Below are 230686 nucleotides of genomic sequence, written 5' to 3'. Positions count from 1 at the left end.
CACAAAAGAGATACAATGAAGTAAATAGTCAAATAATTTACATAGACTATAATCTTAGGAAAAAGTTCTTTCTATAAAAATTTTAAAAGCAAAAAATCTATATGATATAAATGACATTATAAAACCTATGTATTTATTAACCACTACTTACAGTGGAAAATTTTATAATTATATATTATATATTTGCAGTTTATTTACTAATGCAATGTTTATGCTATTATTAGAAATATAGATATAGTTCAATGAGAAAACTTAGCAATATTAAATATAACTTAATTTTTTAATATTTATTGACATCCAGAATGTCCAAAACCACCTTCTGCACGTTCAGTAGATTCAAAATAATCTACAATATTAAATTGTACCTGTGTAATAGAAACAAACACCATTTGAGCTATACGTTCACTAGGTGTAATAGTGAAAGTGTTAGCACCTCTATTCCAAATAGATACCATTAATTGACCTTGATAATCCGAGTCAATTAAACCAATAAGATTCCCAAGAACAATACCGTGCTGATGCCCGAGTCCTGAACGAGGTAAAATAACTGCAGTAAGTTGTGCATCAGAAATATGAATAGCTAACCCAGTTGGAATAAGTTCTGTTTGATTTGGCATTAACTTAATTGGTGTGTCAATACAAGCACGCAAATCTAAACCAGCAGAACCATTAGTAGCATACTTTGGCAAAGGAAATACATTGCCAACACGGGAATCAATAATTTTCAGGTCAATAATTTTCATAATGTTGAGTTCACGTATCTCAATAAATAAATAGTCACTTAATTAAAATTTACTACTATATAATAGATAAATCTTACTAAAAATACTAAAACATAATCTATTTTATAACTATTAAAATCATTATTAATACATAGAAGCATCATCAAATAAATCACGTTCAGCTGTTGTATATTAACATTTTAACAAAACATTCTAAACACTTTAAATTCATCTAAAAACTCAATAACATAAAAATCGACAATACAATCAATTAAATACACTAACAAAAATATATAGGTTTCTTAATAATTTTTAAATAAAAGTTTAATTAATAAAGATATTTTTCTATATAATTATTTGATAAATTTCTTATGCGTATTAAATATGCTAACTAGAACAATACATACACTGTAAAGATATAATGTTACATTGACAAATCTAGCAATAAGTTTAACATAATCACCTCTCTGACCTACTAATTTTTCAATCAAAAATTCTTTTATTTTTCATCTGTAGTCACTACTACAATATATAAAATTAAGTACATTATATACAAAATGTACTATATATAATAGATTATTTATATAACTAATTTCAGCATCTGTATATATTTAATGATCATTATTTAATGCCTCGATTATATATATTAATATCATTTTACTTTGATCAACTTATATAATATAATTGTTTTTCTAGATTTTTACATTCATTAAAATTACTACAACTTCTCGTCATGCGAGAAAACAGTTGTTAGTAAATTTTTTTATACGAATAGTAATTCGTGAAAATTAAATATAGCAACTATCTTTGCAATAAAAAATACTGATTTGTTTTACGAATTGAATATTCATAATATTCCTTTTGCCTAATCTAAACAATTATCCGATAAAACAAATCTCAATATTTACAATATGAAACATACATATTATATTCTGCTTTAATTATTACAATATAAAATAGCACTCATCATTTACACTAATCTAATTAGGTTGAAAATCTTACAAAACAGCAATACTAGTATCAATCACAAGAAATATGCATTTCATGATACTTTTCATTTTTTACTATCCATAGTAAAATCAAATATCAATAATATTTAGGAGAATCACAAATATATAATTTACTTTTTCGCACTACTATATAAGTTAGTTATTGTTATATAATGGGTGCTGTTGATGTTGTTTTATAAAAAATGAAAAGAATAATCTCAAAATGTCATAAAAGAATTTCAAAATCATTAAAACTAAAAAAATGTTAATATGTGCTATCACTGTATAAAACGATATAAAGTTATGCACGTCATATATAGGAAAACTAAAAGAATCAATTTTTAATAATTTAATCGGTGATTTCAGTAATTTATTTTCTATATTTCACTTTTATTTTAACCTCAGTCTTTAATAAAAAATATTATATAAAAATAAATTTTAGAAGTTTTACACAATTTTAATTTATTAATTGCTTAACTATTTTATTTGTATAAAATCGTTTTATATAAACATATAATATCAAGTAATATTTATTAATAATACGATTACTTAATGATTAATAAATCTAGTATTTTATTAGATGAAAGACTCAAGACTAATATATTTTATCACAAATCACTACCTAAGAAGTAGTGATCATGTAAATATTTATCTAATAAAAATTATTTATTTTACTATGAAGATTAATGCAAGTATCGTTTGATTATATTATATTAATTACTAGGTTCTTCAGAAAGAAGTAAGGTATTATAAATAGGTAATACTTAATAAAGTCTAATTACTCAGTCCTTATATACTTAAAATAAATATTATATTTGATTCTTTGCAAGAGAAGAGTTATAAAATAATTACATTAACTAAAATGATCTTTTACATATCTCTTGAGTACAGCTATTAAAAGCATAGACTAAATCACTTTACAAGATCTTATTCTTAATAAGAAATACTTATCGTAACAAGTGTTTTACTAAAATACTGCTAATCTTTTAGTAGATAAGATTTCCAAAAGATAAACTCCAAACCCTGATACAGTAACATGCTTATAATATACACTCGAGATGATTAGATTTTTGGAGAACAAATATGTCACGAGTCTGCCAAGTTACTGGAAAGCGTCCTATGAGTGGTAATAACCGTTCACATGCATGTAATGCAACTAAACGTCGTTTTTTTCCAAATCTCCACTCTCATCGTTTCTGGATTGAGTCTGAGAAACGTTTTATAACATTGCGTATATCTGCTAAAGGTATGCGTATTATCGATAAAAAAGGTATTGACATAGTTCTTTCTGAACTATATACCCGTATAAAAAGAAACACGAAGGAGCTTTAAAATGGCTAAAGGTATGCGCGAAAAAATTAAACTTCTTTCTTCTGAATCTACCGGTCACTTCTACACCACTACGAAAAACAAGCGTAACATGTCAGAAAAATTAGAATTAAAAAAATTTGATCCAGTTTTGAGAAAATATGTCATTTATAGAGAAACAAAAATTAAGTAATTTACATTTTCTGTAAAACCCAGAATCATCAGGATTTTACCCTAAAATAAAAATATTTTTATAAATAAATTTTAAATATTCTCTCGATTATTTTTAAAGTAAGAAATATTTATTATTCGTTAAATCAACAACATCACATTTTTAAAAACTTATATTTAGTTTGTGTACATCCAGTTATAACTTCTAGTTAATATCTTTATTAATAGATTTTATTATTTGATCTATACAATAATCTAATCTCTCTCAGAGAGATTAGATTATTGTATAGATGTACTCAAATTTTTATAAGATATAAACATAATAAAGAGTATGTCGTGAAAAAACAGTTTACAAAAATTCTTATTATCAAGATGCGATTCCATGGAGATATGCTTCTAACTACACCAGTCATAAGTACATTAAAGCAAAACTATCCAAATGCTGAAATTGATGTGTTACTTTATCAAGATACAATGCCTATTTTATCTGTCAATAGTGATATTCATGCTTTGTATGGAATAAAAAATAAAAAAAATCACGGGTTTAGTAAAATATACAATTTTCTCAGTTTATTACTTAAACTACGTCGTAATACATATGATTTAGTAGTAAACCTTACCGATCAATGGATAATTGCAATTCTTGTTAGAAGTATTTCTGCACCAGTAAAACTAAGTCAGTTGATTTATGGTAGAAAATCTAAATATTGGAATAATAGTTTTACTCATTTAGTGCTTGCGCAAGGTGAAAATATTGTTACAAAGAACTTATCAATCCTGAACCCGTTAGGCTTAACTAAAATATATAATAAAACAACAATGTCTTATCGTAAACAAGATTGGGAAACTATTAAAAAAAAACTTTTTCTGTTAGGTATTCGTAGTAACTACGTCGTAATACAACCAACAGCACGACAATTTTTTAAATGTTGGGATGACAAGAAATTTTCTCAAGTTATTGATTCTTTAAGTTCCAGAGGATATAAAGTAGTTTTAACATCGAGCCCATGCAAAGCAGATATTAATATTATTAATCATATTGTGTCACATTGCAAAATGAAACCAATCATTAAATTGGCAGGTAAAACATCTTTCCCTGAATTAGGCGCTTTGATTGCACATGCTGTATTATTTATCGGTGTTGATTCTGCACCCATTCATATAGCGGCTGCTGTAAACACTCCAATTATCTGCTTATTTGGTGCAACTAATCATATTGCTTGGCGGCCATGGAGTAAAAACGTAGTGCAATTTTGGTCAGGCGATTATCAACCAGTTCCCGCAAGAAACAAACTAGATAGAACTAAAAGATATCTTTCTATTATACCTGCATCTGACGTTATAAAAGCAATAGAAAAGATGTTACCCAAGAATATTATTTTATAAAACATAATATACTTTAAATATATAATATTAAATACAAAAATTTTAAAAATCTCATGAATAGTATATATGTTATGTGTTTTAATATTTATTTTAGAACTCAAATACGCAGAACAATTTTTTATTTCATAAGTGTCCACGCAACGTTATTACTTATGAAAAATAAAAAATAAAAGTTGATCTTTGCTTTTTTGTTCATTTTATTTAGCGTTTTAACTTTAATTTAGGTATATTTTAAAGCAGATGATTCAAATAAATTTTTATCTACATACTGCTCATATAAAAATCAAGTAATATTATCTTAGCAATATCAATTATATTAATTCTGGTACATTCATTAAATTTTCAATCTAATAATCTTCCTAAATTATTATATACTTCTATTTTATCTTTAGTGATAATCATCATATTTTTTAAAAATGACTTTTCAGTAATCGGTAAAATTAAAATATGTTTTTACATTAAAAACACATTTTATATTTTTTACACTTATATTTTTGTCAGTAACGAGATTAAACATATTAATTAAATTATTATTCAATATATTTATGTACTATCTTATTTATCACTAAAAAAAAGAACTACTATTATAATTGTTCTTTTTTGTATTATGAATTTTTATAATTTTAAATTAATAAAAAATAAAAAATATTTTAATACCTTTAGAATAGATTTATTCCTAATTATCTTTTTTAGTAAAAATATTTTAACTTCATATTCCAATGCTATTATGTATGATTACAATGCGATTCAAAAAAAATAACAACTATATTTCAATTCATGCGAAATTTTCTATGATAAAAATAAAAATTAAAATAGATAAATATTTACTAAATTCATTTATAGAAACAAAAAATAAATCAATGAATGAAAATACAAACTAATTGATCATAAATTAAGCTCAACAATAGATTTTAGTAATATGCATTTACATAATGATATACTTTAATTTATACTTCTTAAAAAATGTTTTAGAGCTAGTATGATATCTTATTTTATTTAGTTTGTTAGTATATACTATATTTAAATATAAAAATATCTATCCTGTTCTATTTGTAATTAAAACAATTGGATATGAAATGAATGAGATAGTTTTTATAGCAACAATATAATGCTGATATGTAGAATTACCTATATAATTTTATGTATGTCTTTAAGAAATAATATAGAGGAATAATCAACATGATTCATAAAGAAAAAAACTATTTACTTAGTTTGATAATTCCCGTATTTAATCGTGAGTCTAGTATTTATATATTGCTAGTCAAAATGATGAAATCATTACCAAATAGTGTAGAAATAATTATTATAAATGATGGGTCAACTGATAATACAATAAACTCTATTAAAAGTGTACTGAGCAATAGTTGTCAAGAAATTCAAGTTAAAGTTATTCAACATGAAAACAACTTAGGGGTGTCTATTGCTCGAAATACAGGCTTAAAAAATGCAAATGGAACCTATATTGGCTTTATCGATAGCGATGATGACATTGTATCTAATTACTTTGAATTACTTATGCCAATCATATCTCAGTTAAAATATGATATTATTAGCTTTGATTTTTATTATAAAAATCAAGTAATGAAACCAAATTATGGAACTAGTAATATCGAGAATGTATTTTCAGTTTCACACTGGTATTTATTTTCGAGAATATATAAGAAAAAATTATGGGAAAATGAACAATTTGAACCTTTTCGTAGATATGAAGACATAATCTTATTACCATATATATATATCAAAGCAATATCAATTAAGCACGTATCAAATAAGTTGTATATTTATCATAAATCACAAGTATCGATTACACAACAAATACAAGAAAGTGATATTCAAGACCTCTATTTTGCCATCGATAAATCAGTAGACTTTATACAAAACAAAGCTACTGATAAACAAGCGAAACTATTTGTAATGTATTTAATAAATATATTTTTTTTAACTAGAAAATACATAAAAAAAATCAATGGATATTATTGTTATGATGAAAGATTTTATAATTTAACTTATTATATACTGAAATTAATCAAACAATATAATCTTAAAGTTTCATCGTCTAAAATAAGAAAATTTAAATATTGTAAATTACATTATTATTTTTCAAAATTAAAATATAAGCTACAATTAAAGAAAAAGAACGTATGAAAATTGCATTTTGTCTTTATAATTTTTTCCCTTATGGTGGTTTGCAACAAGATTTTTTACATATTGTTAAAGAATGTATAAAACGTCATTATGACGTTCTTGTTTATGTTATGTCATGGAAAGGTTTTCAACCTTCTAATATGAAAATCATTAAAGTTCCTAAAAAAGGCTTCACTAACCATACAAAAAATAAAAATTATTCTAAATGGGTTAACAATGATTTAAAATTACAAAATGTAGATTGTATTTTTGGCTTTAATAAAATGCCAGGATTAGATATTTATTATGCAGCAGATACTTGCTACGCTACACAGAAAAAAAGTTACTTATATAAATTATTACCTAGATATCAACATTATATAAAATTTGAACGTTCTGTTTTTTCTTCTGAAAAGAAGACATTATTATTAATGTTAACAGATAAACAAATTGAAGATTTTACCTCTATTTATCATACTCAAAGCTCACGATTTAAATTATTACCACCAGGTATTTCTTTAGATCTTAAATGGAATAAGTATTTTAATATAATAAAAAAAAAATTTAGAGCTGATAATAATTTATCTGATAAAAACATAGTTGTTATTCAAATTGGTTCTAATTATACTCGAAAAGGGGTTGATAGAAGTTTAATTGCTATTGCTAATTTACCTAACACTCTAAAAAAGAATATTATTTATTATGTAATAGGACAAGATAAAATTAAAAAATTTAGCAACTTAGCTAGAAAATTAAATATTGAAAAACAAGTTTTTTTCTTAGGAAGTCGAGATAATATCAATGTATTTCTTGCATCAGCTGATTTATTATTACATCCTGCAAGACAAGAAGCTGCAGGTATTGTGCTTCTTGAAGCACTTATTTCTGGAGTACCTTCAATTATTACTGATGTGTGTGGATATTCGTCTTATATTCTTCATGCAAATAGTGGTATTCTTCTTCCTTTTCCATTTTCTCAAGAACATTTTAATTTAGAATTAAAAAAAATACTAACTAATATAGCTGTTTTAGAAATATTCAAAAATAACGCAATAAACTTTTCTAATACTCATGATTTGTATAGTTTACCATCGAAAGTCGTAAATTATATTGAAGATTATGTTAATAATAAAATACAAATCACCTTTTAATAAATTATGGAAAAATAAAGATCCTTTTTATGAAGTAAGTCTTATTAGTGGAAAAATATATCGTCAAATAAAAAATCGAAAAACAATTAAATTTTTTATTAGTTATGAATCATTTTTTATTAAACTTCACTATGGTATAACTATAAGTGAAGTTCTAAAAAACATTTTTAGCTTTCGCCTTCCTGTATTAGATGCACGGCAAGAATTAAATGCAATATATCACTTAAAGAAGTTTAATATAAATACAATGGATGTCTATGCTGTAGGAGTTAAAGGATTAAACCTATTCACAAGACAGTCATTTTTAATTACTAAAGAATTAAATGCTACCATTAGCCTAAAAGATTATTGTAAAAATTGGTACAAACATAAACCAAAATTTCAAACTAAAATTAATATAATTAGAGCATTGGCATTGATTATATCAGATATGCATTGTTCAGGTTTAAATCATCGAGATTGTTATCTGTGTCATTTTTTATTGGATGAAAGTTATTATAACACAAATGGTGATATTATATTATATATTATTGACTTGCATAGAGCTCAAATAAGAAAAAGAATACCTAAGCGATGGAGAGATAAAGATCTGATGGGAATATATTTTTCTTCTTTAGAACTTGGAATAACAAACAGAGATATTTATCGATTTCTTAAAACGTATTTTGACTTAGATCTTAGAACAATTTTCAGCATAGAAAGCGATTTAATAAAAAAAGCAAAAAATAAATCAATATTAATTAAAAAAAGAACTGAGCGAAGAGGTTTATAAAGTGAGTAGAATTGATATTGCTTATTGCTCTGATAATAATTATGTTGAATATTTATCTGTATCTCTTATGTCAGTGTTATTAAACAATTTAAAAAATACTATATATTTTCATATTTTTCTTTTTAAGATATCAAAAGAAAATTTAGAAAAATTAAAAAAAATTGATGCAAATATCCTTTTTTATCATATAAATGATGACGTAATGAAAAAATATAATAGAAATTATATCATAAAACATTTAAATATGTCAACTTATATAAAATTAATAGTTCCACGAATGCTGTATGGTAGAGTGGAAAAAATAATTTACTTAGATATCGATACGTTATGTTTTTCTGATTTATCAGAGATAGATAATATAAATATTGTTCATTATATTTGCGCTGTTTCTTCAGATACCAAAAATAATATAGATACTAAAAATACTGCTCGATTGGGATTAAAGCGAAAATTTTATTTTAATGCCGGTGTCTTATATATTAACATTAAAAATTGGATAGACTTTGATGTTGAAAACAAGATCAACAATCTTATTAGTCACTCTTGGGAATCGCTTACTTATTATGAACAAGATGCGTTAAATAAAATTCTTGAGGATAATATTATCATAATGAATAATTCATGGAATTATTTATATACATGGATGAACTTTCATGAAAAAGAAAACTATTTTTATTCAAAATTATCAATACCAAAAATTATCCATTTTACTGGAAGTAGAAAACCCTGGTATAAAGAACATAAGTGTCTATCCCAAAATCTTTTTATTTTTTATAAACATTTTACTCCATGGAACAATACAAAATTGCGCAGTTATACCCCTAAAGTAAAAAATAGTGATAATAGAGTGTATTGTCGTGAAGAATGTTATAATAAAAACTATCTATTAGCTTTAAAATTTTATTTAAAATATTTAAAAACAAAGCTTAAGCTATAATTAATAAATGAATATTAAAATATAAAAATTATCTGTAACACTGAAAATTAATAAAATTTCTTATTTTAAATAAAATATAAACAATATAACTGATAAAACTAGCATAGTATTTTTTTTGTAATCTCTTATGAGAAAATTTCTTTTTTTGTTGTATAGATGTACTAGCTTTTTCTAAAGGAACAGTCGACCATTGTGAGTTTTGATATATTTCCCTAAAAAATTTTATAGACGGATAATTCACCCAATCGTACCAAGGTTTGGAGATACCAACATAATGAATAAGTTTAACTTCATCAGTGATTTTATCTTTATAAGCATAAATATTCTTACTTTTTATTTCACTATCTATTTCATAGAAACAATTATAATTTTTATTTAAGTAAAGAATTTTATTTCTAGTGATAATATTTAAAATATCTTGATCTGGAAATAAAGATTGATTTTTTGTATCATGTAGTAAATTAAAAAAGTTTAAAGTTAACTGATCTTTTTTCCAGTTTTTTAAATTAGCTAACATAACACCAGAATTAAAATATTTAGCGTCAGTGACTATTGCAAATGTTTTTGCTCGAATTTGTAAGCTTTCTAAATCAGAGACTGCAGCAATGTAATATTCATTTAAATCTAAAACAGATAGTGTAGATAGATCACCTTTACAAATAATATCTGCATCTAAATAAAGCGCAGTATTATATTTGAAAGATAAAATATCAAATCCTATAATTCTATAATATGTAGCATATGGCCAACGCTCTGTTACAGGTAAAAATGATAAATTAGTATTATCTATTAGATAAATTGAAACAGTTTGTTGATATAACTTTGATGTTTGTTCTAATTTATTTAGATTCTGATGAGAAATTTTTTCAATAAAAAAATGAAAATTTAATGGCATATCGAGATTATTTTTAATAATTGATTCCATTGAAACAACTGCACCAAGTAAAAAATTTTCTGTAATCCCATAAATTATATTAAATTTTTCTAATTTATTGTCACTGTAATCATATGTAAAATGGTGAGATAATATTTTCAAATTCTTAAAAAACATATTCTTTACCTTACTTACTGGAAGAATAAGTATACAATTATTATCTATCATAACATTTTAAAAAAATACATGATATTTTAATTGATGTTTTAATATGCATTTTGAAAATCTATGATAAAATTAGTAAAGATTAAACTGCTCAAAGAAAAATAAAATCTCATCTCGTTTTTAATAACATTTAATATATCATTATAAGCAATAATTATTTATATTAACTAGTATTAAAAGAATAAATATTTATCGTATTAAATACTGTCAAGTTTTATCATTAAGATGAATATATTATATTAGAAATAAAAAGTTTTGTTATTATTTAGTTGATATATCTATTACAACCTTATACAGATTCAATCCAAACATCACCCTAAAACATAATTATATTCATATCTTTCAAAATTTCAAAGTATTTACTTTAGTATTATCCTAAAAATCATTATTTTAATACACTGAAGCCTGTGTAACGTTCTGATAAACTAGTACTAAAGTTCCTGAACTCAGTAGAAAATAGATAATAAATATATTGTTAGTTTAGTAAATGTTGATGCTCATACAGCGTCATGTTGTAGCTCTTTTGATTTTAACATTCTAAGCTTATTATATAGAGATAAAATTGTTACAGCATTTAATAAAATAAGACGATATAATATTATAAATTTTTGTACTGCTAAATAAATAATAAGATTATTATTTAATAAATATTTATATACGCTAAAATAACGATGCTTGACTCATATATACAATTTTATAAAATATATTAAATATTTTCCACTAAATAATATTTTACCTTGAGTACTAAAACTAGCTTGTTAATTTTTTACTTTATATTTTATTTAATTTTTTTAACATCGCTTCAGAAACAATTTGTGGTAAAAAAGAAGACGTATTACCATCATACAGTGCGATATCTTTTATTAATGATGAAGAAATAAAAGAAAGACCCTGAGAAGGGAGTAAAAATACAGTTTCAAGATCAGGAACAAAATATCTATTTACTTCAGCAAACTGTGACTCATACTCGAAATCTAACACAGAACGAATACCTCGAATTAAAATATTTACACCATTTTTCTGTGCAAAATTAGCTATTAACTCAGAAAAGCCGACCACTTTAACATTTTCTAAATGTTTAGTCACCGTCTGTGCAAGCTGAATACGCTCATTAATAATAAACATAGGACTTTTACATTGATTATCAGTAATAGCAAGTAATACATGATCAAATATTGCCGCTGCACGAGAAACAATATCAATATGTCCTAAAGTAATTGGATCAAACGTTCCAGGATAAATAGCTTTATGTGTCATAATAATGATATCTCACATTTATATATATTTATTAAAAATAAAATCAAATATACTTTCTGTAGAAACCTATTCAATATTTTTCATATATACTAAAATAAAAATACTACATTAAAAAATAACGTATATTATTCAATATATTTATCATGATTCTTCGATATATTTAGATATTTTTTCTTCACTTAATGTGGATTTAACAAAAACACTTATAAATTCAATAAAATGCATAAAATGTAATACATTTTATTTTCTTCATCACTTTCTTAGTATAAGATATATATCATCGATATATTATCAACTATGTTCACCGTACTTAACTTATACTTTCTCAATGCAAGAAAGTAATTGTTATATAGGCTAAAACTAGTAACGTGATTTTTGTCTAGTGATTAGTTGTTTCCACTGAAATTAAATAAGATCAAGCTTGGGAATTTAAAAATCAGCATTGTTTAATATTAGACAGTTTTTTACTCGAATCATAGTCTTTTATGATTCGTTTCCATATTCTTTACGTTATTAGTGATTCACTCATAACTAAAGTTATTTAAACACTCTTACTAATTCTGAGTAAAATCTAATGCCAACTACATTTTTAAGACTGTTTTGAAATAATTGTCATTTTTTCTAATAATTTATCTTGATAAAATTTAACATAAAATATAAAAATTTTTTAGAAACTCCTAAAGATACTTTATTCAAAACTAATTTTAAAATCTTCAATCATGCATACAACACCTACGCATATTAATTTTATAGGTAAATATAATAAAACTATTTAATTGCTTGATATTTTTTTCACTAACATAATAATTTTAAAATTTAATTTTCCAATAAAATATATAAAAATTACTCTTAAAAATTTTTAATAACTATTAAATCTTTAGAAATATAAAAAATAATAAAATTAATAGATCATTTGGATTATAGTTTAACTATATAACTAAGAGAAATAAATAAAATTAATAGAAGTATAAAAAAATGAAGATAAAGCTTTCTTTGAAACTAAACTATAATATAAAAAATGACATGAATTAAACTGAAAGACTTTCTTGCATATATTATTAGAGTTAAAATGTATCTCTCATTATATTTAGAAAATATGCTTTTGAAAACTCCAAGGCTAAACTAATAATATACTCCTTGTAGTATTCTTTGATATAACTTCTCAGTAGTTTTCACATAACAATCAAGATTAACATTAGTGGTATTATCGTTATAGATAAAATTCTTTTTCTCAAAAGCAACTTTAAATTCTATTGCTGCACACTTAAAAAAATATAAAAATAAAAATTTAGAATTTTTTAAAATAAAATCACTAAAGCATTATTATATCTTGCACAAGTAATTTTTAATTTTTCTGTAAGTCACATAAAAATCATAGCATTATTTTTACTACGATAGATTTATTTTATAATGTTTGATTAAGCCAGTATATAAGTTTTAATGACATATTTTCAATATAATGCCTAACTAAATACAATCTAGACATGAATTAAAATCAATACACGTGTACATGTCAAAAGTTAAAAATAAAAAACATAGTATGAACATTAAGAATGTTATCAATATTTTTAATGCTTTTCAACAAAGAATCAAATGCTATTCATTACATACTATAATAATTATATTATTATAAAAACACTAGAACTAAACAATAATTATTAGTAATATTTATGTGAAATCTCTAAAAATAGTATTTAGAATGAATTCTAATTTTGTCTTTGTTAATTTTGTCTTTTCTGAAATATTTTTTGCATCTAATAATTTTTTAATAGTATAAACTCATTCAGTCTTATTTATAAACTTGTTAGACAATACATATAGCATTGATTAAGTCCATAAAATATGAAATTAATAGTGTATCTTATAAATTTCATAATAATTACTTTTTAATCAATAACATGAATGATCCGTTATAATTACTGAATAAATATTAAATCTTAGCACTTAGTATGTTACTCTCTATCATATTTTTACTAAAAAATTGTAAAATCGATTAATTAAATGTGGATATCACTAATTTTCACGCTTCTCATGAAATCGAAATTTTCGCCTGACTTAATACACTCTAAGCTCTACTTTTTATAGAAAGCGAATCATGGAAAAATTTCACTTACTGGAATTATATAGTGCATTATTTTAATACTGAGTTTTAAATAAATAACTATGCCTAAAAACATATAAGTTAATTACACAACACAACTGTAACTATTAAAATAATCAGTAAATAAAATATTATTCAATTTTTTAATAACTTATTAAAATAAACTTAATTATTTTAATCATTAACATTTCTAAAATTATATTAAAGATAATTTAGTAAGTATTTACATCTTTTAATTTACTTATCTAAAATAATATTTTCTAATTCAGATATATCACTAACACAGGAACATAGAATGTTAACATAATGTCGCTTGAATCATATCGATATATGTATCATGTACCTAAATATTTACTAATACTAAATGATTAGCAGTAAAATATATAGATTGTTTTTAATGTTTTTAAAATTTTATTAAAGCTTACTTATCCATAAAGAAAAACATTTCTTTTAGTAGTTATAACCTTATAAATATTTTTACTTTCACTACAATAAAGAAAATAACAAATTCTTATCTAATATTAAAAAATAAAATATTCTACTATTTTAAATTGTTAGCATACAGCTACAACTAACTTAAACAATAAATAATTAATGAATAACATATCTATTTTTTGTTTATTTTAAAATATTGACTCTAAAATTAAATCTTTTAAAATGTAGCAAGTAAACTGTTTTGATTTACAATTAATCATCTCTAAAATTGATTAATTAATAAAGTTCAAAAATATTAGTCTATCATACAAAAATATGAAGTACAAGAATATACGATGTAATTTTTCATAAACTGATTTTAGTATAGAATAAAACAATAATTAAAACATAAAATGACCAGAAGTGATATATCTTGTCTTCATTAATTTTTCTAGTAATTTTATCTAAATTAACATCACTGTTCTGATAACGTTCAATCATTAATAACTAATCATATAGAATATACTAGTGTTTTAATAAAAATTTGTAAATACAGCGCTATATATTCCTGTAAAAGACAAATTTTTAAGCTTATGCTACATAAGTAACATCGTGAATTTCCTAAGATTACATATTATCGTATTATTAATTCATCTCAGTTTTTTTGCACTTCCGTCTCTCTCACTTACAAGAAATTTTCAATTATTATAAATTCGTTAGAGTATACATAGATCAATTACTGATGATATTGACGAGAAAAACAAGAAACCGCATTAACACATGCACCTACATGTTCAGGTGAGATATTTTGATGAATGCCATGACCTAAGTTAAAAACGTGTCCACTTCCATGGCCAAAACTAGAAAGAATATTTTTCACTTCTTCTTCTATACGTTGGATGGGTGCATAAAGTATAGAAGGATCCATATTACCTTGTAAAGCAACTTTATCACCCACACGACGACGTGCATCCGCAATTTCTGTTGTCCAATCCACACCCAAAGCATCGCAGCCTGTTTCAGCCATTTTTTCTAACCACTGACCACCACCCTTAGTGAATAAAGTGATAGGAATACAATATCCATCATTTTCACGGATCAGGCTATCAACTATGTTATGCATATAATATAGAGAAAATTGAAGATAATCACGATATGTAAGCACACCACCCCAAGTATCAAAAATTATAAGAGACTGAGCTCCCGCACGAATTTGTGCATTCAAATATAAAATTATACTATCTGCAAGTTTATCTAGCAACAGATGTAAAGCATGTGGATCTTCATACATCATGTTTTTAATTTTTGTAAATGCTTTACTGCTTCCACCTTCAACCATATAAGTTGCAAGAGTCCATGGACTCCCAGAAAAACCAATAAGAGGAACATCACCATTAAGTGCTTTTCGAGTAGCTTTCACTGCATCTATTACATAACCTAAATCTATTTCTGGATCAGGGATTGAAATATTTTTTACATCATTCAAACTAGTTACTGGGTTTTTAAAACAAGGACCTTTATTTGTATCAAAATACAAACCAAGTCCCATAGCATCAGGAATGGTTAAAATATCAGAGAATAAAATTGCAGCGTCCAAATGAAAGCGACGTAAAGGCTGAAGAGTTACTTCGCAGACACATTCAATATTTTTACACAGAGAAAGAAAATCACTAAATTGTGCACGTATAACCTTATATTCAGGTAAATAACGCCCTGCTTGACGCATCATCCATACAGGGGTAACGTCTACCGGTTTACGCAATAAAGCACTGAGATAACGATGATTTTTTAACTCAATCATTTTGACTCCATTATTAGTAATGGCGATTGTATATAGTTAAATTTTTATTATAATATATTAAAAGTGATGACGTTAACGCCTATACAATTTATAAATTTAATTATTTTAAAAATTAACTTACATTGCGCTGCTATGAAGTACACTTATAAATAACAGCTATTTTTACTAAAAGTATCATATATTTAATATAGATATTTATACTTAACACATACGTATATAATATTAATAAAGCGAGTGAACACTAATAATGTTTATTCAAATTTATATAAAAATCTATCACTGTTACTACAAGAAACACAAATTTAATAACGCTATATAAGAAACGAGCACACTTTTATAGTTTAAAAAAATAATAAATAATCTTTTATAAGAATACGCTATTATATTAAACGTAATCTTTAAAGAATTCACTTATTCTTTGAGAATTTTCTAATTCTATTACTACAAAAACTCACTGAATATATTCTTAGGTTAAACACTAAACTCAATTATTTACTTAGTTTGCACTGCTACTCAAATCCATGAAGATTTCTTTCTGATTTGATTAGATAAATTTGAAATTCATCCAATCAGTACAGTCTAGCGCGTCTAATACAATTAACTGTTTAATAAAAACAATGTTATTTTAAGATATTGGTAAATTTTTTATTTCGACTATTGTCAACTAGAAAGAAAGATTTTAATACTATAAATTTATGAAAATTTTTCTATTTATATTATAATAATTTCAATTATATTAGTTAATATCAAACTTCAGTATTAAGTATAAATACACTCATTAACACTTCTAAAATTTTAATCTTTATAATATTAATTCGAACTATTTACGGAAAGAATCTTCTTTAACATTTTAACTAAAAATATAATATGAATTATAAAAATAGCAAATAATAGTTTTAGCTAATTATATTAAATAAATAACAACAAAATATATATTACAATTTTATCGAAGAATATAATACAGTCAAGCAGAACGTTAATATTTGTATAAAACGATATAATAACAATAAAATCAATATCAGTTTGTGATCAAAAAACTTCATCTCAGTAAATTTCAGAATATGCCTGTAAGAATAGACTAATCTGACAATTTTTTTGACAAGAGGAAAGAAGACATAAACTTCTTCAATATTACGACACAGGGAAAGACTAAAACGCAACTAGTTTTCTAATATCTTTAAAACATAAAGAGTAAGTCTACAATTATATTCACCTTACTTTAAGGATTGTCATGAGAAATTTTATAACCCTAAAGAAAAATCTTTAAAAATTGAATATAATCCGATAGAAATTTCGTGTAATATAATTTATGAAAATTTCAAAAACGACAACCTTGATGATGAAGAATATAATTCTTCTACAGAATAATCCCCAAAACAACCTACATAAGCTGAATATTATTTCTAAACATCTCAAATACTATCACTTCTTTAAAGTGATAGTTATTAAAAATATGAAAATCTAGCTCTCACATTATCACCTACTTAATATACTTAAGTATAATATTATTAAATTAAATATATATTAGTTAACGATTACTGTACAGCTTATCTAAGCAACAAAGTGAAAATTCTTATAGAAAAAAATCAACGCTTATTGAATATTAAAAACAATTACTAATATTAACTACAAGAAAATATACTTTCTAACTACAGTAATTTAAAACATAAAATATATATTATGTATTATATTATCCACCATGAATTGAAAATGTATGTTATTATCACATATGAAGGTCACTAACTCAGTCTCAGAAAATCTAGCAATGTCTAGCAAATTATCGTAGTGATTTTCTTGTTAGTATCTATATGAATAAAAATATTTTAGTATTGTATTATAAAAACATGATATTGCGAATATATACACTGAAAATTTATTGAATTTAAAAAACTAACTAAAATATAAGCAATAAAAAATTAATTGAGTAAAAATTTTTTTTACATACTCAATAATATATATTAATTAATACTACTTCAATAGCGTTGTCAATAAAAAACGTTAATTATTTTCTGAGCTAATAATAAACATTAATAATTAATATGAATCATCAATTAGTTAAGTGTCTTTAATAATATTATTTAATATAATACATAACTATTTATTAAAAGATATAATTCGATTTTTTTCTAAATCCGTCTGTATAAATAACTTTTTTCAGTACTAATGTATTAGTACTATGTTTAACGACATATCACACAAATAATATCAAGATTTATCATTGTCTATGCTATCTCTTTAGAAAATTACAAAAAAAGAAGACAAAATAATAATTTAAACAATCCATCGATCTCTACAATATAATTGCATTCACTAAATATTAGGTAAGTATGTTTATACCTAAAGATAATTATAATATTCTCTTTAGGTATATAAAACATTAAACATTCTTTCTTATCATAATTTAGTAAAATAAAATAAAAAAACCGCTATCTTAATAAAATTGAAAGCGGTCTTTTCTTTATATATTTAATATTAAATTAAATTATACGATTAATATATGTCATCACACGTTATGATTAGAATTACGGAAACGTGAAGATGTCGCATTGTTTTCTTCATAACGACGACGTGAAGAACCTATATGAGTACGATCACGATTTCCAGCATGATGATTTTTAACGACGTTATCACGATTAGAATCGCTCTTACACCCTAAATGCAAACTATTTTCTCTTCTAACTGCGCGATATGAATCAGCACGATTCTCACGACGTTTGAATGATTGTGCATCACCAATCAATTGTATTTGTATAAGTTTATTTAGAATACGAGCACGACTTAAATGTATTAACATCTCAGTTGAGATGCCTTTAGGTAATTCAATTGTTGAGTAATTACTAAACAGTTTAATATTACCAATATAACGACTACTAATATCAGCTTCATTAGCAACTGCACCAACAATATGACGAACTTCCACTCCATCATCTCGACCGATTTCAATACGATACACATCCATGTTGCTAACATCACGACGCTGGCTACGACCACCTCGCTCTGCGCATTCAAAAACATTGCCATTACTATTAAAGTCACGACGACTGTCACGATGATGTTTATCGCGATTATGTAATTCACGACGTGGCACATCTGGTGATAAAATAAGCGCACGCTCACCTTGAACTATTTTTAGTAATGCAGCTGCTAATGTCTCCATATCAATATCTTCTGATGGAGATAATTTTTTTAATAGTTCACGGTATTGATCTAAATCACTATTTTCAAATTGCTTTTGAATTTTCTCAGAAAATTTTGCTTGACGACGTTCACTTAACAATTTAGCATCTGGAAGTTCAACTTCAGGAATAGTAAGTTTCATTATGCGCTCAACGTTACGAAGAAGACGACGTTCGCGATGCTCAACAAACAGTAAAGCACGGCCAGCACGGCCAGCACGGCCAGTTCGACCAATACGGTGTATGTAAGATTCTGCATCCATTGGGATATCATAGTTTACGACTAAACTAATACGTTCAACATCAAGACCTCGAGCAGCAACATCAGTTGCAATTAAAATATCTAACCGACCATTTTTTAAACGTTCTAAAGTTTGCTCACGTAAAGCTTGATTCATATCACCATTTAGTGCTGCACTATTATAACCATTACGTTCAAGAGCTTCAGCTACTTCCAGTGTTGCGTTTTTAGTACGTACAAAAATAATTGCAGCATCAAAATCTTCTACCTCTAAAAAACGAACTAATGCGTCATTTTTACGCATACCATACACAGTCCAGTAGCTTTGAGAAATATCTGGACGTGTCTTAATGCTAGCCTGAATACGAATTTCTTGTGGTGTATCCATAAAGCGACGTGTAATACGTCGAATTGGTTCTGGCATTGTTGCTGAAAACAAAGCTGTTTGATGCTTTACTGGGATTTGACTCATAATATTTTCTACATCTTCAATGAAGCCCATCCTAAGCATTTCATCTGCTTCATCTAATACTAAACTTTTTAGTTTCGAAAGATCTAGAGTACCACGTTTTAAATGATCAAGAAGACGACCTGGGGTACCTACAACAATTTGAGGTCCTTGTCGTAATGTACGTAATTGTATATCATAACGTTGCCCGCCATACAGAGCAACGACGTTGACACGAGTCATATGTTTAGAAAAATCACTCATTGCTTCAGCAACTTGGACAGCTAACTCACGAGTTGGTGCTAGAACTAAAATTTGCGGAGCTTTTAAATTTGGATTAATATTGTGCAATAATGGCAAACCAAATGCAGCTGTTTTACCACTACCTGTTTGTGCCATACCCAATAAATCAGAACCATTTAACAACAATGGAATACATTGTTTTTGGATCGGAGAAGGTTTTTTATACTTTAGATTATTTAAAGCAGTTAAAATAGACGCTGATAAACCTAAATCAGCGAAAGATATATCAGTTTCGGTGGTCATGTAAAGGTGTCTCATACTTAATAACGGCCAGTTTATATAACCGTTTTAAATATATTTCGGTCATTTTTATTTAAAAATGTGAACTGGCTCAAATGGTTTGATTAAACGAATAAAGTAGCAGTCATCATAAAAGTATAATAACTTAAAAATAATACTGCAATATTCGTCAGTTGTTGCTGGCCAGATTCTAGAATGTCATTTTGTGCTTAGCCTAATAGTGCTGGTTTCAACAATGCATAACAGCGTTCAATCAAGCTATAAACATTGTTAGCAACAGTTAATATAAATAACATAATTGCTCTGTCCTTATCTCCTACGCTTAAAATACTTACCTAAATAGAAATGAGTTTTACTAAGACGCTCAGTAAGTAACGTCTTATCATCCATATCAGTTTCTTTTAAGTACTTCATCAATGTGCCTTATTGATTTTCATAAGGTCAAACTCTACAATATCCCAGTCTTATTGTCTTTCTTTCGCATCTTGATAATGAATAACAAAATGTTTTGCGCTACGCACAAGTCTGTATCTTTTTTTAAGAACATCAAGATATAGTGTACGAAAAAAATCATTTAGAATCTAAATAATCATGCACCAGCAAGCTATCCTACATAAATTTGTAGCGGCTACTATAATATAAAAGCAAGACCGCGGGTTTCATATGCGTAAAATTGAAAATTGAATCAAGAGCTAGTGAAAAATCAAACGCTTTAAAAGTAATATCATAATTCCTATCCTGCATAAAATAAAATGCTAAAAAATAAAATTTTTAGAATATTAGAACGTATAGATAATACAATTACAATTATTACGTGCTAATGTCTTTAAACCACGATGGCATTATACAACACTGCGAGATTATATCAAAGCTGACTATTTTATCATTGCTTCAAGAGCAGTTTGAAATAATCTGTACTATAACGAGTTAATATCACTTCTTATCTATAATGAAGGTTTTAAAAACAATACGCGCATCCTTTTACACTAATCTTTAATAGTGTAGCTGATGATTTATACAATAATAAATATAAAAAGATACAAATAAACATGCTTCAATATACTTTATTTGTTATTATTGATGTTTTTCAAAAAAGCATCTATTACGCCCTAAGTTAATAGGGCGCTATTTAGACTCAATCTATTTTTCTAAAGCCTGCCGCTACAGTAGTGGTCTTTACTGCAATAGTAACGCCCACTTCCTTCATACTGAGACGAATACGACCTTGACGATCGATTTCTAAAACCTTCACAGGAACTTCTTGACCCATTTTCAAATAATCAGTTACTTTCTCAACTCGCTTGTCTGTAATTTGAGAAATATGAACTAAACCTTCTTTCCCGCTACCGATCGCAACAAATGCACCAAAATCTACAATACGAGTCACTCTACCTTCGTAGAGACGACCCACTTCAATTTCTGCGGTAATTTCTTCAATACGACGAATAGCCTTTTTCGCTCTTAGACAATCTATTGCTGCGATTTTCACAGTGCCATCATCTTCAATCTCAATTGTTGTACTAGTTTCTTCGGTTAGAGCACGAATTACTGAACCACCTTTGCCGATCACATCTTTAATTTTATCAGGATTAATACGAATAGTGTAAATACGTGGTGCAAATTCAGAAATCTCTTCACGAGGGCTATGAATTGCTTGTTCCATCGTCGCTAAGATATGCAAACGTGCACTTTTCGCTTGATTCAATGCAACTTGCATAATTTCAGTAGTAATACCTTCAATTTTTATGTCCATTTGAAGTGCACTAATCCCATTACGACTACCGGCAACTTTAAAGTCCATATCACCTAAGTGGTCTTCATCACCTAAAATGTCTGAAAGAACAACAAAATTATTACCTTCTTTAACTAAACCCATTGCAATTCCTGCAACAGCAGCTTTAATTGGCACACCTGCATCCATTAAAGCCAATGACGCGCCACAAACAGAAGCCATTGACGATGAACCATTTGATTCAGTAATTTCTGAAACAACACGAATTGTATATGGGAAGTCAGTATAGTTAGGCATCACAGCTAATACACCACGTTTTGCTAAACGGCCATGACCAATTTCACGACGCTTAGGCGATCCCACCATACCAGTTTCTCCAACAGAGTATGGAGGAAAATTGTAGTGAAACAAAAAACGATCAGTATATTCACCCATTAATTGGTCAATCACCTGAGCATCACGCTCAGTACCCAGTGTTGTTGTGACTAGAGCTTGAGTCTCACCTCGTGTAAACAGAGCAGAGCCATGTGTACGTGGAAGTAGACCAGTACGCACATCAAGTGCACGAATCATATCTTTTTCACGGCCATCAATACGTGGCTCTCCATGAATGACACGTTTACGAACAACTTTCTTTCCTAAATTAGCTAACATATCAGCAATTTCAGAAACATCAACATTTTCATCTTCAGCGACAATTTCTGAAATTATTTCATCTAAAATAATGTTAACTTGCGCATAACGTTCTTGTTTTTCAGTTAAACGATATGCATCACCTATACGGTGTTCTGCTAGCTCAGCAATTTTATCTTGCAAAGCTTGATTCACTGGCTTAGGTCGCCAATCCCATTTTTCTTTACCTGCTTCTTTTGCTAATTTATTAATTTCATTAATTACAACTTGCTGTTCATTGTGACCAAAAACCACTGCACTGAGCATTTGTTCTTCACTTAAAAGTTCAGCCTCTGATTCAACCATTAACACCGCGCTTGCTGTACCAGCAATCACTAAATCTAAGCGACTTACTTTTAGTTCGTTTGTTGTAGGGTTTAGAACATATTGATCATCAATAAAACCAACACGTGCTGCACCAATTGGACCCTTAAAAGGAACCCCGGACAGTGTCAGTGCCGCTGAAGCACCAATCATCGCTACAATATCTGGATTAACTTGTGGGTTAACAGAGACAACTTTTGCGATAATCTGGATTTCATTCCAAAATCTTTCAGGGAAAAGAGGGCGTAATGGGCGATCGATAAGACGTGCTATCAACGTCTCACCTTCACCTGGACGCCCTTCACGACGAAAAAAACTACCTGGAATACGACCTGCTGCGTAAGTACGTTCTTGATAATTAACGGTCAATGGGAAAAAATCCTGCCCATCTTTTACTTTTTTTTGAGCAACCGCAGTAACAAAAACAGCAGTATCATCCATATTCACCATAACAGCTGCCGTTGCCTGACGTGCTATCATGCCTGTTTCAATTGATACGGTGTGTTGACCGTACTGAAATTTGCGAACGATAGGATTTAACAAAATATTACCTTTTAATTTAGGTCACCTGAGATTTTCAGATGTATTGGCTTTCTCTTACTACTAAGACCCGTAGCTCATAAGAAATACTGATATAATCATCCTAAACTCTCCTTATAAGCGATGCGAGTTAATTGTAGCTTGCAGAGGCTGTATTAAATTCTTTTCTCCCTAGAGGAGAAAAGATTGACAATCTTATAATCAAAATTAACTCACTACAGTCCGTTTTTCTTCATAGCGTGAAATAAGTCTCATGTTCTCTATAGAATGAGTGTATATGTTTACAGTGCTTTTGATTACTATTCTTTAACCTCCACTAAACATGAATACCACTTGTGATTCACTAAAAACTAATGTACGTAAGATATCTTAATAACCATAAGAAAAGACAGAGTTTTACAAAATTTTCAATAAAAATAAATGAATATTTTTATTTTAACTGAGTATCTGATCAAAGTGTAATCTGAACATTACTTTAACTCTATATAAATTTCACTAGAAAGGGGCTAATAGCCCCTTTCTAGTGACGCTAATCACATTAACGGCGTAGACCAAGATGTTCTACAAGAGCAGAATAACTTACGATATTTTTACGTTTCAAGTACGTTTGTAGTTTACGACGCTGAGCAACCATACGTAACAAACCACGACGGCTGTGATGATCTTTTGTGTGCTTTAAAAAATGACCTTGTAAATAATTAATTTGTGCAGTTAAAAAAGCAATTTGGACTTCACTAGAACCAGTATCATTTTCATGGCGACCGAGTGCAGTAATAATTTTCGCTTTCTCTTCAATACTTAGAGACATCATCAACTCCAAATACATTATTATTCATGTATTATGTTATATATGTAACGAGAGCCAATCTCTAATTTAGCATCTCAAGGACTAAACAATACTAGTATATGATACTTATAAAAGAAAATCAATTATACAGTTATATTGATTTTTCAGTTTCGACAACTAAACGTCGCGGCACCACCCGTTCATCACTATCAAGAATAGCAACACCTATAAAGCGGTGATCATCACCGCACGTTACTCTAACCATTGTTCCTTCAGATAAGTGAATAGTATCTCCTTTAACAGATTGCCCTTGCTTGAAATAACACGCTACTTCCTCAGTTAAATGTACAACTGGAAAATGAATTACTAAAGTATCAATTGATAATAATAAAGAATCAATCAATAACTCAAAAGATCCTATACCTTCATCAATCTTAGCTCTTAAAAATGCTAAATGATCCAGTGTCACCATGTGTTCATAAAAATAATTTGCAACCTGGATGCGACGTAAATAAATCACATGAGCTCCACAACCTAAACTTTCACCTAAATCATCAATAATTGTCCGAATATAAGTTCCTTTAGAACAGTGAATTTCAAGTTCAAGTTCATTATGCTTCAAAGAAGTACATTCTAACTTATATAAAGTAATAGGACGAGCTTTTCGCTTAATGATAATTTTTTGACGTGCATACTCATATAAAGGTCGACCTTGATGTTTTAATGCTGAGTACATAGAAGGAATTTGTAATGTATCTCCGCGAAAAAAGTTTAAAGCATTATTAAGCTGCGTAGATGTAAAGTTAATGTCACGTTCACTAATAACTTCGCCATAAGCATCTGACGTATCTGTACGCTGGCCTAATCGAGCAACAACACGATAACGCTTATCAGCGTTAAGAAGATATTGAGAAAATTTAGTTGCTTCCCCAAAACAAACTGGTAGCATCCCTGTTGCAAGTGGATCTAAAGCACCCATGTGACCAGCTTTTTTTGCATTGAAAAAATTCCGTACTTTTTGTAACGCATTATTTGAAGAAAGATCCCTAGGTTTATCTAACAGAAAAACGCCGCATATATTACGCGCATTACGACAATGCCTCATTATTTTTCTCTTTATCTTTCACATTTATACGGTGAGTCTCATCAATACGAACAATATTAGAAACTAAATTAGATATATACATACCATCAACTAATGAACTATCGTAAAAAAATGTAAGCTCAGGAATAATACGTAAATGCATTGCTTTACCTAACAAAAAGTGAATTAAACTAGCAGCATTATTCAGAATTTTAATACTATTTTGACTTATCTTATTCTCATTTTCTTCATGAAATGTATTAAGAAAAGTTAAGAAAACTTTTCCGTAAGCCAAATCTTTTGAAAGCTCAACACTAGAAACAGTTGCCATACTAATCCGAAGATCTTTTGCTTTACGCTGCAAAATAATTGCAATTTCTTTTTGAATCTCTTGTGCTACACGCTGAGAACGATTAAATTCTCTTACCATCTCTATATCTCCTGAGAGTTTTAGAAGTGCCTTAATTTATGGATAAATTAAAATACCTATAATGTGTTAATTTTCTTATTGTCTGCATATTTTTTAGCGAATGCTTTGAATCTCGATGAGCATATAACTATTTATACTTCTAGTTGTTGATTTTGAGAAATATTTCGTTTCTGATCTCCATATAACGTGTATTGTTTTAATATATATTAGAATAAATTCAGTACACTTATGAATGAATATAGAAGTAACTATTTATCTATAGAACGTTTGATTTCGATCATTTCAAAAACCTCAATTATATCATCGACACGAATATCATGGTAATTCTTTACACCGATACCACATTCTATGCCACTACGTACTTCATTAACATCGTCTTTAAAACGACGTAATGATTCTAATTCAGATTCATAAATTACCACGTTATCTCGTAGTACACGAATAGGGTTATTACGTTTTATAACACCTTCAATAACCATACAACCAGCAATAGCACCAAATTTTGGTGATTTAAATACATTACGGACGACTGCAAGACCTAGAATGTGCTGTTTGTATTCTGGTGCTAACATACCATTCATTGCTTGTTTTATTTCATCAATTAAACGATAAATTACTGAATAATAACGCAAATCAATACTTTCACTTTCAATAATACGACGAGCAGATGTATCAGCACGAACATTAAAACCAAGCATAATAGCATTTGATGCAGCGGCTAATGTTGCATCAGTTTCCGTCATACCCCCCACTCCCGCACTAATAATTTTTATTTTGACTTCGTCAGTGGAAAGATTTATTAATGCATCAGTAATAGCTTCACAAGTACCTTGAACATCTGTTTTCAATACAATATTTAACTCAGAAACTTTTCCTGCTTCCATATTAGCAAACATATTTTCTAGTTTAGATTTCTGTTGACGAGCTAATTTAAGATCGCGAAACTTACCTTGACGATATAAAGCAACTTCACGTGCTTTTTTTTCATCGCGTACAACAGTCACCTCATCACCCGCCGAAGGAACGTTTGAAAGTCCTAAAATTTCAACAGGAATTGATGGACCAGCAGAATAAACTTCCTTACCTAATTCATTGCGCATCGCACGAATACGACCATATTCAAACCCACATAAAACTATATCCCCTTTATTTAACGTACCCTCTTGCACTAAGATAGTCGCAACAGGACCACGTCCTTTGTCAAGATAAGATTCAACAACAACACCAGTTGCCATGCCCGCATAAACCACTTGCAATTCTAAAAGTTCAGATTGTAACAAAAGAGCATCAAGTAGCTCATCAATACCTGTCCCTTTCTTAGCAGAAACCTCAATAAACTGAGTATCACCACCCCACTCTTCAGAAATAATATTATACTGAGATAATTCATTTTTTATACGATCTAAATCCGCTTCAGCTTTATCTATTTTATTTACAGCAACAATAATTGGTACGTTTGCAGCCTTAGCATGCTGAATTGCTTCAACAGTTTGTGTCATGACACCATCATCAGCTGCGACAACTAAAATAACAATATCTGTTACTCTAGCACCACGAGCACGCATAGATGTAAATGCTGCGTGGCCTGGAGTATCCAAAAAGGTAATCATACCTCTATTGGTTCTTACATGGTATGCACCTATATGTTGAGTAATTCCACCAGCTTCACTAGATGCAACTCTCGTAGAACGAATATAATCCAATAAAGAAGTTTTACCATGATCAACATGACCCATAATAGTTACAACGGGCGCACGAAGTTCTTTAACTTTAGAGCCAACATCACGATCATTCATAACCGCTTCTTCAAGTTCATTTTCACGACGAAGAATAACTCTATGTCCCATTTCTTCTGCAACTAGCTGTGCAGTTTCTTGGTCAATAATTTGATTAATAGTCGCCATAACGCCAATATGCATCATTGTTTTTATAACTTCTGAGCCTTTTACTGCCATTTTATTAGCAAGCTCACCAACAGTGATTGTTTCACTAATAATGACATTACGATTTATTGCTATATCTGGCTTATTAAAACTTTGTTGTAATGCGCTACCTTTACGTTGTTTTCCCTTAAGACGAACGGAACGTCCAACAGCACGTTCTTCTTCTCGATCTGTTTTTTCAGAAAGTTTATTGTTTTTCTTCTGACGAGGTGTTTTAATAATACGATTACGATTACGATTACGATTACGATTACGACGACTTTCTTCTTTTTCGTCGTTGTCATCTTCAGCAGCACGAGCATAGGTAGACGTTGTTGTATGATAATCATTATGTTCTTCAGACTTACTTTCAACACTCCACTGTTCGCTATTTTCTTCTACTATTTTACGTACTTTTTCTGCAAAACGTTTAACTTCAGTTTGCACTTTACTTTGAGTGTCTTTTTCAGCTTTACGTTTTAGAGCCGAAACGTTTATTTCAAGACGCTGTTTTTCTAAAATTTTCTCACTGTTTTTTCGAGACTTTTTATGATTTTCGCTTAATTTCATTTTTTCTTTTTTAGAAATTTCTCGCGTAGCTGCATCAGCTAATTTACTCTGTGTCAGTTTTTCAGATTCGTGTTGTATTTGCTCCTGCGTATTTGTTTGTTCTATATCACGATTTATATAAGTGCGTTTTTTACGAACTTCTACATTTACTGATTTACTCTTACCACCAATAATAGGAACACTTAACGTACTACGCGTTTTACGTTGTAGTATTAACTTATTTGGCTTTACTTCTAAACTACCGTGTTCGCGTTTCAAATAACCGAGCAATATTTCTTTTTCGAACTGACTAACAGAGTCATTTTCATTTTTCTTAATCCCTGCTTCAGCAAATTTCTGTACTAGACGCTGAACTGAAATTTGAATTTCTGCTGCCAATGATTTTATAGTTTCTATCATGCCATTCCTTCCTACCACAGTGTTTACGCGTCGTTATTGAACCAGCAAATATTACGCGCAGCCATGATAAGTGCTCCTGCTTTCTGATTATCCAGACCTTCAATATCTATTAGGTCGTCGATACCTTGGTCAGCAAGATCTTCTAATTTACAGATACCATGGGTGGCCAAATTATAAGCTAGAGTATTATCTATACCTTCTAGATTTAATAAAGCTTCTTCTGGCTGATTATAACCTAAACTTCCTTTCTGAGCCAATTCAATTGTAGTAAGAGCAACTTTTGCTCTTTCACTTAGAGCTTTCGCAGTTTTTTCATTAAGAGCATCAATTTCTAAAAGCTCTCTAATAGGCACGTAAGCTAATTCTTCTAACGTTGAAAAACCTTCTGAAACAAGTGTTTTAGCAAACTCTTCATCAATATTAAGATACTTCATAAAAGTATTAATAGCAGCACTTTCTTCTGCCTGATGTTTTGCGTTTAGGTCTTCTTCGGTCATAACGTTCAATTCCCACTTTTGATCACCACGATGTTTTTTTAACAATTGTGCAGCTAAACGAACATTTTGACCATTACGACCAATCGCTTGAGCTAAATTATTACTTTCAACAGCAATATCCATAGTGCATTTATCTTCATCAACTACAATAGATACGACATCAGCTGGAGCCATTGCATTAATAACGAATTGCGCTGGATTATCATCCCACAATACAACATCAATTCTCTCTCCGCCTAATTCACTAGACACTGCTTGAACCCGAGCACCACGCATACCAACACAAGCACCAACTGGATCAATACGTTTGTCATTAGTTTTGACTGCAATTTTAGCGCGAGAACCAGGATCACGAGCGGCTGCTTTAATTTCAATAATCTCTTCACCAATTTCAGGTACTTCAATACGAAAAAGTTCTACTAACATTTCAGGACGAGAACGACTAACAAAAAGCTGTGCGCCACGCACTTCAGAACGAACATCATATAAAACTCCACGAATACGGTCACCTAAACGAAAATTTTCACGTGCTAACATATCTTCACGCAAAATAACAGCTTCTACGTTATTCCCAAGATCTAACGTGATATTTTCACGGTTGACTTTTTTAACTTGAGCAGTAATAATTTCACCTTGCTGTTTTCGAAATTGCTCAACAACCATTGCACGTTCAGCTTCACGAACTTTCTGAACAATGACTTGTTTTGCTGTTTGAGTTGTAATACGATCAAAAACAACAGATTTAATCTGATCTTCAACAAATTCACCTAATTGAAACTTAGGATTTTCATATTGCGCTGCTTCTAATGTAATTTCACGCGTTGGCATTACAACTTTATCAGTAATTAACCAACGACGAAAAGTCTCAAAATCACCTGATTTACGATCAATTTCCACACGAACATCAATCTCTTGCTCAGATTTCTTTTTGGTTGCCGCCGCGAGCGCAGTTTCTAAAGCTTCAACGATTTTTTCACGAGGGAGAGATTTTTCGTTAGAAACTGCTTCTATAATAGCCAGAATTTCTTTATTCATCTTACTTGCCTCATTAAACTTGATTAAAAAGGGGTACCAAGTTAGCTTTCTGGATATTGCCAATGGAAAATATTTCATCCTTGCCATCCACAGTAACTGTTATCATTTCACCTTTGACTTTTTGAATTACTCCTTTCCATCTACGACGGTTCTGCATTATAATACGTAAAGTTAACGACACCTCTTTACCAATAAAATTTTTATAGTGCTCAATAGTAAATAGCGGGCGTTCAAGTCCTGGTGATGATATTTCTAGGGTATACATTGTAGCAATTAAGTCTTCAACATCTAATACTGCACTTACCTGATTACTGACACAAGCGCAATCATTAATATTAATTCCTCTTTCACTATCAATGAAAATTCGCAATGTTGATATACGAGCTCGAATAAATTCTAAACCTACAAACTCAAAACCAAGTGACTGTACCGCTCCTAAAACAATTGCTGTTAATTTTTTATAAAATATCGACAACACAACCCCCAAACATACAAAACTAAATAATTCCAAATTAATACGAATGTTAAATAACATAAAACCCCGAAAGTCGGGGTTTGATAAAACTAGACTCTATTATACCAACGGGCTATAAAGTATTTTATGTATTTAACATCTAAATAAATAAATAAAAAATTCCGATACATAAACCCAATAAGATATGTCAAGTATAAGTCATTTTTTATAATCTAGATTTAAACCGATAATTCTATATTATAAGTCAAATAAATGACTATGCTTTTCTATACCGTAATGAAAAAAATTGATCATATACTAAACAGATAGAACATAAATGATAAGTTATCTAAAATAATGGTGCCGAGGACGGGACTTGAACCCGTACACCTTTTTTAGGCACTACCTCCTCAAGGTAGCGTGTATACCAATTTCACCACCTCGGCACTGAGGTAAGCATAATCATGCTTCTAAAATTAATATTCTTTATTTTTACTACACGAAGATAACTGAATCAGATTTTATTTAAAAGCGCTACACTTAACTAGGAATATCACTTGTTGATGTTTCTAGTGTTAACGGTACATCTGTAAGTTGTTTTACATTTTTCAATTCATTAATATTTTCCCATTTGCTAATAGGATCATATTTATTAGCAGTCATGTTAGTAAGAACTAAGCTAGAAATGAAAAACATAGCAGCGATAATTCCAGTAACACGAGTCATAACATTACTAGAACCTGATGATCCAAACAATGTCGCGGAAGCAGCCGAATTCAATGATATTCCAGCATCCGTACTTTTACCTTGCTGTAACATCACTAAAGTAATCAGACTGATCGCTGAGAGTAAGAACATAACCAAAAAAACTATATACATTTTCAGTGACCTATCTCGTTAGGATGCAGCATATTAATAAAATGATAAGCTTTATTAATTACTAAGCATATATCTTTGAAGCTTAAAATAAATTTAAGATAAATATTATACTCATAATATGGAGCATGGACGAATAATAGCCAAAACTGAAAGTACACGCAAGCCAAATTTTATTTTCTTTATTCATTTTCAAAAAAAGAGTAAATGTCTAATAAGATCTTATTGCATCTCTTATTTTAGTGAGTAACTTTTTAAAAAAATAATTAAAATATTAATTTTTTTCAATCTGCAGACTTAACAATATCAGCAATGTAATTAGCCATTTTTTTTACTTCACTTTTATTTTCACCTTCAACCATGATACGCATTAAATCCTCAGTACCTGATTTACGTAAAAGCACACGACCCTTACTACAGAGTTGTTGTTCAACTTGTTTCTTAGCTGTAATAACAGCTTTATTCTGTAATACATTATGAGAACCAAAACAAGGTACATTAATTAAAATCTGCGGAAGTAATTTTATACTACTACATCGATCATGCAAACTCATTTGATTACGTACCATTGAACTTAGCACTTGCAGTCCAGCAACAATTCCATCTCCTGTAGTAGTTTTATCTAATAAAATAATATGACCAGAGTTTTCAGCTCCTATACGCCAGTTTTTTTTCTGCAATTTTTCCAATATATAACGATCGCCAACTTTTGCACGTTCGAAAGCAATACCTAGTTTTTTTAATGCAATTTCAAGTCCCATATTGCTCATCAAGGTTCCAATAACACCACCTTCCAACTGTCCTTGACACAGTGCTTCACGAGCAATAACATACAAGATTTGGTCGCCATCTATTTTGTTTCCTTGATGATCAACCATAATCAAACGATCACCATCACCGTCAAATGCAAGACCGGCATTTGCTTTTTCTGCAATTACATATTTTTGTAACATATTCACATCTGTTGCGCCACATTTTTCATTAATGTTAATTCCATTTGGCTCACAACCAATAGCAACAACTTCCGCCCCTAATTCACGAAATACATTAGGGGCAATATGATAAGTTGCACCATGGGCACAGTCAATAACCACTTTTAAACCTGAAAGATTTTGCTCACTTGGAAAAGTACTCTTGCAAAATTCAATATAACGACCAGCCGCATCAACAATACGGTTTGCACGACCTAATTCCGCTGATGCAATACATGTAATCGGTTTTTCCATTTCTGCTTCAATGGCTTCTTCTACTTCATCCAGTAATTTTTTGCCATCAATAGAAAAAAACTTAATTCCATTGTAATCATAAGAATTATGAGAAGCTGAGATAACAATCCCTGCTTCCGCTCGAAAAGTACGAGTAAGGTATGCAACGGCAGGCGTTGGCATTGGACCCGTGAAAGAAGCGGAAAGTCCGGCAGCGGCTAAACCCGCCTCTAATGCAGACTCCAACATGTAACCAGAAATACGCGTATCTTTACCAATAATAATATTACGTGAACCATGACGAGCTAAAACTTTACCTGCCGCCCAGCCTAATTTTAAAACAAAATCAGGCATAATGGTACTATCTCCTACTTTGCCACGAATACCATCAGTACCAAAATATTTACGATTACTCATAGACTAACTTTTCCTTTTTTAACAGAGTCATCTGAACAATTTTCATTGCCTGAACAGTTTCGTTAACATCATGAACACGAATAATTTGCGCTCCTTGCATTGCTGCAATCGTAGCACACGCAAGACTACCAGCCATGCGATTTTTCGGTGTAGCATTCAACAATTTTCCAATCATAGATTTACGTGACATACCTGTTAATATAGGTAACTCAAAATCATGAAAGTGTTTTAAATTTGCTAATATTTGGTAATTATGCGATAAATTTTTACCAAAACCAAAACCTGGATCAAGTATTATCTGCTTTTTATTAATTCCTGCATCAACACAGCGCTGAATTTCAGTATTCAGATATTGTTTAATATCATTAATGATATTTCTATCATCAAAATTATTTTGTATAGATTGTGATTGCTCTTTTGTATGCATAATACAGATAGGTAAACCTGTTTGTACTGCAATCTCAAGTGTTCCTTCTCCATGTAACGAACGAATATCATTAATTAAATGCATGCCCACTTTAGCAGCTTCAAACATAACTTCAGATTTTGAAGTATCAACTGAAATCCACACATCGAATCGTTTCGCTATAGCTTCCACCACAGGGATAACACGATCAAGCTCATTGTTAATAGTTACATGAACAAAACCTGGACGAGTTGATTCACCACCAACATCAATAATACTGGCGCCTTCATCAACTATTTTTGCAGCATATTCAATTGCATCATGATAATGATTATGATTGCCACCGTCTGAAAATGAATCAGGAGTAACATTCAAAATCCCCATCACTTTTGGCGTTGTTAAATCAAGTTCACTACCCCTCGAATAAATCTTCATCATTACTTTACCTCAATGTAAAAACCCCAGATCTCTGGGGTTTGTATTTTTACATAAATATCACGATAACTTATTGTGGTTTATTATCGTCTGATTTATCTAATGCATCAGATTCATCATGACTTTTTCTTTGCTCTCCAGAATGAGATTTTTTAACTTTTTGTTCTAGTTTCGATTCGCTCATGTTTTCACCGAAAGCACCCGTTACATAACTAACTTTTTTATTTTTATCCCAACCCACTGGCTCACGCACTGATCGTCTATTCATCAGATCATCAATTTGTGGCATATCAATAGTTTCATATTTTAATAACGCATCTTTACTCGCATGCAGAATATCCATATTATCTACTAAAATAGTAACAGCCATATTATAACAACGATCTAAAATAATTTTAATTTCTTCATCAACAATACGTGCTGTTTCATCAGAAATCCCTAAACCATTTACGGAAGAGCGACCTAAAAATGCAGGAACTTCTTCTTTAGAATATTGCATTGGTCCTAGGCGATCAGAAAAACCCCATTGAGTTACCATATTACGTGCTGTATTGGTTGCAAATTGAATATCAGATGAAGCACCTGTAGTCACTTTTTCACGACCATAAATAAGCTCTTCAGCTATTCGGCCTGCATAAGCAGTTGCAATGATTCCTTCCAATTTTAAACGGCTACGACTAATTTCATCGTTTTCCGGTAAAAAGAATGCAACTCCCAGTGCTTGACCACGAGGAACAATCGTCACTTTATGAACAGGATCATGTTCAGGCATTAAATGACCGATGATCATATGTCCAGCTTCATGATAAGCTGTTGACTCTTTTTGTTCTTCTGTCATCATCAGTGAACGACGCTCTGCACCCATCCAAATTTTATCACGTGCTTTTTCAAATTCAATCATTGAAACAACACGTTTATTAGCACGCGCTGCAAATAATGCGGCTTCGTTAATTAAATTTGCTAACTCCGCTCCAGAAAAACCTGGTGTTGCACGAGCCAAAATAAAAGTATCTACATTTTGGTCTATAGGAACACGGCGCATATGGACTTTTAAGATTTGTTCACGACCACGAATATCTGGTAAATTCACAATAACCTGTCGATCAAAACGTCCAGGACGTAATAAGGCAGGATCAAGAACATCGGCACGATTCGTCGCAGCAATAACAATAATACCTTCATTACCTTCAAATCCATCCATTTCAACTAACATTTGATTTAATGTTTGTTCACGTTCATCATGCCCACCACCTAAACCGGCACCACGTTGTCGACCAACAGCATCAATTTCGTCAATAAAGATAATACAAGGAGCAGATTTTTTTGCTTGCTCAAACATATCACGAACACGTGAAGCGCCAACACCGACAAACATTTCAACGAAGTCAGAACCTGAAATAGTAAAAAAAGGTACTTTAGCTTCACCTGAAATCGCTTTCGCAAGCAAAGTTTTCCCCGTGCCAGGAGGTCCTATCATTAGGACACCTTTAGGTATCTTACCACCGAGTTTTTGAAAACGAGCGGGTTCACGCAAAAACTCTACAATCTCACTCACTTCTTCTTTTGCTTCGTCACAACCAGCAACATCAGCAAACGTTGTTTTAATTTGATCTTTTTTCAGCATACGAGCTTTACTTTTACCAAAAGACATAGCTCCTTTACCGCCACCACCTTGCATTTGACGCATAAAGAAAACCCAAACACCAATCAATAAAAGCATAGGAAACCAAGAAATAAAAATCGATGTTAGTAAACTAGGTTCTTCTGGTGGTTCACCTACCACAATTACATGCTTATTTAGCATAGTATCTAATAATTTTTCGTCCTGCATAGGAAGATAAGTTGTATAACGGCTATTATCAGACTTTCTGACGTTTAACTCACGACCTATGATATGAACCTCGCGTACTTGATCCTGAGATAATTCATTAATAAAAGTAGAATAGTCAATTCTTCGACTATTCGAATCACTTGGGCCAAAACTCTGGAACAAGGACATCAGAACTACTGCGATGACTAACCAGAGAATCAGGTTTTTCGCCATGTCACTCAAGGGATTAACCTCATATTACAACTGTGTTAACAAATAATGCTCAGGGTACTACAATTTTAACCCTGTCGCTACAATGTACACTTCACACGATCGTGCCCGCGAAGATTCAGGTTTACGAACTTTTACTTTCGTAAATAAGGAGCGGAGATCCCTTAGATATTCGTCAAAGCCTTCTCCATGAAACGCTTTAACAATAAAGTTTCCCCCAGGAGCCAACACAGCACGGCACATATCTAATGCTAACTGAATAAGGTGCATCGATTGAGGTACATCGATCTCAGGAATCCCACTCATATTTTGGGCCATATCTGACATGACCACTTGAACTTTTTTATTACTAATCCGTGCTAATAGCGCTATTAATACTTCCTCATCACGAAAATCTCCTTGCAGAAAGTCAACACCAACAATTGGTTTCATAGGTAAAAGATCACATGCAATTACTTGCCCATTATGACCTATTTGATTAACAACATACTGTGACCATCCTCCAGGTACTGCGCCTAAATCAATGACAGTCATATCAGGCTTAAACACTTTATGATATTTCTGAATCTCATCTAATTTAAACCATGCACGTGAACGAAGTTTTTTTTTCTGTGCTTGTTGAACATATGTATCACTAAAATGTTCTTTTAACCAACGACTTGAACTTGCAGAACGTGTTTTGTTAACCATTGAACTTGCCAGTTATTCTAATAAAAATAAATTTATATCTATAATATTTTAAGTTGCTGTTTCTTGTCTAACAGAAACAGTATATCATTCGAATCACATACTTAATCAGTATGCTGCATTAAATAATCAACCCCATATAACTACATATGATGCAAATGATTTTAAATAAATAATACCATTACCTATCATTATCTTAAAGATAGAATTAATAATGATAGATATCAGATAGCGATAAAAAACATTTTTAACACTAAAAAATAAAATTACTCAATATTAATAAAAAATAAATTTAAAACCTATACAGTTTCTTATCATGTGAATCTTGTAGTCATAATAATTAAGAACACATTAAATAAAATATCTTAGATAAATGTACATATTCACTAATATACAATGAACTTATGAAAGTTAACAACACACTTGAAAAACATGATACTAAATACTGGGTACATAATAAGATGATTTATAAAAAGAGCAGATAATTTATAAATTATAGGTACAAGGTTTATGATTTTCGACTTTCAGAAAAATTAAAACATTATTCTGCTTAAATAATAATCGTCTACTTGTATACCATATAATTAAAAAAAATAATTTATGTAAAAGAATAGGCTACACAAAATCCTTTTCTTTTTTTATATCATTTAATAACATTAATAATCCGCATTAATAAAGTTAGATATATTTAACTTGAAGAATTTCAAAATTAATATTACCACCCGGAGTTTGAATAGTAACGATATCCTTATTTTTTTTCCCAATTAAACCACGTGCAATAGGTGAATTAATTGAGATAAGATTCACTTTAATATCAGCTTCATCATCACCAACGATACGGTACGTCAGTTTTTCATTTTTATCAATATTTAGTATACTAACTGTTGAACCAAAAATAATGATCCCATTATTTGATATTTTAGTAATATCAATAATTTGAGCATGTGAGATTTTAAATTCAATTTCTTGAATTCGACCTTCACAAAATCCTTGTTGCTCTCGAGCGGCATGATATTCTGCATTTTCTTTTAGATCACCGTGATCACGTGCTTCTGAAATTAATTCAATAATTTCCTGGCGACGAATAGACTTGAGATAAGAGAGTTCTTCTCGTAGTTTATCTGCACCAAATACCGTCATTGGAATCTGTTTCATTGATAAATGCCTCTGTTTTAATCTTATCTAAAATAAGTATCTTTCTCATTTTGTAACAAAAAACAGAATAAATCTTAATTATTAGCCAAATAATAAATAAACATACATGCTTTATTACAACTAATTTAATTACTAATTATATCATATCACGTAATATTCTAATGGTTTATTCAATATCTTTTAAAGATATAATTATCTATTTATTATTTTAGAATGACAAAAGTCATTAGTGCTAACTGTACTTGAAGTTAAAAAATTAATGTATAAATAACACTTTCAGCAATCAAAAACAGATATATAGCTTAGAACTCAATATGTATGAAGCGTATTGTACAATTCTGTATTTTCTGAAAGTGATTGTTATTAAAACGTCTCCAGAAATTTTCCAGAGATTGATTCTCCAAGAATACCAGAAAATTGCTTTTCAAAACTTGAAAAAGAAAGTATTAAAAATAGAAAAGCCTGCTAGAGAAAGGATTAAAAAGTAATAAACGCATTCAGAATCAGTAATAGTAAGAACACTAATAAAACTTTCATGTTTATTGATTGTTAAATTTTTAAAACCACAGATTCCGCGTATGAAAAGTAAATACAGTTAAAAATTTCAGTCATTAAACGACAAATTAAAGCAAACAGTCAAGGTTTACCTTATACAATTTTAGTAATGATGTGTAATTTTATACATAAAAGCACTTTCATATTTTTAACCTAGACATTAAGGGCATATAAAAATTTATTTATATACCTAAAATTTATAAAAACAATTGTAACACTTGTTAAACATTTTCAGATATTTAGTATTATGTATTAGACTTTATTATTAGAATAGAACAATGTGATGAAAGTCACATAATTTTAATATAATCTCCGGGATATTCTTAAGTCTTGAATCACTGCATATGCAACACCAAAAGCGATGTCATTTAAATACCTGCAAATAATCTCTTTAATATTGATTCTTTTCTATTATTCAGAGAAAATTTTAAACAAACTCTCATTTGCACAGTTAAGAGAATAATTTTTTATTTTTTATATCACACTGTAATATATTGAAAATATCTACTTTCATATATAAAATTTATACTATTATGAATGCTTACTCAAAAACTAAGCATCACTTTAAGTATTAATCTTAACTTTTTAACAGATACCTGAAATTACGTTGATAACTATAAGAAACATTCATCTGATGTTATTAATTGAGCTCTAATGAATCAATAAATAAGAAATGATGTCTCTAGTATTAATCATAATTCGTAATAGATAAAACTTCTATCTAAGATAAAAAAGTCATGACCACTGTCAATATATTGTTGTAACTTGAATTCAATTCATAGATTTGTAACCAATTTTAAACTACAGCCAAACTAAGTAAGAATAGTAATATTTTACTTCTCCTCTTATTATCTGCTATAGATCAGAACACAACACTCACATTCAGTCAGTAAACATATGGTCAAAACACTAAAATAAATTGATTTTCATGAAATTAATGGTGATTTTATGATAAACATTTTATCTTCACTAGTATAGATACAGATCTTGACAGAGTACCTCATGACATGATACAATGCTTTCATTCACTACTGCTATCGAAATCATTGATAGAAACTTCTTTTTCTTTCCCCGCATCCTGAAACAAATTAAATGATTTGGGTAATATCAAAATAATTACTTTTTAGTCAACATTTTTAACAAAGTTAAAATATTAAAACACTTCTTCTGAACAACATTATTCTCAACCTGATATTATCCATAATTAACAAAATCGTTATATACTCACGTATTACTTCATTTAAAGCAGTGAACTTGTACTACTCTAATTTCAGTAAAATATAGTACAAGCTATATTAACGTTATGATTAAATATCAACCAAAAAATTCGTATATCAATAAAAATTCTCAATTTCAAGTGCTTATTGAAAACTAAATTTCAGCTTTGTATGTTCTACATAAAAAATATGTTAAAAAATTAATTAATATGGTATCTGATTCTATCTTTCACACCATCAGAAGATCATAATGGCTTTCCCAAATATACTATACAAAACTACGATTGGTATGCGAGAGAAATTCAAGTAAAAGCTTGATTAATTTAAATAAAATTTTTGATAAATGATAGCTTTTAATTATCACAACACAATCTAATTACTCCTGAAACTTTGATTAAAATTTTAAAATTTATTAAAACAATGATTAAAAATCAATTGTATTTTCATTCTTCCGCTGACAGAGAAAAATAACAGATTACTTTATTTTGGTGATGTGAATAAAGCTAGTAGAATGGAAAAATTTCTGAAATAAGTACAGACAAGGTGTATATAATCGTATTAATTTCATAACTTTTATTAATGGTTAATAATTTGTATTCATTTAATATACTTCAACCTATACCGTTTTTCAAGCCAACAAAATTCATAAATCTTTTCTAATATACTTTAAAAATCATTCATATAAATAGCTTTATCAAAAAAATAATACTGTAATTGATTTACTAAATAAAAGAGACGTAGACTTTAAAAAAATAATTGATTTTATAATTTTATTATACGTAAATGATTTAAATTGCATATTTGTACACCTCTAAATTCATAGTAAATTATGTCATTAAAATAAAAAAACTCCGACTGCATACCTTAATACTTAACAACTTAAAATACACAGTATATAGAGAAATGTACGTTACTCTTCTAGACTGTTTAAATACTTTTGTCATAGTCTTCATCAAATGATTGTTAATATCTTCTACGCTGTCTAATTATTTTGTATGGGAGTCATTCCAGATTAACTCATTGTGTGTAGATTGCTTTCTATTTTCCAAAGTAATCATTTCGTATTTCTGGCTTTCTATAAACTTCATAATATCCCAGCATAATTCTTTCACGCCTTGATTGTTCACTGCAGAGATCATGTAATATCTGTCTTTCCAATCCACTGCTTTTATAATTTTAGCAGCACGTTGCGTAGATTCTGTTAAGGATAAAATATCAATTTTATTAAAAACTAACCAGCGTGGTTTTTCTGCTAGTTTATTGTTATATTTTTCAAGTTCACTAATAATGATCTTTGTATTTTCAATAGCATCCAGCTCATCACATGGATAAAGATCAATTAGATGTAAGAGCATGTAGCAACGTTCTAAATGCTTCAAAAAACAAATTCCTAAACCAGCACCTTCAGAAGCGCCTTTAATAAGACCAGGAATGTCAGAAACTACAAAACTTTTCTCATTATCGAGATGTACAACACCTAAACTTGGTACTAAAGTTGTAAACGGATAGTTTGCTACTTTAGACTTTGAAGCTGAAACAGAGCAAATAAAGGTAGATTTACCTGAATTAGGTAAACCTACTACCCCAACATCAGCCAGTAATATCAACTCAAGTATTAGTTGACGTGTTTCACCTAGTGTACCCATCGTACTTTGACGTGGTGCACGATTAATTGAAGATTTAAATCGCGCATTACCTAAACCATGAAAACCGCCTTTAGCGATCATAGTCCGCTCTCCATGATAAGTCAATTCTGTAACTATTTCTTTAGTAATAAGATCACGTGCACGAGTTACTACAGGCACTTTAATCGTAATATTTTGACCTCGTTTACCGGTGCAATCTCGACTTCGCCCATTTTGACCACGCTCCGCACGAAAGGTTTTCTCAAAACAATAATCAATTAATGTGTTAAGATTTTCATCTGCTTCTAAATAGACATCGCCACCATTGCCGCCATCACCACCGTCAGGCCCTCCTTTTGGAATGTATTTTTCACGACGGAAGCTCACACAACCATTTCCACCGTCTCCTGCTACTACTAATATTTTAGCTTGATCTATAAATTTCATAATTTTTTCATATTATAATAGCCATTATCGTGCTAAATAGTTTTTTTTGACAGAAAGATAAAATACTTTAAATATTAAAAGCCCTGAAAAAAGTTTTTTTGTAAGGCTTTTAATTATAATAAAAATCAGACAGCTTATTCAGTTTCAATACTGATAAATTTACGATTATTTCGACCTTTAATTTCAAATTTAACTTTGCCATCTACTAAAGCAGAGAGCGTATGATCACGACCACAATTTACATTGTGACCTGCGTGAAATTTAGTGCCACGTTGACGAACAATAATACTACCTGCTAATACAGTCTCACCACCAAAACATTTTATACCTAAACGTTTTGCCTCTGAATCTCGACCGTTACGAGTCGAGCCCCCAGCTTTTTTATGCGCCATTAATATACTCTCCCCTTAACACTCTTGAGTGATGGAAAAAATCTTAACATCAGTAAACCACTGACGATGACCATTTTGTTTAAGACTGTGTTTACGACGACGGAATTTAATGATTTTAATTTTATCATGACGACCGTGCGAAACTACTTCTGCTTGTACCTTAACATCTTCAATAATAGGTGTACCAATTTTAGTCTTATCATTATCAGACAATATTAAAACTTGTTCAAATTCAATAAATTGACCTGTTTTAATATTGAGTTTTTCTAGCCGGACAGTTTGCCCTTCAGTAACTCGATATTGTTTACCACCACTTTTAAAAACTGCATACATAATCACTCCAATGTCTACACACTAACGAAATAGTTGAATTTTAAAGCGTGCTATAAAATATTTATAAATCAAACATTCATTTTACGTAAAAAACATTAAAATACAAACATATCAATTCAACTAGATAATTAGCATTAAACTTTCACCAATTGCTTAATTCTCTCATCAAGAAATTATCGATGCACTATTAAGTAGTGTTTAATTTCAAGATTTTGTATTATAAGTAATTTTATTAAATTTTATTAAAATATTTTTAATAGTAATTGTTTTATTTACACTCTACAATGATAAAATTTTAAATTTCTTCTATTCATCAAAAAATATTTTAATAAATTGCATCAATATTACTTAGAATACAAAAATAGACTTCTTAGGAAATCGATATATGTGAATTTGTGTGATAAGTTACCATATGTATCTAAAAACACTTTTTCGTAAGACATGCTCTACAATGATGATTTCAGAAAAATTACCGTACATTACTATTTTGACTATTACACATCAAACAGTCAGGACGAGAGTCAAACCTGCTAAAATCTCTTATGATAATTAATACGAAAAATGTGAATAATACAAAAATTAGGTGAATAATGAAATGATTATACAGTTTTACACTATCTCCTCTATTCAAGGAAATATCGCGTATATTTTTAAGTTCATTATATAATATTTTAGGAATAAGGCAAGCTATCACGAATAGAAAAATCTTTAATTTATTAAGCCCCGTTCAATACATTATTTAAATCCATAAAATATATTAGCAAATAACTGCAAGATGCTTGAAAAAAAATTTAGATACTATGTACTTTTCTATTAAACAAAATTATTACGACAGAAAATATAATAAACTCCAGACTTTCAATGCACTTAATAAGTGTACTTCATACAGCATAACAGAATTTAGCTAAATAAATTTTTCCGAATATAAAAGTGTAAAATTATTCCAATAACATTTTACACCTTAAGAGTGTAAGATTTTCATCTAAAAAATCGATCAAAAATGATCAGAAGACTCTATAATATTCTATTTGTGTCTCTAGATAAAAGACAAGGATCTATATTATAGATTAATAAACTACCTTTAAACTTTTATCAATAATTTTAGAATTTAGATAAACCAATTAAACTTCAGTGAATTACTTATCCAGCTAATATTTATAATAGTGATAAAAACTAATACAGTTGTTTTTCAAATGACTAAATATACTGTAGTTATATTCTTTTAAATACTTTTATTATCTTAAAAGTAATAAGTTTTTAAATTAATTAGTACACTTTCTATTGCTTTCAATAAAATATATTCAATTCTTTTAAAATAAACTGTGCAAACTCACAAATGCAAAACATTCAAGATACGTAACTTTTTATTTCATAAACAGTACTATAGAACTTGAGTATTTGGTTTCAATAACTTATTTCTACGTTTTTAATACTCTTCATCAATGTATTATGTTACAATTCGTAAAACTCATACCTATAATCTAACAGAGAAATAACAGAACAGAAACACTAAAACATTTAATAATAACTGAAATGTCAGCCTCAGACATATTTTACTTTTCATCTACTATATCAAAAGCATTAAAAATCAGAGTTTATACCACTTGACTTAAAACAGATAATTTGTATTATAGGTAATTAGTTTCTTTAATAATTATGAAGCCATCAATATAAATGATATTAACTTAATCAGCAATGATACTAATCATTGCGTAAAAATAAATTATAATATTTTTTTGAGTTCAACGTTTGAAAGTGTTTGCTTTGACATGAAACACAGCTCAATATTTCACATCTAACTTTAGAAATACCAGTAAAATTATAAAACACCTAAACATTTTGAATATAATGTCGTACTTTACCAGAAAATTAACAACTTTAAATCGATAAAATATAGCTAAGCTTTTTTATAACTCTAGAATTTAGCGAAATTATATCATATAGAAAGTTCTAAACTAGCTAAGCATGAGTTGTTTAAAATAAAATACAGCTAATTAAATAATTTAAAACTATTTCTTAAACTATTACTACTATAATAAAACTCATTACTACTCTTTAAAAGTATATATATTTATTTTAACATATGTTTAGCTACATTGATGAAGATAGTTTTTTTGTTAATTTTATGTATTGTAAATAAAGTTTTCATTTATTAATTATATTATTATTTTTTAAAATTAAGTGTATTAATATTCAATATTAGATATTTTTTACTATTAAAAATCTTTTTTTATTAAGAAATCAATATAAACTTATATAGTACATAAAATTATATTAATTCTTTATTCTGAACGTAAGTTTGCACTTTAAAAATAAACTACTAATTATGCAAATTTTTATTATTATGACTTAGCGTAAAATTTAATAATAAAACTATCCAGTAAAAAACTTATGGATTGATAATATATTATAAAAGCTTAATTAATTACTTTAACATTTTCGCCCTCATGACATTGCATAAAAACTAAAAGCCATCAGTCTCTTAAATTATAATCTTCATATATTTTCATAAAAAAATTTTGCTTATATATTTATATATAACATAAATGATTGTAATATAGATAAAATACTCCAACTAATTTTTATTGTAAAAAAATATATAAAAATATATATCAATGAATTCTTTTCCTAAGATAATTCGTCAAAAGTGCATAACACATTTTAATAAAATAAAATTATTTAAGTTTGTAACACTACTGAAAAAAGAAAATGCTAATTCTAAAATAATTATTGTTTTTTATAAAATATATTTCAAGCATATAAAGCAATCAAATATTTTCAAAATTCTAACTAAATAAACAACTATTCTAATATGCAATGCTAAAATTAAAATAGTCCTATTGCTAATTAATGTAACTAGTGCTTTCTATGAACACTCATCCATCAAAAATAAAAAATATTGTATTAAATGTTAATTATCATTTTTTATTATAACAATGAAAATAAAAAAATAAGCAAGTATAATATATAATACATTTTCTACACTAATGACATGCCATCAAAGATGATTTTAGATAATATTCCATATAATACTATAATATTTTAATAAAAATCTTTATAACCAAAGAATTTTATAAGAACATATTATCATCTTATTAAATAAGAGCCATCGTTATGTTTTGATGATTAATCTGTAGTTTTCTAGTTATTTTTTATGTACTATTTTTTATGTATCTATAAAACAAGATAAAAGACAACTGAGTTGTCATATACTCCATAATAAATCACTTGTGATAATGTATTATACACAGCTTTTACTTTTTAGCTCTGCGAATAGTTGTGCTCTACTCACATTTTTACACATGTTCTCTCAACTATTAATCTTATCTTTATTTGACAACTTATATATTTAATACTGACAATCCTTATTTAACTACATCTAACAATCTAAAGATTTTTATTTTCCTACATGCGACTTAGACAATTTTTCATATAATATTTTTAAGATTACATTCAAACAATTATGTGAGTGACGCTAAAAATAATTCAGTTATCGAGTTAATATTCAAACTTATATTTTTTAGTTTCCATGAAACTTGAAGTATAGTAGCTGTTTTAGTTGCTAACATAAAAGGATGCTTTTCTATGAGCTTACGCAATATACCGGCAGGCAATAAGCTGCCTGAAGATATCTACGTTATTATTGAAATCTCTGCTAACGCAGATCCTATAAAATACGAAGTTAATAAAGATTATGGGGCTCTTTTTGTAGATCGTTTCATATCTACTACAATGTTTTATCCATGTAACTATGGTTACATCAATCACACACTGTCTTTAGATGGTGATCCAATTGATGTTCTAGTACCAACACTTTACCCATTACAACCAGGTTCAGTAATTCGCTGTCGGCCAATTGGTATACTAAAAATGACTGATGAATCCGGTGAAGATTCAAAACTAATTGCAGTACCGCATGCCAAACTAACCAAAGAATATGATCACATTCAAGATGTGAGTGATCTTCCAAAATTACTGCGTGCACAAATTACCCATTTTTTTCAACATTATAAAGATTTAGAAAAAAGTAAATGGGTAAAAATTAACAGTTGGGAAGATGTTTCAGTAGCTAAAGAAGAAATCATATCTTCTTTTAAACGGGCAATAAAAAAATAGTATATTTATTGTTATATAATAAAGGTTCTGGTAGAAATGCCAGAACCCATATGGATAATGATTATTTTTGTATTTCAAATATTATTCACTTGTTGTTCTACCAGAAAACAAAAATAAATAAACACTAATTGCTAAAATGAAAGATTGAATCTTCAGATTAGTAATAATATTTTTTCATATTTAGCAAGAATATTTCTTAATTTAAAATAAACATTTAATTATTTATCAATTGGGCATAAAAGAAAAGCATGAAGTTTATTGTATTTTTCTATATCAAAAATTGAGATCAATATAAGATAAATGTATATATAAATATTTAACTTATATAATTAACATGCACTAAAGAAGTTTTATACAAAAAGTGATATTGTGCAGATTCAATCTTCTCATAGCACCGTTTTTATCCGCAACATCTTGTATTATAACTACAATTTTATCAATAAACTTTAAATATCTATTGTAATATATTTTTTGATACTAGAAAATATTTACTAGTATATTCTCGCCTTTCAGTAGTCGCCTCTGTATTTAAGCGTTTTTTTTAATTAATAATTACAAAAGTTGTTTTAAGATTAATACGACTAATAAACAGTCTTCTTTAAAGAATTTACATACTTATGTTAACAGATTAGTTATCCTTTTCAGTATCTTTTGAAATTTTAAACAAGAATATACAGTATTTTTAGATAATTAGTAAAATAAAATTCCACTGAAAAATACTTTTTAGATATATACAGTATATCAATACTCATATCAAGTTACTCAAAAAGTAACGTATCAATTTTTAGCTATTAAATAAAATCATTCAATTTATTAAAATATTTTCAACTAATGTCACTCCTGACAAATTTTATCATCTCGATAAGATAAAGAAAATTATGTTTAAAATTCTTAATAAAATCTTAATTAAAAATTTTTAGATTTGAATAAAAATCAAGAATAAAATATCAACAGCATCTAAAAAAGAACATTAAAAATCACTCACTACTGACATTAGATTACTCTTTCGAGAGTAGTTTTAATTAATCCTAGTATAAAATTCAAGATAAATTACAAACATACTGCAAAAAGATCACTCTATTATCATGAAATTATTATTAACTTCCTAATATAATGTTAAATATTTTTACAGTGTATATAATTAAGACATAATAAAATTCATACGATAAGTTTTTCACTTAATAACAATGTGTCATTTACTACCTAAAGAGTAACTAATTGGAATCATAAATCTAATAACCTCTTAATTTATAAAAACTTATCTATAAAATATAACTTATCTAGTAAGAACTTTTCTCACGCTTTAATCTTTGATAGTACATTAGAAATAGATTTTAAAACTCAAACTGATAAAGAAGATCTATAGCTTGATTAGGACCAGATACTGCCTCCAAATATAACTTAGGCATTAACCGATAACGTAACGTTAAAGTTGCTAATGAATCGAATATACCAACCCCGTATTTAATTTGTAAGTCGTTGGTAATTTTTCCACTCACTACTACTTGAGATTTATCACCAACTCCTTGTGTGTGAAGAATTAAATCAGACACTCCAAATTTTGCACCAATTTTACCGACAAACTGTCCACTTTGAGCAACACCAAGCCTAATTATCATTGAAGTTATTTGTGCGCCATTTGCATCTTCACTTTCTAATCCTTCTCCATGTAATAGATAGGATAATACTTCTTGCTGTGTTTTGATTGGCTCTGAGAATATTTCAACTTTTGGTTTGTCTAAAAGTCCTGTAACTTTAATACCTGCGACAACACTATCTGCTGTATTATCTGGATTGCGAATAGCCTCTAAATTTAAGAATGGCTGATCTACTGAGCCAGAGAATTGAATTTGACCTTTACGTATAATCAAATCTTGTCCATAAGCCCGAAAACGTCCTGATGGAATATCAATTTGTCCGTTTACAGCTAAACCATGTTGGTTTTGTAATACTTTCAACATGCCCGTCACAGATGCTGTAAGACCTAAAGCATCGACCTTTATATCATTGCCAATTTTCACCTCAAGATTTGTTTGCATGAGCATCTGATGGCTAATCTTATTAAGAGGCTGCAGGTTGCTATCAAGCATTACAACATCTGGAGAAGTACTCACAGTAGCTTCTGGAAGTTCTTGAATCGTAATTCTTGCCCATGGGATCGTGATACTACCATCTAAAGTTAATAAAGTTGATGATATTTCACACATAATATTAGGCTGAAGATCAATTTTCATTATTGGTGACATTGAAACTCGTAAATTACTTCCAAAAATCATTACTTTTGCACGCCAAGCATTTATATTACGCCAATTTGCTCCACCATTAATTTTTAAATATCCTTCTGGTGTATTAATTTGTCCATTGATTACTGAAGTACTACCATTAAATATAATATCTAAATTTCCACTTTTAATATAAAACGGCATTATTATCGACTTTATTTCTACTTTGGAGAGAAATAGTTTACCATACAATAATGGATTACGTACTGTACCATGAAGTCGTATATTTGCATTCAAATTTCCATTTACAATTGATGTATTACCTAAAAAAGGTTGAATCAACGCTAATGTGATAGCATTGAACTCAATATTACCTGAAATCTGACCTGGTTTTGCAAAATTACAAACCTGAATATTGCCTTTCATCTGACCATGATTTGCGATTTTAAATAACCAATCTAGATTCAATTTACTATTTCTCAAGACGATGCTGAGAGTTACTTTTTCAAACTTAAACGGTAATTGAGTCCCTTGAATAAGCTGAATATCTTTCAGATTATTATTTTTTAGATTAATTTTTACATCTAATAAAGCACCATTATCTTTCCATATGAAATTTGCTTGACCATTAAACACACCACGAAGTTGAATAGCATCACTCAAAAATGGTTTTAAAATTGCGAGATCAAAACGTTTAAAAGCAATATTAGCACGACCATTTTTATTAGCTTTAATTGGTTGAGGCACGCAAAAGCGTACGTTAGTATTCATCCAACAATGAGGCTCTATAGTAAACTCTTTACTGAGATGAGAATAATTTAATGTCATAATATTACTTAAGTACAATTCACCCACCAGAGTTTTAAATAAGGTATCATATATATTCCCTGTCCATGTTTTATCCTGACGATTAAACATACCAAGCAATGTTAAATGGCCTGACACAGGTTCACCTTGAATATTTAATTTTACACTATGCTGTTTTTCAGTACCTGTTGCATTTAGAGTTAAATTGTTTATCACTAAATCAGCTTGTTTTAACTGCCGTACTATAATAGATAAATCACTTTTAATTTTCTCAGATGAAGCGACTTGACCTTTAATAATAGCATGATCAAGATAAAAATCTTTTTGCCATCTCACACCACGAATAGTTAAGTCCGTTAAAACCTGTGGAGCCATTAAATTACCGCGTAATTTAATCTCACCAATAATCATACCACCTAAACCTGGTAATATATCATTTAAATTTAGTGCGTTTATTTTAGTGTCTAAATGCCAGTTATCAGCAAGATTGCCTTTAACATTAAAGTAATTATTACCTAATGACAGTGTAAACTCTGGAATCTCCCATAGACCTTCTGCATTACCTTTTACTTGACCACGGGCCTTCCAATAATTATTTTTAATCTTACCATCTAAAAAAATTTCAGTAATATGAAGTTTCCAGCTACCACAATACCAACTGCCGCGAGTAGCTATTTTACCGTCTGCCTTAGCAGGCCATTCAGGCCAGTATTTAGCGGTATTAATCCCTGACAATGTTAATACTGCGTTCCAATTAATTCCCCTCTTCCAATCAGCAACACCCGTAATATTTACATTACCTTGTAGCGAAGTTAATCTTAAACGCGTTAGATAAATTCGTTCTTCATTACCTTTGGCATTCAGCATTAACGTTGATGCTGGAATTTTTTGACCATGAACAACTGAACGTAATGATAAAGTATAAGCAGAAGGACGCCCGTTTAATAAAAGGCATATATCGTCAAATTGATAGTGTGCATCACTGACGAATGCCCACTTTATCTTGGAACTCTTAAGCATCAATTGAACAGGTAAATCTGCTTGACCAAGATTAGTCTTCACATTAAGTGTTGCATTGATACGGCCACTTAAGTTAAGCCCGAGTTGGAGCTTTTCGAGTAAAACTCCTTTAAGTAATATATCTATATTCTGTCTATCAAAATTTGTAAAAAAACTTTCTCCTGTAGCTAATAAAAAAATAGGCCATTTATCTTTTAAAATGATAGTACCTGAGCCTACAATGTTCCCTCCTGGTGTATTAAGCTTAAATTGTTTTAATAAGACATTTTGATTATCATTCGATATACTAAAAGTTAATCTATTGATTGTCAGTTTTATAAAACCAGTTAACTTTAAGTCTGAAATATTAATCTCTTCAGCATGTACATTAATAGGTAAAATCACCTCAGGTAATCTAGCCAACAGTGGCTGAGAAAAAAACTCTTTTAGAATAACACCAATAAATTTCTCCTCTCTAACTGTAACTTTTATTTCAGATATAAGTTTTCCCATTCTATTTATCTTATCATCCATTCCAGGTATATGAACTCTTAAATCAGTAATATCCGCTGGTGCTAATGTTAAGTTTTTTTTTTCCAATACATCCCTGTTTTAAATTTAGCTAAATTAAATTTTATACCATCTATCGTTACTTGTGTCGCAGTCAATAACAATTGATTTAGCTTAATAGGTAATGGTGATTTTAGTTCAGTTAATCTCTCAGAAGATAATGATTTTTCTGAAGAATAAATTTTGTTTGTGTTGATATTAACTACAACACCATGAGTTGATAAATCATCAATACATAACTCTTGACTAATTAAACATTTTAAACGTAAAGAAAAATGAACCTTTTGCATATTAACATTTATACCGGACCTTTGATATTGCACACCTACCAATGTAAGATTATTAATATTCCCTTTGATGTTACGGATTTCTAAACCCGGGACAAATCGAGTAGTACTATTGAGCACAAACTTCAGACCAGATTGTGTAAACACCAGCCAACTTAGCAAAGACAAAACTAAGATAATAAAGCATAAAATGGGGAGACAAACCCATTTCAACCATTTCATAATTCTGTCCCCAAACCAATGTAAAATTGAATATTATTATAAGATTCTTTTATTGGAGTTGCGATATCAAACTTGATAGGCCCTACAGGAGAAACCCAACGAATACCAACACCCGCACCAGTTTTAAAATCATTCATTTTAATGTTATTGACCACCTCTCCTGAAGAAATAAAAGTTGCCCACCACCAATTACCTGTAACATTATACTGGTACTCGATAGAACCAACTACTAATTTCGATGCCCCAGTTAATTTACCTTTTATATCCTCTGGTGAAACTTTTTGATAACCGTAACCACGAATACTACCATCACCCCCAGCAAAAAAACGAAGGTCAGGTGGAACTTTGTCGAAATTATCAGTTTTGATCCATCCTAAATGACCTCTTAGAATTAGTCGGTGTCCCTTCGACAGAGTTCTAATCCATACATGTTTTGTTTGTAATACGAGAAAATTAATATCTGATCCCCAAATTTCATTAGAGTAATCAATAGAATATCTCTGACTATCACCCCACGTAGGCATCATACCACCACGCTGCTGTACTCGATTGAAGCTCACTCCTGGATACACTAACATGGTAATATTAGTAATGTCAGCCTGTGTAAAATAGCTAAACATCCAACGCATATTCGCAGCGTATTGCCAACCACTAGAATAATCCCAATTTCGAGACATATTCAATGTAGTAGTATTAGATTCAGTATCATTTAAATTTGTACGCTTATAACGTCCTTGAATTTCATAATATTGCTCAAGTGGATTGGTTTTAAGAGGAATTTTATAGCTTGCATTAATACTGTGTTCAGACTGAGAAAAACTGACGCTTGATGCAATACTTTGTCCAAAAAAATTAACCCATGGCTTATTCCATGTCGCTTTAACTCGAGGACCAGCATCAGTGGCATAACCACCCCCGATTGCAACAAAGTTTTTAGCTCGAGGTACCATCATTCCTTGAATGGGCAATAAGTCTGTATTTTCTTCTCGTGCTTTTATAATATTAGGCGCTACAATCACAGAAGTAAACCAGCCCGTTTTTACTAATCTTCGGTTAAATTCTGCTAATTTCTCTGATGTATAATATTCTCCACATTTAAAAGGAGCAATATTGTTGAGGTAATCCGAAGAAATTTGCGAACCTTGGTAAGAAATTGACGAAAAACGATAACGTTTTCCACTATTAAAGATAAAATTCCAATAAGAAGAATGATAATCGCATGAAATGCCTAGTTGGCTTTGTTCTAGAACTGCATCAAAATAACCTCTTTGGATAGCAAGACTATTTAACTTCCCTTTAAAATTTTCATATTCACTATCATTTTGAACTCTTCCGTACTTTGGCGTGTTGTTTTTAATCATTCGTACATAGTCATAATCATTTTTTGCTTCCCCTTTTAAAATAACCACTACACTTTTTACTGCAATAGGTACGCCAGGAGATACTTTTGCTGCTAATATCGATCTTTCTGGTGGGAGCTTTTCTTCATAACTAAATGTAATTGTAGGTTGATAATAACCGAGTGGTTTCAATCTTTCCTTAATAATTTTCGTAATACGAGTGCGAAAACGACTAGTTAACACCACTTCAGATTGAGGAATATTAGACAATTGCATGCAGACATTTTGATAAAGTTTCCCTTCAAGTCCTATAATATTAAGACGAAGATTTTCGCCGTATGCCATAAAAATAACTGTCATTAAAAAACAAAAAGATATGATAAGGAATTTTAACACGTCTACTCCTATAATCATTAAGAGTTTAACTATATTTAATTAAAAGTATACCAGATTAAACTTGAACAGACGGCGTCCAATTATGAATACAAAAATCAGTGTCTATCAGATGATATGTAGTAATTTTTTAGCCAAAACATCATGTGCATACAATAAAGTTTCTTTTGGTGTTCATCTAAAGAATATATTTTCTTATTCACACATAAAAGTATATTCAGTATTTTTTAAAATAATCGTACAATACAGTCTAAAGTGACAAACTAAATATAATTATTTAAAAAATATCTTAAAAATGAACTACATTCAGAGGCATAGTTGGTTAACTAAACATACTTTCGATCTTTTGATACTTAAAAAATGTAAACATTAAAATTATAAGAGTGTATTATTTGTTAGTATTGCAATAATTACACTCAGTAATTCAATAAGTGTATAGAAAATCTCCAAAATTTTCTACTTGTATAAACTTTATTAGCTAAGTAATTTCAATTTATAAAAAATATTTTGCAAAAATATTAACCATTCAGTTATGTTTTTTCTTATAACATTACTTGCCGTGAATATAATAACATGAGATACACTTTAAATATCTACCATAATATTTTTTGATGCTAAAATGTTTTACCTAGAATCATTATGTTTTAAAGATCCATTTTCATTTTTAAACTTTTCACGCATAAATCATTACAAATTTATGTAATAACGTTCCGACACCTGCTATATGGAACATAGAAAGTATATTTTTTAATTATTCAGGATGCTTAATTAATGTTTTTTTATCAACCGTTCTTTTCGAAGAGCACAATAGTAATAATACATGATACTCTTTCTAAAAAAATTATTTGAAAGAATTTTTATTAAACATTACTGTTAAAAATAAAAAAATAGTATATAACACTTCTTTAATAGCTTCAGCGCTCAAGTTGTATGTATTTTAGTTGATTGCACAACAAAAGTTTATTCATTGTCATGTTTTAGGAAAACCAAATATTCTAGATTGTTATTGTTACAATCGAATGTATAAAAATAATTAAATTTTAAAAATTATAAAATTTTTTAACAATATAAAAATTTTAATATCGTTACAATAATACTGCATATGAATAAAAGAATAATACAATTTAAAGTATATTACACATACATCAAAATTAAGACTGAAATGAATATTAAATAAAATGAGTTATAATGTATTTAAAAATTCTTAACCGTAAGTATTTTTTCATATAGCCTAGATATAAAAATGTAATCTTGATAGCAATCAAGAAATATATTAAAAAAGCACACTTCTTGACTAAGAGTTAAAACATACAACTTATGAAGTTAATACATGTCAACTGTTTTTCATTATTCTCTTTTTTTGAAATTAATATTCAATAGAATGAGTTCCTCAGTAATTTTTATAAAAATCATTCTTTATGTTAAATTTATAACCTTTTAAAAACATCTTAAAAATAAAAAATTTCTAAAATAATTTTAAGAAAAATAATTAGCGAATTCGTTATAAGGAATAGTTTCCACGTCTATATAACTTCATAATTATTGACACATCAAACCTGAAAAATCCATATATCCAGCTTCTAACAATCAATAATACAAACAAAAGTAATTACTGAAAGTAAATTATACATTATAGTAATATTAAAGTATTTATCCTGTATAAAAGTCACCAAACAAAACTCTCTTTGAGATAAACATATTGATAACGCTTAAACTAAATAGCATCACCATCATACACAACATATGTTATAATGCAAAATTATATAAATCAAAATACTACACACTTTCCATATAATCTTTACTTATTAGATTTTTCATATATAAATACGCTCTAAATTAAAAATAGTATTTATTATTTTCTATTGTAAAATACTGAATAGTCTCTAATAAAATACAAATTGATCTATTTTATTATTATAGGGTAAGACTGCACCAGACGATTCAATTTCTATATTTTTTAGACAGAGTTTTTTCAATTAATATTATAGTCGGGACTATACAAGCTGAATTTTATTTTTCTATTTTGATTGTACTGTTATAAAGTAAATAAGATAAATTAATTCATATGATAAATATCAAATAATATAATCATGCTAACTTTAAGATTGGTTTATATCACAATAAACAATGTTATACTTGTATATATCTCAAATTTTATTTGTTCTATATCATATATCACATTAACTTATCTATAAAGTTTTGCTTATTGAATGAATCTATACTACCTATTTTAGTATTAACTAATGCATTTTCATTTTCTTCATGAATATTATTTTACAAGAAGTAATTATGTCTTGGCAATTCTAACTAACCTATTCATAAATACTCAACATATTTTATTTCATTTTACTATCAGTGTACTTTTTCAGGAAAAAAATTATTATGCTTGTGTAATATTATATTATGAATTATAACAATGTTATCTTTAAATCGACTCAGAACAGTCATAAAAATTTTTATGTTGGTTAGGTAGATTAAATATTTTCATTCGTGAGCTTCTTGATATATGCATGGACACAAAATTAAGGATTTTTATTAACAATATTCACACATTTAAGATAGACAGTACATTTCCTAAAATTATATTAACACTTGATTGATCATTTTTTTAAAAATACAAATGATTAAAAATAATAGTTGCTCTAAAATAGCTATAAAAATAATGTCAAGTAATTTTTAGTTTTTCTGTATTAATATTGTTACTAAATCTTATTATTAATATTAAAGCTTCATTATGATAGAATATTTTATAGTTAATTTTAAATAATATTTCATTTCTGGTATTTGGTATTTAAAAGATATTTCACATACGTATATCAGGAGCGATTTTTAAAAGTAAGAACATAGTGTCAAAAATTATTGATATTGATATTTTAGTAACGATGTTTTTAAATATCAGAAATTTTTTTCTTCTTACTGAAACTCCTATTTTAAAAAAATTTTTAATAACGTTCTTCAAAATTAAGAAAGATCCCCGGTTTTTAGAGATAAAATATAAAATCTATATATATTATTTAACGTATAAAATATATAACAACATTAGATCTTTTGTCTCATAAATTACTATGTTGATGCATAAACATAATCTATTTAAATAAAGCTTTTTAGATACGTATATTGCACGATTAGCATCAACTTTAAGGTATCTGATATCTTATAATAATACAATATAATGTTAGATATCTATAATTAATTCATTCAGTTTTAAATAGCAAAATCAACTTCATAATATTTAAATATATTTAAAAAAGTAATTGTATCTATATACTTTAAATTATGTAGAAAATCTTCTTTAAATAACCTAAAGTTCAGTTTCTTAAAACATTTAAATTTTATATCTTTGAAATATTTTATGCTGCTTCAATGTTACTTCTTATAATGTTGTAATTATACTAACTACTATTGATTATAGTGATAAAAATTAACTAATGAATGCTATTCAAGCATAAAATTTTACTTAAAAACAACATCTTTTTGAAACAAAAAATAATATATTAGCAAATCTTAAGAAAATTTAATTTAATAAAGTGCAATGATATACAAAAATAAATTTCTATATATCACACTCAATAATAAAAAAACTTTTGATCAACATAATTTCAAGTACATTTTAAGTATATGTAAATAAAAATTTATTTTATATTATCAAAAGCTTTGAAAATATTTTTATAATATAAAGTTTATCATGATAGATTTATTAGTATAATAAATAATTTTTCGAATACAATTCTAGTTTTTGTATTGATTATTTAAACACTATCTTCTGATCATGATCTATATATAATATAATAGTTTATTACTTCAATTATCGTCATATTGATATAAACTTCATGCAAAGAAGTAAAATAAAAAACTTAATGAATTCTTCATTAATATATCTTCTTTATTGACACAATGGAGAACATTAATAAAATAATGTTAATGTAAAAGAGCATCATTTGTTCCTATATAAATTTACTATTTATAAATGTGAATACTTTTCTATATTATCTAAGTATATATTATATATATAAAAATAAATAAAATATTAGTATCAAGAACTATAAATGGGTAAAAATACCTTTTCAACGCTTGCAATTGTTTATTAAAAAAGCAATCTAAAGTAGTAATATGTATCGAAAATATTTCGAGAAATTTATTTCTTATTTCTCAGACAATAAATCTCATAGCTTTTCTTGCAGAAAAGCTATATGTAAAACATTTATACATCTATATATTCTTAAAATTAGTTACTAATAGTCATCTGGTATTTTACTAATTCTCTTAGTAAAAACACTATATATTGTTCTAAACTTTTTAATAGATAACCTTGGAATCATAGCCAGTTTATTTGAAGCTGTATTACGCAATTATTTGTAAAAAATTATATTTATAGTAATTACTATCCTGCTCATATAAAACAGATGACTATAAATATAAAATTTTTTGAATCATGTCAACACATCTCGTGAAGAATTTACCATACAAATAAAAATTTATAGTATAAACAAACATATCAAAATTAATACATAAGATTCACTCTATTCAATGATAGTAACGATATGTAATTTATAGATAAAATCTACCTTAACAAATTAATCTCTGTACAAAATATCTTATAGTAGGTGAAAATATAATAGTATATAGCTGTTACGACAATAAAATATTTTTAAATAACCTGTATTGTATGTATTGAGTAAATGTATTTAAATAAACAATATAATATACTCTATATGTAAAATGAATTTATTCTAATCACTAGTTATATTTAATTAGTAATGATAAGACTTCTTTTATATTATTGAAAATAACACTAATAATAATTCATTATGATAACACATAAAATAAGTGAATCATTTTTAGACACATATACATACAAAAAATAATTTTCATAGCAATTGTAACTATATATTCAAAAAATATTCTACAAGTGAAGTAATTTGTATATTACTTAAAACGCTTGCATTGCATTCATGCATATGCTTATATGATTTTTCTATCGCTCTTTCAAAATGAAAAATATTGCAGTATATTTTTAACCTGACTCAATAAATCTATATTATAGTCGGATGGTAATAAGCAAGCGCCAACAATGAAAATAATAGCAATAAATCGCTCAGTACGTTGATTGGTCTTTTTAGGAAGTAAAGGCAAACGAAAGCGGAATAACAGTGGCCATAACAATGGTACACCAGTAAGCGTTAACATATCTGCAATGAGGTGACTTATATATCCAAGTAAAAATGCTTGTGTTAAATCATTAGGAATTAACCATATATTTGGCAACCATTGATAACAAAATATCAATAACATTAACCATGCAACTAAACTATGTGTAAAACCTCTATGCCCACAGATTTTTGAAATAGGTAATGATAAAATACGTAGTAATCGACCTAATGTAGAAAAAGGATGATCGATGTCTGGTAATAATGCACCTAACAAAATACCTGGAATCATATGTAACCAATCACCTCGAGTAAATTCTAGTGTCAATTTTAATTTATGTGCCATTATTAATGAAGCAACAGAAAAAAATAAATGCCCTTGAGCGGTCATAGTGTGTCAATCATCATTTCATTACCTATTCAGTTAGGTAATTAGTATAAGACGTTTATAAAAAAAATAATAGAATTAGAAAAAACTTAACTATTAGTTTAAGAAATAAATAAATATTTATTTTATACAATACATAATGAGATATCTAAGCGGTAAATAATTAATTATTTTTTATAAATACATTTAAAAGCTAATGCAGTATTTTTTATTTGATTTCTAAATAATAAATATTCAATTTATATAAACTGAATGCGAACATTGAACACCTCTAGCGCTAATTCTGAATTGTAATATTTTCACAAACTACTCAGTATAAATTTTAGAACTTAATACTAAAATTGTTATATGAACAATATTAATTTTGTTAATTTGATCTATTAAATAAATACAAATCGTATCTGATATAAATTATCTCAAATTGTTTAGAAGTATCACTCCCTGTATTTTAATATACATTAAAAAATTCAATATTTTTACCAGATAATAATTATTAACATGTTTTTGCAAGCGATGATGCTACTTATTACTGATATTGAAATACTCATACTGCGCTTTCTTGTTAATTACTAAAAACGATTTACTAAAACCAGCTATCAGAGATATAGCAATGCATAAACATTGTACATACATGACATTCTGAAGAATATTTTGTTTTCAGTTATGAAGATATAAAAGTTTAATTTATTACAATATTGGTTAATTGATATTATCAGTATAATAATACTCTTACTTTGGAAATATATATAAATAATAATGTTTTCAAAACTCTAAATAGTATCTAACTCTTCCTGCTAGACTGGAAAACAAGATTAAGTTACTAGTTAAATAAGATTTTACTAAATTTATATCTAATTAATTAAGTAAATACTAAAATTCTAAGTGTGATTAAGAGCAATCATACTATGTATTATAAATTTTATTTATATACTTCTACAGGTTGTATTAACTTATTACTCGCTTTTAAACTCTCATTATTAGACTATATCTTTCACATCGCAAGAAAATCAAAAATAATTAACGTAAAAATATTTCAGTTAAATTATGCAGAGAGCTAAGCTTAACATCAGCCAAAGACCAACGTGGATCATTAAAGTATTGCCTGTCAGGTATAACGATAGAACGCATTCTAGCCGCTTTTGCAGCAATCATACCATTAAAGGAGTCTTCTAAAGAAGCACAGTGTATTGGTTTTGTTTCTAAATATTTAGCTGTATTAAGATACACTTCAGGATGTGGTTTGCTATAAGGTAATTCAGAAGCAGATGAAACAACAGAAAAATAATCACGAATTTCAAATAAACATAGTACTTTTTCTACCATATATCTCGGCGAAGCAGAGGCTAATGCAATGTTAAGGTTTAGTGAACGACATAATTCTAAAGCATAATATACACCAGGTAATATTGGACGTTTTTCTTCCACTAAGTCAATAACACGATCGATAATCATTTGTGCGACCTCTTTTTGACTATAGCCTTTCCATGGAGAGGCTTGGTACCAAAATTCAACGACGTAGTCGATCCGTAATCCGAGCATGTTAGGTAGTTTATCCGCTATAGTCAAATCTAATCCTAATTGTGTAAAAATTTCTTTTTCTCCCTGTATCCAAAAAGGCTCTGAGTCAATTAATAAACCATCCATATCAAAAATAACAGACTGGATAGGTAAGTTATGGTACATCTCAAACTCCATGTTATATGATTGAACTTACTATATGTTCAATGGTTTCTATTGCTAATTGTTTCATCAATAATTAGATTAATCTAGAGTTTAACATTTAAAATTATTACAGTTTTATTTAAACTTAAAATTATAGTAAGTTTTCTCTTAACTATATATCACAGCAGCATGTCTATTATCAATAATATTAAAAACAACTAACTCAGAATCTAAAATAGAAAACATTAACATCATTCTCAGAGATAACTTTTATAAACGAAGGAAAATTAATTATTATTACAATCATAAAAAATATTTTTCATAATAAGTTCTCAAACTGAGCGATATATTGTAATTAACAACTACATCGTCTATATAATTATTTTTTAGCATGCATTATAGTATTCATATAATTAACAAAAATATAAAAGAATGAGAGAATTATCAGCTAAAATATATTTATACAACGCCAGTAATTTTATTAAACTTATAAAATAAATAGTACAAAATACGCTCTATTTAGAATATATTTTAGAAAAACTTTTATGTCTAATGCATCCCACCATTCTCCATCGAAAAACGTTGAGTTTTATATTAATCTTTATTTATATTTTTATTAATTTAGCCTGAAGATGAGAACATGTAAAAGATTATGCACTCTACACACAAAAAATAACAAGATTTTAAAAAAACTGAAAAATCAATTATTTTTTCATAATTCTATCTTTATATAATTATGTGCTCTATTGATAACTAATAATTTTCAGATAGTGATTACTGTGTTAAAATTACTTAATTAGTTTAATAAAATATTAAAAGTACTAATTTAAAATATTTAACACTTCAAACAATAGCACATATATTTTAATAAAGTATATGCCACTCAAACTACTTAAATAATATATATCTATAAATGTATATTTAATATACTTCATATATTACTTAGGTTCTCTTTTAAATAATTTGCATTCAGAAATTTTCACAAAACATACGTTCCTTAGTTACAGAAGATTATAAATAATTTTAAATTCAAATATATTTGATTAATAAAATCATTAATAACATTGATAAATTAGTGATTTTCTAAAAATTGTATGCGACAAAATTCTATATAAAATTAAGCAATCAATGCTAAACTTATACAATAAAACAAACACCTAAAAACTACTAACATTTTCTATATTTAGCGACATTTCTCTAATTCACTTAATATACCTTTGATAATGCAAGGCCTAAGAATAGCATTTAAAAGATAAAATTTATTAATTTCGCTATATTAAAATTATATATAATATACACACATATAAAACATTGTAATTATATCACTATCTTCATGAACATATGTTATAGAGACAAGTATGATATGAAAATTCAAAACCATTACAATCTACTTATTCACAATTTTTATCATGATGACGGAAATTTTATGAAATTAAACATTGAATATTTACACGAAATATTCGTAAATACTAAAAACCTTTTTATCTTCACGCTATTACTTCTTTATAAGTCATATCTATATTTGTAATACTTTAAACACTACGCATCTAATCAAGGCTTTAATATTAAAATTCTACTTTCCACAACACATGCCTTCTAATTATATTGTGAAATTTCCACCTTAAGAGACACGCAATCTCTATCTGTAAATTTATATTTTTAATACTTAAATTATAATATGCAAAGTACTTTTTCAGAAATTAATTACTAGTTCCATGGAGGTACTAATAAACAATTTTTAAAATATATAATAATGCATCAAATCTTCTTATATAATTCTATTTTCTTTTTAATTTTTACATATCGGATACTAAATCAGTTTATTGATTAAAATATTTATTAACGAATATCACTAAAACGAATATTTCTTATACTAACAAAAGAAATAAAAAATAATAGTCTTTTTAAAAAAAAATTATATCTTTAAAATTTAACAATCTATAAATTGTTCATATAAAATTAAATAAAATAATTTAGCGAATTTTAATACGATTTATTAAAATATGTACTTGAGTTCATTAAAAACTTCGACAAAGTTTTATGATTATTAGTAATTAGCTGTATCATTAAAACTGAGGTCACTAAAAATACTTTAACATCTAGACGCAATTACTGCATACTTAAAAACAATCTAGCGTAAATAAAACAAAAATAATAATAAAAAAAATGAACAAATAAGAAATATAGTCTGTAAAAAGCAAGTTATTATCACAACCTATTATATAAAATTACTTACTAATTTTTATAATTGATTTAATAATATTAGTTGTTGAAATATCTTTTTCAAAATTCAGAACTTTAACTTCACCACCTGCTGCCAAAACCTCCTTACTACCAACAATCTCTTCGAGACGATAATCACCACCTTTTACCAATACATCAGGTAAAACTTCATTTATCAAGCGCTCTGGTGTATCCTCTTCAAAAGGGACAACCCAATCTACAGATTCTAATGCACCTAACACAATCATACGCTGCTCAAGTTGATTCACAGGTCTTTTATTCCCTTTCAACCGACGTGTTGATGCATCGCTATTCACTGCAACAATAAGTCTATCTCCTAATTTACGAGCATTCGCTAAATAAGAAACATGACCTGCATGTAACATATCAAAACAGCCATTGGTCATTACAACACGCTCCCCGCGTAATCTTGTATTTATAACAGCTTGTTTTAATTGATTTTCATTCATCACGCCAAAACCATTTTCAGCACGTCCACGGATCGCATTTTTTAACTCAATATATGAAACAGTAGATGTTCCTAATTTACCTACTACAATACTCGCAGCTGCGTTAGCTAATATGCAAGCTTCATCTAGTGGGCATCCAGATGCAATAGATGCCGCTATCACTCCAATGACAGTATCGCCAGCACCAGTAACATCATAGACTTCTTGAGCTTCTGTTGGTAGGTGAAGAGGCATTTTATTACGCTGAAAAAGACTCATGCCTTGTTCTGAACGAGTAATAAGAAGAGCTTTTAAATTAAGATGTTCAAGAAGTTCTGTACCTTTTTCTTTAAAATGATCATAATTACGACAATATCCAACAATCGCTTCAAACTCAGCCATGTTTGGTGTCAATAATGTAGCATTGCGATAACGTTCAAAATCATTACTTTTTGGATCAATTAATACAGGCACATCCGCTTTATTAGCCAGAGACACTATCTTATGAACTTTAGATAATGCTCCTTTAGCATAATCTGATAAAACTAATGCACCAATATAAGGTAAAGCTTGTTCAATACGTTCTAATATAGGCTGTACATCAATATTTTCAAATTCTTCTTCAAAATCAAGACGAATTAATTGTTGATGACGTGATATAACACGTAGTTTTGTTATTGTTGGATGAGTTGGAATCGCCACAAAATTACAACACACTTTTACTGATTTTAAGCTTTCAGCTAAAATTTTAGCTGCATCATCAATACCAGTTAATCCTACAAGGTGTGAATGTGCTCCAAGTGATGCAATATTCATCGCTACATTAGCGGCTCCGCCAGGTTGCTCTTTGATCATGTTAATTTTTACTAGCGGAACTGGTGCTTCAGGTGAAATGCGACTAGCAGAACCATGCCAATATCGATCCAGCATTACATCTCCAACAACCAAGACACTTGCTTGTTTATAATCAGGAATTGTTCCTTTCATCCCGAGCTCCAATTTGAAAATGCTAAGATTAATTAACGTAATATTATATACAATACAGTCATGTATCTCGTTAATTATATTAACATATTAATATGTTTAATTGTCTCATTTGTGTTAGAGATACAGACAATATAAATGATATAATCATCTATTTAATATTTTGTCTACAGAACAGAAAGATAGTGAATACTAGAATTACAACCTAAAAGGTAACTATTTCAATACTTCTCATTATTCTTCCACATTTATCAATATTTTTCAGATAATCCAATATTATTTTTAACGACGCAACACTTTGAAATTAGCTTCATCATACTCAGTGCATTAGACTTATAATCTTAACAAATATTTCACTCATACAAACCGCTATATCTGATAGATTTTATACGCATACTAATATTATTGTTAGAGTTTCAAAGTTATATAACAGCTTTGTCCGTTTGTTAGATCTCGAACATTTGAAGTATAATTTATCTTAAATAATACCTGACTAAACAATAACCTTTTCATAAGATATCTACGTATTCTTAACACTGATCATTTTAATAATCATGAAAGCGTGTACGTTTTCTAACTACTGCTAACACAATTTTCTCCAGCCATATTACAAGTTTTGATTTAGCAAGATAAGTACTATATCAAATAAATTTTTTTCTAAAATGGAAAATATAATATACAATATTTTTCTAAAAAATATAATTATACAATATATTTTATTTGAAATTTTTTAGATAGAGCATAATACATAAAATAACTTATACGCATCTAATTTACAAGAACATCAAATTTTTACTTCATGAATTAAATAATTTATTTTTTTGAAAAATAACTCAACTAGTTTTACTGCTTTATTTTTTATTTATTCTGCATCAATACATAAAATAATTATATTTTAACAAAATTTTGAAAAGTTTCTAAAATAACTATTAAATATTTATTCGTAATATTTAATAAAAGCCTGATAGAAATTATTAAACAATTATATTAATATACAGAAATATTGATAGTGAATAACCAGGATAATGTTCGAATATCTTAATCATGAATGCTGAATATAAGTCACTTTTTAGTGATTGAGCACATTACTAAATAATATACTTTTATAGTGGATATAAATATTTATTCATAACTTATTAACTAGGATCTAATCAAACACTTAAAACTTGATAAATGTTTTAGGTATTGAAAATAAAATTAAATTAAATTATTTTATCGATAGCATGAAACTACATATATTCATCATGTAGATGAAAAACATTGAACGAAATGATATTTTAATGCTATCAACCATATTATTATGGTATTCTTAAATATACAGCAATAAAAATAAAATGTGTGTAAATAGTAAATGTTAAATGAACTAAAAATATATATATGACTTAATGACATCATTATTAATGATACACACTTTTCTCATACAAAACTCTGAATACGATTAAAGTACGTGATATTCTTGATGATTTTACTATACATGTAAAAAATTATAATACTTTTAATTTTAATATAAATTTTTTAATATACGCACACCATCATAGTGACTAGAGTGAAGCTATCGCATAATTCGATAGAATGTAGTTCTATACGGATCTTAATTGCACAGATACTAATTACATCTAACTAATCAATGTAGTCATTTAAGACATCATCGAATATACTTAGATTATTTATTATATATCATTTTCGCTAAATTTACATTTTTAGTCCGCTAATATGTTCCGTTAACATCAATCTAATCATATCAACAATTGCATTATCACGTATCTTTATTCATTTATGTATATATAGCAAAACCATCTAAAAATAATAAAAGATAACAATTGCTTTAAATTACATCTTAGTAAAAAGCTAATACCGTTTTGATAGTATAAAAGTACAACTGAACTTAAACTCTTCATATCAATAATAAAGATAGTATAATTCTGCATTATTACATTATATTATTTTTAATCTCCATTCACGTTTTGATTTTACTTTTGCATGATAAAAGTAGCAATTATTTATTAGTAGGAACACCATGTGTCAGTTCACTTATCTGCTTAATTCTGAAACCACTCTAATTATTAATATTCTATATTTAAAGCCTGAATACTTCTTTTAATTAGAAGATATAAAAAATTCTTTAATAAGCTTTGCATACAAAATGTATATATTTAAAGATCGAAAATTAAACTATGTGGTATGACTACAAGCTTTTTTTAACATATAGTACTCTTATAATTAATAAAAAGAATATAGATTGTAATTAGCATAAGGTAAAATTTTCAGAACTTTTTGAAGTCAAAAACAACAACTTATCCAAGTTATTATTCTAATCACATAATACTACAAATTAAGTAATCCTAATAAACACTTCACGTAAACAATAATATTAGAACGATCCTAAATAGATAATAATAAAACAATTATTTTAGTTCTTATGCAAATATTTAAAAATATGCGATATGAAAATAACAACCTCAATAAATTTACTCTAACCTAGAAGGTGTAAGATCAAATATTCTAAATTATTAAACTCCATAATTACATATACAATAATTCATGAAATATCAAAATAATTATTTATCTATACATAATTTTAACACATGCGCTAATATAAACAATTTCTTCATAGCAGTAAAATAATGAGTTCACGTCTTATTTCTAGAATGACATTAATGCTAGACGTAAATTACAGTTTTTTGTATAAAAATTTAAAATTTCAGAATAAAATACATTGCTCATAGACATTCATGAATAATATGAGCATTCACTTAAAATACATATTTATTAAGCTTTTTACTAACAATACTTTTTATTCAAAAAATGATAACACTAAAAAAAAGACTAATGCTTCACTAATATTTTATTTAAAATAGTATAAAACACTAACAATACCTCATTTCAGAGGTCAAATGATATCGCAATTAAATTACCGCTACTTACTAATAATAAAACTTAACAACGTTGCAATATTTATTGCAGATTTACTTATACTATTATACGAACTATAGTTCGTCCTTTCACTACTACGTTGCTATATTAATTGCATTCTTTTAATATCTACTTAATTTTCTAAAAACTTCACGTTAATCACTAAAAAAATCACATATATGAATTTTATTTTAATAAAAAGAAAATTACTCATATATATTCTTTCTAGTTATACTAACATATAAAACTTTATTGATATCATTTATTATTTATCAGAAATATAATTAACATTCATCTATTCAATAGAGTCTAGTTTATCTTACTGAATTAATTGCACAATCAAATCAAAAAAAATTTAAATATATTAACTATTATTTAGACTCAATATTGAGTATAAGTAAATTTATTAACATTTTACAATTTGAAAAGTATTATTTTGCATGCTAATTTAAATTTTTGATTTGAATAATATCTCCATAATACTGCCATAATACTTTTATTATGATATTAATGTAATCCATAAAAATAATAAACTTTTATGACAATCTTATATAATTAAAAAAGATGCTATTTTAATTCTATCAAAAAATTATCTATTAAAATATAGTTTTTAAAATCAAATAAAAATATAATAACACTAAAGAACAAATATTATTTTTATAAAAAAAGCTGAATCTAAATAAAGTTAAAATATTATTCACTAATTTTCATACATCATGATTGTTTCGTTAAAATGCAAAGTTTGCAATATTAGCATTATTAAATAAATATTAAATAAATTAAACTATATAAAAATCTGAAACGCATACACCTAGCAATCAATATCTATAAAATGTTCACTTCATATGTTTTATATAAAAAGATCACTTAAAATAAGAAAATGTTCTCTAATAATTTTTAGTAAAATATTACATCTCATTTTTTAATTTTTACATTATGCACCTTTGAAAAATAAACCTGTTGAAACATTTAATAAATATAAGTTACTAGGAGTTTGTATTAGTACTATTTTAACTCGAATAACACTTATAAAATGCTTGATACAAGAAGTGTTAAACAGATACGGATTATAAAAAAGACTGTTTAGAATCAACTCATACATTATAGAAAGCATTTATTATTAACTTTATAAAATAATTGTAAAAAACGATATTATAAACAAAAATATGCATATATTATTTTTATAAACTATATAATATTCAGCCTACTTTAAAATATATTAGTAGATAACGGTTAATATGAGTGACATATTGTCGGGTGGTGTACATCTCATATAGTTAGAATGATCTTTAAGATAATACAATAGCATACATTCTATACTTTAAGCATACTTTCTAAGTATTAGTTTTTAAACTGACTTTACAGTAACAGCTAATTAAAATTCATCATAAAATATGACAAACATTAAAAGATATTTAATATCAAAATATAGTTGTTTAAACTACTATTTTCTTTTCTGTTACATCAAAATACTAAATAAACTATAAAAATTCTAGAACATAACACCAATCTATCCCACTGAAACTGATTTGAACGATAATTAATATTATCTACTTTATCAAAAAAATATTCTATATTGCAAATTTGCTTAGCGATAAAATAATTTATTTAATTTTTTAACAATCTTATAATCCTATTATTGCTATTTTAGATTAACAACGAGGTATTTATGAGCACAACCATACATAGAAAATTAATAATTTTAGGTTCTGGTCCAGCTGGTTGTACTGCTGCAATCTACGCAGCTCGAGCAAATCTAAGTCCCGCACTAGTTACTGGTATAAATCAAGGTGGTCAATTAGCGACCACAAATGAAGTTGAAAATTGGCCAGGGGACTCTGAAAATTTAACAGGACCAGTGTTAATGCATCGTATGCATAATCACGCAATTAAATTTCATACTGAGATTATTTCAGATCACATAAAAAAAATTAGTATTCAACAACATCCATTTAGTTTATTTGGAGATACAAATGAGTATACTTGTGATGCATTAATTATTGCAACAGGGGCTTCTGCACGATATCTTGGTTTACCATCAGAAGAAGCTTTTAAAGGACGAGGAGTTTCTGCTTGTGCAACTTGTGATGGTTTTTTTTATCGCAAGCAGAGGGTTATTGTTGTTGGCGGCGGAAATACAGCGTTTGAAGAAGCCTTATATCTTTCAAATATAGCATCAGAAATCCATTTGATTCATCGTCATAACAATTTCCGAGCTGAAAAAATTCTTATCAGCCGTTTAATGGAAAAAGTGAAAAACGGTAACATTATTCTTCATACTAATTGCATTGTAGAGAAAATACTAGGTAATGATGCGGGAGTCACAGGTGTTCATTTACGTAATACTAAAACTAATAAAATAAAAGAATTAGAAGTTACAGGGATTTTCATTGCCATTGGTCATACCCCAAATACAGAGATCTTTAATGGTCAACTAAATTTAAAAAACGGGTATATCCAAGTGGAGTCTAATACTCGAGATTACACAACTCAAACCTCTATCCCTGGGGTTTTTGCTGCGGGTGATGTTATGGACCATATTTACAGACAAGCCATTACCTCAGCGGGAACTGGCTGTATGGCAGCACTTGATGCGGATCGTTACCTTAGACAGATTAAACAACAAAAATCATAACAAGATTTAATGAAGTTCCTCAACGCATAAAATTAGCGTTTTTCATCTCTTTTAACTTTATTATTACTTTGTATTATCAATGCATATGTTATAAAATATCATAAAATAAATATAGCTCTATAAGATAGAGCTATATTTATAACACCAATGAAAATGAACACAGTCCTGCTCGATAGGAACTTATAAATTATATTTAAAAAACAATCTATCTAACTTTAAATTAGCATGTTGAAATTCTTTTCAAACTTAAAATCTTATCTATCTACCTAGAAAGAGAAGAATCTAAAATAATAAACTTGATCGAACAATATTTTTATACATTCAACTCTTTTTCTTAAAAAGAAAAATATATACAACGTAAAAAATAGATATGTATGAAGTATTTTTTAGACTGTTATATATCTTTAAAATAATTCATAATAACATTTGATATACCAAATTATTTCCTAATGAAATGCTTCATGTTAACATTGAAAATTTTAAAACAACTACTCAAATAAAATTAAACTAGATAAACCTACTTAAAAAAGTAATGTAATAAAATTTTTTGTCAGTATTAATAAAAGAATATTAATATTACTTCACTAATCATGTATGTGCAATAAGCATTAAGAAATACTTGTGTAAAATTTTATCATGCAAGTAAAAATCTAGAATAAAATATATTGTTCTAGACACTCATATTCACTCTATAAACTATAGTAAAAACAATAATATTATAAAAAGAGTTAAAAACATTAATTATTTATCCTGTGCAAAATTAGACTGAAACATGTAAAAGTCTTTATAAATAAAACAACAGTTATATAAATATAATAATTTTAAATAGTATATATAATATATTCTTTAAAATTATTTAGATAAAACAAATAGTAAAATCTATACTTTTCATGTTATCTTTAACTACAACATAATCTACACTCAATGAAGTGAATGAAAAAATGTTGAAAAATATAAAACACTTTAGATATATTTAAATTTTGCCTTACCATTTATGCGACTGATATTAATTATCTTACTTTTACACATAAAATACTAAATAAAATGAAACTTATTCTTTAACTTATTGAAAAATAAGAGATTTCACTAATACAATATAATACACAAACAAACGCTACTCTGCATAAAACTGTAACCTACTTTTATCTACAGGTAAACAAATTTTTAATTATATTCATTATCAGTAAATTTTATTCGTATAAATTAAAACTATTAAAAATCTTATCTCATTGATAAAGTGATATACGTCTGTTTTTAGTTTTTTAATTACTTAATCAATATCATCGTAATCTTTTATTTATGTTCTTCTCCAACAACACCTTCATAAAAAAAGTAAAAGTATCTTGATGTATTATACTACAGATATTACCGTAAACAAACAATAAATTCATCGCATTAATAAAATAATCATTTCTTATCAAACATCTAATTGTTATTTAACAAAATACCGTAGCACGTCAATTTTAGTATCTACACTAAATAAATAAATTTATAATTTATAGCATGGATATAAACATTATTTCATAATAGATAACTAAAAGAAAGCTCAGTACAAGAAAATTAATTACAGTTATAAATTGTATTTTTTTTCTCTGTGTTTCGAATAAGCCAGCAGTTATGAATTTTAGGGTTGCGAGCAAAATCTTTTGAACGTATTTTTGTTGTAATTTCTTCTATTTCTAATTTTAATTCTTTTAATGCCAAAACATTCATTTTAAAAGCGCGTTTATTATTAGAAAACATAATAACGCCACTAGGACGCAATAAACGTTTTAAATGTATAAACAAATAAACGTGATCACGCTGAACAGAAAATGTTTGATCCATTCGCTTTGAATTAGAAAACGTTGGTGGATCTATGAAAATTAAATCAAATTTCTCATCACTCTTTCTAATCCAACTTAAACAATCTGCTTGAATCAAACGATGCTGACATCCTGTTAAGCTATTTTCCTGTAAATTTTTCTTCGCCACTTGTAAATAAGTACGTGACATATCAACTGAAGTTGTGCTTTTTGCACCACCTAATCCAGCATGTACTGTTGCAGCACAAGTATAACAAAAAAGATTAAGAAAATCAGTATTGTAGCTCATTTTCCCTAATAAACGACGTGCAAGACGATTATCTAAAAATAAGCCTGTATCTAAATATGCGGTTAGATTAACGATTATTTTTGCTTCGTACTCTTGTATTAATAAACAATCATCTTGTTGTGCAAATTTTTCATACTGTTTTTTACCTTTTTGTCGTTGACGTGTTTTTAATATTAGTTGATTTGATGATAATTGTAAAACATTCATAGTTGCTATAATTACATCTAATAAGCGCTGGCGAGATTTACTCTCATCTATGATTTTTCCAGGCGCATACTCTTGAATAATTACTTTTCTAACATAATTATCCACAGCGACATTGTATTCGGGTAAATCAGAATCATAGACACGATAGCATTCAATACCTTGATTTTTAGCCCATTTACTAAGTTTTTTATAATTCTTACGCAATCTGTTAGTAAAATCAGGAGATACTTCATCGATAGTCTCTTCATATATTCTCGCTAGATGATAATTTTTTTGTACACAATCTAAGGGACCATTTTTCGTTTTAAATTCTCGTTCAGAGCGAAGTTGTAAACATTTTAATAACTCTGGATCACCACTAAACATCGATACACGCCAGCCTTGGAAACTCTTTTTTACTACACGCCCCAATTGACTATATAACACCATTAGTGCTGGTCTAGTTTCTAAACGTTCACCATAAGGCGGATTGCTTAAAATTGTTCCTGAGATATTAGTTTTAACTGGATTTTCAAGCATTGCTACATCGCCTTGACTAAAACTAACCAGATCTTGTACACCAGCTCTAAACACATTATCACGCGCCATATCTAAAATTTTTTCATCAATATCATAGCCATAAAAATGAGCAGTCGTATCTTTCAAACCTTGACGAAAACAAGCTTGCGCTTCTTTTCTGAGATTCTTCCACAATTCTGGATTATATTTCCTCCAAGAATAAAACCCCCAATATTTTCGATTTAATCCAGGAGCTTTATTTGCAGCAATCATTGCCGCTTCAATTAATAAAGTACCAGAACCACACATTGGGTCGATAAGAGGTGTATCTTTCTTCCACCCCGAACGTTTGATAATGACCGCTGCTAAATTTTCTTTTAGTGGCGCTTGTCCTACCAAGTTACGGTAGCCACGAATATGTAATGAATCACCACTTAAATCCAACGCTACAATAACTTTATCTTTATGAAGGTATACATGAACGCGAATATCTGGTTGATTATGAGATACATAAGGTCTTTGATTTACTTTATGTATAAAATAATCTACAATAGCATCTTTCACCTTTAATGCACCATATTGACTATTACGAATCACTGCATTAGTACCATTGAAATTTATAAAAAAAGTATTATTAACCTGAAAAATTTTAGTCCAATCAATACTTTGTACACCAAGATATAAATCCATATTACTATTAAGATTAAACTCATGTAACAATAATAAAATACGAGATGCTAGTCTGCTCCAGAGAAGGGTAGTATACATTACCCGCTCATCAGCTTGAAAATATACTTTTCCAAGTGCAACTTTACACTGACTAGCACCTAGAGTTTGTAATTCTACTTTTAACAATTCTTCTAAGCCATAAGCTGTGCTACCAAAAAGAGAAATCATAATCTTTTACTGCTTTTAAAAAGTTATTAGTTATTATAATTATATGACTCGCTCGTTATAAAGTTATCCATGAATAATTATAAAGATGAAATAATAACACTTTCGCGTCTTTATACGTATCCAGTAAAATCAGTGAAACATATCGATCACAAATTTACAACAATATTAATAAATCAACGTTTGATTGTAAAATTTTATACTAATAATATTTTAGGATAAATATATAACAGTAAAACCATACTGATATATCTTATTCTTTTTAATAGTTATATTATTCTGCATAATACACTCTAATATAAAAACAATACAAAATTATCAACACGACAGCATTATTATGTGTAATAATAATAAAAAAACAATCGAAGTCTAGTATAATTATTTTTATTTACCACTGAATGCTCAAAACGACTAATACTTCATTGAATATATATTGTAATATATAGTGCCGAATTATACTGACTGAGAATGTAGTTGTATTATCACATACAAGTATCTAAGCTATCATTATCGTGTACTATAATGCTTGCTTATTATTTTTAATTGATAAAAAATCCATATGAAAATTTTAAAAGACATTTTGTCAACATAAAGATTAAGAATATTATAAATAACAAAATCAGCACAAAATAAACATTTTAAAAATATATTGAGTGTTTATTAAAAATATTAATATTATTTTACTTTGTAAACTATCAAGATTTTTTAAACGTAATTATTTCATGAACTCTATCAAAAACAGCATGTTTCTATAAATTAGAGACTTTTTAAACAACTAAAACATTTACATATACTAAGTATATTTATGTTTATAAAATATTTATACTCTTTGATACATGCTAAAATTATTAATCAAAATAAATACTAAGAATTTTTAAAAAAAATCACTATATATTGATATTTTAGATTTTATAAAAATACAAAATTAAAAACAAAATAACTTATCTTCGGCAGATGTATAAATATACTTAGCGTGATCTGTTGAAGTAGTATTATTCACAATACTGATAAAAATTTTATAATTTCAAATAGAAAAATTAAAAGTATAAGTACATTTTAATACAAAAACTATCGTCCCAATAAAAATTTTCTCAATTACAGATAATTAATAGTGATAAATACTCAATATTTATGACGTACTTTTCTAATAACTATAAATAAAATGCATATCTTAGTAGTGGTATTTTCCATAAAATAATTAGCATTTATAAAAAATTATTGGTAAATAATATATATTACAAAACTAGACTTCACTTTTATAATCACGAAATATAATAAACTCTATACTAATATTTACTATCTTTCGATTGTACAATAAATATACTATAAGAAATTTCGTAAGAAAAATTTATTATCAATTATTGATAGCTTGTTCTTTTTATGTTATTTTATGGATACTTCAAAAATATCAAAAATGTATGAAAATTTTTATCTAACTAACATAAAAAATTATCTTAAATTTAAAGATGTGACACTACATATAGATATTACCCTAATAATTTTCACTAGGAAAAAATTTAATCCTACTAAAATTAAAAAATTAATTATTTAATTAAGTACTATCTAAAAAATAAAAAACGTTATTTAATTATTAAATCAATAAGAAATTATAAGATCTTCTGTAATTTTTAAAAAATAATAAAATTCAAGATATTTACTAAAGTATCTTGAATCAAATAAAGAAAAATAATATTTATCTTTGTATTAAATATTCAATTTGTAACAAAATAATTCACAAACTTAACTAAGTATAGTGCTAGTAAAATGCTTCTATATTTTTAATATTCGAGACTAGTCAACATATTAGAAATTAAATTATTTTATATAAAAATCTACTGAATAAATTTTATTATGATACTATTTTACCATGCAACATTATCCAAAAAATTTTTCCAATACTCAGTAGATTAAAGATAATTATCAAATACTTATAAATAGACAAAATACATTCACTATAGAAAAATTAACCAATACTCTACAGTTTACGGCTACCATGTAACTGTTAAGTTTTTATTAAAAATGTTTAATAACATAAACAGAACGATTTAAAATAATAACACAGCAATGCTATAAGATTTTCTCATATACTATCGCTACATATAAATATAATCACACATCAGGTTAATGTACTGAGATCGTTTTCTTATTTAATTTAACTTATTACTCATAAAAATTGCAATTCATGTCCCACTTCTCATTCAAGTAATGAAGCGGATTGTCATTAACAAATAAGCGTAGTAATACCAAAACATGGCAGAAAAACGCAATATCTTTCTAGTAGGACCAATGGGTGCTGGAAAAAGCACTATTGGTCGTCAATTAGCTCAACAACTTAATATGGAGTTTTTCGATTCTGATCACGAAATTGAAAAACGCACGGGCGCAGATATAGGCTGGGTTCTTGACTTGGAAGGTGAAGTAGGCTTTCGAGATCGCGAAGAAAAAGTCATTAATGATCTTACTGAGAAACAAGGGATTGTACTTGCAACAGGTGGTGGTTCAGTCAAATCAAAAGAAACCCGAAAACGCCTCTCAGCGCGTGGTGTTGTTATTTATCTCGAAACAACTATCGAGAAACAACTCTCGAGGACTCAACGTGATAAAAAACGTCCTTTATTTCACATGAACAAATCAGCACGTGAAATTCTTGAAAAATTAGCATCAGAGTATAATCCGATGTATAAAGAAATTGCTGATATCACTATTCATACCCATGATCAAAGTGCCAAAATGGTTATTAATCACATCATCAAACTTTTAGAACCTATGCAGAATCTTTTTCAAATATAATAATTTTATATTATTTATTCAAAAGAAAACCTGTAGTAAAATATATTAATCAAACAATATTTTAATAATTGAATATTTTTACTGAAAAGTTAAAATATACACCATTTGTAAAGTCGACATCTATAAAATATTTTTCGTTTTTCTATACACCTAAAACACTTACTAAACTAAGGAGGAATTATCATTAGTAATGTTCAAACAGTACCCGTATGTTATACTATTTTAAAATTTAATAAAAATATTGAAATTAGAGAATAAATATTCTAGCGAGATTCTTGTTAAGACTTATCTAAGTGCTGATACAATTTTATAATTATTGATACGAAAATATGTTTAAAACACAAGCATTATTTGTTAAAAATATATTGTATACTAAGAAAAGTTACCAAAATTAAATAATACACTATAGTAAAATAAAGTTTATCCATGTAATTTTACAATCATAAAATTTGATACACTCTATAAATATTAATATGATCTACGATCATCTATATTATCAATACATGTTTTCATTTTCGAGAAAAATACGAACTTAAAAAAATAAAAAATATTTGAATAATAACTTTTAATTTTAAAATTAATACTGTATAATTCTTTTTACAAAACAAAAAATACCGAAGCGAATCTTAAACCAAACTAAAATTTAACGATATTTTATAGTTTTCTTGTTATAAATCAATATTTTAAATCCCAAAAAGAAATTTTTTATCATTGTAATTTATTGACTTCTTTTTGATTTAGATATAACATTTTCATCACATCCGTGAAGATAATGTTGTCTCAAACATGATTGTGAAAGCATATATTACATGAACATAATATTTGTTACCGTCATTTTATTACAATCTTATTTCTATACATAACGATAATAATAAAGTCAATAATCCTTCACTCAACAGTAATATACAAGACAATCACTAAAGAATATAAAAAAAAGTCACTGTTGATTTTCATTCACATACTTATCCTGTGACTACATACCTTGATCTCTATCATTAACCTACTATTCATTAATTAGTTACAATAAAACAAAAATGTTAATACTATCGAATACAATATTTTACTGTATCTATCCTGATAGATTTATACAGATTCTTCAAAAATCTTGATTTATCATATACCACAGTATTTTGATAAACAAAAAAACAGCACACAATTGAATTGATTATGAATAACCTTTCATAGCGTACTTCACCAATACTTTAATCTTAATATAACCCTTATTGATGTTAATGGAGATCTTATTTTCACTTCATGAGCTACAAAAAATAATCATGTTCAACATAGTTGTTCATAATATTTAAATCCCAATATACTTTTATTACATATTAACTTTTCAATTTGAAGAAACTAACATAAATTACTTTATAGATAAATATAACTAAAATCTTTTATTAATGTTTTCTATTATTTATAAAATATTAAATATTGCATAATAATAGATTGCGTTTTTAGCTAATTGAAAATATAGATCACATAATCACCTTAGATAATTGAATAATGGTATATAATATTTTTTTATTTTTAATTTAAAAATGTAGTATTTTCCTGTAATTAAAACTAGTGATCTATAAGTACTCATAAATTGTAATAATTTATTTAATCATGAGATACAGACTAATAAAAATTATGGTATTGAAACTTTATAACAATACTATTTTTTCTGAAATCGAAATAAAAACCAGAAAAAGAAAATAAAATACGCTTACTTCAGAATAAACACTAAGATTTATTGTATTAATAAACCTAAAATTTATTCACTTTAAGTTTATTAGAAATAATATTATACAACCATTAACATTATATATGAAATAAAACAAAAAAAATCACTGGAAATAAATTATATTAAATTTTACTGATGTTATAAATTATTAAGAAGTGCTTTCAGATATTAAGATACATACTAAAGATACAAGTATTTTCAGCTTCTCATAAACTAGTAAGTGCACACACTAAAAAATAGTGAAAATATTTCTCAAGATAGCAAGAATCTATTGAAATGTTGCTAACAAACAGTGCTGAAAATTATTAGATTATACTCTATGTTGAAAATTTCAGTTATAAATTATTTTAATACTAAAATTTTTGTAAGTATTTAATATTTATATTCTGTCAACATATTTAAACAAGATAGAATTAAAGAGACGATTTTTTATATGCGTTTAAAAATATAATTTAGTCTAACTCAATACTAATCAAAATAAATATATTATTTTACTACCAAACAATATTTTTCTCTAGAAAGAGAATAAATAAATTTCAACTAAATGATCAGCTTAATATACACAATGATCTTTAGGTAAACATAGCTTCTAGAACAACAAAGTGAACCTAACTCCAGAATCTAAAAACTAACTACTGTGCGTCAGCACATTTAAAAGATAAGAATTCCATCTATCAGTACTTTTCCAGCAACAAATAAAACACAAAAAAACTGACATGATAGTTAGCGAATTGAAATTTTAGATGAGATAGCTCATGTATTTAATCCAAACCAATCACCAAACAAAATACAATAAATATATTAACAATAAATATCACCTACCATTAATTTCGTAACTAAATCCTAAAAATAATCAAAAATACTGTATTAAAACCTAAAAAATCCAATAAAAATCTAAAAAACAAACATCTCAAAGCAAATTAAGTAACGAGTAAAACTGGCTACAATGCATTATAAATCAACTACTAGAATAATCCTTGCGGAACAAATAATTACACATTGCCAATAAGCACTGCAAGCCATGTACACACGCTTAGTACTTTCCATAAACAATAAAATTAATAAAGTATAAATTTTACAACACAATATGTAATAGATAAACTTAGTATATGTTAATATACCGAAATTATTATACTATAAATAAAAAAACATAATGTTCATTATACCTATTGAAATTTAAGAAAAAACCTTGGGTGAAAGATATAAATCAAGTTCCATAAGATAAAAATAATAATATGTTATTGCAGGCACACTATGCTGTCCTGACAATTACGTCTCTTTATTACTAGAAAATGTTATTTGATGATGCAACTGAATGAAAAAAAAACGAGCATTTCTAAAATGGGCTGGTGGTAAATATACCCTTTTAGAAAATATTAAAAAATATCTTCCAAAAGGGTATTGTCTGATCGAACCTTTTGTAGGAGCAGGTTCTGTCTTTTTAAATACTAGTTATGATGATTATATTTTAGCTGATATAAATCATGATCTTATAAATCTCTATAATACCGTAAAATATCGCACTCTTCCTTTTATTGAGGAAGTGCGTCAAATATTTACTCCTGAATTTAATACGTCAGAACAATATTATCTTACACGAAAAAGATTCAACCAATCTACCGACCCTATCAAACGCAGCGTATTATTTTTATATCTGAATCGGCACTGTTATAATGGACTCTGTCGTTATAATTCACTTGGAGAATTTAATGTACCTTTTGGTAGCTATAAAAAAACTTATTTCCCCGAAGAAGAATTGCTATGGTTTGCCGATAAAGCACAAAAAGCAACTTTCATTACTCAAAACTATGAAAGCACACTATTATCAGCACAACCAGGATCAGTCGTTTACTGTGACCCGCCATATACTCCTCTATCTAAAACAGCAAATTTTACTAAATATCACACTAGCCCATTTAGCGCACAAGAACAACAAAAACTCGCGAAATTAGCTTATTATTTATCATTGAATCGACAAATTACAGTTCTTATTTCAAATCATGACACGATCACAACAAGAAGATGGTACCATCAGGCTAAATTACATATGGTTACAGTACGTCGCACTATCAGTCGAAACATATTCAACCGCAATAAAGTTAATGAATTATTAGCTTTATATAACACTGAGTCAATCATAAAAACTCCAACAACTAAAAAAACCATTTTAAGTATCTCTCATCTAACGTAAAGTATCTAAAAATAACATTTAAATAAACAGAGATAATTATGAAAGATTTTCTTATTGCCCCATCTATTTTATCTGCAGATTTCGCTCGTTTAGGTGAAGATACCGAAAAAGTAATCACAGCAGGTGCAGATATTATACATTTTGACGTCATGGATAATCATTATGTTCCTAACCTAACATTTGGTCCTATGATTTGTAAAGCCTTACGCAATTACGGTATTAAGATACCTATTGATGTGCACTTAATGGTTAAACCTGTAGATCAAATTATTCCTGATTTTGCCAAATCTGGTGCAAATCATATCAGTTTTCACATTGAAGCTACTGAACATATTAATAGAACATTGCAGTTAATCAAAGAACATGGTTGTACTTCTGGCCTTGTTTTTAACCCTGCAACACCATTAATCCACCTTGAATATCTTATGGATAAAATTGACATGGTCTTATTGATGTCTGTTAATCCAGGCTTTGGAGGGCAATCCTTTCTTTCTCACACTCTCACTAAATTACGTCAAGTGCGTAAAATGATTGATCAGAGTGGTTACAATATTCATTTAGAAATTGATGGAGGCGTTAAAATTGATAATATAGCAAAAATCGCAGAAGCTGGTGCGGACACTTTTGTTGTTGGCTCTGCTATTTTTACTCAACCTAATTATAAATCTGTCATTGACACAATGCGTCAAGAATTACACAAAGTATACTCACTACACAAATAATATAAAAACATTCAATCGTATTACTTTTGATTAAGATTTATGCATGTAAATAGTATCGAAAATTATTGAAAGTGTTAGATTGAATATTAAAATAAAAAATATATATGGGTAGATAAAATACATGACTCTATTTCAGTTTACAATACGAGTAACATTATGATCAAGAAAGTAAAATCATATAGACTAACATAAAAATTACCTCTCAATTACAATAAATCACTTTAAAAAACTTATGATAATATTTTCCATTCAGCAGACACTTAACTTTTTAATAAAATCTAGATTAGTGAAACATTTTCTCATCTCGTAAGAAATGAGACTCAAAAATTAAGTAATGAGGAATAGATATTACTATTTATTAAAAACAAATAAAAAATAACAAAAATACTGAATTCTTATATAATAGGACTGTTTATTAGATAATGATTTAATCACTCAAATTAATGCACTCAATACTCTGATTATATCAATTCATAAATTAAATATTAATAAAATATGAACAACAATACATTATTAAAAAACTAATTTCATTTAACTAGTTAATGCCTTTCTAAAAAAATAGTTATCTAAAATTTAGCGTGAAACATATTATTTCCTATCATTAAATCACGAGAAATAAAAAGTCATCAATAATGTCCTGCAAAAAATTCACAACAAATAAAACGTCACAACTAAATTAAAATAGAAAAAGTAATAATAATTAATTTTTCCATAATGTTATTAATAACACTGTGATACTTTTGAAAACTAATTAATAAATTGAATATCTTTTCATGAATACAGCATGAATTAATATAATAAAATATACATCTTATTAAATAACTTTTTTAAATATATTGCTATATTAAAACAATAATCTATTCAGAGATAGTACATTACATTTATTGATAATTTTTCTCCATATATAATATATATCTGATGCTTAATTTAATAAATCAATCAAAAAGTCTTGATTATTAAATTAACATCCTGCTCACTAATAACTACTATGAATTATTTAAAACTTTTATTGTTATTCAATAAAAGTGTTATTTAGCTAAATATAATATACGAAATGAATCAAGCGAATCCCTAAAATTGTTTCTAACATTAGTATAAAAATTAAAATAGAATAATATGGATGTAAACATAAAAACGTTTCAAGATTTAGAAATAAAAGCTTTATGTCAATAATAAATTATTTGAATAATGAGACTATTTATATTTCAATAAACAACACATTAGAAAAAATAATTTAATTATTAAAATGTAATTAAATAATAGAAAAATTTTATAGTTCTTTATATTAATTGATTTTTAGTAAAATTACTGAATAGTTAAATATTCAAATATGAAATAAAATATTAAATTATTAGCTAATTATAAATTTACAATTGTTAAGATTTATCAGAATGTTCTTTATTTTAAGTTGTCTAATCTATTTTTGTGGTTTACAGAATTTTTTTTAAATTTAATATACAAGAAATTTTAAAAATATTATCAAATAAGAGATATCTTCTAGTTGTTGTATAAAGTATTATTTATCTTCACTTTGGGAATTTTACGAAACCGATGGCTTGATAGACTTTATCTAACATTTCTTGCGCTCTAATTGCTGCTTTTATTGCACCTTGATATATAATTTTATTCAATAGCATTTCATCATGACGAAAATACTGATAACGCTCTTGTAGTATTCTAAGCAGACTAGAAGCAGCATCAGTCACAGCAACTTTTAGTTGACTATACCGTTTCCCTTTAAACTCACTTTCAAGTTCAGGAATGCTTTTCCCAGTCAGCCCGGATAGTATATTTAGTAAGTTTGATACACCAGGTTTGTTTTCAACATCATAAATAATACGAGACCGTTCGTCAGAATCAGTTATTGCTCTTTTGATTTTTTTTTCTGCATTTTTTGGATCTTCTAATAACATAATTACATTATTAAAATTTTCGTCCGACTTAGACATCTTTTTAGTTGGATCTTGCAGTGCCATTATGCACGAACTATTTTCAGTATCAATGAAAGGATCAGGAATAGTAAAAATATCACCGTAAATAGCATTAAAACGCTGAGCAACATCACGGCTAAGCTCTAAATGTTGCTTTTGATCAATACCGACAGGAACTTTATTAGTTTGATATATAAGTATATCAGCAACCATGAGGACTGGATAACCAAATAAACCTGAATTAATATTATTTGAGTAGCGCACTGATTTATCTTTAAATTGAGTCATGCGTCTTAATTCACCATAATAAGTATAACAATTTAATACCCAACTAAGCTGCGCGTGTTGTGGTACATGTGACTGAATAAAAATAATACTTTTTTCGTGGTTAATCCCACAAGCAAGATACCAGGCTAGAGTATTAAGAATATTTTTACGTAATTCCTCAGGATCTTGACGAACCGTGATAGCATGTTGATCAACAATACAATAAATACAATCATAATTATCTTGCATTTTTACCCAATGACGTAACGCACCTATGTAATTACCAATAGTTAATACACCGGAAGGCTGTGTGCCACTAAACGCAATAGGTTTTGAAAATAGTTGTTTTTTAGTTGGTTCAGTCATTTTATTTATATCCTTTAGTTATGTCAATCAGATAAACTGAGCATCAAGACAAACGCTGCAATATATTCATATATAGTCAAGCCTTACTGAATGCTATAATATCCTCTTATTTATTCATAAGTTTAGATTAACGTCAGAACACAGAAACATTGTTATAAGACTATAATATCATTATGCAATGATCTAAAAAATTTTAAATCAATAGTTATTTTACCGTATTTTTAAGTAACAATACACAATAGCGTAGCTTTATTGTTCACAATTTTCATTAATATTGAATATTATAAAATTTTTCAAAAGTTTTTAATTCAGGAAATAGGTTTTACTTATTGTAATACACGCGATATAAAATAAGCGATCAATTAGCCCTGAACAATTATTGGTTTATTTAATCTAATTAATAAAATATCTTAATATTATTTTGTTATCTATTCAATAATAGTAAATAGAATACTCAACAATGATCTAAATAATCTAAACCCTAAAAAAAATCCAGTTCAATACGAACTATACTAAATGATGAAGTATACGCTATATAAATCGTTCTTATATTTTAAACATAAACAATATTTGAAAGAAAAGTAAAATTTTTACCTAAATATTGCATCACTTAACAACGCAACAGTCAATAGTACCTTTTTACTATTGAATCTCACTAATTAATTATTAGAAAAATATCTTTATAATAAATTTAAGAACATTTGTCTTAAAATAATTATCTATATCCTATGCAAGCTAGATAGCTAAAATAAGATTAACACAATCTATCAGGATTATCCGTCTGAATTGGCAATAAACGTTCACCACTAAAGTTAGAGAAATTAAATTCCACATTAGACATTATATACGAAGCCCAATAACACCCGGCTAATGATTAATCAACATTATAGTGATTAATTCTCTAAGTAATGTTGATGTATCTTTAAAGAACCTGTCGAACCCGTTAATTTTATTTAGGTATTATTATCACGACCAATCCATACAATTACAACTTCTTTACTATCAATTCCTGTATACCAGCTATCACGCAGTTCATTAATAGTTTCCATCTTTTCAGCTAAGTTGATTTTTTATATTTAGATAATAAAATACGTCTGGTGCCATTCTGCGCAACTTATTGCATACCATATAAAGTAAGATAAGCTGCTTGTGGTAAAATCGTATAGTTAAAGGATGGTAAGCTTTCATAAATTTTATTTCCATTACCATTAATCACTGAACATAGAATAGAAAGTTTTTCTCTATTAGGATTACTATTTCTATTACTATGACCAAAAATAGTTTGATAAAGCTGCGCCACTTTCATAAGTGTTAGATTAATCGTACCTAATAATATTACTGGTAGTTTTTATTTCCGTAACAAGAACTCCTAAACGAATACAGATCTTAATAATTTTGTCAACTTTGACTGCTAGACTTAAGCTCACCGTGGAATATTTTGTGATTTCACTAGTGAGTCTATGAGTACCATTCTCCCTGTGAAATAACGGTTGTAGTTTTTTGGACTTTAAGTTTAATTACCTGCTCTCATAGAAATAGACTCATCTTTTAAGCAAGTATTTAGACGGCAACGAGTAGATTCATTTAATTCTGCCAAATAAACAAATGGCTTAGCTAAGGCATCAAATACTACGGTATACATTAAATGCTCGATTAAACCCTGAGTATCGTGGCTGCAAACTACCAACGATTTCTCTTACTTCAGCATTAATACGATCAACTACAATTATTACACCTTCAATGTCATTCAACTTATAATCTTTACGTGATGTAGAAACACCTGGCTCAATTGCTATTTCTGTTACAGTTTGTGCGACAGACAGGGTCAAGAACAGTAAAAATTTTAGCACCAGATCACTCTTTAACTTAATATTCTCATTTTCATTTAATCCTGACATAACATCTGAATAAAAGCGGGTTGAGATTCGAGCAGTTCTGCTTGAGAATGGACATCTAAAAAACGTACACTGAACATTTCATACATTTTTTATGAATAACATGGGCGCCCTTCAGGAATTTTTAATGCGATATTACGACGTTTAGTAGTATTCTCTATCTTAGTCTACGAATTAAAAATAGACGAACTTTTCACCATTACAACGAGTAGTATTTTCTGGTCAAGACTCAGCTAATTAACTGGACGACCAAAATAATATAAACTAGCTAGTAGTAAACTACGAATTTCTTTATTACCATTATGAACTAAATAAATTTCGTTTAGATATAACTCTAAAATACGCTCTTTTCTATAATTATAATCTAGCAAAATAGCCATAATAGCTTCATTAACTTTCCATATTAACGTACGCTTATTAGTTAAAAATAAATTTTTTACCAGTTGTTACGTAAGGGACTGCCTCCCTAAACAGATTTACCTGCAGACAAATTAACAATTATTGCACGGATAATAGACTACAAACTAATTCCATCATCTTTATAAAAGTTACGATCTTTTGTCTCTAACAGCACTTTCACTAACTAACCAGAAAACGCAAAAAAGGCAATACTAAACGTTGCTCATTATTCACTAACTGTATTCTAGTTACGTACTTAAGCTCTAAACGAAAATAAACCACATTCGCGGCCAGTTTTTATGTTCTCAATCTTAAGTAATTCTCTACTATTAAACATTATACGAGCGAATATTTCTTTTTATTTTGGTCAAGAAAATTAAATAAATAACGTAAAATTTTAATTGCATTTCCCTTTAAAGCCAATTCACCTGAGCTGGTAATTGTTGTTACTTTACGATACTACACTTTTTCTAATAAACGTATTAACATTCATCTTGGATATAATCCATTTTGGCTCTAAGTTCACTATACGACTATAAACGACTGTAGGTAACACCATCAAAAAAAGACGTTCTCGCATTTGTTGGTTTAGATAAAACGCGAAATCTCCTAATAAAATAGCAAGAATAAGAAAATTTTGACCAGCTACGAAAAGTAGCAGAATTTATTTTTTAGTTTACAAATTTTATTATTACTTTTATTTAATTTACACACTTGTACCATTTATTTTCTATTTATTATCAATGTCTTAATATTAAAAATTATCATAAGAATCATTATAGAAATTCAAGAATATAAGCATAACTGTTTTCTGTTTAGACGAGTGTAAGTCTAACGATCAAGTCTAAATTTTTACTAGATACAAACGTTTATGTGTCATCTAACTTGAACATTTATAAGTACTACTTTTAATATTGACTGAAGACTAAAAAAATTTAACAGAAAAATAACTTGATTATATTTATTACCTTACAGAAAAAATGTAATGATAAATAATAAATATCGAATATGTTAAATATATAATATTTTATATCACAGACATGATGATTTTTATTTAAAGACAATTCATAATCTTTTCAATATAATTGTTTTAATATTTCTTATCATGATAAAAAACGCGATAGTAATTCAATTAATCAACACATATTTTAACAAAATACACTTTGATTTTTATCAAACCACATTACACATCTAAAAACGCATTATTTTTATAATATAAAATATTGTTATACGTCTGCACATCCTTAAAATTACTTTCCAATGTAATATTGCTATCTAAGAGTAGGGACAATAATCAATTTACATATAACTGCTTTCAATTTTAGAAATCCAACAGTCAGAAATAAAATAGAATCTACTCAAACGACCATTTAAAATATGGTAGCGAGCTTTCTGTTATTAATGCTAAAAATTAAAAAACTATAATAATTATTAATGTAAACAACATTAAGAACACAGATTACAACGCATTAAATGTTATAATATAACTAAAAGTTATAGAGTTAAATGACACATTGGTTAAACACTAAAGTTGATGTTATACTATCAAAATCACGATAAATAATATTTTAGAATCAGCAATAAAACTTAATGAATTTTATCCTATATAAAACATCACTTTTATATATAATCCATGTTTGACTCAATAGTGCTTCATAAAAGTAAAATTTCTAGATGATGTATAACATGTACTATACAACATTATTTATATAGCAATCGAAATAAACTGCATAATTTTCAATGTATATCTAATCAATAGATTATATCACGCACTTGTTTTAACGAGATAAATATTTTAAATAAGGAAAAACTCTGAGAAAAATTAAAATACTAATCTTCACTTTATTAATTATAACATTTATTATTTTACTATTGTTCAGACAAACACTGTATAAATACTATAGACTGTATGTCTAGATCTTCTAAAGATAATATAAGTTGTAAACTAAACAGTGGAGTTATGAAAAATTTGTTTAGCTCCTAGCTTTTTGTGAATAATTTCTTTTATAAGATCCAATCAAACAGTCACACTATACAAATATTATTCTCGATATTAATAAAACGAATTATAGTAATATTATTACTATTATAATTATATCGCAGTTAAGTAGATTTTAATACTTTAAAATGCTTTAAGGAATTTCATCACTTTAGTAAATACTTATTACATTTTGCAAAATAATAACATTCGCTTATACTGTAACGTTATTATTTTATATTGTTCTCTAAAATATATTTGTTACATTTCTAAAGATTTATTGAGAAGCGTTTTGAAAATCGCTAAATAAATTTTGATATTAAGATTTAGTTCAGCTATTTACTGCTGTTCTAATTTTACCGAAATCCAAAAAATCTATTAATAGTCTTTCAAATTTTCTCGGATATGATTAAAATAAATTAATTTAATTAAATTTAGTTTATTTTTTACAATCAACATTACGATAAAATGAGTTTTATCTGCACTATTGTAACTAAAAATAGTAGAAATGATCCAAAAAAAATACTAACATTATACTACTTATATTACAAAATCTTAACTATATTACTGAATATAACTAGTCAGTTATTCATTACCAATAAACACATTATATTTTTAAATACTACAAAATATAATAATTAATACTGATATCAATACTTTAATTATTTATAATCATTGTAAATTCTTATGTTAGTATCATGATATGCATAAAAGTCACAGATAATAAGAAGTTTTCTTCATAATACTTAATAACTCAAACGCTGATAGTACAATGTTACTAAATGTAATTTTTCATATCAGAATTTAAAAATTTATATAAAAATATAATAATACTGAAGTGAATATTAGACTTAAATTCAGTTACTTAACTTCAATATATCTCCATTTCTAAGAAAAATAAAAAAAATAAACACACACTATGAATACAGATCATGATAATTCGATAATAAAGAACTGAATCACTATATTAAAAAGTTTTTAAAATTTTAATTATTCATAAAATGATATTATATATATTATATTATATTATATTATATTATATTATATTATATTATGATAATATAATATATATTTCTGATTAATATAAATATGTAGTGTTTACAAATAAAATTCTTCACTAGATTAAATTAATTAACTTAATTTTTAAAAATTTTAGAAACTATTATGATAATACAATATTTAGTATATAATCACTCTATGATTATATAAAATATACTAAAATATATTAATATTAGATTAACCAATAGTAATTGTGCTAACAGTTTTTGTAAGATTTGGTAAAAATGAGAATTATTGTAAAATAATCAGACACTCTTTATTGATGAAGTCCTTTATAAAATCGAATAAGATTACAATATAATTTATTAAATACTCTATATAAAATAAAATATTAAATGTTATATATAATTTGTATTCGCAATGATAAGTTTCACTATCGCTAACCTAAGTTTACAAATTATTTTATCTAATAATTTTATGTTAGTACAAATGATTATTCTCTATATTTTATATATGGCTCAAAATATATAAATACTTAATAAGCTTCATTAAAGAACAGGAATAAATTTTAGATTACGATAAAATTACATCAACATTATAAATTGTCAGAAAATACTAAAATATATACACTCAAGATTAATGATGCTCATCAAAAAAATACTATATTTTACTCGATAAATTATATTAATAGAAATTAAAACAACATATTAATACTACTAAAAATTATATAGTGTATATGATTAACTATTTTTTGAACTCATAATGAAGATGAACAATTATACTGATTTATAATCAACTGATTATTAATCACACTGTTAATTAATGGAATATTGCTTTTTCATTAAGTTAAACATTAAATGTATTCGCAATGTTATATAAAACGTTCTCACAATTTCTACTTATTATAATTACAGTGTTGTGATGACTATTTACAAAAAATATATCTATTTTTGATTATTACTTCTTTTATATTATTTAGCAATATAATTAAAACAAACACTCAACTAATATTCTTAACAATCTGTAGCTATAAAATACAATATAAAATTAACTAAACTGCACTGAATAAGTACGCAATAACAATACAACTACATTTTTAATTAATCGATTGTTTAATAAATATCTTACTAACATATACTTAATCTTTTTTAAAATAATTTTTATAATTATTGAAAAAAATCCAATATGCTAAAATATTTTTACAAAAATATTATTAATTAGTCAGTCATATTCCAAAATGTGAGACCATTACGTGGAACGCATTTAAGCCTGTCTGATAGCGTTTCACCATCAAAAAAAATAAGCTCTGGAGCAATGTCACTGAGTGGATATAACATAAATTCTCGCTCTTTTAACCCATTATGAGGGATGGTTAATCGTGGAGTATTAATAATACGATTACCAAAAAGCATAATATCAAGATCAAGAATCCTGGGACCCCAGCGTTCATCTTTACGTACTCGACCAAAGTCAGCTTCAATATCTTGTATATAATCAAGCAATATTTCTGGCTCCACCTCAGTTTCAAGCGAAACCGCAACATTAAGAAAATCACTTTGATTTTGTGGTCCCAATGGCTTACTGCGATAAACTGAAGATATTTTAGATACATGGCTTTTTGGAATAGAATTTAATGCATTAATAGCCTGTTGTGATTGTTGTAATTCTTCTCCCATATTACTTCCAATAATAATATAAACTAATTCCATTCTATTCCCTAAGATTATTTGCTTACACGCAATATTTGAGAATACACAAAGATAGTAACTTTGACGTTTAGACATCTAACTAGCTCTACAAGCATTCACGTTATTTAACATGAGTTGAATGTTGGTAATCATCCCACCATATGCTAAGCTCTTCTAGATCATTTTTTTGTTCAATACCTGCTCTAAGTTTTAATAAATTAAAGGCAGCACTAAATTTAGGATGTTTTATTAATTTATTCACTTTTCGTCCATGACGACGAGAGAAACGTAACTGCAACTGCCATATATCGCGCATCATTGTAGTGATACGTTTAGGTATAGCAATTGAACGACATTGATCATTAAGAATATTATTTATTGCTAAAGCAAAAGCCTCACAATAAGAAAGTCTATTTTTTTTTATGAGTGTTTCAGCACAATCAATAACAACGTACCATAACATAGTTGAAAATAAAAATCCTGAATTAATACATTGATAATTTTTAAATCTACAATCTGTATTTTTAAGAACTTGCTCAATGATTCTTTCCATTTCTGAATCATTATTTTTACTAAATCTACTACTGATAAGCGGAAAAAGTTGTTCAAATAAATTATATTTTTTTAACATATGATAGGTTGAATATCCATGCCCTGTTTGCAGTAATTTTAATAATTCTTCAAACAACCTTGTTGAAGGGATCTCTTGAAGAAGAGGAGCTAGGTACTGAATAGGTTTTTCAGTATTTAACTCAATGCGCATATTAAGCTTAGAAGAAAATCGTATTGCACGCAGCATTCTAACAGGATCTTCCCGATAGCGTATTTCTGGATTACCAATTAGACGAATAACACCTTGTTTAAGATCTTGTAATCCACCAACATAATCACGAACAGAAAAATCATCAATAGTATAATAAAGACTATTAACTGTAAAATCACGGCGGATGGCATCTTCTTCGATGGATCCGAAAATATTATCACGCAATAGTATCCCATTTCTAGCTTTCTCTGATAGATTTTTATCTTCTCGTGTGTTTTTCTGAGTGTGATGACCACGGAAAGTCGCGACTTCAATTATTTCAGACCCAAATATAATATGAGCCAGTCGAAACCTACGGCCTACAAGACGGCAATTGCGAAATAATTGACATATTTGTTTAGGTGTTGCATTAGTTGTAATATCAAAGTCTTTTGGTTTTTTACCGAGCAATAAATCGCGAACACCACCACCCACTAAATAAGCTGAAAAACCGTTTTTATTAAAACGGTAAAGCACTTTCAAAGCATTAGCACTAATATTACGTCGTGAAATAGTATGCTCAGAACGTGGGATAATCGTAATATTTTCATCAGTTTCATTCGTCATTATCTGTATTTTTTCTGTCTGAATATCGGTATGTTTTAACTGATAAACCGTATTTTCATTTTTTTAGAGTTTTGCTGTACGTTTTTAAATTTCGTAGAACACAAACAATGGCAAGCTTTTATTAGTTTTTTTATACATCTCGTGAATTTTATAATTTGTCGATAAAAAAATCATAATAGTAATTTACTGCTAAATTTCAAATAGTGTACTTCGATCTTATTACCAACATCCATTTAATACAATAAGTGAATCATCATATTTACTGAACTTTTTTAAAATAGTTAAATATATTAAAGCATTATGCACTCAAAAGAATATGAATACGATATGATATAAATGATTATTAGTGTATATTCTAAACAAAAATATTTAAAATACTATGAATAATAGTATTTTAACAAAACATAATTAATAATAACTCTATATATTTATAACGTATTATCGAGTAAGAATAGATTATAAGCTGCTTTACGATATAATCATCATTGAATCTTAAAAGGAAAGAAAGATAAGTTAAAATCAAAAAAAGATAGATATTAACATAATGAAATTTATTGTAATATTGTAGTGATGAGCTCAGTAATTTTACAATTATAATAATTATTTAATGTTGATCATAAACTATAAAAACTAAATTATAAAAAATTACTCATCTTTACAGTGAATCATAATATTGACTTTTAAAATAATAATAGTAGACATACGCTATACGTAGCATATCATTCAATTAATAGACAATATATATTTATTTTAAATTATTCACTACTGTATGGTAAGGCAGATTAAGATAATCATTCTTTATAAAAATTTTTATAATATTCTTATCCGTTAAAAACTAATAAGAATAACTTTTATTTTACTACTAAGATGAGTACATAATACATAATAAAAAATTATAGCTTGACAACTGACGTAAACGCTTAATTATTTCTATATAAAAACCTAATTGCTTACATATTTTAAAATAAATCCAGAAAACCTAAAATTGCTCTTGCACAATAAATATTATGAATATTAATATGTCATTTTCTATTGTGTAAATAAGTTGATAAACAGCTTATCTCAAGTAAGTATCAGAGATCTTTAAAGAGCATCTCTAAAAATTATTCACAAATTAGATATATATTTTCAAATAAAACATCACCTATGTTATAAAATTTTTGTATATTTTCGCATTATAAGTATTATTTATCTTGATGTGACTAATTGATTTATGTTATTATCAACAATTGTGTTTCAATACTTGTTCAACATCGCATGCTATTAAATATTAACGGCACAAAATGCACCGTTAAAGATTTTATTAATACTTAACCAGCCATTTGTTTTTCACGAATTTCAGCTAATGTTTTGCAGTCAATACACAGATCAGCTGTAGGGCGCGCTTCTAAACGCCGTATACCAATTTCCACTCCACAAGACTCACAGAATCCAAAATCTTCTTCTTCCACTTTTTTTAATGTTTTTTCAATTTTTTTAATTAATTTACGTTCACGATCCCGATTACGTAATTCAAGACTAAATTCTTCTTCCTGAACTGCACGATCAACAGGATCTGGAAAATTAGCCGCTTCATCTTGCATATGAATCACTGTCCGGTCTACTTCATCCCTGAGTTGATTACGCCATGCTTCGAGAATAAGTTTAAAATGCGTCAACTGGGCGCTATTCATATATTTTTCTTTATCGGCTATTTCATTATAAGGTTCAACCCCAGCAATAGCGAGAATACTTAAGGATGATGCCTGACGTTTTTGCCTTTCTTGCATAATAGTTCTCCTACACACTATTGTCAACAAACCCAGAACGGGAAAATTAAAATCTCTATAAATCACAGGAAACACTTTATTAGCAATTATTTATAAAATAAATTTTATCGTATCGTAAAAAATCCGACCGTATTTTTAAGTTCATTAAATTTATATATGCTCAATCTAATACATAGTTCAATGACTATTAAGTAATACAAATCAATGTAGTATGTTTACTAAATAAAATTTTACTTTTAATATCTATTAAATTAAAAAGCATTTCAAGATAATCATTGTTAACTCAACCTTATGTAATTCAGAACATTCCTTAATAAATATTTTCTAGTATATTTATTTAAAGAGTATCTATAAAAAAATCAAACAATAAAGCTCTTTTCAAGATTTAACAATCACTATTTTATTTTATGTTAACATTGTGATTTTTCGTAATATTATAGAGGAATAAGTAACACTTTCCTAGAAATGTGTTGAATGTAAATTCAATAAAATTAAGTCAATAATTAGCTCATTAAAAAAATCCAATAGATATTTTTCAGTACCGTATCTTGTTAAACAATAAGATTGTATTTAAATCATTTTGAGATTTTTCAAACACGTTTTTAAAACTAATTTTTTATTACAAACTAATATAGATCAAACTGTTTTTGCAATTTATTTTTATACTTCAGTATAGTAGTACTTTTATTTTTGTATTATTTACTATTAAGAATATATAGCAGATATAGATGACATGTTGTAGCTTATTGATATTGTCACTATTACACTATATCATAATATATTTTAAAATATTATATTACTGAACCAGGAGGGCTTGATCTAGTATTAGAATACGCTCTATTATTTTTCTACATAATATCTATCTTAAACTGGGAAAATTTACACAAGACAGAATAACTATAATACAACATTTAACAGTTTCATTCAATATTTAAATTCAGCACTTACTATTCTATCTTATTTAATATAGTATACTAAATAAACTTTAAGAATTATTCAATACACTATATTAATATTAATTCACTATAAGTCATAAAAGTCTTACTAAAAATATATTAATACAGTTGTTAACATACACTGCATTAACAGGAACAATTAATAACTTATCGCAATACTTATTGGTTAAGTAGAAAAAATAATCTCACTGCATAAAAATATACGCTTCTTGAAAATAAGTCTAAACATTAGAAATTGCTAAAATTCATAAAAAAACGATACACAAGACTAATTTTTAATGCTGACTAATTACTTTCGGATGTAAGAATAATATTATTTTCTATTTGTTACTTACTCACAACATCACATAATTATAGAATAAAAAAATAGTACATTAGTTATATAATTACATTATACAAATATTTATATATTAAATACTTAAAAATATTTATATAACTTTTAGTTATTCTAATAATAACTTAAGGAACGTTCTCTAATACCATATGTCTAGTATAGGATACATTTCAATACAGCACAATCAGTGCATTATATCGCTCAATGAGCGTACAATGAATCTTTTGAAATTTATACAGGATGTATGAGACAAAAAATAATCCTGTTGATTAACATAAAGAAAAATAGAGATTATTTTGTTACAACGTTATAGATGAATTTTGATTGATAGATTACTATATCTGAACTAGTGTATAACCTATTATTTATATAACTTAACATTGCTGCAGTTTTGTGTTAAATAAAGTGGTTACAAATTTACGATATTAATAATCTTCACAATCAATAATACAAGTAAAAGATTCTTTACTGATCATACTGCGTTATACTTTTAAAATTTTTACTAATATCTTATCAAGCATATTAAAGACCATAATATGAACTACATTCATACACAAGTCACTTACAGTACACAACAAAATACAAATTAGTTAATATTAATTATATTCCAAACTATATTTGACTTAAACTCAGCACACAAAAACAAAAATAAACTTATGCATGGGATATTTTTAATGTCTACTAAAATATCGTCACTCATAAATCATTATGATAAAAATGTAATCCATTTAAAACCTTCTAAAATATCTATTAAATATCATATGGATACAAAACAACTAAAGAAACAGAATATTTTTATTAACAAAAATTTTAGATGATATATAAACATTTCTGACTGAGCTAAAATTATACTACATTCATCAACTATATACTGAAACTTTTTTAAAAAAATTTCTTGAGCATTTATAATAATATAGACAATATCGTTAACTATAACTTATTATACAATATATTAAAAATTTCAAGCAGTATTATTATTATTTTACAGTTAACTGACTAATTTAGAGCATGCAGTAACTGAATAATATAATTAATTTCAAAACTTTTTTTAGAACAATAGATAGTAGAGTGTTTATTGATCTATAATTTCTTTATATCTATTGAATACAGACATGATATCAGTGTGCATATATATAACTAAATTAATAAAATTTGTATGAATTTATCTGTACATATGACTTTTTGATCTATCTAAAAATACTTTAGTTCACGGAAGTGATGAATAATTAAAAATCTTCCACTAAGATTAAACATAACACTGGATTTCCTTATAACCAACTCAAATTTATAGTTACATAATATTCAGTTATAAAATGTAAATATTACACAATTTTACTAGCATGCTCTTATTTAAAATTTGAAAAAATTAAATACTGTCAGTAAATGTAAAGGTCTTAAGAAAGCTGATAATATTTGAGAATATTTTTAATATATACGTAGAACATATTTATAGTTAAATAACTTTAGAGATTTAATGAATCGTAATAATAAAAATAAAAAATTCATAAGCTAACATTGTAAAACTTTGTTACTTTAATACTATCTATAAAAGCTTTTAACAAAAATAAAAATATTATGATATCGATTTTTTTCGTATACCTAATGTATTAAAATTATATTAAATATTACAGATTGAGAACGCTAAGTTTAAGAAAAATTATTATTAATAATGCACTGTTGATTTTTATTTTAATCTAAATCATTTAGATATGTAGAAATTTTAATGCAGGAAAATATTTTGTCTATAAGGGGCTGCTACTCATAGGTTTATATATAAAAGTATAGAAAAAATTTATTTTTACTTATATTCAATATAATAAAAGATAAAATACGGCCATATATTAATTTTACACATTTTTGTGTATATAATATTATTTTATTATATTTTACAAATAGATACCTTAATGGAAAAATATTTTTAGTTTTTATTATAAGCTATGTAACACTCTCACAAATACATATTACATCACGTTTTCTATTATTGTTAATGAAAATTATTCAATATTTTTGTAAAAAAGTAAAATAAAAAATTTTATGTTCACACATTTTAAAGTAGGTATTCAAATGCCTACCACGATGTTTTACATTCATGGATACTTCATAAATAACTAAATTAATCCTGAGCAAGGTAAAATATGTAATTACAGGAAAATACAAAATCATTATTTATTGACTATCTCAATAATTAAATATACTATATTATAGTAGACTGCTTACAATATTTTCTTTTATAATAGGTTATTGGTTAAATAGTTTATATAAATTTATGTAATATGATTTAATAACTAAAATATCAACTCGAATTTCTTTGTTTTAAAGTTAAATATTGTACCGAAATATTGTGCAAAAACTCACATATTTACTATACTCTATATGTAATAGAAAAAAATTTTATAACATAATGTTTTACTAAGTGTATCTGTTTTATATTTTTCTCATTTAAGTGCAGAAAATTATGTTAGCACTTCCGAACATTATTGACAAATAATATAAACAATACCTTTACACAATTCTTCTATCACAGTTCACTTTATTTTTCTGAAATTCACTTGTAAAGATTTAAAAAGTAATCTACTCTATACTAAAAAACTAACACACATGCTATACTTTAATTAATTTCAAGAATATATAGCAGTGCAAAAATATCAACATAAATTTACTTATTAATGTTATATAAATTTTATCAGCTAAACAAGTGAGAATAAAATGTATTGCAGTCTTTTTGAACTGATGTTATGCTCTTAATCTTTTTTCATTCTGAGATCATGAATGAATATTATTAACTGCGAAAATATTTAAAATAAACTTCAAAAAAATAAGCGAACTATCTATTAGAAAATTCTTTCTTTTATTTTAGTAAAATTAAATAGTCATAAATATCAAAATATTAATTATAGATAATCGCTTTATATATAACTTTTAACCTTTAGAACGTCTAATCATGAGACAGTTTCTATAATGCGTAAAAATAATAATGAAATACCGTGATTTAAGAGATTTTATTGTTCAACTTGAAAAAAAAAACGAACTCAAACGAATTACAATAGAAATAGACCCTTACCTTGAAATGACAGAAATAGCTGATCGTACACTAAAAGCAGGAGGGCCAGCTTTATTGTTTGAACATCCAAAAGGTTACAACATGCCTGTTTTATGTAACTTATTTGGAACAAAACAACGCGTTGCTATGGGCGTGGGAAAAAAAAATTTTACAGCATTACATGATATTGGTGAATTACTCGCTTTTCTTAAATCACCTGATCCTCCAAAAGCTTTTCGTGACTTATGTAATCAGCTGCCTAAGTTTAAAAAAATTCTTAATATGCCCACAAAACGACTTTATTCGGCGCCCTGCCAAGAGAAAATTTGGGTTGGAGATGATGTTGATTTAACTAAAATTCCCATAATGCATTGCTGGCCAGACGACGTGGCCCCACTTATTACATGGGGTTTAACTATTACACGAAATATTACTAAAACACGACAAAATTTAGGTATTTATCGTCAGCAGCTCCTGACTAAAAATAAAGTTATTATACGTTGGTTATCTAATCGTGGTGGCGCTATAGATTTTAAAGAGTGGTGTCATGTACACTCAAATATAAAGTTCCCTGTTGCAGTAGCTCTTGGTGCAGATCCTGCTACAATGCTTGGAGCAGTGGCTCCCATACCAGATACATTATCAGAATATGCATTCGCCGGTTTATTACGTGGCAATAATACTGAAGTAATTAAATGTATCTCTCATGATCTTGAAGTACCTGCCACTGCTGAAATTATTCTTGAAGGATATATTGAGCCCGGCGAAGTAGCTCTAGAAGGCCCTTATGGTGATCATACTGGTTACTATAATGAAATTAATTATTTCCCTGTTTTTACTGTAACTCATATGACACAACGTCATGATGCTATTTATCACTCAACCTACACAGGAAGACCACCAGATGAGCCTGCAATACTTGGTGAAGCATTAAATGAAATTTTAATACCTATTTTACAAAAGCAATTTCCTGAAATTGTCGATTTTTACCTTCCTCCAGAAAGTTGTTCATATCGAATTGCTATTGTTACAATAAAAAAACAATATGCAGGTCATGCAAAATGCATAATGATGGGAATTTGGTCCTATCTTCGACAATTTATATACACAAAGTTTATTATTGTGTGTGATGATGATATTAATGCGCGAGATTGGAAAGATGTGATTTGGGCAATCAGCACTCGCGTGGATCCTGCTCGCGACACTGTGATTATGAAAAATACACCAATTGATTATCTTGATTTTGCTTCTCCGGTTGCAGGGTTAGGCTCGAAAATGGGACTAGATGCGACCAATAAATGGGCGGGAGAAACAAAAAGAACTTGGGGAAGGCGAATAATTATGGATGCAAAAGTGAAATTGCATATTGATGCTATTTGGGAAACATTAAATATCTTTAATTAATAAGAAGAGAAAGACTTATAATAGTTATGAACTATACAGCTACATTTATTAATATCTATAATAAATACAAATGAATGATCTATCTTATAACTTGATACATTTAAAGTGAAAATAACTTAGAATAAATGTAATAATTTTTTATCATAGAATGTTATAACTCTTCATAAAAATCTATTAAAATTTTCCATTCTATGCTAAAAGCATGTATACTAAATTAATAATTTAAACGCAAATATTCAAATACCTATTACTATGTCTAGGTTAGTTGACAGTTTCTCATAAACCTAATACATAATTATTCAATATTTTAAAATTATATTCAACAACATAAAGTGCGTAATATTGAGACATGTTAACAATTTCATTATATAATATACTATATTCTATCTATAGATCTTATATCTGTATAATTCTGATCTGCTAATATATTTTTTAAATAAGAGAAGATTTTATTTTTCATGTCATTTCTCTTAACTGCATTGGCATGAACTAAATCGTAAAAGTCTAGTATAATTTTGAATCTAATACTCAAACTTGTATTGTAAAATTGTTTAAAAAATATAATTTATTCTTAATTCACTACGCATGAATATTTAGGAAAGTAAAATTAACACTTGCTCACGCTTCTGAAAAGATTTAAAAAACATATTTTTCAATGACTTATACAAAACTTAACTGTATTTTAATGTTTTTACTTTTTAAATGTTGAAAGGTAATATGTTGTGTTTTTCGAAAAAATCTTTTCTCGAAAAACACTGAGAAAATTTTTAGCTAAAACACTCTTTGAAAAATATACAACAACTTAAATAACACCTGATTCACATGAATTACCAGCAGACAAATATGTACTCTTGTCTGAGCAACAAGATTACATCTTTCATAAAATATATAACATAATTGCCTTTAAAAATTTTAAATAATACTTTAGAAGTAGAAAGAACATTCAAATTCTTTCAATTATTCTCTTTATTATTTTTTAATATTGCATACATATACACTAAAAAATAATAAAATAGAAGTAAACTACGTTAATACAATTACACTCAATTTACTAAAAACATTTTATCACTTAAATCGTAGTAAAAGCAATGATAATATCCATAATGGATCTACTGACTATTTTAATTGCATGCTAGATTTTCTTTAGCATGACTCATAATAGACATTATACTTAAAACATGCGCCCTAAAAAACTATTTTATCTTAATCAAATAACATCCGTCTTGTTTTTAAATGTTATATAAATTATATTACCTTTCAAAGAAATTAAAAGTAATACCAGAGTTCATGATATAAAAAATGTTTTCTTAACAAACTTATTACACAATTTTGATATGGATGTAACAACAAGTGTTCTGCTTAACAGTCAATTCCCTTAATAAAATTATTCTTTATAATTATCATAATGATAACCTAGAAATTAAAATGAAATTATTTTCATTAATCTTTCAGTAATATTATCTTTATCCTTAAAACGACTAAATAATACTTTTAGTATTTAAATAAAGAAACGTAACAACTGTGCGACTATTAATACATAATCTACAAATAATCGATATTGATTATTATATTCTCAGTGTAGTGCTCACTTCAAACTAATTAATATTCTTATCAATACAATATATTAGTATCATGAAGATCTTTCTAAGATTTAGAGATTTATTGTTCAACAATGTAAGTTTAAGTGTTACACTGCTCAGTGATAGTGTATAACTAAAATAAATGAGTATTTTATAGAAACCTCTAAAATTTTTAAATTAGATCATAAAATATATTAAATATTTTTTCAAGAGATTGAAATGATAATATACATCAATATTTTAATATAACTCTAAGTTTAGTTAGAGTAAGAATTTAAATACAATACTTTAATAAATTTAATTATGTATAGATTTTTACTAACGACACACTAGATACTAAATACATAATACTAAAAATAAAAGAAATGTTAACTAATTGACAATAAACAACCTGCTTTGGAAAGTAATACCTATATAATTTTAAATTAAAACTATATAGATAATTAACAAGAGAATTACCATGTCTATAATTAAAATGACTGATCTAGCACTATCAGGTAAACGTGTTTTCATACGTTCTGACCTTAATGTTCCTATAAAAAATAATAAAATTACTTCTGATATGCGTCTTCGCGCGTCATTACCAACAATTGAAAGTGCTCTTAAGCAAGGAGCTAAAGTTATAGTCACATCTCACCTCGGTCGTCCAAATGAAGGTAATTATAATCCGGAGTTTTCTCTAAAACCTGTTGTTGACTATCTATCAAAAAAAATACCCTTCCCTGTGCGCCTAATCAAAGACTACTTAGACGGTATTGATGTTTCTGAAGGCGAGTTAGTTGTCCTAGAAAATGTTCGTTTTAATATAGGAGAGAAAAAAAATGATGAAAGACTTTCAAAACAATATGCTGCAATTTGTGACATTTGTGTAATAGATTCATTCGGTACTGCTCATCGAACAGAAGCATCAACATATGGAGTTGCAAAATTTTCTTCTCTTGCTTGTGCAGGTCCATTATTAATCAATGAACTTGAAACATTAGGTAATGCACTAAATAATCCAAAGCGTCCAATGGTAGCTGTTATTGGCGGTTCAAAAGTTTCAACTAAACTATCTATTTTACATGCTCTATCAAAAATTGCTGATCAATTAATCGTAGGTGGTGGTATCGCAAATACTTTTATTGCAGCAAAAGGTAAAAATGTAGGTCGCTCTATCTACGAAAAAGCTATGATCCCTGACGCAAAAAAATTACTAGCTAATTGTCATATCCCCATCCCAACAGATGTTCGTGTTGCAACTAAATTTTCTGAAACAGCGGACGCTATAGTTAAATCAAGCGCAGAAGTAAAAGATAATGAACAAATTCTAGATTTAGGTGATGAGTCTGCAGAACATTTAGCTAAAATTGTGAAAAATGCTAAAACTATTTTGTGGAATGGTCCGATTGGTGTATTTGAATTTCCTAATTTTCGCAAAGGCACTGAAATTGTTGCACGCGCCATTGCTGATAGTGACGCCTTTTCTATTGTTGGTGGTGGTGATACTGTAGCTGCAATTGATTTATTTGGTATTTCAAATAAAATTTCATATATATCAACAGGAGGAGGTGCTTTTCTCAAGTTTATTGAAGGTAAAAAACTTCCAGTAGTCATGATCTTGGAAGAATGTGCTCAAGCGTAATTCATTGTCGTTAAAACAGACAAACATATATTTGTCCGTTTAATACAGGATTCTCATATGTCAAAAATTTTTGATTTTGTTAAACCGGGCGTGATCACAGGTGATGATGTACAAAAAATTTTTTCAGTTGCTAAAAAAAATAATTTTGCATTACCAGCAGTGAACTGTATTGGTACATATTCAATTAACGCTGTACTTGAAACAGCTGCTAAAGTACGGGCTCCAGTTATTGTACAATTTTCTAACAATGGTTCAGCTTTTATTGCAGGTCAAAGTCTACAAGAAGAAGGACAAAAAACTGCTATTTTAGGTGCAATATCAGGTGCTCATCATGTGCATCACATAGCAGAACATTATGGAGTACCTGTAATTTTACATACTGATCACTGCACACGTAGATTACTACCATGGGCAGATGGTCTTTTAGATGCTGGTGAAAAATACTACATGAAAATGGGTAAACCACTATTTTCTTCACATATGATTGATTTATCTGAAGAAAAACTAGATGATAATATTAAAATCTGTGCTCAATATCTAACTCGTCTATCAAAAATCGATATGACACTAGAAATTGAGCTGGGTTGTACTGGTGGTGAAGAAGATGGTATTGATAATACGGGAATGGATAGCTCTGCATTATACTCTCAGCCAAAAGATATTGCATATGCATATGAGAAACTCATCGAAATTAGCCCACGTTTCACTATTGCTGCTTCTTTTGGTAATGTACACGGTGTCTATAAACCAGGTAACGTACAATTAACGCCAAAAATTTTACGTAATGCACAAGATTATGTCTCTAAAAAATTTCATTTGTCTCATAATACCCTAAACTTTGTTTTCCACGGTGGTTCTGGTTCAAACATTACTGAAATTAAAGAAGCAATTAAGTATGGTGTTATTAAAATGAATATCGATACCGACACTCAATGGGCTGCTTGGAAAGGCATTTTAAATTATTACAAAAAAAACAAAAACTATCTTCAAACTCAATTAGGTAACCCAGAAGGCACAGACAAGCCTAATAAAAAATACTATGATCCACGCATATGGCTGCGTAAATCAGAAAAATCAATAGTTCTTCGTTTAGAGACGGCATTTCAAGCACTAAATTGTATTAATGTTCTGTAATTATAAATAGGATTTATAATTAGTTATATAAAAATAATTTTTATATCTAGGAAACAAACCATGCTATTTAGAAAATTACAAATAACTATTTCATGAGGTAAACTAAAAGTTAATAAAACTATCCTAACTTAAAAATGAAGATATATATTTTCATCTCTAAAGTTAATTTGCTAAAATTTTTTAGCATGTATAAAATAAAATGATAAATATATAACACATTTTAAAATAAGAAAATAATTATTTTTGTATACATCTCAAATATCAGTTTTGCAACCTAAATAATTAAAAACAGATAATAATAAAAAAATATAATCAGCATAGTCATTATTTACAATAATTATATTTAAAGTAAATTCTAAATAATGTGCAGTATTAGCTATCAAAAAATTCTCATCGGTACACTGACCGTACACTCTATAGATACGAAACTTCCATTTTATAAAAAATCAATACTCTATATTGTAGAGTAAGATCATTATCATTAGCTAATGTAAATTCAGATAAATTAAATACAATACTAAGTAAGAAAGCGAGATGATTATGAAAATAATAAGATACTATTTAATATTAAAAAATGTATTAACGAAAAATACACTACACATGCATTCTCAATGAATTAGAATAGCCAATTATAATTCAGTCTTATATTAAAATAACTCTATTAACATTATAACTCACATTCAATTTAAATTATTTAAATAATTTTATTTTATTTATACACAGAAAAATAAAATATAGATAATATTCATAAAGTTATTTAATTATTTTAAAGAAAAATTACTTAATTTCTTCCTGTTTTATAGAGCCCAACAATCCACGTTAGCACCCCAACAGCTATAAGTAAAATCGCGACCTTCTTAGAAGAAGACATAAATAATACATTACCACAAACAATACATGTTACACCACTTCCTGACAAATATTGAGACTTACGTTGATTACAACGTTGTTCTCTTAATTCTTGAGTTAGTTTTTCAATATTAACTTGTAAAAATTTTTGCTGACGTAAAGTGCTGTAAATTAAATCAGGAATTTCAGGCATTTTTTCAAACCAATATGACGATTTTTCTTTTAAAACTTGAGTAATACCTGGAATGCTAATTTGACTATGTATCCAATTTTCTAAAAATGGTTTCGCTGTTTTCCATAAATCTAATTGAGGATCTAGCTGTCTACCCAACCCCTCTACATAGATTAATGTTTTTTGAAGTAAAACTAACTGAGGTTGTACCTCCATATTAAAACAACGAGCAGCATCAAATAAGTTTAATAAAATATTACCAAATGAAATTTCAGATAATGGTTTATTAATAATTGGTTCACAAACAGTTTTAAGCGTACACTCAAAATCCTCAATATTTGTATTTAGTGGTACCCAACCAGAGTCTATATGCAATTCTGCAACTTTACGGTAATCTCTATTAAAAAACGCAATAAAATTATCTGCAAGATAGCGCTTATCTTCTTTATTCAACGAACCCACAATACCATAATCAATACCTATATATAATGGATTTTCTGGATGTTCATGGCTCACAAAAATATTACCAGGATGCATATCAGCATGAAAAAAGCTGTCACGAAAAACCTGAGTAAATAAAACTCTCACACCTTTTTCTGCTAAAATTTTCATATTAGTTCCCTGAGCTTTTAACGCAGTAATATTAGAAACAGAAATACCATAAATACGTTCCATCACCATGACATTTTCACTACAATATTCCGCATATACTTCAGGTACATATAACATCGAACTATTTTTAAAATTACTACGTAACTGCATCGCATTAGCTGATTCCCGCAAGAGATTTAATTCATTCATTATAGTTCTTTCATATTCACGAACCACTTCTTTAGGGCGTAAACGGCGACCATCCGGGAAAAAAGTGACCCAATCAGCAACACAGTACATTAATTTTACATCCGACTTAATAATAGGTAAAATATCAGGCCGAAGCACTTTTATGACTATTTTTTTTCCGTTATATTTTAATTTTGCCGAGTGAACTTGAGCTATAGATGCTGAAGCGAGTGGATTTTCATCAAAATCGTCAAACCATTTTTCTATTGGACCACCTAATGATTTTTCAATATAATAACGAGCAATTTTACCATCAAAACTAACAACTTGATCTTGTAACAAAGAGAGTTGATTGATAATATGCGGCGAAAATAGATCTTGAAAAGTCGATAGCATCTGACCAAGCTTAATCCATACAGGTCCAAGTTCCTGCAATGCTAAACGTAAGCGCTCACCAAGTTCTTTTTCTTGGTGTTGATTCCTGATCCAAAAAAAAACAACGCGCCCAATATGCAGAAGCAATGTAAATTTACTTTTAGGTATCAACTCATCTAAACCATATGAGAGAAATATTCGTATAATAAAGTAAAGACGTTTTATTTCACCGGAATTCATTGTAATCTTCCAAATGACTTAACTGTTGTTATAGTTTATTTCATAAGTCGCTCATCTATTGACTTCTTCTCTAAAATAAACTAACTCAAGCAGATTAGGTTCTGTTTTTCATGCTTTATGCAAAGTATATTTCAAGTAGCTTTTAACTATTAATGAACTAAGCAATATATTTCACTTTCTTACGTAATAATTATTTCACCTTTTAAAATAAAGGTAACTTCTAAATCAAAAGATAAATAATACATCAAATCTAAAAATATTTTCTAATAAAAAGAAAGTGAAGATTATATTACTTCCATATCATCATATATAAAAATATTTCTACTATTTATGAACTTTAGTATTGTTATTTTTTGTCACTAAATTAGCATACACAAAATATTTTTATTTTATAATTAGAAAGCTCTGACTATTAACGTAATACAAGAATACTATGGTCTATTAAGATCAACATGGGGTTTTGTGTTAGGTTTATGTAAGTTAATAAATATACTTTTACTCACTAAACATGATCTAAAACACTTTTAAACTGATTCTTAAATCATTTTTACTTTAAAGCACATTAAATAAATAGAGTTATAAAAAATACAACTTTGTATTTTTTTTCTTACTCTCTTTTTTAATATTTCTGTCATTTTAAAATTTAAATCCCTTATGCAATGCGACGATACCACCTGTGATATTAATATAGGAAACGTGTTCTAACCCAGCATTTTCCATCATTAACTTTAGTGTTTCTTGATCTGGGTGCATACGAATAGATTCAACTAGATAGCGATAACTATTTGCATCATTTACAATCACTTGACCCATAACAGGGAGCATATAAAATGAATACACATCATAAGCTTTGTTTAATAATTTATTTATTGGTTTTGAGAATTCAACAACTACAAGACGACCACCTGGCTTGAGTACTCTATACATAGCACACAGTGCTTTGTTTTTATCTGTTATATTACGTAATCCAAAGGCAATGGCAATACAATCGAAATAATTATCTGGAAAAGGCAGTTCTTCAGCATTAGCCTGAACATAATTAACATTACCAACAACCCCAAGATCCCGTAGCTTTTCGCGACCCTTGTGTAACATGGAATCATTAATATCAGCAAGAATCACCTCGCCTTTCTCACCTACAAGACGGGAGAATTTTTCTGTTAAATCACCCGTTCCACCAGCAAGATCAAGTACACGTTGATTATAACGCACACCACTAGATTCAATCGTAAAACGTTTCCAGAGACGATGAATACCGAAAGACATTAGATCATTCATCAAATCATATTTTAATGCTACAGAATGAAAAACAGTTCCAACTAGGTTGGTTTTGTCTTCTTTGCTTACCAAACGGAAACCAAAATCAATAGTTTTTTTAGACGATTTTATCATATCTATCATACCTATTTACAATTCCGATTAACACAAAGATCTTGACAGTTTTTAAAGTAAAAACCTATCAACATAATTTAAGATACAATCCAATATAACTTATGAAATTTTTAATAAATTGAGCAATAATTAGTTATTTTTCTTCAATGAGAATCTCTTGTAAGTTTTAAAGTGAATTGATTAAATTACCTCGAAATTACTTCAGTCTTTTAATAATAAAATAATAAAAGTAATTTTCTTTATTGATTTTTTTTTCTTAAACACTAAACATCATCGATAAAAGAAACAATTCATCTTATATATTGTATGAGTTACGCAAAAATTTCTTACGAATTTTATATTTTTAAACTTATAATGTTATAATTTTCTTATGCCTGGACTGTTTTACTAATAAAGTTAAAAATATACTACATAATCTTTTACTTTATTTTTTATGAAAGCATTAAGATAATCATTTCAAAGTAAAGAAATAATCAAGTTCAATTAAAATGCACGATGAATAGATAACTGAATAAATAATTCGGAAACTAATGACAAGTTTTTATCGCTAAGAGTTTTATGCACGTCTAATGACGATGATATATTTTTTAATTTTAATCAATTTTGATTAAAATTTTCTCTATTGAAAGAATTTTCTTACTTAATAAGTAGCAATTTTCCTCACAAACTATATGCTATATATTTTACTAAAAAATGATAAGATATAATTAGTCATAAATATTAAAATCAGTATTAACGCTCACCTCAGTTTGAAATTTTCTATATCTACTTCAGTCTAAAGCCTGAAAAATACTTCAAATTTTACCCATGGCTAGGTTTTAAGTATTTTATCTAATTTTAGCTAGGGATGATATTTATAATTTTTCCGTCATTTTTGTCATTGAGTTATAAAGTGATTCCACCTGATACATTTAATAAACTAATGTATCCCTCTGCATTCTTCTTCACTGAAGATTTATTCAATTTACTAAAACCTCATGATTCTTAAATATTAGTCAGATTCAAATTAAACTTTATACTTCTTTTGAAATACATAGGAATTGATTATGTTTGAAATACAATTCAACAAGATTCCAATGTAAGTGTTAGCTATTTGTTTACTATATTTTACTAAACGTAGTTTTCTCTGTGAAAGAGTTTCTTCTATTGAAGTATGCTGTAGTATTACGCATTTTAATTTTTAATCTCGACAATATGTTCTCTAAATATAAAATGACTAATTTAAATCATGATATTGATTTTTATTGAAAAAAATAAATATCTGTTATTATTTTTAGTGAGCATTTGGCTAGATTCTAAGGTAATTTCACTCTTTACACAAACACTAATTCAATAAAAATATTAGACGTTTCAATGACCGACTAAAATATTATTAAAAATCTAATCACTCTACAAAAGATACGAGATACGCATTTATTATTTAGCTCTTACTTTATAAAAAATACACTTAAATCATTTAAGATTTATGTAAGTGAAAATTGATTCCCATAATAAAAAATAAAACAAATAGAAGACATAGACTGATTAAGTAGTAGTTTGTACTAACTCATGTAATTAACCAAGAGCAAAGTATTATTAATATAAGATATGACAAAAAACTATTTAATTTATCTTATTAAAATAACTTAAAAGACATAATTATCTTCTTAAAACAATATTTTAGCACTTGAAATCTTTCTTATAAAATTTTAGTGTTTTATTTTCTACATTACAGCTTCTTGTACGTTAAATACCTAAAAAAAACATAACACAATCATCAATATAAAAAAATATTTTTTGACGTATTTCCTTGGTAGTCATGTTGCAATTTTCAAAAAAGACTCTCAATTTTCTTAAATGTGGTGTCTATAAATATTTAAGTATTATTATAAAATAATAATATATAATGATGATATCTATTGTTAGATATAACATAAGTATTTATGTTACCAGTCTTTTATATGATAAAAATCATAAAAACTATTTATATGAATTCTATTATTAAAATTTTTACTACTTATTTTTCAATAAGTAAACTTTGTTATTCTGATTATATCATCATCTACATTCTCTACACTTTTTTTAAAAAATTTTTTTGATATTATTATACAAACATTTATATTTTATATTTAAATCACACACATTAAATAAAACATTTATTTAATTTTTAATAAAAATTAAATAAATTATATATATTTAAATCATTACATGAATAAAAAGTAATCATCATAGCGATAAATTTTCTCATTGAAATGTATTTTGATAACTAATTTTTATACTACGATCATGTCAAATAAATAAAATAAATATTTATGAAACAGTTTAATAAATACTTGTATGTTGTACGATAAAATCGTTGATGCTAATAAAATAATCTTAACGCATTAAAGTTTTGTTATTTCTTCATGAAAAATACAACACTAATAATTTTTAAAGTTATGATAAAAATTTAAAGTAACTAATAATTAGTATACCATTAAAGATCATATATTAAAGATATTATAACTAGAATTTTATTGACTGAGTATACTATCTAATAAAATAAATCTAGTCTATCTTTGACTTTTTTAGTAATGATTCATTAGTATTTTTTAACTACACTCAATATGATTCAATTTTTATTATCTTAAAACGATTATTTAAATAGATGTAGATCTTGTATGACTAGTCATCTGTACTTCGTACAGTTTTCCTAAATGTATAATAAAATCCATATCAGATTATGTAAGCTACATCTTTTTTTACATGCTAAGTGGAACACATAAGTCTTATAATGCGTATTATAAAATTTATTGTATAGACGAAATATAGCACGATGATTATATTCAACCACTACTTATATAGTAAGATTAAATGGTGTAATATAACTACTTTATATTCGTACGATAATAAAAATAATAATCTGAATAAAATGATCATAAAATAATTTTAGTAATAAACTGTATATATAATATTAATAGTAATATTTTAGTACACTTTTATCCTAATATTATATTTCGGCAATCACAGAAATCACAGAAATCACAGAAATCACTATTATGATAGTTTTTATTTTGAATAATGATAACATATTATAATTTTCCTTATTTTAAAAATATAAGATTATTTCTACCTAACAAAAAATCAGAGAAATAACACTATACTAAAAATAAATTTCTATCTAGATACCTATCTATTGACCAACTTTTATACGTGATTATAATTGTTTATGTATTTATTTCTTGTCTTATAATGTAATAATGTATTATATTAACTATTCACTCTTTTATTCAATTAAAGTAATAGAATGCATTTACAGATCAATCGTATTACATCTTACTTTTTATAAAAATGTTAGAGTATTCCAATGACGTCACTATATAATTAAATATCAGATAAAGTTTTTGTGCACTAAATATCTACTGAAATATAATGTATTAATAATGATTTTTAATATCATATTGTAAACAATATTCATTAGGTAGTATATATTAATATAACTTAGATGCTTATCTTTTAGTTTTTTTATTTTATAAAGTTCTGATACTTAATTATTTTACATGTAATAATTTTATACTGGACAACTAAGAAAACAGATATGCTACTTTAGTAAGTATACTAAATTATTTTGTTATCTATATCACTCCATTTCAGGAATGAAATTATTAGCTTTATCATCAATTCTTTTAATTGAAATAGTTAGTTCTTATAATAATATTAAATTTAGTATCTTCTATCATATTTATATGTGTTAGCAACAATTTATAAAAAAATAAGCAAAATATGAATTAACAAATAGTCTAAAAGACATTATTAAATTTGAAACTAGACTATCCGTTATATTAGAAAATAATATATAAAGATTATAAATAAATATCATGATATATTTCTATTTAAACAGTTTATGATAAATATAGTATTATTTCTGTCCATGTAAACTTTGAAATACATAAGACTATAATTATTACACATTATACTATGAACAACACTTTATTGGTTTACAGTTCATACGTAATGTATAAGAAAACTACCTCTTATAAACAGAAAAAATCTTTAAATAAGATTGTTTAATGACTAAGAATGATTTATTAAGTATCTTACATAAGAAATAATTTGAATCATGTCACTTATGTTAAAAAACTTTCTAGTTGCATATTCCTAATAACCTTTATTATAGAATTAATTTTATTATTACTAAAATAAAATTTTTTAAAATTATTAAATAATTTAATATTATTAATAGTATAAAAGTTAAAAACTTTAGAATGCATTTTAAATTAATTTTTCTAAAATTTTATACTACATTATTTTAATAAACAAGTACATTTATAGAATCAATAAAGTAATCTATAGCTCAGTTCTTATCTAAAGCACCAAAATATCACGAAAATGCTTAAAATCTCATAGATATACTAATAAAACATATAATGTTTATTTTTATTATTTTTAATAAATTAACTCATACATATTCAAACCCAGTTCATGACAAAATAGACATGATTGAAACATAATTTAATTTTACGTTACTACAACTAGCAGAAAACGAAAACATAAAATAAGTAATGTTTAAGTCAATTAAGTCATGAATACTAGTTCATGCTAAACTTAATGGTAGAAGTCAAAAAATATGCTATATAATATTAGTTATGATGATGATATATGAATAGTGAATTTATCCAACAACTCAATACTAAGTTAACTACTTTGGTTGCAAAATACATATCAATGTTCCATCTTTACACTCTACAAATAAATGAAACGCTTATACATATTAAAGATCATTACTTACTATTTTTAAATATTAATTATCAATATATCATTTATAAAATCTTTATTAACTTTCTTAATATAAATATTTAATATCTACAAAATAACAAAAACTACATCAGTCATGCTTAGACTGAATAAAAGAAAATGTTAAATATTTATAAATACAATCTTAATAAGATTAATAATTATTATTAAGATATGGGAAAAGGAAAAGCGATTACATCAGTAATTTTTTCAACATTTAATGCTAACATTATTAGACGATCGACTCCTAATGCAACGCCTGAACATGCTGGTAACCCATAAGTTAATGCATCTAATAAATACTGATCGATTACATAAGTAGGCAAATTCATTGCTTCACGTCGGTAATTATCTTGTTCAAAACGCTGATACTGTTCATCTCTATCTGTTAATTCACAAAAACCATTGGCAAGCTCTACACCTTTAAAATATACTTCAAATCGTTCTGCCACACGACAATCTTCCATGCTTATTTTAGCCAAAGAAGCTTGTGTTGCAGGAAAGTGATAAATCACTGTAGGTTTTTCTGTAGAAAAATATGGTTCAATACCCTTATTAAAAAGTAGTTGTAATAACGTATCTTTATCTCTCTCTTTATTTGTAATATTAATTAAATCGAAACCTGCTGCCACTACTCTTAACTCATTTTTTGTAGCTAAGAGTGGGTCAATCTTTAAATAACGCAAAAATGCTTCTTGATAAGAAAGTAATACCGCACTTTCACAATTAAGTATTTTTTGCAGTAAAGCATCAACCTCATCAATTAAACAATACATATCATAATATGGACGGTACCACTCTAGTATAGTAAATTCAGGATTATGATATCTGCCTAACTCTTCATTACGAAAGCTACGACAGAGTTGATAGATTGGCCCAATACCTGCTGCAAGCAAACGTTTCATATGGAATTCCGGGCTAGTTATTAAATAAAGATCGATTCCCTGCGAAGCACCTGGCTTTACAAAACGCGTTTTAAAAGGAGTAAGGTGAATGTCTGTAATTGTCGCTTGACTCATTGCAGGTGTTTCAACCTCAAGTATGCAGCGTTCGGTAAAAAAATGTCTAATTTCAGTAAATATTTTAGCTCTCTTTAATAAATTCACTATAGATGCACTGGGTTTCCAGTTTGATTCTTTACTCATTAACATAACTCCATAATCAATATACTCGTGTGGTTTACTGAAACTTCTTCATTATATACAATAGATATGTAAGCATCTAAATTGCATATATTTCATTTTTTATTATCATAAATATTTTTAACTCACGAGATACTTAATAATAATCAAATCTTCTTTAATATTACTCATTAGGACAAATATTGTCACTATATAACCTCGCTATCATATAATGATTCGTTATTTAAAAAATCTCATTTAATACCTTGAGACAAAAGATCATCCAGGTTATCATCATTACTCATTTTTATAATTCTCTACGTAAATAAAAAAACTTAATATTATGCAAGAAACAGATTATCGTAAAACCTGTAAAAATTTAATTTGTGACAGCTAATCTAATCAATTTAAAAAATCTATTATTGTACAATTTAAAAGTAAAAGTACTCATACCGATTGAATAATATTATTGTCAAGACTCATTGAGCTATCATGAATATAACTAATCAATACTATTCATTAAATATATCAATCATGAGCAGCTTTATGTACGTAACTTTTAGTAACACTAATTATTCTATTTCAAGAAGAAATAGAATAATATTAATTAAGTGCCTACTAAATTCTCCACTTTTCAGTGGTGGGATTCATATTTTCTCACTCAACGTCGCATAATCTCCTGATGTCAATCAAGATTTTTTTTGCATTACATCTTGTTATTTATTTTCGTTATTATGTTTAAATAAATTTTAGATACATATCCTCAATATCTTCTTAACATAATAGATCTAATATCGAAATATGAATATACATCATAAAGTAAATAATAATGATCCTTGTATGAAAATTATTAAATATAATGCTTATGATAAAAAATGAACAATTGTAAAGACGATAAGATAAACTATAGAATAACGTAATTTCCAGGCTTATCTATCAAACCAGATGTCTCTATCCTTGTACTTTTTCTATAAGACTTTTATTTGTAGTGTAATCCTTTGAGATGATTGCATAATGTATACATAAATATTTTATTTCTTTATAAAATCCTCACTGTTATTCAACTATAACAATTCATTGACTAATAATACTATTATACTAAGTAGGAAGTTAGGTAGTCGATTCAAATATTTTGTCTTTTTGTCTTTTTGTCTTTAAAAATCTTAGGAACATATACTTTTACGCATAATACTTCAAGAAGTTAAATATCATAAGAATTTTTTAAAATTTTCTTATTCATGATAGTAATTATAAATATTTTTATAACATTAAAAAGTATAAAATTAATTTTTAGAAATGGTATTATTCCTATCTTTTGAAGTTACCTGACTACACTAATACAATGCATGATCATAATAATCATAATCATGTACATTCAAGATATAGGTTTAAGTTTGACTGTAAAAAATCTAAGAAAGAAATATTAAACTTTTGTATTGCGTTACAATAGAAGTTGATATAAATTATTTACGGTTCAAATCGTTCAAAGTATTTTTCAGAATTTACAACTGCTGATAGAAAAGATTAGTTTTTTATGATTAAGTTCCTAACTCAGAACTACTATTCATAATAGTAGTTATTATTTCCATAAAAGTATGAAATGTCTACTTTATATAGTATTTTATTAGTATAAATAGAATATCAGCGATGTTGGTTATTAAAAGTCATTAAAATATCTGTTGTTATTTATACTTCTATCTAATCAATATTATTATAATAATGTAATAAGAAAAAATTATTCACATGATACGCTTAAATCAGCGTCAACTACTGTAGTAGTATACAGACTTAAATCAATATGCAACATAACAATGCTTAATATTAAAGACTAATCATCAAATCTATACAGTTAAGACCTAGTTATATAAATAGTATTATTTCACTAAGTTTTGGCTATTTGAATTATTTTATAATTGCTCAACTACACTAGTAGTGTGGAATTTTAATACCGCAGAAAATATTTTCACCTTAATTAAAACAGATTAAACATCTAAAAGGCTTTACTAACGAGAGTCATTTAAAGAGATCCTCAATAATATGCGATAAAACCTAAATAAATTTTAGGTCTTAACAGAATTGGAAACAAAGTAAAAGCCTGAAACACTCAGTATACATATAATAGTTTTATACAGATAGCTATTTAGTTTTTTAGAAAAAAATCTACAAAAATCACTCAAAAAAATACAAAAGAAATTTAATATAACAAATTGACTGTGTAAAATAATTATTATTTTTCTATAATCATAAAAAACTGGCATCTTACATACCTTAATTTTTTACAATTTTCATTGTCAGTAGTACTGAATGATTTAGTAGAATAGAATTTTAAATAACAAAGTAATGATCGATGATAAATGTTGTTAACATTATATAAATTACAAGTAATATGTTATATTTTTATTAAATATCATTTTAACTTATAAAAAAATAAACACCCCAATCAAAGCATATATTAATAATTAAATTACTGTCACGTAATATGCTTTTATGTTAGTATTTTTAATTATTTCTGATATGTACTTTTCTAAGTAGATTTATGCCGTATTTAGTCAGTATTTCTCTGTATCTGATGATTTATTTTTCTAAACTTTAAAATAGTATGATATATCTTACTTATACTAAAAAATCAGTAATCAGCATCTCTCATTAGTAAAACTTACTTTAAAAGTATCTAGAAATAAACAAAAATACTAACCTTAATGTATCCTGAGTATGTCTTATCGCTTTCTAAGTAATAAAAATTTTTTCTCATTATCAGAGATATATATACAACATTTACATTTAAAAGATTTTTAATAGCACAAGAAGATACATGCATAAATACTAAAATACATCATAAAAGTACTCATCTATAAATTAAATGCAATCATGTTTTTTATACATGAGAAAATATGATTGCATCACTAACTACTATTATAACTGTTGTATTATAACATGAATATAAAATTAATTTAAATTTAAGAAAAAAATAATATCTAAAAATAAGATTACATAAAAGTAAAAAAATAATTATGGATCAGCATGTAATTGTATTTCTCTTTTCTTGTTATTCTCAATGAGAGGATTTATAATGCATAAGATTATATTACAGAAAGTTAACTTAATATTTATATTATAATCTATTATCACTTTTTATTTTTATTACCACTCACTAAAAAACAAATTTTTTATATTTTATAGAAAAAATTAAACACTAGAATTAATATCCAAAAACTAAACATACAAGCATTGGTATCAAACTAAGTAATTTGAATATAATCACCTAAATTAGTAGGTCTGAAATTCACACTGTCATTCTATAAATATCTAAATACTATTTTAGAGGATTATTTAAAATTCTAATAAGATTAATAGTTATAATTACTTCAATCATCATAGAATTATTTATTTACACTAGATACTTTTATTTTAATGGTTTAAAAAAATATTACAATACTAATTGTGTTGATATTGCGTTTAAGTATCTTAACTATAAAGTTTTAATCGATGATTATACTCATAGCATTCTAATGCAGAAAATTTTCTTCTAACTAATACTTAATCTTTCAATAATAGCCTCAATGAAATTATTAAAAAGATATTTTAACTTATTTTAGCTATAAAAATAAATATTCACATAACTAGTTTCAATATAAATATAAAAATAGATAATAAGAAAATGCATCTTCTCTGATAACTTGCCCTAAATTCACAATAGTTTTCTATTTCTAATTAGACAGTTTAATACCTCACATATGCGAAAAAGTAAAAAACTAATTAGAATACATAGCTATATACCAGTATATTCCTGGAATATATTCTTATTTTTCTTAATTAAGATTTCCTTAGTATTTGTTAAGTAATTTTCAGGCAGTATTCTCATTGAATAAGCCAGCATCATTTATACAGAAAAAGTTTTTTCATGATTTATTATATTTAAATAATAAAAATTAATACTACTAGTAACCAAACATATATTTTAAGAATAAAAAGAAAATACTAAACATTAATTCTTTTCAAGATATAATGATAATAAGATAAAACTTAGTTAAATAGGTTAGCAACGTAGCCATAAAAATTTTTCGATAAAGTATAAAGGTTATACTTAACTTTCTTAAAATATAAATTTTAGTAAAATTAACTAGTATATGCTGTGACTAAAAAAATTTATTACTGTAAATATAATCATTAATAACAAGATATTATAAGAAAGACCTTATTATCTTTTGGTTTACCCTGAGTATTATAAATACAATTAATGCGCATGCACTAATAAGTCAACTTATAAACATTATGAGAAACATTGATCATAGAGTTAAATGACTGAGTAATAAAGAAGTCAAATAAAAGCATCCATATTTTAACAAAAATATTGTATAAAAACCTTATATAAAATTACTCATGTCTATGCGAAGTTAAACTTGGTTTAGCGGTTACTAGTTATTTATACAAGAATTTATTTAAATATGTCTGAGCAGTTATTCAGCTTAAAAATTGTTTATTTAATCAAATTACTATAATAGTTTTATTCACAGAACGTTTTCCTTAATTAGTTATAAGATTCTTGTAGTAATATCAAAAACATTACAACGAAGTTTTGAGAATTTAAACTTTTTATAAAATTATGGAGGAATTTTACTTCACTATTAGAAAGAGATACGTCCTCTTAAGTCTATTTGTATAATAGTTATTATGTACTCATGAATCTCCTCAAAAAATACTAAAATATTTCTTAAAATATTTCTAATATATAATATGCTCATAAAAATATAATATATTTTCTAATGTAAATTTTAAAAAAAGACATACTCAGAAAAATAAAAATTTTTATAAAAAAATTAAAAAATGTTTTAACACAACTCAGATTAGTAATAATTCGAGCACGCCAGTAGCGTTGCATAACTGATAATTACAAAGTATGTTAAATAAAAAGATAAAAATTAATTAAACTCTATAATATGAGTTAAATATTTCTATCATGTAACGACAACAGATCTTAATCAACACTTAAAATCCACCTAATCTCATAAAAATAACAAGAAGTGGTTTAATAAAAAGAAAAAATTTTGATGAAGAATATAGTCTACATAAAAATTACTTATATGCATGTAGATATGTGATCAGATAGAAAGCATACATATATAATGTTTGAGGATAGCAAGCGTTAAAGACTTAGTGGCAATGATTTATATGAAAAATTAATAACATCAAGACATTTAATGTCATCTGTCAACATTCAGTGATTAACATACGTTTCTAATCACAATATAAATATTATATAACATTCAAAAGCTATAAAATCATTTAGGTAGAATCTTAAATTTCATAAAATTCAACACGATCATATTAATGATACTCTAAAAATATCTTGAATAAATGTTTATCTTTTAATATTAAAAATTTATGTAGATAGATAATTTTCTAAATATTTAATAACAAATAATATTGTAATAATTCGTTATAAACACTATATGATTTATCATTTTAAAAATATTACTTGCACTAAAAAGTGAATCCATCTTTCAATTATTAAAATATTTTTTCTTTTTTGCTATTCAATAATGCTCAAGAGGGTTTATAGTGCTATATTTATTAACTAGTTAGATTGTATTATAATATAAATGTCTAGTTTAACATGATTTATCGTATAATTAATTTTTATCAATTACCTTAAGTTCTTATGAATTTTATAACATAAAAGTTTAAAATATACACTATAGTTATGCACTAGTATGATTTTCTCTTTAATGTTTGTAGCAATAAAAGCCAGATAATATGAATATATAGTCTGGCTGCTTAATATGATGCACTTTTAATTAATGATTAATATTTATTCTATATTTTGAATCTGCTCTCTCATCTGTTCAATTAACACCTTCAGTTCTACAGCTGAGTTAATAATTTCACTATGAATTGACTTTGAAGCTAATGTATTCGATTCACGGTTGCATTCTTGCATCATAAAGTCAAGTCGACGGCCATTAGCGTCTTTCTTTTTAAGAATATTACGTGTTACTTGAATATGGGCTTCAAGTCGATCGAGCTCTTCTGCTACATCGGCTCGATGAATTAGAATAAGTAACTCTTGTTCTAATCGATGATTCTCAATCTGAACGCCTGCTTCTTCTAACTTACTTTTAAGTCGATTACGTTGCCATTGCAAAATCTCTGGCATATATTGACGAACTTTTGTTACCTCGACTAAAACAGCATTAAGTCGCTGCTCAATGAGCAGATATAGTACAGCACCTTCAGTTTCACGAATTTTAATAAAGTTATCTAAAGTTTTATCAAAACTAGATAAAAGCTCTACACGTATTATGTCTAAATCTTGTTGAACAGGTGACATCACTCCAGGCCAACGTAAAATTTCTAACGGGTTAATCTCACCTTCATTACTGTATTTTTTTATTACATTTGCAGCACGAATAATTTGACATGCTAAATTTTTATTTAGAATCAACTCACTGATATTGGAGCTATTTAACTCAAAACGTAGATAACATTCAACTTTACCTCGAGTAAGTCTAGAACGCATTCGTTCGCGGATAACTGATTCTAAACTACGTAAGTGCTCTGGAAAGCGTAAATAAATTTCCAAATAACGGTGATTAATAGAACGTATCTCCCAAGTTGCACTCCCCCATTCACTTTTAATATCATAGCGTGCAAAAGCGGTCATACTACGGATCATAATTTATTCCTATTAAAACAAATATTACTTGATTATAACGCTATTGATCATGTCATGATAGAAATTATCTATGCAAAGAAGTTAAATACAGAACAAATTAAGTAGAAAAGAAAAGAATACTGTACATATAATAGAACAACATCAGATTAGATGTGTTGATAAAAATAATTCATGGATATACTAAACTAAGAAGAATTCCGATCTTATTAAATGTAGCAACACTAAAGTTTTATATCATACGATCATAAAACAAATATGACATATTATTCTTAAAAAATAAAATCGATATTACATACATGTTATATATGAAATTCTGACTTACGAAAAATACAGGTTACTAAGACAACCATACAAAAGATAAAAAAAACAGAGTACAGATAGACTCTTAATATTGTATAAATTGTTTATTGCAGAACACTATTAATCTAACAATAGATGAATATAAAATTATTCTATTTTGTTATACTAATATAATGAGATAGTAATACTCACACATCTACAATCTCAATAAATCGTCTTATATTGGTTGATGTCATCAATAATATAATTAATTTCTATTAGTCTATGCGAGATTCAATATCTAGAATATTCTGTAGATAAAAGAGATATAAATATAATTATAACTAACGTTAATAAAAAATTAAAATAAAATATAAAACAGTGATGCATTAAATTACATAGAACTTATACGTTTATCTCTTAGCATATTATACAATAGAAATAATGTTTATGTTATTCTCAATATAATAAATAAAATAAAAATAACTGTAAATGAATAGATGAAATAACTATCGTGTATATCTAGTTAATTTTAATCACTGTTATGTTAATTATATCTTTGAGATATATGTAACATAATTCTTCATTATATCTCAAAGTATTTACTATAATTTTATGCTGCATTTCTTTTTTTATATAACAATACACTAAGGCTAATTTTTGATTTCAATCTATTAACTTGAATTATTAAGAATATAAATTTATAAAAATTTATCAGACTTAACATGTATTAAGATTTAAGATTAAAATACACTCCATCTCATGATGATTACATTAAAATCATACGATACAATACATTTTTTTATATCAGGCTATTTAATTTTACGCGCAATCTCATTCTTGTTAATAGATTATACATGTTTTTACTACTTAAAAAGTTATTAAATTCAATCTTATCTTTTGGGCTATCTATAAATATTTCCCATTATAAAAACAATTTCAATTGTGATTGAAAATCATTCAGTTGCTCAATCGCAAGATTGCATAATTTTGTTTTGAATATTATTACTACATGTACAAATTTCTTTGAATGAAGGAAGATTATTAAAAAAATTAAAAATTACATAATATTTTCTATATTGTATCATCAAAAAAATTAAAAATAAAACTTTTATTATGTAGACCAATAACAAGCACAATTAATATGATAAAATTAATTCGATCATCAGAATAAGTGATGTCATTATCTATTTTAAAATCATCTGTGATGAAAGATAAAAAATTTTATCACTATCAAATGCATGAAAACTAATGCACATTATCTATACTAAAATATTATAAATCAATCTTAATATAACCGAGTTTTTGAATTTCATTAACATTTATCTAATGTAATGATAGAAATATATACTAAGAATGAATTCATGACGCCGTCAGCGACAGGCTAGAAGTTCAGGTAAAAATATAGCGATTCAACTGATTAAAATGAGGAAAATAGTCAAAAATATTTAAATAATAACAAGAAATATAAAAATCAGTGAAAAAATAAGTAGTAAAATAAATAAACAAACTACTGTTTTTCATTTTTAAAAATAGCAGCTAAAAGTCTATTTAATATTTTTAGGACGATAATAAAATAATGCTAAACTGCAACAGGAAATGAAAATAAAGAATTTTCTCAATTCGGTGATCTTGACAGTTAATTGATGCATATTTCACTACCTGATACAATCTTTAAAATAACATGCGATTATTCCAATTATATTCAAAATATTTCACTCTTATTCCCAATATCTATTCACAAAGTATTTAAACATACCAGTGATGTCGTGTAAACTAAAAACCCACCAAAAATTTTCTCTATCAGAAAATTTTCCTATAATTCTGATAATTTAATATAATAAATATTAAATTTTTACTTGCATATATTATTTAATTATCTAAAAGTATTTTTTTGAAAATAGGACAATATAAGAGACTGGATTTATTCTTAACACTTTTCGTACATCTAATATAAGAAAAAGTGATTTTTCTCATTTTAGCACTGCTAAAACAAACATTAATAACTACATTTAAAACTTATTCTAAAACTTTTATCCTGTTTATAATAATTTCTATTTGCAAAATGTAAAGATAATTATCTTAAAAGACGAAGTTACATTTTCACCTGTCTAATAATAAAAATTAACAGTGTATAAACATGTAAGACTTTTAAAGATTATATTTATTATTTTTAATACTATTAAGAGCTTTTGTAACGTTTACATGATTTTATAATTATAAGTATATTTTAAATATATCATTGTTTATCATTATATTTTATATAAATAACTTTAACTTTTCTAAGATTTATATACCGCATTAATTTAGTATATAACTACAATATTCATAGGGAAATAGGATTGAAAATTCTTTTTAAACCCTTTTTTTAAAGTCATTACGATAAATTTAAGACATTTCTATTTTACTGAGTCATAAATTATAGATCATCTAATTGATTAAGAATTCTTAAATATATTATTCAGAACTTCTGTTCTATAACATGAACAACATTTAAATTTTTACAATTAAGTGATTGCATTAAAATTTAATATTAACTTTAACACTATTGATTTCTTTAGTTTATTAGTTTAGGAATCAATATACTCCTTTGATGTGCTATTTTCTTAATGAATCTTCAATAGTATTATTTTTACTTGTTCACCATCATAAAAAATTTATTATGATGTATCTCTTAGGTTAATAATAAAATTTGATGAGAAAATAATATTAATTAAAATTTTTTTAATGAATATCAAGAAAAAGATTTGTTGTTTTTAAATAAATAATCTAATTTATCTTTAATCTTTATTCCTTGTAATAAATAATAGACTAATATTAGTTATAAATATCACAATCTAATATATTTACACTATTTTTAATTAACAATAATCAATTTAAACTTATTAATATCTTAAAAGAAACTTTTAATATTCACATGAGGCAATTTCAGAAAATAATAAGATAAATTAAATATAATTACAGCATACATTTAACATATCTCAAATTATCAATGTAATTTTAGTTAGATTGTTAATACAATCAAAAAAGTAAAGTATAAAACTAGTATTAATATAATAGTTTATTCAGACAATGCTTTCATGATTATAGTAATTTCTTTTAGGTGATTGACAATGTACTTTAAATAAAATATTTAATATCATTGCACGAGGTATAAAAATGAACTATCACTGTGCAAAATCACAAAAATTTCTTTGGAAAAATTTTAGAGTTATTAAGCTGCCTTTCAGAAATTTTAACTATTGGCTACAATATGCCAATTAACAAAAACATTTCTATAATTACAATGATTGTATTAGGATTTTCAAAATAAATAGATTAAATATTAATTTTAGATATCAATTACATCTAACTAAGTAAAAGCAATATCATCATCTGAATCAATATGGAATATTATATAAAATTAATTAGACAGTTTTTGAGTAATAAAGTATCATTTATTGAAATATTTCTTGATTAATTTTAATACTATATAATATCTCTTATTAAAAAGAGTGCAGAAAATTATATGAAACATTCATATTTCATACGTTTTACAATATAATTATAAATATTTTTTGTTCTTTCATATATTATCTATTATACTTTTTGTGAATCTTTTCTTATTAAAACATCACGATCTTTTTATTATAAAAGATAGCCCTTGTAAAATGAAGGGTTTCTAACAGAATAGAATGTAATCCACACTAAAACTTTAATTGATAATAATTAATAGATAGCTCTATTTATAAAAATGAAAATTAACGATACTATTCTAAAAATTTATTAATTTATGAGGATATTATTTTTGATAACATAGTTACAAAGCATGAAGATATATTAGAAATAAATAATCTTTTCTTACACAGTAAGCTTTATGTAATATTCTTAAATATAAATGATTATATAAGTTTTTAGTTAAGATGTTAAGATAATCTATAATAAATATCACAACATGTTATTTGCGATATTGAACTTAATTAGTTACATTAAATTTATTTATACGTTTGATCCATCATTAAAGTGATAATCATAATTTTAAAATACTACTTTAAAAATTATTTATAAATTAAATGCTAATAGTTAGAGCAATTTAAAAATTCAATAAGTAGTATAAAATTAATTTAATGATCTATGATCTATGATCTATGATCTATGACATCATAAATTAGCATAATATATATAAAACTTTAAGTTTAATAATATTTATCAGAAACGCCTTAAAATATTATTGTACATAATACAAATCTTTTTATTAAAGCTGAAGAAAGCATAAAAATTATTCTAATAAGATTTAACCTAATAGTGTTTATAGGTAACTAAAAATAAAATATATTTAATTTTTCTGTATTAAGCAGGAAAATATAAACACCTATCATACCATAAAAAACAAAAAACTACAGGTATAAAGTTTGTATTTTTATCGAATAGTAAAATATTCCTATTAACTTTATTAGTTTGCAGATAAAACCACGCTACACTAAATGTTACTAACAATTTGTTGTTATCCATCGTTCGTATACATATAAAAATCTCAAAATTAATACGATATTATAATCAAATATCTCAAAATGTTCTTACTAGAAGCTAGTTAGATGATAAAATTAATCTCTACTTCAACTAAAGTAATATACAAAACAAATAAATGCCACTAAAATATCGAAAATCTATCTTTTACATTATATCATTTTAAGATATTAAGTTACTAGAACACCGACGATATTATTAAATTACATGAGATATACATCTATATACTATATAGTAGTGTATTTAAAAATCAGAAGGTAAGATCTCTCGTTAATTATGTTTACATAATTAAGATTTTTTATGAAAAAACTAAATTAAATTAACTAATGGACTTTCTATAAGATACTATTTATAAAATAATAACATTAGAGAAATCTGAGATTTTTGATAAGATCTTGAAGATGATTCTATAGAATACGCGTATAAGACATTATTCTGTATATGAAATGGAGAAATTTGACAAAAATTGTTTCATCTTAATACACGTTAATGTTATTAAAATTCAAAAAATCAAACATCTTAAATCAGTTATAAATTTTTATAAAAGATTATATTTATTAAGAAATATTCAATATTTTTATAACTATTTTTTCTAAAGAATAGAATAACTTAAATATTTATGTTTATAATATAAGTATGTTCTTTGTAAATAAGTATTCACAGCATATTATATGCTATAAATCTTAACCATATTAAGAAAAATACTTTTATACATAGTAATAAATTATTATGTAAGATATAATTTTATTATATAAGCGTATGTCAGTTTTTTAACGTCTATTTTTACTAAATCATTTCAATACGCTTTTTAAAAATTAAATAGTTGTTATTATTCTACCTACTATAACTAAATAGTAATTACTATAAATTGCAAATATTAAAAAATTAATAATATACAACAAACAATAATATATAAACACGTGTTAATCTATACATTAAAAAATTATTAGAAAAATCTATTATTATATACTAACTATAGCTAATTTATTAAGCTATTTTCGACACCACGCATTAATTTAGTTGAACTTGTTTTCAATATCTTGTTAACAAATTATAGGTCTTTGACTGCTCTGTTGCACTTTATTTAACAAAGTAAGAACAGTACAAAATATTTTCGTCTATCATAAACCCTGTCTAATCTCAAATCTAGAGTAAAAAGATCAAAAAGTAACATATTATAGTTAATATTCCTAAATAATATATTTAATCATTTTCTTGAAATGTAATTAAATATCTATACCTTAATTACTACACATACAAGTACCTTGTATGATAATGTTTTTAAATATGTATTATAAAACTTTCATATATGTCTAAAATCATACAAAATAAATATCAAGAAATAATTAGGCATATGACTTACGATTACGAATCTAATAGAAGTAATTTCTATCATGAGAAACTATCAATATCAATATTGATTTTAAACCTGATGACTTTATTAATCTAACTTATATAAATCTACAGAATTTAAGATAACAAAGATATGTGATGTCATAAAAAAATAACATCATCTAATCTTAACCTGTACTCATTCCTATCTTCTGTGGTAGAAGAGAATTTTATATTATTCAGTAATAATGTTATAATTTTGAAAATTACATCACTAAAAAATAAATTTTTCTTAATATTCACAGAAATTTACTTATCTATGATGAACAATGATGAGAAACGGTATAATTATGAGTAAATTTAATCAGACTAAAGACAGAATTAAGTGTCGTGGCGCTGAAAAAATAGCAGTTATCCCTATTAAAAAAAACACTTTTACCCAACGTAAAGATACTCTCCGTAAACCTGATTGGATGAGAATTAAGTTACCAGCAGATTCTACACGTATTCACGAAATAAAATCTGCAATGCGTGAAAACGCTCTTTACTCTGTTTGTGAAGAAGCATCTTGCCCTAATTTATTTGAATGTTTCAATTATGGCGTAGCAACTTTTATGATCCTTGGATCTATTTGCACTCGTCGTTGTCCTTTCTGTAATGTTTCCCATGGTCGCCCATATCTACCAGATTTCAATGAACCGAATAAACTCGCAAAAACTATTAAAGATATGGAATTGCGTTACGTAGTAATCACTTCAGTTGATCGAGATGACTTGCGTGATGGTGGAGCTCAACATTTTTCTGATTGTATTAGCACAATCCGCAAAAACAATCCAAATATTAAAATTGAAATATTAGTACCTGATTTTCGTGGCAGAAGTGATGATGCTTTAAACATTCTCGCTAAAACACCACCCGATATCTTTAATCATAACGTTGAAAATGTACCTCGTATTTATCATCAAGTACGTCCAGGCGCTAACTATAAATCTTCATTAAAATTACTAGAAAAATTCAAAAAATTGCATCCAAATATCCCAACAAAATCGGGATTAATGGTTGGCTTAGGTGAAACAAATAAAGAAATTATTGAAGTTATGCATAATTTACGCGATCATGGTGTAACGATGCTTACTGTTGGGCAGTATCTACAACCAAGTCCTTATCACCTTTCCGTTAAACGCTACGTTACTCCTAAAGAATTTAATAAAATAAAAGAAGCATCTCTTGCAATGGGATTTACTTATGCAGCTTGCGGTCCTTTTATACGTTCTTCTTACCATGCTGAAATTCAAGCCAAAGGAAAAGAAATTAAATAATTATTTACTATAATAGTGATCAGAGTATCGTATTATTGTTAGTAAACTTGTTTGTATATCTCCGCTTTATAACAAGATCATTAGATTAAAATATTTATTCAATAATTCATATCGCAGTTAATAATTGCCACCATTAAACATTAACCAATGAAATTATTTAAATAGCTAAACATCAAGTAAAAATAACCATACTTACACACTTAATGAAATTTCACAGTAAAATGATATTGTTAGTTTTTCTATTAATTTTATTTTCTATTAAAATAATAAAATGATTTTTTAAAATGTACTATAATAAAAATTTAATTTTCTGATTGTTTGTTAAATCTTTTAAATCTTTATGAATAGTCATAACAAAAAATCAATCAATACATCTTTTCTGTAATCTTTTTTCAATTATAAAAATTTTTATTTTTAAATAATTCTAAATATTATTTTTTATTTTAAAATTTTTAATATTTTTTAAGGTATTACTAAAAACTTTAATCTAATTAAGTAAAAAAATAAATATCTCAATACTTCTCAAAATTATTTTACATATAACTATTTTATCTATTTTACTCTAGTATATGTTAAATAACTATAATAACTATAGGCTATATCATAATATAATATTTGTTATGTTATACTGTTTTAATAAATATGTTTAGTATACCAGAGACATATTTGTAAAAAATTATACATATATCATAGTAATTTACTAATCAATTCTTCATATAAATAATTAATTATTATATAAATTCACAAAATTAAAGAATTTCTCTCTATAAAGTTCTCTATAATAGCTGGAGTGAAAAAAAGTATATTTTAAGTATTGAGCATAATGCACATTTCTTATATTTTAAATTATTATTAAAGCTACATAATATTTTTATAAATTCTATCTATCTTTTTAACACTTAAAAATGTATAAATAATAAAAAAGAATATGAGAGCTTAAATATAACTAACATAAATTTCTCTAATCATATATTTCACTCTTTATCCAAAAAGTTTGCAATAGAGATGACGCTTTTTCTATTTTAAAGTTCAAATAGTCATTTACTGTATTCTTTCTTAAAAAGAATATATGGAGACAATTACTTTAACATGTATGTATTGTAATATATAAAATTGGATGTAATACTTTTTGTAGTTTGAATATCTAAAGGGTATCTTATTATCTTTTATTAAAATAAAGATCTAATTTATTAAAAATTTCGTGAGTAATATATTTATTGTACAATCTTTTCATCTGAATCGAAAATATAAAAATAATTACGTGTAAATAAAAATTTCAGTAGTTTTTTTAAAGTACTTTACATCAAAATTAACTTTTCTGTATAATAGTTGAATTTTTTAATATCAAAGCATCGCAATGGACGTTTTCCTTACCATTAAATATCAAAAGGTATAGCATATAAATTTTATGTTTTGAATTTATTTTAAATAACTAAATGAACTCTGTTGAATAGGTTACAATCTAAACAACTTAGATGACTGCTCCTTTTGATATAATTAGTCTCAGAAAATATGTTATTAAAATTCAAAACTTATATCTTGATCAATAAACTTGAATGATAAAATTACAACTTATCCTACTGAGAAAAATAGAATAAATTTCTTTTTCCATTCTAGTAAAAAGAAATCTAAAGATGATATAATAACATTTCCTCACTATTTCATCAATATTCAATCAATCTATTTTCATTGTTATTTTCTGTTCAAGATATGCTGATTCTAGTAAAACTAAATTCTTATTATATCAAACAAAAATAATAATATTAAAATATATTTTATATAACACAAAAACATAGAAAATAGAAACAGTTTTCTATGAAATACATATTGAATAATAAGGAAATTACTATTAATCAATAAAATCTTCACAAGATTCAATTATCTAAATTAAGGTTTTAGTGATCCTATAAAGTAATAGCGCCCTCTAAATACCTCCTTAAACTTTCCTGAAAATTTTCCACCATAACATATAAACTCGCTTAATATAGTTTTATATTTAAAAAGCACAATGATATATTTTTCTAGTTGTGATAATATACAAAATTAATTAATATTCTTTTAAGGATTCTTATAAATATTTTCAAAATAAATTAACTAAATTAAAGTAATTTAATTTTTATCGGACCTCAGAATAATAAAATTAACATTCTTTTTAACACTAATATCTTCTAATTTTACTATTTTAAATATAATTATTTCACATATACTACTAAGTATAATAAAATATATAATAATATTAATTAAGGAATGTTAGAATAAATTTAATTCCATTACTAAGATCACATACCACTACATCATAATTAATATATAAAGTATTTATATGCTGACTATATATTCATAATCTATTTCTAGTGAAAATACTTTGTATAACTTTTCTCAGAAAATATTATTTTATTATTATTTAAATTTTAAAAAGAAAAAAACTATCAAAAATAAATAACTACACGTTCCTAAAAACATTAAAATATAGTTGATATAGTTAATATCGCAATCTTAATTAAAACATTAATACTACTTTTTTTATTATTGATACGCAAAACATATAATCTCGATACGTGTATGGAAAAACCTATAATGTATGTAACAAAATATCTTTAATATAAAATAATAAATCGCAACAAACACTCACTGTTTACTCAGTTTAATTACATACATAATAAACGATGTAATAAAAAATTCTTTAAAAATTCTTTAATAAACTTTTATAATATACAAAAATAACTGACATACATGAAGAATATATTAACAGATACTAGGAGTTATATAAAGTACATAGGTACGAATAATATATATATGATATATTTAACATCATCATTAAAATAATATAGCGCAATGATAATATGTTTTAATAATTCCTAAGATTTTAGATAATTAAACATTGATGTCATTATTAGTGACAATATCTATACATACAAAATACTAAGAAGGTATACATCGATACCGTCAATTTATTGCTACAACATGTATTATTTGATAATTTTATAAAATACTAAAAACTGAGAAGTTTCATTTAATATAATATATGAATTACAATGACTATTTTTTATAATAAAATATCGTAATAGATATTTACAATCTTGATAAAAAAAATCGACACCATTAGTATTGACTGACGGTATCGATTTTTATAGTTTTTAACTAAAGAAACATGATGTCGTCTAATAACTTACATCATACCGCCCATTCCGTTTACACCACCTGGATTTAGAGTAGGACTCTCATCTTTAGGCAAGTCAGTAATCATCGCTTCAGTTGTAATCATTAAACCAGCAATTGACGCTGCAAATTGTAATGCTGAACGAGTCACTTTAGTCGGATCTAAAATTCCCATTTTAATCATGTCACCATAAGAATCTGTTGCTGCATTATAACCTTCGTTACCTTTTGCCGCTTTAACATTATTCACAACAACAGATGCTTCTTCACCTGAATTTGTAACAATCTGACGCATTGGAGCTTCCATTGCACGTAATGCAACACGAATACCCACGTTTTGATCTTCATTGTCACCAGTCAATGATCCCAGTGTACCAGCGATACGTACAAGTGCGGTACCGCCACCAGCAACAACACCTTCTTCAACAGCTGCACGAGTTGCATGCAAAGCATCATCAACACGAGCACGTTTTTCTTTCATTTCAACTTCAGTTGCCGCACCGACTTTAATAACAGCAACACCACCTGCTAACTTAGCAACACGCTCTTGTAATTTTTCACGATCATAATCTGAAGTAGATTCTTCGATTTGTTGACGAATTTGAGTAACACGACTAGAAATAGCTGCTTCTTCACCAGAACCATCAATAATAATAGTTGTATCTTTATTAATCACGATACGTTTTGCTTGACCTAAATCTTCTAATGTTACTTTTGTAATTTCCATACCGATCTCTTCAGAAATTACAGTCGCATTAGTTAAAATAGCGATATCTTGCAGCATTGATTTACGACGATCACCAAAACCTGGCGCCTTAACAGCTGCAGCTTTTACAATACCACGCATAGTGTTTACAACTAGAGTTGCCAACGCTTCTCCTTCAACATCTTCAGCAACGATTAGTAAAGGTTTGCTCGCTTTTGCAACAGCTTCTAATATTGGAAGTAATTCACGAATATTAGAAACCTTTTTATCGACTAATAAAATGAAAGGATTTTCTAATTCAACAGAGCCTGTCTCAGGTTTGTTGATAAAATAAGGAGACAAATAACCACGGTCAAACTGCATACCTTCAACAACATCTAGCTCATCTTCAAGGCCGGTACCTTCTTCGACAGTGATAACACCTTCTTTACCAACTTTCTCCATTGCTTCTGCAATAAGTTTACCAACAGTTTCATCCGCATTTGCAGAGATAGTACCAACTTGAGCAATAGCTTTAGTATCTGAGCAAGGTTCAGAAATTTCTTTTAGTTTTTCAACTGCTGCAATAACTGCTTTATCAATACCACGTTTCAGATCCATTGGATTCATACCAGCAGCAACCGCTTTCACACCTTCGGCCACTATACATTGTGCCAGAACCATTGCAGTTGTTGTGCCATCACCAGCCGCATCATTAGCTTTTGAAGCAACCTCTTTTACCATCTGTGCGCCCATGTTTTCAAATTTATCTTCTAATTCGATTTCACGCGCAACAGAAACACCATCTTTAGTAATAACTGGTGAACCAAATGACTTATCTAATACTACATTACGACCTTTAGGTCCTAAAGTTACTTTCACTGCATCTGCCAGAACATTCACGCCACAAAGCATTTTTCCGCGTGCATCACTACCAAATTTCACATCTTTAGCTGCCATTATTATTTCCTTTAAAATTTTTATTGGTTAAAAGATCTCAGTAAATATTAAGCTTCAACAATCGCTAGAATGTCACTTTCTGACATAATTAATACTTCTTCGTTATCTATTTTTTCAGTTTTCACACCATAACTATCGTTAAAAATAACAGTATCACCAATTTTTACATCTAATGCTTTAATTTCACCATTTTCCAGAGCGCGACCATTACCAACAGCAAGCACTTCACCGCGTGTAGACTTACCAGCCGCAGTTCCGGTTAACACAATACCTCCAACAGATTTTGATTCAACTTCTTGACGTTTAATAATAACACGATCATGTAATGGGCGAATTTTCATTAATAGCTCTCCTATAAATAAATGTATACTAAGTCAAAAGATGATACTAGCATGTATAAATAAACCAGTACCTTATTTTAACACATTGGGGCGACATCAAATAACTTCAAGGGGAAAGATATTTTTTATTTCTACTATTCTTATTTCAACGATAAAATGCCAATATGTATATATAATGTTCTTTACCTGATTCAAAGGCATTATCTGATATATTCAAGTATTATAGACGTCATCTTGTTTAAGATAAAATTCACAATCAAATATATAGCCTTTTTAAGTATAAATTATAATACCAAACATTCAGAATTTTCTTAGTTTCAAAAAAATGAATATATTATATTAAACTCATGATAATGATTTTGTACTAATTTTCTCTTAGTAGTACAGCTAACAACTAAAAAAAAATAATAAAACAAGTTGAAAGTTAACAAGAACTAGTAAGCACTAATTAGGTAATAATGTAGTGCTGTAATTATGTTTATAAAATATTGTCATCTCAAACATTTATTACCTAATTTTAACTAGAGACAACATTGCAGATAAAATAGTACTATAAATATTTATTTTACTAAACTGCACTTTATAAATACAATGATCACAAATATAATAAATTCCATTTCTATATAAATAAAAAAGATATGATAATGAAAACTGACTAATATACTAGTTCTTATTTATTTTTATAAATCACATGCTTAAATTCTTAAAGTTATACAGATATTGCTTACAGCTTACTAAAAAAAGTCGTATAATTATCTGTGCAACGTATTTTATTTATAGATACTGAAAGCCTATATGCCACTTTAATTATGTTTATTATAATAATATATCATTCTTTTAGAAAAATAATTCTAAAGTCTCATTAAAAGACTATAGAATATTTCTCCTAATAGTAAGACGATAAATGCTAGATTTAAGATCTTAAAACTAAAGAAAATTATTAAAACATCTCTTAAAAGTTTTATAAATTAAATGATGCATTACCAAAAAAATCATAATATACGTTTGACAAATATTCTTTTTATGTATCCTGAATCTATTCAATGTATTTATTGTTGCTATTTTAGTTCATACTATCCCTGCATATGACATCGAACTACCACGAACACTGCATGCGCATCACCGTTGTCTGATAAAGTATTATTCGCTGGTACTAATAAAATTTTATACAAACTCAAAACTATCTAGATTTTTATCTGTAATAATGCCTATCGTCAATGTAATTTTATAGAGTACATAATGAATATTTACTATAATTTCTATTTAATTATAGAAACTGTTTTAAAAGAATCATTATCTTTTTTATAAAAATATACGTATTCTGAATACTAATTCTATACATAATCACAAAATCAATCTTATAGCTTAACTACTTCTGAGGTCACACTTTTAACTATTTTAATACTATCTCCTAAAGATTTACTTTTGTTCTGGCAGTATTGAAAATTTACAATTATAAAATACACTCGTTTTATTGAGATGATCACTACAAATTATTTTTTATTAATAACTACGTTTCAGGATATAAAAACATATATAAAACATATAACATATAATAAATAACAATTAATGTACGCCTTTTAACTTCTACGTAATAAAAATTAAATTTGTTAAAATGTTTTCTTAACTAATATTGCTATTTTAGATTTTTTTTCTTATGTAGAATGCCATATAGAAATAATCAGAAGAAAATAAGATTCTTAATAGATTATTAATAATCTTATAATATTTAAACAATTCACACTTACAGAATTAAATGAAGGAATTCTTTCATAAATTATATTAACGTATATTAATATTAAAATGGAGAGTACATGATGCAATATCAAATAGATCATCTGTTTATTATTTAATTTAACTATAGATTTCTATCTCTATAGAATGATCAGTAATTCAATACATAATAAATTATTTTATTTAATTATATAAATCAATATTTTATAATAAATTCATCAGCTATTAAAAAAATAGTTAATTTAATAACATTGATTGAACATATCACATACGTATATTAATTAAACTATTTTGACAAAATTCTAAATTAGAAATACAAATTAACGGCATTTGTTATATAAAAATATTTTTAATAAACAGATATATATAAATAAAGAAATACGTTGACGAAAGTTTCTCTATCAATGTCTAAAAAAGTTATATATAGATCAACTTTTTTTATCGATAAAACAATATTTTTATTGTATATTCTATATGACATTAAAGTGAGAAATATTGTTCATTAATATGTCATAAATGTAAAAATTAGAAAAGCACTTTAGTTTTGATAAAGATGTTGCTGATCAATATACGCTATTACAGCTTCTGGAATCAGCCCTTCACATTCACCCCCAGAAATTAATTTCTTACGAATCTCAGTTGCGGAAATATCGACTAATGGAGTTTCACCGATAAAAATATAACCATTTGACGCTGTCTGCAATTTATTTAAATCATTTACTCTATGTTTCTTTAGCCACATTTGCATTGTTAATTCTCTGAAATTGACTGCATAACCTGGACGTAAACAAATGAGTAAATGACAATAATCCAGTAGTTTATCCCAGTCATTCCATGTATGAATTGATAAAAAAGAATCTTGTCCAATAATAAAAGCCAACGGTTGTTCAGGACCTATTTCTTGACGTAAAGATGATAAAGTTTCAATAGTATAAGAAGGGCTATTTCTCTCTAACTCTCTAGTATTAATAGTAAAAAGAGGGTTGTTCTGTATAGCTAAACGCACCATATTTAATCGTTGATTAGGATTAGCAGTTGGTTTTGGGCGATGAGGAGGAACGTGATTCGGTAATAAAATCACTTCTTTTAGATTTAATTGTTTTGCTAATGCTTCAACAGGACGCAAATGCCCATAATGAATAGGGTCCCATGTTCCACCAAATAACACTTTAAGATCTTTGTATTTAAAGGTCATGAATAAAGTCCTTTAATCAAGCGTTAGTGTGTCCACTAATATAGTTCAAAACTATAGATAACACTCAAAAAAATTTCTAAAATATTTTAGCATTACATGTGACTTACACTAAAAAAAGAAACTAGATTATAACAAGTATCTAATAAAGTGTTAATAATCTTTGTAAGTCAAATATGGCAATTATCTAAATTTTATACTAATTAAATAATAATGTTAATAAAATAATTCAGAATTATACTGTAACGTCAGTAATAATATCTGCTCATATTAAATGGATTCTAGTAATAAAATAATTGCAATATATTGTTTTTGAATTCTTTTAAAGTAAAATATACATGACATAATATCTCTGTGAATATTTTTTCTCCAGGAGGATATAATATAAAATCCATCAAGTTCTTAACTGTGATTCTAATTTATAAAATCTATAGCGAATCATTACACTAAAATATAGATAACCACGTTCACGTCTGAACGAATCTAAAAAAGTGTTTTTAAAACAGCAATAAAATAATACATTTTCTTCTACTTCTAATATTAAAAATTCTATTCTCGAGTTGAATGATATTGTGCATATTATTTTATATTTAATCAATCACTAATACATTCACTATTATATAAAAATTTATGAATGACGTCAGCACTGAATTGATCCTATTTCATTATCAAATTTTGTTTACATTATAGTACTGGTTACATTTGAATAATTATAATCATACTATACGCGAAAAAAAATGTAATTAGCTATGTAGAATTAATTTGCACTAACTAAATTACTATTTAGTATTAACATTAATTTTATAATATCATAAATTTTTATCTGTATAGCAATAATATCGGATTAAAGTAGTATTAGTTTATTGACAAGTAAAAGACACAAAAGATTTTATTCACACACTATTAAAAAATAAACTTCCAAATACTTTGAATTGTTAATCATTACAATCAGACCTTACTGATTGTATATCAATAAAGTCATTGACATAATATTAGATACCAGTCATCCCATCAGTCTTATAACTGATAAACTCACTCCTCACTGAGTAGCAGAAACGTCATCATTTCTTAATAATCGGTGTAATTTTTCTGTATTTTCTTTCTCAAGTTCAGCCATATATGTAATTAGTAGTTTATGTACTAAAATACGTGCTACTTGTTCACGCATTTCTTGTTTAATTAACTCATTCTCTGCGTCTTTTGCAAGTGCTTCTAATGGGTTATCAAAAAAGTCTCTCTCAACTTGACTTTCCAGTGGATACACTGCACCCTTTGACATTAATATTTGTGCATGAAGAATAAATATTAATTTCTTCTCTGCTGCTTTACCATCTTGATAAATAGAGAGGGTTTTTGTTTTTTCTGATAATCCTATTATTTTCAAAATCGGAATACCTACTTTACTATGTTCCACTAAAGTAATATTGTTTAATCGAAGTTGTTTCCTAATCACTCTTATAAGATCATTAAGAGGTGCATTTGAACTTAAGTGTAATATTTTAAACTCATTAGGAATCTGTGTTTTTTCTTGCAAACGAAAATCACAGCCTGTAGTCATGAACATTGATAAGTTCAGTAATAAAGTGATCAAATATCGCACTTACCCTCCTTATTAGCTAACAACTAAGTTTAACAATTTTCCAGGAACATCAATCACTTTACGAATCTTCATTCCTTTTAGATGTTTTAAAACACTACGCTCTTTTAATGCCACATCAAGTATAAATTTTTGATCTGAGTGAATTGGTACCGTAATACAACCACGTACTTTACCATTAACTTGGATCACAAGAAGTTTAGTTTCATCAATCATCGCTTTTGCATCTGCGATCGGCCAAGTTGCAAAATTAATATCATCTGTACGCCCTAATGCAGTCCATATTTCAAAACACGCATGTGGAATAATAGGGGAAAGCATTAAAGTAATCGCTTCAAGCGACTCTTGTATTAAAGCACGATCTTGTTCGCAATCTTGCGATACACGAATTAATTTATTTATAAACTCCATAATTGCTGCGATAGCTGTATTAAAAGCATAACGGTGAGAAAAGTCATCAGTAACTTTAGCGATTGTTTTATGCAGATCACGACGTAAATTTCTTTGTTTGGTAGTTAATGTATTCATATCTAGAGGTTGTGTAATTCCTTTTTGTGAATGTTCATACACAAGACGCCAAACACGACGAATAAATCGACTCGCTCCTTCAATGCTAGATTCTTTCCATTCAAGAGATAGTTCTGGGGGTGCAGAAAACATCATAAATAAACGTACAGTATCTGCTCCATATTTTTCAACTATTACTTTAGGATCGACACCATTATTTTTTGATTTCGACATTTTTCTCATGCCAATATAAACAAGTTTATGCCCTTTAGTATCACATGCTTTAATAATACAATTTTTTTTATCACGCTCAATAATAGCATCTGCTGCAGAGACCCAAACTCGCTGACCATTATTAGCAGTATAATAAAATGTGTCTGCAAGTACCATCCCTTCACATAACAAACGTTTAGCCGGCTCATTAGAATTTACTAGCCCTACGTCACGCATTAATTTATGAAAAAAACGGAAATACATTAAATGCATAACAGCATGTTCAATACCACCAATATATTGATCAACAGGCAACCAATAATTTGCAGCTTTAGAATCTAACATACCTTTATTATATCGTGGGCAAGTATAACGTGCATAGTACCATGAGGATTCTATGAAAGTGTCAAAAGTATCTGTTTCACAAAGTGCAGGCTGCTCATTAATAGTAATTTTTGCCCATTCAGGATCGGATTTTATTGGACTAATAATACTATTTATTTCAGCATATTCTGGCAAAATAATAGGCAACTTATCTTTAGGGATAGGAACGAGAGTGCCATTTTCCAATGTTGCCATTGGAATTGGTGCACCCCAATAACGTTGACGAGAAACACCCCAATCTCGCAAACGATAGTGGATTTTTCGTTGACCTAACCCCATTGCAACTAATTTATCGACAATTGCGTTAAAATCAGAAATATTATTTAAAGTATCTACTTTCTCTGAATTAGTCAGTATAGATGTTTTAGTTGTTACCGGTTCCAAGATATTAGTTTTTCTACTTATAGTCTTGGACAAAACTGTTTTTAATGGAAGATGATATTTATTTGCAAATTCCCAATGACGTTTCTCATGAGAAGGAGAAGCCATAATAACATCAGTGCCGTGTTCTATTCCAATAAAGCTCGCCACCCAAATTGGCAATGTTTCTTGAGTCAATGGATGAATAATATGCAGACCTGTTGACACACCTTGCATGCCTATAGTCGTTGTATCAATTTCAAATTTTTTAATATTACGATATTGATTAATAAAATTAGATAATTCAACATTTTTCATTGCAATTTTTTTTGCTAAAGGATGTTCTGGTGCAATTGCAACATAAGTTGCTCCCATAAAAATATGAGGGCAACTAATATAAATCATTAGTTTTTCGTTACTATCAATAATATTAAAAGTAACCTCAATTCTTTCTGAGCGTCCAATCCAGTTACGTTGCATCATTTTAACTTTCTCAGGCCAATCATCGAGATTATTAAGATCATTTAGTAACTCTTCTGCATAAGCTGTAATTTTAATAAACCACTGAGGAATTTTTTTACGTTCAACAGGTGTATCACAACGCCAACAGCACTGATCAATGACTTGTTCATTTGCAAGCACAGTTAAATCATTTGGACACCAATTAACTTCTGACTCTTTTTTATACACTAAACCTTTTTCATAAAGGATAGTAAAAAACCATTGCTCCCAACGATAATACTCCGGTGTACAAGTTGTAATTTCACGGCTCCAATCAAAACTAAAACCTAATATCTTTAACTGGCATTTCATATAATCAATATTAGCATATGTCCAAAGTGCAGGAGCTGTATTATTTTTTATAGCCGCCCCTTCGGCAGGTAAACCAAAAGCATCCCAGCCTATAGGCTGAAGTACATTTTTACCAAGCAAACGCTGATAACGAGAGATGACATCACCTATAGTATAATTACGAACATGACCCATATGCAGTCGTCCAGAAGGATAAGGCAACATAGATAGACAGTAGTATTTTTCTTTACTAGCATCTTCTGTCACTTTAAAAGTTTCTTGTTCATTCCAATAACGTTGTATTTTAGGTTCTATATCTTCTGGGCAATATTGTTTTTGCATGACACGAATACATCCTATAAAATAATCAATACTACTTAATAGTATTAATATCTTTTCTCAATTTAACTATAGATATAATAGCGGATATAGAAAAAACAACAATATTTAATGAGTTACATTTTATACAGTACTATATATTATGTTTAACAAACAGAATGTTTATTCTGATAGTTATACTAATTAACTATAAAAACCGAGTAGAATAATAGTGCTTTGCATAATAAAACAACAATTCTACTAATTAATTAAATTAAATAATATCAATGTTATTGATAGCTTTACATAATCAATGTATATTTATTTAGTATAATATATTTATTATGAATATAAATTATAAGACATAAATATATCTATCCTATAACTTCTTTATAGGATACCAAGAAGTAATATCTATAAAATTTTACAAGAAAATCTTCTTCACACTCTCATGGTTCATACAAAATCAAGTCTAGTATTACTTTTTGCAAGTGTAATAAATTACTTTTATCTATAAAAATCTATTGCTATATTTTTTAGTAAAAAACATTTTTTCTATAACTGCTATACATTGTTATGATCACACCTGCTTATTTACTCATAAGAATTCACAACTATGTGTCTTGCTTGGCAGGTCAAGAAAACTAGGTTGAATCATCAAATAAAATAATTATAAGATCCATGCGAATCTTATACACAATAGCAATAGATATTTTATCTAATTAACCAAAAAACGTATTGATATTATAAGATAATATAAGACACTTAAGTGATTTTAATTTTTTGTTCAACGTCCTTTTCCTACTTTTCTTACATGCTTTAATTGTTAACAAAGATCAATCTTTTAATAAAAGAATAATACACAAACAACTCAAAGTATAAACATTAACTTTATAAAAAACTTTCTGATAAATTGTTACCATGAATATACTGTTGATTGAACTTGTAACTAATTAAAAGAACTAAAATTATTTACTATTTTAGTAGTATATACTTATTAGCAGTATATAAGCTACAAACAATAAAATTGTTGCCTTTTTATATGTCATTGTGTGTGCATTTATATACCTAAACGTGATAATGTCATTAAAATATATTATTCAATGTAATTGATAACAATATTTTTTAGAATTTCTCTAAAATATTTTTAAATTAAATAATTATGCATATCTCCTGTCAGAATAATGCAATTTAAAATATTGACACTACATAAGAAATATTTTAATAAAACCAATTCTTATTGTTTAACTATTTTACATAAAGACTACTAAAACTCAATGTTTATAAAATTTTTACGCACTACTATATACTCATGATAAATTTTTTAATAAAAATTTTTTCTAAATACATACACAGATAAAATACCTATATTACTATTCTAAATTATTTAAAATGCTTTAGAAAGAACTTAGAACTGACTCAAATAATATTAATTATAGTTTATAAAATCTCCGTAGAAAGAAGGATCTCAATAACAACACTATCTTGATGATAAGTAATACATAAAACGCTATAAGTACAAATACCGTTCATCAAAAAACTAAATAATATAAATAAAAAGTTATTATTATTAAATAATATATTGTGACGCAAGTTAAAATTACTAAAAGACATTTCAGTTATCAAAGACGATGTAATAGATAGATAAGATACTGTTTAGATTTTATCCCATCTAATTCACTAATATCAACAAAGAATCTATTAAAATGTCTGTTATAAAATATAGTATTTAAAATAATAATATATTATATTCTGGGTAGAATAATTAAGATAAAATATATAGACTCATATATTTTCAATATCATCGTTCAACGGTCAATTATTAAATATACATTTCATTAAAAACAATATCTATGCATGTAAAAATATTTTGAATATATATTTAAATACCTACTTTAGTACATTCAACTAGCATTTATTTTCTTGCTATTATACAACAACATTAAATAAATAACTAAAATTAACGTTGATTATTTATAATTGTATGACTTGCTAAGCAAGTAATTTTTTACTTATGACGCTCTTGTCGTAATAAATTAAAATAATCTAGCATCTAAAACACTTAAATAATTAAAACAGTTATAATTAGAAAATATTATTCTACTATTTATTCAGTAAATACTGTTATTTTAATATTAAATAATTATATTCTTTTATGATGAATACACTTAAAAATAAAATACTTTATCAACTTATTTATTTTCTCGGAAAATAAATAATTATTATTCATTTTGCAATACTTATTTATTTAATCTAATAAAATAATACCTCACCTTAATATATTTTATTACTAAAAATTGTAAATTTGTAGTAATTATTAACTAATGTAAACATAAGATTTACGAATTATGTAATCTAACTCTTAGAACCTATCTCAAAAGATGAATTTAGAATTCAGATTTAAATTTAGTATGAAAAAGACGAACTCTAGTAACATAATTGTATTTTAAAAAAGATTGTAATAAAAATACAATTAATATCAAGCAAATTAACACTTATTATACAATTTTTTAATATTATTAATCTATATTGATAATATTATGATTTAACTTGGTTTTATTTTTTTTGAGTGCCCAAAACCTGCAATTAATAAAAATACAGTAACCATTCCCCACATTGGCCAATTACTCCATCGTGCATAAGGAGTTACTCCTGTTGTTGGAGTAATTTCAGCAAACAATGTAGCAACATGAAATTGTGGGAGCGAAGCTTGAACAGAACCATCAGCACGGATTATAGCTGTTACACCATTATTTGTTGTACAAAGTAATGGACGCCCAAGCTCTAAAGCTCTCATACGAGCCATTTGAAAATGCTGCCATGGTCCTATCGATTTTCCAAACCAACTATCGTCAGATATAGTTAATAAATAATCACTATCAGGCTGAAAATTATCACGTACCTGAGTGCCAAGGATAATCTCATAGCAAATTGTAGGTGTCAAATGTATATTACCAATTGAAAGTTGGGCTTGCTGGTAATCTCCTCGGCTAAATTCCGACATTGGGAGATTAAAAAAAGAACCGATAGGATGAAAAAGATCTTCCAACGGAACAAATTCACCAAAAGGAACAAGATGGTGTTTTTTATATCGATTTTTAGATGGATACAAATAAGGTTTCTCATCACCTAACACAATGATAGTATTATAAAACTTATATTTACCATTTGTTAAACGAGCATCCACAATACCAGTAATAAGTTTTGTATTAGACTTTGATAATACTGTATCAAGCGATTTAATCCATTTTTGATTGTCAAGCTCAAGAGAAGGAACCGCAGATTCAGGCCAGATAATTAAAGATACCTTACCAATATAAGGGATTGAAAGTTTAAGATAAATATCTATTATCTTCTGTAAATAACCAGTTTCCCATTTTCTTGATTGAGGGATGTTTCCTTGTACTAATAAAACTTTTGCTTTCTTATCATTAGTAAAACTGTACCACTGAATATTCTGAAGAATAACAGGAAAAAATAACAAAATAAAGGCAATAACTAATATATTAAAACTTTTACGAATTAACGATAAGACAATTAAACCACTCACAATATATAAAAGCATGGTTATCATTTCGATTCCAAAAATAGGAGCCAGTCCTTTCATGGGGCCATCGATTTGGCTGTAGCCAAGTTGTAACCAAGGAAAACCGGTGAGAATCCAACTACGTAAAAATTCAGTTAATTGCCATATCGCAGGGGCTGCAAAAACTAGCCGCCATACTGTTGGAAGAGGAAACCACTTAGTCAGTAGATAACCAAATAACCCTGTATATAAAGAAAGATAAGCTGCTAATAATATTACTAGAAAAATACTAATAGGTTCACTGATTCCTCCAAAATCAACTATACTGATATACCACCAATTAATGCCAGAACTAAATAAACCAAAACCCCATATGATAGAAATTATAAAAGATTGTTTTGTTGTTCGATTTAAAATTAAAAATTGAAGGACAATAACAGAGAAAAGAGCAGCGGGCCAGAGGTCAAAGGGTGAAAAAGCCAGTGTACCACTAGCTCCAGAAATTATAGCCAGTAAAAGTCTTAGCGACTGCCTATCATAAAAGGATGTCAGCTGCATTAAATCTTTTCTTCATCCAGAATAGGGGTAGGTGCATCATCAGGAATTTTAATATGTAAGAGAGTAATCCGACGACTATCAGCCATTGATACCTTAAATTGATAACCATGAATTACTATCATTTCTCCTCGAGAAGGCAAGTGCCCGAACGCTTGCATTACAAAACCACCCACAGTATCTACTTCTTCATTACTAAAACTTGTTCCGAAAACTGTATTAAAATCTTCAATCTGAGCCAATGCTCTCACTGAATAAGATTGCAAGCTAAGCTGACGAATATCAACATCATCTTCATCATCATACTCATCTTCAATTTCACCAACAATTAACTCTAAAATATCTTCAATGGTAACAAGACCTGATACACCACCAAATTCATCAATAACAATAGCCATATGATAACGCAGTGAACGAAATTCTTTTAGTAACCGATCAACTCGTTTACTTTCAGGTACAACAACAGCTTGGCGCAATACTTTATCAATTTTAAAAGGCTCAGATTTTGTCCGCATAAATGGCAGTAAATCTTTTGCTATTAATAATCCTTCAATGTGGTCTTTATCTTCGCTAATAACAGGGAAACGTGAATGTGCAGAATCACTAATCACATCAAGACACTCATCTAATGTTTGATTACGTTTCAAAGTTACTATCTGAGAACGCGGGATCATAATATCACGAACCCGTTGATAGGCAATATCCATCACGCCTTCTAGCATATCACGAGTATCTGGATCAATCAGGTCGTTTTGCTGCGAATCACGGATTAATTCAATTAATTCATTACGATTTTTAGGTTCACCATGGAAAATCTGGTTTAATAATGTAAAGAACCATTTTTTAGAGTTAATGTTGTCACTGCTTGAAGAGTTATTGTCACTCATGGTATTTAAATTCTTATATCCCAATTAATGATTATATGGATTAGTTAAGGAGCGTTTTTATTATTAAACTTATTGTATTAACATGTTTAGTTATAAAACAGGGATCATTTATATATTCGCATACCTTAAGTTAGTGTCATAATTGAATACAGATAAAATCACTGTTCACATAACCAACTCATTCTGCTCATTGGAATAACTTTATTCATAGAACAATGCAACTCAAATAATTTTAGATTAGAATTAAGACATTTTAAAATACTAACATAGTTTTACTTATTTAGCATTTAACATCACCAAATACAGAGTGGTCCTTATTCTGTTAAATAAGGATCCGTATAACCTAAATCTATTAAAATTTTTGTTTCTAACTTCTCCATTTCTTTTGCTTTGTCTTCTTGCATATGATCATATCCAAGAAGATGTAAATAACCATGCAAAACTATATGCGCCCAGTGCTCTTCAGTATTTTTTTTTTGTTCAATAGATTCTCTCTCTACAACTTGACGGCAAATAATTAAATCACCCAAAAGTGGAAACTTGACTGCAGGATGGTATTCAAAAGGAAAAGAAAGTACATTAGTGGATTTATTTTTTCCTCGATAATTTAAATTTAAATAATGGCTCTCTTCTTCATCAACAATACGAATAGTCACTTCATTTTTTACTTTAAAGTTAAGTAAAACTGCGTTTAACCAAGTTTGGAATTTAGATTTATTAGGTAAACCCATGATGTCTCTACATGCTAATTGCAAGTCAATAATAATTTTATTCATTGCATTATATCCTCACTCTCTTGATTCTTTCTCCTGCTTTTTATTTCGTCTTTTCGTTAGTAACTCTACTCGTCATCTTAATTTCTTAATCCTTAATTGATAATAATGATTATGAGTTAAAAACGATAGGATAAGATAAAATAATAGATTGCACCCTACAGATTAACAATGACTTTCTCAACACCTGTAACGCTTTAATAACATAACGTAACACTAAATTTATTACTAAAAACATAAATAAACGAAAGTGCTATAATTCATAACGCTCACTTTGAATCATAGCTAAAATAAATTAAAATATATTTATTAAATTGTGATGTTCTAACTTTTCTCTAAAAAAATATATATATTATCAAGTCCCTGGTTACTCATATGCATCAACAAATCAAAACATTTAATAACGTACCATTAAATCTACTTTTTTTAATTTAAGTATTTTGAAAATAAAATAGTATCGATAGACAGAAATATAGCTGATTTTTTTCTCACGTAATCAGATAAGAAAGTAGGTTTTTACTGTGTGTACGAAATAAAAGAAAATGTAACATAATAAATTTAATATTAACAATATATTAAGTGTAATTTTACACACGAGAATTTATCACGCTGTGCTTCATTTTAGTATTGTAGATCTTACTATAAATCAGAAATGCTATCACTCACCTTTTTCACTATACTTTTTAGAGAAAGTGATGATTTTTAAGGATAATATCTCTGATAATACGCCACACCCATCTTTCTCAACAAGAGTATAACCATAACATCTGAATTAAAATTTAAATATGTATTGATTACCTAGAAAATATTCAGTTATTGTCAATATCAGTATTGTTTAATACCACATAATATCATTAAGCATACATTATCTACAAAATCTAGAATGTTTTTATTTGTCATTTATAAAAGATTTGTATTCGTTAATAAATTTTTTACCGTTAATATTACTAATTGTTAACACTCAGTTCGTTTCATCTATAACTACATTATTATAGACAACGGCTTATATTTCATTAATGCATAAGCTTATTTAATTTTTGTTATGTATAACATTGCCACGTAGAGAGTGAGCATAAACATCGACGATTGTTACATCAACAAACGTACCAATCATATCAGGTAAGCCTTGAAAGTTAACCACACGATTATTTTCGGTTCGTCCTGAAAATTCCGTAATATTTTTACGTGAAGATCCTTCAACTAAAATACGTTGTATTGTGCCTAACAAAGAATTACTAAAGTGCATTGCTTGCTGATTAATGCGTTTCTGAAGAAGATATAAACGTTGTTTTTTCTCTTGTATACTTACATCATCAAGCAAATCTGCAGCAGGAGTACCAGGACGTGGTGAATAAATAAAACTGAAGCTCATATCAAAATTAATATCTGAAATGAGTGTCATCGTTTTCTCGAAATCATCATTAGTTTCACCAGGAAAGCCAACAATAAAGTCGGAACTAATCAAAATATTAGGACGAACTTTACGTAATTTTCGAATAATAGCTTTATATTCAAGCGTAGTATATCCACGCTTCATAAGACTCAGTATACGATCAGAACCACTCTGAACTGGTAAATGCAAGTAGCTCACTAAGTTAGGAGTGTTTTCATAAACTTTAATAATGTCATCAGTAAATTCAATAGGATGACTCGTAGTGAAACGTATTCTATCGATACCCTCAATAACAGAAACAAGGCTAATTAATTCTGAAAATGAACAAATTTCACCATCAAAAGTATCACCACGATAAGCATTAACATTTTGTCCTAACAAATTTACTTCACGGACGCCTTGCTCTGCTAATTGAGCAATTTCATACAGAATATCATCACAAGGACGGCTGATTTCTTCGCCACGGGTGTACGGTACTACACAATATGTACAATATTTATTGCAACCTTCCATAATTGAAACAAGTGCTGATGGACCATTAACTTCCGGTTTAGGTAAATAATCAAATTTTTCGATTTCTGGGAAACTAATGTCAATTACTGGACTACCAGTTTCTTTAACTTGATTAATCATTTCCGGTAGACGATGAAGAGTTTGCGGACCAAAAACAATATCAACACTAGGTACACGTCTGCGAATAAATTCACCTTCTTGAGAAGCAACACACCCACCAACACCAATGATAATCTCAGGATTACTATCTTTTAAATGTTTCCAACGACCCAGTTGATGAAAAACTTTTTCTTGTGCTTTTTCACGGATTGAACAAGTATTCAGTAGTAGTATATCAGCTTCTTCAGCAATGTCTGTAATTTGATAACCATTCGTATTTTCTAATAACGATGCCATTTTTGATGAGTCGTAATCATTCATTTGGCAACCCCAAGTTTTAATGTATAATTTTTTATTTTTTAACATATTTGTATCCAGTATTTTGAAATGAGCAATATAATAAATTCCGAAAGTGTAATAAATCTATATCGTATTCAGTGTTAGGGAAAAGCACACATTACTTAAGAATAAACCCTGCCTAAAATAATTAACAAATAAACATCACTTAATTTTCATTCTGTAATGCTGTTCTACGCTGTCAAAACAAGATATGTCCTCTTTTTTTTAAAAACAAGGATTGTGTTTATTTCAAGTATTAGTAATCTAATTTCTCTACTAAAAAATTCTATACCAATCTCGCAATATTTAGGTACACTACTATGCAATAAAACAATGAATGCATAGCTCATATTATGAATAAATGTACAGAATATTATGATGTAGTTGTAGTTGGTGGTGGAATGACTGGTTCAGCAGCAGCTTTAGGTTTTGCCAAAGAAGGCATGAGTGTTGCTCTATTAGAAAAATCACAACCTAGTGCCTTTGACATAAATAATGCGCCTGATATCCGTATTTCTGCCATTAGTTATTCCTCGGTTGAATTATTAAAACAGCTAGGGGCTTGGCAGCATGTTCAAACTATGCGATGCACTCCTTATCGTCAACTCGAAACTTGGGAAGAGGAAGGAAGTAATATTATATTTGATGCAAAAAGTCTTGGTCTACCTGAATTAGGATTTATGATAGAAAATCGAGTCTTGCAATTAGCACTCTGGAAAGAGTGTCAGAAATATATTAATCTTAAGCTTTTTTGTCCTATACAATTAACTAATCTCTATCAACCACTCGGACAAAAGGAATGGGTTATTACTCTTGATCACTTGCGTCACTTACAAGCGAAGTTAGTTATCGGGGCCGATGGTTCAAACTCACAAGTACGTAAATTATCGGGAATTGGTAATCTTGGGTGGCAATATTCTCAATCTTGTATATTGATTACTATTCAAACATCTACACAGCAACAAGACAGAACATGGCAACAATTTTCTCCATTAGGACCTCGAGCTTTTCTTCCATTATATAATAATTGGGCGTCATTAGTTTGGTATAATAGTCCAGCTAACATTCGACGCCTACAGATAATGTCGATGCAGGAATTAACTAGTGCTATTTCTCAGAAGTTCCCTAAACGTTTAGGGTCTGTTATGGCTTATTCATCAAGTGCATTTACACTTACTCGCCATCACGCTAATCGTTATGTAGTTGAAGGGCTTGCTTTAATTGGTGATGCAGCACATACTATACATCCACTTGCTGGACAGGGGGTAAATTTAGGATATCGCGATGTAGATACATTACTAAAAGTGGTTAGATATGCAAAAGAATATATTAAGCCCTGGTACTCTCTAACTATTTTAAAAAACTATCAATATCAACGGTTACCTGATAATTTATTTATGCAAACAGGGATAGATTTATTTTACATGATATATAGTAAGACTCTACCTGGTCTGAAAATTATTCGTAACATAGGATTAATGACTGTTCAAAGGACTGAGACAGTAAAAAAACTTATATTAAAATATGCTTTAGGTCTTTGACTTTTGAAAGTACTAATGCAAATTCAAGGTAGAAGTTTAATTATAAATAATATATGTTATTTATTTTTTTCTAAATCTAATAATGCCATCCTACATTCTTAAAAAATTGTTTTAACTAACTTTTAGTATTTAGTGTTTCTTCCTAAAAAAGAACTATCATGTACTTACAAATATTACTAGTTCAATTATTTGATACGCAAGATTTTGACATAAATTAGTTCATTAAAAAATGTATTCGCTACTCGTGACGCAATATTTAATATAACTGTAAAAGTTAAAAACTAAAATAATACAAATAAATTCAGATAACTTATTTAATCTATTTTAAAATTATTTCAAATCATTATTAAAGATGATTATTATATATATTTTATTTACTTAGAAACTAAAATATACAAATTTTCTCTAAACATTTATATTTCTAAAATTTTCATACACATTGTATCTATTTAAAATTAATTACATATTGCGACATGCTAGATAATCTATACCTAGAAAATAAATAGTTGATATTTCTATTTTTTACTTTAAAAAACAACAACATAAATAAGAACTACACTCAGTATAAGACACATAAAAATATACCTTCCCAAGATTTCTAGTAGCAGTGTGCTAAATATTCATACACTTTTGTACTGTTGATGTAAAAAACATTGAAAATATAGATGCACTCGTGAAAAACTTTATAATACAGGTCAAAAATTTTTAATATAAAATAAGACGTTAAAGTTAAATCTAAAATTTATTCAATAAAAATAATATTAAAATAGGGAATATTAATAACATGAAAATATGTTAATACATTTCAATCCGCATGACATTTAACTGAAAAATGTTAATAACGTGTTAATAAATAACAATAGTCAAGATGAGTAAAACATTTTTGATAATCGTTTATTATTCATTTACTGAAAAAAATGAACATAAAACAATATTATAAAATTAATAATTGCAACATAACCAAAAATTAAATCATTAAATGTATATTAAATTAACTGGACTGTATCCTGAGATATAAAAATTAATAAAAGATATTAAATAAATACCGTCTTTTTTAATTGAGTATTTCTTCTTTTATCATTCATTAAAACATAAAAAAATAAACTATTATATATAAATGTATAACAATGGTGATTGTTCAGTGTATCTATAATCATTTACAAATGATTCAGTAACTATTCAGGCTGTTAGATCCAGTATTGTCGTAATTATCATACTTATTGACTCATTAATAGTTGCAAAAGTTACTATACTCTAACACTCTTTATCACATCGAGATATGAAGTATACATACGTTAGAGTCTTATTAAAACTTAACGACACTTCACAGAACAAAAAGTTGACAAACCTGCAAAAGCCCTAAATGATATTGAGAAGTAGACAATATTAAACACAGCAATCAGACTTTAAGTGAAGAAATTTTATGACAATTTTCATCATAAAAAGATTAGCATTTAATTTTATTATTTGAATAAAAAAACTCATCGAAACTGAGATTAAAAATATCACTTAGCCAACTTTAATAAATTCATTAATTATTTTCTTAATCCATTTTAAAATTAGTCACTTATATCAATTCTGGTTCACTGATTTCTAATACTAATATTACTGAATACAATATTTAGTTTTTCTATAAATTGCAAAATTAATTTCTTAATCTAGTAAAAATCTATCGTAATTATTAATCTTGATAGTACAAGAATAACATACCCTACGAATAATATAAACATCTACTATTATTTTTAATATCTGATTAAATGATACCATGCAAAACAATAAATAATAATTGAAATAATCTTTTTCTCTTAAATGTATCATAACATTTGATTCAATAAAACGTTATGAAATCACCATTTTCTTATTATAAAACATATCGCTCTTGTATAGTCTGTATCATTATATTATCTAATTTTGCTTTACTAGTTGTTTCACGTTCTTTACTGTATTCATGGGTTTCACTATCATAAAATGATATATGGTTCTCAATATTTTTATTTAGTTAATACAGTTGACATAACTTAAAGTTAAAAACGAAATAATTTAATCATTATCATGATTAAACACAAGATTTATAATTAAAAAACAAGTTAAGCTAATATTAATTATTAGCTTAATTATATCTTATTTGTAATCATTAAATTACTTTTTATAACTCACACCCCAACTTATAACATTAATCTATTGACGTATCCTTCTTTCTTTTCAACTAATGAGTAATATAATGCTTTAATCTCTGAGTGTTAAATTTAGAAAATAACGTAACGATGTCATGTAATAATAATCATATCTATAAACTATATCACCAAGTATAAGTCATGCGACACATGTTAAGACAGGCTAAAATCATAAGTTAACAAACTATAAACAATGCTAAATTAGAGTGGTATAATCTTAATATGTACTAAAAAATAAACTTATACGCTAATACTATTAGTTATAATCATTTCGTCAATAATTAAATGCACAATATAGCATTTTTCCCACTGTTTATTCCTACTAATACAATACGAAGACTATCTGTTATGAACTTTGTAGTTTATAACTACCTTCATAGCTGAATATAATTTTATTAATGAAGATGGAAATATATAAAAGCTAAATCATAACAGATGATCTTCAAATTAGATGATTCATTACATCTAATAAGAATACTGAGAACATGCTACAAAAAGCTAATACTCTTATTTCGTATGTCTCAGCTTTAACCTAATTAATATAATAAAGTTTTTTCTTAGCATTAGCATGAATAGAGTATCAAGCACTAATTCAAAACTTAAAAGTAAATTGTATCACTGTAACTTCAGCTACTCATTGAATTTCACTACTAAACAATATACTAATGTCAATTCATATAAATAAATTAACATGGAGATCGCGCTTGATTTAACAAGATCAATAACTCGTGAGAAATTAAAAAAGAGTATGTTCGCATTCTAGTACTTTCTAAAGCATTTCTTTTTATTAGATCACGTAGTCTTTTGTATGCTTATCAATATTAATCAATAACTATACACAATCATCATCAGACACTCTTCAATCAAGAAGAGAATACTCAAATTGTATTCCTACTAAAGAAGAACAATCTCGAAACTAAGAAAACAACAAAACCAACTCTTTTATACGTAAACTATTAATTTGATCCTATCTAATCATTAGTTTAAGTATAGAGTATAATACTTCTTTTTCTCACAGAGAATGTGTTATTAAATATAAAATAATACTCAGAATATATTACATGCAATACTAATAACAACAATTTTCGCACTTGTTCTTTAAAGTTAAAATAAATTTAATCAGTAAAATATAGTCAATCTTTAATTTTTATTACGATAATATACATAATATTTTATGTATCAATCTATTTTACTATGACTATTGTGGTAATAAAAACAAATCATATACTAAGAGACGCTAATTAAAAATTATCTTATAAAGAATTACTCAATCTTAGCTCTATTGGCTAATATTAAAACTTAATATTCATTATTAAAACACTAGTGTTTTGATATATAGTTACTTTCTTTTTAAGTAAAAAATAAATAATACATAAGACATTATAGATAGTATTTAAATACTTGTTTACAGTCTTTATGCATTTAACAAAATTTTCTCAGATAAAATAATGTACTGTTAATAATAAAATATTTTTTTGAACAGAGAAAAGATAGAGATTACTCTGTTTTATAATTATACTTAATGTATAGCACGCATTATCTGATATTTTATATATGCAATTGTTATACGATCATACAGTCTATACGCAACGTATTTTTGAAATACGGAAATCATTTTCTTAATATTATCACATCTATATCAGTCTAGTCTATATTTTTAAACCTTATATATCAATGACATAAATTGAGTTTTAGTATTCTGATTTTCTAAAAATATATATTTTATTAATTATATTTTTAATTTTTACTGGAGTAAATGTTCTATGATTTTAACGTTTTTTTATTTTGATAGTACATAACAAATTATGCAATATTTTTTTCTGAGAACTTTACTAGAGAGAGTATCTTACAGTCGATCATTATAAGAATATATAGTTCCATACAAATATTTTATATGTATTCAGTTTTTCATAGCATATACATGTTAGTTTCTTAAAAAAAAATGTTTATTCATTTAAATATTTTAAATTCATGTAATTACTTTAGACTTGCTTTTTACGCTAGCAAAGATCCTATAATAAATAAAACGGATTTTATTGAATCAATGAATTATAATTATTTATTCTATGTAAATATTGTGATTAAAAAGCACTATTAAATAGCTATTAATCTCACATGTCAAGATGATTGCAATTATTACAACATAAAATATCAGATGTTTGATGAGATATTTATATTTTATTGACTTAATCAAAAAGATTATTATTTATCAAATAAAAACTGTATTTTCACAAAATAGTAAAAAATCTATTGACTGAATCAGCTATAATTAGCATAATCCGCCTCATAACAGCAACGAGAAAATAACTCAAAAGCGATGGCTATGTAGCTCAGCTTGGTTAGAGCACAACACTCATAATGTTGGAGTCACAGGTTCAAATCCCGTCATAGCCACCATAATTTGCGGGAGTGGCGAAACTGGTAGACGCACCAGATTTAGGTTCTGGCTCCGTAAGGTGTGCGAGTTCAACTCTCGCCTCCCGCACCATTTTATTCTAGTTATTAAATTTAAAATTGGGGTATAGCCAAGCGGTAAGGCACCAGGTTTTGATCCTGGCATTCCCAGGTTCGAATCCTGGTACCCCAGCCATTTTTTTAAGTTTAATTATTGTCCATATATTTTTATAAAAATATAAAAACCGATAAGAGTTATAGCCATTAAAATACTATCATGAATTAAATTTTTTTATTTAACTATTGAACCTAGATACTCGAAAGTTGATATATCTGAAATGTTTGTATTTTGCTGTACATTCTCAAAATTAATTAACATTGAGATACTACTATTATAATGCTCTTAGAGAGAATACTGAGAATACTGTATAATGCTTATATGCTTAACAATAAAAAAAATATTAAAAACAGAGAAAAATTTATTCGAGCGCAAATTGAAAAATATAATTAACAAGATATGTTTTAGCAAAAATCAATATGCTAACACTCACTTTATGTCATTGATATACACAGCCTGAAACTGTAGGCTAGAATAGTGTAAATCAATAACACGAATAAAAATTTTTTTTAAACTTCGATGAAGAATGACATATAGACACTCAAATTTATTTAAAAAATAATAAGCAGACAGACAAGTAAACCTCTTCAAAGGATACATAACAACCAATATTATACATACAGAATATATAACTAAATAAAAATTGTATAGGTAAAAATGTCAGATAATATGTCTTATACAGTACGTGTGATTATAAAATAATACAACCTGTAGTTGATTTTTTAATACACTTTTAACACACTAATTCATTAAAATATATTCATAGATTACCAAATATGAACAACCTTCAAAAATTATTTGTATATACGACTAATTTTTTCTGATATTTATTTTTTTGTAACATACCACATTAGTTTTAACTTTATACACAAATACCCGATATCAAGCATACGATCGGGTATTTACATATATACAAGATTATTTAACCACATTACTAATTTTTTCTTAACTAATTAGTTCATTTGAGTACATTATAAATTATGGTTTCACCTGCAATGACATAACCTTTTCCTAAAATTTCAATACTAGAAAAATCATCAATATTACTGATAATCACAGGGCTAATTATAGATTTAGTATGCGATTCAAGAAAACCTATATTTAATTTTAGAATTGGCATACCTGCTTTCACTTTTCTACCTTCATCTACTAAACGTGTAAAACCTTTACCTTTCAGTATAACTGTGTCAATACCTATATGTACAATTAATTCAACACCATTATCTGTTACAATGCAAAAAGCATGATTTGTTTCAAAAATTTTCACAATCTTGCCAGATACAGGGGCTAAAACTTCACTGCTATTCGCTTTGATCGCAACACCATCACCTACGACACGAGTAGAAAACGCTTGATCTGGTACATCATCAAGTGAACAAATTTCACCACTTACTGGAGCAAAAACAGAAAGAATAACCTTATTTTGGGTTTGTTCTGGATTAATTATTGTTTCCGTTTCTTGTACAGATATAGGTAAAAATGCTGCAATAGGACCTTTGGCTATGACATCTTTCATTGCACTTGCAACTAATTCAGCTCTTGTACCGATAATCACTTGCAGACTCTGTTTGTTGAGACGAATTAATCCTGATGCGCCAATATCTTTCACCATTATATCATTCACAATGCTGGCATCTTTAACAACTAAACGAAGACGAGTAATACATGCATCAATACTAGTTAAATTATCACTACCACCTAACGCAGCAACATATTGACGAGCGATTTTTTGAATATTAGTATCGCTATTATTTTTTACCCTAAGATTATCTCGATAATAATCAATTATTTTACCGTGAGAACTTTCTTCACGTCCAGGAGTGATAAGATTCAGCTTCTTAATCATAAAACGAAAAATAACATAATAAATACAGAAAAATACTATACCTTGAATAATTAACATCCACCAATGTATTGCTAGTGGATTACGTGATTGCAGCAACATATCAACGAGACCTGCACTAAAGCCAAATCCTGAAATCCACTCCATAGTCGCTGAAATATATACAGAGATACCCATTAATAAAGCATGAATAACGTACAGTACTGGTGCCACAAACATAAACGAGAACTCAATAGGTTCAGTGATTCCTGTAAAGAATGCTGAAAAAGCACCAGCCATCATAATACCTGCTACTTTTTCTTTATTTTCAGGACGTGCGCAGTGATAGATAGCTAAAGCGGCACCTGGTAAGCCAAAGAGCATAATCGGGAAAAAACCAGCTTGGTAACGCCCAGTAATACCCGGTATTGCTATACCTTCTTCAATCGACTGTGCTCCACCTAAAAAATTAGGAATATCATTAATTCCTACAACATCAAACCAAAATACAGAGTTCAAGACATGATGTAAGCCGACTGGAATAAGTAAGCGGTTGAAGAACGCATAAATACCTGCACCGACTGCACCTAAATCTTTGATAATTTGACCAAAAGAAACCAGACCATTATAAATAATTGGCCATACATACATTAATATAAAAGCGAGAAACAGCATTAGGAAAGAAGTTAAAATTGGAACAATACGACGACCGCTGAAAAATGATAATGCTTGAGGTAGTTCAACACTGCTATAGCGATTATATAATTCAGCGGAAAGTATACCAACAATGATACCTACAAACTGATTATTAATCTTATTAAAAGCCTCCGGAACTTCGTTAAACGAAACATCCATAATAATTGAATAAGACTCCGGAGCGCAGAGTGTGATTACAACAAGAAAACCAACAAAACCAGTTAGTGCTGCAGCGCCGTCTTTATCTTTTGACATACCATAAGCTACACCAATCGCAAATAGTACAGACATATTGTCAATAATTGCCGAACCAGGTTTAATTAGTAAAGCCGCGATTCCACTATTAGCACCCCAATCACCTGAATCAATCCAATACCCAATTCCCATTAAAATTGCGGAAACAGGTAATAATGCAACCGGAACCATTAATGCTCTACCAATTCTCTGTAAGTAGTTAAGAATATTCATAAAATTCACCTTTATAATTCTATTATTTCCCCATTTACATGATCTTTTAATCTTGCACTATGCAATTCAATAATGATTCAAATGATGGAGCATAACTCTTGTACAGTGTAGAATAATTTTTTCGCAATATACAATAAATAGGTAGAATTTGTGATAAACATCAATGATAGGAATTTCATCTACTTTAAAGTAATGGATATTACATCACACTTATTTTATTGTTAATAACAAACTATCTACTGATATTAGCTAGATTATGAATCAGAAATTAATAATTATAGTACTTTATTCTTCTTAATGAAGAAAAGGTTACATATAGATTTAAGAAACTTAAATAGAGGTAAAGAATCATGAGGCTTATCCTACTTAAAAACCCCTGTAGTGTTGGCACTTGGTCTGCACAATATATCGCAGATAAAATTAACACATTTCACCCAACCGCTAAACGTCCTTTTGTACTAGGACTACCCACTGGCGAAACACCACTTCCTACCTACAAAGCACTCATCGCATTATATCAAGCTAATAAAGTTAGCTGTAAACATGTTGTTACATTCAACATGGATGAATACGTAGGGCTTTCAAAAAATCATCCACAAAGCTACTGTACGTTTATGTATCAACATTTTTTTAACCATATTAATATTCAAAAAAAGAACATTCATTTACTTAATGGTAACGCACTTGACGTAGATATTGAATGCCAACGCTACGAAGACTTAATCAAATCCTATGGTCAAATTAATTTATTTGTAGGTGGCGTCGGTAATGATGGCCATATTGCGTTTAATGAACCAGGTTCATCATTAAACTCTCGTACACGTATTACTTCATTAACTGAAGAAACTCGTGTTGCAAACTCACGTTTTTTTGATAAAGATGTCAATCAAGTTCCTAAATATGCACTTACTGTTGGTATAGCAACACTGATGGATGCACAAGAGCTTATGATATTAGCTACTGGTTCTAATAAAGCTAATGCCGTTCAAAATGCTGTTGAAGGTGCAGTAAACCATTTATGGACTGTCAGCTGTATACAAATGCATCAAAAAGCGCTACTTATTTGTGATGAACCGGCAATACTTGAATTAAAAGTCAGAACACTAAAATATTTCAGACAATTAGAATTAGATAGTCTTGAAATTTTTAGCCCATAGTTTGATTGCTTCATCAGTTAAATTTGATCAATCACTTAATATTTTCTCTTTAAAATTAGGCACACTATATTGTATATATATTAACTAATAACTAATAACTAATAACTAATAACTAATAACTAATAACTAATAACTAATAACTAATAACTAATAACTAATGATATTAATCATATATATTAAAAAATAAACAAGCATGTTATTATTATTAATGATAATCTAATTAAAATATCTACCGTATGCTAAAATTCTTTGATATTACAGAAGAATAAGATATTTCAATTATCGTTATTTCTTCTATATATAAATTCATAACACTATAACTGTAGTGTCGTATAATTTAATTCCAATAAAGAAAAACATGATACTACAGCGTTTTAAGAATATATAATAATCTAATGAGTATATATAACGTCTAAAATCTGATTTTAACCTCAATTGTTTATTTTAAATAATATACTAATAAATAGAGTGTAAATATAACAACTATATACTTAAAAAATATCATATTTAATTCTTTAGTTTAGATTGTGAGTTTAGATTATAAAATATTAATATTACTTTTTAAAAAAGTTTTTTATTATGTAATTTACTAATAAAATTCTATTATTATAGTGACTAAAATATTATAAATAATAGATAATTCTTTCTATATTTATCAACTATATTACATAGTAAAACTATTTTTATTTAAGAATAAAAAATAAAATCATAATACATTATTCATGAATTTCAAAATTGGTATTTATTTTCAATTTATTTATAAATTAATATTTCCTAGTGATACACTAGTCTTATTAAAATTCTATAAAATGAAAGTCAACACCATGAAGTGTATGTTTTTTATTATTATAAATGATATTCATGTTAAGAATGTAAATATTTTAAACAAAAATTTGTATTCTACATAAATATTTTCTACAAGACAAAGACAATAATAAGCAATTTTATATACCCCAGAAACAGAAACAGATTAATACTTTTAGATTTTGTGCTAAATTTTAAAAAACTTTTTACTCATATAAATAATGTTTATTATATCATATTTCATAATCACTTTCAAATTTTCGAGTTGATTTTTCTTTTTATTCTAACAATTGACACTTCCTAACAGATAAATACTATCTAAAAACGTTACACTTATATTAATACATGCCTATTAATATATTTTATATAAAATATCCGGTTTATAACAACTAGAACTATCAAGAAACTTTGCCCTGTCAGTAAAATTATTTTTAACTGACACGGTATTTGAATAGACTTTTCACGCACACGCACATTCGCGTCTTTAACACTTTTAAAATTTGAAATCACGTTAGTAGTATGCGCGTTTATTCTGATTATTTTATTATAACACTTGATTTTTAAAGATGTTTTTAAATTTTTTCTCAAAACTCTAGTTTTGTTTCTCACTGCGTCCTTTCTAAGAAGTTTATAATAGAAAGATATCATCTTTTAAATTAAAGTAAATTAGAAGCTAGAACTACTTAAAGACCCCTCCTAAAGATACGAAACATTTTACAAAATACTTCACATGTTAACTTTTAGTATTATAAATATTTTGATTTTTAAGCAATAAAACTTAAATTTATTAAATATTTTTTAGTCTAACCATATTAAGCATTAACAAGTTAAGAACATATTAACTCTTACTAATAAAAAACAAAATCTAATAACATCCTAGTTTCATTTTTTAAATCACCAATTGTTATAAAAAATAACTATTGTATTATTACATGACAATAAAGATGCTTGTGCTATTTTTGCTTTATGAAGTTTCAGAGTATATATTTATATCTTCTTTAATTGTAATCTTCAAAGAAAAAATTTTTATATCGTAATTCATAATCAATATTACTAAAAATATTGAACCTATAAATTTAGATTATTAACAAGTTGTAGCTTGTCAAACTGAAAGTTAGTGAGATCCGTGTCTCGTTATCTGATAATAAGGCTATCTAAGACATTCTAAATAATATAGGTATAATTATCTAATAAAATAAAGAATCAGTACTGTATATCAAACATATTGATCGTGTTAGTCAGATTGATAACTAACAAATTACTTGCAATATCTTAAATAATAAAAATAATATAACATAGAATTATAAAAAAAATATAACATGTAAGTAATTCAAAATTGCTTTTGAGTATCAATGCACTTACCCTCTTGACACTAAGACTGATACGCTAGAAGATACTGTACTTTTATGATTCGGTCAACAAAAAAACACTGACATCATTTATTCAAGTTAATGCTCTATGACAAAGCTTCTAATACAAACATACAAAATTATAGAGATTTTCTTTCGTATTGTGCAATTTTATATATTTTATTATAACAATTACACCTTTGTGAAACCGAAAAATATTATAGATACTATGATGCATCTTAAAAATCAGAAAAAATTTTATTCTTTAATTTAATTTTTTATTTATATAATTACATCATTTTCTATTAAATTTAATTGCTCAATGATCATTGTAATAGTCATCATGATAGTCGTAGAGTGAATTGCACTTTTCATTCAATAATAAATTCTTATAATCTATAAAAATATAAACTTATAATACTTGTATTTTAGTCAAATTTCAATGCCACTTGCTCATGACCTAATAAAGTTCGGAGAGAGTTCAACAAAGAATCTACAGGTGTTACGCACCAAATGACACCAAACTTCAGTTTCACTCTAGCATTTACTGTCTGATAATACAAATAAACTGGGATACTTCCTGAACGATAGTTCTCAAGAGTGCTACAAAGTTGATTGAGTAACTGCTCATTAACTTGTTTCTCTAACAATGAAATTATTAAACCTCGGGCGTGTTTTTCTCTAGCTTCGGTAATCCCCATTAACTCTCTAACTATCATTCTATTACTGTTATTAAAATCATCAAAACTCACTTGACCAGTAGCAAGAAGAATTGTGTCTTTTTCTAGTAAATGCTGATATTTATCTAATACATCTGAAAATAACATAATATCTAAACGACCAGATCGATCATCAAGTGTACAAATACCAATTCGGTTGCCACGCTTAGTCGTAATAATTTTAACTGAAAGCACTAAACCTACTACAGTTGTAATTTGACTATAAGAATTTATGTTCACATCCTTTAATTTTAACCCATGACTATAATGTTTAATTTCATTTAAGTATTGATTTATTGGATGCCCAGTTAAATAAAGACCTAGTGTTTCTCTTTCACCATCTAAAATAATTTGATCTGACCATTTAGAAACATTAGCATAAGAACTTTCCACCTGTTCAGATGATGCCGTAAGCACACCAAACATATCTGATTGCCCAATAAGTTCTGCTTTAGTATGTTGATCAGCAGCTTTCATTGCATCTCCAAGAGAAAACATTAAAGCAGCACGATGTGGCCCTAAATGATCGAGAGCACCAGCCATAATAAGCTTTTCCATTACTCGGCGATTAATTTTTTTAATATCTATGCGAGCGCATAGATCAAAAATACTTTTAAAAATTCCATCTTTTTGTCGTGCCTGTATAATAGTTTCTATTGGACCTTCACCAATACCTTTTATAGCACCAATACCATATACAATCTCACCGTTATTATTGACGTGAAAATGATACAGTCCACTATTAATATCTGGTGGTAAAACTTTTAATCCCATTCGCCAGCACTCATCTACAACACTAACAACTTTCTCTATATTATCCATGTCAGCGGTCATTATTGCAGCCATAAATTCAGCAGGATAATGCGTCTTGAGCCATAAAGTCTGATAAGAAAGTAATGCATAAGCAGCTGAATGAGATTTATTGAATCCATAACTAGAAAATTTTTCTACCAAATCAAAAATTTTCATTGATAAAACACTATCGATACCATTTTTAATTGATCCTTCTTTAAAAACTAAGCGTTGCTTTGCCATCTCTTCTGGTTTTTTTTTCCCCATAGCACGGCGCAGCATATCTGCACCACCTAAAGTATAACCAGCCAAGATTTGAGCAATCTGCATAACCTGCTCTTGATATAAAATAATACCGTAAGTTGGTTCCAGTACAGGTTGTAATATTTCATGCTGCCATTGTACATCAGGATATGAAATTTCTTCACGTCCGTGTTTACGGTTAATAAAATTATCAACCATGCCTGATTGTAAAGGTCCTGGTCTGAATAAAGCAACCAACGCTATCATATCTTCGAAACAATCAGGACGTAATCTTTTAATTAAGTCTTTCATTCCTCGAGATTCTAACTGAAATACTCCAGTCGTTTCTGATCGCTGTAGCATCTCAAAACTTTTCATATCATTTAATGGTATAATGCTAATATCAATGCATTTACGTTCTTTTTGATTACGTCGAGCATTAATCATCTCCAACGTCCAATGGATAATTGTTAATGTACGTAGGCCCAAGAAATCAAATTTTACTAATCCTACGTATTCAATATCATTTTTATCAAATTGGGTAACTGGGTTTTTTCCTTCTGAATCATAATATAATGGAGAAAAATCAGTAATTTTACTTGGAGAAATCACTACTCCACCAGCATGTTTCCCCGCATTACGTGTGACACCCTCTAATTGACGAGCCATATCAATTAATAATTTCACTTCTTCATTAGATTTATAGAGCTCTGTTAACTTCGGCTCAGATTCTATAGCTTTTTCAAGAGTTATGCCAAGATCAACAGGAATTAGTTTAGAGATCCGATCAACAAAACTATATGGATGACCAAGAACACGACCAACATCACGAATCACTGCCTTTGCAGTCATTGTACCAAAAGTGATAATCTGAGATACTGCATCACGTCCATACATTTCAGCGACATGATCAATAACTTGATCACGCTTTTCCATGCAAAAATCAACATCAAAGTCTGGCATAGAAACACGTTCAGGATTTAAAAACCGTTCAAAGAGTAAGTCAAATTCTAAAGGATCTAAATCAGTAATTTTCAATGCATAAGCCACAAGAGAACCTGCACCTGAACCTCTACCTGGCCCTACGGGAATACCATGATCTTTTGACCACTGAATAAATTCCATAACTACTAAGAAATATCCAGGAAAACCCATTTTATTAATAACGTTAAGCTCAATATTTAAACGTTCATCATACTTAAAACGCTTTTTTATTTTCACTTTTTTGTCAGGAAACAAAAATGCTAAACGTTTTTCCAAGCCTTCTTTTGATCGCATTACTAAAAAATCTTCAATTGCCATATCACCAGTTGGGAATTGTGGAAGAAAATACTCACCAAAACGTATTGTCACATTACAACGCTTAGCAATCTCTACACTGTTTTCTAAAGCTTCTGGGATATCAAAAAATAATTTACACATCTCTTCTTCAGTTCGTAAGTACTGTTGAGCGCTATAATTATTAGGTCGTTTCGAGTCTGATAATGTAAAACCATCGTGAATTGCTACACGAATCTCATGAGCTTCAAAATCACTGCTTTTAATAAAACGTACGTCATTCGTTGCAACAACTGGCAAGCCTCTTCGTATAGCAAGTTTTACTGCTTCATGTAAATAACTTTCTTCTTGAAGACGACCAGTTCGAACCAACTCCAAATAATAACAGTTAGAAAAATGTGTTTCATAGAATCTCAAACAAGAATCAACTAATGCTTTATTACCACGTAACAGAAGCTGACCAACATCACCATGACGACCACCAGAAAGTAAAATTAAACCTGTTTTGTATTTCACTAACCAATCACGATGAATAGTGGGGCCAATTGCACTATAACCTTTTTGATAAGCTTTAGAGATTAATAAACTAAGATTTTGATAACCTTTATTATTATAAGCCAGCACTGTTAAATGAGAAATTGTATTACCGAGCAATTCACTTTCAACAAAGAAATCGGCGCCAATAATTGGTTTAATACCTGCGCTATAAGCAGCAGTATAAAATTTTACTACCCCACATAGATTGGTAAAATCTGTGATGGCAAATGCAGGCATTCGCATAGCAGCCACTTTTTGAACTAAGCATGTTATTTTAGTGAGGCCATCAATCATGGAATAGTCACTATGAACATGTAAGTGAATAAAACTAGGTGTAGCCATTAAATTTATACTCGATCTTTTTTCATGCTCAATACAGTAGTAAAACTCTTACTCTGAAAATGTCTTGCACAAAATTACAAAAAATTTTAAAATGATAAGTATTTAATAATTTGATTCTATAACATTTTATTTAAAATAAATTTCATTGAATGTAAAGATGTCTCTATTTATAAAAAATTTATTAAAAGTAATGTAAGGCTGATGTCTTGTGTTATACTATTAAATTTATTAATTCCTTAAAATATCATAGAGACAACTAAAGAGTAATTTTCGTTTACTAATAAAATCAAATGCAATAATTAATTTTGTTATCATTTAAACTATATTAACAACTTCTTTGAAGATGCAATCATCATACTATTCAATCTTTTTGGTTAAATTATACCACATACAACAAGATCGAAGATTTCTTAATTATTCGAAAACAACTCTTCACGTTTTTTTATTAGCTTTTAACATCTTCTAATTTAATAATGAATTTTTACAATCTTCTGATGCTACATCTACGATCATAAATTCTAATCTAGCGCACTACCTTATTAGATCTACTTAAGAAAATAAATTAAACTAGAAAATATATAAATCTATTAATTTCTAATTAAATTCAAGACAGCATCAGCAGCTTGTGTATCTGCATTACATCGGATTAGTTGATGAAGTTGTAGAAATATTTTTTTCAGTTGATCAATGCGTTCACCACCTTCTAAAAGTGGCATTAATTGATCGGCAAGCTGTTCAGGTTGACATGCTTTTTGAAGTAATTCTTTAACAATTTCTTTTTCTGCTAATAGATTTGGTAATGAAACGTAAGGGATTTTCACGAAACGCTTAGCGAGCCAAAATGTCACTGGGTTTACTCGATAACCCACAACCATTGGACATTTTGTAAGCATACATTCAAGTGCTGAAGTTCCTGAAGCTAATAATGTCGCATCAGCTGCCATCATAGCATTTCTAGCCTGACCATCTAATAGATGCACAGTCAGTTCTGGAGCAATTTTCTTTTGAATTATCTCAAATTGTTCTCGTCGTTCTTGATTTACAAGAGGGACTATAATATAGAGATCAACAAATCGCTTATTTAATATTTTGGCAGTTTTCAAAAAATCAGCGCTTAACATTTCCACCTCAGAATGTCGGCTTCCTGGCAAGATAGCTAAGCACTTTATATTTTTAGAAATACCAAGACTTGGCCTTATCGATAATTTATCAACTTGTAAAGGAATTGCATCTGCCATTGTATGCCCAATAAAACGACAAGGTATATTAAAACGATCGTAAAAAGCTTTTTCAAAAGGTAAAAAGGCAAGTACTAAATTAGTGGCTTGTTCAATTTTAAATACACGTTTTTGTCGCCATGCCCAAACTGAAGGGCTAACATAATGAATAGTTTTAATACCATTTGATTTCAATCGCTTTTCTAACATAATATTAAAATCAGGAGAATCGATGCCAATAAAAATATCGGGTTGTAATTGTATAAGGCGTTTAATAAGCTCTTTTCGAATCACAAATAATCGAGGAAGCCTGCCTAATACCTCAACAATACCCATAACTGCTAACTCTTCCATTGGATACCAAGCCTCACATCCTTCTGCTTGCATTAAAGGACCTGCAATTCCAACAAACCGCGCATCAGGCACTTGTTTTTTTAGCTCTCGAATCAGTGCTGAACCAAGTATATCACCAGAAATTTCACCAGCAACTATTCCAATAGTAAGTGTGCGATCATTATTTACCATAATTCATTCCTTAATAGAAATCTTTATCTTATTAATACCGCATCAAAACAGATTGACGAATAATACCACGGTTCGACTCTGAAGAAATATCAAGAAAATCACTAAACACTTTCACATGCGGATTAGCTTTCGCAAGAATAGTAATTTCATTACGTGCTTCTTCTAATGGCTTACCTGAACGGTAAAGTGTTTTATAAGCATTACGAATAGCATTTAAAGACTGTTTATCAAAACCACGACGTTTTAAACCTTCAATATTCAATCCATAAGGTATTGCGTGGTTACCTTGTGCCATTACATACGGTGGCACATCTTGTGCCACGCCAGAACAACCACCAACCATAACATGTGCACCAATTTGACAAAATTGATGAACAGCAGTCATACCACCAATCGTGGTAAAATCACCGAGAGTTACATGCCCACCTAAAGTACCATGATTGGCAATCACACAACGATTACCAATAACACAATCGTGAGCAACATGAACATTCACCATTAAAAGATTATCATCGCCTACTTTTGTCAGGCTTCCGCCTTGAGAAGTGCCACGATGAATAGTTACACTTTCTCTAATACGATTCCTATCACCAATATCTACACGAGTTAGCTCGCCCTGATATTTAAGATCTTGGTTGATTTCACCGATAGAAGCAAACTGAAATATAACATTGTCACAACCAATATTTGTATATCCATTAATAACAACATGAGATTGTAGCTCAGTACCTTCGCCAATTGTAACGTTAGAACCAATATAACAAAAAGGGCCAATACGAACATTAGCAGCAATAATAGCTCTATCATCAATAATAGATGAAGGATGAATACAAGCTGTTTTATGAATCATATCAGACCTCACGGCGACGGGCGCACATCATTTCTGCTTCGCAGGCCACTTCTCCATCAACTTTTGCTATCCCCTTAAAGCGCGCAACGCCACGACGTTCTTTAATAAATTCTACTTCTAGGATCATTTGATCCCCAGGTAAAACAGGACGTTTAAAACGAGCATTATCAATCGCTGCAAAATAATACAATTCATCAGGCTCTAATTTACCAGCGCTTTTAAACGCAAGTATACCAGTTGCTTGAGCCATTGCTTCCAGAATAAGAACACCTGGGAAAACTGGTTTACCTGGAAAATGGCCTTGGAAAAATAGTTCATTGAATGAAATATTCTTCACTGCACGCAAGGATTTACCTTCTGTAAAATCCAATACACGGTCAACTAAAAGGAACGGAGAACGGTGTGGGAGCAGTTCTAAAATTTCTTCTATATTCAGAGTATGATTATCACTCATCGAAATACTCTTCCTGTCTATTGACACATTTTAATGAACTAATCGACCCGCTATCATTTCTAAATTTAATTACTAATTAGGTCGAAAAACGTAATTCAGAAAATTATTTTAACCTGAACTACAAAAGTATTACTGTCTTTTTTTAGTTTCCTTATCTAATTGACGTTCAACAGCTTTTAATCGTTTACGCATATTATTAATATTCAAAACTAAAGCTGCCGTTTTACGCCAAACTTTATTAGGCTGCAAAGGAATACCAGAAGAGTATATACCTGGTTCAATAATGGGTCTCATAACCATTCCCATTCCAGTTATAGTCACCTTGTCACAGATTTCCATGTGACCGTTAAGAACACTTGCACCACCAATCATACAATCGTGACCAATTTTTAAACTGCCCGCCATAATAACACCACCAGCAATAGCAGTATGATCACCGATGCTAACATTGTGTGCAATCTGACATTGATTATCAATAATAACACCATTCCCAATTATTGTATTATCTAACGCTCCTCGAGCAATCGTAGTACACGCACCAATTGCAACACGATCACCAATAATGACAGTACCAAGTTGAGGTATTTTGATCCAATTTTCACAATCATTAGCATAACCAAAACCATCAGAACCAATTACAGCCCCTGATTGAATTAAACATTGTTCACCAATTTCAATATTATGGTAGACACTGACATTTGCCCATAAGCAACTACCTGCACCAATACGTGTATTTTTTCCAATAAAACAACCAGCACCAATAGCGACCTTATCACCCAGTACAACACCACTTTCAATAACTGCATTGGCACCGATACAAACATACTTACCAATTTTAGTGTTATCATCAATAACAGCTGATACATGAATATTTTCAGCAGGCATAGGTGTAGTATCCATGATCTGAGCTAATCGAGCATAAGTAAGGTAAGGGTTGTCTACGACAAGTGCAGAAACCTGACAAGCGTTAAGATCTTTCGCAGTCAATATTACCGCTGCAGCCTGACACTCTACTAATTTTTTTCTATAACGACTATCAGATAAGAATGTAACTTGTTGATTATTTGCTGAATACATTGGAGCAATACTGGTGATGACAGTATTGCCATCACCATGTAACTGCGCATTCAACTGCTGAGCTAAATCAGCTAATCGAATTGAGAACATCTATTATTTAACCTGTTTTTGAACCTGTTTTGTTATGTCAATACTATTTTTTGCATAAGCAACTGCATTTGCATCAATAACAACATCATAAGATTCTTTGTTTGCAATAGATTTAATAGAATCTTGAATAGGTTTAAGAATCTTGTTTCGTTCTTCTGTTTGTCGACGATGATTGTCTTCTTCAAATTTCTGAGCTTTTTCTGCAAATTGATCACGTTTAGTAAGCAATTCTTTCTCTAATTTTTCACGTTCACTTTGCTTCATAGTTGTAGAATTACGACGCAATTTTTCTACGCATAACTGTAATTTTTTTTCTAAATTTTGTAACTCGGTAGCACGACCTTTAAACTCACTTTCAATTTGCTTTGTTACCATTTCACGAGCCGGCATATTTTGAAAAATTTCAGCAATATTCACAACAGCAATTTTATCTGCATAAACTCCTGCAGACAGACTCAAGGCTAACGTCGCACACGCTTTACATAAAATTTTTTTCACACGAAACTCCTTAAATTATATTTATGATTTAAATTTGAATTACTTATTACATTAAAAATAACAACTTTATCTTAGACAACATGATTTAGATTACCATATCTTACCAATATTAAACTGGAATTGCTCTGATTTATCACCTGCATAATTCTTAATAGGTTGCGCATAAGAAAAAACTAAAGGTCCAAGGGGAGACATCCATTCTAAAGAAATACCTGAAGATATACGGATATTAGTCGCTTTACCATAATTAGGAATACCTTGACGCCATTCTTTATTAATACTACTCCAGTTAGTATCCCATACAGTTCCAGCATCAATAAACATAGAAGTGCGTACTATATTCAAGTATTTTTCATCAACAAATGGTGTTGGTATAATTAGTTCAAATGAAGCTGTATACATTGCATTACCACCCACAGCATCACTTGCTAGACTTTTCAGATTAGGTGCAATTTTTCCATTTACATTATTAAGATACACTGCTTTTGGACCAATATTGTTTGAACGAAAACCACGTAGTGTACTAGAACCACCAGCATAAAAATTTTCATAAAATGGAAGACGCTTAACACCTATTCCATCACCAAAACCTGCTTGTGCACGAAAAAGTATAATCCAAGTGCTAGCTTTATTAATTGAATAATACTGAGCAGTATCAAAATGAAGTTTATAGTATTCGTTACTCGAACCTGGAAAAGTAATTTTTCCTGAAATGCTAGTTTTATTGCCAGAGGTTGGAAAGAAATTACGATCTAATGAGTTGTAAGTCCAACTTAAGTTTGGAGTAAAATCATTAGCATCAAACTTCTCATTATTACGACCATCATTACTAATAGACGGTCTATCTCCCATAGAATTAAGATAATCCCATATCGCTACTTGTGGTTGCATATCAGACAGAGAATTATGAATATACCCCGAGCCAATACGAAATGAATTATTTTCATTGAATGGGAAGCTTAAAAAACTATCTAAACCATAAGTTTTATTAGTATAAGTGGATAGGTCAGCATCTTTTGCACGAAAGTCGTTATAAAAAATACGACCACCTAAACTCACAGCATTCACAGTAAAGTATGGATCAGTAAATGACATCTCAACATTAGTTGAGTAATCATTCTTACTTGCATTAATTCCAAAGGCATTACCAGTTCCAAGCCAGTTATCTTGTGTGACACCCACTTGAAAACTGATGCCACTTTCAGTACCAAAACCCACACCAAAATTCATTGAACCTGTATTACGTTCTTTAATTTTATAAAGTACATCTACCTGATCTAAACTACCAGGTATACGCTGAGTTTTAACATCGACCGTCTCAAAAAAACTAGTACGGTTAAGACGTTCTTTACCTAAATCTACAAGGTCATTACTAAGCCATGCACCTTCCATTTGACGCATTTCACGACGCAGAATATTATCTTTACTAATATCGTTACCTTCGAAATTAATCTTACGAACATAGAAACGATTACCTGTATATATATTAATATGTAACTTTAGAGTTTTATTTTTATCATTGACTTCTAGTTCAGTTATGACACTTGGGTAAGCGTAGCCGTAACGACCAAGAAAATCCTTAATTTTATTTTCCATAATCGTCACTTGTGTGCCGTTATACGGCATGCCTGGTATAATCGTAATCAATTTTTGAATTTCGGTTAGATAGTGCGTGGTATTACTATTAATATCAACACAAAAAATCTTATATTGATCACCTTCTGTGATATTAATCGTAATATAAATATTTTTTTTATCCGGTGTCAAGCTCACTTGAGTAGAGTTTATCTTAAAAAGAGCGTAACCACGATCAAAATAGAAAGTACGAAGAGTATTTAAATCATTTACTAATTTTTGTTTTTGGTATTTGTAATCCTCGGCAAAGTTCCACCATGGAACATAATCACGTAACTGAAATTGATTGACAAGTTCTGCTGTTGTATAATGTTTATTACCTATCACATTAATTTGCTGAATTTTTGCAGAAATACCTTCAGAAAACATAAACTTTATATCAACTCGATTACGAGGTAGTGGTGCAACAATCACTTTAACTGTTGCATTGTATTTACCAAGACTATAGTAAAAATCTTCTAAACCTTTTTCAATATTTGATATTTTAGTGCGGTCAAGGCTTTCGCCAACACGAATATTTGATGCTTCTAAGTTTTGTTTTAGTACATTATCTTGAATAGATTTATTGCCTATAAAAATAATGCTCGTGATGGTAGGACGTTCTTTCACCTGAAAGATTAATGTATTTCCAGCACGCAAAACTTTTAAATCTTCGAAGTTACCCGTAGAAAAAAGAGCACGTATCGAACGACTAATATCTTTATTATTAACTACATCACCGACTCTTACTGGCATGTTTAATAATACTGCGTCAACGGAAACACGTTGTAAGCCTTCAAAACGAATATCTTTAAGTATGAATTGATTTGCACCATATGCAGTCGTGCTGCTACTAAGCAGCAGAGATACGATAAGCAACTTTTTCATCGTCATCGTTATAGAGTATCCTTTACTAGTCTTCAATATACTTACTAGAAGCGAGAATAATTATTAAAAAACACAAATCCCATTAATAACATTCATATCATTAAACTTATTTTGTAACTAATATTCTGTATCTTTTCGGATGCTACACTTTTTAATTTTTTTTAATTAATAAAAAGAGCAAACGACCTCCATCTAATAGAGGCAATGGCAATAAATTTACCACGCTTAAGTTGACACTAATTAGTGTGATAAACATTAAATAATGTATTATATTTGATTCCGCAAACCTTATTGCACTTTTTGCAAGAGAAACTGGGCCACTCCAATTGCTAAGTTTAAAATCCCCAATAATTAATTTACTTATTATATTTAAAGTTAATTTTATTAACTGATAAGTTTTATCTCTAGCTTGAAGAAACGCGTCACACAGATCATATTGTTCTACTATTTTGTATTGATCTTTTAAGGGCATTAGTAAAAATTGAATACCTGCAAAGCCAATTGTCTCACCACTTTTCTCATTTTTACTATCAGGTATTAATGTAAGAGAAATTAACTGCTTATTTCTTTCAACATCTAATTGTAATAATTTATTTGGGCTACTATGAATCAACCATATTATAGGAGTCCAGACATTGAGTTTTCCCCTGTTAATGCTAATAATTTTATCTCCGGATTGTAAACCGGATCTTTCACCCGATAGACCAGGTAAAACTTTTGAAATCACTGAACTTATTTTCGATGAAACAGGGACTATCCCAATAGATAAAAGAAGGCCTTGAGTGTTTGGGTTAAATTTCCATGTAGTTAAATTAATAATTTTCGTAATTAACTTATCAGACCCTTTGAGTGATAATGACAGAATTAATTTAGACTCAGCAATTTTACTCATCAATATTAAACGAACTGAATTCCAGTCAGGCGTTTTGATGCCATCAATTGATTTTAGTTCCATACCAGGAAAAATATTTGCTATTGCAGCCACCGTATCAAGTTTTATATCTTCAATAATAAAACGTACAGATGGAATATTTATGATAAAGACAATCCAATAAACAGAAATTCCTAGTAAGAAGTTTGCAATGGGCCCGGTGCTAATAATAGCAGCTTTCTGAATAATACTTTTATTATTAAATGTACAATGGCGATAATTAGAAGTAATTTTATCAACATGCTCATCCAGTATTTTTACATATCCACCTAATGGGAACATTGCAATCACAAACTCCGTGCCTTGTTTATCAAACTTATTCCACAACGTTTTACCAAAGCCAATTGAAAGCACTCAATATAAACACCACAAAAACACGCAACCAAAAAATTCCCATATTCATAAATGGTTATTAAACGACTAATAGTAATAATAAATTCAGCTAAACGCCAGAACAACCTCATATCTTACCTTAGAGATCAACACCATTAAAAAATAATAAATGCAAGCCAGCAAATACTGGTATTGCTGCTGTTAAACTATCAATTCTATCAAGAATTCCACCATGCCCAGGAATTAAATGACTACTATCTTTCATGCCTGATTGTCTTTTAAACATGCTTTCTGTCAAATCACCAAATACAGATACTACAACAACAATAATTGATGTCACTAATAAATAATTAGGCATAACAGAAATTGGCGCAAATAAATAAAATAACCATGCCATAATACCCGAAGTTATTAAACCACCGATTAAACCTTCCCATGTTTTACCTGGTGAAAGTCTTGGAGCCATTTTATGACGTCCTATTTTCCGACCAAAAAAATAAGCACCTGTATCTGCTCCCCATACTAACAACATAACATACAACAAGCACCACGATCCAAAAAAAGTATCGCGTTGGTAACAAAGAGTTCTTAGTACCATAATACCACAATAGAAAGGAATAATAGTCAGTATACCAAATAATATTCCCACCATCGCAGATGCGCCCCAAGCAATTGCAGATACAGGAAACGTTACAACTAATAAGATAGCAATCACCCACCAAATAAGCCCAGCCCAAAGTCCATATAAAATAATAGGTTCACTAGACAATAGTGTTATATCCGAAAAAGAAAATTGTATAGCTAATAATATAATAGTAAACAAAACAGCAACGCTGACACGTTTAGTTTGAGAGATCCAACCTGCACATTGAGCCCATTCCCAAGCCCCCATAGCACATACTATAATTATAACATAACCTAAAGCTGTAGGAGAGAGTAAAAAAAGTCCTGCAATAACTAGTGGAATTAGAATGCTCACAGTAATTAAACGATACTTCAGCACTACTTACCCCTTTAGTGAACAAGTCAGAAATTTGATTCAACCCCACCATAACGTCTCTCACGTTGATTAAAGGCATCGATCGCATTTTGAAATACTACTTCATTAAAATCTGGCCATAATATATTGGTAAAATACAATTCCGCATAAGCAACTTGCCATAATAGAAAATTACTAATTCGGTGCTCACCGCCAGTTCTAATGACTAAATCAACATTTTTTTGACTATGCATGCAAATATAATTATTTATTGTTTCTTCATTAATGTCATCAAAAGAAAGTTGACCAATTTTTATTAATTCAAAAATTTGTTTCATGCTATTAGTTATATCCCAACGACCACCGTAGTTTGCTGCAATGTTCAACCGTAATCCTGTATTGTTTTCAGTTAATTCTTGCGATTTTTGAATTTGTTTTTGAAGACGCTCACTAAACCTGCTAACATCACCGATAATAAGTAATTTTATATTATTTTTATGCAAATTCTTAACTTCATTATCTAAAAGAAAAACAAATAACTCCATAAGGAATTTCACCTCTTTTTCTGGTCTTCTCCAGTTCTCACTACTAAATGCATACAGCGTAAGCGAACTAATTTTAGTTTTTACTGCAAAACGAACTGCAATACGTACAGAATCAATACCAGCCTTATGTCCAGTAATCCTAATTTTACCTCTCTGTTTTGCCCAACGTCCATTACCATCCATAATAATAGCAACATGTTGTGGACCTATTGAATGGGAGAAACTTTTATTACTAGAGTTCATCAGAGCCTACCCCTTGAGTACAAAGCGTTAAGAGTGCAACACAAAATAAGATCTATTATTTTGTTTTCTAATGCAATATACTTTTACTTCTCCGCTCAATACTGAAATAATTTTCTATTTTATATGTTTAGTATATTAAAAGTTTTCACTTAGTAAAAATAAAATATATTACATACTAACCTGAAAGGTTCTTTTTAATGATTTGTATAGCTTCACAACGAGCATGACGATCGATTTCTAAAACCTCATCAATTGAAATAGGTTCAGATAAACATAATTTTTCTAATGTCATTAAGTTAATTTTTGCAATATCCGTGAAACGAATTTTGCCATCAAGAAATGCAGTCACCGAAATTTCATTTGCACCATTGAGTATTGTCGTTGATGCTTGCCCTTTATGGCATGTATCAATAGCTAACTTTAAACAAGGATAACGTTGATAATCTGGTTGCATAAATGTTAATGACGAAATTTTTGTAAAATCGAGGGGTTCAACTCCCGAAAAAATACGCTCTGGATAAGCCATACTATAAGAAATCGGCGTACACATATCAGGCATACCTAATTGAGCAATCACGCTACCATCTCGATAACGCACCATAGAATGAATCACAGATTGAGGATGAATAACAACTTCAATTTGTGCTTTCTCTGCATTAAAAAAATAACATGCCTCAATATATTCTAATCCTTTATTCATCATTGTCGCAGAATCTACGGAAATTTTACGACCCATAGACCAATTAGGATGATTGCAAGCATCATCAGGTACAACATGATCCAAATAAGATAATGGTGGATCTCTAAAAGGGCCTCCTGAACCTGTTAAAATAATACTAGAAACACCTGAAGCGGATAAATCAGCAAAACCAAGATTTGATTGAATTATGTTAGGTAAGCTTTGAAAAATCGCATTATGTTCACTATCAATTGGCAACACTGTTGCACCATGCTTACGGATAGCATTAAAAAATAGTCGACCACTTGCAATTAATGATTCTTTATTTGCTAATAAAATTTTTTTACCCTTATGAATAGCTGCTAATGTAGGAAGAAGACCCTCAATACCAGTAATAGCAGATATTACTTGGTCAGAATCATCTAATCCAGCAAGTTGTATTGCGGAATCTCGCCCAGAAAGAACTTCTGTTTTGCACTGATTTTCAGATAAAATAATACGTAGTGCTTGTGCTGATGACTCTTTAATCATAGAAGCATATCGCGGTTTAAATTCAATACATTGACGTGATAATTCATGAATATTCTGTCCTGCGACTAATGCAACAATTTGAAATTTATTAAGATTGTTTCTTACAACAGACAATGTACTTTTACCAATTGAACCTGTTGATCCCAAAATAGTAAGATGTTTCATTATTATCAGATTCTCAGTATGTATTCAAGACTGAGGATATAACAAGCTTGAGTTATAGGAAAGAATTTTTATTAGATATGAATATATAATCATAATAATGAAAGTTTTATACATTGAAGAAGCAAATTACTTTCTTTCTGGCCTGTATAAAATTTAAATTTGAATTATCTTAAGTCAGTTTTAATAATTTTAAGTATAAAACTACCATAAATTATTATTGATATAGCTTGATTCACTGTATCAATTAAAAATCCATTAGCTCCATTTCTTTTTTCTCTAACGCCTGATCAATTTTCTGAATAAAGATATCTGTTATTTTTTGAACATCATGTTGAGATTGATGCTCATCATCTTCATTTATTATTTTGTCTTTTAGTAATATTTTTACTTTATCATTAGCGTCACGTCGCACATTACGAATAGAGATACGGGTTTGCTCAACTTCTGCACGCACAATTTTAATTAATTCTTTACGACGCTCTTCAGTTAACGGAGGAAGTGGAACATGAATAACAGTACCAGTAGATGAGGGGTGTAATCCTAAAGAAGATGACATAATTGCTTTCTCAATCGCTAGAGACATTGAACGATCAAAAATAGAAATGGCTAATGTTCGAACATCTGAAATGGTCACATTTGCTAGTTGACGTAAAGGTATTTCTGAACCATAGTAATTTACCATAATCCCATCAAGTAAACTCGGTGACGCACGCCCTGTACGCATTTTACTAATTTGATTTTTTAATACTTCAACGCTTTTTTCCATACGAAATTGAGCATCTTTATGAATGTTATTAATTACATTTTTCATCTTACATCCCTGATTATTAAAAAAACCAGAATACAAATTTTTTTAAATTTTTTACAATTCTGTTAGATAGTAAAGTTCAATATAAATTATGTCGTGATGATGATTAATTGTCAGAAATTAACGTACCTTCATTTTCGCCTATTACAACACGCCGTAACGCTCCCGGCTTGTTTATATTAAAAACACAGATAGGCAAATTATAATCACGTGCTAACGTAAATGCTGTCAAATCCATGATTTTTAATTCACCTTCAAGAACTGCTCGATAATTCATTCTTTTATACAATACAGCATCATGGTCTTTTACTGGATCTTCTGAATAAACACCATCCACTTTTGTTGCTTTCAATACAATATCAGCTTCAATCTCAATGGCACGTAAACATGCAGTAGAATCTGTTGTAAAACATGGATTCCCTGTCCCTGCAGAAAATATAACAATACAACCATGAGAGAGTGAATTAATAGCTTCAGACCAGCTATAAGTATCACATATTCCGTTGAGTGGAATAGCAGACATCAATCTTGCATTCAAATAAGCATGATGCAATGCGTCACGTATAGCTAATCCGTTAATCACAGTTGCTAGCATTCCCATCTGATCGCCCACCACTCTGTTCATGCCAGATTTTGCTAAACTAGCACCACGAAACAAATTACCTCCGCCAATAACTACACTGACTTGTATACCTAGTTCTATAAGTACTTTAATTTCCTGAACCACATACTCTAAAACACTAGGATTAATGCCAAAATTTTCTGAACCTTGCAATGTTTCTCCACTAAGCTTTAGCATAATACGCTGATAAACAGGTTTTTTATTAATTGTCATCGTATTTGATCCTATCAAAATAATTTCACTAAATTCATGCACACGCAAAGAGCAAAAACCCTACAAAACTCAATATAATCTATTTTTTGTTACTGCATCACTTAAATATCACAGTAAACAATATATACAAAACAATTTAATCCACTAAAAACAATAAGTATATGTTATACTATATTCTAGAATAACTATATGATTTTAAATAACGTTAATTAGTAAATTAAAATTTCATTTTCTGTCAAGAAAAGATTAAAAATGACATATGCACAACAGAGCCGCTAATCTGGCGGCTCTTCAAATTAAAAAACTTATTTACTTATTGCAGAAACTTCTTTTGCAAAATCAATTTTAATCTTTTCAATACCCTCACCTACTTCAAAACGAATAAAATTAATAATTTTCGATTTTTTTTCTTTTAACAGATCGCCAATAGATTTGCTTGGATCCATAATAAAAGGCTGACCAGTCAAAGAAATTTCGCTGGTAAATTTCTTCATACGACCAGTAACCATTTTTTCAGCAATTTTAGGAAGCTTTCCAGACTGCATAGCAATATCTAATTGAATTTGACGCTCATGAGAAACAACGGATTCCGGTACATCATCTGGCGTAATGTATTCAGGTTTACTTGCGGCAATATGCATGGCAATATGTTTTAGTAGTTCTTCATCCGCACCTTCAGCTGCTATCAGAACACCAATACGAGCACCATGCACATAACTACCAACTTGTACGCCATCTAGAATGGCTACACGACGAATATTAATATTTTCACCAACCTTAGCAATCAAAGTAGTACGAGCATCTTCAAATTTCGTTTTAATTATTCTAATATCTGTATTTTTATCAGCGATAGTAGACGCCATCACTTTTCTACCAAATGCTAAAAAACTAGCATCCTTAGCAACAAAATCAGTCTCACTGTTTAACTCGATTAAAATACCACTTTGACCATCAGAAAAAACTTCTGCTAAAATAATACCTTCAGCAGCAACACGACATGCTTTCTTGGCAGCTTTAGCCTGACCTGATTTGCGCATATTGTCAATTGCTATCTCAATATCACCACTAGCTTCAACTAGTGCTTTTTTGCATTCCATCATCCCTGTTCCGGTACGTTCGCGCAATTCTTTTATTAGTGCAACAGTAAATCTAGACATGTGATTCATTCCTCAATATGCCTCGCATGAAAAATCTCCACAAAATAAGTCTCATTTAGATAAAAAACCATTTTCACTAACATTATACTATAATACTTAATTGTATTAGTTGTATGTTTAAACTAGATTCAGCTACCGAAATCACATACTTTACTATCCTTTTTGGATATTTATTATATCACGTCTGTAACATTTTAATGATGTTATATATAAGAATAAATTACAGTGCATAAGAACTTTTATCAAAAAATCTTTATTATTCATTTATTGCGAAATGCGCTTCTGTTTGCATAGAAAAATTCTGAGAACGACCTTCAATAATACTAGTTTCTACAGCATGTAGATATAATTTAATTGCACGAATTGCGTCGTCGTTACCAGGAATAACATAGTTAATACCATCTGGATTAGAATTAGTGTCAACAATAGCAAACACGGGAATACCTAAGTTATTTGCTTCTTTTATAGCAATATATTCATGCTCTGCATCGATCACAAAAAGAGCATCAGGCAAACCTCCCATATTTTTAATACCGCCTAAACTATTTTCTAATTTACTAAGTTCACGAGTCCGCATCAGCGCTTCTTTTTTAGTTAATTTATTAAAAGTACCATCTAGAGATTGAATCTCTAGGTCTTTTAGACGTTTAATTGACTGACGCACTGTTTTCCAATTAGTGAGCATACCGCCCAACCAACGATGATTAACGAAATATTGTTCACAACTATTAGCAGATTCTTGAATAGCTTCACTGGCTGCACGTTTAGTGCCAACAAATAGAATCTTACCTTTATGAGAAGAAATTTTCGCTAATTCAACCAGAGCGTTATTAAACTTTGGAACAGTTTTTTCCAAATTGATGATATGCACTTTGTTACGAGCACCAAAAATAAACGGTTTCATTTTCGGGTTCCAATAACGAGTTTGGTGACCAAAATGCACGCCAGCTTGTAACATATCGCGCATGGAAACAATTGCCATTTAATACCTCTGTATTTAAATAAATTGAGGTGATGATTTTACGAATTTCATAACATGTTTACCCAATATCTGACAAAATAAATAACAATACTCAAAATATATATCAATTTGTGTGTATTATTGCATAATATATTTCATGCTAACACATAACTAAAAAAATTTAGTTCTCACTAAATTTTAATCTCTCATTAAAAAATGATGATATAAATTTACAGTTCATATTGTATCATATATTATATATAATAAATAATTTTTTGTTTTTTATTAAATATAATATCTAATATTATGAATTATTTTAACGTTTTTATCCTAATCTTTATCTAATTAAGTATTTTCTATTGTTTACTGTGTTGTATTTAAATATATTTTATGTGATAAGATCTTAAATTACAAGAACTTCTTCATAATCTACTTAAAATCTCTTCAATATTTTTCTATTTAATAGCAAAATAAGAGATACTAAAATTTCAAACCTAAAAAATATTTAAGTATATATTGACTGCCATGAGTTATCTTAATAATTTTCCAAAATATAATACATAGCATCTAAAATTTTCACTTATACAACCATTACTCTTGAATATATTATCAACTTCTTCAAATATTGTGATTTAGGATACTATCCTTATAGTATCTTCTTATTTTTTACAATTACTTATCAAAAATACAATTACAGATAGTATGGGAAATTTTTAGTGTCTCTTTGGATGATGTTGCTTGATATTATGACTCTTCTGTTTGTATTGTATTTTTTTATGAAAAAACACATTTTTATGTATAGCATATACATCAATGTTAAAGTAAATTTATGTAGTTTTTTAGCGCTGTTCACATGCATCTAAAAATGATTTTTTCTGAAGATTATTTTTATCAGGATAGACTCTACTTCTGACAATTTTCAAAGTGTTATATAGAAATACATACTGCTCTTAATGAGAAAAAATTTTAGGAAATAATATCTTATATTAAATAACATATTTTAATAAAAATCGATTAAGTTATTCGACTCCGCAATCAAATTGAAATATACTGCGCCCTAACAATATAGTATGCAGTATATTGAATCATGCAAGCATTGCACTAAAAGAATACTGAATCTAGATAATACTACTTTTGATTTTAGATTCTTAGAGTCATATCTTTTAAAATAAGCATAGCATATCTATAACAAAAATAAATCTATTTGCGACAGACCTTACATGATGAATGTGTATTTTCCATGGTAATTATCAGTACTGGAATACAATACTAAAACTACAACGCGTGATGAGTTAAAATATTAGTTTTTATAATATTAACCTAATGTACTCATGACGAAAATCCAATTACTATTAACTGATGTGATCAATAATAATATTCTTTAATTACTGCCTCTCTTATTCAGAAAATCCTTGAGAATATTTGGTTCAATTTAGACTAAATCTTTTTTATTTTACTTCAGTGCACTTCTTATTTATCTTAATGCTATCATTATACTACGCTACATTTATCAATAACGTCAAATAACTCTTAAAAACAGTTCTAAGTTAGATATATTCATATTAAATATTTATCTTAAATAAAGATAATTTTTATTAATTTATTTATTTAGAAGTGTAAAATTTTTGGTTTACATGACAATCTTTTCTAATCTAAATAATAAAAATTATTTCGACTTGTTTAGTGTCTTAAGATTTAATTTTACTTAAATTAAGAATGAATAATTATTTACAATTTTCACAATAGTATTTTCGTTACAGTATTATATAGAAGTTGATAAAATTCTACGTGTGTCTTCATACGAAAGACTGTATATCATTATTATTTTTTTAAATATTGCATCAGACGTTTACGCTTACGAACCTGAGCTACCGTTAACTGATTTTTTTTCTTTGCGTAAGGATTCTTACCCTCTTTAAAATGAATCTTGATTGGTGTTCCCACAACTTCTAAAAATCGACGAAAATAACTCATTAAATAACGTTTATAACTATCCGATAATTCGGACACTTGATTGCCATGAATAATTACCACTGGAGGATTGTACCCCCCAGCATGCGCGTATTTCATCTTTATACGACGGCCACGCAGTCGTGGTGGTTGATATTCATTTTCCGCCATTTTCATGATACGTGTTAACAACGAAGTACTAACGTGTCGTGTTGCGGATTTATAAGCTTCTTCTACTGATTTAAATAACCCACTAATACCACTAGCATAAAAAGCAGAAATAAAATGAATGCGTGTAAAATTAAAGAACTTAAGGCGAAATTCTATCATATCTTTAATGCGCTTACGGTCTTCTAACGGCACGCCATCTGATTTATTAACAACAAGAACTAATGAACGACCCATATTGATAATAAAACTTAACATTGATAAATCCTGATCGGAAAGAATTTCGCGAGCGTCAATAACAAACAAAACCACATTCGCATCTTCAATTGCTTGCAATGTTTTACTGATAGAAAATTTATCAACAATTTCTGTGACGTTCTTACGTTTACGAACTCCAGCCGTATCAATTAAGATGTATTTACGATCGTCACGCTCCATGGGTATATAAATGCTATCACGTGTTGTTCCTGGCATGTTAAAAACTATCATGCGGTCTTCACCTAGAAGACAATTAATTAAAGTTGATTTACCAACGTTAGGACGCCCAACAATAGCTAATTTAATTGGCAACTGCGCAAAATCAAAATTATAATCTTCTTCAGGTATATTTTTAGCTTTTTGCAAGGTCCAATAAGCAGTAGTATTTTGTTCTTCTGTTAATGTCACTTCTTGACATTCCGTTATAATGAAAGGTTTTAAAAAATCTTTAATAAACTGAGTAACACCACGACGATGTGAGGCAGAAACTAAATGAATTTTACCTAAACCAAGTGAATAAAAATCACCAATAACAGTATTTATATCAACACCATCTATTTTATTCACAACAAGAGAAGTTTTTATACCACGACTACGTAAATATTTTGCAATAATTTTATCATCATGCATTAATCCTGTGCGCGCATCAACTATAAAAAGTACAACATCCGCTTCTTTAATAGCTTGTAATGATTGTGCAACTATATGTAGTTTGATTCCTTTGGTGGTATCATCATCAATACCACCTGTATCGATAATAATAAACTCATGTCCTTCCACTTCAGCGCGGCCATATTGACGATCACGCGTCAAACCAGAAACATCTGCCACAAGTGCATCACGGGTACGTGTTAATTGATTAAATAACGTAGACTTTCCTACGTTTGGACGTCCAACCAGTGCTACAACAGGTATCATTATTTGACGCCTCATCACTTTCATTAATTACAAATATTTTACATTTAAGAAAACACCACTTAAAAATAAAAATGATATAAGTATACATTATTATCATAAATTCCCAATTATTGTACAATTAACTCATCAATAAATAAACTGTACCATTTTTCGCTTGCACGATTAACTTATCACCAGCAACTACTGGGCGACTTTTTAATCCTGAACTACTGAGTTTTTTTTGTGCAATAAAGCTACCTGTACTAGTAGATAGCCAGTGTAAATAACCTTCTTGATCTCCCACCACAATATAGCCATTATACATCACAAGTGAGCTCAAACCACGATTAAGTAATTTTTTTTGAATCCACTGTGTGGTACCATCGATTTTACGAATGGATAATACACAATCATTTTGATCAACAAGATATAAATCTTCTCCTGACAAAATTATACTATTAACTGAACCTGAACCTAAATCACGTTTCCATTTCACTTCACCTGAACGCATATCTAGGGAAGATAGGATACCGTTATACGTAATAGCATAAACTGTATCACCATCAATAATAGGTGTAATATCAACATCATGTAAGCGTTTTACTGCTGCTGCACTAGTAATTTGAGAAATCCTCTGTTGCCAAATTAATTGGCCTTGTGATAATAAGATAGCGCTTACACGCCCATTATCACTTCCAACAAAAGCAGCACCATAAGCAAGACTTGGTGCTGATTCACCACGTATAGAAAATAATGGCGTCTCGAGATTAACTGTCCATTTTATTTTACCACTACTTTTATCAAGTGCATGTAGAAAACCATTACCTGTGTGAATAATTACAATATCGTTGCTAGCAACAGGACGAGCAATTGCTTCTCCTGAAACTTCTATATTCCAAATAAGCGATCCGTCTTTTTTATTTAGTGCAATAACTGTTCCACGTTCACTCCCTATATATATATGATCACCAAAAACAGTTAACCCACCTGATAACAATGCAGATAAATTTTTTGAAAAAAAATCAGCACGTTTAGAAAGATCTACTGACCAAACTGTCTTACCATTATTTAATTCAAATGCTTTAATTAACCCTTTACGATTAGCAGTATAAATTATATCTCCATCCCACGCAGGAGATAAATCAGAATAGAATTGCTTAACACCATCACCAACTGATTTATTCCACACAACAGTCGGGGTGAATTGACTGTCAACCTGCGGCAGTGGAGCTGTAACGATTGTACCAGTTTCGCTGGAACAACTAAGAAGTGAAACTGACATGACTAAGCTAATTAAAAGTATTATCCGAAACTGCATGTTTATAGTTTCCTTTTTTATTATACATTATACTTGTCATACTTTAAGCTGTCTCGCTTTTAACATTTTTATTAAACCACTGAATTTAAATAATTATTACATTCACCTTAAATGCTGTTCATTCACAAAAAAATATTAATCCGATTCTTTAGGATATAGATAAATTATTTAGTTTAAGGATTAGAAGGCTTTTCAGGGGTGGACTACCTGTAATTTCTAGACTTTGAGTATATGCAGATTTTGCGTCTATATTCTCGCCATTATAAAGTAATATATCTCCACGTAAATTTTGTACCACTGCTTGCCATGGTGTTGATTTTATGTTTTTCAAAGAGGATAATGCTATATGAGGCTGTCCTTTTGCAAGTTGTATTCTTGCAAGACGTATGTTAATTAAATCGACTATATTTTCAGATTTTACTTTAGGAAAAACATCTATTAATGTTTTTTCTGCATTAACTAAATCCCCATTCTCTACAAAAAACTGTGCTAACTTTAAGCCAATGATTGCACCATAAATATTAGTAGTCTCTCTAAAAAAATTCCGAGCAAATTCAATACCTTGAAATGAATTTAAATGAAATTTAGTACTTGCGATTTTAAATTTTTGAGCGCTTGTTTGTAACATATTAGTTTTCTGGGACTCCCAGTAAAACCAACCAAAAGCAGCTAAAATAAGCATTACAAGTCCGATAATCATCGAAACTGCATAATGCATAAAAAAATACTTGACTGTATTAACGAAATCATTTGTATTTCTATAAAATTCCACTTAAACCTCCTGAAATCAACAATTTAGATAAATTTTTAGCTAAAGATTTCTGTGATATTTTTTCTTGATTACCAGTACGTAAATCTTTTATACTAATTCGTTCATGAAAACTATCTTCTTCACTGAGAATTAATACAACTTTTGCACCATGTTTATCGGCACGCGTCAATTGTTTTTTTAAACTCCCACCGCCATGATTAGTCATTAAACGTAACATAGGTAATAGATCACGAATTTGTTCTGCTAACAAAATCCCTAAGTTTTGAGCGTTTTCACCACAAGTAGCTAAATAAATATCGGTAATTGATGTGTCAGAAATGAAATTCGGGTTAAGCTCTTTAACTAGACACACAACACGTTCCATACCCATTGCAAAACCAACTGCAGGAGTTGCTTTACCACCAAGTTTTTCAACTAAACCATCATAACGCCCCCCAGCACAGACCGTACCTTGTGAACTAAAATAGGTAGTAATCCACTCAAATACAGTACGATTATAGTAATCTAAACCTCGTACTAAATGTTGGTTAATACGATATTTAATTCCTGAAGCGTCTAAAAGTTTACATAAACCATGAAAGTGATCATATGATTCGTCATCTAAGTATTCGGATAACTTAGGGGCATTATTTAATAATATCTGGATATCTCGGTTTTTTGAATCAAGAATACGCATTGGATTTGTATACATGCGACGTTTACAATCATCATTTAACTTATCTTTGTTCTGTTCAAAATAAGCGATTAATGCTTTACGATAACATGATCGCGCCTCTAATGAGGCCAATGAGTTTATCTCCAGAGACACGTACTCACTAATGCCTAAAACACGCCACCATCGCGCAGTCATTATAATCATCTCTGCATCGATATCCGGTCCAGAAAGACCAAACACTTCAGCACCTAGTTGATAAAATTGACGATAACGACCATGCTGTGGACGCTCATGACGAAACATTTGTCCTAAGTACCATAAACGCTGTTCTTGATTATACAGTAAACCATGTTCAATTCCTGCGCGCACAAATCCAGCAGTGTTTTCAGGACGCAAACTGAGACTAATTAAGTCCCTTTGACTTTTTTGACGATCAATAAAAGTATACATTTCTTTTTCAACAATATCAGTCACCTCGCCAATCGCACGCCTAAATAATAACGTATTCTCTACAATCGGAGTACGCATTTCACTAAAACTGTAATTTTTTAAAATGTTTTTTAGTACTGTTTCGATTTTTTGCCAAACTCGAGTATCTGCTGGAAGATAGTCGTTCATCCCACGAACAGCCTGAATATTTTTTGCCACATTATATCTCTATTGTTTTTAGAATCGAAGAGATGAAATTATAAAATTTAAAGATCATTGAATTCGATAGATCAATAATAACATTATTATTCTCTATACACAAAATAATTGGAGTGACGTATAAAAAGAACGATTATATAGATAACATCATAATAAAATATATAATATCAATGCTAATGCAATATTATTATATTGGTATTTACAATACACATTATCTAAGATAACTTTTGATCATTTATTCAGAGACTTTCATGAAGAGAATTATTTTATATTTTTCATAAAAATAATAAAATTTTACAATAATATAATCAGTCAAAAAAATATTTTAACAAAGTATCTCTTTGTTTCTTAACAATTAAGAATATTTACCAATTATAAAGCAATAATACACAATATTTTTACATCTCTATTTATTTTCTGAGCATTATCTACTTACCTAAGACTATTTAATCAAAATACCATATATAAATATTTAAATATTCTTAAAAACACATGTTGTAAAATAGCTCAATCTTCTAGGAAGAATATTAAAAAAATCTAGTTAATAAAATTGATTTTAGTATGTGTCTACATGTCAACATAACTTGTGTAATTTGTAATTCAATAAACAGAAAGAACATAAATACAATGCCTAAACAGTTATAATGCAGATAACAAATTTCAGCATAATACACAGCATCTTTGTAACAACTCAAGATTTACCATATAAAATATGAAGTTAAGACTAAAATCTTCACAAAAAAAGCAATAGCAGACTAACAATTTTCAGTTTGAATAAAATGACTAGAAATCGTATAACATGCATTTAGCAATATTGATAATATAATTAATATATTGTCAGAAAATATATTTTAGATACTATGTGCACTCCTTAAAAAGAGTAAAACATTAATTAAATCTATAATTTAATATGATTTTAAACGTTAAATCCTCTCATATAAATAAAGATAACGACAAATATCACTAAATATAGTAGAAGTATCGGTAGTATTTAAATATTAAATATTAATATATGACACTAATATTTATTCTTTTATAATTACGAAACACACAATACTGACTAAACTTTTACAGCCAATATATACACCCATTGCTATCATACGTCTTTTATTAAAAATTAGTAACTTTTAAGTTTATAATGTTTAAAATATATTACTTTACTTTTTATAACATATACCATAATATTATTATGAAATTTATCATTAAATTATTTCCAGAAATTACAATTAAAAGCCAAACTGTTAGGATTCATTTCATTAAAATTCTTGCAAGTAATATCCGTCATATTCTCTCAGTACTTCATCAAGATATCGTGGTTGTCCGTCATTGGGATAAAATTACAGTTCGTGTTAAAGAAAAAATCAAACACAACGAAATTTGTGACAGATTATCTTGTATACCAGGCATACATCATATTCTCGAAGTAGAAGAAACATCATTTACTAGTTTGCATCATATTTATGAAATAGTACATCAATCTTATATTCATTCCTTAGAAAATAAAACCTTCTGTGTACGTGTAAAGCGTAGAGGTAAACATACTTTTACCTCGAGTGAAGCAGAATGTTACATTGGTGGTAAACTAAACCAAGCAATTTTATCTTCAAAGGTAAATTTAACAAATCCAGATATTACAGTAAATTTAAAGATTGAAAATAAAAACTTAATTCTTGTTAAAGCTCGATATGAAGGCATTAAAGGATTTCCAATTGGCACTCAAGAAGATGTATTATCACTTATTTCTGGTGGTTTTGATTCAGGGGTTTCTAGTTATATGTTGATGCGTCGCGGTTGTCGTGTTCACTATTGTTTTTTTAATCTAGGTGGTGAAGCGCATGAAATTGGCGTTAAGAAAATCGCGTACTATCTGTGGAACCGCTTTAGTAGCTCACATAAAGTACACTTTGTTACTATTAATTTTGAGCCTGTTATCGGTGAGATCCTTGCTAAAATTGACGATAGTCAAATGGGGATCGTATTAAAAAGAATGATGGTTCGTGCAGCATCTAAAGTAGCGAAACATTATGGCATTCAAGCGATTGTTACCGGCGAAGCATTAGGGCAAGTTTCAAGCCAAACGCTAACGAATTTAAATTTAATCAATAATGCATACGATATACTAGTATTACGACCTCTGATTTCACATGATAAAGAACATATTATTAAATTAGCTCGACAAATTGGGACAGAACACTTCGCTAAAATCATACCGGAATACTGTGGCGTTATTTCAAAAAATCCAACAGTGAAATCAAGTAAAGCTAAAATTGAAAAAGCAGAAGCGAATTTTAATTTTAGTATTTTAGATGAAGTCATTACACAATCTAAACATATTAATGTTCACCGAATAATTCAAGAAAGTCGTAACAAAGTTATTGAAATTAAAATGGTTAAAAAGTGCTTGACTAAAAATGAAATTATTCTTGATATTCGTTCACCCAATGATCATGAAACTAAACCATTATTAATTGATGGTGTTGAAATAAAATATATTCCGTTTTATCAGTTGAGTACCAAATTTCATAAGTTACCAAAAGAGAAAACATATCTGTTATACTGTGATCGTGGTGTCATGAGTCATTTACAAGCCCTCTCTTTACAAGAGCAAGGTTTTAGTAACGTCAAAGTGTATCGCCCATAATATTATTGTATTCTTATGATCCTGAAAACAAGATTCCCTATATTTGAAGTATATATAGTACGATGACTTAACTCATCAAAATATAAGCCTATTTAAATTTTTTAAACATATTTGTGATATTTCTTATGAGAATATTCAAAACCTATAGCTTGAATTAATTGAAACATCTTTTAACAAAATACGCATTTCTTCTGAAAAAAGAAGAAAACAACATATCGCAGAAGTCAATATTGATGAGATATTTTATTCGCTTCTAAAATACTTTTACATGTTTTGAGAGTTAGCATACTCTAGAATAATTCTCTTAGAAAAGTATTATGTATAGCTACTAGAGATATAAATAGTACCCAATAAAGACAGTATTACAAATATAGTTCTAAAGCTTATATCAACAACAGTTAACAAAACCGGACAACTATCATGATCTTTGTATTAAAAATACAAATCATACGAATAACATTGGCAAAGCTATCATTTTTTATAAAAATTTTTGACCACTTAATCTATTTTATAGATATAAAATAAATAACTTTTCGTATGTAAAAATTTATTAACAGGTAAAATAGTTATATTAATACAATATTTTTTAATATGGATCTTATTATCCACTTAATACAAATATGTAACGTTGAACATATCTTGATTTATTTAGGAACAGTTGCAAATATAGCAAAACAGCACAAAATCTTTAAATAAACACTTTCCGATAATTCAAACTAATTTGTATGATATTTTTATTAAATAAAATACTCACTAGAATTTAAAAAAATAGAACATACTCAGTTATTTTATTCTTATTATTTTAAATATTTTTTAAAAAATAATATTATAAACATTAAAAATAGCAAAAACTAAACTGACTTTATATAGAGTAATTAATATTTATGTTTCGATTTGATTAGCTTCGGTATAATTATTTTGATCTAAGATCATTACTTTTGCACGAATCTTTGCTTCAAGCTGATCAATAATGTTATTATTATCTATACGTTCTTTTTGACGCATACCATCTTCATAAAAACTACTTTTATTTCTTGCGCCAGCAACACCTAATGTGGAAACTTTCGCTTCACCGAGTCCATTTACTACACAACCGATAATCGAGACATCCATTGGCATAATAATATCTTCTAAGCGTTTTTCTAATGCATGCACTGTACTAATGACATCAAACTCTTGACGTGAACAAGTAGGGCACGCAATAAAATTAATCCCACGAGAACGAATATGTAATGACTTGAGAATATCAAATCCAACTTTGACATCTTCAACGGGATCTGCGGCCAATGAAACACGTAGTGTATCACCAATACCTTCAGACAATAATATACCAAGACCGATTGCTGATTTAACCGAACCTGAACGTACTCCACCTGCCTCAGTAATACCAAGGTGTAACGGTTGATCAATTTTCTTTGAAAGTAACCGATAAGAATCTACGGCAAGTAAAACATTAGAAGATTTAACACTCACTTTAAAAGAATTAAAATTTAATTTATCTAAAATATTAACATGACGCATCGCAGATTCAACTAGTGCTGCAGGTGTAGGTTTACCGTACTTTTCTTGAATATCTTTTTCTAATGAACCACTATTAACACCAATACGGATTGGAATATTGTAATACTTTGCACAATCAACTACTTGGCGAACACGCTCTTTACTACCAATATTACCCGGGTTAATACGTAAACAATTAACTCCATATTTAGCTACTTTCAGTGCGATACGGTAATCAAAATGAATATCCGCTACTAAAGGCACATCAACTTGTTGTTTGATAAGTTTAAAAGCTTCAGCTGCATCCATTGATGGAATTGAAATACGGACAATATCAACACCAAGACGCTCTAATAATTTTATTTGACGAACTGTAGCATCAATATCAGTGGTGCAAGTATTGGTCATCGATTGAACAGAAATCGGTGCCGTACCGCCGATAGGCACGCTACCTACATGAATTTGGGTAGATTTACGTCTTTTTATAAAGGATACTTTATACATTTTAATTCAATTCTCTAGATATCTCTATCTTTTTTTAAAAAATTATTATGTAATTATATTTCTCACACTTCGATTTAAGTATAGCATATTATAAATTAGAACTTTGACATCTATTTACTTAAATCGTATTACTACAAAGATATCATTTCATACCTATTCAAGTATAAGCTATATTATTTTAAGTATACACCTAGACGTTTAAACCGTAAACTACAATAATATTAATTATAATAAAAAAACAAAAGTATATTTTATATTTTTCTGTTATTGATGCATGACTCAATTTCATATTAATATACAACTCAAAAATATTTAAGACACATAAGAATGTACTTTAAATTTTAATTTATCTCTATAATTATTAATATTACTCAATCCTTTTATTTTTATAACATACTTCAGACAATATTCACATGAAAATTTTTTATAAAAATATATGAAGATGATAGATAATCATCTTAATTATTTTCATTTAATTAAATATGATTCATCATCATAATATATATTAGTAAACATATTAAGCAATAAAAATTTTAAACTGCAGTGTGATGCATTAATCTATGATTTCATTTCTGTCACTAAAAAGAAATATACTAAATTGTTATTTAATAATTAGATAAAGATTGATAATTTTAGATACCACACTATTTACTGAAGTAATAAATTGTTTTACTTGATTTTTACTTATATCTTATTACAAGTGAATGAAGTTATTTTATGGATGATGCTAACTTATTTATTTCTTATAATTAATGATTTTATTGCTACTAAACACTTATCATTGCAATTAAAATAACAATCATTATTTATATTCATTTTATTAATTCATAATCACATTTTGTATTCTTTTTTAAGAAAATCATTTTACATAAAACTATTAAAGTTTTTCTGCAACATAAGTTTATCATCAAAATTTAATACATTTTCAGAAAACATCAACAAGACAAGTATAATAAACACATAAAAATATATAAAAAGAAATTTAACACTTTATAGCATCAAATGTTATTATTCTTTTTACTATATGTACTGAAAATAAAAATATCTTGTCAGATTTTTTGAATTATGTTCATAAACATCTCGAGTTTAAAATGATACTATGTGCTAATTAATATAATATAAATCTCATTTTGAGTTTTGTTTGTAATTTTACTCACTGAATAATTTCATTAATATAATTCACGATAAAAATTTTAGGTTAATAAAATATTATGACTTATTCGTGAAATAATTCAAAATACTAATTAAAATAATTTTATCAATAAAATTATATGTTAAATTGTGTTTAATTAGATAAGGTTCCCATCCATATGTTTTGTTATTATTCGCTTCGTTCTATCAATTACTGTACCTACAAGCTGTCCACAAGCCGCATCAATATCGTTTCCACGCGTTTTACGAATCATCGTAGTAAACCCATAATCCATCAACACCTTAGAAAAACGGTTAATACGATTATGTGAACTACAGATATAAGATGCGCTAGGAAATGAATTCCATGGAATTAAATTAATTTTACTCGGTGTATCTTTTAAACAATTAGCTAATTGATGAGCTTGTTCAATGCTATCATTGATATGATCAAGCATTACATATTCAATACTAACACGTCCACCGTTAGCATTTGATTTAGACAAATAACGCCTTACGCTGCTAAGTAAACTTTCAATATTGTATTTTTTATTAATTGGAACAATATTGTCACGTATATCATTTGTTGGTGCATGTAATGAAATAGCTAACGCCACATCAATCATATCAGCTAATTTATCTAATGCAGGTACAACACCTGAGGTTGATAAAGTAACTCTGCGCTTAGACAACCTAAAACCAAAATTATCCATCATTATTTCCATAGCTGGAATAATGTTATTTAAGTTCAATAATGGCTCACCCATACCCATCATTACAATATTAGTAATAGAACGATAACAACTGGATTTCAAAGAATCAATAATTTTTGCTGCACGCCAAACTTGTCCAATAATTTCAGATACACGTAAGTTACGGTTAAAACCTTGTTGTGCTGTAGAACAAAATCTACATTCTAACGCACACCCTACTTGAGAAGAAACACACAGAGTAGCGCGGTTATTTTCTGGAATATACACCATTTCAACCGCCTGATTTCCAACATTTATTGACCATTTAATAGTTCCATCAATAGATTTTTTTTCTTCAATAACTTCTGGTGCGCGGATTTCAGCAACCAATTGTAATTTCTTTTTCAGTGCTTTATTAATGTTTGTCATTTTATCAAAATCGTCATAATAGTAGTGATAAATCCATTGCATGACTTGATCAGCTCTAAATGGATTTTCTCCTATTTGTATAAAAAATTTACGCATCTTTTGATAATCTAAATCTAACAGGTTGATTTTATGTGTCTGTTTTAGTGGCGCGACACAAAGAGCGTGGGAAAATTTACACTCTGCATTTGTAGTTATATTGAACATTGTAAATTACCTTGTTATTACACTATCAGCGTGCACTACTAATAGTAGCACTACGGTATATAAACTTTTTAGATTCTTTCAATATAAATTTGACATAATAATTTTGTGGATATACTCTTAAAAGATTTTAGTACATAGGATAAAATAACTATGAATAATTTTACAAAGTAAAAAATACAGAATCTAAGAATTTTTAAATAAAATACTCATTTATTATATTAATTAAATTAAAAGTTTCTAATGAGAGCAAGGCATACAAAAGCACGCTTATCACCTGAATTATGTTATTATTAATTAGTGAGCTAAAATCTAGCACTGAACTCCTAGACAGAAATTAAATTATTTTTAAGTATATGCTGATTAACTTTAAATCTCTCGTTATTACTGTATCCAGATTTTATCTTCAGTAAAATATACAATTTCATGCTTCTATAAATTTTATACTATAGACTATTTTTCCAGTAAAATAATTTCTTTAGTCAGCATCTAAAGTAGCTATTAACATGTTATTTAAGTTGATTTAATTTTATTAAATAAAATAATATTAGATGGCAATATTTTATAATTATTCACTCAATCTCACTTTTAAAATGAATAACAAGAAAAGTTAGTGTTTCAAAAAGAATCTCGTATAAATTCTAATTTTCTTGACTTCATTTCCTTTAATCAAAATGCTATATTGAACCATATAACAAACCTCTTAAAATTCATTCAATTCAGCATTTTTATACATAATAGTAAAATAACAAATACTCAATTTATACACTAAATTTAAATATTTTCATACCTATAAGAATTATTTCATATTCTATAATATTTTTACTAATTGAATATATATTAAATAATATAGCGACTGAGGATTGTCTGAAAATATATGTAAATTTCATTTTGTTTTTCAATGAAAAAACCAGCATATAATATATATTATCGAAATATATTACCTATGTAACTATCAAAATCTAATAGAGGACGTATGCATTCAGTGACTGTTATTAAGGATGCAGTCATCTAATTCTCCTTTCTCTTTATGAGATCACGCATGTTAATTTTAAATACACAAGTAAAGATACAGTATTATGAATACAAAACATGCATTTCATCCTAAAAAAATATTGCTCATATTATGATATTTCTAAAAATAGATATGCCCATTCTTAAAACTATGTTTTATAAATATATCATTAGAAAAGTCGTGTTAATATTTCGACTACTTTCACGTTTAATCTCATAAACTAAATATTAATACACTACTGCAGTAGTGTGATTCTATTTATAATAACTTCTATTCTAAATAGTTTAACGTGATTATATAAAATACTTTTTTAGGAAAATAATTAAAAATACATCTTTCATTCTCAAATATCTTTCAAAAGACATCACAATATACACAAGAAATCATACAGATTGATATCTTAAGATAGAAGATTTCAGTTGATCAAAAAAAGTTTATTCAATATTTCTCAACTGACGTGTGTAACTACGATAGGTTTTGATTGTAATAACCAGATAAATAACAATCATAGTTAAAAAACTCTAAATATATTTCTGAAGTTCTCTAGAAACATAATAATAAATTTGACATTATGAGCATTACTACTTTTTATATATTAGTTATTTAAAATACATATCGAACTTAATATTTTATATCAAATATTTTATAAAATGGATGAATGTCATGAATTCAGTAACACCTTTAATAAAAAATAATTCATTTATTATTGCGAAATTTGGTGGTACCAGCGTTGATACTTATGAATCAATGAATAAAAGTGCCAGCCTTATTTTTTCAAATCGTTACGTCCGTCTAGTAGTTCTATCAGCCTCTGCGGGCATTACTAATTTATTGACTGAACTTGCTCAAGGCTGTGATATGAATAAAATTCATACACTACTACAACAAGTACAAGATATTCAATATGCTATTATTAATAAAATACAATTTTCAAAAATTATTCGCAAGAAAATAAATTGTTTATTAACTAATATCGCACATTTAGCAAATGCTGCATCACTTTCTACTTCTGATGCTTTAACAGATGAAATAATCAGCCACGGTGAATTAATGTCAACGTTACTGTTCGTCGAAGTGCTACGTCAATACGGAGTCCATGCAAAATGGTTTGATGTACGTCATGTAATGAAGACTAACGCAACTTTTGGATATGCCGAACCAGACTTGCTACAATTAAAAGAGTCTGCTCAGCTACGATTAAAACCTTATTTGAAAAATACTTTGGTAATAACACAAGGTTTTATTGGACAAGATAATAAAAATCGTACAACCACACTTGGTCGTGGTAGTAGTGATTACACCGCAGCACTCCTAGCGGAAGTGCTTGATATATCACGTGTTGATATCTGGACAGACGTACCAGGTATTTATACGACAGATCCTCGGATTGTTTCAACAGCTAAACGTATCAACGAAATTACTTTCGATGAAGCTACAGAAATGGCTACATTTGGTGCAAATATTCTTCACCCTGATACATTACTGCCAGCAGTACGTTCGGGCATTCCTGTCTTTGTTAGATCTAGCAAGCAACCTGAATTAGGAGGTACATTAGTTTGTTCTAGAACTGTTCATTCAACAAAATTTAGTGCATTAGCTTTACGTCGCAAGCAAATACTTTTGACTTTTCATAACTTAAAAATACTACACGCTCATGATTATTTAACTAAAGTATTTACAACTTTATTGCATCATAATATTTCTATTTCTCTAATAACTACATCAGAGTTTAGTATTGCACTCGCATTAGATACAACCGGATTAAAAGGTATTAATGAAAACTTATTAACAAATATGCTAATTACTGAATTATCAGCTTTTTGCCGCGTTGAAGTAGAAGAAAATCTAGCCTTAGTCACTATTATCGGTAATGAATTATCAAAGACGAATGGATTAGGTAAAATAATCTTTAGCGCCTTAGAATCGTTCAAAATCAGAATGATTAGTTACGGTGCTAGCAGCCATAATATTTGTCTACTAGTGCCAGGATATAACGCCGAAGAAATCATACGCACACTGCACTTAAATTTATTTGAATAATCCGTAATACTTTCTTTTCTTCATCAAAAAATAAATCAATGATCGCCTTTTAAAAGAATCTAAGATACACTCATACTATTTTACAAAAAAACGATAATATAAAGCACGTCCTAGTCTTTTGATGAATAGGATTAACTAAATGACTATAGCTGCAAGTAAGTATCGTATGATATCAATAAACAATCTATACTCTAGCAAATATAATAACCTATAGATTATCTTTTTTTACATGTAATTATTACTATATGATATTCAAAATCATAAAACATATTCTATATAACACCATGAATTAAAAAAATATTTTAACAAATCATATCCTTTTCTTCTTATAAATAAATATTTTTCACCTCATTCAGTATACAGTTCGATACAATATATTGTGTATTTTTAGATAGTATTGTAAGATTTATTAAAATACAGAAATGCTAGGTACATATTTTATATAGCATTCAAATAAAAAATTCAAAAAACTATTTTAGTATAAATGCATATTACAATAAATAATCGCTAATACAACTAAAAATCTTTACAATATTCACTGTATTTGAAATAGCTATCTTTGCTTTTACAAAGCAACTCTTATTTTATATTAATAAGTAATAATATTAAATTTATTTTTAGAGTATCTAATCAAATTTTTACATGTTTCCCAAAAATAACTAAAAAAAATAATTCGATAAAAGTTAATTTATGTTTTGATCAATCTTACTAAAATCAAAATTTTCTTTTAAGATAAAAAGTTTATATTTACTATCGTCAATTAAAAAATGAAATAGCTTCAAAATCTTAAAAATAAAACTACTATCTATAACTAGATCTCAGATTAATGAACTATTGTCAATAATCGATATTGAACATCAATGTACTTATAAACTCCTAAAATCTAAAAATTACACTTAATACTATTATACATTATTGAGCTTAATTGTGTCACTTCCTGACGCATCTTCACAACGAAGATATGAATAAAAAGATAAAATAATGATATATTTCTTTAATTACATTCAAAACTGATATGAGATAATGTTGCATGGAATCTTCATATTTAAAATCATTTTATTACACAAGGCTTGAGATAACAAAAAACGTAATAAGGTTAACAACCAATATCAGATTTTAGCTAGACATTATATCTCAATTAATATTAGTACTTTTACGTAAAGTACAGAAATCCTTAAAAATACATTTCATCAAATAAAATCACAAAAGAAATTGTATAACATTTCTTATTTTACATTAAATGCTCACACTGCTCACTTAGAAACTGGTATCTTGTAAACTATTAAATAGAGCTTGCATAAAGTTTCATTATCAATATCTTGATCATGTCTTCATTGATTCTGCATATAAACTTCAAAAGATCTGAAATTATTACACACAAAGCAATACAATACTTAATAATCTTACGAATATACCTTTTCTTACTATCAGTAGAATAAAATATTGCAAAACGCTTTACTATAATAACAGTATAAATTTTACTCACAAAAATCAAGATTTCTTCGAATTATATTCTACTACAATCACCAGAAATATATAAAATGTAGCCTCCTACTTGATTGTCTAACTAATATTGCAAAGTGTTGTAATGTTGAATGTTACCATAAGACCTTACTTAATTTGTATATAAAATTTAATAATACAATAGGCGTGATCTTTTAGATAAAATAAAACATAATTACTATAGACATCTTTTATAATGTGATAACAACGCTACTTTACAAAAATTGCATAAACTAAATAAATGCATAAAGAGTAAATTATATATTTTGCATATCATAGAAAAAATTAACGTGTATCTTATAATAATTTATTATAACTCACTGAGGCTAAAATATTATTAAATTTATTTATTTCTACAACTATCAGTGCTTATTAACTGATAAGTAGCTACGTGTATTGCAAAATCGCAAGATCCATGACGCATAAGTGCATAAATCTTATATGTACGTAAGAAATGTATTGTAAATTGATAAACTAAATTACTACACGACTAAAAAAGTAGGCGTATTATTAATGTTCTAAGATATCTTATCTCAAAACATTGATCATATTTAAAAAAACTAGAATTTGCATTCTAGCAGATTAATAATGATAAAAACATATAAAATATTAGACGTTATTTGCTGAGTTAGATAAAGAATTTATTGTAAACGAAAATGAAATAATATCGAAATTACTCTTGAAGTGTAGTCATTAATTAATTTTTAACTTAATAAGTAAGATTGCTTATCTATATCATTAAACTTGAAATTAATATTAATTATAGCATAAAATTTTCTTCATGTTTTAAAAATAATCAAAAACAAGAATTTTATAATTTACTTATCATTTTTCTTAGGGAAAAAATGAATGCCACTATTACTTCTACCTCTCTTCAAGGCAGATTAAAATAAAAAGAACAATTGTAATTTAGATAGTTTATTTCCTTAAAATTAAAATATTAGATTTAATTAAGCAATGTTTCATTAAATAATTGAACAGTTATTTTAGTGTGTTAAAAGATTTTAATTTTATCTTAAAGTAGATCTAAAAAAGATAATTTTAATTTAATTCGTAAAATTATTCCAAGTATATATACTAAAATTAACAAAATCTATCAATAATTTTCTACATATCGGTACAACAGACAATCACAAACTATAGACTAATATTATAATTAAAATAAGAGCACATTTAGATAATTTCTCAGTTCTTATGGTAAAAATCTATTAAAAATTAAACAAACACTCTAAAGGTAATTGAATTTAATAATTGACAGTTATAAAATAACACTGTATTTATTTGAACAAATATCATCTTTTAAAACACTTTAATAAACTTAAAATATTTATTACCAAAAATAAGAGATATAAATTTATAACATAATTTAAAAAATAATTACTATATCATTCACTATATCATCTTTTTATTAGACATGATAATAATTCTGAGTGCAATATTACACCTGAATAAAGATTTATTACTCAATTAAGTTACAATACTTGTTTTACCTAAAAAATAAAACACACTTATTTCTTAGTAATCAATATATAAAAGTATTCTATACACTACTATTTATCCTAAAAAACGGTTGCAATTTTATTAATACCAAATGATTTTCTCAGTAAAATATTGTATATGACTCTTGAAAACTTTTAAAAGAAAAATATTAAAACAATGCTAAACCTATTGAATGGGATATTAAATATAGTCAAAAAGATCTTTTTTCCTCACTTATTATTAAATCTTGTCAATATTATTTTTGTGACTTTTGATGTATAAATCATGAAGAATAAGCAACAATATTTTTAAAAAGTTATAATGTAGTTACAAACGTTGTCATTAATAAATAAATAAAAACAAACACTTAAGTTTTCTCTATATAATTACAATAGAAATGAGCAATATCATATACAGAACAAGTGACTCAATACTTATTCTAGCCTCGATAAAAATCATTGATATCTAAATCTTAATCACTGTATTAGCAAATAAAAATGACATAAATCAAATATTACGAATCGTGTATATCACATAATTGAATTAATTAATAAAATTATTTTTAAGTATTCAATGATTGAAAATAGACTACATAAGCTGAAATATTGTTATATATAATAATAGCAATAAATATTTCAATGCCTATGTAGTTTATCTATCTATCATTGTTTATCTTTCAATTATGCATAAAATACTGAATGGAATCTATTCTAGATGAGAATATTTTTGATATAAAAACTTCCATAACATTGTCTTTTTATTTGTGTAATACAGTTGCTTTTAAATTAAATAACTGTCTCAAAAATTATTTTTTTATTTTACATCATTTAAATACCTCTAAGAGGTATATTCTAATCTTAGATCATAAAAAGTTTTTTTATAATAATTCATTATCTCTTTGTTAATGATATAATTATCAAATCTATTTATAATTCTTGATATATCAAACCAAGATTATTTTCACTTGTCAAGTTTATATATTTCTTAGGTGAGTAAGTACAACAAAGGTTGTTATACTTATAGTACACCAGTCAGTCATCCTAGTTAATTTTTTTAAAAAAATGTAGCATCCAGTCAAAAAATAATACTAATAATTATCGACTCACTAAAATAAGACAACAAGAAAAGAGTTAATATTGATTTTTGAATTGACGTAACATAATAAACACTGTCTTAGGAGATGTGTTGAGTGAATTGATCTTTAATTTTTTTTTCAGAATACGATTATTACACTGTAAGAATAGATTAATTTTTCGTTCTATTTTAAGTGTCGATGGCACTGTGGGTTGATTTTTACTACGTTTAATTGAAACTTCATTCAAATATTGACAAATAGTTATATTTTCAGGCCAAATATAATGTGCAAAGTTAAGATTTGATTGCGTATACTCATGCGCACAACAAATTAATGTGTTATCAGGAAGAGCAGAGATTTTTTGAATAGAATAATACATTTGCTCCGGTGTTCCCTCAAATATTCGTCCACAACCCCCAGAAAATAATGTATCACCACAAAATAAATAAGGAGATCGATAAAAACCAACATGACCTAGAGTATGACCGGGTAATCCTATGATATCAAAATAAAAATTTTCTATTTTAACACCATCGCCATCCTCTACTATCTGTGTAGCACCTTTAGTTCGCGTTTCTTCAGGCCCAAATATAGGTAAGTTTCTAAACACACTTAAAATACCCATAACACCACCGGTATGATCATTATGATGATGAGTGAGTAAAATAGCTTTAGGAATAAACTTTTTTTGTATAATAATTTTTAAAATCAGTTCTGATTCCGTAGGATCAATAATGACACATTGTCGATAATTATTAGATATAAGCCAAATATAGTTATCATTTAATACAGGTATTCGTATTAAATCCATGCTCACCTCTACACTTTTATTCAATCTAGTTGAATAAAACTAATATTTATTTATAATAAAAACTTCATATCCTTATAAATTAGTCTATATTAATTTTAAAGAACAATATTGTTAACCTTATTAAATATTTTTTGACCTTAATGGTTAACATTCTGATTTCCAATGAATTAAGGTTAAACATATGAATACTGAACAATCAATAGATAAGTATATGACACTGTATTAAGTTTATATAAAAAATGTAACATCTGAAATATTGACATACAATAATAATCTTATGAAGTTTTTCATAAAATTACACCGGTATTAATTTAAAATAACTGATTCATTATTACTAATTTTAATCTATAAAACCTATAACATTTTAAAAAACTCTCTCGTCCTTTAGAAAAAACAACTCTATTGAAATCATCTTTGTATTTATAAAAATATTTAATTAAATTTATTTAGTTAAATATATAATACTCTACTATCGAAATGATCAGTTTATTATACGAGTATTAATTACCATGTAAAAATCTTTATGAATTAAATTTAATTCAAATTTAAGTTTCCTGATAACCAAGATCTTTTTTAGTAGGAAATTCAGCAGCTTGATGAGCTAGTGTATCACATTTTGTATTCTCAGAGTGCCCTGTGTGACCTTTTACCCAACGCCAATCAATAGAATGAGAAGTAATGACTTCATCAAGACGTTTCCAAAGATCTACATTAATAACAAGAGATTTGTCCGACTTACGCCACTGTTTTTGTTTCCATTTATGGATCCATTTGGTAATTCCTTGGCAGACATATTGACTATCAGTAGTTAATATAATATCACATGGTCTTTTTAATGATTCTAGTGCAATAATCGTTGCAAGAAGCTCCATTCGATTATTTGTTGTCAAAAAAAAACCATTACTAAGTATTTTTTCATGATGTTTGTAACGAATAAGGATACCGTAACCACCTGCTCCAGGATTTCCTAAACAAGAACCATCAGTAAATATTTCCACTTGCTTTCTCATTTCTGTTAAACTCTATTGTATTCATTTATATCTAGTGTGACACAAAATCTATGATGAGTACTATGATAAAAAAACAAATTGTCCTTGATACTGAAACTACCGGTATAAATAAACTAGACGTCCATTATGAAGGACATAATATTATTGAAATTGGTGCTGTTGAAATAATTAACCGTAAACTCACTGGTCAAAATTTCCATGTTTATCTTAAACCTGATCGTCCAGTCGATGCTGAGGCATTTAAAATTCATGGTATTAGTGATAAATTTTTACAAGACAAGCCTACATTTTCTGATATTGCTGATAAGTTTATTGAGTTTATTCATGGAACTGAGTTAATCATCCATAATGCACCATTTGATATTGGTTTTATCGATTATGAATTACGAAAACTTCATAGAAATATTCTGCCAATAGCTAAGTTTTGTCAAATTACGGATAGCTTGGTAATGGCTCGGCAGCTTTTCCCAGGAAAAAGAAATAACTTAGATGCCTTATGTGACCGCTATCTAATTGATCACACAAAACGAACTTTACATAGCGCTTTATTCGATGCCGAACTATTATCCGCTGTATACTTGGCTATGACAGGAGGACAGACATCCTTAGCTTTTTCTAAACATGATAGTTCTTTAAATCAGAATTTTTTTGAAGAAGTAAAATTTATAGAACGCCCAAGCAATGGTCTTAAAGTGATTTACACAACTGATCAGGAATTGGCAGATCATGAAGAGAAACTTGATACTATTAATCAAAAAAATGGTAAGAGATGTCTTTGGCGACAGTATTCAAGGACAAAAATATAATATAGTAGTATTTTTCGATTTAAACTAAAGACTGTTCAACTTCGCGATTTTATAAGAAAAGAATTGACTATCTCTGCAAGAGATTATACTATAAATTTCTCTGAAAGAAAATATTCGGAGCGGTAGTTCAGTTGGTTAGAATACCTGCCTGTCACGCAGGGGGTCGCGGGTTCGAGTCCCGTCCGTTCCGCCACATTGTCACTTAATACTATGTATCTTCTTAAAAGAAGTTATTACAATAACTTTCACGATCTTTATCGTTTAAAATCTGATAATATTTCTCACAAGATCATACATGTTCGACAACTTAGTACATGTAAGCGTTCATAAAACTATAGATGGTATTGCGTTCTACACTCTCACCGATGATGTTCAATACAACATATTATCTTAAAAGTTCACTTTGATTTCTGCTATCTTCTAACAAATTCTTCATATATTATAATAATACTTTTTAAAATGAATCATCATCTAGGATATGTCATTATTTATAAAATGACGCTTTGTGAAAATAGTGTATTAAAATAAATCTTACATAGGCACTGCTCTCTCATGTGATACTCAAAACTTTTTATTACATCATCAACTATTTATAAGCTATATCCTTATTTAGTAATATATTTCGTATCAATGATTAAAAAATAAAGTATGATGTATACTAATACAGATTTTACACTATTTTTTAACTCTTTAATCTAACAGACTATAAACAGGATTTTAAACGTATGTTCAAAAGTTTACAATCAAAATGCACGAGTATACTCTAATTTTAAAAATCACTGAGGAGCATATATCAACCAATAAAAATAATACAATGAGATATGTCTCAATACAATCCACACTTCATAAACATGAGCTTTTAATATGTGAAAATTTTATACTTTTGAGTAAAAAATTATTTTTTAAAAAAACACTATACTCACTGCTCTATGAATTATCTCATTACAATTATACAATTAAAACAATTACGTTTGAAGAATGATAAGTATCTTTTTATTGTAAAATATCATGATTATTATTAATCAATATCAATCTTAAAACTATCTTCACAACTATTGTTTCTTATGCTATTATCACTTTGATAATATATGCAATAAATATGCTGTCCATCCTTATAATATGATGCAGAAATACTAAGTTAGTCTAGTATGAAACCTTATTAAGGTCTGCTCTTAAAGCATATTGATTTTCCACATAAATCAATATAAAATAACTAAAAATCTAATACTATAAACAACATTATTAAAAATAAACTATGCAGTTTATTTCTTACGATACCACTAAATAGTAAGTAAAAGTTATCATCTCTGCATTACTATCAACGATAAAAAGAAAATTATATCGATATATAAAGCAGCTAAAAGTAATTATAACATGATGCATATATCTAAATAAAAATAAGATATTATCGATCTTTCTTAGATAAACCGCATTATACAAGAATATATCCTTACAATCTAACAGATGAAAATAATATCATCATTATTTTTGAAGCATTTTCAAAAGACTATATTGTATTACATAATCTACGCATTAGTTAAATATATTTAACCTGTGTGAGATTAGATTCCTCAATCTACTTCTTTTATCACACTACTATGATCTACTTAATAAAACCACTGAAAATAAGATAATATATTATTAATTCAGTAGAAATTTTATAATCTTAATTACTCAAATACATTATTTTTAACACGATTCGCACGACGACGGTCATGCTCAGTCAGATAACGTTTGCGCAGACGGATTGACCGGGGAGTCACTTCAACTAACTCATCATCATCAATAAACTCAAGAGCTTGTTCCAGAGTGATTTTAACTGGTGGTGATAGAGTTGTTGCCTCGTCAGTACCTGATGCACGCATATTCGTCAGCTTCTTACCCGTTAAGCAGTTCACTGTCAAATCATTTGAGCGTGAGTGTATACCAATCACTTGACCTTCGTAAACTTCCGCTCCATGCCCTAAAAATAGTTTACCACGATCTTGCAGTGCGTACAATGCATAAGCTACTGCTTTACCTTGACGATTTGAGATTAAAACACCATTTTTACGACCACCAATGTCACCTGAACGAACATTGTCATAATGACTGAATGTTGAATGCAATAAACCAGTACCTGAAGTAATTGTCAAAAAATCAGTACGAAATCCAATCAAACCACGACTAGGAATCAAATAGTTAAGACGTACACGACCTTTACCATCTGGCATCATGTCAAGCAAATCACTTTTACGCTCACCCAACGCTTTCATAACATCACCTTGATGATGTTCTTCAATATCTACAGTCACTTGCTCGAACGGTTCTTGTTTACGACCATTAACTTCACGAAAAATAACTTTTGGACGAGAAACTGCTAATTCAAAACCTTCACGACGCATATTTTCAATCAAGATAGATAAGTGCAACTCACCACGACCAGAAACACGAAATGAATCTGGATCTTGAGTTTCTTCGACACGCAGTGCTACATTATGAACTTGCTCTTTGTTGAGACGATCAAGGATCTGACGCGAAGTAAGATATTTACCTTCGCGACCACAAAAAGGTGATGTGTTAACACAATAAAGCATACTAACTGTTGGCTCATCAACTGCTAGTACTGGAAGAGCTTCAACATTATCAATATTACAAATAGTATCAGAAATATTTAGTTCACCTAAACCAGTTAGTGCAACAATATTACCCGCTTCTGCTTGTTTAGAATCAATACGGTCTAACCCTAAATGAGTTAGAACTTTACCAATTTTACCATTACGAGTTTTACCTTCTTTATTAATCACCGTTACTTGTTGATTTGGCTTTACAATACCACGTTTAATACGACCAATCACAATAACACCTAAGTAGCGATTATAGTCTAATTGTGAAACTTGCATCTGAAAAAAACCTGTCAGATCCACTCTTGGTGACTCAACATATTTGACGATAGCTTCAAAAAGTGGAGTCATATCTTCAGCCATGTCGGTATATAAATTACCTGCAATACCTTTTAATGCAGATGTATAAACAATAGGAAAATCAAGTTGTTCATCTGTTGCCCCTAAGTTAACAAACAAATCAAATACTTGATCAAGTACCCAATCAGGACGTGCATCAGAGCGATCAATTTTATTGATTACAACGATAGGTTTTAATTTATTATCAAAAGCTTTCTGGGTAACAAAACGTGTTTGAGGCATAGGGCCATCAGTTGCATCAACTAGAAGTAAAACACAGTCAACCATTGACATCACGCGTTCAACCTCACCACTAAAATCAGCGTGACCCGGAGTATCTACAATATTAATATGATATCCATTCCATTGAATAGCAGTATTTTTAGCAAGTATAGTAATACCCCGCTCTTTCTCTAGGATATTAGAGTCCATAACACGCTCATCAATAGTTTCACGCGTACCGAACATGCCCGATTGCTGTAATAATTTCCCCACCAGTGTTGTCTTACCATGATCAACATGAGCAATGATGGCGATATTTCTTAAATTTTGAATTGCCAAGAATGTTTACCGTTTTATCGATAGGAAATAAATATAGTTTATCTATACGTAAATAGATAACGTAATTTCTTCATTAATTACGGTTATTTTATACAATTTTTTAAACAAGTGGAACAATTGTTACGCTCGTCACTTTATAAAAAATTACATATAAAATATTACGTAACGACAGTTAAATATGTCTAGAACACCTTCCTCACTTTTCTATATTGATACAGTAGAAAATAATAAATTAACATATGTAATATTCTCAAATAAAAAATAAACTTGTTTTTTTGAAAACATTTTTCAACTTTTTTGTTATTTAACTTTTTTATTATTTCGATAGTTTTAAATCAGAAACATACCATAAAACAGTATCATTAATAATGATAGCAGTTTTATTAATAAGGCTTTTTATTTTCTTGAAGTTATATGTTATTAAATTGTAAATATTTTAAAACTAATTTTATCCTAATTATCTGATTTATATTATAAAAAATAATCATTTTAATATATTTTTATCACTTTTGCACATATTAAAATTAATATTTCACATTTTTCAGTCTACTCAAATAATATCACCCCTACGAATAATCAGTTTTAAATAACGCACTAATATCTTTTAATTACTTACTTTAGATTTTTAATATTAATAAAACTTCACGTGAATTAAATGTGCACCAAACTATAATAATCCATAAATACATCATACACAATTTACAAAAAACATTAAGAATTCTTTATTATGATAAAAAGTACCTATAATACACAAAAGATTGAATCTATTCTTACTGTCTTTATACTAATCTATTCACCTGATTAATTAATGAAAATTAGAGGCAGTTTAAAAATCTGTATACATATCAGTATCTTTACACACACTAAAAACACATCTATATTTTTCACATAATATAACCATTATTTTAGTAAATGTAATAAAATGAAACATTTATAGATTTCAGTACATTTAATTGAAATCAACTAAAGTTTTTTCTTAAAGCTCTATTTAATATTTTCTATACAACATCGAATAATAAACTTTATATCCACAAACTAAGTACTGAAAATACCTATCATACTTTTCTCGATTCATAAATCTTTTCTATTCAGCTACTATATCTTCAAAGATATCAAGATTATAAGAGCATAGTAAAAAATATTAATTTTATTGCATTTTGCTATTTTAATAAAATCTTTAATATATAATATATTTATATGTAAATCTTTTATCCATATAAATATATTCACTTACAAATGTTTTGTAGATACTATGAATTTTGTACAGAATAAAAACCAGAAAATCATTTTTATCTGTGATAAATCACTTAATCATTACTGTAATGCAAATATAATATAACATCATTATTTACGGTGATGCGTTATTTGAATACAAGAAAATTTCGGCTACATCATAATATTTTAAGCAATATCTATATTCTTAATATTTTTTAATCAAGCATTACGAATTTGTATTAATATTTTAGCATTACTAAGTAACTCTCATTATCTATATATTTAACTCTATCTTCAGTAGGACGATTTCTATTTTTTGAAACGTCTCTTTTCAATGTTGCATTCATTAAAATACAAATGCTTTCGCTAATAAAAGTTCTAAAAATACATCTTATTACTAATTGTTTCTGAGACTATACTTAATTATCTAATAACATTGCTATTAACTGTACCTAATAATTTGTTAGAAAAAAGATAATACAGATTAATTGTTTCATTATTTGCACGAAAAGTAATGAAGAATCTCTAATTATTAAACTTACAATTATGTTAAAAACAAACTACAACAATCTAAATTTTAGATCTACAATAAAATAATTAATATATAGTTTAATTTGATTATTCTAATATTTTTATTAACTATCAGGAACTAAATTATTTATATTTAGCGTTGATTAAAAATGAATCACATTTTACTCAAGACATTTTTTTTGATCAAAGTCACTGCTTCATTCCAAGTAGCTATTAATATAGAGAATAAATAATAAATAAAATTTTTAGTACTATCATTGTTATTGAACTTACAAATATATATTGTTTATGTCTCATTCAATATTATCTGATATAATAAAATCACTCATAATATTCTCGCTTCAATTTTGTATTAAAAAAAATTCTTTAAAATTAAGCTATAATAAACATTTAACGCATGTCTCAAATATCCTTTTGGAAAATATATATCAATGTATTTGAAATTGCATAGTAATTTAGACATAAAGAAGCATCATAATCAACCAAAATAAATAAATACTGCTATTAAAGTAAATTAATTAGTTACTGATTTATAATAAGATACACTTCACATTAACCGTTATTATATATACATATATAAAGTTAACATTATTTCATTATAACTCATTCATTAAATAATTATACTACATCTTCACACTAATAAATAAAGAATTATAGATAATAAATGATTGGTACTTTATCTATAATCATTCTTGTTTAATCACCCAACAATACAACTTGGCTTATTACAATCTACTGCACCTATCATTCAGGACAAGAATAAGGTGAATATATTGATATTATGATAAAATTACTATAATATATATATTTATAGTAATTACGATCAGAAAATATTTCTAAAATACAAGCTTATTTTTTAGAATGAGAGACACCAGCCTAAGTGCTATAAGAGTTTTCTTATAAATATACTATATATTCATAATAATAATAATATTTTATATAAAAATAACTTATCATAATGATTTTTTAATAGATAGCTGAGATATTCGATATTTTACACCATACATTCCATGGTAATAACAGGGATCATTATAATAATGAAACTTAAGCTATCATTTTAAAGTTTCAATCTCACAGCTCTAGAAAGGAGCGTCTATCTTTTTTTGTAATTAACTGGAATCCATAAGCAGGTATTATCTTTAGCATTTTTAAAGTGATTTTAGGGTTAATAAAATTCTTATAAAACAATGCTACTCTCTACTAAAAGTACGTTTTACTCAACTAAAAAGTAATATTTTAATAGTATTATCTTTTTAAGATAAATATAAAAATCTGTTTTAATAACCGATTTTCTTGATAAAAAATCAACAAAATAATTTAAAATTATTCAATGTTATTTAACGGTTATGTCATTATTTATCATCATCATAGCAATGATAACAACAGACAAACTTAAAGAGTTTATTACATTTAAAAATCCCACTGAGTATAAATTGCCATATTCCTTAAATTTTTAAAAACACGTTAATTGTCATTATATAATAAATAAATAATTAACACTCGTTTAATCAATAGAAAGAAATCATATAAATATTCTTTCATAATTCTTTTATATTAATGATAAATTACCAGTAAATGAAATGTACTTTTTAAAATCACCACTTTAAATCAGACAAAAGTATTATATTTTTTACTTTATACATTATAATTAGTATAAATAAATATTATTTACTAACACATTTTCACATGTATATATGCAAGTCAATTTTTATAAGCTAAAAAACTATAAAATATTTATATTCCTCATCTTATTTCTTATAAATATATTAATATAAAAGTAAAAAATTACAGTATTGATTATATCACTTACCATTTCATATCTGAAAATTTTTAACACAGAAGTATGCTTTAAATCATTGACACTATTCACATTAATCTATATGACGCATCTTTCTATTACTAACTATTTCTTATGAGAAATAACACCAATAAATTTAAAATATTAGCTTTACGAAACTTATTTTCTGCTGTAAACCATTTTTCATTTTCAATTTTTATATTATGATATCATGTATTTTTCTGAAAAAAATTTTAGTAGAATTTCTTATTTTTAATCTATTTTTACAAAAAAATCATGAAAATCTCATAAATATCAATTTTTAGAAAGATATATATCATTACTTACTGAGCAATATAATTTAACTTCTTAAAATATTTCTTATTTCAATTAGTGATATAAAATTATTATATTCTTAATACGATTCTGAAAAAATTTTTAAACCGATTACATATAATCGCCATACATATTATACTATCTGACACATAAAATCCACTAACAGGTGCTTATCAGAAGCACTAAGTTACCTCATAATATTATAAAATTTTTATCAAAAAAAATATACTACTTATTAACAGAAAAATACAGCACTTATACAATACATGTATCCATAATACTATTTACTAAAATATTTATATAATAGACACTAAGCACATTAGTAAATTTATTTTTTATAACAGTATTCATGAAAATAATATATACTTTTTGTTTATTTTCAAAAAAGAAGGTTTACTAAAAGTACACAGCATAAATCAATATCATATCTACTATGTATTTTTATAATATCAATAATTTCACTTAAAAAATTAAGGTACAAAACTCTGACCTGTTGTCTGTAAAATATACTTTTCTAGTCTCAGTGTGTATGAAAGATATACGCACAAACTTATCTGAAAAAAATTATAGGAATATAGATAATAAATAACTAGGAAATTTTATCGAACATTCTTTTCTCACTATTAATCTTATAAGAGGTATGAAAGGCTATTAATGTACTCAATTTATTAACAGCATATTCTCTAATAATTACACATTGATTTTTGCTTAATATGCATAAATTTTGTAAAACTCTAAAATAATCCTTCATAAACTATATAAAATTAGTGTTATCAAAGACTTATTAAATATTTTATTAATGTACAGAGCTCATATTAACACCTGAAAGTCTTGAGTTAATTAATTGTTTATATTCTATCTAATTTTTAATAATTAAAAATTTAATATCTTATTTTGACTATATTTAAATCATATAATGTCATGAAAATCTTAAACACTTATGAACAATTCTTGAATTTTTTATCTACATCCATTAAAAACTAAGTACAGTAAGTAATCAACAGTAAAATAACTAACATTTATATTAAAAATATAAGAAAATAATAAGCCTATACAATAAAGTTGTACTAATAAAGTTATTTATTACAAGGTAATTGCACTAATAATATTATCAACGAGCACTTAATATCTTTCAGAATCATAATCGAAGAAAAATAATTTTACTGTATTCATATAAAGAAATAACTGCAAACAAAAAAGTAGGGGTTAATATTTTCATGAAAAATAGTTTATAAAATCTTTCGATGCATACTCTCAGGACTTTAATTCAGTAATACGAGCATGTATAAATCGTGTAATAAAATCTGTATTAAAATATAGGAAATTAATATAATATCAATGCAATTTTATTATTTTCAAGTGCGTATTTTTTGTATTAAAAGTAATTGAAAATAATAAAACACTATAAAAAAGATAATACTCTATCATACTGATATGTATTTTAATAAAAACTCGCCTCCACTAATTATAGAACGCGAGTTTTAGAAAATAATCTTATTATATTACATTTTGATTAGCTATCAATGTTAACAACATTATTTATTATAAATATAAATCAATATATTTATGCATAAACTGGGTATTTTTTACAAATGTTTAATATTTTTTCTTTAATACGCTCAATAAGTTTTTCATTATCAATGTCATCAAGAATATCACACATCCAATTTGCTAATTCTTGTACATCACATTCGTTTAAACCACGACGTGTAATCGCCGGGGTACCAACTCGAATACCTGAGGTAATAAACGCACTTTTTGGATCATTTGGAACGCTATTTTTATTTACAGTGATATTTGCACGACCAAGTGCAGAATCCGCATCTTGACCTGTGATATTTTTATCAACAAGATCAACTAAAAATAAATGGTTTTCAGTACCGCCAGAAACCACTTGATAACTACGATTTTGAAAAATCTTTACCATTGCCTTTGAATTTTTAACTACTTGTTTTTGATAAACTTTAAATTCAGGCTCCATAGCCTCTTTAAGTGCAACCGCTTTACCAGCAATAACATGCATTAAAGGACCGCCTTGAAAACCTGGGAATACTGCTGCATTTATTTTTTTATATAGCGTTTCACTACCTCCTTTTGCAAGAATCAAACCGCCACGTGGACCTGCTAATGTTTTATGGGTTGTAGTTGTTACAATATGAGCATATAAAAGTGGATTAGGATAAACACCCGCCGCAATGAGACCAGCAACATGAGCCATATCCACAAAGAAATAAGCTCCAATGCTGTCAGCAATTGCACGCATAATTTCCCAATCAACAATACCTGAATATGCAGAGAAACCACCAATAATCATTTTAGGTTTATGCTTCAGAGCTTGTTCTTGAATATTATTGTAGTCAATTTTTCCTTTTTCATTAATGCCGTAAGAAACTATGTTATATAACTTTCCAGAAAAATTAACAGGCGAGCCATGAGTTAAATGTCCGCCGTGCGCTAAATTCATCCCTAACACAGTATCACCTGGTTTCAATAACGCCATATACACAGCCGCATTCGCCTGTGAACCTGAATGCGGTTGCACATTAGCGTAATCAGCACTAAACAGTTCCTTTGCACGATCTATTGCTAATTGCTCAATAATGTCAATATATCTACAACCGCCGTAATAACGTTTACTTGGATAACCTTCAGCATACTTATTAGTTAGCTGAGACCCCTGAGCTAGCATCACTCGTGGACTAGTATAATTTTCAGAAGCAATTAACTCAATATGTTCTTCTTGACGAAGAACTTCTTGCTCCATCGCTTCCCACAGTTTTGGGTCATAATCTGCAATGTTCATTTCACGCTTTAGCATCTTGCTTTTCCTGGTTCAGCTATTTAGTATATTAACGACTAACTTAGTATAATCACACACAGAATAAATAATTTTTAATTATAAGATAAATTTTTTAATATTTCAAAAACTGACGTTAATTTTATACTAAACCTTGTATAAAATTTGTTTTATTACAATATTTTAATATATCTATTTATATTATTTATTAACAAGTTATATATTATATAATAGATCTTGTAAATTCATATTTCAATAAATCTTTTCATGAACATTCATATAGTTGAGAATTTAGCAAATCTTATAAAATAAATAGTTTGATAAAGACTGTAAATAATTTAGGAAATATCTTATAATTAAAATTATATAAAATAATAGTGAATAATTTGAAACTTTTTATGCAACTTGTTATTTATGCAATAGGTATTTAAAGTTATCAATATTCATTTTTACTGTTCAAAATACACAAAATGTAAATTTTAATATCAAATTTATTGTTTACTAAATGGTAGGTTAATATTTACTGAATTCGATAAATAGATTATAGAACCTTGCCTAAGAAATACTGAATATTTTTCATAATTTTAGAGTGTGTAAAAAAATATTGGTAACTTTACTCAACAGAATACAGAAAACTGGATTATCAGAATAGTTACGTAAATTTTAAAATACTTCTACACAATCATAATGAATATCATTAACTATATTCAATATATACCTTATTATAAATAATCATCCAAGCAATACATTAATATCTATATAAATTATGATCATTTTATTAATCAATGAGTTGGTAGTGACTAACTACTACCTCTAATATTTTTCCTTACAACAATGTATAAATATATGCTCTCAAGTACGAGACTTGCATAGTTAGTACCTAATTAATCTACATGAAGCACCGCACTATATTGATATATTATCATCTTTAATAAAAAACACTCATTCTGGATCAATATTTCAGTATAAAAAAAGAAAATTAATTATGTAATCATTGTTATTCAAAATAACAGCGCAGTTAGTGACTAAGACTATTAGCAATAGAAAATTAATAACATAAAACGCGTATAACACACCTTGTAGTTTTAAAAAATAAATTTTTGTACGATCAGTTTATAACATAAAATCACCATTTTTATTCTTTAACTAGTGGTTTGTAAGTTTTTCACTACGAAAATTTAAAATATATGAACGAGCTTTAATATTAATATCTAAATTTATAATAAATTTTACATACCAGTTATAATTAAACCTGGAAAATACCTTAACAGTTACTTATTAAGTATCTTATTTTACTTACAATGCATTCTCTCAGTAAAGAATAGCTTATTATTTGTACAACAACCTCATCATATGATAAGTAAAATTTAGCTTGTCTATAGATTTTCATTTTTCTGTCTTAGATGTAAAAATGTAAATTATCTAAAGATACCAAAATTACGCTCTTTATAATATAAATATAAATCAATGAGTTATCAACTATTTCTACTACTGCATATAAATAAACTTAGCAACACTTTAAAAACTAAAAGCATCTGATTGTTACTTATGCATACTTTTAACTAACTGATGTTCTATGTGTAACACTCTCCATAAAAATTAATAAAAACAAAAATAATGTAAACATTACTAATGATATTAAAAAATTAAAAGCATGCGCGATTAAAAATTCATTAAATATTTTTTTAAAAAAAATTACATATGACAAGAGAAGATAATAATACTAATAATCAATATTAACTTTTTGTGCAATTGCTGGATTTTAATAAAAACAAGTAAACGTCCGCAAAAAAATCAAATATTTTAAAAATATTATCAACTAGGTTGAATAATAAAATCATGTACCTACATGCAACTAACCACTCTACACAAAAAATTCTATATATCTCTTTATGAAAAACTTCAATATAAAATTCAAAATATATTTTTACACACTTTTTTGTGACAATGAAAATTATCAACTAGATTTCTGTTCAGAAAGTAATGTATAACAATATTAAATTCAGCTAAAAAATCAGTAATTTATTATATTCGTATAACATATTCTATGATTATTTTTAGTAAACACTATTGAATGATATAAGCTTCACAAAAATATAATTTTTAAGTATAATTTCACAAATTTTATATGTTCAGAAATACTTATAGTGTTTATCAGAAAAGATATGTATGTACTGTAATTTTATTAAAAAATTAATAGGCTAAAACATGACAATATTAAACTTTACCATAACAGATAAACTCACATCACTATCAAAATATATTAGGGATATCATGAAGATAATGAACAGCTATTAACTAAAAACTATAATTATATTAACATAAAGTTATAGATACAACTTGCGAATAAATCATTTTAAATAAGACAAAATAATTTTTATACATAAATGTATCATAAAATAAGTCTGATATTTTTAATGTTCTTATTTACCATTATTCATGACGCTGAAAAATCGTGATGTCTATAAATTTTTACATAATTATTACAGCTGTATAATTACTACTAATTAAGCTGTTACAGTACTTTAAAATGTATTATAAAACAATATGTTGAGTAAATATACGTCAAAAATTTTCTGAATTTTAATATACTTCTAAAAAATAGAGTATATAGAAAATGTTATAAGTTATATAAACATTTTATATAAAATTCATAAAAACTCTAAATATAAATATGAAAATTAATAATAATTTAAAAAATATTTTATATATTATCTAATACACTATATTAAAACGACTTAAAATTCATCTACTGTATTACATTAAGCTTAAATAAAGACATCTACTTTTCGTTATTAATAATTACAATTATTAATCTATATCAGTTATGGGCAGCTAAGTATCGACAATAATATCACTGACCAATATATATACTCTCTTACGACAATTAAAAATTTTAACATAATCTAATTCATCTAAAACCATTAAAAATTAATAATCTACAGAGATTATTAATTACTAGGTTTGTAAATAATATCCACTCCTGATTATTGCAATATTCTATTTAGAAATTTATTTTATAAAATTAATGTAGAACAGTTATCTACGCAATTTTCTGGTCTGAAATAAAGCATAAGATTTTTTTGAATAACACTTAGTAAATAATATAGTACTAAAGTTAACGGTTGTCTCATAGTAAACATTATTAATTTAAGATACAATCTTACAAAACTGCTATAATGAGCTCATTTATTAGAATCATATTAAATACACACAAAATTGAAGTATATTCTGTGGTATCATTATACTTTCGAACAGCAAAAAAGTGCAATAACTTAAAATAAAATTGTATAACTCAGTATAGCGAATATAGTCCTGATGATTTACCTATATCAATAAATAGTCTTTTACCAAATGCTGGTTATATTAATAATATTTATCGATAGTATGTAGTAAGATTAATGTATAAGCAGTAATAGTTAAGATAGAAAAATACAATTAATTTCATACTTTTAATTACTTACACGGAAAATATCGAAAATAGTAATAGATATGTAAAATATATTCCCTCAATTTATTTATTTATAATTTATTATTGTAATCTTATACAAAAACCATATTAAATCAACTCTTGTAAGACATTTTTCTTATTAATTAAACATTTAACACGTAATCACATCATAATGAACTGAGGTGCATTAATATTTTATAATAATATATGTATTTTAAGAAAATCATTAAACTATGACTCATGATAAGAGATTCCAAGGTAACTTAATATACCAAAAACTAAAAAATAATGCATGCTAAGTCAACCGTTCATCATAAAGACCTTAAGAATCTTAATAGCATATTGAAAGTTAATAAATAAAAAATAATAACACTTAATCATTTATATAACATATCCCTATTATTATCAAAAATATCTTTAGATATTAAATTTAGAAATTAAATATATTAACCTGTAGTATAATCACATAATTATGAAAATAATAAACAAGTTATTTTTATATTTCAATAGAATATTCTACTAAATATCATATGTTACTATTTAAAGAGTTATTTCTTATTGTATAAAGAATGTTCATATTAACTATTATCGGAATCAGAGATATGTTTAATAAATATCTTCTCTAAAGAACAAGAATAAATTTTTAGTTTTTTAAAACTAATAGATATAAATAAAATCTTATTAAAGATATTATAATTAATCTTCATTATAAATATTCTAAAATTTATTTAAATAAATTGATTATATGAAATAATAACACTTATTGTATAAGAATTATTTTTATTAAGATAAAATATTATTGTATAAACTTAATAAAATACTATATTTCTATTATGATACATATTATTTTATTAATTTTATATAATGTTAATAACTAAATTTCAGTATAATTTAAAATATATCAATTTTATAATTTACAGAATAGCATTAAATACGGTTATAATATATATTACATATAAAAATATAAAAATTTATAATACGAAATAAAAATTATATAAAATTTTTACTTATAATCTACTCTTAGAAAATAGTTTAATAAAATTATTCTATACTTTAATTTACTTTTACAAATTATATTACTATCTGATAAAATTAATCGTCTATTTATTGCATGTAAATAAAACTTAATTCGTGAAATTAGATTAATTAAAAATTTTTAATATCAGCATGATTACAACCGTCTAAATGTCTTAAATAAAAACACAATTAGCATCAGAAACTTTTTCTAAATAAAATTTTTAATAAAACTTTAATAATTGTTATATATCATAGTTATCTAATTATTTTAAATTTCTTAAACGAATCAAATATATGATACTTTTAAGACTATATAAATAAATTTTATACAATAATTACTTAGTTTTATTTCTGATTACAAATATTTATTTAATATAATATATATTAAAATATTAATCTTCCCGTTCAAATTAATTTGAAATCAAACATACGTTTCTTAAGTAAAAATCCTAATCATATAAGAGACTGCAATTTCAATATAAACTATTCAGAATCTAAACAAACCTAATTAGGTACAACTTTTTTAAGTTTTACACAAAATTCATTAAATATTATATTTAAAACTATTATATAATATTCAATATAGGAATATTTCTAATATTTTATAGAATACTACTTTATTAAATTTAGTCAAAATTAAATTTTATTTCAATAGTAATAAATTAATATTATTAATTTTCAATTAACATAAAAGCAAAATAACGTAGTAAATATATATTACTTCTCTTTTTATAAATATTAAAATCCAATATAACTTAAATTTTATTTAATAGAAAAATACTAAGGAGTGTCAATAAAACTACAGTGAGAGTTGTAAAGATTAAATACAATGTATAAAAACTGATAAGGTAATAATATATTATTTAATAATCATTGATTAACTTTTAAAAAATAACTTTATTATCATTATACTAAACGGAAGACGTTTATTAGAACAGTTATAATATAATGTTTTAGTAAGAAATATAAAATAATCAAAATCAACCTATCCATTATAATACTTATAAATACTTTTATACTAGTTGTGAATACTCATTCAAACTTTATATTAAACTTTATAACGAAAATATTCAAAAGATTCTTATTTTTTATAAGAAATCTAAATATTTAATATTTTTATAAAACGACATACTTAATATTAGATTAAGAAACTAAATACGCGATGTACATACTGCTTTAATTTTTTATAAATTAATTAAGATTATTTTAGTAAATGCAATATATATGTAACAACCTAATTTTTGAGAGTCAGAGTTAAATATTAATTTTATTATATGTTACCATTTGAATAGTAACACTCTTTATATAATAAAATTTATCTAAAAATATTTACCTACATAAAATGATTTATTCACAGACTCTGGTATAGATAAAAATATTTTTAAACTTAAGAAAATAAATTATTTTATTTCTAAAATACGTGTTTTTTTAACTATAATAGAATGAAATAAATTTTTTTAGTATTTACCTTTGATCTATCGTTTGATTGAGAAAAATCCTATAACATGTTATTTAAAAACCACATGCATCATAATTAACATCTTTTTATATTAAACAATTAAGAAAGTTATCTTAAGATTCAAGTTATTTCTAAAATACACTTATCCAACTAAATTTTAAATACTATTTTTTTAAAAATATTTCATAAACAAATCTAAAGAACAGTTATTCTTTGACATGTAGTAATATAAAAATGTCTTATATGCATCACTTTTAAAAGCAAGTATGATTGTAATTGTAAAAAACAATAATTCAATCTATTTACATACTTCTAGAGTTAGTCTTCTCCTTCAGGCTATTCTTATTTTAATAAGATTCATGAAGTCATGATGTTTAAAAAATGTTGACTAAGCTCTTGAAAATAAACAAGAGGATAAAACAGTTGCCATTATAGTAAATTAATATATTTAATATTCCTCAATCAATGCTATTCTTATCGATAACCCTTACGCAATCTTCATGTATTATTAAAATTTTTACATCTTTTATACGAGTTTAAAATTATATAATAATGCTTCTTGTATGCATTATATTAAAGCCAATAATAAGCAACACCAGACGTATTATTTACAACTTTCCCCTCAGAAGTAATAAAATAACCAACAGCAGTAATTAACTGATTATTATAATAGATAAGAGGAATTCTCCTTCGCATCCAAGGAGAAACACCCAATTCTTGCCAAATTTTTTTGCTATTTCTTGAATGTCGTCGACCAACAATTTTCAACGCACCTTGAACACCAAAGAGAACAGTAACTTTTTCTGTCGGCAATGGCGGTCTAATATTTCCTTCACCTTGCATCACCTTTAACAAACCTAATTCCTCAGGTAAGATGAGTGGCTTTGGATATTCCCATTGAATTTTTTGCCCAAGCAAATTTTTAATTCGTCGAACAATCCATAACTTTCCCTGAGATCGTCGAATATCAACATGTCCTAATTGGCAAATAGGTTGTGCATCTTGACGCGCAAGAGCTACTTCCTGCCAAATGCGTTTCAATGTATTCAGAGAGGGCATAGATACTTGGTGTAACGCAATCCAACGACGTAATAAAGCGTTGCGTTTCGCACTAGAACAATCTAGCAGACCATTGATAAATAACTCACCTTGGTCGCCTATAATATTGTGTAAAGCATCTGCAAGTAACTCATCGAGCAATGACTCCTGATCTGCACATAGTAATGCACTACGTGAAACCGCCACTGAAAAATAAGGCCAGCGTTTAGAAAGTATAGGAATAACATGTAATCTTAGAAAATTACGATCATAACGAACATCCTTGTTACTATCATCTTCTATCCAACTTAATTTATTCTCATTAGCATATATTTCTAAATTAGACCGCACGATTTCTAATAACGGACGCAATAACCAACTTTGCCTGTCGGTTGTATTAAACCTTAACAATTCAGGCATGGAAGAAAGACCTGCAGGTCCACTTCCACGCTTTAATGCTAAAATAAATGTTTCAGCCTGATCATCAAGATGTTGAGCTGTTAAAATAATTTCATCATCATGAAGCTCATTACGATAACTTTGATAACGAGCTTCGCGAGCAGAGGACTCAATACCATTATTAGACGAATCAACTGTAATATAATGACATACTAAAGGAATATTCCATTGTTGACATAATATTTTGCAATGAGCTTCCCATGCACTTGCTTTAACATTTAAACCATGATGAATATGAATTGCACGAATCTTCATGAATGGACGATAGTAATTTTTTATATGGCAAAGAACATGTAATAATACTGTTGAATCAATACCCCCACTAAATCCAACTAAAATTTTTTTAAAATTATTAATCTTATTAAGTACATGTTTAATAATGACTTGTGATTGTATGATCATTCACTTAACCTTCTTACCTAAATTTCGGGAGAAATTTTAACGTAAGAAATTAATTAATTCAACTGAGTTACTAACATCTCTTTAGTGATCATATTTTACTGTAAAATATCATTATATTTAATAAAAACAGCAATGCTCGACATATATTTTAAAGCAATATTCACCAATTAAGTTAATAGCAGAAATGTTATGTTCAAAATAATATAGTAGTTTGTCAGTAATCCTATTTTCAATAAAAACTTGTCAGAATTACATTAACAAACATGTTCATTTCCTCTAATGCTAAAACCATACCGCCTTGAAGCAGTTAAAAACTATTACATAAATTTTCTTTTTTTAAGACATCCAATTAGTTATATATGGATTCATAGTTATAATAACAACAAGTTATCGTGAATATAATTTCACGTTGATTTCAAGCGTATGATTTTACTTGATATTCGTCTGAATTGAAAGATATTAATCTATTAATACACTTTAGATCATCATCTTAGATTCTCTGACAATACTGCAATTTAACAAATCTAGTTTATATTCTACAATGAATTTCTTAATAAGAAGTAAAATCTTTTTGAAAATATTTAAAATTTTTTTATTACTATTAGTTAAGAAGAATAGCTAGTTAAATAATTTAAAAAAATTAAAAATGAAACTCTTGTATCACGAAATCTTTTATTCATTAACTATTATGATAGCTAAACATTAAGATTAAATAGAATTTTTAAGTATAAAAAACCAAAAGTATATAGAATTTTACTAATTTTTTATATATAAGTAATATGCTTCTTTTACTTTCTATACCGCCGCTATTTTTATTCCATGAATAAATCATAAGAAATTTCCTTAATAACATTAAATAATTGACAGCCATAATTTTATATTATAATACAGAATGAAGCTATGAAGATAATCATTTACCTCAATGAAAGATATAATCATGTTAAAATTAATATCAGATTTTAATTATATAAAAATCTCAGTCACATTAAAAAATGCTAGAAAATAACTACATTCACAAATGACTCAAAACAAGTAAAAACAATAAAATGAATTATCTAAAGCTTTTTAAAAAAAACGCAATAAAATTTCTGAAAATGCTTCACTAGATATATGTAATACAAATTCAAACACATATAGTTTACATTTACATTACTATCACTATGGTAGTAATACAATAGATCAATGCAATGTAAAAAATTTAACGAAATTAAAAGTATTTTTAAAAATATTAAAATGACATATTATCAATATATAACATATAAAGATCATTACTATAAGCATTTCACTGTTAAGAAAAAATCTTCATAATACTCAATTTAGTGCGTATAATTTCTTAAAGTCTCACTTTCTCAGAAACTGTTATATAATAATCACTTCAAAATACATAAACTAACATTAGATATATTTCTAAGAGAATATGTTATATCATAAAACATTACATTGAGCTCATATATTACATTAACTAATTAATTTATGTAATTGAATAATAAAGTATAAATTTTTTCGGAGAAAATAAAATACTACTACAATTAAAAACCTTTATCTTTTTAGAAAAACCTCAGCATTAATTTTGAGTAAACTAAGTAAAATCAATTTTAGTTGTATGCATTAATGCATTACAAGAATTAGTATAAAATCTATACGTATCATTCTTTACGATTAGTACTCTAAAAAATAAATTTATGCATCTATAAATTTATATGTTATTATTAAGACTCTTGAATTGTTCATGACTATTCGTATTATAATAATTTAACGTCTATTACTGAGCTGGAATATTATAAAGGCGTACATCAGATCTCCATTAGAACCCATAAAAAACTGAATAAGTGGAGTACATATATCAACCCTAAATAACATTAAGATAATTTACAAATATTTATTAAGAAATTAAAAGTACAAAGCATTGTACTATGATTACAGTAACAATGTTTATTGAATCAGTACATTGCCTTCTGAACTAACTGCGTCACAAGTCGAAAAATTTAATAATTTTCTAATGTATCAAAGATATTACTGCTGTATCTATCAATTTTTATAATTTTATAAAAATTTTTCAAAAATAACATTTAACACCACAATAATATTTGATACATATTCAAAAAATTACAGAAGGGAATGAGTGATCATTATCTCAATGATCTCCCACCTGACAATACGGCATAATTTCTCGTGAAGTAAAGTGTCATTAAATAAATTCACATTATCAATATTCTATCAACAATATGCAATATTGATTGACTTTAAATGGTGATTCCATGAATTTTTATTAATTACCTAAAATTAGAGTTTGTCTAATTAACATTTACTTACTTTTATTTTGATTGGATATATTATATTATTAATATATTCATTAGCCTTAAAAACTATAAAATCTTTTTTAAAGATAATGATTATTACATTTTTATCAAAATGATATACGACAATTAAAATTGCAATCTTAAGGTTTAAATATTTCAATAAGTTCAATTCTTATTGAGCAAAAATTAAAAATAATGCATTTTAGAAGTCCTTGTGTACAAAGCATTGCATGAATTTGCTATATATCTGAAGATAGCATTGCCATAAAATATGTTAACTAGCTAAATGTTATTTTACGACGCGTATATCAGCATTCTTTGGACGCTCATCTGACGTTCAAAATCATTAGTATGAAAATTTTATAAATATAGATATATTAATAAAAATATTTTAATACAGATAAAAGATTTTAGACATTATAAAAAAGATACATCATAACGAAAATACATAGTTTAAATCATTTAATTACAACATAAACAAAAGTCTTACAGATAAAACCATGATCTTGATAGCTTTTAAGCCTGCATAAAAATACTTTCCTGTATAAAAATGTGTTATTAGATAAAATTATAAGAATACAATATTTTCAAATAATCTGTATTATAAATATAAGACTCGATCGTTGAGGTGGTAATACTTAATTGAATTCTACACTTCCATATCATTTTGAAGCATGGCGAATCAAATGAGACATTATAGTTATAAGAAAAATTACTGAATGTTAAAAAATAAAAAACAAGATTTGAACATTAATTACATAATTATATACTGTTTTAAAATTACACGTATTGATTATCTGATATTTTTGTTAATTAAAATACAATTTATCTAGTGCGCATTTGAGTGGTTTTATATACAAATCAATATAGCAAAAGTTATTTTCTCCTTCGGAGGTAATCATGAAAAATATTTAACCTAACCTTATGACATATTTAAATGAAAATATGTTAACAGTTTAAATCGAGAAGCGATGTTTAGTTTACAAAGAATTAATACGCATTAAATGAATTAGTTTAATTTAATGTCAATATTCTCGAGATAATAAATGTATAGAATATATTATAACTGTTTTCGGGCAATATAAAATACTATCTACATCTCATAATATTATTCACTTTAGAGTATTTTTATAACACTTGTGCTTTATTTTATAACATAGTTATAATCTTACATCAAATAATTGATTATCAAAGGATGAATACAATATTATTACTGTATTTGATTATAATTTCACATGCCCTGCCCATAAAACATAAAAAAATACTATTCATGATGAAATTAACTATAAAATAGCATTTATAGAATGTTTTTTCATTTCCAATAAAAGAAAAGGTATTATGACTAAAATTGATTATTTGATGCGTTTGAGAAAATGCACAAAAATTGACACACTTGAACGTGTTATCGAGAAAAATAAATATAAACTTTCTGAAGACGAGTTAGGGTTATTTTACTCGGCTGCTGACCATCGTCTTGCAGAACTAACAATGAATAAATTGTATGACAAAATCCCTGCGTCAGTTTGGAAATTTGTTAGATAACTACGAATTTATTTGCTCAGAAAAAAGACTGATAGCCGATAGTTTATTTTATCGGCTTAATATGTATATATTATTATATAGTAAATCTTAGGTAAATTTATTTTTCCAGTATACTTTTATTTTTTTAATTTATTATATTTAACTTTTTAAGTTAATAAAACATATGGTCAATAGAAGATATGTGTTACTACTCATTCTTATTCTAATGCTTTCAAATAGAAAAAAATTAAACTATATAAAATGCAATAAAATGTAAATAAATTTCCTAAATCCTTTTTATATAGACACTTGTATAAAATCTATCAGAAAAATAATGAAAAAAGATAAGAGTAGAAAACAATACGGGCGGAAGCGCTATCAGTTCATCTCGGCATACGCATCCCTTGCTATGGCTGCTTCCTTCCGAATCTGACCAAGTTAACAAATTAGCATTCCAAGAGAACCAATAGAGCCCCATAAATCTAATTTTTCTTAAAAAGAAAATCTATTATACTTAATAAAAATTATTAGAGCAATAAAAACTTATTAAGCAACACTCAAAAATATTTTATATTACATACAACTAAAAACAGTAAATGCAGATATTTTAAAAAAAATCACTCTATTTTAGTATATAAGTTTTACGAAATACTCAAACCATTTAACATGCTCAATCTTTGAGCTAGCACAAATATTTGTATCTTGATATGAGTGCTAATATTATTCATAAAATCTTAAAATGTATCTAAATTTCAGATTATTATCAATTACATTGCATTACAATAACAAGGAGAACTTTTTCAGTCTTTTTTTTTAAAATATAAACAATAAACGTAAGAATAGACAAATACAAGTATTGATTCAAATAAATATTCATGCTTTTCTACATTGAAAAAAATTTTAAATACTTAATATATCTTAAATAAGTTAAAGATATCTAATCACATGTTCTGTGACATCTTTAATCATTACTATCATTATATCTATTAACCTTCGACTATTATAACAATATCTTATTTTAAACTAAAATATTTTTACTGATATTATACTATTTGCATGAGGTATACTTATTTGCTTAATACTTTGTGTATCTATGATTACGAAAATTATTTTAAACTTTCATAAATATTAAAATAGAAATCACCAACTATATTTTAGAATACTGCTTCATTATACTTAATTTCATTGCTAGTAATAGTTCTGTTCAAGTGTTTGAAATCATAACATACTACATGCTCTTACTAAAAAAATAACGAGGAAATTTCTGGATAAAAACCACTTTGATACAAATATAGTCATACAAATATATCTAATGTACATTGAACTTGCTATGTTATAGAAAATACCTGATATTATTAAATATAAAAATTATAAGAATGTAATTTTTGATATAGTTTATAACTAATATTAATACTATTCACTTTTTATTTTGAGATAATGAATTTAATGATCACGCTGAAAAATTAATAAGATCTTATCTCTAAGAGATAGATAATTCATAATAAATTAGCAGTATGTATCTTATTATCATGTATAATAACTAACTCATTCATCCAGATCTATTGTATTCACTAATTGTAGTATTGATCATCAACGTAATTTACTGAAACAATCTCTACATAAGGTACCATGCTTAAACGTACATGATAAAAGAATAATATTAAATATATATGTCAATAATGTATTGAAATAATATAAGCTAATCTAATAAATAGTATAGTATTAAGAAGCAACCTAAAGTAATTAAAAGTTATATAGTATTTAACAAAAAACCGACACGAAATACAGCAATTATACAATAACATCTCAACTACACTCTATACGCTAAAACAATCTCTATTACAAACGAGTAAAATCAACTAATGTTATCGAAAAAAACTAAGTAAAACCTTCCACTATCTCATTAATCAATAACTGAAATGAGTATTCTTATACTAATGATCGTTTAATAATACTTGATAATGCTATAACTAAGAAGTAAAATTATGCTATGTATAACAAAATCAAACATAGAATGATGAGAATCGGTATCGAAATATTAGAATATTTAATATTTACCACATTTTATAACCTACTGAACAGACAAAATTGATCTTTATTATTATTTTATATGCTAGTAAAAACATTTCCACGAATCATCTAAACTCTCTCTCTCTTTAAAATACAGTATTAAATTCCATTAAATACATTTTCCTAGATCATGAATAACTATTCTATACGCTCTATTATTTAATGTCATCTTTAAATATTAAATTATTAATCATATATGATACTAAGTAAATAATATCAAAATACAGACAAACAAAAAAGAATATTTGAATACCTACTTTCTCTTTATATATTTATCATTTATTTATCTTATTATAACACAAAAACACTAAATAAGCTCTTAAAAGAACTATATTTGATATTAGTATAAATGACAATTTTAAAGTATATAGACATCACACTAATCTATATAACATTTACTCAGTTGTAGTGCTAGACAGTATTACTTAAGTCTAAATAGTTTTACTATTTGTAATATATTTCTTCATTGTTAGCACAATAATTATTTTTATTTCTTTCATTGCATTGTGCATCAACTATCATTGATGATTATATCATACTGTTAATAGTGAATTTTATTCAAGATATTTATACAGTTTTAAATGTCCTAAAAGAAATAACCTCAACACATTCTTAGATAATTCAATGAATTTTATATTTAAATATTGTGATTTATGACATACATATTAGTTCTTATAAACTACTAAACCTCTGAGAGAGGATAATTTTTCACAATAATTTACTAGTTTATTATATATTTTATAAAAACTTACTAATTTCTTAATTGCTCTTTTTTTTAAATACCACTGTATTTGATCTTAGTTACATAAGAAAATATAGAAGACTACAATACAAAGTATCTGTGCTTATTTTTAATCGTGTATTTTATATCAATAACACTTTATTTGTATTGTAATAGTTTCTGAATACATTAAAGCATATTATTATATTTATTTTTATATTCTTTGTTTTCATCTCTACGTTCAGAGATATACATAAAATTATGTCATTTTCATTTCTATAATAAAGTATATCAATTATTAATTTATCAAACTAAACATTATGATAAGAGAATTAACCAAACTTATTATTCAGATTCTAATATTATATGTATTAGATGTAAACTGTAAAAGTTATACAAAATTTAAATCTACTATAAATATAATATACTTTAGTCAATTTTTGAAATTGTCACTAATTTCAAGATAAAAATAAAATAATAAAAAATATCTAATATTAGCACTTTCTTATTTAAAGAATTAATTTTATCTCACAGAAGAAAATATTATATGAGATGCTAATAAATTGTTATTTAAATAAACTAGTAACATATTTTAATTATATGATCATTCATTCTTAAGTAGTGAGTAGAGTCATACTGAAAACTATACTCACAATATCTATAGAAATTTTATTTAATTTCATTATTATATAATATTCTAAATTTCATTAAAGTCAAACTGAAAAATATTGAAAAGTATCTTCATTTTATTACTAATAAACTGGTTATAAAAAATTAAAAAATCAGTGCACCTACAGACAATTTATAATAATAATAGCGTAATCAAGATTAACTAGTTATCTAGTTATGATTATACGAAGTATTATATACTGTTCATCATGCTTAGTATTAAAAATAACAAGTATGTAATAATTAAAAAAAACTACACATATTTTAAATATTATTATGTTTTCACTAAAAATTTGGCTAGACTTTTCTAAATCTAGATATAATTACTTTATCTAGCATTACAATTAAACCATTACATTATTAATAATTTTTATTAATAAATATTACATCCAGTTTTTATTAAATTTTACTAAACTTAGTAAAAAAATAAAATACTTTATCTTAAAAAAGATTTAATCTTTCAATATTTAATTGAGCATAGACAATAGAATTTTCAATAACTCATGATTTATGAGTTTTATGTTATTTATAGTATAGTAATAAAATTTTTTAATATCTTTATTCACTACAACCATAAATAATATAATTAATTAATTGAGCCTTTTGGCTAAATAGCCACGAGAAAATATCTTGCATATCAAATACATTAAAAATCAACGTTGAATATTTATTTTTAAAATTTTATTTAAAGTATTTTATCCATCAGGAATAAGTAATATTAATACTTCTGTACAAAATAATATTCTAACTCTCTAGTTCTATTACTTATAAAAACTTTAAAATAAACTCCTAGATAAATTTTTTTTCAAAGAAAATAAATATATAAAAATTTTATAAAAAGTATAAATGTTATCTAGAAAAATGCAATCTATTAACTTAAAATGTCATGACCTCATAAATTATTAGTTTAGTGCCTCTAACTTTCTCATAATTAATAAGACACTTTATATAATCTTAACTTCATAATAGACAGGAAGATTAGCGTAATAACTAACTGTTTCATATATACTTATCATGTTTACAATATAGATTGTTACACATAAAATACAATAACTACTCAAATATATATTAATATATGATATTTTTTAGTACAACTCAGCTTTATTTCCTGAGTACTGTAAAAATTCTTTTAAGTATTGAAATATCATTTAAATCGAAGATAATTGTACTAGATTTCAGATAAGAAAATAATACGCAATTATTATATATCTCTTAAACTTAATAATTACAAAAAACTAACTATATTTTAAATAAAAATTTTTTATACTCACTATAAATGAGCTATTACCACTCGATAAAAATCAGTGTTCATATAAAAATATCAAAAAAAACGTAAGAGATGAATTATTTATTAAAATATCATCAATAATAATACCATCAAGTAATATTACTTATCTCAATAAGTAATATGTACTCATCAATAATCAAATTAATACCTAATATTTAACGTTATAAGTGAAAATAAATTACAAAAAACAATAATTTCACATTATTGATACTAATACACTCAAATCGAATAACAATAAAATATTTTATCAATATATTATTTTATAAAAATCTGAATTTATTACTTAATGGAGTCTATTTATATTTTAGAGTAACATACATGAGCATATTCATTATTCCACGTATTAAACCATTCAGTAATAGAAAGCTGGTACGTTAAATTTTTATATTTAACGATTTTTTATTAAAAATTATTTAACAGTTCTGCATCCTAAAAATACAATTCTATTTCATAGAATTGGCAATGGTATATTAGATGATAGAAATACCAGTTACAAAATAGATTGAATCTTTAGTATATATATTAATGTAAAGTTAAAAAATAATTAAAACCTATTCAACATCTTTTCGATAATAATTTTTATTTATACTATACGAATAACAAAAAATATGATAA

At 27.2% G+C, this 230686-nt stretch carries 96 protein-coding genes, 5 tRNA genes, 1 other RNA gene and 2 pseudogenes; 26 read left to right on the top strand and 78 right to left on the bottom strand.

The window, feature by feature from the left end; all coding sequences use genetic code 11:
• Positions 1–287: 287 nt before the first annotated feature.
• Positions 288–746, bottom strand: a complete 459-nt coding sequence (dut, locus tag GFV14_RS00995) for a dUTP diphosphatase (protein WP_457914662.1) — start codon at positions 744–746, stop codon at positions 288–290.
• A 2048-nt stretch (positions 747–2794) separates the two neighbouring features.
• Between dut and rpmB the strand changes: the two genes are divergently transcribed.
• The 7 genes from rpmB (at position 2795) to GFV14_RS00960 (ending at position 9560) form a co-directional block, all read left to right on the top strand.
• Entirely contained in the window at positions 2795–3043 is a 249-nt protein-coding gene (rpmB, locus tag GFV14_RS00990) for a 50S ribosomal protein L28 (protein ID WP_457914487.1), read from the top strand.
• 1 nt (position 3044) lies between these two features.
• Positions 3045–3212 (top strand): 50S ribosomal protein L33, encoded by a 168-nt coding sequence (gene rpmG / locus GFV14_RS00985; RefSeq protein WP_457914486.1) that lies wholly within the window; start codon positions 3045–3047, stop codon positions 3210–3212.
• 314 nt (positions 3213–3526) lie between these two features.
• Positions 3527–4576, top strand: a complete 1050-nt coding sequence (gene rfaQ, locus GFV14_RS00980) for a lipopolysaccharide core heptosyltransferase RfaQ (protein ID WP_457914485.1) — start codon at positions 3527–3529, stop codon at positions 4574–4576.
• Positions 4577–5755: 1179 nt separating this feature from the next.
• Complete coding sequence (locus tag GFV14_RS00975; RefSeq protein WP_457914484.1) at positions 5756–6721, top strand: glycosyltransferase family 2 protein; 966 nt, start codon at positions 5756–5758, stop codon at positions 6719–6721.
• Complete coding sequence (locus tag GFV14_RS00970) at positions 6718–7851, top strand: glycosyltransferase family 4 protein (protein ID WP_457914483.1); 1134 nt, start codon at positions 6718–6720, stop codon at positions 7849–7851. The genes GFV14_RS00975 and GFV14_RS00970 overlap by 4 nt, the downstream gene beginning before the upstream one ends.
• Complete coding sequence (rfaP, locus tag GFV14_RS00965) at positions 7820–8623, top strand: lipopolysaccharide core heptose(I) kinase RfaP (protein WP_457914482.1); 804 nt, start codon at positions 7820–7822, stop codon at positions 8621–8623. Before GFV14_RS00970 ends, rfaP begins: the two co-directional genes overlap by 32 nt.
• Before the next feature lies 1 nt (position 8624).
• Entirely contained in the window at positions 8625–9560 is a 936-nt protein-coding gene (locus tag GFV14_RS00960) for a glycosyltransferase family 8 protein (protein WP_457914481.1), read from the top strand.
• 28 nt (positions 9561–9588) lie between these two features.
• On the opposite strand, the gene GFV14_RS00955 is transcribed toward GFV14_RS00960, so the two are convergent.
• From GFV14_RS00955 to rplU, 21 genes and pseudogenes are all read right to left on the bottom strand, one after another.
• A complete protein-coding gene (locus GFV14_RS00955) occupies positions 9589–10611 on the bottom strand; it encodes a glycosyltransferase family 8 protein (protein ID WP_457914480.1) in 1023 nt (340 codons plus the stop codon).
• A gap of 819 nt (positions 10612–11430) precedes the next feature.
• Complete coding sequence (gene coaD, locus GFV14_RS00950) at positions 11431–11916, bottom strand: pantetheine-phosphate adenylyltransferase (protein ID WP_457914479.1); 486 nt, start codon at positions 11914–11916, stop codon at positions 11431–11433.
• 3251 nt (positions 11917–15167) lie between these two features.
• Positions 15168–16232: a uroporphyrinogen decarboxylase gene (gene hemE / locus GFV14_RS00945; protein WP_457914478.1), complete on the bottom strand. Its 1065-nt coding sequence runs from the start codon at positions 16230–16232 to the stop codon at positions 15168–15170.
• Between the two features lie 2503 nt (positions 16233–18735).
• A complete protein-coding gene (locus GFV14_RS00940) occupies positions 18736–20643 on the bottom strand; it encodes a DEAD/DEAH family ATP-dependent RNA helicase (RefSeq protein WP_457914477.1) in 1908 nt (635 codons plus the stop codon).
• Positions 20644–21775: 1132 nt separating this feature from the next.
• A complete protein-coding gene (gene pnp / locus GFV14_RS00935; RefSeq protein ID WP_457914476.1) occupies positions 21776–23911 on the bottom strand; it encodes a polyribonucleotide nucleotidyltransferase in 2136 nt (711 codons plus the stop codon).
• Positions 23912–24446: 535 nt separating this feature from the next.
• Complete coding sequence (gene rpsO / locus GFV14_RS00930) at positions 24447–24716, bottom strand: 30S ribosomal protein S15 (RefSeq protein ID WP_457914475.1); 270 nt, start codon at positions 24714–24716, stop codon at positions 24447–24449.
• A 130-nt stretch (positions 24717–24846) separates the two neighbouring features.
• Entirely contained in the window at positions 24847–25800 is a 954-nt protein-coding gene (truB, locus tag GFV14_RS00925; RefSeq protein WP_457914474.1) for a tRNA pseudouridine(55) synthase TruB, read from the bottom strand.
• Complete coding sequence (rbfA, locus tag GFV14_RS00920; RefSeq protein ID WP_457914473.1) at positions 25784–26209, bottom strand: 30S ribosome-binding factor RbfA; 426 nt, start codon at positions 26207–26209, stop codon at positions 25784–25786. The genes truB and rbfA overlap by 17 nt, the downstream gene beginning before the upstream one ends.
• Before the next feature lie 248 nt (positions 26210–26457).
• Positions 26458–29100: a translation initiation factor IF-2 gene (gene infB, locus GFV14_RS00915; RefSeq protein ID WP_457914472.1), complete on the bottom strand. Its 2643-nt coding sequence runs from the start codon at positions 29098–29100 to the stop codon at positions 26458–26460.
• Positions 29101–29123: 23 nt separating this feature from the next.
• Complete coding sequence (gene nusA / locus GFV14_RS00910) at positions 29124–30632, bottom strand: transcription termination factor NusA (RefSeq protein WP_457914471.1); 1509 nt, start codon at positions 30630–30632, stop codon at positions 29124–29126.
• Between the two features lie 13 nt (positions 30633–30645).
• Complete coding sequence (gene rimP / locus GFV14_RS00905) at positions 30646–31107, bottom strand: ribosome maturation factor RimP (protein ID WP_457914661.1); 462 nt, start codon at positions 31105–31107, stop codon at positions 30646–30648.
• Between the two features lie 337 nt (positions 31108–31444).
• A tRNA-Leu gene (locus tag GFV14_RS00900) sits at positions 31445–31532 on the bottom strand.
• 94 nt (positions 31533–31626) lie between these two features.
• A complete protein-coding gene (secG, locus tag GFV14_RS00895) occupies positions 31627–31965 on the bottom strand; it encodes a preprotein translocase subunit SecG (RefSeq protein ID WP_457914470.1) in 339 nt (112 codons plus the stop codon).
• Positions 31966–32246: 281 nt separating this feature from the next.
• Positions 32247–33584 (bottom strand): phosphoglucosamine mutase, encoded by a 1338-nt coding sequence (gene glmM, locus GFV14_RS00890; protein ID WP_457914469.1) that lies wholly within the window; start codon positions 33582–33584, stop codon positions 32247–32249.
• Positions 33577–34425, bottom strand: a complete 849-nt coding sequence (folP, locus tag GFV14_RS00885; protein WP_457914660.1) for a dihydropteroate synthase — start codon at positions 34423–34425, stop codon at positions 33577–33579. The genes glmM and folP overlap by 8 nt, the downstream gene beginning before the upstream one ends.
• Before the next feature lie 70 nt (positions 34426–34495).
• Positions 34496–36469: an ATP-dependent zinc metalloprotease FtsH gene (gene ftsH, locus GFV14_RS00880; RefSeq protein WP_457914468.1), complete on the bottom strand. Its 1974-nt coding sequence runs from the start codon at positions 36467–36469 to the stop codon at positions 34496–34498.
• Between the two features lie 57 nt (positions 36470–36526).
• Positions 36527–37156, bottom strand: coding sequence for a 23S rRNA (uridine(2552)-2'-O)-methyltransferase RlmE (gene rlmE, locus GFV14_RS00875; RefSeq protein ID WP_457914467.1), 630 nt, complete (start codon positions 37154–37156; stop codon positions 36527–36529).
• A gap of 675 nt (positions 37157–37831) precedes the next feature.
• Complete coding sequence (gene greA, locus GFV14_RS00870) at positions 37832–38308, bottom strand: transcription elongation factor GreA (RefSeq protein WP_457914466.1); 477 nt, start codon at positions 38306–38308, stop codon at positions 37832–37834.
• A 2767-nt stretch (positions 38309–41075) separates the two neighbouring features.
• Positions 41076–42152, bottom strand: a pseudogene (gene cgtA, locus GFV14_RS00865) (Obg family GTPase CgtA); the annotation flags it as partial.
• A gap of 134 nt (positions 42153–42286) precedes the next feature.
• A complete protein-coding gene (gene rpmA, locus GFV14_RS00860) occupies positions 42287–42544 on the bottom strand; it encodes a 50S ribosomal protein L27 (protein WP_457914465.1) in 258 nt (85 codons plus the stop codon).
• 15 nt (positions 42545–42559) lie between these two features.
• Complete coding sequence (rplU, locus tag GFV14_RS00855; protein WP_457914464.1) at positions 42560–42877, bottom strand: 50S ribosomal protein L21; 318 nt, start codon at positions 42875–42877, stop codon at positions 42560–42562.
• A 3585-nt stretch (positions 42878–46462) separates the two neighbouring features.
• Between rplU and ppa the strand changes: the two genes are divergently transcribed.
• The gene (gene ppa, locus GFV14_RS00850; RefSeq protein WP_457914463.1) at positions 46463–46993 is read left to right on the top strand and encodes an inorganic diphosphatase; all 531 of its coding nucleotides are present in this window, start codon (positions 46463–46465) and stop codon (positions 46991–46993) included.
• Between the two features lie 1334 nt (positions 46994–48327).
• On the opposite strand, the gene tamB is transcribed toward ppa, so the two are convergent.
• The 6 genes from tamB to hldE all read right to left on the bottom strand — a co-directional run bounded on the left by tamB (position 48328) and on the right by hldE (position 64689).
• Positions 48328–51621 carry an autotransporter assembly complex protein TamB gene (tamB, locus tag GFV14_RS00845; RefSeq protein ID WP_457914462.1) on the bottom strand — a complete coding sequence of 1098 codons (3294 nt, stop codon included), beginning with the start codon at positions 51619–51621 and terminating at the stop codon, positions 48328–48330.
• Positions 51603–52100 (bottom strand): hypothetical protein, encoded by a 498-nt coding sequence (locus GFV14_RS00840; RefSeq protein ID WP_457914461.1) that lies wholly within the window; start codon positions 52098–52100, stop codon positions 51603–51605. The genes tamB and GFV14_RS00840 overlap by 19 nt, the downstream gene beginning before the upstream one ends.
• Positions 52097–53836 carry an autotransporter assembly complex protein TamA gene (tamA, locus tag GFV14_RS00835; protein ID WP_457914460.1) on the bottom strand — a complete coding sequence of 580 codons (1740 nt, stop codon included), beginning with the start codon at positions 53834–53836 and terminating at the stop codon, positions 52097–52099. Before tamA ends, GFV14_RS00840 begins: the two co-directional genes overlap by 4 nt.
• Positions 53837–58819: 4983 nt before the next feature.
• Positions 58820–59371, bottom strand: a complete 552-nt coding sequence (locus tag GFV14_RS00830; protein ID WP_457914459.1) for a metal-dependent hydrolase — start codon at positions 59369–59371, stop codon at positions 58820–58822.
• Between the two features lie 1014 nt (positions 59372–60385).
• The gene (gene hxpB, locus GFV14_RS00825) at positions 60386–61051 is read right to left on the bottom strand and encodes a hexitol phosphatase HxpB (protein ID WP_457914458.1); all 666 of its coding nucleotides are present in this window, start codon (positions 61049–61051) and stop codon (positions 60386–60388) included.
• Between the two features lie 2207 nt (positions 61052–63258).
• The gene (gene hldE / locus GFV14_RS00820) at positions 63259–64689 is read right to left on the bottom strand and encodes a bifunctional D-glycero-beta-D-manno-heptose-7-phosphate kinase/D-glycero-beta-D-manno-heptose 1-phosphate adenylyltransferase HldE (RefSeq protein ID WP_457914457.1); all 1431 of its coding nucleotides are present in this window, start codon (positions 64687–64689) and stop codon (positions 63259–63261) included.
• Positions 64690–69268: 4579 nt separating this feature from the next.
• On the opposite strand from hldE, the gene trxB reads away from it, so the two are divergent.
• Positions 69269–70234: a thioredoxin-disulfide reductase gene (trxB, locus tag GFV14_RS00815; protein ID WP_457914456.1), complete on the top strand. Its 966-nt coding sequence runs from the start codon at positions 69269–69271 to the stop codon at positions 70232–70234.
• Positions 70235–71794: 1560 nt separating this feature from the next.
• Here the strand turns inward: trxB and rlmKL are convergent.
• Positions 71795–73930 (bottom strand): bifunctional 23S rRNA (guanine(2069)-N(7))-methyltransferase RlmK/23S rRNA (guanine(2445)-N(2))-methyltransferase RlmL, encoded by a 2136-nt coding sequence (rlmKL, locus tag GFV14_RS00810; RefSeq protein ID WP_457914455.1) that lies wholly within the window; start codon positions 73928–73930, stop codon positions 71795–71797.
• Positions 73931–76177: 2247 nt separating this feature from the next.
• Here rlmKL and aroK point away from each other — a divergent pair.
• The 3 genes from aroK to rpe all read left to right on the top strand — a co-directional run bounded on the left by aroK (position 76178) and on the right by rpe (position 81353).
• Positions 76178–76717 (top strand): shikimate kinase AroK, encoded by a 540-nt coding sequence (gene aroK, locus GFV14_RS00805; protein ID WP_457914454.1) that lies wholly within the window; start codon positions 76178–76180, stop codon positions 76715–76717.
• Between the two features lie 3038 nt (positions 76718–79755).
• Positions 79756–80631, top strand: a complete 876-nt coding sequence (gene dam / locus GFV14_RS00800) for an adenine-specific DNA-methyltransferase (RefSeq protein WP_457914453.1) — start codon at positions 79756–79758, stop codon at positions 80629–80631.
• Positions 80632–80669: 38 nt separating this feature from the next.
• Positions 80670–81353: a ribulose-phosphate 3-epimerase gene (rpe, locus tag GFV14_RS00795; RefSeq protein WP_457914452.1), complete on the top strand. Its 684-nt coding sequence runs from the start codon at positions 80670–80672 to the stop codon at positions 81351–81353.
• Between the two features lie 1526 nt (positions 81354–82879).
• Here the strand turns inward: rpe and trpS are convergent.
• The 8 genes from trpS to dksA all read right to left on the bottom strand — a co-directional run bounded on the left by trpS (position 82880) and on the right by dksA (position 94014).
• On the bottom strand, positions 82880–83917 hold the full coding sequence (trpS, locus tag GFV14_RS00790) for a tryptophan--tRNA ligase (protein ID WP_457914451.1): 1038 nt from the start codon (positions 83915–83917) through the stop codon (positions 82880–82882).
• Positions 83918–85031: 1114 nt separating this feature from the next.
• A complete protein-coding gene (locus GFV14_RS00785) occupies positions 85032–85223 on the bottom strand; it encodes a hypothetical protein (protein ID WP_457914450.1) in 192 nt (63 codons plus the stop codon).
• Between the two features lie 207 nt (positions 85224–85430).
• Entirely contained in the window at positions 85431–85559 is a 129-nt protein-coding gene (locus GFV14_RS00780; protein WP_457914449.1) for a hypothetical protein, read from the bottom strand.
• Positions 85540–85767 carry a hypothetical protein gene (locus GFV14_RS00775; protein WP_457914448.1) on the bottom strand — a complete coding sequence of 76 codons (228 nt, stop codon included), beginning with the start codon at positions 85765–85767 and terminating at the stop codon, positions 85540–85542. The genes GFV14_RS00780 and GFV14_RS00775 overlap by 20 nt, the downstream gene beginning before the upstream one ends.
• A 278-nt stretch (positions 85768–86045) precedes the next feature.
• Positions 86046–86216 (bottom strand): transglycosylase domain-containing protein, encoded by a 171-nt coding sequence (locus tag GFV14_RS00770; protein WP_457914659.1) that lies wholly within the window; start codon positions 86214–86216, stop codon positions 86046–86048.
• Positions 86217–90405: 4189 nt separating this feature from the next.
• Positions 90406–90897: a 2-amino-4-hydroxy-6-hydroxymethyldihydropteridine diphosphokinase gene (gene folK / locus GFV14_RS00765; protein WP_457914658.1), complete on the bottom strand. Its 492-nt coding sequence runs from the start codon at positions 90895–90897 to the stop codon at positions 90406–90408.
• A gap of 100 nt (positions 90898–90997) precedes the next feature.
• On the bottom strand, positions 90998–92245 hold the full coding sequence (gene pcnB, locus GFV14_RS00760) for a polynucleotide adenylyltransferase PcnB (RefSeq protein ID WP_457914447.1): 1248 nt from the start codon (positions 92243–92245) through the stop codon (positions 90998–91000).
• Between the two features lie 1310 nt (positions 92246–93555).
• Positions 93556–94014: an RNA polymerase-binding protein DksA gene (dksA, locus tag GFV14_RS00755; protein WP_457914446.1), complete on the bottom strand. Its 459-nt coding sequence runs from the start codon at positions 94012–94014 to the stop codon at positions 93556–93558.
• Positions 94015–98278: 4264 nt separating this feature from the next.
• On the opposite strand from dksA, the gene ubiD reads away from it, so the two are divergent.
• From ubiD to fbaA, 3 genes are all read left to right on the top strand, one after another.
• Positions 98279–99748 (top strand): 4-hydroxy-3-polyprenylbenzoate decarboxylase, encoded by a 1470-nt coding sequence (ubiD, locus tag GFV14_RS00750; protein ID WP_457914445.1) that lies wholly within the window; start codon positions 98279–98281, stop codon positions 99746–99748.
• A 2040-nt stretch (positions 99749–101788) separates the two neighbouring features.
• Entirely contained in the window at positions 101789–102952 is a 1164-nt protein-coding gene (locus GFV14_RS00745; protein WP_457914444.1) for a phosphoglycerate kinase, read from the top strand.
• 57 nt (positions 102953–103009) lie between these two features.
• Positions 103010–104086: a class II fructose-bisphosphate aldolase gene (gene fbaA / locus GFV14_RS00740; RefSeq protein WP_457914443.1), complete on the top strand. Its 1077-nt coding sequence runs from the start codon at positions 103010–103012 to the stop codon at positions 104084–104086.
• A gap of 781 nt (positions 104087–104867) precedes the next feature.
• On the opposite strand, the gene ubiB is transcribed toward fbaA, so the two are convergent.
• The 4 genes from ubiB to GFV14_RS00720 all read right to left on the bottom strand — a co-directional run bounded on the left by ubiB (position 104868) and on the right by GFV14_RS00720 (position 120440).
• Positions 104868–106502 (bottom strand): ubiquinone biosynthesis regulatory protein kinase UbiB, encoded by a 1635-nt coding sequence (ubiB, locus tag GFV14_RS00735; RefSeq protein ID WP_457914442.1) that lies wholly within the window; start codon positions 106500–106502, stop codon positions 104868–104870.
• 636 nt (positions 106503–107138) lie between these two features.
• Positions 107139–107894, bottom strand: a complete 756-nt coding sequence (gene ubiE, locus GFV14_RS00730) for a bifunctional demethylmenaquinone methyltransferase/2-methoxy-6-polyprenyl-1,4-benzoquinol methylase UbiE (RefSeq protein WP_457914657.1) — start codon at positions 107892–107894, stop codon at positions 107139–107141.
• Positions 107895–112813: 4919 nt separating this feature from the next.
• The gene (gene epmA / locus GFV14_RS00725) at positions 112814–113791 is read right to left on the bottom strand and encodes an elongation factor P--(R)-beta-lysine ligase (protein WP_457914441.1); all 978 of its coding nucleotides are present in this window, start codon (positions 113789–113791) and stop codon (positions 112814–112816) included.
• A gap of 5785 nt (positions 113792–119576) precedes the next feature.
• Positions 119577–120440 (bottom strand): YicC/YloC family endoribonuclease, encoded by an 864-nt coding sequence (locus tag GFV14_RS00720; RefSeq protein WP_457914440.1) that lies wholly within the window; start codon positions 120438–120440, stop codon positions 119577–119579.
• Positions 120441–126907: 6467 nt separating this feature from the next.
• On the opposite strand from GFV14_RS00720, the gene lipA reads away from it, so the two are divergent.
• On the top strand, positions 126908–127876 hold the full coding sequence (gene lipA / locus GFV14_RS00715) for a lipoyl synthase (protein WP_457914439.1): 969 nt from the start codon (positions 126908–126910) through the stop codon (positions 127874–127876).
• Between the two features lie 3166 nt (positions 127877–131042).
• On the opposite strand, the gene groL is transcribed toward lipA, so the two are convergent.
• The 9 genes and pseudogenes from groL to miaB all read right to left on the bottom strand — a co-directional run.
• Positions 131043–132677 carry a chaperonin GroEL gene (gene groL / locus GFV14_RS00710; RefSeq protein WP_457914438.1) on the bottom strand — a complete coding sequence of 545 codons (1635 nt, stop codon included), beginning with the start codon at positions 132675–132677 and terminating at the stop codon, positions 131043–131045.
• Positions 132678–132724: 47 nt separating this feature from the next.
• Positions 132725–133018, bottom strand: a complete 294-nt coding sequence (locus tag GFV14_RS00705; RefSeq protein ID WP_457914437.1) for a co-chaperone GroES — start codon at positions 133016–133018, stop codon at positions 132725–132727.
• Between the two features lie 2272 nt (positions 133019–135290).
• Positions 135291–135947: a nicotinate-nucleotide adenylyltransferase gene (nadD, locus tag GFV14_RS00700; protein WP_457914436.1), complete on the bottom strand. Its 657-nt coding sequence runs from the start codon at positions 135945–135947 to the stop codon at positions 135291–135293.
• A gap of 1036 nt (positions 135948–136983) precedes the next feature.
• Positions 136984–137544 (bottom strand): LPS assembly lipoprotein LptE, encoded by a 561-nt coding sequence (gene lptE, locus GFV14_RS00695; protein ID WP_457914435.1) that lies wholly within the window; start codon positions 137542–137544, stop codon positions 136984–136986.
• 12 nt (positions 137545–137556) lie between these two features.
• A complete protein-coding gene (gene leuS, locus GFV14_RS00690) occupies positions 137557–140139 on the bottom strand; it encodes a leucine--tRNA ligase (protein ID WP_457914434.1) in 2583 nt (860 codons plus the stop codon).
• Between the two features lie 2521 nt (positions 140140–142660).
• Positions 142661–144199 carry an apolipoprotein N-acyltransferase gene (gene lnt / locus GFV14_RS00685; protein WP_457914433.1) on the bottom strand — a complete coding sequence of 513 codons (1539 nt, stop codon included), beginning with the start codon at positions 144197–144199 and terminating at the stop codon, positions 142661–142663.
• Positions 144199–145083, bottom strand: coding sequence for a CNNM family magnesium/cobalt transport protein CorC (gene corC, locus GFV14_RS00680; RefSeq protein WP_457914432.1), 885 nt, complete (start codon positions 145081–145083; stop codon positions 144199–144201). Before corC ends, lnt begins: the two co-directional genes overlap by 1 nt.
• Positions 145084–145397: 314 nt before the next feature.
• Positions 145398–145859, bottom strand: coding sequence for an rRNA maturation RNase YbeY (ybeY, locus tag GFV14_RS00675; RefSeq protein WP_457914431.1), 462 nt, complete (start codon positions 145857–145859; stop codon positions 145398–145400).
• Positions 145860–146889: 1030 nt separating this feature from the next.
• Positions 146890–148227 (bottom strand): annotated as a pseudogene (gene miaB, locus GFV14_RS00670) (tRNA (N6-isopentenyl adenosine(37)-C2)-methylthiotransferase MiaB); the annotation flags it as partial.
• Positions 148228–148553: 326 nt separating this feature from the next.
• Between miaB and ubiF the strand changes: the two are divergent.
• The 4 genes from ubiF to GFV14_RS00650 all read left to right on the top strand — a co-directional run bounded on the left by ubiF (position 148554) and on the right by GFV14_RS00650 (position 154505).
• On the top strand, positions 148554–149741 hold the full coding sequence (ubiF, locus tag GFV14_RS00665) for a 3-demethoxyubiquinol 3-hydroxylase (protein ID WP_457914430.1): 1188 nt from the start codon (positions 148554–148556) through the stop codon (positions 149739–149741).
• A 4493-nt stretch (positions 149742–154234) separates the two neighbouring features.
• A tRNA-Met gene (locus GFV14_RS00660) sits at positions 154235–154312 on the top strand.
• Positions 154313–154318: 6 nt separating this feature from the next.
• Positions 154319–154403: transfer RNA gene (locus GFV14_RS00655), tRNA-Leu, on the top strand.
• A gap of 27 nt (positions 154404–154430) precedes the next feature.
• Positions 154431–154505 (top strand) — tRNA-Gln (locus tag GFV14_RS00650).
• 880 nt (positions 154506–155385) lie between these two features.
• On the opposite strand, the gene nagE is transcribed toward GFV14_RS00650, so the two are convergent.
• Positions 155386–157413, bottom strand: coding sequence for an N-acetylglucosamine-specific PTS transporter subunit IIBC (nagE, locus tag GFV14_RS00645; protein ID WP_457914429.1), 2028 nt, complete (start codon positions 157411–157413; stop codon positions 155386–155388).
• 350 nt (positions 157414–157763) lie between these two features.
• Between nagE and nagB the strand changes: the two genes are divergently transcribed.
• A complete protein-coding gene (nagB, locus tag GFV14_RS00640; RefSeq protein ID WP_457914428.1) occupies positions 157764–158570 on the top strand; it encodes a glucosamine-6-phosphate deaminase in 807 nt (268 codons plus the stop codon).
• Positions 158571–161151: 2581 nt separating this feature from the next.
• Here the strand turns inward: nagB and dnaE are convergent.
• The 19 genes from dnaE to hisS all read right to left on the bottom strand — a co-directional run bounded on the left by dnaE (position 161152) and on the right by hisS (position 186680).
• Positions 161152–164634 carry a DNA polymerase III subunit alpha gene (gene dnaE / locus GFV14_RS00635; RefSeq protein ID WP_457914427.1) on the bottom strand — a complete coding sequence of 1161 codons (3483 nt, stop codon included), beginning with the start codon at positions 164632–164634 and terminating at the stop codon, positions 161152–161154.
• 587 nt (positions 164635–165221) lie between these two features.
• A complete protein-coding gene (gene lpxB, locus GFV14_RS00630) occupies positions 165222–166376 on the bottom strand; it encodes a lipid-A-disaccharide synthase (protein WP_457914426.1) in 1155 nt (384 codons plus the stop codon).
• 31 nt (positions 166377–166407) lie between these two features.
• Positions 166408–167226: an acyl-ACP--UDP-N-acetylglucosamine O-acyltransferase gene (gene lpxA / locus GFV14_RS00625; RefSeq protein ID WP_457914425.1), complete on the bottom strand. Its 819-nt coding sequence runs from the start codon at positions 167224–167226 to the stop codon at positions 166408–166410.
• A 1-nt stretch (position 167227) separates the two neighbouring features.
• Positions 167228–167680: a 3-hydroxyacyl-ACP dehydratase FabZ gene (gene fabZ, locus GFV14_RS00620; RefSeq protein ID WP_457914424.1), complete on the bottom strand. Its 453-nt coding sequence runs from the start codon at positions 167678–167680 to the stop codon at positions 167228–167230.
• 129 nt (positions 167681–167809) lie between these two features.
• On the bottom strand, positions 167810–168847 hold the full coding sequence (gene lpxD, locus GFV14_RS00615) for a UDP-3-O-(3-hydroxymyristoyl)glucosamine N-acyltransferase (protein ID WP_457914423.1): 1038 nt from the start codon (positions 168845–168847) through the stop codon (positions 167810–167812).
• Between the two features lie 3 nt (positions 168848–168850).
• Entirely contained in the window at positions 168851–169345 is a 495-nt protein-coding gene (locus GFV14_RS00610; protein WP_457914422.1) for an OmpH family outer membrane protein, read from the bottom strand.
• A gap of 90 nt (positions 169346–169435) precedes the next feature.
• Positions 169436–171853, bottom strand: a complete 2418-nt coding sequence (gene bamA, locus GFV14_RS00605) for an outer membrane protein assembly factor BamA (protein WP_457914421.1) — start codon at positions 171851–171853, stop codon at positions 169436–169438.
• Positions 171854–171998: 145 nt separating this feature from the next.
• Positions 171999–173132 (bottom strand): RIP metalloprotease RseP, encoded by a 1134-nt coding sequence (gene rseP / locus GFV14_RS00600; RefSeq protein ID WP_457914420.1) that lies wholly within the window; start codon positions 173130–173132, stop codon positions 171999–172001.
• 118 nt (positions 173133–173250) lie between these two features.
• Positions 173251–174114: a phosphatidate cytidylyltransferase gene (gene cdsA / locus GFV14_RS00595; protein WP_457914419.1), complete on the bottom strand. Its 864-nt coding sequence runs from the start codon at positions 174112–174114 to the stop codon at positions 173251–173253.
• Between the two features lie 23 nt (positions 174115–174137).
• On the bottom strand, positions 174138–174878 hold the full coding sequence (gene uppS / locus GFV14_RS00590) for a polyprenyl diphosphate synthase (protein ID WP_457914418.1): 741 nt from the start codon (positions 174876–174878) through the stop codon (positions 174138–174140).
• A gap of 175 nt (positions 174879–175053) precedes the next feature.
• On the bottom strand, positions 175054–176253 hold the full coding sequence (gene ispC / locus GFV14_RS00585; RefSeq protein ID WP_457914417.1) for a 1-deoxy-D-xylulose-5-phosphate reductoisomerase: 1200 nt from the start codon (positions 176251–176253) through the stop codon (positions 175054–175056).
• A gap of 244 nt (positions 176254–176497) precedes the next feature.
• Positions 176498–177064 (bottom strand): ribosome recycling factor, encoded by a 567-nt coding sequence (frr, locus tag GFV14_RS00580; protein WP_457914416.1) that lies wholly within the window; start codon positions 177062–177064, stop codon positions 176498–176500.
• A 103-nt stretch (positions 177065–177167) separates the two neighbouring features.
• On the bottom strand, positions 177168–177896 hold the full coding sequence (gene pyrH, locus GFV14_RS00575) for a UMP kinase (RefSeq protein WP_457914415.1): 729 nt from the start codon (positions 177894–177896) through the stop codon (positions 177168–177170).
• 305 nt (positions 177897–178201) lie between these two features.
• Positions 178202–179053: a translation elongation factor Ts gene (gene tsf, locus GFV14_RS00570; RefSeq protein ID WP_457914414.1), complete on the bottom strand. Its 852-nt coding sequence runs from the start codon at positions 179051–179053 to the stop codon at positions 178202–178204.
• Positions 179054–179309: 256 nt separating this feature from the next.
• Complete coding sequence (gene rpsB, locus GFV14_RS00565) at positions 179310–180035, bottom strand: 30S ribosomal protein S2 (protein ID WP_457914413.1); 726 nt, start codon at positions 180033–180035, stop codon at positions 179310–179312.
• A gap of 1800 nt (positions 180036–181835) precedes the next feature.
• Entirely contained in the window at positions 181836–183308 is a 1473-nt protein-coding gene (der, locus tag GFV14_RS00560; protein ID WP_457914412.1) for a ribosome biogenesis GTPase Der, read from the bottom strand.
• Positions 183309–183426: 118 nt separating this feature from the next.
• A complete protein-coding gene (gene bamB, locus GFV14_RS00555) occupies positions 183427–184605 on the bottom strand; it encodes an outer membrane protein assembly factor BamB (protein ID WP_457914411.1) in 1179 nt (392 codons plus the stop codon).
• A gap of 148 nt (positions 184606–184753) precedes the next feature.
• Positions 184754–185377, bottom strand: coding sequence for a YfgM family protein (locus GFV14_RS00550; RefSeq protein ID WP_457914410.1), 624 nt, complete (start codon positions 185375–185377; stop codon positions 184754–184756).
• On the bottom strand, positions 185364–186680 hold the full coding sequence (gene hisS, locus GFV14_RS00545) for a histidine--tRNA ligase (protein WP_457914409.1): 1317 nt from the start codon (positions 186678–186680) through the stop codon (positions 185364–185366). The genes GFV14_RS00550 and hisS overlap by 14 nt, the downstream gene beginning before the upstream one ends.
• A gap of 1189 nt (positions 186681–187869) precedes the next feature.
• Between hisS and thiI the strand changes: the two genes are divergently transcribed.
• The gene (thiI, locus tag GFV14_RS00540) at positions 187870–189321 is read left to right on the top strand and encodes a tRNA uracil 4-sulfurtransferase ThiI (RefSeq protein ID WP_457914408.1); all 1452 of its coding nucleotides are present in this window, start codon (positions 187870–187872) and stop codon (positions 189319–189321) included.
• Positions 189322–190203: 882 nt separating this feature from the next.
• Here the strand turns inward: thiI and ispG are convergent.
• Positions 190204–191325: a flavodoxin-dependent (E)-4-hydroxy-3-methylbut-2-enyl-diphosphate synthase gene (ispG, locus tag GFV14_RS00535; RefSeq protein WP_457914407.1), complete on the bottom strand. Its 1122-nt coding sequence runs from the start codon at positions 191323–191325 to the stop codon at positions 190204–190206.
• A 1289-nt stretch (positions 191326–192614) separates the two neighbouring features.
• On the bottom strand, positions 192615–193781 hold the full coding sequence (locus GFV14_RS00530) for a bifunctional tRNA (adenosine(37)-C2)-methyltransferase TrmG/ribosomal RNA large subunit methyltransferase RlmN (RefSeq protein ID WP_457914406.1): 1167 nt from the start codon (positions 193779–193781) through the stop codon (positions 192615–192617).
• Between the two features lie 1675 nt (positions 193782–195456).
• On the opposite strand from GFV14_RS00530, the gene lysC reads away from it, so the two are divergent.
• Positions 195457–196833, top strand: a complete 1377-nt coding sequence (gene lysC, locus GFV14_RS00525; RefSeq protein WP_457914405.1) for a lysine-sensitive aspartokinase 3 — start codon at positions 195457–195459, stop codon at positions 196831–196833.
• 4112 nt (positions 196834–200945) lie between these two features.
• Here the strand turns inward: lysC and gloB are convergent.
• Positions 200946–201701, bottom strand: a complete 756-nt coding sequence (gene gloB, locus GFV14_RS00520) for a hydroxyacylglutathione hydrolase (protein WP_457914404.1) — start codon at positions 201699–201701, stop codon at positions 200946–200948.
• 545 nt (positions 201702–202246) lie between these two features.
• Positions 202247–202711 carry a ribonuclease HI gene (gene rnhA / locus GFV14_RS00515; RefSeq protein ID WP_457914403.1) on the bottom strand — a complete coding sequence of 155 codons (465 nt, stop codon included), beginning with the start codon at positions 202709–202711 and terminating at the stop codon, positions 202247–202249.
• A 53-nt stretch (positions 202712–202764) separates the two neighbouring features.
• Between rnhA and dnaQ the strand changes: the two genes are divergently transcribed.
• Together dnaQ and GFV14_RS00505 are read left to right on the top strand one after the other, a co-directional pair.
• Positions 202765–203517, top strand: a complete 753-nt coding sequence (gene dnaQ, locus GFV14_RS00510) for a DNA polymerase III subunit epsilon (RefSeq protein ID WP_457914656.1) — start codon at positions 202765–202767, stop codon at positions 203515–203517.
• Positions 203518–203633: 116 nt separating this feature from the next.
• A tRNA-Asp gene (locus tag GFV14_RS00505) sits at positions 203634–203710 on the top strand.
• Positions 203711–205187: 1477 nt separating this feature from the next.
• Here the strand turns inward: GFV14_RS00505 and typA are convergent.
• The 3 genes from typA to tilS form a co-directional block, all read right to left on the bottom strand.
• Entirely contained in the window at positions 205188–207020 is a 1833-nt protein-coding gene (gene typA, locus GFV14_RS00500; RefSeq protein WP_457914402.1) for a translational GTPase TypA, read from the bottom strand.
• Positions 207021–212443: 5423 nt separating this feature from the next.
• Positions 212444–213697, bottom strand: coding sequence for a serine hydroxymethyltransferase (gene glyA, locus GFV14_RS00495; RefSeq protein ID WP_457914401.1), 1254 nt, complete (start codon positions 213695–213697; stop codon positions 212444–212446).
• Positions 213698–220176: 6479 nt separating this feature from the next.
• A complete protein-coding gene (tilS, locus tag GFV14_RS00490; protein ID WP_457914400.1) occupies positions 220177–221502 on the bottom strand; it encodes a tRNA lysidine(34) synthetase TilS in 1326 nt (441 codons plus the stop codon).
• Positions 221503–225140: 3638 nt separating this feature from the next.
• Between tilS and GFV14_RS00485 the strand changes: the two genes are divergently transcribed.
• Positions 225141–225344: an HHA domain-containing protein gene (locus GFV14_RS00485; protein ID WP_457914399.1), complete on the top strand. Its 204-nt coding sequence runs from the start codon at positions 225141–225143 to the stop codon at positions 225342–225344.
• 352 nt (positions 225345–225696) lie between these two features.
• Here GFV14_RS00485 and ffs read toward each other — a convergent pair.
• An RNA gene (gene ffs, locus GFV14_RS00480) (signal recognition particle sRNA small type) lies at positions 225697–225792 on the bottom strand.
• Positions 225793–230686 lie beyond the last annotated feature (4894 nt).

It is taken from the genome of Candidatus Hartigia pinicola (assembly GCA_020541205.1).
Classification (GTDB): Bacteria; Pseudomonadota; Gammaproteobacteria; order Enterobacterales; family Enterobacteriaceae; genus Hartigia; species Hartigia pinicola.
Note: the sequence above shows the minus strand (reverse complement) of the source record. Positions and strands in the feature narration are given on the sequence as shown.

Excerpts from the sequence above, each read along its gene's own strand:
- ispG (WP_457914407.1), bottom strand. The coding sequence starts at position 191,325 with ATGTATAAAGTATCCTTTATAAAAAGACGTAAATCTACCCAAATTCAT.
- GFV14_RS00745 (WP_457914444.1), top strand. The coding sequence starts at position 101,789 with ATGTCTATAATTAAAATGACTGATCTAGCACTATCAGGTAAACGTGTT.
- rpsB (WP_457914413.1), bottom strand. The coding sequence starts at position 180,035 with ATGGCAATTGTTTCCATGCGCGATATGTTACAAGCTGGCGTGCATTTT.
- aroK (WP_457914454.1), top strand. The coding sequence starts at position 76,178 with ATGGCAGAAAAACGCAATATCTTTCTAGTAGGACCAATGGGTGCTGGA.
- rpe (WP_457914452.1), top strand. The coding sequence starts at position 80,670 with ATGAAAGATTTTCTTATTGCCCCATCTATTTTATCTGCAGATTTCGCT.
- ybeY (WP_457914431.1), bottom strand. The coding sequence starts at position 145,859 with ATGAATAAAATTATTATTGACTTGCAATTAGCATGTAGAGACATCATG.
- GFV14_RS00785 (WP_457914450.1), bottom strand. The coding sequence starts at position 85,223 with ATGAAAGTGGCGCAGCTTTATCAAACTATTTTTGGTCATAGTAATAGA.
- GFV14_RS00975 (WP_457914484.1), top strand. The coding sequence starts at position 5,756 with ATGATTCATAAAGAAAAAAACTATTTACTTAGTTTGATAATTCCCGTA.
- lpxA (WP_457914425.1), bottom strand. The coding sequence starts at position 167,226 with ATGATTCATAAAACAGCTTGTATTCATCCTTCATCTATTATTGATGAT.
- hldE (WP_457914457.1), bottom strand. The coding sequence starts at position 64,689 with ATGAAAGGAACAATTCCTGATTATAAACAAGCAAGTGTCTTGGTTGTT.
- glmM (WP_457914469.1), bottom strand. The coding sequence starts at position 33,584 with ATGAGTAATCGTAAATATTTTGGTACTGATGGTATTCGTGGCAAAGTA.
- rfaP (WP_457914482.1), top strand. The coding sequence starts at position 7,820 with ATGTTAATAATAAAATACAAATCACCTTTTAATAAATTATGGAAAAAT.
- glyA (WP_457914401.1), bottom strand. The coding sequence starts at position 213,697 with ATGCTAAAGCGTGAAATGAACATTGCAGATTATGACCCAAAACTGTGG.
- truB (WP_457914474.1), bottom strand. The coding sequence starts at position 25,800 with ATGAGGCATTGTCGTAATGCGCGTAATATATGCGGCGTTTTTCTGTTA.
- pcnB (WP_457914447.1), bottom strand. The coding sequence starts at position 92,245 with ATGACGAATGAAACTGATGAAAATATTACGATTATCCCACGTTCTGAG.
- GFV14_RS00780 (WP_457914449.1), bottom strand. The coding sequence starts at position 85,559 with ATGTATACCGTAGTATTTGATGCCTTAGCTAAGCCATTTGTTTATTTG.
- rpmA (WP_457914465.1), bottom strand. The coding sequence starts at position 42,544 with ATGGCGCATAAAAAAGCTGGGGGCTCGACTCGTAACGGTCGAGATTCA.
- nagE (WP_457914429.1), bottom strand. The coding sequence starts at position 157,413 with ATGAATATTCTTAACTACTTACAGAGAATTGGTAGAGCATTAATGGTT.
- der (WP_457914412.1), bottom strand. The coding sequence starts at position 183,308 with ATGATACCTGTTGTAGCACTGGTTGGACGTCCAAACGTAGGAAAGTCT.
- ispC (WP_457914417.1), bottom strand. The coding sequence starts at position 176,253 with ATGAAACATCTTACTATTTTGGGATCAACAGGTTCAATTGGTAAAAGT.
- ftsH (WP_457914468.1), bottom strand. The coding sequence starts at position 36,469 with ATGGCGAAAAACCTGATTCTCTGGTTAGTCATCGCAGTAGTTCTGATG.
- folP (WP_457914660.1), bottom strand. The coding sequence starts at position 34,425 with ATGAAGATTTATTCGAGGGGTAGTGAACTTGATTTAACAACGCCAAAA.
- rlmKL (WP_457914455.1), bottom strand. The coding sequence starts at position 73,930 with ATGATTTCTCTTTTTGGTAGCACAGCTTATGGCTTAGAAGAATTGTTA.
- GFV14_RS00940 (WP_457914477.1), bottom strand. The coding sequence starts at position 20,643 with ATGACCACCGAAACTGATATATCTTTCGCTGATTTAGGTTTATCAGCG.
- gloB (WP_457914404.1), bottom strand. The coding sequence starts at position 201,701 with ATGGATTTAATACGAATACCTGTATTAAATGATAACTATATTTGGCTT.
- ubiB (WP_457914442.1), bottom strand. The coding sequence starts at position 106,502 with ATGAATTCCGGTGAAATAAAACGTCTTTACTTTATTATACGAATATTT.
- rpmB (WP_457914487.1), top strand. The coding sequence starts at position 2,795 with ATGTCACGAGTCTGCCAAGTTACTGGAAAGCGTCCTATGAGTGGTAAT.
- GFV14_RS00485 (WP_457914399.1), top strand. The coding sequence starts at position 225,141 with ATGACTAAAATTGATTATTTGATGCGTTTGAGAAAATGCACAAAAATT.
- bamB (WP_457914411.1), bottom strand. The coding sequence starts at position 184,605 with ATGCAGTTTCGGATAATACTTTTAATTAGCTTAGTCATGTCAGTTTCA.
- ubiE (WP_457914657.1), bottom strand. The coding sequence starts at position 107,894 with ATGATAAAATCGTCTAAAAAAACTATTGATTTTGGTTTCCGTTTGGTA.
- lipA (WP_457914439.1), top strand. The coding sequence starts at position 126,908 with ATGAGTAAATTTAATCAGACTAAAGACAGAATTAAGTGTCGTGGCGCT.
- hxpB (WP_457914458.1), bottom strand. The coding sequence starts at position 61,051 with ATGTACCATAACTTACCTATCCAGTCTGTTATTTTTGATATGGATGGT.
- GFV14_RS00970 (WP_457914483.1), top strand. The coding sequence starts at position 6,718 with ATGAAAATTGCATTTTGTCTTTATAATTTTTTCCCTTATGGTGGTTTG.
- coaD (WP_457914479.1), bottom strand. The coding sequence starts at position 11,916 with ATGACACATAAAGCTATTTATCCTGGAACGTTTGATCCAATTACTTTA.
- greA (WP_457914466.1), bottom strand. The coding sequence starts at position 38,308 with ATGAAACAGATTCCAATGACGGTATTTGGTGCAGATAAACTACGAGAA.
- secG (WP_457914470.1), bottom strand. The coding sequence starts at position 31,965 with ATGTATATAGTTTTTTTGGTTATGTTCTTACTCTCAGCGATCAGTCTG.
- GFV14_RS00720 (WP_457914440.1), bottom strand. The coding sequence starts at position 120,440 with ATGATCCGTAGTATGACCGCTTTTGCACGCTATGATATTAAAAGTGAA.
- epmA (WP_457914441.1), bottom strand. The coding sequence starts at position 113,791 with ATGAGTAAAGAATCAAACTGGAAACCCAGTGCATCTATAGTGAATTTA.
- GFV14_RS00840 (WP_457914461.1), bottom strand. The coding sequence starts at position 52,100 with ATGAAATGGTTGAAATGGGTTTGTCTCCCCATTTTATGCTTTATTATC.
- rlmE (WP_457914467.1), bottom strand. The coding sequence starts at position 37,156 with ATGGTTAACAAAACACGTTCTGCAAGTTCAAGTCGTTGGTTAAAAGAA.
- ppa (WP_457914463.1), top strand. The coding sequence starts at position 46,463 with ATGAGCTTACGCAATATACCGGCAGGCAATAAGCTGCCTGAAGATATC.
- rpsO (WP_457914475.1), bottom strand. The coding sequence starts at position 24,716 with ATGTCTCTAAGTATTGAAGAGAAAGCGAAAATTATTACTGCACTCGGT.
- thiI (WP_457914408.1), top strand. The coding sequence starts at position 187,870 with ATGAAATTTATCATTAAATTATTTCCAGAAATTACAATTAAAAGCCAA.
- lpxB (WP_457914426.1), bottom strand. The coding sequence starts at position 166,376 with ATGGTAAATAATGATCGCACACTTACTATTGGAATAGTTGCTGGTGAA.
- dksA (WP_457914446.1), bottom strand. The coding sequence starts at position 94,014 with ATGCAAGAAAGGCAAAAACGTCAGGCATCATCCTTAAGTATTCTCGCT.
- nagB (WP_457914428.1), top strand. The coding sequence starts at position 157,764 with ATGAGGCTTATCCTACTTAAAAACCCCTGTAGTGTTGGCACTTGGTCT.
- rnhA (WP_457914403.1), bottom strand. The coding sequence starts at position 202,711 with ATGAGAAAGCAAGTGGAAATATTTACTGATGGTTCTTGTTTAGGAAAT.
- fbaA (WP_457914443.1), top strand. The coding sequence starts at position 103,010 with ATGTCAAAAATTTTTGATTTTGTTAAACCGGGCGTGATCACAGGTGAT.
- frr (WP_457914416.1), bottom strand. The coding sequence starts at position 177,064 with ATGAAAAATGTAATTAATAACATTCATAAAGATGCTCAATTTCGTATG.
- lysC (WP_457914405.1), top strand. The coding sequence starts at position 195,457 with ATGAATTCAGTAACACCTTTAATAAAAAATAATTCATTTATTATTGCG.
- nadD (WP_457914436.1), bottom strand. The coding sequence starts at position 135,947 with ATGACCTTTAAATACAAAGATCTTAAAGTGTTATTTGGTGGAACATGG.
- nusA (WP_457914471.1), bottom strand. The coding sequence starts at position 30,632 with ATGAATAAAGAAATTCTGGCTATTATAGAAGCAGTTTCTAACGAAAAA.
- bamA (WP_457914421.1), bottom strand. The coding sequence starts at position 171,853 with ATGACGATGAAAAAGTTGCTTATCGTATCTCTGCTGCTTAGTAGCAGC.
- ubiF (WP_457914430.1), top strand. The coding sequence starts at position 148,554 with ATGAATAAATGTACAGAATATTATGATGTAGTTGTAGTTGGTGGTGGA.
- tilS (WP_457914400.1), bottom strand. The coding sequence starts at position 221,502 with ATGATCATACAATCACAAGTCATTATTAAACATGTACTTAATAAGATT.
- leuS (WP_457914434.1), bottom strand. The coding sequence starts at position 140,139 with ATGCAAAAACAATATTGCCCAGAAGATATAGAACCTAAAATACAACGT.
- infB (WP_457914472.1), bottom strand. The coding sequence starts at position 29,100 with ATGATAGAAACTATAAAATCATTGGCAGCAGAAATTCAAATTTCAGTT.
- GFV14_RS00955 (WP_457914480.1), bottom strand. The coding sequence starts at position 10,611 with ATGTTTTTTAAGAATTTGAAAATATTATCTCACCATTTTACATATGAT.
- corC (WP_457914432.1), bottom strand. The coding sequence starts at position 145,083 with ATGAGTGACAATAACTCTTCAAGCAGTGACAACATTAACTCTAAAAAA.
- GFV14_RS00830 (WP_457914459.1), bottom strand. The coding sequence starts at position 59,371 with ATGACCGCTCAAGGGCATTTATTTTTTTCTGTTGCTTCATTAATAATG.
- trxB (WP_457914456.1), top strand. The coding sequence starts at position 69,269 with ATGAGCACAACCATACATAGAAAATTAATAATTTTAGGTTCTGGTCCA.
- rpmG (WP_457914486.1), top strand. The coding sequence starts at position 3,045 with ATGGCTAAAGGTATGCGCGAAAAAATTAAACTTCTTTCTTCTGAATCT.
- trpS (WP_457914451.1), bottom strand. The coding sequence starts at position 83,917 with ATGACTGAACCAACTAAAAAACAACTATTTTCAAAACCTATTGCGTTT.
- dam (WP_457914453.1), top strand. The coding sequence starts at position 79,756 with ATGAAAAAAAAACGAGCATTTCTAAAATGGGCTGGTGGTAAATATACC.
- rplU (WP_457914464.1), bottom strand. The coding sequence starts at position 42,877 with ATGTATGCAGTTTTTAAAAGTGGTGGTAAACAATATCGAGTTACTGAA.
- pyrH (WP_457914415.1), bottom strand. The coding sequence starts at position 177,896 with ATGACAATTAATAAAAAACCTGTTTATCAGCGTATTATGCTAAAGCTT.
- lpxD (WP_457914423.1), bottom strand. The coding sequence starts at position 168,847 with ATGTTCTCAATTCGATTAGCTGATTTAGCTCAGCAGTTGAATGCGCAG.
- fabZ (WP_457914424.1), bottom strand. The coding sequence starts at position 167,680 with ATGAGTGATAATCATACTCTGAATATAGAAGAAATTTTAGAACTGCTC.
- tsf (WP_457914414.1), bottom strand. The coding sequence starts at position 179,053 with ATGTCTAGATTTACTGTTGCACTAATAAAAGAATTGCGCGAACGTACC.
- folK (WP_457914658.1), bottom strand. The coding sequence starts at position 90,897 with ATGGAATTAGTTTATATTATTATTGGAAGTAATATGGGAGAAGAATTA.
- GFV14_RS00705 (WP_457914437.1), bottom strand. The coding sequence starts at position 133,018 with ATGAAAATTCGCCCATTACATGATCGTGTTATTATTAAACGTCAAGAA.
- groL (WP_457914438.1), bottom strand. The coding sequence starts at position 132,677 with ATGGCAGCTAAAGATGTGAAATTTGGTAGTGATGCACGCGGAAAAATG.
- dnaE (WP_457914427.1), bottom strand. The coding sequence starts at position 164,634 with ATGGCTACACCTAGTTTTATTCACTTACATGTTCATAGTGACTATTCC.
- rbfA (WP_457914473.1), bottom strand. The coding sequence starts at position 26,209 with ATGGTAAGAGAATTTAATCGTTCTCAGCGTGTAGCACAAGAGATTCAA.
- hemE (WP_457914478.1), bottom strand. The coding sequence starts at position 16,232 with ATGATTGAGTTAAAAAATCATCGTTATCTCAGTGCTTTATTGCGTAAA.
- lnt (WP_457914433.1), bottom strand. The coding sequence starts at position 144,199 with ATGCAGCTGACATCCTTTTATGATAGGCAGTCGCTAAGACTTTTACTG.
- dnaQ (WP_457914656.1), top strand. The coding sequence starts at position 202,765 with ATGAGTACTATGATAAAAAAACAAATTGTCCTTGATACTGAAACTACC.
- uppS (WP_457914418.1), bottom strand. The coding sequence starts at position 174,878 with ATGAACTCTAGTAATAAAAGTTTCTCCCATTCAATAGGTCCACAACAT.
- ubiD (WP_457914445.1), top strand. The coding sequence starts at position 98,279 with ATGAAATACCGTGATTTAAGAGATTTTATTGTTCAACTTGAAAAAAAA.
- GFV14_RS00530 (WP_457914406.1), bottom strand. The coding sequence starts at position 193,781 with ATGTTCAATATAACTACAAATGCAGAGTGTAAATTTTCCCACGCTCTT.